This is a genomic window from Pseudomonas sp. LBUM1660, assembly GCF_059695935.1.
In genome coordinates this window covers 1-230,686 of sequence record NZ_CP166795.1, presented here as the reverse complement: position 1 = coordinate 230,686, position 230,686 = coordinate 1, and the positions used below count along the sequence as shown (strand labels likewise).

The 230,686-nt window shown below is 59.2% G+C and carries 196 protein-coding genes, 3 tRNA genes, 4 rRNA genes and 7 pseudogenes (1 of these 210 cut by a window edge); 95 read left to right on the top strand and 115 right to left on the bottom strand.

Features of this window, described 5'->3' with window-relative positions:
• Together betT and epsC are read right to left on the bottom strand one after the other, a co-directional pair.
• Window positions 1–1,560 carry the 5' portion of a choline transporter BetT gene (gene betT / locus ACA068_RS01050; RefSeq protein ID WP_497310519.1) on the bottom strand. Its footprint begins 396 nt before the window's first position, so only the first 1,560 of its 1,956 coding nucleotides appear in the window; its start codon is at window positions 1,558–1,560; its stop codon lies beyond the left edge, outside the window.
• A 537-nt stretch (window positions 1,561–2,097) separates the two neighbouring features.
• Window positions 2,098–3,024 (bottom strand): serine O-acetyltransferase EpsC, encoded by a 927-nt coding sequence (gene epsC, locus ACA068_RS01045; protein WP_109627305.1) that lies wholly within the window; start codon window positions 3,022–3,024, stop codon window positions 2,098–2,100.
• A 190-nt stretch (window positions 3,025–3,214) separates the two neighbouring features.
• Here epsC and ACA068_RS01040 point away from each other — a divergent pair, with 190 nt between their 5' ends.
• The 13 genes and pseudogenes from ACA068_RS01040 (at window position 3,215) to ACA068_RS00980 (ending at window position 16,486) form a co-directional block, all read left to right on the top strand.
• Window positions 3,215–4,207 (top strand): D-cysteine desulfhydrase, encoded by a 993-nt coding sequence (locus ACA068_RS01040; RefSeq protein WP_497306941.1) that lies wholly within the window; start codon window positions 3,215–3,217, stop codon window positions 4,205–4,207.
• A 250-nt stretch (window positions 4,208–4,457) separates the two neighbouring features.
• Window positions 4,458–5,258 carry a cystine ABC transporter substrate-binding protein gene (tcyJ, locus tag ACA068_RS01035; RefSeq protein ID WP_497306939.1) on the top strand — a complete coding sequence of 267 codons (801 nt, stop codon included), beginning with the start codon at window positions 4,458–4,460 and terminating at the stop codon, window positions 5,256–5,258.
• Window positions 5,258–5,923, top strand: a complete 666-nt coding sequence (gene tcyL, locus ACA068_RS01030; RefSeq protein ID WP_010464804.1) for a cystine ABC transporter permease — start codon at window positions 5,258–5,260, stop codon at window positions 5,921–5,923. The genes tcyJ and tcyL overlap by 1 nt, the downstream gene beginning before the upstream one ends.
• 4 nt (window positions 5,924–5,927) lie before the next feature.
• On the top strand, window positions 5,928–6,683 hold the full coding sequence (gene tcyN, locus ACA068_RS01025; protein WP_403104331.1) for an L-cystine ABC transporter ATP-binding protein TcyN: 756 nt from the start codon (window positions 5,928–5,930) through the stop codon (window positions 6,681–6,683).
• Window positions 6,684–7,169: 486 nt separating this feature from the next.
• Entirely contained in the window at window positions 7,170–7,934 is a 765-nt protein-coding gene (locus ACA068_RS01020) for a hypothetical protein (RefSeq protein ID WP_497306937.1), read from the top strand.
• A gap of 323 nt (window positions 7,935–8,257) precedes the next feature.
• Window positions 8,258–9,499, top strand: a complete 1,242-nt coding sequence (locus tag ACA068_RS01015) for an SfnB family sulfur acquisition oxidoreductase (protein ID WP_497306936.1) — start codon at window positions 8,258–8,260, stop codon at window positions 9,497–9,499.
• A 23-nt stretch (window positions 9,500–9,522) separates the two neighbouring features.
• The gene (locus ACA068_RS01010) at window positions 9,523–10,716 is read left to right on the top strand and encodes an SfnB family sulfur acquisition oxidoreductase (protein ID WP_497306934.1); all 1,194 of its coding nucleotides are present in this window, start codon (window positions 9,523–9,525) and stop codon (window positions 10,714–10,716) included.
• Window positions 10,716–12,074, top strand: a complete 1,359-nt coding sequence (locus ACA068_RS01005; protein WP_497306932.1) for an LLM class flavin-dependent oxidoreductase — start codon at window positions 10,716–10,718, stop codon at window positions 12,072–12,074. The genes ACA068_RS01010 and ACA068_RS01005 overlap by 1 nt, the downstream gene beginning before the upstream one ends.
• Window positions 12,075–12,218: 144 nt before the next feature.
• A pseudogene (locus tag ACA068_RS01000) lies at window positions 12,219–13,027 on the top strand (MetQ/NlpA family ABC transporter substrate-binding protein).
• A gap of 2 nt (window positions 13,028–13,029) precedes the next feature.
• Complete coding sequence (locus tag ACA068_RS00995) at window positions 13,030–14,151, top strand: methionine ABC transporter ATP-binding protein (protein WP_497306930.1); 1,122 nt, start codon at window positions 13,030–13,032, stop codon at window positions 14,149–14,151.
• Window positions 14,141–14,785, top strand: a complete 645-nt coding sequence (locus ACA068_RS00990) for a methionine ABC transporter permease (protein WP_077747487.1) — start codon at window positions 14,141–14,143, stop codon at window positions 14,783–14,785. Before ACA068_RS00995 ends, ACA068_RS00990 begins: the two co-directional genes overlap by 11 nt.
• 542 nt (window positions 14,786–15,327) lie before the next feature.
• Window positions 15,328–15,684: a DUF6124 family protein gene (locus tag ACA068_RS00985; protein ID WP_497306928.1), complete on the top strand. Its 357-nt coding sequence runs from the start codon at window positions 15,328–15,330 to the stop codon at window positions 15,682–15,684.
• A 175-nt stretch (window positions 15,685–15,859) separates the two neighbouring features.
• On the top strand, window positions 15,860–16,486 hold the full coding sequence (locus ACA068_RS00980) for a class I SAM-dependent methyltransferase (protein WP_497306926.1): 627 nt from the start codon (window positions 15,860–15,862) through the stop codon (window positions 16,484–16,486).
• Window positions 16,487–16,630: 144 nt separating this feature from the next.
• Here ACA068_RS00980 and ACA068_RS00975 read toward each other — a convergent pair whose 3' ends face one another.
• Genes ACA068_RS00975 through ACA068_RS00965 form a run of 3 tightly spaced genes read right to left on the bottom strand, consistent with a single transcriptional unit; the run spans window position 16,631 to window position 21,845 of the window.
• Complete coding sequence (locus ACA068_RS00975) at window positions 16,631–19,681, bottom strand: efflux RND transporter permease subunit (RefSeq protein ID WP_497306925.1); 3,051 nt, start codon at window positions 19,679–19,681, stop codon at window positions 16,631–16,633.
• Entirely contained in the window at window positions 19,678–20,745 is a 1,068-nt protein-coding gene (locus ACA068_RS00970) for an efflux RND transporter periplasmic adaptor subunit (protein ID WP_497306923.1), read from the bottom strand. The genes ACA068_RS00975 and ACA068_RS00970 overlap by 4 nt, the downstream gene beginning before the upstream one ends.
• A complete protein-coding gene (locus ACA068_RS00965) occupies window positions 20,742–21,845 on the bottom strand; it encodes an efflux RND transporter periplasmic adaptor subunit (protein WP_497306921.1) in 1,104 nt (367 codons plus the stop codon). Before ACA068_RS00965 ends, ACA068_RS00970 begins: the two co-directional genes overlap by 4 nt.
• Window positions 21,846–22,129: 284 nt before the next feature.
• Here ACA068_RS00965 and ACA068_RS00960 point away from each other — a divergent pair, with 284 nt between their 5' ends.
• Entirely contained in the window at window positions 22,130–23,290 is a 1,161-nt protein-coding gene (locus tag ACA068_RS00960) for an AAA family ATPase (protein ID WP_497306919.1), read from the top strand.
• Window positions 23,291–23,425: 135 nt separating this feature from the next.
• On the opposite strand, the gene ACA068_RS00955 is transcribed toward ACA068_RS00960, so the two are convergent.
• The 8 genes from ACA068_RS00955 to ACA068_RS00920 all read right to left on the bottom strand — a co-directional run bounded on the left by ACA068_RS00955 (window position 23,426) and on the right by ACA068_RS00920 (window position 30,938).
• Window positions 23,426–24,289: a transporter substrate-binding domain-containing protein gene (locus tag ACA068_RS00955; protein ID WP_497306917.1), complete on the bottom strand. Its 864-nt coding sequence runs from the start codon at window positions 24,287–24,289 to the stop codon at window positions 23,426–23,428.
• Window positions 24,286–25,068 carry an amino acid ABC transporter ATP-binding protein gene (locus ACA068_RS00950; RefSeq protein WP_497306915.1) on the bottom strand — a complete coding sequence of 261 codons (783 nt, stop codon included), beginning with the start codon at window positions 25,066–25,068 and terminating at the stop codon, window positions 24,286–24,288. The genes ACA068_RS00955 and ACA068_RS00950 overlap by 4 nt, the downstream gene beginning before the upstream one ends.
• A complete protein-coding gene (locus ACA068_RS00945) occupies window positions 25,065–25,724 on the bottom strand; it encodes an amino acid ABC transporter permease (RefSeq protein ID WP_403107649.1) in 660 nt (219 codons plus the stop codon). The genes ACA068_RS00950 and ACA068_RS00945 overlap by 4 nt, the downstream gene beginning before the upstream one ends.
• A complete protein-coding gene (locus tag ACA068_RS00940; protein WP_497306913.1) occupies window positions 25,705–26,370 on the bottom strand; it encodes an amino acid ABC transporter permease in 666 nt (221 codons plus the stop codon). The genes ACA068_RS00945 and ACA068_RS00940 overlap by 20 nt, the downstream gene beginning before the upstream one ends.
• Before the next feature lie 569 nt (window positions 26,371–26,939).
• Window positions 26,940–27,722 carry a MetQ/NlpA family ABC transporter substrate-binding protein gene (locus ACA068_RS00935; protein WP_497306911.1) on the bottom strand — a complete coding sequence of 261 codons (783 nt, stop codon included), beginning with the start codon at window positions 27,720–27,722 and terminating at the stop codon, window positions 26,940–26,942.
• 158 nt (window positions 27,723–27,880) lie between these two features.
• A complete protein-coding gene (locus ACA068_RS00930) occupies window positions 27,881–28,816 on the bottom strand; it encodes a sigma 54-interacting transcriptional regulator (protein ID WP_497306909.1) in 936 nt (311 codons plus the stop codon).
• A 59-nt stretch (window positions 28,817–28,875) separates the two neighbouring features.
• Complete coding sequence (locus ACA068_RS00925; RefSeq protein ID WP_497306908.1) at window positions 28,876–29,457, bottom strand: alpha/beta hydrolase; 582 nt, start codon at window positions 29,455–29,457, stop codon at window positions 28,876–28,878.
• Between the two features lie 407 nt (window positions 29,458–29,864).
• Window positions 29,865–30,938, bottom strand: a complete 1,074-nt coding sequence (locus ACA068_RS00920) for a fatty acid desaturase (RefSeq protein ID WP_497306906.1) — start codon at window positions 30,936–30,938, stop codon at window positions 29,865–29,867.
• A gap of 100 nt (window positions 30,939–31,038) precedes the next feature.
• On the opposite strand from ACA068_RS00920, the gene ACA068_RS00915 reads away from it, so the two are divergent.
• Window positions 31,039–32,043 carry an AraC family transcriptional regulator gene (locus tag ACA068_RS00915; RefSeq protein ID WP_497306904.1) on the top strand — a complete coding sequence of 335 codons (1,005 nt, stop codon included), beginning with the start codon at window positions 31,039–31,041 and terminating at the stop codon, window positions 32,041–32,043.
• 111 nt (window positions 32,044–32,154) lie between these two features.
• Here the strand turns inward: ACA068_RS00915 and ACA068_RS00910 are convergent, their stop codons facing one another.
• The 4 genes from ACA068_RS00910 to ACA068_RS00895 all read right to left on the bottom strand — a co-directional run bounded on the left by ACA068_RS00910 (window position 32,155) and on the right by ACA068_RS00895 (window position 35,039).
• Complete coding sequence (locus ACA068_RS00910) at window positions 32,155–33,387, bottom strand: type II toxin-antitoxin system HipA family toxin (protein WP_497306902.1); 1,233 nt, start codon at window positions 33,385–33,387, stop codon at window positions 32,155–32,157.
• A complete protein-coding gene (locus ACA068_RS00905) occupies window positions 33,380–33,628 on the bottom strand; it encodes a helix-turn-helix domain-containing protein (RefSeq protein WP_497306900.1) in 249 nt (82 codons plus the stop codon). The genes ACA068_RS00910 and ACA068_RS00905 overlap by 8 nt, the downstream gene beginning before the upstream one ends.
• A gap of 114 nt (window positions 33,629–33,742) precedes the next feature.
• Window positions 33,743–34,108 (bottom strand): response regulator, encoded by a 366-nt coding sequence (locus ACA068_RS00900; RefSeq protein WP_497306898.1) that lies wholly within the window; start codon window positions 34,106–34,108, stop codon window positions 33,743–33,745.
• 244 nt (window positions 34,109–34,352) lie between these two features.
• Window positions 34,353–35,039, bottom strand: a complete 687-nt coding sequence (locus tag ACA068_RS00895) for a Crp/Fnr family transcriptional regulator (protein ID WP_497306896.1) — start codon at window positions 35,037–35,039, stop codon at window positions 34,353–34,355.
• A gap of 84 nt (window positions 35,040–35,123) precedes the next feature.
• Between ACA068_RS00895 and ACA068_RS00890 the strand changes: the two genes are divergently transcribed.
• A complete protein-coding gene (locus ACA068_RS00890) occupies window positions 35,124–35,642 on the top strand; it encodes an Mpo1 family 2-hydroxy fatty acid dioxygenase (protein WP_497306894.1) in 519 nt (172 codons plus the stop codon).
• A 93-nt stretch (window positions 35,643–35,735) separates the two neighbouring features.
• Here the strand turns inward: ACA068_RS00890 and ACA068_RS00885 are convergent, their stop codons facing one another.
• The 6 genes from ACA068_RS00885 to dibA all read right to left on the bottom strand — a co-directional run bounded on the left by ACA068_RS00885 (window position 35,736) and on the right by dibA (window position 41,938).
• Complete coding sequence (locus ACA068_RS00885) at window positions 35,736–36,725, bottom strand: sulfate/molybdate ABC transporter ATP-binding protein (protein WP_497306893.1); 990 nt, start codon at window positions 36,723–36,725, stop codon at window positions 35,736–35,738.
• A gap of 3 nt (window positions 36,726–36,728) precedes the next feature.
• Window positions 36,729–37,598 (bottom strand): sulfate ABC transporter permease subunit CysW, encoded by an 870-nt coding sequence (gene cysW / locus ACA068_RS00880; RefSeq protein ID WP_150702616.1) that lies wholly within the window; start codon window positions 37,596–37,598, stop codon window positions 36,729–36,731.
• A 12-nt stretch (window positions 37,599–37,610) separates the two neighbouring features.
• Window positions 37,611–38,429 carry a sulfate ABC transporter permease subunit CysT gene (gene cysT, locus ACA068_RS00875; protein WP_007899634.1) on the bottom strand — a complete coding sequence of 273 codons (819 nt, stop codon included), beginning with the start codon at window positions 38,427–38,429 and terminating at the stop codon, window positions 37,611–37,613.
• 175 nt (window positions 38,430–38,604) lie between these two features.
• Window positions 38,605–39,618 (bottom strand): sulfate ABC transporter substrate-binding protein, encoded by a 1,014-nt coding sequence (locus tag ACA068_RS00870; protein WP_497306891.1) that lies wholly within the window; start codon window positions 39,616–39,618, stop codon window positions 38,605–38,607.
• A gap of 70 nt (window positions 39,619–39,688) precedes the next feature.
• The gene (oscA, locus tag ACA068_RS00865; RefSeq protein WP_007945260.1) at window positions 39,689–39,871 is read right to left on the bottom strand and encodes a sulfur starvation response protein OscA; all 183 of its coding nucleotides are present in this window, start codon (window positions 39,869–39,871) and stop codon (window positions 39,689–39,691) included.
• A gap of 147 nt (window positions 39,872–40,018) precedes the next feature.
• The gene (gene dibA, locus ACA068_RS00860) at window positions 40,019–41,938 is read right to left on the bottom strand and encodes a phosphodiesterase DibA (protein ID WP_497306889.1); all 1,920 of its coding nucleotides are present in this window, start codon (window positions 41,936–41,938) and stop codon (window positions 40,019–40,021) included.
• A gap of 146 nt (window positions 41,939–42,084) precedes the next feature.
• Between dibA and desA the strand changes: the two genes are divergently transcribed.
• Window positions 42,085–43,269, top strand: a complete 1,185-nt coding sequence (gene desA / locus ACA068_RS00855; RefSeq protein ID WP_497306887.1) for a delta-9 fatty acid desaturase DesA — start codon at window positions 42,085–42,087, stop codon at window positions 43,267–43,269.
• Window positions 43,270–43,559: 290 nt separating this feature from the next.
• Window positions 43,560–44,549, top strand: coding sequence for a GGDEF domain-containing protein (locus ACA068_RS00850; RefSeq protein WP_497306886.1), 990 nt, complete (start codon window positions 43,560–43,562; stop codon window positions 44,547–44,549).
• Window positions 44,550–44,620: 71 nt separating this feature from the next.
• On the opposite strand, the gene ACA068_RS00845 is transcribed toward ACA068_RS00850, so the two are convergent.
• From ACA068_RS00845 to gabD, 3 genes are all read right to left on the bottom strand, one after another.
• A complete protein-coding gene (locus tag ACA068_RS00845; protein WP_497306885.1) occupies window positions 44,621–45,835 on the bottom strand; it encodes an HDOD domain-containing protein in 1,215 nt (404 codons plus the stop codon).
• Between the two features lie 139 nt (window positions 45,836–45,974).
• Complete coding sequence (gene gabT, locus ACA068_RS00840; protein ID WP_497306884.1) at window positions 45,975–47,252, bottom strand: 4-aminobutyrate--2-oxoglutarate transaminase; 1,278 nt, start codon at window positions 47,250–47,252, stop codon at window positions 45,975–45,977.
• Window positions 47,253–47,436: 184 nt separating this feature from the next.
• Entirely contained in the window at window positions 47,437–48,879 is a 1,443-nt protein-coding gene (gene gabD / locus ACA068_RS00835) for an NADP-dependent succinate-semialdehyde dehydrogenase (RefSeq protein WP_010464868.1), read from the bottom strand.
• Between the two features lie 349 nt (window positions 48,880–49,228).
• Here gabD and ACA068_RS00830 point away from each other — a divergent pair.
• Window positions 49,229–49,305: transfer RNA gene (locus ACA068_RS00830), tRNA-Arg, on the top strand.
• 150 nt (window positions 49,306–49,455) lie between these two features.
• Here ACA068_RS00830 and ACA068_RS00825 read toward each other — a convergent pair.
• The 5 genes from ACA068_RS00825 to ACA068_RS00805 form a co-directional block, all read right to left on the bottom strand.
• Window positions 49,456–49,722, bottom strand: coding sequence for a hypothetical protein (locus ACA068_RS00825; RefSeq protein ID WP_245006796.1), 267 nt, complete (start codon window positions 49,720–49,722; stop codon window positions 49,456–49,458).
• Between the two features lie 20 nt (window positions 49,723–49,742).
• Window positions 49,743–50,375: a hypothetical protein gene (locus ACA068_RS00820; RefSeq protein WP_497306882.1), complete on the bottom strand. Its 633-nt coding sequence runs from the start codon at window positions 50,373–50,375 to the stop codon at window positions 49,743–49,745.
• Window positions 50,372–50,938 (bottom strand): RNA polymerase sigma factor, encoded by a 567-nt coding sequence (locus ACA068_RS00815; RefSeq protein ID WP_497306880.1) that lies wholly within the window; start codon window positions 50,936–50,938, stop codon window positions 50,372–50,374. The genes ACA068_RS00820 and ACA068_RS00815 overlap by 4 nt, the downstream gene beginning before the upstream one ends.
• Window position 50,939: 1 nt before the next feature.
• Window positions 50,940–52,640, bottom strand: a complete 1,701-nt coding sequence (locus tag ACA068_RS00810) for a vWA domain-containing protein (RefSeq protein WP_497306878.1) — start codon at window positions 52,638–52,640, stop codon at window positions 50,940–50,942.
• An 89-nt stretch (window positions 52,641–52,729) separates the two neighbouring features.
• Complete coding sequence (locus tag ACA068_RS00805; protein WP_497306876.1) at window positions 52,730–53,290, bottom strand: YbhB/YbcL family Raf kinase inhibitor-like protein; 561 nt, start codon at window positions 53,288–53,290, stop codon at window positions 52,730–52,732.
• Between the two features lie 85 nt (window positions 53,291–53,375).
• On the opposite strand from ACA068_RS00805, the pseudogene ACA068_RS00800 reads away from it, so the two are divergent.
• Window positions 53,376–53,868: pseudogene (locus tag ACA068_RS00800) on the top strand (pyridine nucleotide-disulfide oxidoreductase); the annotation flags it as partial.
• 76 nt (window positions 53,869–53,944) lie between these two features.
• Here the strand turns inward: ACA068_RS00800 and ACA068_RS00795 are convergent.
• The 10 genes from ACA068_RS00795 to ACA068_RS00750 all read right to left on the bottom strand — a co-directional run bounded on the left by ACA068_RS00795 (window position 53,945) and on the right by ACA068_RS00750 (window position 64,040).
• Complete coding sequence (locus tag ACA068_RS00795; protein ID WP_497306874.1) at window positions 53,945–55,450, bottom strand: YdgA family protein; 1,506 nt, start codon at window positions 55,448–55,450, stop codon at window positions 53,945–53,947.
• 284 nt (window positions 55,451–55,734) lie between these two features.
• On the bottom strand, window positions 55,735–56,370 hold the full coding sequence (locus ACA068_RS00790) for an NADH:ubiquinone oxidoreductase subunit N (protein ID WP_497306872.1): 636 nt from the start codon (window positions 56,368–56,370) through the stop codon (window positions 55,735–55,737).
• An 81-nt stretch (window positions 56,371–56,451) separates the two neighbouring features.
• Entirely contained in the window at window positions 56,452–57,900 is a 1,449-nt protein-coding gene (locus ACA068_RS00785) for an efflux transporter outer membrane subunit (protein WP_497306870.1), read from the bottom strand.
• Entirely contained in the window at window positions 57,897–58,784 is an 888-nt protein-coding gene (locus ACA068_RS00780; RefSeq protein ID WP_497306869.1) for an efflux RND transporter periplasmic adaptor subunit, read from the bottom strand. The genes ACA068_RS00785 and ACA068_RS00780 overlap by 4 nt, the downstream gene beginning before the upstream one ends.
• Window positions 58,781–58,990, bottom strand: a complete 210-nt coding sequence (locus ACA068_RS00775) for a DUF1656 domain-containing protein (protein ID WP_010464893.1) — start codon at window positions 58,988–58,990, stop codon at window positions 58,781–58,783. The genes ACA068_RS00780 and ACA068_RS00775 overlap by 4 nt, the downstream gene beginning before the upstream one ends.
• Window positions 58,987–61,059 (bottom strand): FUSC family protein, encoded by a 2,073-nt coding sequence (locus ACA068_RS00770; RefSeq protein WP_497306867.1) that lies wholly within the window; start codon window positions 61,057–61,059, stop codon window positions 58,987–58,989. The genes ACA068_RS00775 and ACA068_RS00770 overlap by 4 nt, the downstream gene beginning before the upstream one ends.
• Window positions 61,056–61,484, bottom strand: a complete 429-nt coding sequence (locus ACA068_RS00765) for a MarR family winged helix-turn-helix transcriptional regulator (protein ID WP_154913457.1) — start codon at window positions 61,482–61,484, stop codon at window positions 61,056–61,058. Before ACA068_RS00765 ends, ACA068_RS00770 begins: the two co-directional genes overlap by 4 nt.
• Window positions 61,485–61,615: 131 nt before the next feature.
• Window positions 61,616–63,091: a Fic family protein gene (locus ACA068_RS00760; RefSeq protein WP_497306865.1), complete on the bottom strand. Its 1,476-nt coding sequence runs from the start codon at window positions 63,089–63,091 to the stop codon at window positions 61,616–61,618.
• A gap of 101 nt (window positions 63,092–63,192) precedes the next feature.
• Window positions 63,193–63,438, bottom strand: a complete 246-nt coding sequence (locus ACA068_RS00755; protein WP_131060483.1) for a DUF2789 domain-containing protein — start codon at window positions 63,436–63,438, stop codon at window positions 63,193–63,195.
• A gap of 140 nt (window positions 63,439–63,578) precedes the next feature.
• The gene (locus ACA068_RS00750) at window positions 63,579–64,040 is read right to left on the bottom strand and encodes an aminoacyl-tRNA deacylase (RefSeq protein WP_497306863.1); all 462 of its coding nucleotides are present in this window, start codon (window positions 64,038–64,040) and stop codon (window positions 63,579–63,581) included.
• Between the two features lie 199 nt (window positions 64,041–64,239).
• Here ACA068_RS00750 and ACA068_RS00745 point away from each other — a divergent pair, with 199 nt between their 5' ends.
• The 3 genes from ACA068_RS00745 (at window position 64,240) to ACA068_RS00735 (ending at window position 66,268) form a co-directional block, all read left to right on the top strand.
• Entirely contained in the window at window positions 64,240–64,770 is a 531-nt protein-coding gene (locus ACA068_RS00745; RefSeq protein WP_497310518.1) for an NfeD family protein, read from the top strand.
• 2 nt (window positions 64,771–64,772) lie between these two features.
• Window positions 64,773–65,531, top strand: a complete 759-nt coding sequence (locus tag ACA068_RS00740) for a slipin family protein (protein WP_131060480.1) — start codon at window positions 64,773–64,775, stop codon at window positions 65,529–65,531.
• A gap of 353 nt (window positions 65,532–65,884) precedes the next feature.
• Window positions 65,885–66,268 (top strand): DUF6124 family protein, encoded by a 384-nt coding sequence (locus tag ACA068_RS00735; protein WP_497306861.1) that lies wholly within the window; start codon window positions 65,885–65,887, stop codon window positions 66,266–66,268.
• Between the two features lie 150 nt (window positions 66,269–66,418).
• Here ACA068_RS00735 and ACA068_RS00730 read toward each other — a convergent pair whose 3' ends face one another.
• From ACA068_RS00730 to ACA068_RS00700, 7 genes are all read right to left on the bottom strand, one after another.
• Window positions 66,419–67,285, bottom strand: a complete 867-nt coding sequence (locus ACA068_RS00730) for an ABC transporter permease (RefSeq protein WP_497306859.1) — start codon at window positions 67,283–67,285, stop codon at window positions 66,419–66,421.
• A 20-nt stretch (window positions 67,286–67,305) separates the two neighbouring features.
• Window positions 67,306–68,166: an ABC transporter ATP-binding protein gene (locus ACA068_RS00725; RefSeq protein ID WP_497306857.1), complete on the bottom strand. Its 861-nt coding sequence runs from the start codon at window positions 68,164–68,166 to the stop codon at window positions 67,306–67,308.
• Window positions 68,167–68,171: 5 nt separating this feature from the next.
• Window positions 68,172–69,197, bottom strand: a complete 1,026-nt coding sequence (locus ACA068_RS00720) for an ABC transporter substrate-binding protein (RefSeq protein ID WP_497306855.1) — start codon at window positions 69,195–69,197, stop codon at window positions 68,172–68,174.
• 17 nt (window positions 69,198–69,214) lie between these two features.
• The gene (locus ACA068_RS00715; protein WP_497306853.1) at window positions 69,215–70,102 is read right to left on the bottom strand and encodes a TauD/TfdA dioxygenase family protein; all 888 of its coding nucleotides are present in this window, start codon (window positions 70,100–70,102) and stop codon (window positions 69,215–69,217) included.
• Window positions 70,103–70,404: 302 nt separating this feature from the next.
• Window positions 70,405–71,772 (bottom strand): HlyD family type I secretion periplasmic adaptor subunit, encoded by a 1,368-nt coding sequence (locus tag ACA068_RS00710; RefSeq protein WP_497306851.1) that lies wholly within the window; start codon window positions 71,770–71,772, stop codon window positions 70,405–70,407.
• On the bottom strand, window positions 71,762–73,918 hold the full coding sequence (locus ACA068_RS00705) for a type I secretion system permease/ATPase (RefSeq protein ID WP_497306849.1): 2,157 nt from the start codon (window positions 73,916–73,918) through the stop codon (window positions 71,762–71,764). The genes ACA068_RS00710 and ACA068_RS00705 overlap by 11 nt, the downstream gene beginning before the upstream one ends.
• Before the next feature lie 36 nt (window positions 73,919–73,954).
• Window positions 73,955–75,307, bottom strand: coding sequence for a TolC family outer membrane protein (locus ACA068_RS00700; RefSeq protein ID WP_497306848.1), 1,353 nt, complete (start codon window positions 75,305–75,307; stop codon window positions 73,955–73,957).
• Window positions 75,308–75,668: 361 nt separating this feature from the next.
• Between ACA068_RS00700 and ACA068_RS00695 the strand changes: the two are divergent.
• The 3 genes and pseudogenes from ACA068_RS00695 to ACA068_RS00685 form a co-directional block, all read left to right on the top strand.
• A pseudogene (locus tag ACA068_RS00695) lies at window positions 75,669–80,669 on the top strand (retention module-containing protein); the annotation flags it as partial.
• On the top strand, window positions 80,658–91,601 hold the full coding sequence (locus tag ACA068_RS00690) for a beta strand repeat-containing protein (RefSeq protein WP_497310517.1): 10,944 nt from the start codon (window positions 80,658–80,660) through the stop codon (window positions 91,599–91,601). The pseudogene ACA068_RS00695 and the gene ACA068_RS00690, both read left to right, overlap by 12 nt.
• A gap of 147 nt (window positions 91,602–91,748) precedes the next feature.
• Window positions 91,749–92,087, top strand: coding sequence for a tryptophan synthase subunit beta (locus ACA068_RS00685; protein ID WP_497306846.1), 339 nt, complete (start codon window positions 91,749–91,751; stop codon window positions 92,085–92,087).
• A gap of 137 nt (window positions 92,088–92,224) precedes the next feature.
• Here the strand turns inward: ACA068_RS00685 and lapD are convergent, their stop codons facing one another.
• On the bottom strand, window positions 92,225–94,171 hold the full coding sequence (gene lapD / locus ACA068_RS00680; protein ID WP_497306845.1) for a cyclic di-GMP receptor LapD: 1,947 nt from the start codon (window positions 94,169–94,171) through the stop codon (window positions 92,225–92,227).
• Between the two features lie 14 nt (window positions 94,172–94,185).
• Window positions 94,186–94,578, bottom strand: a pseudogene (locus ACA068_RS00675) (transglutaminase-like cysteine peptidase); the annotation flags it as partial.
• Window positions 94,579–94,649: 71 nt separating this feature from the next.
• On the opposite strand from ACA068_RS00675, the gene ACA068_RS00670 reads away from it, so the two are divergent.
• A protein-coding gene (locus tag ACA068_RS00670; protein ID WP_497304932.1) for an IS3 family transposase occupies window positions 94,650–95,866 on the top strand; the annotation gives its coding sequence in 2 pieces (ribosomal slippage) (window positions 94,650–94,995 and window positions 94,995–95,866; 1,218 coding nt in all).
• Window positions 95,867–95,904: 38 nt separating this feature from the next.
• On the opposite strand, the pseudogene ACA068_RS00665 reads toward ACA068_RS00670, so the two are convergent.
• Window positions 95,905–96,207: pseudogene (locus ACA068_RS00665) on the bottom strand (hypothetical protein); the annotation flags it as partial.
• Between the two features lie 220 nt (window positions 96,208–96,427).
• Here ACA068_RS00665 and ACA068_RS00660 point away from each other — a divergent pair.
• From ACA068_RS00660 to ACA068_RS00640, 5 genes are all read left to right on the top strand, one after another.
• A complete protein-coding gene (locus tag ACA068_RS00660) occupies window positions 96,428–97,138 on the top strand; it encodes a GntR family transcriptional regulator (protein ID WP_497306843.1) in 711 nt (236 codons plus the stop codon).
• 697 nt (window positions 97,139–97,835) lie between these two features.
• Window positions 97,836–98,612: a DUF3050 domain-containing protein gene (locus tag ACA068_RS00655; protein WP_497306841.1), complete on the top strand. Its 777-nt coding sequence runs from the start codon at window positions 97,836–97,838 to the stop codon at window positions 98,610–98,612.
• Window positions 98,609–99,538, top strand: a complete 930-nt coding sequence (locus tag ACA068_RS00650; RefSeq protein WP_497306839.1) for a diiron oxygenase — start codon at window positions 98,609–98,611, stop codon at window positions 99,536–99,538. The genes ACA068_RS00655 and ACA068_RS00650 overlap by 4 nt, the downstream gene beginning before the upstream one ends.
• Window positions 99,539–99,551: 13 nt before the next feature.
• On the top strand, window positions 99,552–102,962 hold the full coding sequence (locus ACA068_RS00645) for an amino acid adenylation domain-containing protein (RefSeq protein ID WP_497306837.1): 3,411 nt from the start codon (window positions 99,552–99,554) through the stop codon (window positions 102,960–102,962).
• 22 nt (window positions 102,963–102,984) lie between these two features.
• Window positions 102,985–103,452, top strand: coding sequence for an SRPBCC family protein (locus ACA068_RS00640; RefSeq protein WP_497306835.1), 468 nt, complete (start codon window positions 102,985–102,987; stop codon window positions 103,450–103,452).
• Between the two features lie 127 nt (window positions 103,453–103,579).
• On the opposite strand, the gene ACA068_RS00635 is transcribed toward ACA068_RS00640, so the two are convergent.
• From ACA068_RS00635 to ACA068_RS00590, 10 genes are all read right to left on the bottom strand, one after another.
• Window positions 103,580–105,460 carry a methyl-accepting chemotaxis protein gene (locus ACA068_RS00635; protein WP_497306833.1) on the bottom strand — a complete coding sequence of 627 codons (1,881 nt, stop codon included), beginning with the start codon at window positions 105,458–105,460 and terminating at the stop codon, window positions 103,580–103,582.
• 357 nt (window positions 105,461–105,817) lie between these two features.
• Window positions 105,818–105,933, bottom strand: a 5S ribosomal RNA gene (gene rrf, locus ACA068_RS00630).
• Between the two features lie 107 nt (window positions 105,934–106,040).
• A 5S ribosomal RNA gene (rrf, locus tag ACA068_RS00625) occupies window positions 106,041–106,156 on the bottom strand.
• Between the two features lie 174 nt (window positions 106,157–106,330).
• Window positions 106,331–109,222 (bottom strand): 23S ribosomal RNA (locus tag ACA068_RS00620).
• Window positions 109,223–109,471: 249 nt separating this feature from the next.
• A tRNA-Ala gene (locus ACA068_RS00615) sits at window positions 109,472–109,547 on the bottom strand.
• Between the two features lie 27 nt (window positions 109,548–109,574).
• Window positions 109,575–109,651: transfer RNA gene (locus ACA068_RS00610), tRNA-Ile, on the bottom strand.
• A 161-nt stretch (window positions 109,652–109,812) separates the two neighbouring features.
• Window positions 109,813–111,351 (bottom strand): 16S ribosomal RNA (locus ACA068_RS00605).
• The 16S, 23S and 5S rRNA genes sit together here with 2 tRNA genes alongside, the layout of an rRNA operon.
• A gap of 292 nt (window positions 111,352–111,643) precedes the next feature.
• Complete coding sequence (locus ACA068_RS00600; RefSeq protein WP_497306832.1) at window positions 111,644–111,964, bottom strand: hypothetical protein; 321 nt, start codon at window positions 111,962–111,964, stop codon at window positions 111,644–111,646.
• A 29-nt stretch (window positions 111,965–111,993) separates the two neighbouring features.
• Window positions 111,994–113,214, bottom strand: coding sequence for a CaiB/BaiF CoA transferase family protein (locus ACA068_RS00595; RefSeq protein WP_497306830.1), 1,221 nt, complete (start codon window positions 113,212–113,214; stop codon window positions 111,994–111,996).
• 13 nt (window positions 113,215–113,227) lie between these two features.
• A complete protein-coding gene (locus tag ACA068_RS00590; protein ID WP_010465741.1) occupies window positions 113,228–114,409 on the bottom strand; it encodes an acyl-CoA dehydrogenase in 1,182 nt (393 codons plus the stop codon).
• Window positions 114,410–114,566: 157 nt separating this feature from the next.
• Here ACA068_RS00590 and ACA068_RS00585 point away from each other — a divergent pair, with 157 nt between their 5' ends.
• The 11 genes from ACA068_RS00585 (at window position 114,567) to ACA068_RS00535 (ending at window position 124,667) form a co-directional block, all read left to right on the top strand.
• The gene (locus tag ACA068_RS00585) at window positions 114,567–115,466 is read left to right on the top strand and encodes a LysR family transcriptional regulator (RefSeq protein WP_219094784.1); all 900 of its coding nucleotides are present in this window, start codon (window positions 114,567–114,569) and stop codon (window positions 115,464–115,466) included.
• A gap of 435 nt (window positions 115,467–115,901) precedes the next feature.
• Window positions 115,902–117,023 (top strand): Re/Si-specific NAD(P)(+) transhydrogenase subunit alpha, encoded by a 1,122-nt coding sequence (locus tag ACA068_RS00580; RefSeq protein ID WP_497306827.1) that lies wholly within the window; start codon window positions 115,902–115,904, stop codon window positions 117,021–117,023.
• Window positions 117,024–117,038: 15 nt separating this feature from the next.
• The gene (locus ACA068_RS00575; protein WP_003187010.1) at window positions 117,039–117,362 is read left to right on the top strand and encodes an NAD(P) transhydrogenase subunit alpha part 2; all 324 of its coding nucleotides are present in this window, start codon (window positions 117,039–117,041) and stop codon (window positions 117,360–117,362) included.
• Window positions 117,362–118,798 (top strand): NAD(P)(+) transhydrogenase (Re/Si-specific) subunit beta, encoded by a 1,437-nt coding sequence (locus ACA068_RS00570; RefSeq protein WP_497306825.1) that lies wholly within the window; start codon window positions 117,362–117,364, stop codon window positions 118,796–118,798. Before ACA068_RS00575 ends, ACA068_RS00570 begins: the two co-directional genes overlap by 1 nt.
• A gap of 180 nt (window positions 118,799–118,978) precedes the next feature.
• On the top strand, window positions 118,979–120,472 hold the full coding sequence (scpC, locus tag ACA068_RS00565) for a succinyl-CoA:acetate CoA-transferase ScpC (protein ID WP_497306823.1): 1,494 nt from the start codon (window positions 118,979–118,981) through the stop codon (window positions 120,470–120,472).
• Window positions 120,473–120,790: 318 nt separating this feature from the next.
• Window positions 120,791–121,006 carry a DUF1127 domain-containing protein gene (locus ACA068_RS00560; protein WP_007902752.1) on the top strand — a complete coding sequence of 72 codons (216 nt, stop codon included), beginning with the start codon at window positions 120,791–120,793 and terminating at the stop codon, window positions 121,004–121,006.
• 259 nt (window positions 121,007–121,265) lie between these two features.
• Complete coding sequence (locus tag ACA068_RS00555) at window positions 121,266–121,475, top strand: DUF1127 domain-containing protein (protein ID WP_497310688.1); 210 nt, start codon at window positions 121,266–121,268, stop codon at window positions 121,473–121,475.
• 143 nt (window positions 121,476–121,618) lie between these two features.
• A complete protein-coding gene (locus ACA068_RS00550; protein ID WP_010465729.1) occupies window positions 121,619–121,936 on the top strand; it encodes a DUF2388 domain-containing protein in 318 nt (105 codons plus the stop codon).
• Between the two features lie 106 nt (window positions 121,937–122,042).
• Complete coding sequence (locus ACA068_RS00545; protein ID WP_497306822.1) at window positions 122,043–122,360, top strand: DUF2388 domain-containing protein; 318 nt, start codon at window positions 122,043–122,045, stop codon at window positions 122,358–122,360.
• Between the two features lie 28 nt (window positions 122,361–122,388).
• Entirely contained in the window at window positions 122,389–122,709 is a 321-nt protein-coding gene (locus ACA068_RS00540; RefSeq protein ID WP_094469762.1) for a DUF2388 domain-containing protein, read from the top strand.
• Window positions 122,706–124,667 carry a DUF7844 domain-containing protein gene (locus tag ACA068_RS00535; RefSeq protein WP_497306820.1) on the top strand — a complete coding sequence of 654 codons (1,962 nt, stop codon included), beginning with the start codon at window positions 122,706–122,708 and terminating at the stop codon, window positions 124,665–124,667. The genes ACA068_RS00540 and ACA068_RS00535 overlap by 4 nt, the downstream gene beginning before the upstream one ends.
• A 54-nt stretch (window positions 124,668–124,721) precedes the next feature.
• On the opposite strand, the gene ACA068_RS00530 is transcribed toward ACA068_RS00535, so the two are convergent.
• From ACA068_RS00530 to trpB, 3 genes are all read right to left on the bottom strand, one after another.
• The gene (locus ACA068_RS00530) at window positions 124,722–125,177 is read right to left on the bottom strand and encodes an anti-virulence regulator CigR family protein (protein ID WP_497306818.1); all 456 of its coding nucleotides are present in this window, start codon (window positions 125,175–125,177) and stop codon (window positions 124,722–124,724) included.
• Between the two features lie 121 nt (window positions 125,178–125,298).
• A complete protein-coding gene (trpA, locus tag ACA068_RS00525; RefSeq protein WP_497306816.1) occupies window positions 125,299–126,111 on the bottom strand; it encodes a tryptophan synthase subunit alpha in 813 nt (270 codons plus the stop codon).
• Entirely contained in the window at window positions 126,111–127,346 is a 1,236-nt protein-coding gene (trpB, locus tag ACA068_RS00520) for a tryptophan synthase subunit beta (protein ID WP_497306815.1), read from the bottom strand. The genes trpA and trpB overlap by 1 nt, the downstream gene beginning before the upstream one ends.
• 112 nt (window positions 127,347–127,458) lie before the next feature.
• Between trpB and ACA068_RS00515 the strand changes: the two genes are divergently transcribed.
• Window positions 127,459–128,352, top strand: coding sequence for a LysR family transcriptional regulator (locus ACA068_RS00515; RefSeq protein ID WP_497306813.1), 894 nt, complete (start codon window positions 127,459–127,461; stop codon window positions 128,350–128,352).
• On the opposite strand, the gene ACA068_RS00510 is transcribed toward ACA068_RS00515, so the two are convergent.
• A complete protein-coding gene (locus ACA068_RS00510) occupies window positions 128,349–128,675 on the bottom strand; it encodes an ElaB/YgaM/YqjD family protein (protein ID WP_033059863.1) in 327 nt (108 codons plus the stop codon). The two genes, ACA068_RS00515 and ACA068_RS00510, sit on opposite strands and share 4 nt — an antisense overlap.
• Before the next feature lie 157 nt (window positions 128,676–128,832).
• Between ACA068_RS00510 and ACA068_RS00505 the strand changes: the two genes are divergently transcribed.
• Together ACA068_RS00505 and ACA068_RS00500 are read left to right on the top strand one after the other, a co-directional pair.
• Window positions 128,833–129,048, top strand: coding sequence for a dodecin (locus ACA068_RS00505; RefSeq protein WP_497306811.1), 216 nt, complete (start codon window positions 128,833–128,835; stop codon window positions 129,046–129,048).
• Between the two features lie 123 nt (window positions 129,049–129,171).
• Complete coding sequence (locus ACA068_RS00500) at window positions 129,172–129,396, top strand: DUF1161 domain-containing protein (protein WP_497306809.1); 225 nt, start codon at window positions 129,172–129,174, stop codon at window positions 129,394–129,396.
• 64 nt (window positions 129,397–129,460) lie between these two features.
• On the opposite strand, the gene ACA068_RS00495 is transcribed toward ACA068_RS00500, so the two are convergent.
• Entirely contained in the window at window positions 129,461–130,462 is a 1,002-nt protein-coding gene (locus ACA068_RS00495) for an LLM class flavin-dependent oxidoreductase (RefSeq protein ID WP_497306808.1), read from the bottom strand.
• A 243-nt stretch (window positions 130,463–130,705) separates the two neighbouring features.
• Between ACA068_RS00495 and ACA068_RS00490 the strand changes: the two genes are divergently transcribed.
• Window positions 130,706–131,137 (top strand): OsmC family protein, encoded by a 432-nt coding sequence (locus ACA068_RS00490; protein WP_008152515.1) that lies wholly within the window; start codon window positions 130,706–130,708, stop codon window positions 131,135–131,137.
• A 237-nt stretch (window positions 131,138–131,374) separates the two neighbouring features.
• On the top strand, window positions 131,375–131,608 hold the full coding sequence (locus ACA068_RS00485) for a DUF1161 domain-containing protein (protein ID WP_497306806.1): 234 nt from the start codon (window positions 131,375–131,377) through the stop codon (window positions 131,606–131,608).
• A 6-nt stretch (window positions 131,609–131,614) separates the two neighbouring features.
• Here ACA068_RS00485 and ACA068_RS00480 read toward each other — a convergent pair whose 3' ends face one another.
• Together ACA068_RS00480 and ACA068_RS00475 are read right to left on the bottom strand one after the other, a co-directional pair.
• Window positions 131,615–132,037 carry a PA0061/PA0062 family lipoprotein gene (locus ACA068_RS00480; protein ID WP_497306805.1) on the bottom strand — a complete coding sequence of 141 codons (423 nt, stop codon included), beginning with the start codon at window positions 132,035–132,037 and terminating at the stop codon, window positions 131,615–131,617.
• A 40-nt stretch (window positions 132,038–132,077) separates the two neighbouring features.
• On the bottom strand, window positions 132,078–132,500 hold the full coding sequence (locus tag ACA068_RS00475; RefSeq protein WP_497296848.1) for a PA0061/PA0062 family lipoprotein: 423 nt from the start codon (window positions 132,498–132,500) through the stop codon (window positions 132,078–132,080).
• 60 nt (window positions 132,501–132,560) lie between these two features.
• Here ACA068_RS00475 and ACA068_RS00470 point away from each other — a divergent pair, with 60 nt between their 5' ends.
• Window positions 132,561–133,637: an aminopeptidase gene (locus ACA068_RS00470; protein ID WP_497306803.1), complete on the top strand. Its 1,077-nt coding sequence runs from the start codon at window positions 132,561–132,563 to the stop codon at window positions 133,635–133,637.
• A 100-nt stretch (window positions 133,638–133,737) separates the two neighbouring features.
• On the opposite strand, the gene ACA068_RS00465 is transcribed toward ACA068_RS00470, so the two are convergent.
• The 3 genes from ACA068_RS00465 to ACA068_RS00455 form a co-directional block, all read right to left on the bottom strand.
• Window positions 133,738–134,196, bottom strand: coding sequence for an REP-associated tyrosine transposase (locus tag ACA068_RS00465; protein ID WP_497306802.1), 459 nt, complete (start codon window positions 134,194–134,196; stop codon window positions 133,738–133,740).
• A gap of 175 nt (window positions 134,197–134,371) precedes the next feature.
• A complete protein-coding gene (locus ACA068_RS00460) occupies window positions 134,372–135,022 on the bottom strand; it encodes an HAD family hydrolase (RefSeq protein ID WP_497306800.1) in 651 nt (216 codons plus the stop codon).
• Window positions 135,023–135,048: 26 nt separating this feature from the next.
• Window positions 135,049–135,594, bottom strand: coding sequence for a gamma carbonic anhydrase family protein (locus ACA068_RS00455; protein WP_497306798.1), 546 nt, complete (start codon window positions 135,592–135,594; stop codon window positions 135,049–135,051).
• An 89-nt stretch (window positions 135,595–135,683) separates the two neighbouring features.
• On the opposite strand from ACA068_RS00455, the gene prlC reads away from it, so the two are divergent.
• The 3 genes from prlC (at window position 135,684) to ACA068_RS00440 (ending at window position 140,180) form a co-directional block, all read left to right on the top strand.
• Window positions 135,684–137,735 (top strand): oligopeptidase A, encoded by a 2,052-nt coding sequence (gene prlC / locus ACA068_RS00450; RefSeq protein ID WP_497306797.1) that lies wholly within the window; start codon window positions 135,684–135,686, stop codon window positions 137,733–137,735.
• Complete coding sequence (locus tag ACA068_RS00445) at window positions 137,732–138,019, top strand: YheV family putative zinc ribbon protein (protein ID WP_497306796.1); 288 nt, start codon at window positions 137,732–137,734, stop codon at window positions 138,017–138,019. The genes prlC and ACA068_RS00445 overlap by 4 nt, the downstream gene beginning before the upstream one ends.
• A gap of 112 nt (window positions 138,020–138,131) precedes the next feature.
• Window positions 138,132–140,180, top strand: coding sequence for a M3 family metallopeptidase (locus ACA068_RS00440; protein ID WP_497306794.1), 2,049 nt, complete (start codon window positions 138,132–138,134; stop codon window positions 140,178–140,180).
• A gap of 3 nt (window positions 140,181–140,183) precedes the next feature.
• Here the strand turns inward: ACA068_RS00440 and ACA068_RS00435 are convergent, their stop codons facing one another.
• Window positions 140,184–140,831: a phosphatase domain-containing protein gene (locus tag ACA068_RS00435; RefSeq protein WP_497306792.1), complete on the bottom strand. Its 648-nt coding sequence runs from the start codon at window positions 140,829–140,831 to the stop codon at window positions 140,184–140,186.
• A gap of 231 nt (window positions 140,832–141,062) precedes the next feature.
• Window positions 141,063–141,368 (bottom strand): hypothetical protein, encoded by a 306-nt coding sequence (locus ACA068_RS00430; RefSeq protein WP_497306790.1) that lies wholly within the window; start codon window positions 141,366–141,368, stop codon window positions 141,063–141,065.
• 223 nt (window positions 141,369–141,591) lie between these two features.
• On the opposite strand from ACA068_RS00430, the gene ACA068_RS00425 reads away from it, so the two are divergent.
• The 3 genes from ACA068_RS00425 (at window position 141,592) to ACA068_RS00415 (ending at window position 145,236) form a co-directional block, all read left to right on the top strand.
• Entirely contained in the window at window positions 141,592–142,650 is a 1,059-nt protein-coding gene (locus ACA068_RS00425) for a PA0069 family radical SAM protein (protein WP_497306788.1), read from the top strand.
• Window positions 142,651–142,893: 243 nt separating this feature from the next.
• The gene (locus ACA068_RS00420) at window positions 142,894–143,625 is read left to right on the top strand and encodes a carbonic anhydrase (protein WP_109627117.1); all 732 of its coding nucleotides are present in this window, start codon (window positions 142,894–142,896) and stop codon (window positions 143,623–143,625) included.
• Window positions 143,626–143,709: 84 nt separating this feature from the next.
• Window positions 143,710–145,236: a SulP family inorganic anion transporter gene (locus ACA068_RS00415; protein WP_497306787.1), complete on the top strand. Its 1,527-nt coding sequence runs from the start codon at window positions 143,710–143,712 to the stop codon at window positions 145,234–145,236.
• A 97-nt stretch (window positions 145,237–145,333) separates the two neighbouring features.
• Here ACA068_RS00415 and ACA068_RS00410 read toward each other — a convergent pair whose 3' ends face one another.
• Window positions 145,334–145,984: a hypothetical protein gene (locus tag ACA068_RS00410; RefSeq protein WP_497306785.1), complete on the bottom strand. Its 651-nt coding sequence runs from the start codon at window positions 145,982–145,984 to the stop codon at window positions 145,334–145,336.
• A gap of 372 nt (window positions 145,985–146,356) precedes the next feature.
• Between ACA068_RS00410 and coxB the strand changes: the two genes are divergently transcribed.
• The 4 genes from coxB to ACA068_RS00390 all read left to right on the top strand — a co-directional run bounded on the left by coxB (window position 146,357) and on the right by ACA068_RS00390 (window position 150,783).
• Complete coding sequence (coxB, locus tag ACA068_RS00405; RefSeq protein WP_497306783.1) at window positions 146,357–147,484, top strand: cytochrome c oxidase subunit II; 1,128 nt, start codon at window positions 146,357–146,359, stop codon at window positions 147,482–147,484.
• Between the two features lie 82 nt (window positions 147,485–147,566).
• The gene (ctaD, locus tag ACA068_RS00400) at window positions 147,567–149,153 is read left to right on the top strand and encodes a cytochrome c oxidase subunit I (RefSeq protein ID WP_461956485.1); all 1,587 of its coding nucleotides are present in this window, start codon (window positions 147,567–147,569) and stop codon (window positions 149,151–149,153) included.
• A gap of 165 nt (window positions 149,154–149,318) precedes the next feature.
• Window positions 149,319–149,870 (top strand): cytochrome c oxidase assembly protein, encoded by a 552-nt coding sequence (locus ACA068_RS00395; protein WP_497306781.1) that lies wholly within the window; start codon window positions 149,319–149,321, stop codon window positions 149,868–149,870.
• Window positions 149,871–149,895: 25 nt separating this feature from the next.
• The gene (locus ACA068_RS00390) at window positions 149,896–150,783 is read left to right on the top strand and encodes a cytochrome c oxidase subunit 3 (RefSeq protein WP_497306779.1); all 888 of its coding nucleotides are present in this window, start codon (window positions 149,896–149,898) and stop codon (window positions 150,781–150,783) included.
• 4 nt (window positions 150,784–150,787) lie between these two features.
• On the opposite strand, the gene ACA068_RS00385 is transcribed toward ACA068_RS00390, so the two are convergent.
• Window positions 150,788–150,991 carry a twin transmembrane helix small protein gene (locus ACA068_RS00385; protein WP_094469789.1) on the bottom strand — a complete coding sequence of 68 codons (204 nt, stop codon included), beginning with the start codon at window positions 150,989–150,991 and terminating at the stop codon, window positions 150,788–150,790.
• Window positions 150,992–151,061: 70 nt separating this feature from the next.
• Between ACA068_RS00385 and ACA068_RS00380 the strand changes: the two genes are divergently transcribed.
• The 5 genes from ACA068_RS00380 to ACA068_RS00360 are packed head-to-tail and all read left to right on the top strand — an operon-like array spanning window position 151,062 to window position 154,985.
• On the top strand, window positions 151,062–151,802 hold the full coding sequence (locus tag ACA068_RS00380; protein WP_497306777.1) for an SURF1 family protein: 741 nt from the start codon (window positions 151,062–151,064) through the stop codon (window positions 151,800–151,802).
• Window positions 151,768–152,376, top strand: coding sequence for a PA_0111/PP_0108 family redox-active disulfide protein (locus ACA068_RS00375; RefSeq protein WP_497306775.1), 609 nt, complete (start codon window positions 151,768–151,770; stop codon window positions 152,374–152,376). Before ACA068_RS00380 ends, ACA068_RS00375 begins: the two co-directional genes overlap by 35 nt.
• A gap of 10 nt (window positions 152,377–152,386) precedes the next feature.
• The gene (locus tag ACA068_RS00370; protein ID WP_403105296.1) at window positions 152,387–153,466 is read left to right on the top strand and encodes a COX15/CtaA family protein; all 1,080 of its coding nucleotides are present in this window, start codon (window positions 152,387–152,389) and stop codon (window positions 153,464–153,466) included.
• Complete coding sequence (cyoE, locus tag ACA068_RS00365) at window positions 153,454–154,353, top strand: heme o synthase (RefSeq protein ID WP_497306773.1); 900 nt, start codon at window positions 153,454–153,456, stop codon at window positions 154,351–154,353. The genes ACA068_RS00370 and cyoE overlap by 13 nt, the downstream gene beginning before the upstream one ends.
• Window positions 154,350–154,985, top strand: a complete 636-nt coding sequence (locus tag ACA068_RS00360; RefSeq protein ID WP_497306772.1) for an SCO family protein — start codon at window positions 154,350–154,352, stop codon at window positions 154,983–154,985. Before cyoE ends, ACA068_RS00360 begins: the two co-directional genes overlap by 4 nt.
• Before the next feature lie 148 nt (window positions 154,986–155,133).
• Here ACA068_RS00360 and ACA068_RS00355 read toward each other — a convergent pair whose 3' ends face one another.
• The 3 genes from ACA068_RS00355 to ACA068_RS00345 form a co-directional block, all read right to left on the bottom strand.
• Window positions 155,134–155,904 (bottom strand): MetQ/NlpA family ABC transporter substrate-binding protein, encoded by a 771-nt coding sequence (locus tag ACA068_RS00355; protein ID WP_497306770.1) that lies wholly within the window; start codon window positions 155,902–155,904, stop codon window positions 155,134–155,136.
• Window positions 155,905–155,976: 72 nt separating this feature from the next.
• Window positions 155,977–156,651 carry a methionine ABC transporter permease gene (locus ACA068_RS00350; protein ID WP_497306768.1) on the bottom strand — a complete coding sequence of 225 codons (675 nt, stop codon included), beginning with the start codon at window positions 156,649–156,651 and terminating at the stop codon, window positions 155,977–155,979.
• Window positions 156,651–157,658, bottom strand: coding sequence for a methionine ABC transporter ATP-binding protein (locus tag ACA068_RS00345; protein ID WP_497306766.1), 1,008 nt, complete (start codon window positions 157,656–157,658; stop codon window positions 156,651–156,653). The genes ACA068_RS00350 and ACA068_RS00345 overlap by 1 nt, the downstream gene beginning before the upstream one ends.
• A 260-nt stretch (window positions 157,659–157,918) precedes the next feature.
• Between ACA068_RS00345 and katE the strand changes: the two genes are divergently transcribed.
• Entirely contained in the window at window positions 157,919–160,057 is a 2,139-nt protein-coding gene (gene katE / locus ACA068_RS00340; protein ID WP_497306764.1) for a catalase HPII, read from the top strand.
• 122 nt (window positions 160,058–160,179) lie between these two features.
• On the opposite strand, the gene ACA068_RS00335 is transcribed toward katE, so the two are convergent.
• Genes ACA068_RS00335 through zur form a run of 4 tightly spaced genes read right to left on the bottom strand, consistent with a single transcriptional unit; the run spans window position 160,180 to window position 162,982 of the window.
• Complete coding sequence (locus ACA068_RS00335) at window positions 160,180–160,896, bottom strand: PA5502 family lipoprotein (protein WP_497306763.1); 717 nt, start codon at window positions 160,894–160,896, stop codon at window positions 160,180–160,182.
• Between the two features lie 37 nt (window positions 160,897–160,933).
• Window positions 160,934–161,722, bottom strand: a complete 789-nt coding sequence (znuB, locus tag ACA068_RS00330) for a zinc ABC transporter permease subunit ZnuB (protein WP_497306761.1) — start codon at window positions 161,720–161,722, stop codon at window positions 160,934–160,936.
• Window positions 161,715–162,500 carry a zinc ABC transporter ATP-binding protein ZnuC gene (gene znuC, locus ACA068_RS00325; protein ID WP_497306759.1) on the bottom strand — a complete coding sequence of 262 codons (786 nt, stop codon included), beginning with the start codon at window positions 162,498–162,500 and terminating at the stop codon, window positions 161,715–161,717. The genes znuB and znuC overlap by 8 nt, the downstream gene beginning before the upstream one ends.
• Window positions 162,500–162,982, bottom strand: coding sequence for a zinc uptake transcriptional repressor Zur (zur, locus tag ACA068_RS00320; RefSeq protein ID WP_010465632.1), 483 nt, complete (start codon window positions 162,980–162,982; stop codon window positions 162,500–162,502). The genes znuC and zur overlap by 1 nt, the downstream gene beginning before the upstream one ends.
• A gap of 66 nt (window positions 162,983–163,048) precedes the next feature.
• On the opposite strand from zur, the gene ACA068_RS00315 reads away from it, so the two are divergent.
• Window positions 163,049–163,969 carry a zinc ABC transporter substrate-binding protein gene (locus ACA068_RS00315; protein WP_497306757.1) on the top strand — a complete coding sequence of 307 codons (921 nt, stop codon included), beginning with the start codon at window positions 163,049–163,051 and terminating at the stop codon, window positions 163,967–163,969.
• Window positions 163,970–164,087: 118 nt separating this feature from the next.
• On the opposite strand, the gene ACA068_RS00310 is transcribed toward ACA068_RS00315, so the two are convergent.
• Together ACA068_RS00310 and ACA068_RS00305 are read right to left on the bottom strand one after the other, a co-directional pair.
• A complete protein-coding gene (locus tag ACA068_RS00310; protein ID WP_497306755.1) occupies window positions 164,088–165,038 on the bottom strand; it encodes a homoserine kinase in 951 nt (316 codons plus the stop codon).
• Between the two features lie 58 nt (window positions 165,039–165,096).
• Window positions 165,097–165,387, bottom strand: a complete 291-nt coding sequence (locus ACA068_RS00305; protein ID WP_076029142.1) for a DUF2782 domain-containing protein — start codon at window positions 165,385–165,387, stop codon at window positions 165,097–165,099.
• Between the two features lie 74 nt (window positions 165,388–165,461).
• Here ACA068_RS00305 and polA point away from each other — a divergent pair, with 74 nt between their 5' ends.
• Window positions 165,462–168,233 (top strand): DNA polymerase I, encoded by a 2,772-nt coding sequence (gene polA / locus ACA068_RS00300; protein ID WP_497306754.1) that lies wholly within the window; start codon window positions 165,462–165,464, stop codon window positions 168,231–168,233.
• 284 nt (window positions 168,234–168,517) lie between these two features.
• Here the strand turns inward: polA and yihA are convergent, their stop codons facing one another.
• Window positions 168,518–169,162, bottom strand: coding sequence for a ribosome biogenesis GTP-binding protein YihA/YsxC (gene yihA / locus ACA068_RS00295; RefSeq protein ID WP_497306752.1), 645 nt, complete (start codon window positions 169,160–169,162; stop codon window positions 168,518–168,520).
• 191 nt (window positions 169,163–169,353) lie between these two features.
• Here yihA and ACA068_RS00290 point away from each other — a divergent pair, with 191 nt between their 5' ends.
• The 7 genes from ACA068_RS00290 to ACA068_RS00260 all read left to right on the top strand — a co-directional run bounded on the left by ACA068_RS00290 (window position 169,354) and on the right by ACA068_RS00260 (window position 176,637).
• Window positions 169,354–169,644 carry a c-type cytochrome gene (locus ACA068_RS00290; RefSeq protein WP_497306750.1) on the top strand — a complete coding sequence of 97 codons (291 nt, stop codon included), beginning with the start codon at window positions 169,354–169,356 and terminating at the stop codon, window positions 169,642–169,644.
• 46 nt (window positions 169,645–169,690) lie between these two features.
• Window positions 169,691–170,302 (top strand): c-type cytochrome, encoded by a 612-nt coding sequence (locus ACA068_RS00285; protein ID WP_461978199.1) that lies wholly within the window; start codon window positions 169,691–169,693, stop codon window positions 170,300–170,302.
• A 200-nt stretch (window positions 170,303–170,502) separates the two neighbouring features.
• Entirely contained in the window at window positions 170,503–171,144 is a 642-nt protein-coding gene (locus ACA068_RS00280; protein ID WP_497306748.1) for a thiol:disulfide interchange protein DsbA/DsbL, read from the top strand.
• Window positions 171,145–171,158: 14 nt separating this feature from the next.
• Window positions 171,159–172,034, top strand: coding sequence for an endonuclease/exonuclease/phosphatase family protein (locus ACA068_RS00275; protein WP_497306747.1), 876 nt, complete (start codon window positions 171,159–171,161; stop codon window positions 172,032–172,034).
• Window positions 172,035–174,065 (top strand): diguanylate cyclase, encoded by a 2,031-nt coding sequence (locus ACA068_RS00270; protein ID WP_497306746.1) that lies wholly within the window; start codon window positions 172,035–172,037, stop codon window positions 174,063–174,065.
• Between the two features lie 103 nt (window positions 174,066–174,168).
• Complete coding sequence (locus tag ACA068_RS00265; RefSeq protein WP_497306745.1) at window positions 174,169–174,948, top strand: N-acetylmuramoyl-L-alanine amidase; 780 nt, start codon at window positions 174,169–174,171, stop codon at window positions 174,946–174,948.
• Window positions 174,949–175,023: 75 nt separating this feature from the next.
• Window positions 175,024–176,637 (top strand): EAL domain-containing protein, encoded by a 1,614-nt coding sequence (locus ACA068_RS00260; protein WP_497306744.1) that lies wholly within the window; start codon window positions 175,024–175,026, stop codon window positions 176,635–176,637.
• A 15-nt stretch (window positions 176,638–176,652) separates the two neighbouring features.
• Here the strand turns inward: ACA068_RS00260 and ACA068_RS00255 are convergent, their stop codons facing one another.
• Together ACA068_RS00255 and algB are read right to left on the bottom strand one after the other, a co-directional pair.
• Window positions 176,653–178,440 carry an ATP-binding protein gene (locus tag ACA068_RS00255; protein WP_497306743.1) on the bottom strand — a complete coding sequence of 596 codons (1,788 nt, stop codon included), beginning with the start codon at window positions 178,438–178,440 and terminating at the stop codon, window positions 176,653–176,655.
• 7 nt (window positions 178,441–178,447) lie between these two features.
• Window positions 178,448–179,794 carry a sigma-54-dependent response regulator transcription factor AlgB gene (algB, locus tag ACA068_RS00250; protein WP_497306742.1) on the bottom strand — a complete coding sequence of 449 codons (1,347 nt, stop codon included), beginning with the start codon at window positions 179,792–179,794 and terminating at the stop codon, window positions 178,448–178,450.
• A 441-nt stretch (window positions 179,795–180,235) separates the two neighbouring features.
• Between algB and ACA068_RS00245 the strand changes: the two genes are divergently transcribed.
• From ACA068_RS00245 to ACA068_RS00225, 5 genes are all read left to right on the top strand, one after another.
• Window positions 180,236–180,523, top strand: a complete 288-nt coding sequence (locus ACA068_RS00245) for a hypothetical protein (RefSeq protein ID WP_497306741.1) — start codon at window positions 180,236–180,238, stop codon at window positions 180,521–180,523.
• 85 nt (window positions 180,524–180,608) lie between these two features.
• Window positions 180,609–180,773, top strand: coding sequence for a DUF1328 domain-containing protein (locus tag ACA068_RS00240; RefSeq protein ID WP_003177151.1), 165 nt, complete (start codon window positions 180,609–180,611; stop codon window positions 180,771–180,773).
• Window positions 180,774–180,775: 2 nt separating this feature from the next.
• Window positions 180,776–181,240: an inhibitor of vertebrate lysozyme family protein gene (locus tag ACA068_RS00235; RefSeq protein WP_497306739.1), complete on the top strand. Its 465-nt coding sequence runs from the start codon at window positions 180,776–180,778 to the stop codon at window positions 181,238–181,240.
• Between the two features lie 698 nt (window positions 181,241–181,938).
• A complete protein-coding gene (gene gltP, locus ACA068_RS00230; protein WP_219094745.1) occupies window positions 181,939–183,270 on the top strand; it encodes a glutamate/aspartate:proton symporter GltP in 1,332 nt (443 codons plus the stop codon).
• Window positions 183,271–183,465: 195 nt separating this feature from the next.
• Window positions 183,466–184,695 (top strand): nucleoside recognition domain-containing protein, encoded by a 1,230-nt coding sequence (locus tag ACA068_RS00225; RefSeq protein ID WP_497306737.1) that lies wholly within the window; start codon window positions 183,466–183,468, stop codon window positions 184,693–184,695.
• Window positions 184,696–184,812: 117 nt separating this feature from the next.
• Here ACA068_RS00225 and ACA068_RS00220 read toward each other — a convergent pair whose 3' ends face one another.
• The 12 genes and pseudogenes from ACA068_RS00220 to ACA068_RS00165 all read right to left on the bottom strand — a co-directional run bounded on the left by ACA068_RS00220 (window position 184,813) and on the right by ACA068_RS00165 (window position 196,791).
• Entirely contained in the window at window positions 184,813–185,439 is a 627-nt protein-coding gene (locus ACA068_RS00220) for an ABC-type transport auxiliary lipoprotein family protein (RefSeq protein WP_497306735.1), read from the bottom strand.
• Complete coding sequence (locus ACA068_RS00215; protein WP_497306733.1) at window positions 185,436–186,374, bottom strand: MlaD family protein; 939 nt, start codon at window positions 186,372–186,374, stop codon at window positions 185,436–185,438. The genes ACA068_RS00220 and ACA068_RS00215 overlap by 4 nt, the downstream gene beginning before the upstream one ends.
• A gap of 1 nt (window position 186,375) precedes the next feature.
• The gene (locus tag ACA068_RS00210) at window positions 186,376–187,179 is read right to left on the bottom strand and encodes an ABC transporter ATP-binding protein (protein ID WP_497306731.1); all 804 of its coding nucleotides are present in this window, start codon (window positions 187,177–187,179) and stop codon (window positions 186,376–186,378) included.
• Window positions 187,176–188,324, bottom strand: coding sequence for an ABC transporter permease (locus tag ACA068_RS00205; protein ID WP_497306730.1), 1,149 nt, complete (start codon window positions 188,322–188,324; stop codon window positions 187,176–187,178). The genes ACA068_RS00210 and ACA068_RS00205 overlap by 4 nt, the downstream gene beginning before the upstream one ends.
• A 55-nt stretch (window positions 188,325–188,379) precedes the next feature.
• Window positions 188,380–189,408 carry a DUF5924 family protein gene (locus ACA068_RS00200; protein WP_497306728.1) on the bottom strand — a complete coding sequence of 343 codons (1,029 nt, stop codon included), beginning with the start codon at window positions 189,406–189,408 and terminating at the stop codon, window positions 188,380–188,382.
• 256 nt (window positions 189,409–189,664) lie between these two features.
• Window positions 189,665–191,040, bottom strand: a pseudogene (locus tag ACA068_RS00195) (M16 family metallopeptidase).
• 177 nt (window positions 191,041–191,217) lie between these two features.
• Entirely contained in the window at window positions 191,218–192,876 is a 1,659-nt protein-coding gene (locus tag ACA068_RS00190; protein ID WP_497306727.1) for a Na/Pi cotransporter family protein, read from the bottom strand.
• 286 nt (window positions 192,877–193,162) lie between these two features.
• Entirely contained in the window at window positions 193,163–193,804 is a 642-nt protein-coding gene (locus ACA068_RS00185; protein WP_497306725.1) for a hypothetical protein, read from the bottom strand.
• Window positions 193,801–194,454 carry a hypothetical protein gene (locus tag ACA068_RS00180; RefSeq protein WP_497306724.1) on the bottom strand — a complete coding sequence of 218 codons (654 nt, stop codon included), beginning with the start codon at window positions 194,452–194,454 and terminating at the stop codon, window positions 193,801–193,803. Before ACA068_RS00180 ends, ACA068_RS00185 begins: the two co-directional genes overlap by 4 nt.
• A 30-nt stretch (window positions 194,455–194,484) precedes the next feature.
• The gene (locus ACA068_RS00175) at window positions 194,485–195,117 is read right to left on the bottom strand and encodes a hypothetical protein (RefSeq protein WP_497310687.1); all 633 of its coding nucleotides are present in this window, start codon (window positions 195,115–195,117) and stop codon (window positions 194,485–194,487) included.
• On the bottom strand, window positions 195,117–196,274 hold the full coding sequence (locus tag ACA068_RS00170) for a DUF2515 family protein (protein WP_497306723.1): 1,158 nt from the start codon (window positions 196,272–196,274) through the stop codon (window positions 195,117–195,119). Before ACA068_RS00170 ends, ACA068_RS00175 begins: the two co-directional genes overlap by 1 nt.
• Window positions 196,275–196,293: 19 nt before the next feature.
• Window positions 196,294–196,791: pseudogene (locus tag ACA068_RS00165) on the bottom strand (PAAR domain-containing protein).
• 465 nt (window positions 196,792–197,256) lie between these two features.
• On the opposite strand from ACA068_RS00165, the gene ACA068_RS00160 reads away from it, so the two are divergent.
• Window positions 197,257–197,538, top strand: coding sequence for a DUF6124 family protein (locus tag ACA068_RS00160; protein WP_403105202.1), 282 nt, complete (start codon window positions 197,257–197,259; stop codon window positions 197,536–197,538).
• Window positions 197,539–197,687: 149 nt separating this feature from the next.
• On the opposite strand, the gene ACA068_RS00155 is transcribed toward ACA068_RS00160, so the two are convergent.
• Window positions 197,688–198,455, bottom strand: coding sequence for a TerC family protein (locus tag ACA068_RS00155; protein ID WP_131059072.1), 768 nt, complete (start codon window positions 198,453–198,455; stop codon window positions 197,688–197,690).
• A gap of 85 nt (window positions 198,456–198,540) precedes the next feature.
• A complete protein-coding gene (locus ACA068_RS00150) occupies window positions 198,541–199,848 on the bottom strand; it encodes a CitMHS family transporter (RefSeq protein ID WP_497306722.1) in 1,308 nt (435 codons plus the stop codon).
• A 419-nt stretch (window positions 199,849–200,267) separates the two neighbouring features.
• Here ACA068_RS00150 and ACA068_RS00145 point away from each other — a divergent pair, with 419 nt between their 5' ends.
• Window positions 200,268–200,669, top strand: coding sequence for a GFA family protein (locus ACA068_RS00145; RefSeq protein ID WP_497306721.1), 402 nt, complete (start codon window positions 200,268–200,270; stop codon window positions 200,667–200,669).
• On the opposite strand, the gene ACA068_RS00140 is transcribed toward ACA068_RS00145, so the two are convergent.
• Entirely contained in the window at window positions 200,670–200,996 is a 327-nt protein-coding gene (locus ACA068_RS00140; protein ID WP_497306720.1) for a DOPA 4,5-dioxygenase family protein, read from the bottom strand.
• An 85-nt stretch (window positions 200,997–201,081) separates the two neighbouring features.
• Here ACA068_RS00140 and ACA068_RS00135 point away from each other — a divergent pair, with 85 nt between their 5' ends.
• On the top strand, window positions 201,082–201,759 hold the full coding sequence (locus tag ACA068_RS00135) for an NAD(P)-dependent oxidoreductase (RefSeq protein ID WP_497306719.1): 678 nt from the start codon (window positions 201,082–201,084) through the stop codon (window positions 201,757–201,759).
• On the opposite strand, the gene ACA068_RS00130 is transcribed toward ACA068_RS00135, so the two are convergent.
• Complete coding sequence (locus ACA068_RS00130; protein ID WP_497306717.1) at window positions 201,746–202,696, bottom strand: choline sulfate utilization transcriptional regulator; 951 nt, start codon at window positions 202,694–202,696, stop codon at window positions 201,746–201,748. The genes ACA068_RS00135 and ACA068_RS00130 overlap by 14 nt on opposite strands.
• Before the next feature lie 114 nt (window positions 202,697–202,810).
• Here ACA068_RS00130 and betC point away from each other — a divergent pair, with 114 nt between their 5' ends.
• From betC to ACA068_RS00115, 3 genes are all read left to right on the top strand, one after another.
• On the top strand, window positions 202,811–204,325 hold the full coding sequence (gene betC, locus ACA068_RS00125; RefSeq protein ID WP_497306715.1) for a choline-sulfatase: 1,515 nt from the start codon (window positions 202,811–202,813) through the stop codon (window positions 204,323–204,325).
• A gap of 16 nt (window positions 204,326–204,341) precedes the next feature.
• Window positions 204,342–205,262, top strand: a complete 921-nt coding sequence (choX, locus tag ACA068_RS00120) for a choline ABC transporter substrate-binding protein (protein ID WP_497306713.1) — start codon at window positions 204,342–204,344, stop codon at window positions 205,260–205,262.
• Window positions 205,263–205,396: 134 nt separating this feature from the next.
• Window positions 205,397–206,965 carry a SulP family inorganic anion transporter gene (locus ACA068_RS00115; RefSeq protein ID WP_497306711.1) on the top strand — a complete coding sequence of 523 codons (1,569 nt, stop codon included), beginning with the start codon at window positions 205,397–205,399 and terminating at the stop codon, window positions 206,963–206,965.
• Between the two features lie 127 nt (window positions 206,966–207,092).
• Here the strand turns inward: ACA068_RS00115 and aroE are convergent, their stop codons facing one another.
• On the bottom strand, window positions 207,093–207,914 hold the full coding sequence (aroE, locus tag ACA068_RS00110) for a shikimate dehydrogenase (RefSeq protein ID WP_497306710.1): 822 nt from the start codon (window positions 207,912–207,914) through the stop codon (window positions 207,093–207,095).
• 13 nt (window positions 207,915–207,927) lie between these two features.
• Window positions 207,928–208,842, bottom strand: a complete 915-nt coding sequence (hemF, locus tag ACA068_RS00105) for an oxygen-dependent coproporphyrinogen oxidase (RefSeq protein WP_497306708.1) — start codon at window positions 208,840–208,842, stop codon at window positions 207,928–207,930.
• Between the two features lie 164 nt (window positions 208,843–209,006).
• On the opposite strand from hemF, the gene ACA068_RS00100 reads away from it, so the two are divergent.
• Window positions 209,007–209,984 carry an NADPH:quinone reductase gene (locus ACA068_RS00100; protein ID WP_497306706.1) on the top strand — a complete coding sequence of 326 codons (978 nt, stop codon included), beginning with the start codon at window positions 209,007–209,009 and terminating at the stop codon, window positions 209,982–209,984.
• 127 nt (window positions 209,985–210,111) lie between these two features.
• On the opposite strand, the gene tsaC is transcribed toward ACA068_RS00100, so the two are convergent.
• From tsaC to ACA068_RS00085, 3 genes are all read right to left on the bottom strand, one after another.
• Window positions 210,112–210,669: an L-threonylcarbamoyladenylate synthase type 1 TsaC gene (tsaC, locus tag ACA068_RS00095; protein WP_497306704.1), complete on the bottom strand. Its 558-nt coding sequence runs from the start codon at window positions 210,667–210,669 to the stop codon at window positions 210,112–210,114.
• Between the two features lie 54 nt (window positions 210,670–210,723).
• Window positions 210,724–211,827 (bottom strand): DNA-processing protein DprA, encoded by a 1,104-nt coding sequence (gene dprA, locus ACA068_RS00090; RefSeq protein WP_497306703.1) that lies wholly within the window; start codon window positions 211,825–211,827, stop codon window positions 210,724–210,726.
• Between the two features lie 80 nt (window positions 211,828–211,907).
• Entirely contained in the window at window positions 211,908–212,933 is a 1,026-nt protein-coding gene (locus tag ACA068_RS00085) for a LysM peptidoglycan-binding domain-containing protein (RefSeq protein ID WP_497306702.1), read from the bottom strand.
• 170 nt (window positions 212,934–213,103) lie between these two features.
• Between ACA068_RS00085 and def the strand changes: the two genes are divergently transcribed.
• The 5 genes from def to ACA068_RS00060 all read left to right on the top strand — a co-directional run bounded on the left by def (window position 213,104) and on the right by ACA068_RS00060 (window position 217,824).
• Entirely contained in the window at window positions 213,104–213,610 is a 507-nt protein-coding gene (gene def, locus ACA068_RS00080; protein ID WP_046056612.1) for a peptide deformylase, read from the top strand.
• Window positions 213,611–213,667: 57 nt separating this feature from the next.
• Window positions 213,668–214,627, top strand: coding sequence for a methionyl-tRNA formyltransferase (gene fmt / locus ACA068_RS00075; RefSeq protein ID WP_497306700.1), 960 nt, complete (start codon window positions 213,668–213,670; stop codon window positions 214,625–214,627).
• Window positions 214,624–215,934 (top strand): 16S rRNA (cytosine(967)-C(5))-methyltransferase RsmB, encoded by a 1,311-nt coding sequence (gene rsmB, locus ACA068_RS00070; RefSeq protein WP_497306698.1) that lies wholly within the window; start codon window positions 214,624–214,626, stop codon window positions 215,932–215,934. The genes fmt and rsmB overlap by 4 nt, the downstream gene beginning before the upstream one ends.
• A 22-nt stretch (window positions 215,935–215,956) precedes the next feature.
• On the top strand, window positions 215,957–217,330 hold the full coding sequence (trkA, locus tag ACA068_RS00065; RefSeq protein ID WP_497306697.1) for a Trk system potassium transporter TrkA: 1,374 nt from the start codon (window positions 215,957–215,959) through the stop codon (window positions 217,328–217,330).
• A gap of 179 nt (window positions 217,331–217,509) precedes the next feature.
• A complete protein-coding gene (locus tag ACA068_RS00060; RefSeq protein ID WP_497306695.1) occupies window positions 217,510–217,824 on the top strand; it encodes a tetratricopeptide repeat protein in 315 nt (104 codons plus the stop codon).
• On the opposite strand, the gene ACA068_RS00055 is transcribed toward ACA068_RS00060, so the two are convergent.
• The 3 genes from ACA068_RS00055 to tag all read right to left on the bottom strand — a co-directional run bounded on the left by ACA068_RS00055 (window position 217,825) and on the right by tag (window position 219,717).
• Window positions 217,825–218,064, bottom strand: a complete 240-nt coding sequence (locus ACA068_RS00055) for a PilZ domain-containing protein (protein WP_497306693.1) — start codon at window positions 218,062–218,064, stop codon at window positions 217,825–217,827. It lies immediately after the preceding gene.
• Between the two features lie 167 nt (window positions 218,065–218,231).
• Window positions 218,232–219,119, bottom strand: coding sequence for a lysophospholipid acyltransferase (locus tag ACA068_RS00050; RefSeq protein WP_497306691.1), 888 nt, complete (start codon window positions 219,117–219,119; stop codon window positions 218,232–218,234).
• 40 nt (window positions 219,120–219,159) lie between these two features.
• Window positions 219,160–219,717, bottom strand: coding sequence for a DNA-3-methyladenine glycosylase I (tag, locus tag ACA068_RS00045; RefSeq protein WP_497306690.1), 558 nt, complete (start codon window positions 219,715–219,717; stop codon window positions 219,160–219,162).
• An 81-nt stretch (window positions 219,718–219,798) separates the two neighbouring features.
• Here tag and glyQ point away from each other — a divergent pair, with 81 nt between their 5' ends.
• The 4 genes from glyQ (at window position 219,799) to ACA068_RS00025 (ending at window position 224,205) form a co-directional block, all read left to right on the top strand.
• Window positions 219,799–220,752: a glycine--tRNA ligase subunit alpha gene (glyQ, locus tag ACA068_RS00040; RefSeq protein ID WP_008155694.1), complete on the top strand. Its 954-nt coding sequence runs from the start codon at window positions 219,799–219,801 to the stop codon at window positions 220,750–220,752.
• Window positions 220,749–222,803, top strand: a complete 2,055-nt coding sequence (glyS, locus tag ACA068_RS00035) for a glycine--tRNA ligase subunit beta (RefSeq protein WP_497306688.1) — start codon at window positions 220,749–220,751, stop codon at window positions 222,801–222,803. Before glyQ ends, glyS begins: the two co-directional genes overlap by 4 nt.
• A gap of 6 nt (window positions 222,804–222,809) precedes the next feature.
• Window positions 222,810–223,343 carry a D-glycero-beta-D-manno-heptose 1,7-bisphosphate 7-phosphatase gene (gmhB, locus tag ACA068_RS00030; protein WP_497306687.1) on the top strand — a complete coding sequence of 178 codons (534 nt, stop codon included), beginning with the start codon at window positions 222,810–222,812 and terminating at the stop codon, window positions 223,341–223,343.
• Window positions 223,344–223,425: 82 nt separating this feature from the next.
• Entirely contained in the window at window positions 223,426–224,205 is a 780-nt protein-coding gene (locus ACA068_RS00025) for a lysophospholipid acyltransferase family protein (protein WP_497306685.1), read from the top strand.
• 264 nt (window positions 224,206–224,469) lie between these two features.
• Here ACA068_RS00025 and gyrB read toward each other — a convergent pair whose 3' ends face one another.
• From gyrB to dnaA, 4 genes are read right to left on the bottom strand one after another with little or no spacing between them, the layout of a single operon-like run.
• Complete coding sequence (gene gyrB / locus ACA068_RS00020) at window positions 224,470–226,893, bottom strand: DNA topoisomerase (ATP-hydrolyzing) subunit B (protein ID WP_497306683.1); 2,424 nt, start codon at window positions 226,891–226,893, stop codon at window positions 224,470–224,472.
• 5 nt (window positions 226,894–226,898) lie between these two features.
• A complete protein-coding gene (gene recF, locus ACA068_RS00015) occupies window positions 226,899–228,002 on the bottom strand; it encodes a DNA replication/repair protein RecF (RefSeq protein WP_497306681.1) in 1,104 nt (367 codons plus the stop codon).
• Window positions 228,003–228,022: 20 nt separating this feature from the next.
• Window positions 228,023–229,126, bottom strand: a complete 1,104-nt coding sequence (gene dnaN, locus ACA068_RS00010) for a DNA polymerase III subunit beta (protein WP_008155702.1) — start codon at window positions 229,124–229,126, stop codon at window positions 228,023–228,025.
• A 39-nt stretch (window positions 229,127–229,165) separates the two neighbouring features.
• Window positions 229,166–230,686, bottom strand: coding sequence for a chromosomal replication initiator protein DnaA (gene dnaA / locus ACA068_RS00005; protein ID WP_497306679.1), 1,521 nt, complete (start codon window positions 230,684–230,686; stop codon window positions 229,166–229,168).

Below are 230,686 nucleotides of genomic sequence, written 5' to 3'. Positions count from 1 at the left end.
CTGGGTCAAGCGCTGACGCCAGCCACCCCGCCGCGAACCTGAAACCGGCGCCAGGGAATGCAACTGCGCGATCTGCTTCTGCGACTCCAGATAAAACGCTTTGTGCAGCCCCCACATCATCAGCAGCAAGATCATCGAGAACGGCAACGAAGTCAGCACCACCGCGGACTTCAGCGCATCGATGCTGCCGGAGAACAGCAGCGCACTGGTCACCAGCGCGGTCATCGCGCCCCAGAACACCCGCAGCCATTTCGGCCCGTCTTCATCCGGGTTGCCGCCCTTGGCGGAGAGCGTCGACAGCACCACGGTGCCGGAGTCGGCCGAGGTGACGAAGAACACGAAGCTGATGAACACCGTCACCGCAATAACGGTCTTGCTCCACGGGTAGGTTTCCAGCAGCAGGTAAAGGGTCATCGACGGGTTATCGATGGCCGACATGCCGAGGGCGCTCATACCGTGGTTCAGGACTTGGTCGATGGCGCTGTTGCCGAAAATCGACATCCACGCGAGGGTGAAGCCGAGCGGAATCAGCAGCACGCCGAAGACGAATTCGCGGATGGTCCGGCCACGGGAAATCCGTGCGATGAACAGGCCCACGAACGGCGACCACGCGATCCACCAGGCCCAATAGAACACCGTCCAGCCGCCCAGCCAGTCGCTGGGTTTGTCGTAGGCGTAGAGGTCGAAACTCTTCATCGGCAACGCGCCGAGGTAGTCGCCGATGTTCTGGATCAGGGTGTTGAGCAAGTGCTGAGTTGGGCCGGCGAACAGCACGAACAGCAACAGTGCACAGGCCAGCAGCATGTTGATATCGGACATCACGCGCACGCCTTTGTCGACGCCGGACACCGCAACGATAATCGCCGCGCCCATCATCAACGTGATCAGGCCGACCTGGATCCACTGGGTGTGAGCGATGCCGAACAGGTAGTCCAGACCCGAGTTGAGGTGCAACACACCGAAGCCCATGTCGGCGCCAAGACCGAACACCGTGGCGATGATGCCGAAGCCATCCACGGCGTAACCGATCGGGCCGTTGATGCGCTTGCCGATCAGCGGATAAAGCGCCGAACGCAGGGCCAGCGGCAGGTTGTGACGGTAGGCAAAGTAGGCCAGCGCCATGCCGACAAAGGCGAACACGCCCCAGCCGTGCAGGCCCCAATGCAAGAACAGAATCTGCATCGCCTGACGCGCCGCATCCGCCGTGCCGGCCTCGCCTTGCGGCGGTTGCGCCAAGTGGGTCAGCGGTTCGGACACACAGAAGAAGAACAGCGTGATGCTGATCCCGGCGGCGAACAGCATGCCGGCCCACGATAGATAACTGAACTCGGGCTCGTCGTGGTCGGCACCGAGCTTGATCTTGCCGTAGCCAGACAAGGCGGTGACCACCACGAAGACCAGATACAGCGTCATCGCGAGCATGTAATACCAGCCGACCGTATTGGCCGCCCAGTTTTGCGCTTCCAGCAGCCAGGCACCGGCCTGTTCAGGCATGGCGATGACGACAATGCCGAACAGCAGAATGAAGGTCGCCGCGAAGTAAAACACCGGCGGATTCATGCGGACCTGGCCGCTTGGAGGGACGGACGATGCACTCATGACAGGTGCACCTCAAGGGGATGAAACAGGGCAATCAGTAACGGACTCGGCAAGGCAAGCCTCCTGTTGTGAACGGGCAGCAAACCGGCGGTTTAACTTGAATGAACGTTCAAGTTAAACATGAATAGGGTGCTAAGGACTAATCGCAAGGCTCGGCGGTACCCTGTGGCGAGGGAGCTTGCTCCCGTTGTGCCGCGCAGCGGCACCCGGTTTTTTGCAAAATTACGGCTGCTTCGCACCCGAGCGGGAGCAAGCTCCCTCGCCACAAAATCTTGTGCCTTTACGCTAGCTCAAGGATGGGTATGACGGGGGATCGGGAGGATTCGTTCAGCGGGAAATTAGTTAAATGCCAGTATTTGCGTTCGCCTTGAAATCCAATCGCGAGCAGGCTCGCTCCCACAAGTTTTGTGTCGTTCATAAAATTGTCGTTCGACACAATACCTGTGGGAGCGAGCCTGCTCGCGATGAGGCCGGTTCAGTCAGCGAAAATTCCAGGCCTTACTTCTGCGTCCCATCATCATGCTGCAAATTCGCCTGCGTCAGGTTGCACCCCGGCGGCACGCTACGGGTCAGCCAGACGTTGCCGCCAATGGTCGAGCCCTTGCCAATGGTGATCCGCCCCAAAATCGTCGCGCCGGCATAGATCACCACATCATCCTCAACGATTGGATGCCGTGGATGACCCTTCTGCAACTGGCCGTCCTCATCCGACGGGAAGCGCTTGGCGCCCAGCGTCACGGCCTGATAAATCCGCACGCGCTCACCAATGATCGCCGTCTCGCCGATGACCACACCCGTCCCGTGATCAATGAAGAAGCTGCGGCCGATCTGCGCGCCAGGGTGGATGTCGATACCGGTAGCCGAGTGGGCGATTTCTGCGCTGATCCGCGCCAGCAGCGGCAACCCCGCGCGGTACAAATGGTGTGCCAGACGATGGTGAATCACCGCCAGAATGCCCGGATAGCACAGCAACACTTCATCGACGCTACGGGCCGCCGGGTCGCCGTGATAGGCCGCCAGTACATCGGTGTCCAGCAAGCTGCGCAGCCCCGGCAACGCGAGGGCGAAATCCTGAATGATCGCAATGGTCTTGGCCTCGACCTCGGTGTCGGCCGCGGCGCTGTGGCGAGCGGCGTAACGCAGTTCGAGTCGCGCCTGCGCCAACAATGCATTCAACGCGACGTCCAGGGTGTGGCCGACGTAGAAGTCTTCACTCTCCTCACGCAAATCCACCGGTCCCAGACGCATCGGAAACAGGGCACCGCATAGCGCTTCAAGTATCTCCGCCATGGCGGCACGGGAAGGCAACTCGCGACCGCCCTGCTCGCCGCTGGCGCGGCCGTTTTGTGCGCGCCATTGGTCACGCGCCGTACGCAGTTGACTGACGATGGTCTGCAATTGCCAATGGCTGGAACGCTCGCTCACGGTAAAAACTCCTCACGGGTGGCCGGACTGTCTGGCCGCACTGACGGCGATTACTTTACGGCAAGGTCTGGAAGCCGAATTAAGAACCAATTGTGCTGTGTTCAGCACTTATGGATATAAGCGATTGGCGGTTGCCCATGCATATAGGCGTGCCTATAGTCCTGACATCTCCCTTGGCCAGTACGGACCCATGATCAAACAACAGCTTGCCCGCTTTAACCGCCTCGACCTCCTCGGCCACCCTACCGCGCTTGAAAAACTCGAACGGCTGTCGACCTGGCTCGGCCGTGATGTGTACGTCAAACGCGATGACCTGACACCGCTGGCCATGGGCGGCAACAAGCTGCGCAAACTCGAATACCTCGCGGCCGATGCCCTGGCACAAGGCGCCGACATGCTGATCACCGCTGGCGCGCTGCAGTCCAACCACGTGCGCCAGACCGCCGCCATTGCAGCCAAGCTTGGCCTGGGCTGCGTCGCACTGCTGGAAAACCCGTTGGGCACCGACGACGCCAACTACCTCGGCAACGGCAATCGGCTGCTGCTCGACCTGTTCGATGCCAAAGTCGAACAGGTGGAAAACCTCGACAACGCCGACGAGCAACTGCAAGCCCTGGCCGACCGTTTACGCAATAACGGCAAGAAGCCGTATCTGGTACCGATTGGTGGCTCCAATGCGCTGGGCGCTTTGGGTTATGTGCGCGCCGGGCTGGAACTGGCCGAGCAGATCAAGGACACCGGCCTGCAATTTGCCGCCGTGGTGCTGGCCTCGGGCAGTGCCGGGACCCACAGTGGTCTGGCACTGGCGTTAAGTGAAGCACTGCCGGATTTGCCAGTGATTGGTGTCACGGTTTCCCGCAGCGATGAAGATCAGCGCCCGAAAGTCCAGGGCCTGGCCGAGCGCACTGCCGAGTTGCTGGGCGTGAGCCTGCCGGCGAGTTTCAAGATCGAATTGTGGGACGAATATTTCGGTCCGCGTTATGGCGAGCCGAATGCCGGGACGCTGGCGGCGGTGAAACTGATGGCGAGTCAGGAAGGGTTGCTGCTGGACCCGGTGTACACCGGCAAGGCCATGGCCGGGTTGCTTGACGGCATCGGTCGTCAGCGCTTTAACGACGGTCCGATCATCTTCCTTCATACCGGTGGTGCACCGGCGTTGTTTGCCTACAAAGACTTCCTGTAGACGATAGACCTGTGGCGAGGGGGCTTGCCCCCTCATCACAGGGGATCGTGTGAATCGCATATTCGATAGAAGAATAACAAACGTAATATTTATTATTTTCCTATCTAAAAGCGCCATCATATAGTCACGCCGCAGGCGAATTTGCAGCGAGACGCATACGCTGCATTAGGGCAGGATATTGCAGTCGTTCAAATCCCGAATTTGCCAACATTCCTAAAAGCGTCTTCATAAGAAAACACAGGGGCTTGTCATGAATTTTTCCGCACTACGTCGAAATCTGCTGGTCGGTTCGCTGGGCCTGGCGCTGAGCGCCGGCCTGCTGGGGCAAGCGGTTGCCGGTGAGCAACTGCAAAAAATCAAAGACGCTGGCGTGATCAACGTTGGTCTGGAAGGCACTTACCCACCATTCAGTTTCGTCGACGCCGACGGCAAACTGGCCGGTTTCGAAGTCGAGTTCTCCGAAGCCCTGGCCAAAGAGCTGGGCGTGAAGGTCAAGCTGCAACCGACCAAATGGGACGGCATCCTCGCGGCGCTGGAATCCAAGCGTCTGGACGCGGTGATCAACCAGGTGACCATCTCCGAAGAGCGCAAGAAGAAGTATGACTTCTCCGAGCCGTACACCGTTTCCGGGATTCAGGCGCTGGTGCTGACCAAAAAGGCTGCGGAGCTGAACATCAAGACTGCCGCCGATCTGGCCGACAAGAAAGTTGGCGTAGGCCTGGGCACCAACTACGAGCAGTGGCTCAAAGACAATCAGCCAAAAGCCATCATCAAGACCTATGACGATGATCCGACCAAGTTCCAGGACCTGCGCGTCGGCCGCATTGACGCCATTCTGATCGACCGTCTCGCCGCGCTGGAATACGCCAAGAAAGCCAAGGACACCACCGCCGCCGGCGAAGCGTTCTCCCGCCAGGAAGCCGGTATTGCCCTGCGCAAAGGCGAGCCTGAGTTGCTGGCTGCGGTGAACAAAGCCATCGACAAGCTGCGTGCCGACGGTACGCTGAAAAAGCTTTCGGAAAAATACTTCAGCGCTGACGTCACTCAATAATGGAAGAAGCTTTCCAACTTGCACTGGACTCCCTGCCTTTCCTGCTCAAGGGGGCCTACTACACGGTCATCTTGAGCCTGGGCGGGATGTTTTTCGGCCTCATGCTGGGCTTCGGCCTGGCACTGATGCGCCTGTCGCGCTTCAAGCTGGTGAGCTGGATCGCCCGCATCTACGTGTCGTTTTTTCGTGGCACGCCGTTGCTGGTGCAACTGTTCGTGATCTATTACGGCTTGCCGCAATTGGGCATGGAACTCGATCCGCTGCCGGCTGCCCTGATCGGCTTCTCACTGAACATGGCCGCTTACGCCTGTGAAATCCTGCGTTCCGCGATCAGCTCCATCGAACGCGGTCAGTGGGAAGCTGCCGCCAGCATCGGCATGACCCGTGCGCAGACCCTGCGCCGGGCCATCATCCCGCAAGCAATGCGCACTGCATTGCCGCCGCTGGGCAACAGCTTCATTTCGCTGGTCAAGGACACCGCGCTGGCCGCCACCATCCAGGTGCCGGAGCTGTTCCGCCAGGCGCAGCTGATCACGGCACGCACCTTCGAAGTGTTCACCATGTACCTTGCCGCCGCGCTGATCTACTGGATTCTGGCCACGGTGCTGTCGCACCTGCAGAACAAGTTGGAAGAGCGGGTCAATCGGCACGACCAGGAGTCCTGACCCAATGATTGTCGTGGAAAAACTGACAAAGCAGTTCAAGGGTCAAGTGGTGCTCAACGGCATCGATCTGCAAGTGAAGGAAGGTGAGGTCGTCGCGATCATCGGGCCTAGCGGCTCGGGTAAAACCACCTTCCTGCGATGCCTGAATTTTCTGGAAGAACCTACCAGCGGCCGGATCAAGGTCGGTGACATCGAGATCGATGGCAGCCGCCCGTTGAACCAGCAGCAGAGCCTGGTGCGGCGCTTGCGTCAGCACGTCGGCTTCGTGTTCCAGAACTTCAACTTGTTCCCCCATCGCACCGCCCTGGAAAACGTCATCGAAGGCCCGATCATCGTGAAGAAGATCCCGCACGCCGACGCCGTTGCCCTGGGTAAAAAGCTGTTGGCCAGGGTTGGCCTGGCGGGCAAGGAAGACGCTTACCCGCGACGCCTTTCCGGTGGTCAGCAACAGCGCGTGGCGATTGCCCGTGCGCTGGCAATGGAGCCGGAAGTGATCCTGTTCGATGAACCCACCTCAGCGCTTGATCCGGAGCTGGTGGGTGAAGTGCTGGCGACCATCCGCAGCCTGGCCGAAGAAAAGCGCACCATGGTGATCGTCACCCACGAAATGGGCTTTGCTCGGGACGTGGCCAACCGTGTGGTGTTTTTCGACAAGGGTGTGATCGTCGAGCAAGGCGAAGCCAAGGCGCTGTTTGCCAACCCGAAAGAAGAACGGACGAAGCAGTTCCTCAGCAAGTTTCTGAATAACGCCAACCATTAATATCGCTTCACCACTTGTTAACTTCCATGGATGGAAGTGACAACTTCCCCCCCCGCTTCTCCCGACACTCTCTTCTCGCTCACTCAAATAGTAGATCAATTTTTAAAACTGCACGCGGTACATATATATGTTCTGCAACAGATTTAACTCGCCTAACATTCACCAAATCCAGTGCCCTCGCCGAGCACACGATTGCCGCCACCCACGCCTGAAAATCGACAAATACGCGGCAAAATTCGACAGAGTGGTGCGGCTTATTAACTTCAATGCGTAGGATTTTTCTGAATAACACTGAATGCACTACTTAACTAGCCACCTCTATTGACACCCATTCAAGCGCACTCTTATCTAGTCTCCAGCAGGCGTCAGCCATCGTTAAAAATCATTATTGAAACTTGCAAATAGTGAACAACTTTGTTGCTCGGTAATACACGCCTTTTGATTTTTCAGAAACGGACTTCGCTGCAAGGCTTCAAGGAGAAACCCATGACAAGCACCTCGAATAAAACCGGACTTGCGGCCCCTACCCTGGCGCAATCCCACAAGACCGGCATCAATGTCACTTCGGCGGCCCATCTGCTGATCGATGTGGCGCCCTACCCCGACATGGACGAAGGCGACCTGATCGAACTGTTCTGGGACAACTGCTACGTCGCTTCCCGCGTCCTCACGGCCGATGATGTCGGCGAAGTCGTCAGCCTGCGTGTGCCGCAAAGCTTCATTACCAATGGCTCCTCCTGCATTCACTACCGCGTCATGCAGGTCGGACAAGGGCCGGCGCTGTCCCTCGCCACCCAGGTACAGATCAAGCTCGATTGCCCGGGCGGTCAGCCACTCACGCTGTGCGGTCACGAAAACGAGCACTTGGCACCGGTGGGCATCCCCGAAACCATTCGCCGTCAGGGGGTCAATCCGAACCAGATAAAGCGCGGCGTACCGTTGACCATCGAGCCTTACCTGAACATGGCCGTCGACGATGAAATCACCTTGCGCTGGGGTGATGTGCGTATGGACCTGCCGCAGCTCAAAGCCAATGAGGTGGGCCAGTCCGTTCAGGTCTGGGTGCCGCCGGCGATCATTCTCGAAGCCGGCGAAGACCTTCGGCTGGAGGTGACTTATTGCATCCTCGATCGGGTGGGCAACAACTCCGGCTGGGCACCGCCGCGCAGGCTCAAGATCGGTTGCAACAATCCCTATCTGAAAGTGCCGTTCAAAGAAGAATTGAAAGCCGCCGAAACGCGCAAAAACTGAAAACACCGCCGTCTTTGTAGGAGCGAGGCTTGCCCGCGAAGGCGGTGTGCCAGTCAACATCAAAGGTGCCCGACACTCCGCCTTCGCGGGCAAGCCTCGCTCCTACAGGGGAAAGCAGCACCCTTCTATGCATATTCCTAAAAGTTAGTTTATTTAATTTTTATACGCGCTTACGGTATATGCACCGGACCACCGGACATTCTTGTTTTTATTTCGCCGCAACCATCGCGGCGACCCATGAGATGTGAGGTAGGTATGGTCCGGAACACAATCACCCCAGTGCAGATCGCCAGGGCATTGCGTGCAGCCAAGGAGCGGCACTGATGTCCAGTCTGGCAGATGCAATCGTTCAGAGTGATCTGGACATCGCCCCGTTGTTGTTGCCCGCGCAGGTCTTGCGCAACGACGCACAAGCCATCAAGGCCGCCCACGAGCTGGCGCAAGTCGCCCGCCTGCAAGCCGCCAAACGTGACCGGCAGCGCAAGTTGCCGTGGTCGGAAATCGAACAGTTCACCCGCAGCGGATTGGGCAGCATTGCCATCCCGCGCGAGTATGGTGGCCCGCAGGTTTCGTTCGTCACCCTCGCCGAAGTGTTCGCGATCATTTCCGCGGCTGACCCGGCACTGGGACAGATCCCGCAAAACCAGTTCGGCATCCTCAACCTTGTGCTCGGCAGCGCCACCGAGGCACAGAAAAAACAGCTGTTTAAAAGCGTGCTCGAAGGCTGGCGCATCGGCAATGCCGGGCCTGAACGCGGCACCAAAAACACCCTCGAACTCAAGGCCCGGATTACCGCTGACGGTGACGGTTTTGTCATCAGTGGCCAGAAGTTTTACTCCACCGGCGCACTGTTCGCCCACTGGGTGGCGGTCAAGGCGCTGAACGACGACGGCAAGCAAGTGTTGGCCTTCGTCCGTCGCGGCACACCGGGCTTGCGCATCGTCGATGACTGGTCGGGCTTCGGTCAGCGCACCACCGCCAGCGGCACCATTTTGCTCAACAACGTGCGGGTCGACGCCGAGCTGGTGGTGGACAACTGGAAGATCAATGACAGCCCGAACATCCAGGGTGCCGTGTCGCAACTGATTCAAGCCGCCATCGACGCCGGCATCGCGCGCGGTGCCATCGACGACGCCATCGAGTTCGTGAAAACCCGCGCCCGGCCATGGATCGACGCCAAGGTCGAACGGGCCAGCGACGACCTGTATGTGATCGCCGATATCGGCAAACTGAAAATCGAACTGCACGCCGCCGAAGCGCTGCTGCGCAAGGCCGGGCAAGTGCTCGATCAGGTCAACGCCGCGCCACTCACTGCCGAGTCTGCCGCACGCGCTTCGATTGCCGTCGCTGAAGCGAAAGTGCTGACCACCGAGATCTCGCTGCTCGCCAGCGAAAAGCTCTTCGAGCTGGCCGGCAGCCGCGCGACCCTCGCCGAATTCAACCTCGACCGGCATTGGCGCAACGCCCGTGTGCACACGCTGCACGACCCGGTGCGCTGGAAATACCACGCCGTCGGCAGCTATCACCTGAACGGCACGCTCCCCGCTCGCCACTCCTGGATTTAACGACCAGATCTCTGGAGAAACACATGACTCTTTCTCAGCACGTCGCAGTCATCACCAGCGATGAGCAAGCCCTGATCGTCGCTACCGATCTGGCCGAAGATTTCAAACGCGACAGCGCCCTGCGCGACCGCGAACGCCGTTTGCCGCACCCGGAGCTGGAAGTGTTTTCCCGCTCGGGTCTTTGGGGCATCAGCGTGCCCAAGGAGTACGGTGGCGCTGGCGTTTCCAACGTCACCCTGGCCAAAGTGATCGCACTGATTGCCCAGGCTGACGGCTCGCTCGGACAGATCCCGCAGAACCATTTCTACGCCCTCGAAGTGCTGCGCGTGAACGGCAGCGAAGAGCAGAAAAAGCGCCTGTACGCCGAAGTTCTCGCCGGCCAGCGCTTCGGCAATGCCTTGGCAGAACTGGGCACCAAAACCGCCCACGACCGCGTCACCAGCCTGACCCGCGACGGAGACGGTCATCGCATCAACGGTCGCAAGTTCTACGCGACCGGAGCGATCTACGCGCAACGCATCCCGACCTCGGTGGTCGACGAAAACGGCGTGCAGCAACTGGCGTTCGTCCCCCACAACAGCAAGGGCTTGACCGTCATCGACGACTGGAGCGGTTTCGGCCAGCGCACCACCGGTAGCGGTTCGGTGGTGTTCGAAGACGTCTATGTCGCCGCCGAAGACGTGATCCCGTTTCAAAGTGCCTTCGAGCGCCCGACCACCGTTGGCCCACTGGCACAGATTCTTCACGCCGCCATCGACACCGGCATCGCCCGCGCCGCCTATGAAGATGCCCTGCACTTCGTGCGCACCAAAACCCGGCCGTGGATCGACGCCACCCATGAAAAAGCCACTGACGACCCGCTGACCATCAAGAGCTTCGGCCACCTGAGTATTCGCCTGCACGCCGCTGAAGCCTTGCTGGAACGCTCCGGCGAATTCCTCGACAAGGCTCAGGCCACGACCAACGCAGAGACCGTCGCCGCCGCGTCGATTGCCGTCGCCGAAGCCCGCGCCATCAGCACCGACATTTCCCTCGCCGCCGGCAGCACGCTGTTTGAACTGGCCGGCAGCCAGGCGACGCTGATCGAACACGGCCTCGATCGCCACTGGCGCAACGCTCGCGTACATACGCTGCATGACCCGGTGCGCTGGAAGTATCACGCCGTCGGCAACTACTACCTCAACGATGAAAACCCTCCGTTGCGAGGGACCCTCTGATGGCCGAGGTGAAAAAGAAGATCCTGCTCAACGCGTTCAACATGAACTGCATCGGGCACATCAACCACGGCCTGTGGACGCATCCACGGGACACCTCCACCCAATACAAAACCATCGAATACTGGACCGAACTGGCGCAGTTGCTGGAGCGCGGGTTGTTCGACGGTCTGTTCATCGCGGACATTGTCGGCGTGTACGACGTCTACCAGAACTCCGTCGATGTGCCGCTGAAAGAGTCGATCCAGCTGCCGGTCAACGATCCGCTGCTGCTGGTTTCGGCCATGGCGGCGGTGACGAAAAATCTCGGCTTCGGCCTCACCGCCAACCTGACGTACGAACCGCCGTACCTGTTCGCCCGGCGCATGTCGACGCTCGATCACTTGAGCCGAGGCCGGGTTGGCTGGAACATCGTCACTGGCTACCTCGACAGCGCCGCCAAAGCCATGGGCCTGAGCGAACAGGTGGAACACGACCGCCGTTACGACCAGGCCGATGAATACTTGGAAGTGCTCTACAAACTCTGGGAAGGCAGCTGGGAAAACGGCGCGGTGCTGAATGACCCGCAGCAACGGATCTACGCCCAACCGGAAAAAGTGCACAAGGTCGAGCACAAGGGCGAGTTCTATCAGGTCGAGGGTTATCACCTCTGCGAGCCGTCGCCGCAGCGCACGCCGGTGCTGTTCCAGGCGGGCAGTTCCGATCGCGGTTTGCTGTTCGCCGGGCGTCATGCCGAGTGCGTGTTCATCAGCGGGCAGAACAAACCGTCGACCAAGGTTCAGGTGGACAAGGTTCGCGCCAGCGCTGTTGAAGCCGGACGCAATCCCGAGGACATCAAGGTGTTCATGGGCTTGAACGTGATCGTCGGCGCCACCGAAGAGCTTGCCTGGAAGAAGCACGCCGAGTACCTGAGCTACGCCAGTGCCGAGGCAGGTGTGGCGCATTTTTCGGCGTCGACCGGGATCGACTTCTCCGAATACGAGATCGACGAGCCGATCCAGTACGTGAAGAGCAATGCGATCCAGTCGGCGACCAAAAACCTGCAAAACAACGACTGGACCCGACGCAAATTGCTCGAGCAACACGCCCTCGGCGGCCGCTACATCACGGTGGTCGGCTCGCCTGAGCAAGTGGCGGACGAACTGGAATCGTGGATCGCCGAGACCGGGCTGGATGGCTTCAACCTGACACGGATTGTCACGCCGGAAAGCTATGTGGATTTCATTGAGCGGGTGATTCCGGAGTTGCAGCGGCGCGGGTCGTACAAAACGGCTTATGACAACGGCAGCCTGCGGGAAAAGCTGTTTCACGGCGAAGCGCATTTGCCTGAGCAACATACCGGTTCGGCCTACCGCCGCTAAAAGCTTCGCGGGCAAGCCTCGCTCTTACAGGTATCGAGTCGTTCATAAATGTCCGATACGACGCTGAACCTGTAGGAGCGAGGCTTGCCCGCGAAGAGGCCCGCCCAAACACCCTAAATTTATGCACTGACTGGAAAATCCACCATGAAAAAGACCTACCGCTCCCACCCAGTCAAAGCACTGGCCCTGGCCCTCGGCCTGTTCAGCTCTGCGGTTTTCGCCGCCGAAGCGCCGTTAAAAGTCGGCACCACCGCCGCCTTCGCCATCCCGCTGGAAGCCGCCGTCGAGGAAGCCAAAAAACAAGGCCTGCAAGTCGACCTGGTGGAGTTCAGCGACTGGATCGCCCCCAACGTCAGCCTCGCGGCCGGCGACATCGACGTGAACTATTTCCAGCACGTCCCGTTCCTGGAGAACGCCAAGGCCGCCGCCGGTTTTGACCTGGTGCCGTTCGCGCCGGGATCATCAACAACGTCGGCCTCTACTCGAAAAAATACAAAAGCTTCGACGAGCTGCCACAAGGCGCCAGCGCCGCCATCGCCAACGACCCGATCAACAGCGGTCGCGGCCTGCAACTGCTGGCCAAGGCTGGCCTGATTACGCTCAAACCGGGTGTCGGCTACAAGGCCACCGAAGAAGACATCATCACCAACCCGAAGAAAATCAAAATCCTCCAGGTCGAAGCCGTGCAACTGGTGCGCGCCTACGACGATGCCGATCTGGTCCAGGGCTACCCGGCCTACATCCGGCTGTCGAAGACCTTCGATGCCGGTTCGGCGTTGCTGTTTGATGGCCTCGATCACAAGGAATACGTGATCCAGTTCGTGATCCAGCCCAAGAGCAAAACCGACCCGCGCCTGATTAAGTTCGTCGACATCTACCAGCATTCGCCGGCCGTTCGTGCGGCGCTGGACAAGGCTCACGGCAAGCTCTATCAAGCTGGCTGGGAAAGCTGAGGATGACGGCCGCGATCCAACGGCGACTGGATGTTCCAGAGCCACATATAGCCGAACAGACCGAACTGCATCCGGACCTGAACCGTGCCCACGTGCGCTTTATCGGCCTGGGTAAAACCTACACCGGCCAGCAGGGTCCGGTGGCGGCGTTGCACGGCATCGACCTGGCGATCCAGCGCGGTGAGGTGTTCGGCATCATCGGTCGCAGCGGCGCCGGCAAGTCGTCGCTGATCCGCACCATCAACCGCCTCGAACAACCGAGCAGCGGCCGGGTGCTGATCGATCAAGTGGACATCGGCGAGTTCGATGAAGACCGCCTGGTCGCGCTGCGCCGACGGATCGGCATGATCTTCCAGCACTTCAACCTGATGTCGGCCAAGACCGTTTGGCAGAACGTCGAATTGCCGCTGAAAGTGGCCGGTGTGCCCAAGGAAAAACGCGAACAGAAAGTCCGCGAACTGCTGGAGTTGGTCGGCCTGCAAGGCAAGCACAAGGCCTATCCGGCGCAGCTGTCCGGCGGGCAGAAACAGCGCGTCGGCATCGCCCGCGCCCTGGTGCATGACCCGGAAATTCTGCTGTGCGACGAAGCCACTTCCGCGCTGGACCCGGAGACCACACAATCGATCCTCGGCCTGCTGCGCGAGATCAATCAGCGGCTGGGTTTGACCATCGTGCTGATCACCCACGAGATGGCGGTGATCCGCGATATCTGTGATCGGGTGGTGGTGCTGGAAAACGGAAAAATCGTCGAGCAAGGGCCGGTCTGGGAGTTGTTCGGTAACCCGCAGCATGAGGTCAGCAAAACCTTGCTCGCGCCGCTGCAACACGCTCTGCCGGAAGAACTGCAAAGCCGCTTGCGCCTGCAACCTCAGTCCTCGGACGCGGCGGTTGTGCTGCGTTTGCGCTTCACCGGCAGCGCCACGGACGAACCGGATCTGGCAGCACTGTTCAGCGCCCTCGGTGGCCGCGTGAGGCTGCTGCAAGGTGGCGTGGAACGCATTCAGGGCCACGCGCTAGGGCAATTGCTGCTGGCGGTGACCGGTTCGGCGCTCGGCGCTGAAGAACTGCGCCAGCGCGCCGGCCACTGGGCGCAACAGGTGGAGGTGCTCGGTTATGTGGTTTGATCGCTTGCTGCAAGGTTTCATCGACACGTTTCTGATGGTGGGCGTGTCGTCGCTGATTGCGCTGCTGGCGGGCATTCCGCTGGCGGTGATTCTGGTCACCAGCACCAAGGGCGGCATCTACGAAGCACCCGCGTTGAACCGTGCACTGGGCGCCTTCGTGAACCTGTTCCGCTCGATTCCGTTTCTGATTCTGATGGTGGCGCTGATTCCGTTTACCCGATTGATCGTCGGCACCACGTATGGTGTCTGGGCCGCCGTGGTGCCGCTGACGATTGCGGCCACGCCATTCTTTGCACGCATTGCCGAAGTCAGTTTGCGCGAAGTGGACCACGGGTTGATCGAAGCCGCGCAGGCGATGGGATGCCGGCGCTGGCACATTGTCTGGCATGTGCTGTTGCCTGAGGCGCTGCCGGGGATTGTCGGTGGTTTCACCATTACGCTGGTGACCATGATCAACTCGTCGGCCATGGCCGGGGCGATTGGTGCGGGTGGGTTGGGGGACATCGCGTACCGGTATGGGTATCAGCGGTTTGATAGCCAGATCATGCTGACGGTGATTGTGCTGCTGGTGGTGTTGGTGGCGATTATCCAGCTGGGTGGGGATCGGTTGGCGCGGGGGCTTAACAAGCGCTGAACACGGTCAAGGTTGTAGAGCTTTTGTGGCGAGGGAGCTTGCTCCCGCTCGATTGCGCAGCAATCGCAAGATCTTTAGACCGGGTTTATCTGACACACCTCATTGAATGGCTGGGGGCTGCTTCGCAGCCCAGCGGGAGCAAGCTCCCTCGCCACAAAAGCGTCCTCGACACAGGCAATTTCCTTCGCAACAGGGGGAATATTTCCCACAGGAAAATCAGCGTGCCTACAGGCTTGGTCCCTTTCATTTGCAGGACATTTCCTAGATCATTCCGCTCGCTTGCGCCTGCCAATTTCGGTGGCTAGTCTCGGCCCGTCACTGCTCATCAGTGATCGGGTTTAGTCGCCCGGATCTTCCAGGCGCATAGCGCCACCTCATTCCAGGTGTTTTCATTGCCTGAACGTTATGGTGGCTGTGCGCAGGGCACCTTCGGGTGCGCCGGTATTGCCTGGAGACCGGTCGACTAACCTGCGTGCAGCCGCCACCCCTGTTCGTTTAGTCGCGATAACGGTTGGCTCCAATTATTTCCAGGAGTTTTACCAATGAAGAAATCCGTCCCCGATCCACCTCCCGAAACGTCCACCCAAGGCAAACCCACCGACGACAGGCTAAGAGACCGCTCCGCCCTTTATCGTGCGATCGATTTCTACCTCACCGGAGAACAGCCTTCGGCGCCCGATGAACTGCGGTTCTACAACGTCAGTGAAGACGTGAGCTTTGAAGACACCCAACTCTATGTCGCGGATTTGCTGCGCTGTGCTTCGGTCACTGCGTATCAGTGTGGCGATCACCTCAAAGGGGCGGAGCGAGCCATGGTGTTCTCGGTTTGGCATTTGCTGGAGATTGCCAAAGCCATGGTTGATCGCTCCATTGATTGTTTGGGGATGAAGCAGGGCTGAGGCTTCGTCGTCAGTGAAATCGCCTTCGCGGGCAAGCCTCGCTCCTACAGGAGTACGCGTCTGTCGAAACAACTCGGTCAACTGTAGGAGCGAGGCTTGCCCGCGAATGGCTGCGAAGCAGCCCCAAGTCTGATGGCGTATATTCGGCAAATCCCCATTGCCTGCGCAGCCGACCATGAAACAGACCCCCGACGACCTCCAGAAGATCACCGCCACCACCCTGGGCCATTACAACTCGGTGGCCGAAGATTTTCGCGAGGGGACTCGCGATCATGATGTCAGCCAGAACATCGACGCCCTGCTGCGGCATATTCAGGGCGAGGCGCCGTTCGACGTTCTCGATTTTGGCTGTGGGCCGGGGCGGGATTTGCAGACGTTCACACGCATGGGCCACACGGCTGTCGGGCTCGACGGTTCAGAGAAGTTTGCACAGATGGCGCGTGAGGACAGTGGATGCGAGGTGTGGCAGCAGGACTTTCTGAAGCTGGATCTGCCGGCCGAACGCTTTGACGGGATTTTTGCCAACGCGGTGTTGTTTCATATCCCGCGCCAGGAATTGCCTCGGGTGTTGAAGGCGTTGCGCGGGGCGTTGAAGCCGGGGGGTGTGTTGTTCAGTTCCAATCCGCGAGGGGAGAATCAGGAAGGGTGGAACGGGCCGCGGTATGGGGCGTATCACGATCTTGAGGCGTGGCAGCAATTGCTGACTGAGGCGGGGTTTGTGGAGCTGGAACATTACTACCGGCCGGCGGGGCTACCGCGGGAGCAGCAGCCTTGGTTGGCGAGTGTTTGGCGCAAAGTGTGAAGCCTTCAGACTTGTGGTGCCTGGGCTGACGTCTTCGCGGGCAAGCCACGCTCCCACAGGTTTTTGTGTCGATCCTGGAAGTTGTTATCGACGCAAATCCTGTGGGAGCGTGGCTTGCCCGCGATGAGCGCGGAGCGCTCGATTTCAAGTCTCTTTTTTCGGCTCGCGGATTTTGTACCAGGCGACATAAAGCGCCGGCAAAAACAGCAACGTCAGCAACGTCGCAATAATGATCCCGCCAATCATGGCGTAAGCCATCGGCCCCCAGAACACTTCCCGGGCAATCGGGATCATCCCCAGGCTGGCCGCCGCAGCGGTCAGCAGAATCGGTCGGCGCCGATGCTCCGTGGCCTGCGCCACGGCATCCCAAGGTGAAACGCCCTCTTTCTCCAAGGCATCGATCTGGGTCACCAGAATCACCGAGTTGCGGATGATGATGCCGATCAGCGCCAGAATCCCCAGGATCGCCACAAAGCCCATCGGCGTGCCCGTCGGGATCAGCGCCAGCACCACGCCAATCAAGCCGAGCGGCGCGACACTCGCCACCAGGAACAGCTTCTGCACGCTGTGCAGCTGGATCATCAGGAAGGTCGCCATCAGGAACAGCATCAACGGCACCACCTTGGCAATCGGCCCCTGGGCCTTGCCGCTCTCCTCCACCGTGCCGCCCGTGGCAACCGAGTAACCCACCGGCAAACCGGCGGCGAATTTATCGATGTCGGGTTTGAGCTGTTTCACCAGATCAGTCGGCTGAATCTCGTCTCGCACCGCCGCCTTGATCGTGATGGTCGGCTTGCGGTCGCGGCGCCAGACCAGCGGTTGCTCGAGTTCATAGCGCACCGTGGCGAAAGCCAGCAGCGGAATCGACGTGCCGCTCTGGGTCACGATTTGCAAGTTCTGCAGGGTTTCCGGCGTGCCGCGCTCCGCGTCCACCGCGCGTCCCACGACGTTGATCAGGTAGATATCGTCATCGACCTGAGTGACCGGCGAACCGACCACGATGCTGTTCATCAGGTTGGCCACGTCTTCCGACGACAGCCCCAATTGACGCGCCTTGTCCTGAGCGATCTCGATGCGCAGGACTTTGCCCGGTTCGTTCCAGTCGTAAATGATCTCGCCGATGTGCGAGTTCTTGTCCAGCTCGGTGGCCAGGGCGATGGCGTGCTTGCGCACCTGATCGATGTCCTTGCCGCTGACCCGGTACTGAATCGGGCGACCCACCGGCGGGCCCATTTCCAGCGCCTGGACGTAGCTGCCGATGCCGACGAAATCTTTGCGCAGCCGCTCGCGCAAGCGTTGGCTGAGGGCGTTACGCGATTCCAGGCCTTTGCTGACGATCACCAATTGCGCGTAGTACGGGTTTTGCAATTGTTGGTCGAGGGGCAGGTAGAAACGGATCGCCCCCTCGCCGATGTAAGTGCTCCAGCGCACGATGTCCGGATCGTCCTTGAGGGTCGCTTCGAGCTTGTCCACCGCCTTGCGGGTTTCGGCGATCGAGGCGTTTTGCGGCAGGTTGAGGTCGACGAGGATTTCCGGGCGGTCCGAGGACGGGAAGAACTGGTTCTGCACGAACTGCATGGAAAACACCGAGGCCACGAACAGCGCAATGGTGATACCGATCGCCCACCAGCGATTACGCATGGCCCAAAACATACCGTAATTGAATGCACGGCCGATGCGGCCCGGCTCGGCGTTATGGGGTTTCACGTTGGTGCTGAGAATGTGCACGCCGATCACCGGGGCAAACAACACGGCGACAACCCACGACACCAGCATCGCCACCGCGATAACGGCAAACAGCGTGAAGGTGTACTCGCCCGCCGAGCTGGCGTTCAACCCGATGGGCACGAAACCGGCCACCGTCACCAACGTACCGGTGAGCATCGGGAACGCCGTGGAGGTGTAGGCAAACGTTGCCGCCTGCTCCTTGGTCTCGCCCATTTCCAGGCGCGTGACCATCATTTCGACCGTGATCATGGCGTCGTCCACCAGCAGGCCGAGGGCGATGATCAGCGCGCCGAGGGAAATTCGCTGCATGGTGATGCCGCTGTACTCCATGAAGATGAACACCATGGCCAGCACCAGCGGGATCGAGCACGCCACCACCAGCCCGGCGCGCACCCCGAGGCTGACGAAGCTTACGACCAGCACGATCACCACCGCTTCGAACAAAGCACTGGTGAAGCCGCCGACGGCTTTTTCCACCACTTCGGCCTGATCGGACACCGTGTGCACACCGACGCCCACCGGCAAGTCGGCGGTCAGGTCGGTCATGCGCTGGTGCAACGCCTTGCCGAATTCCTGAATGTTGCCGCCCTTCTTCATGGCAATGGCGAGGCCGATGGCCGGGTGGCCGTTGAAGCGAAACTCCGGGGTCGCCGGGTCAACGTACCCACGGCTGATGTCGGCGATGTCGGCCAGGCGGTAGAAGCGGTCATTGAGCCGCAGGTTGACGTTGGCCAGGTCTTTCTCGGAAGCGAACTGCCCCGAGGTGCGCACCGAGATGCGCTCCGGACCGGCCTCGATCACACCGGCCGGGGTCACCGCGTTCTGGGTTTGCAGGCTTTGCACCACCTGGCGCTGATCGATGCCCAGCGCCGCCAGTTTGCGGGTTGAGAAATTCAGGTACAGGACTTCATCCTGCTCACCGACCATCTCAACCTTGCCCAGCCCCGGCACTTCACGAATTTCAGCGCGAACCTGTTCCACGTAATCGCGCAACTGGCGCATCGACAAGCCGTCGGCGGTAAAAGCGTAGACCGAACCGTACACATCACCGAATTCGTCGTTGAACCCCGGCCCTTGCAGACCCTGGGGGAAATCACCGCGAATGTCGTTGATCTTCTTGCGCACCTGGTACCAGATTTCCGGGATGTCCTTGGCACTGGTGGTGTCGCGCAGGTTGACGAACACCGTCGATTCGCCCGGCCGTGTGTAGCTTTTCACGTAGTCGAGGGAATCGAGCTCTTCGAGTTTTTTCTCGATGCGGTCAGTGACCTGCTTGAGGGTTTCTTCCTGGGTCGCGCCCGGCCAGCGGGTCTGGATGACCATGGTTTTGATGGTAAACGACGGGTCTTCCTCGCGGCCCAGGTTCATGTACGAGAACACGCCCATCAGCAGCGCGACAAACATCAGGTACCAGACAAACGACTGATGTTTGAGGGCCCATTCGGATAAGTTGAAACTCCCTTTCATTGGGGGCTGTCCTCGTCGATTTTCACTTTTTGCCCGGGTTTCAGGCTGTTCACACCCGCGCTGACTACCCGCTCACCGGACTTCACGCCATTGGCCAGGATCATCGTTGAATCCGTGCGGCTGACCAGGCTGACGTCCCGTGGGGAAACGGTCTGGGTCTGCGTATCGATGACCCAGATGCGCGATTTGCCGTCGACTTCCTGCAGCGCGCTAAGCGGCAATTCGATACGCGGTTTGATCGCTGAACTGAGGGTGACGCTGATCGCGGTGCCCAGGCGAAAACCGGGCGGTGTGTCTGTCAGGGTCAGGCGGGCTCGACGGGTACGGGTCGCACTCTGGGCCTGGGGCTCGATTTCACGAACGATGGCGGTGGTGTTGATGCTCGGGTCCAGTTGCGCTGCAACCTGGAACACGACGTCGGTCGGCAGCTGGTCGACCAGGGTGTCCGGCAGGTCGATCACAGCTTCCTTGATGTCCGGCTGCGCCAGGGTCACCACTTGCTGGCCGGCGGTGACGACTTGCCCGGCTTCGGCATTCCACGCGGTGACGATGGCTTTGTGGTCGGAGCGCAGCTCAACGTAATTGAGCTGATCCTTGGCCTGATCGACCGCTGCCTTCGCTTGATCGAGGGAGGCCTGGGTGGTTTTGAGGTCAGTCTGGGCAATATCGAGCTGTGCCTGGGCGCCGACGCCGCGATCGAACAATTCCTGCTGGCGCCGGGCATTGGCCTGGGCGTTGATGTATTGCGCCTGGACGCTGGCCAGATTGCCCTGGGCGGAACGCAGCTGGTTCTGCTGATCGGTGGGGTCCAGGGTGGCAAGCAGCGCACCCTTTTCCACTTCGGCACCGATATCGACGTTACGGCTGGCGATGCGCCCCGGCACGCGGAACCCGACATTGCTTTCATAGCGGGCCTGGATGCTGCCGGCGAAACGGCCGAGATTTTCCTCGTCCAGCGACTGGACCTTGACCGACAGCACCGGACGTATCGGCTCCGGCGGCGGTTCTTCTTTCGAGCAGGCCGCCAGCATCACCGCCGTGCACACCAGTAACAGACGCTTCATGGCTGGGCTTCCACAGCGAGATCCTTGTAGGTGTTTTCGGCGATTTCAACTTTCACGCCGGGGTGCAGCAACTGACCGCCCGCGATGACGACTTTTTCGCCGCTCTTCAGGCCGGCGCTGATGATCACTTTGCCGGTCAGGTAACGACCGACCGTGACGGTGTGCAGTTGCGCCTTGCCTTCACCGTCCACCAGCCATACCGCCGGATCGCTGAGGTTTTTGGTCAGGGCCGACCACGGCAACTCCACGGCGGACTTGCCCGGTGTCTTGGCCGTGGCGCTCACCACCGAGCCCAGTTGCATGCCCTCGGGCAGGCCATTGAGGGTGACTTTGACTTGCACGGTGCCGGTCTGCGCGGACACCGCCGGGGTGATCTCCCGCACGGTGCCGGTGGTCTTGATCGACGGGTTGTCGAGCAGGCTGACCACGATGGTTTTATCCTCCGGCGCCTCGGCCAGCAGCGATTCGTAGACGTTGAACACCGCGTCACGCTCACCATCGCGCGCCAGGCTGAAAATCGGCACCGTCGCCTGCACCACTTGGCCGACCTCGGCCTGACGCGCCGTAATCACGCCCGGCGCCTCGGCAATCAGCGCGGTGTAGCCGAGCTGTTCACGGGCGTTGGCGAATTGCGCCTGGGCAGCGGTCAACGCGCTCTGACTGCTGCGCAAGGCGGCTTGCGCGGAATCGTATTCGCTTTGGCTGGTGTAACCCTTGGGCAGGAGTTTTTGCTGGCGAACGAACGCGGCGGCGGTCTGTTTGACCCGGGCCTGCTCGGCGGTGACTTGGGCCTGGGCCGAATCGACGTTGGTCTGCAGGTCCTTGGGATCGAGTCTGGCCAGCACTTGTCTGGCCGACACCCGGTCACCGACATCGACCATGCGCTGAATGATCTTGCCGCCCACGCGGAACGACAATTCGGTCTGGACCCGGGCCTGAACATCGCCGGTGAGCGTCACCGACGCAGCGTAATCCAAGGCTTTGACCTCCTGGACGAAGACCCGTGGACGGTCCTTCTCGACCGGTTTTTTATCGCCGCACGCGGTCAGCAGCGCAAGGAGGCTCAGGCCAACCACTATTTTCAATCCGGGACCAGCCATGCAGACTCCTTTGCGTTGTACGGACGTGCCATTGGCGATACGACTGTGAGCTTAGAACAGGGTTCCACGGGTGCACCTGACGGCTTCAAATAAAGCGATCACGCCACAATTCTTGTAGCAGCTGGCGGAGCCCATGTGGGAGCGAGCCTGCTCGCGATGGCGGTGTTTCAGTTGGCATCAATGTTGGCTGAGGCACCGCCATCGCGAGCAGGCTCGCTCCCACAGGGGATCACAGTGCTCCCGACAATAAGGCAAACTGTCTGCCCCTGTAGCAGGAAGCTCCCATGCTCAAAACCCTCGCGGTGGCCAATTACCGCTCGATCAACAAGTTGGTGATTCCGCTGGGTCGGTTGAACCTGATCACCGGCCCCAACGGCAGCGGTAAGTCCAATCTGTACCGCGCGTTGCGCCTGCTGGCGGAAACCGCTCAGGGCGGCGTCGTCAATGCCCTGGCCCGCGAGGGCGGGCTGCATTCGACGTTCTGGGCCGGGCCGGAAAACATCACCCGGCGAATGCGTAACGGTGAAGTCCCGATCGAGGCAACCGTGCGCCACGGCGCCAAACGCCTGCGCCTGGGGTTTGCCGGTGAGGATTTCAGCTATTCGATTGCCCTGGGGTTGCCGGAGCCGAGCGAATCCGCGTTTTCCCTGGACCCGGAAATCAAGAAGGAATGCATCTGGAACGGCCCGTTTTATCGCCCGGCCAGTCTGCTGGTGGATCGCGACGGCCCGATGATCCGTAACCGGGCCGGTCGTGGCTGGGACGTGCTGGCCCACCACACGCCGAATTTCGACAGCCTGTTCGATCAGGTCGGCAGCTTCCGTACCTCGCCGGAAGTCATGCAACTGCGTGAATTCATCCGCCGCTGGCGCTTCTACGATCACTTTCGCAGCGATGCCGATGCGCCGGTGCGCCAACCACAATTGGGCACCCGCACACCGGTTTTGCACCACGACGGTCGCGACCTCGCCGCCGCGTTGCAGACGATTCGTGAAATCGGCGACCCCGAGGCGTTGCAGTCCGCGATCAGCGACGCGTTCCCCGGTGCACGATTGAATATCGCGCCGTTGCAGGGCGGGCGGTTTGCGATTGAGTTTTTCCAGGAAGGGTTGCTGCGGCCGTTGTCGGCGGCCGAGTTATCGGACGGGACCTTGCGCTATTTGCTGCTGGTGGCGGCGCTGCTGACGCCTCGGCCACCGACGCTGATGGTGCTGAACGAGCCGGAAACCAGTTTGCACCCGGACCTGTTGCCGGCGTTGGCTCGGTTGATTATCCGAGCGTCGGAGCAGTGTCAGGTGTGGGTGGTATCCCATGCGCGGCGGTTGATCTCTGCGTTGCAGGAGGACCTGGAGTGCAATTGCATTGTGCTGGAGAAAACATTGGGCCAGACGGGGATCGTGGGTCAGCGGATGCTGGATGAGCCAGCTTGGCATTGGCCGGACTGAATCAGCGCCTGATAAACCGCTTTCGCGAGCAGGCTCGCTCCTACAGTTGACCGAGTTGTCCCGACGGACACGGTCTAATGTGGGAGCGAGCCTGCTCGCGATGACGGCCGCAAGCTCACTGCAAAGGTCAGTGACTCAGCCCTGCCACTTCCCACCCTCAACAATCACGCTCTCCGGCTTGGTGTCATCGCTCAGCTCTTTACGCACATATTGGTCATACAGCTTGAGCAAATACTTCTCCTCACCCAGCTTCGCCAATTCAGCATTCACCCAATCACGCAGCTCGATATTGCCCTTCTTCACCGCCGGCGCAATCGGTGCTTGCGCACCCAACGTCTGGCTCAGCACGCGATAGCCAGGGTTCTGCTTGGCCCAGCTGAACAGCACCAGATTGTCCTGCGCATACGCATCGCCGCGCCCATTGGCCAGCGCTTGCAATGACTCGGAGTTCTTCTCGAATTTCAACAGTTTCCAGTCCGGGTGATTCTTGGTCAGCCAGATATCGGCCGTGGTGCCGGTGGTGACGATGGTGGTGCGAGTCGCCAGGTCATCGAGGTTCTTCACCGTGCTGGCTTGCGGAACCAGTGCCTGAACCGCCACCTTGAGGTTCGGGTTGGTGAATTCCACCGCTTCCTTGCGCTCCGGGGTGACGGTCATGTTGGCCAGGATCAGGTCGACCTTGTCGCTTTGCAGGAACGGAATCCGGCTGGCAGGTTCCACCGCGACGAACTCGACTTTGTTCTCGTCGCCCAACAGGTCCTTGGCGAATTGACGGCCGATGTCGGTATCGAAACCCACATAACGCCCGGCTTCATTGACGAAACCAAACGGCGGTTTGTCGGTGAAGACACCGACGATCAGCTTGTCCCGAGCCTTGATTTTTTCCAGATAACTGGCGGTGGCCGCAGGCTTGGCGGGTTCTTCGGTTTTGTTGCAGCCGGCCAGCAAAGCGAGGCCGAGCAGCGGGAGTAGCAGCAGTGAAGTCTTGGCAGTTTTCATAGCGGTTCCAGTTCCTTTGTTTGAGTCGTTTTGGGTAAAGCGGCGACATAGGAGAACTTCTCCAGGAACTGCTGCGCTCGTGCGGTTTGCGGGTTCGTAAAGAAAATCTCGGTTGGTTTTTGTTCGAGGATTCGCCCGGCATCCATGAACACAATTCGGTCAGCCACGGCACGGGCAAAGGCCATTTCGTGGGTAACGATCAGCAGGGTCATGCCCTCGCGAGCCAGGCCCTGAATGACTTCCAGCACTTCCTTGACCATTTCCGGGTCGAGGGCGGCGGTGACTTCGTCGAAGAGCATGACCTTGGGGTTCATGCACAGCGAACGGACGATGGCGATGCGTTGCTGCTGGCCACCGGAAAGCTGACGCGGGAAGGCATCGCGCTTGTCCAGCAGGCCTACGCGAGCCAGCAAGGCTTCGGCCTGATCGCGGGCTTCGCGGCGGTCGCGTTTCTGTACTTTGACCGGGCCGAGCAGCAGGTTGTCGAGCACGCTCATGTGCGGGAACAAGTGATAACTCTGGAACACCATGCCGATCTGCTGCCGCACTTCGCGCCAGTCGGTGCCCTTGTCCAGTAACTCGCGACCGGCAAAGTTCAAGCTGCCGCTGTGGGCGACTTCCAGGCCGTTGAGGCAGCGCAGCAAGGTGCTTTTGCCGCAACCGCTGGGGCCGAGGATGACAATCACTTCGCCTGACTTCACTTGCAGGTCGATACCGTCCAGCACTTGCTGGTCGCCGAAAAACTTGTTGAAACCCTTGAACTCGATCAATGCGCTCATGCTTGCGTCCAGCGCCGCTCCAGCACACGCGAGGCGGCCGACAGCGGGTAGCAGATGAAAAAGAAAAACAGGAACAGCGCGCCGTAGATCAGCACGGATTCGTAAGTGCGTTCGATGATTTGCTGGCCGACCTTGATCACGTCCACCACGCCGATCAGCACCGCGAGAGAGCTGGTCTTGATGATGCGCGTGTAGACGTTGATGGTCGGCGGCGTCATGCGTTTCAGCGCTTGGGGCAGGAGTACGTAGCCGTAGAGTTGCGGGCCGTCCAGGCCAATCGACAACCCCGCTTCACGCTGCCCGCGCGGCAACGAATGCAACGCGCCACGCACCACTTCGCCGACTTCGCTGGCGCCCCACAGCGACAGCACCAGCACCGCGCACCAGAAGCTGGGAATGCTCAGGCCGAAAAAGATCGGCAGGCCAAAAAACAGCAGGTACAGCCACACCAGCACCGGGATCGCCCGGAACAATTCCAGGTAGACCCGCAGGATCGCGTTCAGCCATTTGACGTTCAGCGTGCGCAATACACCGTAGAGCACACCGCCAACGGTGCTGATGGCGATGCTCAGAAAAGAGATCGACAAGGTTTGCGCCGCACCTTTGCCCAGTTGCGGCAAGGACACCCAAAGCAACTCAAGACCCGAACTGGCCATGCTGGAGCCTCCTTTCCAGGCGGCTGAGCAGCAGCGACAGTGGCAAGAACAGCAGCACGCAGATCAGCGTCAGCACGGCGAGCATTTCGTAGGTTTTGTAGTAAAGCGCGATGTAGCTCTTGGTGGTGTAGAGAATCTCCGGCACCGCCACCGCCGAGACCACGGTGGTTTCCTTGAGCAGGAAGATGAAATTGGCGAACAGCGACGGCAGGCTGAGAATCCCGGCTTGCGGCAGGATTACGTAGCGCAGCAATTGCCCGCGGGACAAGCCGATGGAGCGGCCGGATTCGAGTTGGGCCTGGGGCACGGCGTCTACGCCGGCGCGCAGGACTTCGGTCAGGTAAGCGCCGCCGAGGAAGGTCATGGTGATGATCGCCGCGGCAAACCCCGAGACCTTGATGCCCAATACCGGCAAGGCGAAGTAAACGAAGAACAGTTGGATCAGCAGCGGCGTGTTGCGCGCCAACTCGACGTAAAGTCCGACCAGCCGCTGCAGGTAGGGCGTGCGAAACACCAGAATCGTTGCGTTGATCAAGGCCACCAGCAGCGACGTGCCGATGGCGATAAAGCCGACCTGCAGCGTTACGCCCACGGCTTTGAGAAACGCCGGCAGGGTGCTGAGGATAAAAGCGTAATCGAAGTTCATTGAACATCCTGGACGTCGCGGGGTAAGCGACGGTGGTGCAGTCCATGGGCAGTGGATAACTGCCCGGCAGGCACCGACTTTAAAGGTATAAAAAGAAGAATTTAAATACCGTTAAAGCATATTAATATCACGCAAAAAACTATCCTGCGGATTTGCCGTGGCGAAGGAAGACGACTATTTTCCTTGCAGCTGTAGGAGGGATCTTTTTTTCAAAAAGACCCTCCAAGGACGCACAGCTTTTGGCCAGACTCCCTGGCCGAACCCTCACAAGGAAGAGAAAAATGGCTGACATGAAAGTGCCACAGCGGTTGGATCCGCAGGAAATCGTGAAGTTATTGGTGGCGTTGCGCCGGGCGCTGAAGGCCAGGGTGGCCTGACCTATTCTTGGCTGATCAACCCTGTGGGAGCGGGCTTGCTCGCGAATGCGGCGTGTCAGCAACATCAATGTTGACTGACACTCCCTCTTCGCGAGCAAGCCCGCTCCCACATAGGATGTGCACATGCAAAAAAACGCCGACGCTATTGCTAGCCGTCGGCGTTCGAAACCTTGAAGGGGTTTACCTCGCGAATCAGAACGCCGGCAGTACCGCGCCGCTGTACTTCTTGGCGATGAATGCTTTCACTTCCGGGCTGGTCAAGGCTTTGGCCAGTTTCTGGATGGCGACGCTGTCCTTGTTGTCCGGACGAGCCACCAGGAAGTTCACGTAAGGCGAATCGGCACCTTCGATGACCAGCGCGTCTTTAGCCGGGTTCAGACCTGCTTCCAGCGCGTAGTTGGTGTTGATCAAATCCAGATCCACTTCCTTCAGAACGCGCGGCAACATGGCCGACTCCAGCTCCTTGAACTTGAAGTTGTGCGGGTTTTTGGCGATATCTTTCGGAGTGGACAGGGCGTTTTTCGGGTCTTTCAACTCGATCAGGCCAGCCTTCTGCAGTAGGAGCAGGGCACGGCCACTGTTGCTGCCTTCGTTAGGCAGAGCGATGGTCGCGCCGTTTGGCAGCTCGGCCAGGGATTTGTATTTGCTCGAGTAGCCGCCGAACGGTTCAACGTGAACACCGATGACGGTTTCCAGGTTGGTGCCTTTGCCTTTGTTAAAGCTATCCAGATACGGCTTGGTCTGGAAGTAGTTGGCATCCAGACGTTTTTCAGCGACCTGTACGTTCGGTTGAACGTAGTCGGTGAACACTTTGATTTCCAGGTCCACGCCTTCTTTGGCGAGGGTTGGCTTGATCAGTTCAAGAATCTCGGCGTGTGGAATCGGGGTCGCCGCAACCACCAGTTTCTCGCCCGCCTGGGCCAGGCCCGCGCTCAGGGCAGCCGCCAGTGCGGTGAACAACAGAACCTTTTTCATGCAGTGTCCTTATCGAAAATCACGGTCGTCATCGACGACGGCTATTAGTACATGTGCCAGTGAAGTGCTATCGCTGGCGTGAAGCGGACAATACCGGGATTTTTTATTCCCGAACAATATCTTTTATTCACTTTCATATTCCATTTTGTTCATAAAGATCACTGCAGCGTCTGCGTCAGGCGTTCCAGCAAACGCTTGAGTGCCGAACGCTCCTCAGCCGTGCCGTTTTTGCTCACTTGCGCGATTTGCTGCTCGATCTGCAGCAACGACACGGGCACTTCAGGCAGATTCAAATGCTCCGGCAAAATCTCGTCGCCGGTGCTGACCAGCAGCGCAAAGTGAATGACGTTCTCCAGCTCCCGGGTGTTGCCCGGCCAACTGTGCCGCTCCAGTACAAGCTGTGCAGACTCGCTGATCAGCGGCACCGGCAGGTCGAGGCGCTGGCTGTAGATGCCGAGGAAATATTCGGACAACGAAAGGATATCGCCGACCCGCTCGCGCAATGCCGGCAGTTCGAGCTGGCCTTCGCTGAGGTAGTGATAAAGCCGCTCATGGAATTTCCCGGCCGCCACCGCCTGGGCCAGATCGATACTGGTGGCCGCCACCAGGCGCACGTCCACCGGGCTCGGTTGATGCGCGCCAACGCGGGTGACTTCGTGGTTTTCCAGGGCGGCGAGCAATTTGATCTGGATCGGCAGCGGCAAGTCGCCGATCTCATCCAGATAGAGCGTGCCGCCGTTGGCCGAACCGAACCACCCCGCGCGGCTGCTGGCCGAGCCGCTGTAACTGCCGGCGGCATAGCCGAACAGCTCGGCATCGGCATAGGTCGGGCTGATAGCGCCGCAATTGACCGAGACGAACAACCCGCCGCGATCACTGGCACGGTGGATATGCCGCGCGAGCAATTCCTTGCCGCTACCCGTTTCACCACGGATCAGCACCGAGATCGAGCGCGGCGCCAATTGTTCCAGCTCCTGGCGCAACTGCCGGGAGCGTGGATCGACAAACACCAGCGCCTTGGCGCGAATGCTCAGTGGACTTTTTTCTGCGTCGGGAAAGGTCAGCAGTGGCTGACCGAAGGCTTCAAAACTCATGGCAGACTCCCGCCCAAAACCGCCGGGAGACGGGTTGGCGTTCTAAAAAAGAAAAAGGTTCAAGCGCGTCGCAGGGCGTGGTGTTCCATTCGGTTTTGCAGGCGGTAGAGATAGGCAAAGCCCTGCTCCCAGCGCTGATGCCCGGACTTCACGTTGATGTGTCCGGCACCCGCCAGAATCCCCGCCTCGGCGCCCCAGTTGCGGGCCAGCTCAAGGGCTCGCGGCGCACTCACGGCGCTGTCGTTGTCGGAGCTGACGACCTGGCTCGGGAAGGGCAACAAGTGGTCAGGGATCGGTGCGAAGTTACGCAGCGCCGGCGAGCACGCGGGGCGCTCGACGTCCGCCGGTGCGACCAGCAAGGCGCCGCGTACCTGACGCAAGAAATGCAGCGGTGCAGTGGCGGCCCAATGGGCGACCGTAATGCAACCCAGACTGTGCGCAATCAAGATCACCGGCGTGCTGTCGGCAGCAATCGCTTCGGCCAGCGCCGCGACCCAGTCTTCACGACGCGGCGTCAGCCAGTCGGCCTGCTCCACCCGCGCGCTGTTCGGCAGACTGTTCTGCCAGTGGCTTTGCCAATGATCTTCCGGCGATCCTTGCCAGCCCGGCACAATCAGGTAGCGAATTGATTCGTTGCGCATGGGGGAACTCTCCTGCTGCGTGTCTGTTCCCGACCGAGTATAGGGAGGAGAGTTATATCCGTTAAGGAATAAGAAGCTATTTATTAAGACCCATAAAGAATATATAGCCTGATCGCATCTGTCTGGAACAGACAAAAAAAGGGGCCGCACCCTGCCAAGGAGACGGCCCCGGAAACTCAAAATCTGCTAGCGCAATCAACCTCATTGGGATGCGATGATTGGCTGAAACGGTCATCCAATAAAGGAATATTTAATGCCTTTATTAGATTAAAAACGCATAAATTACCGCTAAACCCCTCCTGCTCACGTCATTAACGTATCGTCCTTTTGGGTCAGATTGATGACGAGCGCCTTCGCCGCCTTAGTCGTCTCGCTGTTCCTTGCCATTGAGTTTCCGAACGCATTCATCAAGCCTGAGCGGCACCCACCTGCTGCGCCTCTGTGGCCTCCTCACACACAAACCGGTTCGCCCGCCCAAACGTCCCGAAATCATTGAACCGCACGCCCATCTCGCGCATCACCTTATGCGCCACCGGCACGGTCATCTGGCGGATGTAAAACGGTTCCTTCACCACAAAGTGATGAATCCCGTGGCTGCTGCCGAAGTTGAAGCAGAACGCCTGCATCGGCCACATCCACCAAGGGTTCAGCACCTGGGTTTGCTCAATCACATTACCCGGCTCCACATCACCGTAGTAATGCATGTTCGAACTGACAAAGTGCAGGCAAAACGTGCGCAACACGTTCGGGCCGATGATCACCACCGCCGCGATGTCGATGACCTGCATCACCGACAGCGTGGTCGCCGACCATTCGATTGGCGCCCCCATCAAAGAGGCGATGCCATTCGCCCCATGGAAACCGAGGAACACGTACCAGGCGCCCCAATGCACCAGCGCCAGCGGCGCGTAGACCTTCAGCGTGCGTTTGATGATGCTGAATTTATGCGCCCAGGTCTTGGCTCGCAGCATGCGAATGAACGCCGACATCACGTTATCGCCGACCATCAACAACCGCGCGAATCCCCAAGGCTCGCCGTTGGTGATCGCGCGCTCTTCCATGTCGGCTTCCGTACCGGACACCTTGTGGTGATTGAGGTGAAGATGCCGGCGAATCCATGGATTGATCGTGCTTGGCCGCGCCAGCCACACCAGGCCCATCATCAAGTTGTGCGGCACGCGTTGTTTGCGGAAGTACATGCTATGAATCAGGTCGTGTTCCAGCTCGTGGGTCAACGAGGCGAAAAACGCGTTGAGCAACAGGCACGCCCACCAGGCCATATGCCCGGTCATGTAGAGCGCCGCGGAACCGATCATTCCAGCCAGTGCAAAGGCCAGAATGCCCGCGCCCAAGGCGTCCTGATGGTTGAGAATCGGATAGCGCTTGCGCAGCTCGACCCCTCTGGCCAGCACCACTTGGCGAATATGGGCTGATCGTTGGGCTGCATTCAGTCGCTGGGGACTTGCAGAAGTACCGTCCATGCTTCCATCCTCTGGTTATTGATGTTCGCATACTGCCTTGTGGACCCCCGCAACGTGGTAGCCGTGAACGCCAACCTGTTGACCGGAAGCGCCAATCAGCATGACTGAACCGACCTCCCTCGCCAGCTGGACCCGCGCCCTGCGCAAGCAACTTGATGCGCTGGGCCTCGACAGCACCGCCCTGTGCCAGCAGGCGGGGCTCGACCCGCAATTGATGGACGACCCGAACGCCCGTTACCCGTTGTCGGGCACCACGCGCCTGTGGGAAATCGCGGTACAGGTCAGCGGCGACCCGGCGATCGGCTTGCGTGTATCACGCTTCGTCAGCCCGACTACGTTTCACGCGCTCGGTTATGCGCTGGTGGCCAGCGGCAGTCTGCGCGAAGTGTTCGAGCGCATCGTGCGTTACCACCAAGTGGTCAGCGATGCGCTGGAACTGGAGCTGACCCGCGCTGAAGATCGCTACCGCTTCTGCCTGAAAATCCCTGCCGGCAACCCGGCCCCCGCGTTCGAAGCCATCGATGCCTTCACGGCGATTTACGTGCGCACCTGCCGCAATCGCCTGGGCCGCGAATATGCCCCGCTGGCGGTGTACCTGCGCCGCCCGGAGCCGGCCGACCCGCATCAATGGCACAAAGTCTTTCGTTCGCCGGTGCACTTCGCCGCCGACGAGGACCGACTGGAATTTGCCCTCGTGGACTTCGACAGTCACCTGGACGATGCCAACCCGGAGCTGGCCGAACACAACGAAGCGGTGCTCAAGCGCACTTTGGCGCAACTCAAGCCGCTGACGTGGGAACGCAAGGTCCGCGATGCCATTGAAGAACAATTGCCCGAAGGCGAACCCAGCGCCGAACACATCGCCAAGGCCCTGCACCTGAGCTTGCGCAGCCTGCAACGGCATCTGGCGGACGAAGGCTATCGATTCGACACGCTACTCAATGAAAGCCGCGAAAACCTCGCGCTGCTGCACCTGCGCGACCCGCAATGCTCGTTGAGCGAAATCAGTTATTTGCTGGGGTTCGCCGATACCAGCAGCTTCAGCCGCGCCTTCAAGCGCTGGACCGGAATGACGCCGGGGCAGTTTCGGGATGGGTTGCGGTGACTGATCTGGAAGGTGGGTTGCCTGTTCTGGCCTCTTCGCAGGCAATGACCGCGTATCCCTGTAGGAGCGTGGCTTGCCCGCGAAGGCGTCCGTTGCAACGCCGCAAATCTTTCAGCTTTTGACCAGACTTCGTGCAACACCTGATTTCCACTGATCCATCATCGCGTTGCCAACCTCGGCAAAACCGCTGTTAGCCCGAATGTAGTGAGCCATCTCACCCATCGCCACATCCATCCCATGAGCAACCTGTTGCAGCAGTTCATTACAACGCCCTTCCGTCAGGTTGCAGGCCGAACGACCAAACCGCATCAGCATTTTGTACTTGGGCCAAGCCTTTGATCCGCCCAACAGCAACGCCATGCTGTCGGACTTGATGTAGACCGATGTCGTGACGATGTCGTAGGCCGGAGCAAGGCTGATCTGCGCATCGACGGCGCAATGCTCGTACAGCACGCCGAAGTTCTTGAGGTGAGCGTCGCCATTCTTCACTCCAGAAGAGAGCGCGACGATTTTGAAAAAAGATTCAAGCGCCTGGTTGAGCAATGGCGGGGAGACGAATTCTTTGATTTGCTTCGCAGCACCTTCATACGAGCCATCGTATTTGGCCTTCGACGGCCAGGCATTGAGGACACAAAAATCCTCGAATCCCAAATAACCTTTGTCATTGAGATCGAAACGTTCAACGACCAGAAATTTGCCGTGCTCGCTGAGTTCAAATGTCGGCACTTCAAGTCCGCAATGCAGTGCAGCCCGCATGCAGAAATATTCGTTGGCCGCGAGTTCGGGGTATTCCTCTGGACGAAAGGATTTGACCAGGTGCGTAGCGCCTCGATGGGTCAGCCGGTCGACCGATGTCGCACTGTCCCGGACCAGCACTTTCGGCTGCACACCCGAAACACCCGAGTACTGGCCATAGGTGTGCAACAGATCATCGAACAAGCCCTGCGCACCGTCATGCACCAGAAGATCCGCGAGGCTGGTTTCCGGGGGCCGTTCACTCGCATCTGGAGCGTTCGCAATACCCACTCGTCCAAGCTGATACGGGCCAACGATCGCCAGCATGGCAAAATCATCAAACCCGCGGACCGCTTTGCTGAAACGGCGAACCAACTCATCGCGCAGTGCACCCTCTGGCAGGTTCATTTCGAAAATGGGCGGTATACCTTGCTCCCACATGTAACTCTCAAGACGAGTTGGCATGGTCAGCGAGACTGCGTTTTCCTCCTGCGCGTTTTCAGCGTAGGTAAAGACTGAATCGCCGCGGGACTGACCACGACCGAGCGTGCCGACGGCCGTTGCGGACACACTGATGTGCAGCCTGTCCTTTCCCTGCGGCTCACCCATGGAAGTTAACCTTTTTCAGAGCGTCCAGCGTTGGGCGCTTCGACTGACGGGGCACGGCGGTGAGCTCGTATCCGAAGCCGTTGAGGATCGCCTCAACCTTGCGGAGACCGATTTCGGAGATTGTATTGTTCTCGATGCCTGAAATCGTGGAACGGCTCATGCCGTACTTTTTTGCCAGTGCATCCTGAGAAAGTTTTCGCTCTTTGCGTAAAGACCGAATGAGTTTGCCAAGGTTTTCCATTGTTCATCCTGCATCGTATACCGTGCAATTTACAACAAACCGTTAATATGCATTGTATTTAGTGCAGTTTGACGCCTAAGTCCAGCTCATTTTTTAACCTGAGGCCCGCGAACCTCAGCGCCCCCGATCCCGCCGCAACAACTTGCGCACCCGCGCCACCAATTCACTCACGGCAAACGGCTTGAGCAGGTAATCGTCCTCATGCAGCTCCAACCCACGCAGGCGATCTTCGATGCCATCCTTTGTGGTCAGCAACAGCACCGGTGTTTCACCGAGCTTGCGGATCTGTTGCAGCAACTGCCAGCCGTTGAGCCCCGGCAGCATCACGTCGAGGATGATCAACTCGTATTCGCCGGACTCGATGAAGCGGCGGCCGTCCATACCGTTGAGCGCCACATCGACTGAGTAACTCGCCTCGTTCAGGCCGTTGGCCAGGAGTTTGGCGATCTCCGGTTCGTCTTCTACTAACAGCACACGCATGGCACACCTCGATTGTCGTCATCACAGGCTAGGCGCCTTCGCAAAGAAAGCCCAGTCATAACAACATCTGTAGCAGCTAGCGAAGCCTGCGTTCGGCTGCGCAGCAGTCGTAAATACTGTGTGCACGATCGGTCTGATACACCGCATTGCCTGATATTACGACTGCTGCGCAGCCGAACGCAGCCTCGCAAGCTCGACAGCTGCTACAGATCCGAACGCAGGCTGCTAAATGGTTTGTGGTGGTTTAAACAATCGCCAGTACCCGCAACCGTTGTGCATCCAGAATCTCGATCTCGCCATAGCTGAGGTCGAGGATTCCCTGTCCTTGTAAATCCTTGAGAATCTGGTTGGTGGTCTGGCGCGACAGCGACAACATCGACGCCAATTGCTCCTGGGGCAGTTGCAGCACCCGGCGCGGCGGATCGAATTCGCCGTAGCCTTCGGCGATCATCAGCAGGCGGTGAGCCAGGCGGGCCGGGGCGGGCATCAGGCTCAGCTGTTCGAGGTTGATGAAGGTCAGGCGCAGTTTGTGGCTCATCAGCAATGCCAGCTGCCGCCAATACACCGGTTGTTCGTCGAGCAACGTCAGCAGCGCGGCCTGCGGGATGTGCAACAGCGTGCACTGGCCCACACCGAAAGCATCGTGGGTGCGTGGCTGACCGTCGAACAGACAGATTTCGCCGAACCAATGGGGCGACTCCACCAGGCTCAGCAACGCCTCCTTGCCCTGCTCGCTGACCGCTCCGATGCGCACCGAGCCCTCGATCACCGCATACAACCCGCACGGTGGATCACCGCGTTTAAACAACAGCTGCCCCGCCGACAACCGCCGCACCCGGGCCGCAGCCAGCAGACTATCCTGTAAGGGAACCGGTAAATGACTGAACCACTGCCCCGACTCCAGGCGCGAACGCCAGACCTGCATGTCCATTTAAACTCCTGGAGATTGTCGCCTGCCTGACAGAGCGAAACGTGAACCTGAGGCATGATCAATCACCCTACAGGAGGAATAACAATGAAAAGCCTCGTTGACCATCTCAGTCAATACGCCGCTTACCACCGTGACCCGCGCAATATTGCCAGCCACTTTATCGGGATTCCGCTGATTGTGGTGGCCGTGGCGGTGTTGCTGTCGCGGCCGCAATGGGTTGGTGGCTGGGTGTCGCCGGCGGTGCTGGTGGCGCTGGCCTCGGCGTGGTTTTACCTGCGCCTGGAGGTACGCCTCGGGTTGTTGATGACGGTGTTGCTGGGGCTGTGCGTTTGGGCGGGTCAGGTTCTCGCGCAGCAAAGTACGCTGGTGTGGTTGGCGAGCGGGATCGGGATGTTTGTGGTGGGCTGGGCGATTCAGTTTGTCGGTCATCACTATGAAGGACGCAAACCGGCGTTTGTCGATGATGTGACGGGGTTGATTGTCGGGCCGTTGTTTGTGGTGGTTGAGCTAGCGTTTTTGCTGGGGATGCGGCGGGATTTGAAAGAGCAGATCGAGGCGCGGGTGGGTGGGGTGCGGGTCAATCCGAAACGTGCTGCTGCGTAGATCGCTTTCGCGGGCAAGCCTCGCTCCTACTGGGGATCTATGGCGTACATAGATTCCCAGTAGGAGCGAGGCTTGCCCGCGAAGCTTTTGATCTCAAAGGCTAGCGAGTTTCTGCCAGACCTTCGGCTTGAAGAACAATGTCTCGCCCTTCGCCAGGCCGATCAGGCTGTCGTGATCCTTCACCACTTCAGCTTCGATCAACTCGCTCTGGCCTTCGACCTTCAACGTCACCCGAGTCGTCGCGCCCAACGGACGGATATCCCGCACTTCCGCCGCGTGATGGTCTTCCAGCTCATGCCGCGACAACGACACTTCGTGCGGGCGGAACAGCACGTGTTTGTCTTCACCCAGATGCAGACGGTTCGAATCACCGAGGAAGTGATAAACGAAATCGCTGGCCGGGTTCTCGTAAACGTCGCCCGGTGAGCCGATCTGTTCGATCACGCCTTTATTCATCACCACGATACGGTCGGCGACTTCCATGGCTTCTTCCTGGTCGTGGGTCACGAATACCGAGGTCAGGTTGATGTCTTCGTGCAGCCGTGCGAGCCAGCGACGCAGCTCTTTGCGGACCTTGGCGTCGAGCGCCCCGAACGGTTCGTCGAGCAGCAGGACTTTCGGCTCGACCGCCAGGGCACGGGCCAACGCAATACGCTGGCGCTGGCCGCCGGAGAGTTGTTCCGGGTAGCGATCCGACAGCCAATCCAGTTGCACCATGTTCAGCAGTTCGTGGACTTTCACCGCGATCTGGCTTTCGCTCGGGCGCTGGTTTTTCGGTTTCATGCGCAGGCCGAACGCGACGTTATCGAACACGGTCATGTGGCGGAACAACGCGTAGTGCTGGAACACGAAACCGACGTTGCGATCACGCACGTCATGGCCGGACACGTCTTCACCGTGGAAGACGATGTTGCCCTTATCGGGCGTTTCCAGACCGGCGATGATCCGCAGCAGCGTGGTCTTGCCGCAACCCGACGGGCCGAGCAGGGCCACGAGTTCGCCGCTTTGAATGTCCAGGCTGATGTTGTCCAGCGCCTTGAACGCGTTGAAATTCTTGCTGACGTTACGCACTTCGATCGACATGAATTATTCCTCCGCGGCGCTGGCGCGCAGGCGGTTAATACGGTTTTCGCTCCACTGCTTCAGCAGCAGGATGAAGAGCGCCATGATCAGCAACAGGCTCGCCACAGCGAACGCGGCCACGTGGTTGTATTCGTTGTAGAGGATCTCGACGTGCAGCGGAAGGGTGTTGGTCACCCCGCGAATGTGCCCGGAAACCACCGACACTGCACCGAACTCACCCATCGCCCGCGCGGTACACAGCACCACGCCGTAGATCAGGCCCCACTTGATATTGGGAACGGTGACGTGCCAGAACATTTGCCAGCCATTGGCCCCGAGCAAGCGCGCGGCCTCTTCTTCCTGGGTGCCTTGTTCCTGCATCAGCGGGATCAGCTCGCGGGCCACGAACGGCACGGTGACGAAGATCGTCGCCAGCACGATGCCCGGCAAGGCGAAGACGATCTGGATGTCGTGATCCTGCAACCACGGCCCGAACAGGCCCTGGGCGCCAAACATCAGCACGTAGACCAGGCCGGCGATGACCGGCGACACCGAGAACGGCAGGTCAATCAGCGTGACCAACATACTTTTGCCACGGAACGAGTATTTGCTCACGCACCATGCAGCGCTGACACCGAACACCAGGTTCAGCGGCACTGAAATCAGCACGGCGATCACCGTGAGTTTCAGGGCCGACAAAGCGTCGGGTTCGAAGATCGCGGTGAAGAACGCACCGATTCCGAGCTTCAGGCCCTGAGACACCACGATCACCAGCGGCAGCAACAGGAACAGGGCGAACACCAGCCAGCCAAGGCCGATCAGGATTCGCCGCGATGAAGCACTGCCACGGCGGGCGGCGTTCGAGGAAGCAGCAGCAATAGACGATTGGGACATTTTTGCGCCTCCTTATGGGGTTTCGATGCGCCGCTGCAGCAAGTTGATCAGCAGCAACAGGACGAAGGAAACCACCAGCATCAGTACACCAATGGACGTGGCGCCGGTGTAATCGTACTGGTCGAGTTTGACCATGATCAGCAGCGGCAGGATCTCGGTTTTCATCGGCATGTTGCCGGCGATGAAAATCACTGAACCGTACTCGCCGACCCCACGGGCAAAGGCCAACGCGAAACCGGTCAGCCAGGCTGGCAGCAGCGCGGGCACCAGAATATGGCGGAAAACCTGCAGCGGTTTTGCGCCCAGGCACGCCGCCGCTTCTTCCACTTCACGCGGGATATCAGCCAATACTGGCTGTACGGTACGTACTACGAATGGAAGCGTCACAAAAGTGAGGGCAAGGGTGATGCCGAGGGGGGTATACGCGATCTTGAAACCCAGGTCCGCTGCAAACTGACCCACCCAACCATTGGGCGCGTATAGCGCAGTCAGCGCGATACCGGCCACGGCAGTGGGCAATGCGAACGGCAGATCGATCATCGCATCGATGACTTTGCGTCCAGGGAAGGTATAGCGCACCAGCACCCAGGCCAGCAGCGTGCCAATGATGCCGTTGATGATCGCGGCATAGAGCGCGGTGCCGAAGCTCAGCTTCAACGCCGCCAGCACCCGTGGCGCCGAGATAATCGCCCAGAACTGATCCCAGGTGAGTTGGGCGGCATGCACGAACATTGCCGCCAGTGGAATGAGCACAATCAGGCTGAGGTACACCAAGGTGTAGCCCAGCGTCAGCCCGAAGCCGGGTATGACGGGGGAAATACGACGCGACATAAAAGTCCTTGGTTAAAAAGCTATCCGCTAAACGCATCAATGTGGGAGCGGGCTTGCTCGCGAAGAGGGAGTATCAGTCAACATTTTCGTCGTCTGACACACCGCCTTCGCGAGCAAGCCCGCTCCCACAAAATACGCGCCCAAGCATAAGGCTCGTGGTGTGGCTTAAGTCAGGTTACTGCGCCTGATAGATCTGGTCGAACACACCGCCATCATTGAAGAATTTCGGTTGAGCGCTTTTCCAGCCGCCGAAGTCCTTGTCGATGGTCACCAGGTCCAGGGTAGGGAACTGCTTGCTGTACTTGGCGGCCACATCCTTGTCACGTGGACGATAGAAGTTTTTCGCCGCAATTTCCTGGCCGGCCGGGCTGTACAGGTGCTTGAGGTACGCCTCGGCGATCTCGGTGTTGCCCTTTTTCTCGGCGTTCTTGTCGACCACTGCTACCGGTGGTTCGGCGAGGATCGACAGCGAAGGCACGACGATTTCGAACTTGTCGGCGCCGCCGTCTTCTTTCAGCGCCAGGAAGGCTTCGTTTTCCCAGGCCAGCAACACGTCGCCCTGACCATTGTTCACGAAGGTGATGGTCGAACCGCGAGCACCGGTGTCCAGAACCGGAACGTGCTTGAACAAGGTCTGCACGTACTCTTTAGCCTTGGCTTCGTCACCGCCGTTGGCTTTCAGGCCGTAGGCCCAGGCCGCGAGGAAGTTCCAGCGCGCACCGCCGGAGGTTTTCGGGTTTGGAGTGATGACCGACACGTCATTCTTGACCAGGTCGCCCCAGTCCTTGATGCCTTTAGGGTTGCCCTTGCGTACCAGGAACACGATGGTCGAGGTGTAAGGGGTGCTCGCCTCCGGCAGACGCTTCTGCCAGTCGGCCGGCAGGGTCTTGCCGAGTTTGGCGATTTCGTCGATGTCACCGGCCAGGGCCAGGGTCACCACGTCGGCGCGCAGACCGTCGATCACGGCCCGGCCTTGTTTGCCGGAACCACCGTGGGACTGCTGGATTTTCACGTTATCGCCAGCGTGGTCCTTCTTCCAGAAGTTGACGAACTCGGCGTTGTAATCCTGATACAGCTCGCGAGTCGGGTCATACGACACGTTGAGCAACTCATAATCCTTGGCAACCGCGGAACCAGCAAAAAGGGCACTGGCCAGGGCGGCCAAAGCGAAATGACGAATCGACGACATGGTGAAAGCTCCTGGAATTCTTGGTGTATTGGCTTTTTTTTAGGTGTGCTGGATGCGGGTTGCCGGTTTGTTAGCTCGGTTTGTTGCTCGGGTTCTGCAAACGGAATTTTTCTTTGCGCTCGATCTGGACCACTTGGGCGTTGTGCACAGTAATTTCGACTGCGCCAAAACGCAGGTCGCGCAGTGCGCTCTGGATCTCACGCAAGATGGTGGCTTCGTCTTGACCGTCAACGCTACGTAGGGATGCGCTCATGGTGCTGCTCCTTCAACTGAGAGGTTGCCTGGCAGTGGCGGCACTGCTTGTGGCGTGGGAGCAATAGTAGAGACGCCTAGATATTCTTAAAAAGACTATTTAAGAATGTTTATATAACCAAATAAAATTATTTGACGGGGCGCGGGCTTAGCGAATTTCCGGCGTGTGCTTCCATTCCAATTGCTCGGCAGGGCCCGGTCGCCCAAACCAGTAGCCTTGCCCCAGATCGCAGTCGTGTTCGAGCAGGAAACACGCCTGCTCGACCTGCTCGATCCCTTCGGCGTGCACCTGCATCCCCATGCTTTGCGCCAGCGCGATAATCACCCGCACGATCGCCGCGTCATCCTCATCCCACGGCAATCCTGCGACAAAGCCCTGATCGATCTTGAGCTTCTGCACCGGAAAACGCTTGAGTCGCAGCAGCGACGAATAACCCGTGCCGAAATCATCGATGGCCAGCCGTACACCCAACTCGCGCAGTCGATGCATCTGCTCCAAGGCCACTTCCGGGTCTTCCATTACCGCGCTCTCGGTGACTTCCAGCTCCAGAAACGCTGGATCGAGCCCGGTTTCGTGAAGCACTTTCGCCACTTGCTGAAAGAGCTCACGGCGAGCGAACAGTCGAGACGAGACGTTCACCGCGATAAACGACAACGCCACCCCGGTCTGCTGCCACGAGCACATTTGCTGACAAGCCTGGCGCATCACCCAGGCATCGATTTGCGCGATCAATCCGGTGCGTTCGGCGATGGGAATGAATTCTGCCGGCGACACCATCCCACGTTGCGGATGCTCCCAGCGCACCAGCGCCTCGGCGCCCACCAGGCGACGGGTCCTGAGGTCGTGAACCGGCTGGTAATAAACGCGCAGCTCCTGCTGTTCCAGCGCTCGGCGCAGTTCAACAGCCGTCTCGACCCGATTCTGGGCATGGGCTGTCAGTTCTTCGGTATACAGGGCGTAGCCATCGCGACCGGTGCTTTTGGCCTTGAACAGCGCCGAGTCAGCGTTACGCAATAGCTGTTCGGCACTCAAGGCATCGCCGGGAAACAGGCTGATACCGATGCTGGTATTGATGAACAGATGATGCCCGCCGATCAGGAAAGGCTCTTTGAGAGCATCAATGATCCGCTGCGCCAGCGCCGCCGCCTGCATCAACTGCGGACAGCTTTCGGCGAGCACCGCGAACTCATCGCCACCCAGTCGAGCCAGCGTGAGCTCCGGGCCGAACATGGCCTGCAAACGCTCGGCCACGGCTTTGAGCAGTGCGTCACCGATGGTGTGCCCGAGGCTGTCGTTGATCATCTTGAAATGATCAAGATCGATCATCAGTAACGCACAGCCACGCTTGTGGAGGTGCGCCGAAGTCAGTGCCTGCTCCGTCCGGTCGGTGAACAGCAAGCGGTTAGGCAGGTCCGTCAACGGGTCGTGATGGGCCAGATGCTTGAGATCATGTTCGGAGTTCTTGATTGCGCTGATGTCGGAAAACACGGCAACGTAGTGGCTGAGCTGGCCCCGATCGTCGTGGATGACGCGGATCGTCTGCCATTGCGGGTAGATCTCGCCGCTTTTTCGGCGGTTCCAGATCTCCCCGCTCCACTCGCCGATGCTGTTGAGTGTCGCGAACATCGCCTGATAAAAATCCGCGGGGTGATGGCCCGACTTGAACATATTCGGTCGCTGCCCCAGCACTTCCGCCTGCGAGTAACCGGTGATTTCCATGAACGCCCGGTTAACGTGGACGATCAACCCATTGCTATCGGTGACCAGCACACCTTCACGCGTGCAATCGAACACCGCAGCCGCCTGACGCAAACGCTCGCGGTCGTCATGACCCTCACGCAATGTGTTGCCAATCCCCAGGCAACGGAACAATCGCGCTCGGGCGATGAAAATCAACCCGGTGCTCAGCAGAATCCAGGCATAGCCGTTGATCAGTTGCCACCGCACCAGTTCGTCGGAGCTATCGAATAAGCTGTTCAATAAATAGCCACTAAGCTGCAGCCAGACGATGGAAAGCAACAGATAAAGCAGCGCTGCACGCAAAGCGTCGCGATAGGTGGCAGACATTAGCCGTCCTTGTCCCTGCGAAAAGTATGGGATTATAAGTTAAAGAAACATCCAGCCACTCTTATCTGAAAGGGTGACTGGTTTTATCTGTGGGCTTAGTGATAATGCAACGGCTGTTTTTTTCTTTATCGAGGGCCCTATAGCCTATGTGGTACGAAGGTATTCTCGGCTTGTCGCCCTGGTCACTGGTGGCAGTCACCCTGCTGATGACCCACGTGACGATCATCGGCGTCACGGTCTATCTGCACCGTTATTCAGCCCATCGCTCGCTTGAGCTCAATGCTGGCCTGAAACATTTCTTCCGCTTCTGGCTGTGGTTGACCACGGCGCAGAACACCCGTGAGTGGACCGCTATCCACCGCAAGCATCACGCCAAATGCGAAACCGTCGATGACCCGCACAGCCCGGTCATCAAGGGCCTGTCCACCGTTCTGCGCAAAGGTGCCGAGCTGTACCGCGCCGAAGCGGAAAACCCGGAAACCCTGCGCATCTACGGCAAGAACTGCCCTGAAGACTGGATCGAGCGCAACCTCTACAGCCGCTTCCCGCTGCTGGGTGTGGCGATCATGGGCGTCATCGACCTGCTGCTGTTCGGCACCATCGGCATTACCATCTGGGCCATCCAGATGATGTGGATCCCGGTGTGGGCCGCCGGCGTGGTCAATGGCCTGGGTCATGCCATCGGTTACCGCAACTTCGAATGCCGCGATGCAGCGACCAACCTGGTGCCTTGGGGCATCCTGATCGGCGGCGAAGAACTGCATAACAACCATCACACCTACCCTAACTCGGCAAAACTGTCGGTGAAGAAGTGGGAGTTCGACCTCGGTTGGGCCTGGATCCAGGTCTTCAGTTTCTTCCGTCTGGCCAAGGTCCAGCGCGTTGCGCCGATCGCCCACCGCGTCGAAGGCAAAGGCAACCTGGACATGGACACCGCCATGGCGATCCTCAACAACCGCTTCCAGATCATGGCCCAATACCGAAAATTGGTGATCGCGCCCCTGGTCAAGCAAGAACTGGAAAAGGTCGATCATTCGGTCCGTCACCAGTTCCACCGCGCCAAACGCCTGCTTTCGCGGGAAACCAGCCTGCTTGACGAAAAACACCACGTGCGCATCCAGACCATGCTCGAGCACAGCCAGGCGCTGAAGGTAATTTACGAGAAACGCCTGGCCTTGCAGCAGATCTGGGTCAAGACCAGCTCAAATGGTCACGACATGCTGGCCGCCATCAAGGATTGGGTTCACGAAGCGGAAGCCAGCGGGATTCAATCCCTGCGCGACTTCGCTGACCAGCTGAAAACCTACTCCCTGCGCCCTGCCGCTGCCTGACCTGGCGTCACAAGCTTGCCTCTGGAAAGAGGCATGCCTGTGAAGGTGGCTTGCCTGTGGCGAGGGGATTTATCCCCGTTCGGTTGCGAAGCAACCGCAAAACCGGCGACGCGTTTCAACTGACTGAACACGTCACCTGTACCGCCCGGCAGGAGCAAGCCCCCTCGCCACCTAGAGCGGGAACCAATCTCCGAATCCCCTATCTCAAAGACACTTCGCCATACCCCGGCGGGCTTCGCTGTTGCCGCTTTCGAACCTCGAGCGGCGCACGCCCTTTGAGAGTTGTCCCGATGGTCCCAAAAAACCTGCAAGACGCATCCTTCGCTCAATCGCCCGACACTGCTCAAACCCTGATGGCGCTGATGCACGCCCAGAGCGAAGTCGCGCGCCTGAGCGAACGCGAACAGCTGTTCAGCTCCCTGCTGGTGAGCGTCAACGCGGTGCTTTGGGCCTTCAACTGGGAGACCCGTCAGGTGCTCTACGTCAGTCCGGCCTATGAACGGATTTTCGGTCGCTCCGCCGGCAGTTTGCTGTCCGATTACAACGAATGGCGCGACAGCATTTACCCCGATGACCTGGACTACGCCGAGCGCAGCCTCGCCGAAGTCCTGGTCAAAGGCGCCGTTGAAGACCGCGAATACCGCATCATCGCCGCCGACGGCCAAGTGCGCTGGCTCAGCGACAAATGCTTCATCAACCGCCAGGCCGAGCCGGGCCAACCGGTGATCATCGTCGGCATCGCCGAAGACATCACTGAAAAGAAACGGATGGAGGCCGAGCTGCAGCGCCTGGCGACCACCGACGTGCTGACGCAAAGCAGCAATCGCCGACACTTCTTCGAATGCGCCCAGCGCGAGTTTGCCCAGGCGCGCAAGCAAGGCGCACCAATGGCCTTCCTGTTGCTGGACATCGATGATTTCAAAATGGTCAACGACACCTACGGTCATCAAGCTGGCGACAACGTACTGCAACGAATCGCCGAGAGCGGTCGTGCCGCATTACGCCGGGGAGATGTGTTCGGGCGGATCGGAGGTGAGGAATTCGCAGCGGTGTTCCCCGGCTGCTCACCCGATATGGCCATGCAAGTCGCCGAACGCCTGCAACGGCAAATTCAGCAATTGAGCGTCAGCCATGACGACCAGACGTTCGGCATCACTGTCAGCCAGGGCTTGACCAGCCTGACGGCGGAGGACGATTCCCTCGACAGCGTGTTCGCCCGCGCCGATGCCTCGATGTATGAAGCCAAGCGCCAGGGTAAGAACCGCATCATTTCCGGCTGACCCAACCCAAAATCCAACACATAACCCCTGTGGGAGCGAGCAGGCTCGCTCCCACAGGTTTTGTGTGAAGTTTACTTTTTGCGCAAACGCATCAATTCTGGCAAGCCGATCTTGAGCAACCGCGCCGTCCGGCTCTTCGCCAATTCCTCAATGCCCTCATGCTCGGTCAGACGCGCCAGTTGCGCGGCCATGTTCATGACTAGGGCTTCGCGCGAGTAAACGCCGCCACCGAGCTGGTAGGCCGCTGCGATCAGCTCTCGCAACTCCAGCGGCAGCCGCCAGCGGGCTCGCAATGCCGAACCGTAGCCTGCGCCTAATTCGGCCAAGGCATTGCCCACCTCCTCCCGTTCATCCAGCTCGCCACCGGCCTGCTTCCATTCCTGCAAACACATCAGCAACGCAAGGTCGCCGAGGCAATGCAGCATGCCCGCGCAATAACAGCGCTCCTGATCCAGATCCAGCAACCGCGCCAGCGTGCGGGCATATTCGGCGGTGTGCAGCGACAAGTCCCAGAAACGCTCGGCATAGTCCGCCAGGAACGGATCACTGAGCCGGGCACTGCGCTTGAGCGCCAACCCCAGGATCAGGTTCATGCTTTGCGCGGAGCCCAAGCGGCGCAGCGCCTGAGACAAGGTCTGGACCGCATCGCCAACGTGCAGCGCTGCGCTGTTAGACGCCGCGATCAGCACTGCGGTGATGTGCGGGTCGGTGCGGATTTCCTCTTCCAGCCGCACCAGATCAAGACCGCGGGTATTCAGGCTGGCTTTGACCGCCACCTGCACATCGGCCATCAGCGGCGCACCCTCCGCCAGTTCGCGACGGCGCTCCAGATACACCGACAAGGTCATGCCAGCCGCCAGCGTCGGCATTTCACAGAAAACCTCTTCACCGGCGTTCAGCAGCAGATCCTGCAGACGCTGGGTCAGGCTTTCCATGTTCAGGGGTTTGGTCAGGTACGCCGTGGGCGCCAGGGGCAAGGCTTCGCGCACACTGGCGCTGTCGTTGCGGCTGCTCATCAGGATGAAAGGCAGCGGCGGATTGCGTTTGCGTTGCCGGACGTTGCGCAAGACATTCAAGCCATCGACGCCAGGCAGCTCCCAGTCGACGATCACCAAGTCGTAAGGATTTTCCGCCAACAGCCGCAACGCTTCCTGGCCGTCGGCACACAGATCAAGTCGTGCGTCACAGCGCACGCTCAACAACACTTGTTTGATTAGGTCACGAGACCAAGGGTCAGCCTCGGCAACCAACACACGCGGTACACCAGGTAAAACCACAGCGGTCATCTGCATACTCCCTTTGCGATGCTTGTACCTTAGTCAATGCTGGTCATTCGGGACGGTGCAGTTTGTCTCAGGGACAAAAAAACCCGCCGAAGCGGGTTTTTTGTCGATCAGCTCACACACTCATGGTGAGCATTTTAGATCAGAGTTCCGAGAAGCACTCTTCGATGATTGCCAGACCTTTGTCCAATTGCTCATCCGGCGAGGTCAGCGGTACCAGGACGCGCAGAACGTTGCCGTAAGTGCCGCACGACAGCAGGATCAGACCCTTGTCGCGAGCCTTGGCCACCACCGATGCCACCGCGGCAGCGTTCGGCTTGTGGCTGTCACCGTCGACGAACAGCTCGACCGCGATCATCGCGCCCAGGGCACGGACTTCACCGATCACCGGGTATTTGGCCTGGATGGCCTTGAGACCAGTCACCAGACGCTCACCGACTGCCTTGCAACGGTCCAGCAGGTGCTCTTCTTCGAACACTTCCATCACGGCCAGGGCCGCGGCGCAAGCAATCGGGCTACCGGCGTAGGTGCCGCCTAGGCCGCCTGGAGCAATGGCGTCCATGTATTCGGCCTTGCCGCACACACCGGCCAATGGGAAGCCGCCAGCGATGGATTTGGCGAAAGTGGTCAGGTCGGCAGAAACGCCCATCTGTTCCATGGCGAAGAACGTGCCGGTACGGCCAGCGCCGGTTTGCACTTCGTCAGCGATCAGCAGGATGCCGTGCTGGTCGCACAAGGCACGCAGACGCTTCATGAACTCTTTAGGCGCGACGTAGAAACCGCCTTCGCCCTGAACCGGCTCGATGATGATGGCAGCGATGTCACGCGGCTCGGCGTCGTTCTTGAAGATGCGTTCGATGCTGGCGATCGAGTCGTCGATGCTCACACCGTGCAGTTCGTTCGGGTACAGCGCGCGGAAGATGCCGCCTGGCATCAGGCCCATGCCGGCCGAGTAAGGCACGACTTTACCGGTCAGGCCCAGGGTCATCATGGTGCGACCGTGGTAAGCGCCGGTGAACGCGATCACGCCGGCACGGCCAGTGGCGGCACGGGCGATCTTCACGGCGTTTTCAACGGCTTCGGAACCGGTGGTCACCAGCAGGGTTTTCTTGGCGAAATCACCTGGCACCTTGGCGTTGATTTTTTCGCACAGTTCTACGTAAGGCTCGTAGGCCAGCACCTGGAAGCAGGTGTGGGTCAGCTTGTTCAGCTGCGCGGTCACGGCGGCGATGATTTTCGGGTGCAGGTGACCGGTGTTCAGCACGGCGATACCGCCAGCGAAGTCGATGAACTCGCGACCTTCAACGTCGGTCACGGTGGCGTTCTTCGCGGACTCGGCGAAGATCGGGTGAATCTGGCCAACACCGCGTGGTACAGCGGCTTCGCGGCGTTTCATCAGGGATGCGTTAGTCTTGCTCATAAAGTCCTCATTCACCGCTCATCGGGCGGTGTGGTTCAAGGAAAATGCGGCGGGGAGGCAACTACGGCAGCATGCGATGATCGACTGCCACAGCGTTCCCGGCCACAGAGAAAATTCCGTTTGAAGCGCAGAAAGGGACAGCGCTCTCGTGCCCTTTCCGCTTGAAGCAATGCCTGGCCCGAGCTTAGATGCCCAGGCAGAGGTATTTGATTTCCAGGTAATCTTCGATGCCGTACTTGGAGCCTTCACGGCCCAGGCCCGACGCCTTGATGCCGCCAAACGGCGCGACTTCGTTGGAGATCAACCCGGTGTTGACGCCGACCATGCCGTATTCCAGGGCTTCTGCCACACGGAACACACGACCCAGGTCGCGGGCATAGAAGTAGGAAGCCAGACCGAATTCGGTGTCGTTGGACATCGCGATCACTTCGGCTTCGTCTTTGAAGCGGAACAGCGGCGCCAATGGACCGAAGGTTTCTTCCTTGGCCACGGCAGCGTTCTTCGGCACGTTGGTCAGGATGGTCGGCTCGAAGAAGTTACCTTCCATGACCTTGCCACCCGCCAGAACGGTCGCGCCTTTGCTGATCGCGTCAGCAATGTGCTCTTGAACCTTGGCCACGGCTTTTTCGTCGATCAGCGGGCCCGTGGTGGTGCCTTCTTCCAGACCGTTACCGATCTTGAGTTTGGCCACGGCCACTTTCAGCTTCTCGGCGAACGCGTCGTAGACCGAATCCTGAATATACAGACGGTTGGCGCAGACGCAGGTCTGGCCGTTGTTGCGGTACTTGGAAATGATCGCGCCTTCGACGGCCTTATCCAGGTCCGCGTCGTCGAACACGATGAACGGCGCGTTGCCGCCCAATTCCAGGGACACTTTCTTGATGTCCTTGGCGCATTCAGCCATCAGCTGACGACCGATTTCGGTCGAGCCAGTGAAGGACAACTTACGCACGATCGGGTTGCTGGTCAGCTCGCTGCCGATGTCGCCAGCACTGCCGGTCACCACGCTGAACACACCGGCAGGAATGCCGGCACGCTGGGCCAGTTCAGCCAGCGCGAATGCCGAGAACGGAGTCTGCGACGCAGGCTTGAGCACCATGGTGCAACCGGCGGCCAGGGCCGGGCCGGCTTTACGGGTGATCATCGCGGCCGGGAAGTTCCACGGGGTGATGGCAGCGGTCACGCCGATTGGCTGCTTGATCACGATCAGGCGCTTGTCTGGCTGGTGGCCCGGAATCACGTCACCGTAGATGCGTTTGGCTTCTTCGGCGAACCACTCGATAAAGGAAGCGGCGTAAACGATTTCGCCCTTGGCTTCGGCCAATGGCTTGCCCTGTTCCAGGGTCATCAGGCGAGCGAGGTCGTCCTGGTTTTCGATGATCAGTTCGAACCAGCGACGCAGCTTGTTCGCGCGGTCCTTGGCGGTCAGTGCACGCCAGGCCGGCAGCGCTTTGTCAGCGGCTTCGATTGCACGGCGGGTTTCGGCAGCGCCCATTTTCGGCACAGTGCCCAGAATTTCGCCCGTTGCCGGGTTGTTGACCTTGATCGTCAGACCATTGTCCGCATCAACCCAAGCGCCATCGATAAAGGCTTGCTGGCGGAACAACTGGGTGTCTTTAAGCTGCATGTCGGCTTTCCTTAACAGCACCGCGGCCAGCGCGGAGCGAATTATGATTGTAGAAAGGCGCCTTGTAGGCTGCCGTCAGGGAAATCATTCACCGGGCTGAAGCACATAAATAGCGCACTGTTCGAAACTCGTGCGGTTCAGCACCCAGACAAGAGCGTTTGAAATCTCGAACGAATCCTAGGATCAATGCCGGGAAAGGACAATAGGGCGTTCGAAAAAAAGAACGAAAACGGCGCATTTGCCTATTTTTTCTGATCAACGTAGCAAACGGTTGTTACGGTTGCTAAAACCGCAATCGATTCAGCAGCATGGACGCCCGCAACGCATATGAGTATCATGGCGCCCGCTTGCACCAGTAGCTCAGCTGGATAGAGTACTGCCCTCCGAAGGCAGTGGTCGTGGGTTCGAATCCCGCCTGGTGCACCATATAGTAGAAACGAGAAAGCCTCAGGCCTTAGGGACTGGGGCTTTTTTGTGGGTGCTGGTTTGCTCTGAACAAGGGGGGAGCTGAGTAAAGATTCAGTTGTTCGGTTTAACCGAACTACTGCGCCGGAAAAAACCGCCTAAGCGGTTTTTTCACTCCGTCGTCCAATCAAACTCGTCGTACTCATCATCCTCTTCGTCCTCAACCTCTTCATCATCAAGGACGTCTTCCTCCAGCGCCTCTTCTGCCTGCTTCGCCAGAAGAAACTCCTTACGACTCTCCGTCACTGCTCGCCGCAATTCCTCGCCCTTTTCCGGGCAGTTGAGCATTTGGGCGATGCGGTCGATTTTTTTTGCCACGGCATCCTCCAACGCATCGGCTATAGGCCGATAGTGCGCGCTTTCGGGGCTCGTTGCCAAATGGCCGACCGCCCTGCCGCTCAGTTTTTCTGCAATTCCTTGAGTTTCACGGCGAGGTTTTCCTTGGGAAAGCGCTTGAGCAAAGTCGCCATCAGGTCGTCGGCCGCTTTGGTTTGACCGGCATTTTGCAGGCGAATCACTTCACGTAATTGGTCGTCGATAAACTTCGCCGGAGCTGCCGCCGGGCGCTTGCTGACCTTTGCTTCTTCCGCCCTGTCAGCGCTGATCGATTCGCTCTGGGCCGGCGCAGCAAAATCAGCCATTGGCACGGCAGGCGCGGGCGCGGACATCGCGCCGGCCGGGGCCGCCATTGAGCGGGCAACCGATGCAGGCGCTTCGGCGGCTTCTTTCTTGGCCGCAAAAGACGAGGTTTTGGGCGCCGGGGTGGAATCGTAGGTGGGCACTTGCTCGGGCGAACGCTGCACCAGCGCCAACATCAGTGCGACGCCAACGAGACTGGCGAATGCGACCTGCCAACGAGGTTTCTGGCAAGCCTGGACCCAGCGTTGCCACAGGTTCGGTTTGTGTGTGGGGGCTTCACGGTGTGCGGCGGCCAGGATGAATGCATCCAGATGGGCCGGTGGTTCGCCGGTCGCGTGTTCACGGAAATGCTTAAGCACGGGGTCTTCCGGTGTTTTACGGGCGTCAGTCATGTCAGTACCTCCTCGGCCAGCAGCCGACGCAGTTTTTGCTGGGCGTAGCGCAAGCGACTCTTGACGGTTTCCAAGGGTGTTTCGGTGAGGGCGGCGATCTGCGGCAGGTCGAGATCGCCGTGGGCGCGGAGCAGGAACACTTCGCGCTGGTCGGCGGGCAGGTCTTGCAACGCGGCTTCGAGGCGCTGGCTGTCGCGGCTCAGGCTCAGCAGTTGCTCGGGATCGGTCGCCTCATCAATCACGGCGTGGGTCTGTTCGTCGTAGCTGTCGTGCAAAGGGTTGTGAATGCCATGTTTGCGCCAGTGATCGATTAATCGGTTGCGGGCAATCTGATAGAGCCATGTACGAAAATTCGCTCGGCCTTGTGGCTGACTGGTGCTGCGAATCAGGCTCAGCCAAGTGTCCTGGTAAACCTCTTCGGCCAGTTCGGGCTTGCCGCTCAAACCGAAGAGGAATCGGTAGAGGCCCTGGCGATGACGGGCGTACAAGATCTCGAACGCTGGCCCGTCGCCTGTGCGATACCGGGCCAGCAGCGATTCGTCGCTCGGTTCAGGCGCGGACATGTCAGTTGTAATCTCCTTTGTGCGGCTGACTGTTGGAGGCGGTGGTGGTTCGCAGGCTCTGTGCCAATTCCACCAACTGCACGAACTCTGCGCGCAGACCAAATGGGTCGTCGCCGCGTGCACCGCGCGCCAATGCTTCGGTGTCCTTCAGGCTGAAATCACCGGTGTAGCGTCCATCCTTGAGCTGCTGGGAAAACGCCGCCACGGCAGCCGCAAATCGGAGGTCGTCACTGGCTTTGCCTTCCGAACCACCCGCGATCGGCCGCTCGATCAAGCGACTTTTCCCACCTTCCGGCAGCTGATAACGCACACGCAGCATCGCCAATTCCCCGACTGTACCGGAAGCCACCGACTCAGCCTTGCCGTACCGCAGCGGCTCCAACCAGCCTTTCTCGCCCTTGGGCACGATTTCGTACAACGCCGTCACCGTGTGTCCTGCACCGATTTCACCGGCATCGACTTTGTCATTGCTAAAATCCTCACGCTTCAACGCTCGGTTCTCATACCCAAGCAACCGATATTCGCTGACCTGCGCCGGGTTGAACTCCACTTGCAGCTTCACGTTCTTCGCCACCACCGCGAGGGTCGAACCGAGTTGATCCACCAGCACTTTGCGCGCCTCGCGCAGGTTGTCGATGTAGGCGTAGTTGCCATCGCCGGCGTCGGCCAGTTGTTCCATCAGGTGTTCATTGTAGTTATCCACACCAAAACCCAAGGTGGTCAGGGAAACGCCGGTCTTGCGTTTATCCACAGCCATTTGCTTGAGGCTGTCGAAGTCGCTGATGCCGACGTTGAAGTCACCGTCCGTGGCCAGCAGGATGCGGTTGATGCCTTTGGGGATGAAGGCCTGTTGCGCCATCTGATAGGCCAGTTCGATGCCCGAGGCGCCTGCCGTCGAGCCACCGGCGGTTAATTGATCAATCGCGGTCCGAATCTTCGCTTTTTCCCGTCCAGAAGTTGGCTCAAGAACCACACGCGAATCGCCGGCGTAGACGACCAACGAAACCCGGTCCTGTTCGCGCAGTTGATCGACCAGCAATTTCAGGGTGCTTTTGACCAGCGGCAAACCTTCGCGACGGTCCATCGAGCCGGACACGTCCACCAGAAACACCAAGTTGGCCGGGGCCAGTTCCGCGACTGCACGGTCCGAGGCTTTGATGCCGATGCGCAACAAACGGGTATGCGGATTCCATGGCGACGGGGCCAGTTCCGTGGTCACGCCGAAGGGCGAGCCGTCGGTGGGCAGCGCGTAGTCGTAGGGGAAGTAATTGACCAATTCCTCCAGGCGCACCGCACCTTCGGGCGGCAGGCGTCCCTGATTCAGCAGACGCCGGACATTGGCGTAAGCGCCAGTGTCGACATCGGCGCTGAAGGTCGAGACCGGCGCTTCGGCCACGCTGTGAATCGGATTATCCGCCAGGGCCTGATATTGCTCGCGCTGCTCATCCCGATAACCCGGCGCAGCCACCTCCGGCGCATGGCCCGCTATGGGGGCCGGACGCACGCTGCGTTTGGCCATCGAGGCATCCGCCGCAACGGACTCGCTGCGCACCAGCGCTTCAGTCTTCATTGCACCTTGGGCCGGTGGCGACACCGCTGCGAAATCAGGTGTTGAGGACACGCCGCAACCGGCAACGGCCAGCAGCAACCCGACGGCGAAACCTTGGGCGGCCGGGCGGAGGAAATGCAGAGGGAGGGACATGGGGGCTGACCTCAGGAGGAAATTGATCCATTCATCCTCTGAGACGAGCCCCTTTTACGGTTCGGGTTAAACCGACCAAGAAATAAATCTCAGCGGTGATAACGCCGTACCACGCTGCTGTTTTTCAGCACATGGCCTTTGATTTTCTCCAGCAACTGCGCACGCGTCAGGCCGGCAGGCAGGGCGTCCGGAGCGAGGTCCAGGGCGTAGAGCTGAATAATGTAGTGATGCGCACTGTCGCCAACCGGCGGGCAAGGACCGATGTAACCGGTGGTGCCTTTGCTGTTAGTGCCGCCAACGCCTTCCAGGGCGGATTTTGCGCCGACACCGGCCGCAATCTGATGCGTCGTGGCTTTGATGCCGTAATGCACCCAGTGATCGACGCCCTGGCCTTTTTGCCCGTCGGGATCGTGCATGACAAGGGCATAGCTCAAAGTGCCCGCCGGGCCAGCATTCCAATTCAGCGCCGGTGACGCGTTGTGTCCGCCGCAACCCGGGGCATCGCTGGCGGCGGCCGAGGTGAACAGTCGGTCATCCGTAACACCCGGGATATTCAGGGTGAAACGCTCCTGGGCCTGCGCCGGAAATTGCACGCAAAAGGCGACTGCAACGGCCGCCAGCCAAGGGTTCAGAGAGGTCAATCGGGTCATTCCGGAGCACCTTGTGCGGATGGGGCCTTCGTTGGCCTGCGAACTATAGCGGTACCGTTCGTGCGGTGGCAGTGGGAATTAGCTGCAGTCAATGACCTATGACGCTGCGTTGCTCGCGACCGGCGGCACACCCTCCCCCATCAAGCTGCCCGGCGCCGACTTGCCGCACGTCTTTTTGCTGCGCTCCAAGGATCAGGCGACGCGGATTCTGAGCGCTGCAAAACCAGGCCAACGGCGTGGTGTTTCATAGCGACAGCGACGCCGCGCAGATCGAAGGCACGGACAAGGTCGACGCGGTGAAACTGGAAAACGGTCAACGTTTGCCATCCGACCTGGTGCTGTTCGGGAAAGCGCGAATCGCCGCAGCGAACCTGCTCGGCCACGCCGGAAACTGGGACAAGGTTGAGTTCAAGGGCAATCCCGACCGTTCACCCTTTATCGGCTTGTTCAGCAAGAACGGCGTGATTGCGGCGGCGGTTGCCTGCGATAAAGAGCGGGCAATGGCGATGCTCGCTGAACGGATGAAACAACCGCAGCCGGTGGATGAGGAGTGGTGGTTGATTCGGGATGTGGATTAGCACTCAAATCCCCGACAGCAAAACGCCCGGCGCCTGCGTGTGGCAGAGGCCGGGCGTTTTGCTGAAAGCTACGGTTTTACTGGATTTCGCCAGCGCCGCCGAGCTTGCTCATCACGAAGCCGACAAATTCTTCAACGGTCATTTTCTGGCCATTGAACTCAACCTGATTGTTGGCGTAGTGCAATTTGCTGACGATGTCATTGCCTTCCAGTTTGGCCAACTGCGTGCCGACCGCCATGCTGCTGAACATGTCCGCAGTCGCCGTCGCCTGATCGGCAACGAGCTTGGCGTCGGTCTGACCATCAATTTCCGATTGCACGGTGAGCAGGTCAACGAGCATTGGCTTGGACACTTTCAAATTGAAATCCAGCAGCGCAATCAGCTGTTGGGTCAGTTGGTCTGGCGGCAGGTCCATGGACTTCGGCTTGGTCAGGTTGAGCACCAGGTTGGCGCGGCTTTCACCGTTGGTGGATTTGAACGACAGATTCTCCAGGGCCACCTGCGGGCCAGCGGCGAGCAGTTTTTCCAGGCCGGTTTTGACCTGCGCCTCTTCTTCCGGGGTCAAGACCAGTTCCGGGGCTGGTTCACCGGCGGCAGCGGCCTCAGCGGCAGCCTTTTCGTAAGGCTGCAGTTTGGTCTGGTAGATCTGCATCAAGGCCATGGCCGCCGGCATATCGAGGTTTTTCAGGCTCATGGCCATCTGCGCAGAGCCGACAGCCTTGCCATTCAACGACACTTCGCCAACCTTGTAATCCGCACGCCCCGAACCATTGGTGCCCGTTTCCTCGGTCAGGTTTTTCATTTCAAATTTCTTGAAACCCAGAATCGATTGCTTGGCGCCGAAGGTAGTTTTGCTGTCGGTCAGCTCAAGGGTGTTGTCGCCGATGTAATAGCCGAAGGGGCTTTTGGTCAGGTTGCTGGCCACGGTCAGGCCTTTCAGCTCGACCTTCACCGGCGTCTGGTCTTCAGCCACCGAGGTCAACGTCAGGCTGTCCATGTAGCCGTTGGCCTTGATCTTTTGGGCTTGGGCGCTGGCGGCAACGTCGAGGTTCAGACCGGAGAATTTCAGGTTGGACTTGTCATCCAGAGCTACGTCCAGCGGCAGCAATTCAAGGGTGCCGTTGGTGGAATTGTCGTAACCGATGTTGACCAGGCCCTTGAGCGGCGACTGGTCCTTGGCGGCGGCAAACCATTTTTCCGTCGTCGGGGTTCTTTCCAGTTCGTAATGACTGGTGGCCAGGACCGGCAGCCATTTCAGCGAAACCAGACGCGAGAACGGCAGCGGGCCGTGTTCGAGGCGGTCGACGAACAGCAACTCGACCGGCGCTTCGCCAAACATTTCGCCTTCGCCCTTGAGTCGGTAGTGCGCGGTGCTGCTGAACACATGGCGCTCCAGCGAGACCAGTTCCAGCGAGGCCGTACCGTTGGAACCCACCAGCGCGGCGTTCAGCTCTTTGTTGGCATCGGCGATCGAGGTGTTCAGCACACCTTCGATTTTGGTGCCGGTATACCAGGCACCACCGGCACTGATTGCACCGATGGCAACGACGATTCCAAGAAGCACGCCTGCTGATTTATTCATGAATTACCCGATCAATGTCCGTTGTTGAAAATGTGGTCGTCTTCCCTGAACCCATGGCGGGTTGCGGTCGCGACTGCGCTGAAAGTGCGAGGGAGATTAGCATCAGGCGCACTGGGAGGCCCAATGTTTAAAGGTTAAAGAGTGTCTATGGACCGCACACACGGGGCGAGAGTTTCGGCGGGCATGAAATCGCCTTCGCGGGCAAGCCTCGCTCCTACAGGTATCCCATGATCCTTGTAGGAGCGAGGCTTGCCCGCGAAGGCGTCAATACAGACAACATCAATTCAGGAATACTGAACTTCCATCTCATCCAGCTGATGATCAAAGCTCTTGAGCCGCGCCGTCCACGTATACACCAGCACTTCAAAATCACGATTGATCACCGCCCCGCCCGTCACGTCCGCACGGGGATCGCAGAAGTCCAGCTGATAACGTTCGCGGGCCATGGCGGCGGCGACATCGGAGAGTTCGCGGGCGTTAATCAGCCAGTGCCTGCCGTCCTCGGAGACTTGCCTGTCCAGTTCAAGGCATTGCTTTTTCAGGGTCTCGAGGCTTTTTTCCAGCGGTGTGCCGGTGAGTTCGCCCATGACTTCCTGGAACGTGCGCCCCGGTTGCCAGTAACTGCCCCAGAAATAGCGGTCGAACACCGTTTCGACCCGACGCAAAGCCACCTTGGTGTCCCAGATCAGCACCAGGGTCTTGCCTTGTTCGAGTTGTCTTTTTTTGATGCGCTGGCCCTGGACTGACGCCCAGGCCACCACGACGATCGCCATCACGGCAATCAGCGCCGCAGCGCTGTCGAGGAACACCAGCGCCTTGTCGATCTGGTGGGCCAGCATGATGCCGTAGAAATAGGTGGCCGACAGCAGGACCAATGCCGTAATAGCGCACCAGAAGCCGGGAGCATAAGGGTTTTTCATTATTAGATCCCCATGACCAACGCGAGCCTTGATCGATGAGCCCGTCGCGCGACCTCATCAAATCAAAGCATAGCAACGGCCTCAGGGTTTGCCGGTGTTCGTGCCTTGCGTTCGTCCGCTTTCCCAACCGCCGCCCAACGCGAGGAACAGATCGATCTGGCTCATGGCAACTTGCGTGTTCGCGGAGGCCAATTGCGCCCGCACATCGGTGTAGGTGCGGGTCGCTTGCAGGTCCGCCAGGAACGATGCGCGGCCGGCCTGGAAGAAGCGGTGGGTCTGCTCGGCGGCCAGTTGCGCCGATTGTTCGGCGTCGGCCAACGCATCGCGGCGTTGCAGCAGCGCCGAGTACTGCGCCAGGCTGGTCTGGGTTTCGCGGATGGCGTTGAGCACCACGCCGTCGAAATGCGCCAGCGTGCCTTGGGTCGTCGCTTCTGCCTCGCGGATTCGTGCGCGGGAACCGTTGGATGGCACGGTCCAGGTCAGCAATGGGCCGAAGCCCCAGCGATTGGTCGCCGGTTTGCCGAGGTTTTCCAGGATACCGACTGTGCCGACGGTCGCGCCGATGCTGATGTCCGGGTACAGCTCACCCGTGGCGATGCCAATGCCGGCGGTCGCGGCCGCCAGTCGACGTTCGGCCTGGCGCACATCCGGGCGGCGCTTGAGCAAGGTGGCGCCGTCACCGACTGGCAACAATTGAGTGATTTTCGGCAGTTCGTTGCAGGTAGCGGTCCCGGCCGGCAACTGCTCGACGGGTTTGGCCAACAGCATCGACAAACGGAACAATCCGGCCTGACGCGCCGCTTCATAACGCGGCATGTCGGCGCGCAAGGATTTGAATTGGGTTTGCGAGCGAGTGACCTGGGTTTCATCGCCGCGTCCGGCGTCCCGCAGGCGCTGGATCAGGGTGGTGCCCTGGGCTTGCAGATCGAGGGAATGCTGGGCGATTTCCCGCTCTTCATTGGCCGCGCACACTTGGGTGTACGCCCGGACCACATCGGCGACCAAGGTGATTCGTGCGGTATCGGCGGCGGCCTGAGTCGCGTCGGCATTGGCCTTGGCCGCTTCGATACCGCGCTGCAAGGTGCCGAACAGGTCGAACTGATACGAGGTGGTAATGCCGATGTCGCCGACGTTGGCCACCGGCACTTTCTCTGGCAGCAAGAAGGCTTCGCCGGATTCCTGCAAACGCTGGGCGCCCATCTTCACGCCGCCGCTCCAGCCGCCCGCCGCCTGCGCTTCGTCAACCTGAGCGCGGGCCCGTGAAAGGCTCGCCGCCGCCACGCGCAAATCGGTATTGGTGACCATGGCCTGCTGCACCAATTGGTCCAGGCGTGGGTCTTGATACAAGCGCCACCAATCGGCGGGCACCGGGGCCGAGACGACATTTTTGCCGTTCACCGCAAGGTCGCCCTGCAGGTCTTCACGGTGGACAGCGGCTTCGTCCGGCAACTGATAATCCGGCCCGACCACCTGACAGGCCGACAGCAACAAGCCTAAACCGGCGACGGCCAAACCCGAGGCCCTGCTCATTTAGCGGGCTCCTGCGGCTGGTCATCCATGATCGATACCGTCGCGGTGCGCCCGGCGATCATGCGGAAGTCCGCGGGTACGTCATCGAAGGCAATCCGCACGGGAATCCGCTGGGCCAGCCTCACCCAGCTGAACGCCGGATTGACGTTGGGCAGCAGGTTGCTGCCGCTGCTACGGTCGCGGTCTTCGATGCCGGCAACGATGCTTTCCACATGGCCGCGCAAACGCGCGCGGTCGCCGATCACGCGGATGTCGACCGACTGGCCGACATGAATGCCATCGAGTTTGGTTTCTTCGAAATAGCCGTCGATGTGGAACGAATTGCTGTCCACCACCGACAACACCGCGCGCCCGGCCGTGACGAATTCCTGTGCTCGCGGTGCACGGTCGTTGACGTAGCCGTCCACCGGGCTGCGGATGGTCGAACGGTCAAGGTTGAGTTGGGCGCTGTCCACCGCCACCTGGGCTTCCATCAAGGCCACTTCGGCACGGGCGACCCGCGACTGGCTTTCTTCCAGCTGCTCGCCCGGCACCAGATTGCCCAGGCCACGGTTACGCTTGGCTTCGCGTTGCGCCTGGGCCAGGGTTTCCTGACGGTCAGCGACCGCGGCCTTCGCCTGACGCAAGGCCAGTTTGAATCGGTCCTGGTCGATGCTGAACAGCACCTGCCCACGTTTGACCAACTGGTTGTCACGCACCTCCACTTGCTGGATCAGCCCGGACACGTCCGGCGCGATCTGCACGATGTCTGCACGGATGTGCCCGTCCCGGGTCCAGGGCGCGAACATGTAATACATCACCATGCGCCAGACCACGACGACGGCGAAGGTCACGATCAGCAAGGTCAGGACCACGCGACCGAGGGTCAAAAAAGGCTTTTTCATGTCATCAGGTATCGACTGAGTGAGTCCACGGCGCCGAGCAGCAAGGCGTAGAGAGCCACGTTAAACAATGCCCGGTGCCAGACCAGACGGTAAAAGTGCAGACGCGTCAGCAACCCGTGCACCAACAGGAACAACAGATACGTAATGCCCATCAGCACCAGCAGCGTGGGCAGGAACACCCCGCTGATATCCAGATCACCGATCATAAAGGCGCTCCATCGATGCCATGGGGAAGCGGTTCTTCGAGTTCGCCCGAGGCGACGAATTCCACCCCTGGCAACAGCGACAGGCGCAGGCCGCTCAACGCGTGCAACAGATGCAGGCGAGCGCCGTCATCACACTCGGTGTTCAGGGCGCGGCGGGTGCGGTCGAGGGTCATCAGCAGCGGGCTTGGTGCAGGCAATCGTTCGCCCGCCTTCAAGCACGCCTTGAAGTAGTCGCCGACCTCGGCCACCACTTGATGCAGCAGCACTTGCGGTGCGCCGAGCACTCGCGGCGTGTAAGCCAGCAAGTCGAGCAGGTTCAGTGCTACGCGCACTTCCCGCAGCGCGATGCCGGTGTCTTGCCCGGTCATGGCCAGGCGCGGCAGATGCTGCATCAGGCGATCGAGCATCTGCACGCCCAGGTGCCGATGTTCGGCCAGCGTGGCGGGCTCGGTCAGGCTGACAATGTCGCGCCAGCTGAAACGGGTCAGGCGCTTGGCCGCCAGCTCCGCGCCGAACGGCCGGGCGATCAGGGTCCAGACAAAGGCAAACAGCAAGCCGACGGGGCCGGCGAGGTTGGAGTTGGCGAAGCTGAGGAAATCCGCGTCGTAAGCGCCCTGAATGCTGATGAACGACGAGGTGTTGACCAGGGTCAGCAGCATGCCCAGGTAAAACTGCGGCTTGACCGTCAGGGTGCCGATGCAGATGAACGGCACGGCAAACGCCAACACCAGCATCGGGAAGTCATGCAGGTTGGGCAGGACCAAGAACAGATAAAGACTGGCGAACAACACCGACATCGCGGTCCAGAAAAAGAACCGGAAAATCTGCGGCGCCGGGTCGTCCATCGAGGCGAAGAAACTGCACGCCACCGCCGCCAGAATCACCGCAGCGCCGCCATCGGTCCAACCGAGCAGAATCCACAGCACCGAGGCGACAATGATCGCGGTCACCGTGGACGCCGCCGAATAAAGCATCAGCCCCCGGTCGAGAAACGGCGACAGGCGACCCAGGCGCCAATGCCGATACACCGCGCGCCAGCTGTCCTGGCTTTCGCACTGAATGGCGTCTTGCAGGCTGCGGCAGTCTTGCCATAAATCGATCCACTCACCGAGGCGATACAGGGCGTTGGAGAACAGCAGCTGCTTGCGGTCATTCAGCGCTTCGGCGGACGGCTGCAAGGCCTCAAGTTGATCTTTGAGTGCCTGCCAGCGGCCGAGGTCGGCATCCTTGTGATCCAGCCAATCGGTGGTCGATACCAGCAGCGGCGAGAACTTATCCACAAGCTCGGGCGTTCTGCGTTCAAGGGCGTAGAGCGCGTCGTCAAGGGCATCGATCACGGGCAGCAGGTGAATCATGCGGCCGCGCAGTTCCTTGGTATTACGCACCGTCTGCGGCCGCGCGCCTTCGTGGGGCAACTGGCCGATCATCAATTCCAGGCTGTTGAAGGTCGCCACCATTGCAGAGCGCAAGGCACTGACTTCGTTCGGCTGTACGTCCCGGCTGAGAAAACGCTGGCTGTAAGTCGAGGCATCGGCGAACCATTTGTTCACCGAATCGTTGAACACCGGCGCCAGTCGCCGGGGCCAGAACATCGCGCCGACCACCGCCGCCACGGCGATGCCGAGGAAGATTTCTTCGGTCCGCGCCTCGGCGATATCCCACACCGCCAGCGGGTTATCCAGCACCGGCAGGGCGATCAGCGGCAAGGTGTAACCGGCGAGCATCAAGGCGTAACTGTTGGCCGTGCGCAGATGCAGGGACAGGAACAGCAACGTCCCGGTCCACAGCGCGATCACGACCACCAGCACATACGGGCTCTGGACAAACATCGGCACGAAAAAAACCGCGGCCGCCGCACCGAGAAAAGTGCCGACCGCACGGTACAGCGCCTTGGAACTGGTGGGCCCGACGAAAGGGCTGGAAACGATGTACACCGTGGCCATCGCCCAATACGGACGCGGCATTTGCATGAGCATGGCGATGTACAGCGCAATCATCGACGCCGCGAACGTGCGCACCCCGTAGAACCAGTCCCGCGCAGGAGGAACGCCGGTGAAAAATCCGCTCAAGGGTTGGCCACCGAGGGCGGGTTGGCCGCTTCAAAGGCTCGCAGCACCCGCAGCGTCGCTTCCAGATCACTGCGGTCGATGCCTTCGAGCACTTCATTGCGCAAACGCACCAGCTCGATCTCGACAGCCTGCACCAGTTCCCGACCGGTTTCGGTCAAGCTCAGGCATTTGGCGCGGCGGTCATGGACGTCTTCAGTGCGACAGACATAACCGGCATGGCACAGCTGGTCGAGCAGACGCACCAGCGACGGACTCTCCATCCCCGCCGCCTGCGCCACCGTCACCTGCCGCACACCCTCGCCCAGACGCCCGATCATCAACAACGGGACGGCGCAGGCTTCGGAAATTCCATAGTTGACCAGCGTGGTCTGGCAGATCTTCCGCCAATGCCGGGCGGCCACCACCATGGAGCTGCTGATGTTCATCTGGAGAGCGTCGAGGTTTTTCGGCACGAGGGGAAATGCACACTGTTAGTTTGCTAACTATCAATATGGCATTGGAGGGGAAAGTTGGTCAAGTTTTGAAACAATTCTGTGACCAGAGGGATGTTTGTCCCCTAACCATCGCCCAACAATCTTCCCGCTTCTCTCTCAATAAAATCCAAAACCTCCTCCGTCACGCTGTACTGAAACTGCTTGCGTCGGTGTTTTGAAACCTTGCCGTCGTTATCCAGGCACATCATCACCAGCTTCGACAGATCGTTACCCCGTACATCGAAACGCTGATTGACCGCTTTGACCACACGGTCGTAACGGTCAAGAAACTCGGTCTCCTCCCGCAATTCGATTTCCAGCGCGCGGCGCGCCATCTGCAACGTGAATTCGACGCAATGGGTGGCGTCCCAGAAGCGATAAATGGACGGGTGGCCAATGAATTCGAAGGCCATTTGGTCGGCGTCCAGCCAGGTGACGTTCCAGAACTCGCGAGCAGGTTTTGAGAATTCCTTAAGCGCTTCCAGGTAGTTCGCCTCCTCGTGTTTCATGGCCACGGAGACGGGCAACAGCAAACCATTTTCCAAGGCCCCGGAATGGCAAAGGGTTTGATGAATCAGGAAACGTGAAAGTCGACCATTACCATCCATGAACGGATGGAGGAAAACGAATCCAAATGCCGCCACGGCAGCCGCCACCAGTGGATCGACTTGCTTTGAAGACTGATTGCCGAAGGTCATCAACTCTTCCATCAGCTCACGGCACAGATCCGGTGTGGGCGGTACGTAGCTGACGCCAGCGGCGCCACGCAAACCGTTATGCAGATGATTCTGTTCGTGGCGAAACAGGACAGCTTTATCGAAAGGATTGGAAACGGTGCTGTTCTGCAATTCGACCAGATAGTCTTCACTCAACTCGCGCCCTTCATGGGCCTGGCGCAGCAGTTGAACAAAGCGGCGTGATTTTTCCTCGCTGGGTTCTTCTTTCTCGATGGCGAAGGAATCGCGGGTTTCGTGCAGGTAAGCCCAGTTGATGGCGCGGTCCATCATTTCGGGCGGTAATGTCGCCATAAAGGCTTTGGCTCGGCCGAGAATGTCGAGATCAAGCAAGGCTTCGAGTTCAGGCGTTCGTTCTACGGTGGCGCAGTAGCGTAGAGAGCCCAAGCCGTTAAAGTCGACGCGCCAGCGGCTATTGCGCGATGCTGGGCCAGTTACATAGCGTTTGGGATCGAATAGCGCGACAACACTGCCCCGAACCGGTGTCGAATACTCAAGTTGTTGCCCGTTGAAGCTCTCCCACAAAAAGCAGGCTTTACGGATAAACACACCATTCGGGGATTTGGCCAACTCATTCAGCAGTTGCTCAGCAGAAACAGCTTCAAGCGCTTGGGCAAGAATGCAAAGATTGACGCCTTCGTGCTTGAGGGCGAAGAGAATATGCTCAAGCATCGAGCCCTGAGCGGGAGCCACTGACTGGGGAACAGCCAAGCAATCACCGATCAATGTAATACGAGTGACTGGCTTGATCATCGCAGCGCGTTGGGGTGCGAATGCCTTAAGGCTCAGAGCATCATGCAGGTAGGCGTATCCAACAAATGGCATAGCGAGCGTCCACAGAAAAAATTCACTTTGGCGATTAAAGCCCAGATTTTTTTACCGCTCACCAGTTTTTTTTACATTTCGCCATTTTCCCTCAGTTTTTTTTACACCCCCCGCCCCTTCCTCATCAGCACATCCAGTTGATCCACCACCTCCGCCCAATCCGCGTCATCCAGAATTTCCTCACGCAACAACTGCGCTTGGCCCTCGCTCCAGAAAAACGCATCGGCCAGATGCAATTCGGGCTTGAGCGGTGAATGGGTGGCGATGAATTTGTCGATGCTTTCGGCGTCGTCCGGCAGGCCGAGTTGTTTGAACAGCGAGGGGAGGCTGTGGGTTGGGGATTCCATGTCGGGCTCCTTTTTTATGGCAAATGATGGGGTAACTGCTGCGCAGTCATTCGCGGGCAAGCCTCGCTCCTACAGGATCACGCTGTCACCAGTAGGAGCGAGGCTTGCCCGCGAAGGCGATGTAGCTGACTCCACAAAACTCACTGGCTCAACTCTCGCACCTCGGCGTGCGGCACCATTTTCAGAAACTGCGTCATGTCCATGTGAAGCAGATTGGTGTGGTTGCCGGCTTCCAGGTAGATGTCTTTCTGGCGGGTCAGCAACGGATCGATGACCACGTCGATCCCATAGGACTCACCCAGGGCTGGCACAGCGCCACGTTCACAATCATCGAACAGGTGCGGCAGGTTGCTTTCCCGGGAGACCTGCCATTCGCCACTGCTGCGAACTTTGCTCAGGTCCAGATGACGGCTGGCGGGCAGCACAGCCATCAAGAAATGCCCGTGTTGGTCGTCGAGGATCACCGACTTGGCCATCCGTTCGGCAGGAATGCCCGCAAGCCGCGCAGTCTCAAGGCTGCTGGCCGAGTGCGGGTGGGAGACGATGTCATATTCGCAGTGCGCCTTATCCAGACTGCTCTGCAGGGTTCTTGCCATACGCATGATGCACCTCGGTGTCCGCAAACACTGTTTGGCGGACGATGGTTAACACTTTTCTTCGTACTGAAAGTCTAGGCCTGCTGGCGCGTTGCGGAGTGAAATCCGCCCGCCGGGCCAAGGTCAACAACTGGTCAAAATTCGTACAATCCACAGCTCAGCTAGACTGTATAAAGAACCATCAATGACTCTCCTGGAGGGTCACGTGAACACTCGTTGCTGGGCAATTGCGCTGCTGTTGGCCTTGAGCGTATCGGTCTTCGCGGCGGACACCGTCGTCCTGCTGGCTCCCAACCCCATGGGGATCTGGCTGATCACGTTCGGCATCGCGTTTCTGATCGCCGAGGCGGCCTTACCCAATTACGGCGTGATCGGGCTGGGCGGCATTGTGATGTTCGTGATCGGCGCGGTGATCATGACCAACACCGAAGTCCCTGTTCCGTTGATGATCGGCCTGGGACTGGTGAGTGCCCTGCTGCTGATCTTCCTGCTGATCCACGCCCTGAAAACCCGACCGCGCGAAAACGTCAGTGGCGATGCAGGACTGGTGGGTAGCGTGGCCCCGGTGTTGTCGCTGGCCGGCAATGCCTATAACGGCTGGGTGCATCTGCAAGGAGAGAAGTGGCAAGTCCTCAGCGTCACGCCGCTGCAACCCGGGCAAAGGGTCCGGGTAGTGGCGCGCAAGGGATTACTGCTGGAAGTGGCCGCGGCTGATGCGGCGTCGAAGGGAGAATAGACATGGGCCTGCAACTGGGATTTGCCGCGCTGCTGTTACTGCTGATCGCGCTGGCGGGGTCGACCTTCCGCATCCTGCGCGAATACGAGCGCGGGGTGGTGTTCCAGCTCGGACGCTTCTGGCAGGTCAAAGGCCCGGGCCTGATCCTGCTGATTCCGGTGGTCCAGCAAATGGTTCGCGTCGATCTGCGCACCGTGGTGCTCGACGTACCGCCGCAAGACGTGATCACCCGCGACAACGTCTCGGTCAAGGTCAACGCGGTGCTGTATTTCCGCGTGCTCGACCCACAGAAAGCCATTATCCAAGTTGAAGACTTCCTCATGGCCACCAGCCAATTGGCCCAGACCACGTTGCGGGCGGTGCTGGGTAAACATGAACTCGATGAACTGCTGGCCGAACGGGAACGGCTGAACATCGACATCCAGCAAGTGCTCGACGCCCAGACCGATGCCTGGGGCATCAAGGTGGCGAACGTCGAGATCAAGCACGTCGACCTCAACGAATCGATGGTCCGCGCCATCGCCAAACAGGCCGAAGCCGAACGGGAACGTCGGGCCAAGGTGATTCACGCCGAAGGCGAATTGCAGGCCTCGGAAAAACTCATGCAAGCGGCAGAAATGCTTGGCCGCCAGCCTGGGGCGATGCAGTTGCGGTACATGCAGACGTTGAGTTCGATTGCCGGTGACAAGACGTCGACGATTGTCTTCCCGTTGCCGATCGAGTTGCTCAAGGGGATGGCGGATTTGTCGTCCAAATCCTGACCTTCTGCGCAAACACCAACGTCTGGCAGCTGCGTCGGAGATTTCCTTCAAGTTGTAGTGGTGTTGGTGAACTTGTTCCGGTCTGAACCCAGGTCTAGTCTGGGTTTGTCACTGAATAAACGGTGACACGGACGTGCAAGTCCGGGTAAAACCCTCTCCGAAACCCTGCCTCAGGCCATTCATCAGGCATATCCATGCTTGCTGTGATTGCTTTATGGCGGCTGTGTGCGGGAGACCTTAGGGTCTGCCGAGTTTTTTGGAGGGTTCGCTCGGTCTTGCACCCCGCACATAGCTGCCACCTTATTCGCGTGCAAGCGAACTGGTTTCAGCTTCCATTATTAAGGAACCTAACCATGTTCAAACCAACTCCAAATCCTCCAGAAAACTCTGGAACCGATTCCCAAGATTCTCTCGAAGCCGAAAAACTCAAAGAAGCCGCAGACCGCGCCTTCGCCCACTACTTCCCCCCGGCTGACGGAAAACCAGCCAAACGCCGCAAAGGCCATCTCTTCACCGTCTCTCCCGACATCGACACTGAAGCCCTGCTGGCCAACGCCTCCGAAGACCTGCTGTCCATCAGCGCCATTGCGGCCGATCTGGCAGACGACGTGGACGGCACACGCCGCTCGGTCGCCCTGGCGCTCAGCCGCATGGCCGATGGTGTGCAGTTGCTCGTAGAGCGAGCGCTGGATCATTGGGAGGAATTGAAGATGGCGCAGGCTCAGGCCAAGGTTTAGCCGGGTAGATTGGCGGTGAATTGACCGCCGCCATCGCGAGCAGGCTCGCTCCCACATTGGATCTCCGTCGTATACATAATTTGTGTTCACTGAAGATCAACTGTGGGAGCGAGCCTGCTCGCGATGGCGTCAGACCAGACACCGCAAAACTCAGCGCTGCATCCCCCAGCGCTTAACGGTGACCCGCTCCAGCGAGTCAAACACCAGGTTCTCCACCAGCAACCCAATCAAGATCACTACCGCCAACCCGGCAAATACCTTGTCGGTGTACAGCTCATTACGATTCTGAAAGATGTACCAGCCCAGCCCGCCTTTGCCGCTGGTAGCGCCAAACACAAGCTCAGCGGCAATCAGCGTGCGCCAGGCGAACGCCCAGCCGATTTTCAACCCGGCAAGGATCGACGGCAGTGCCGCTGGAATCAGGATGAACAGCACAAAACGCATCCCCTTGAGGCCGTAATTACGTCCGGCCATGCGCAGGGTTTCCGAAACGCCAAGAAACCCGGCATAGGTATTCAGCGCCAAGGCCCAGAGCACCGAGTGCACCAGAACAAAAATCAGGCTGTTCTGCCCCAGGCCAAACCACAGCAGCGCCAACGGCAACAACGCGATCGCCGGCAGCGGGTTGAACATCGAGGTCAAGGTGCTCAGCAGATCGCGCCCGAACTGCGTCGACACCGCCAACGTAGTCAGGGCAAACGCCAGGACGATGCCGATCAAGTAACCCTTGAGCAACACCACCAACGAAATCCAGACCTTGCCTAGTAACTCGCCGCTGAGCAAACCGTCATACAGCGCGCTGCCAGTTTGCAGAAAACTCGGCAGCAGCAGGTCGTTGTTCTGAATCCGCGCAACCACCTCCCACAGCACGGCGAGCAAAATCAGGATCAGGCCTTTACGCAGCCAGGCTTGTTGCCACAGGCGCTGGCCGAGCGGCAATTCCCGCTCCACCGGCACGCTGGTCAATGGCTGCAATACGGTTTCGAATGCTTCACGCGCAGATGATAAATGGCTCATCGGGCACTCCTCTTAATGGCTCAATAAGCGATGCGAATGTCGGAAAAATCCAACTCACGCTCGGTTTCCGGCGACTGGCCTTCATCGAACAACAGCCGATGAATCCGTCGCGCCGACGCTTGAAACGCCACGCCGCCAAGGCTGTGCAAATCGTATTGATGGCTGTGGACTTCGGCCCGCACCCGCCCCGGGTGCGGCGACAGCAGCAGGATACGATTGCCCACCACCAGCGCTTCTTCGATGGAGTGCGTGACGAACAGCAGCGTGAAGCGCACCTCTTCCCAGAGCAGCAGCAATTCTTCCTGCATCTTGCGGCGAGTCAGCGCATCGAGGGCGGCAAAGGGTTCGTCCATCAGGAGGATTTTCGGCTGCATCGCCAACGCCCGGGCAATCGCCACACGCGCCTTCATGCCACCGGACAAGGTGTGCGGATAGGCATCGGCAAACGCCGCCAGACCAACTTTGTCCAGGTAATGCAGCGCCCGTTCTTCGGCCTCTTTGCGCTTGAGGGTTTTCGACGCCAGCAGCGGAAAAATCACGTTCTGTTTGACGGTTTTCCACGGCGGCAGCTGATCGAATTCCTGGAAGACGACAATCCGGTCCGGCCCCGGTGCATGGACGGTCCGGCCTTGCAGCCGAATCTCGCCCTCGCACGGTTGAATGAACCCGGCGACCGCTTTGAGCAACGTCGATTTACCGCAACCCGAAGGGCCGAGCAGCACAAAGCGGTCCGCCGGGTCGATTTCAAAACTGACGTGGTGTGTCGCCCGAACCACCCGCTGAGGCGTGCGGTATTCGAGGCTGACATTGTCGACCGACAGCAGCGCATGGGCTGGCGCGTTCGGTTTGCTGACCGTGTGGCCTTGCAAAGGGGCGTTCATGTCGATCAGCTCCCTTGCAGCGGTTTGGCGTCCTGGAAGAAGTAATCCTTCCACGAATCCGGTTTGTTTTTGATCGCGCCAACGCGGTACAGGAATTCTGCCAGTGGGTAGGTATTTTTCGGCGTGACGCTGAATTCGAACTGCGGGTTGTCGATGATTTTCAGCAGTGCGGCGCGGTCGATTTTGGCTTTGGTGACACGGATGTACGTGTCCGCTGCGGCGCCTTTATCGTTCTGGGCGAATTGCGCCGCTTCGGTCAGTGCCTCGACAAACGCCTTGTAGGTTTTCGGGTTCTCGTCACGGAATTTCTCGGTGGCAAACAGCACCGTCGGCGAGTTCGGACCGAGCAGGTCATAGGTGTTCAGCACCACATGCACATTGGGGTTTTCCAACGCTTGATCCTGGAACGGCGGGTTGGAGAAATGACCGGTCAGTTCAGTGCCGCCAGCGATCAGCGCAGCCGTGGCGTCCGGGTGCGGAAGGGCGATGGTGTACTTGTCGAGACGGTTGAATTCCTTGTCTCCCCACTGTTTGGCGGCCGCGTATTGCAGGAAGCGCGACTGCACCGAAACGCCCACCGCCGGTACCGCGATGCGGTCCTTCTCCGTGAAATCGGCGATGGTTTTGACCTTGGGATTATTGCTCACCAGGTAGTACGGAAAGTTGCCGAGGGAAGCCACGGCCTTGACGTTCTGCTTGCCGTGGGTGCGATCCCAGATGGTCAGCAGCGGACCAACGCCCGCACCGGCGATATCAATCGAGCCTGAGAGCAGCGCATCGTTGACCGCCGCGCCACCGGACAACTGAGTCCAGTCGACTTTGATGTCGATGCCTTCCTGCTTGCCGTACTTCTCGATCAGGTTCTGATCGCGCACCACGTTGAGCAACAGATAAACGATACCGAACTGCTCGGCGATGCGGATTTCACCTTCGGCGTAGGCCACGGTCGGCGCCACCAGGCTGCCGGCGATCAGGCTCAAACCCAAACCGATAGCAGCGGCCAGCGGCGCGAATGGAAGACGTTTGGACATGGAAGTTCTCCGACAAATCAGAAAGGCGCGTCGCCCTGGATGGTGGTGCGATACAGCTTGCGGCGCAGATGGCTTGGGCATCCGGCGGCAAGGTGGATCAGCGAACGGTTGTCCCAGAACACCAGGTCATGGGCCTGCCATTGATGGCGGTAGATGTTTTGCGGCAAGACGCTGTGGGCATAGAGCTCGTCGAGCAGCTGCTTGCTCTCGTCTTCTGGCAAACCGACGATGCGGGTGGTGAAGCCTTCGCTGACGAACAACGCCTTGCGACCGTTTTCCGGGTGGGTGCGCACGATCGGGTGGACCACTTCGGCGACTTGAGCGAGTTGATCCGGCGTCAGGGTCGGGCGCCAGTTGCCTTCGAATTTGGTTTCGCTGTAGCGCGCGGTGTAGGAGTGCGCCGCCGAGCGGCCTTCGACCGCTTTGCGCAGTGCGTCGGGCAGGTTGTCCCAGGCTTTGTGCATGTCGGCGAAGAGCGTGTCGCCGCCCTCGGACGGCAACTCCTGGGCGTGCAACATCGAGCCCAGGCTTGGCAGTTCTTTATAGGACAGGTCGGAGTGCCAGAACTTGCCGGCGTCACCGAGGCCGATGGATTGGCCGTTTTCGATGATGTTGGAGACGATGAGGATTTCCGGGTGGCCGGCCAGCAAGAACTGCTTGAGCACATGGATCTGCAACACGCCGAATCGGCGGCTGAAAGCGATGTGCTGCTCGGGGGTAATGCGCTGATCGCGGAACACCACGACGTGATGATCCAGGTGCGCGCGGTGGATGCGGGCGAAATCCTGATCATTGATCGGGCGAGACAGGTCCAGACCGATGATTTCGGCACCGACAGCGCCGCTGAACGGGCGAATGTCGAAGGTTTGTGGCGCGATTGCGGGTGACGCAGAGACGGCTGACATAAAAATCACTCCCACGCACGGCACGCTCAAGGGCGCGCGCGTCGATCAAGAAACTCACGGAGGTCCCGTGTTGGTTCGTGTCGTGCGGCGCGCCGATTGGTCGGCAGGTACGCAGGAGGATGACTTTATAGGTATAAGAATTTAAATTTAAATACCGTTAATGAATAACGATATGGCTTTTGGGTTACGGCGTTCTTGAGGCCGCCTTCGCGGGCAAGCCTCGCTCCTACATGGGATAGTGCGTTCAAATCCCTATAGGAGCGAGGCTTGCCCGCGAAGAGGCCATCAGCCCCAACCGAGAACTACCGCTCGTGCAACGCCTCGGCCCGCGCCCGGATAATCGGCTTGAGCAGATAGCTGAGAACAGTCTTCTTGCCGGTAATGATATCCACCGAAGCCACCATCCCCGGGATGATCAACAAGGGCTTTTCATCCGTCCCCAAGTGACTGCGATCCGTGCGCAGTTTGATGATGTAGTACGTGGTTTTCTTGTCTTCATCGGTGATGGTGTCGGCACCGATCTGCTCAAGCCTGGCCTTCAGCCCACCGTAAATGGTGTAGTCATACGCCGTGAACTTCACCGTCGCTTCCTGGCCCGGGTGCAGGAACGCGATGTCCTGCGGGCGGATCTTCGCTTCCACCAGCAAGGTGTCGTCCAGCGGTACGATTTCCACCAGGTCGCTGCCCGGCTGGATCACGCCGCCAATGGTGTTCACCAGCAACTTGTTGACGATGCCGCGCACCGGCGAGGTGACCAGCGTCCGGCTGACCCGATCTTCCAGCGCCTTGCCGGTGGCCTGGGCCTTGTTCAGATCGGTGCGCGCCTCGTTGAGTTGGGTCAGGGCTTCGCTGCGGAACTTGCCGCGCGTCTCGTCGATCTTGCGCTGCACTTCCTTGATTGCCGATTCGGCGCGCGGGATTGCCAGCGTCGTGGCGTCCAGTTGCCCACGGGTTTCGACCTCGGCACGCTTGAGCCGCAACACCTCGACCGGCGATACCGCGCCCTGAGCCACCAACGGCTCGGACATGTTGATTTCCTGACGCTGCAGCGACAACGCGTTGCGATACTGAGACTGTTTGGAGGTGAACTCGCGCAGTTCTTGTTGACGCTGGATGAACTGCTCCTGCAAACCACCGATTTCATCGTGCAGTTGCTGACGACGACTGATGTACAGCGACTCTTCGCTGGCTGCCTGGCCAGGAACAGCCTTCAGCACATCAGCGGGGAAGTTCAACGGACGGTCATCAACCTCGGCGCTCAAGCGCTCCACGCGCAGCAGCATCGACAGTCGATCGGCTTCGGTCTCGCCCACATTGGAGGCAAACCGCGTGTCGTCCAGGCGAATCAGCGGTGCGCCTGCATCGACAATCTGCCCTTCGGTGACGAACAGCTCGGAGACGATACCGCCCTCAAGGTTCTGGATTTTCTGGATCTTCGATGACGGAATCGCTTTACCGTCGCCCTTGGTGACTTCGTCGATCACCGCGTAATTGGCCCAGAGCATCAGGAACACGAAGAAACCGATAATCGCCCAGATCGTCAGCCGCACCACGCGCGGGGCGTCTTCGATAAGGGCTTTATTGACCTCGGGAAGTGGCTGGCCATGGAGCGACTCGGAGCCTTTGAAGTAACGGCGGATCGAATCCTTGAAACCCGACTTAAGCAACACTGATCTGCCCCTTCTTCAACGCTTCCATCACGGCGGCTTTCGGGCCATCGGCGAGTATTTGTCCACGGTCGATGACGATCAGGCGATCCACCAGCGACAACAGCGATGCCCGGTGCGTCACCAGCACCACGGTCTTGTTTTCAATCACCGCCGCGAGGCGTTGCTTGAGGCGTTCTTCGCCGGTGTTGTCCATGGCGCTGGTCGGTTCGTCGAGCAGCAGGATCGGCGGGTTGAGCAGCAACGCACGGGCCAGGGCCACGTTCTGGCGCTGACCGCCGGACAGGTTCTGCCCGCGTTCGCCGACTTGCAGCTCATAGCCTTGCGGATGCAGGCGGGCGAACTCATGCACGCCGGCCAGTTCGGCGGCTTGCAGCACCACTTCGTCTTCTACATAGCGCGCACCCGAGACCAGGTTGTCGCGCAGGGTGCCGGCCAGCAGCTGGATGTCCTGCGCCACGTAGCCAATGTTGTGGCGCAATTCGCTGACGTCGATCTGACGGATGTCGACGCCGTCCACCAACAAGGCGCCGTCGTCCGGTTGATAGAGCCCCACCAGCAGTTTGGCCAGGGAGCTTTTGCCCGAGCCGCTGCGACCGATGATGCCGATCTTCTCGCCCGGCTTGATGACCAGGTTGATGTTGTTCAGCGCCGCGTTCTGTTGATTCGGGTAGGTGAAATTCATCTGCCGGCATTCGATGGCGCCTTGCAGCACCTTGCGGCTCAGCGGACGTTCTTCGAAGTTGCGTTCTTGCGGCAGCTCCATCATCTGGTCCACCGATACCATGGTCACCCGCGCTTGCTGGTAGCGGGTCAGCAGGCCGGACAACGAAGCCAGCGGGCTGAGCGCGCGGCCACTGAGCATGTAGCAGGCGATCAGACCGCCCATGCTCAGATGACCGTCGATGATCTGGTACACGCCGAAGACGATCATGATCACCCCGGCCAATTGCTGGATCAGCAAGGTGATGTTCATCGCCAGACCGGAGAGCATTTTCACCCGCAGCTCGAGGCGGCTGAGGGTGCCGATGGTCTGTTCCCACTGATACTGGCGTTCGCTTTCGGCGTTGTTGACCTTCACCGCATCGAGGCCGGCGAGGGTTTCGATCAGGCTCGACTGACGCTCGGCGCCCAAGGCCATGGTTCGTTCCATGGTCGCCACCAGCGGCTTCTGCAAGGCATAGCCGATCAGCAAGGCAATGGGGAACGCCAGCACCGGAATCCACACCAGGTGCCCGCCGAGAATGGCGATGACCATGAAGATCAGCAGTGTAAACGGCAGGTCGATCAGGCTGGTCAGGGTCAGCGAGGCGAGGAAGTCGCGCAGGCTCTGAAACTCATGGATGTTCTGGGCGAAGCTGCCGACCCGGGCCGGGCGGTACTTCATGGCCATGCCGACGATGCGCTCGAACAACGTGGCCGAGATGATCAGGTCGGTTTTCTTCCCGGCCAGGTCCAGGCACAAGCTGCGCAGGCTCTTGAGGATCAGGTCGAACAGATACGCGCCGGTGATGCCGATGGCCAGCACCCACAGGGTCGATTCAGCCTGGTTCGGCACGACGCGATCGTAGACGTTCATCACGAACAGCGGCGCGGCCATGGCGATGATGTTGATCAGGAAACTGGCGGCGATGGCATCGGCATACAGCCAGCGCGAACGCTTGAGGGTGTCACGGAACCACGAGCGCGCGCGCGGGATCAGCGTGCCGTGATTGACGTCGAATTTGTGCTGGGGTTGAGCGAAGAACACTTTGCCGATGTAGTCATCGGCCAGCAGTTCGCGACTGACAACACTTTCGCCGCCATCACTTTCGCTGAGCAGCAGGCGCGCCTGGTCGTCACCTTGCCAGCCGAGCAGGACGGCACTTCGGCCATCCTTGAGCAACAACAGCGCCGGCATCGCAATCGCCGGGATTTGCTCCAGTTTGCGCACCAGCACCCGCCCTTGCAGGCCGGCGCGAGCGGCGGCACGGGGCAGCAGTTCCACGCTCAGGCGCTGCTTGGGCAACGGCAGGCCGGTGGTCAGCATCGCGGCGCTGGCCGGCTTCTGATGCAGGGTGCAAAGGGCTAGCAGACCATCCAGTAGCGGATCGTCGTGCAGCGCGCGTGGATCATGAATGAGTTGAACTCGACTGACTTCTGATTCCACGCTCGGCACTCTTGGCTAACAGTAAAAAGGGAAGACTCAATTCATCCCGGGTAGCTGGACCTTGGGCTTCACGTCGTTCTGCACAACGGATGCCAACGGTGCGACCACTCCCTGGCTCTTGAGCAACTCGCCCATGGTCGCCTTGATTCGGTACTGAGTAAATAACTGAATGTTTTTGATCTCCGCCAGGCGACGTGAAGCGGTGAACAGTTCGTTTTCACTGTCGAGCAAGTCGAGCAAGGTACGCTCACCAAGGCTGAACTGCTTCTGGTACGCGGTGCGCACGCTGGTGCTGTGATCGACATATTGCTGGGCGATCGGCACTTGGGCATTGGCGTTGTTCAACGCATTCCAGGCCAGGCCCAGTTCTTCATTCAATACGCGCAGGGCGTTATTGCGGATATCCAGGGCCTGGTTAGACAGGTAGGACTTGGATTCCAGATCCGCCTTGTTGCTGCCGCCGGCATACAGATTGAAGCGCATGCGCAACATGGCCTGCCATTCATTGCTGTGACCGTTCTGACCGTCGAGATCGTTGTCGGCGGAGCGACCCAGCTCGGCATCGAAGCGCGGATAGAAGGACGATTTTGCGGCGTCGTACTGTTTCTCGGCGGCGGCGATATCGGACTCGGCCGAACGCAGGATCGGGCTGTTTTCCAGCATCTGCGCCCGGGCTTCATTCAAGTTGGCCGGCAATAGCGCGAGGAAATCGGCCGGACGCTCCAGTTGATCGGGCATCTGGCCCACGGCACTGAGGAAGTTGGTCTCGGCGTCCGCCAGGTTGGTTTGTTCGGTGATCAGGTTGTTGCGGGCCTGGGCCATACGCGCTTCGGCCTGATCGAGATCGGCACCGCTGCCGACGCCGCGCTGGGTGCGCAACTTGATCTGGTCAAAAATGCGCTCGTGGCTTTTCAGGTTATCTGTGGCCAGGCGCACGAACTCGCGGCGGGTCAGTACATCCAGATAAACCTGGGCCACGGTCAGAGCGGTACGTTCGGACGTGCCCAACAAGGAATAAGCGCGGGAATTAACGGTGGCTTGTTGACGGCCCACTTCACTGGACGTCGCAAAACCGTCAAAAACCATTTGCGACAGGCGCAAACTCGACTCGCTACGGTTGAGCGTTTCCCAATGATTGTTGTTGCCGGCAGCGCGAGTGGTGACGCTGTCAGTGCCTTCTCGACCATAACCGCCCAGCAGATCGACCCGTGGAAGGTATCCACCTTTTGCTGCTTTTAACTGATAATCCGCGGCCAATCGACTATTAACACCTGCCTGGATTTCCGGATGGACATCCAACGCTTGTTGCATGGCCTCCGGAAGTGACTGCGCCTGAACAAAACTGGCGGCAAGGGCGAAGGGTAAAGCCTTGAACAGGTGCAAACGCATGGTTGGAATTTCCCGGAATTACTTGTCTTGGATCACTGCAGAACGTGCCGCTGCATCGGATGATGACCATCGGAATGACCGTGTGTCGGAAAGGTTGAATTTGGAACTGAGTCACACTCTGTGGGGCAGGTAGTTACCTAAATATCAATGTGACATTACGGAGGCGAGTGTTTAGGATGACAACTGCAAGGTCAATAGTTTGGCATATAGTTTATAGCGAAAAAATATAGACAATTTGTTGACGATTACCCGCGTCAAAGTTGTGCCTCGAATATCTTGAAAAGTACGTCCAGACTGATTTTGGCGAACACGCCATCAGGTCCATGGAAGTCAACTGAACGTGACACCCGGAGAGTCTTCAATGAGCAGTGTTGTGGCCATCGTCAAAAGCATTGTCGGTCAGGTTTTCGCGGTGTCACCAGAGGGCATTCGCCGCGTACTCGTTGAAGGCGACCGGTTGTTTGTCGGCGACCAGGTAGACACTGGCGCGGCGGGCGCCGTTACGCTTGAACTGGCTGACGGCCGGACCCTGGACCTGGGCCGCGACACTCAATGGAGCGCCAGCGACCCGGATTCCAGCACGGACCTGTCAGAAGCCACTGCACAAGCCGCGCCATCGGTTGAAGAACTGCAACAAGCCATCGTTGCCGGCGCCGACCCGACCACTGAACTCGAAGCCACCGCAGCTGGCCCGACGGCTGCGGGCACGGGCGGTGCGGCAGGTGGCGGTCACAGCTTCGTGATGCTGGATGCCACCGCTGGCCGGGTCGACCCGACCATTGGTTTCCCGACGGCGGGCCTCAGCTCTGCGGCACAGGCTGCACAACTCACCACCGGTGGCCAGACGGCTGACACCAGCGCCAATGTGCAGCGCGAATCGACCCTGAGCCTGAGCGCCACGCCGACCATCACCGAAGCGGGTGGCATACTGGTTTACACCGCGACCCTGACCCAAGCACCGCTGACCGACCTGACCATCACCCTGTCCAACGGCTCGGTGATCGTGATCCCGGCCGGCCAGCTGACCGGCACCGTCAACGTCCCGCTCGCGCCGAACGACACTGTTTATAACGACTCGACCCAGATCAACGTGACCGTCACCGGCACCACGGGTGGCAATGGCATCACCGTCACCCCGCCGACGACTCCGGCCGTGACACAGGTCACCGACACCGTCGACACCACCACGGTCACCTTGACCGCTGGCGCCAGCGTCACCGAAGGCGGCCAGATTACTTACACCGCGACATTGACCAACCCGGCGCAGACACCGGTCACCATCACCCTGTCCAACGGTTCGACCATCACCATCGAGGCTGGCAAAACCACTGGTACTGTTGACGTGTCGACACCGGCCAACGACGTCTATAACAACGGCAGCACGGTCACCACCACCATTACCGGTGCCACCGGCGGCAATTTCGAGAACCTGGTGCCAAACCCGGCCCCGGCCGTGACCACCATTACCGACTCGCCTGACACCACCACCCTCACACTGACGGCGGGTTCGACGGTCACCGAAGGCGGCCAGATCACCTACACCGCCACGCTGAACAACCCGGCTCAGACGCCGGTCACTGTCACCCTGTCCAACGGTTCGACCATCACCATCGAAGCCGGCAAAACCACAGGCACCGTGAACGTCGACACTGCGGCCAATGACGTTTATCAGAACGGCAGCACCGTCAGCACCACGATCACTGGCGCCACCGGCGGCAACTTCGAGAACCTGGTGCCGAGCACCACGCCAGCGGTTACCACCATTACCGACTCGGTCGACAACACCGGCCTGAGCCTCAGCGCCACCGGCACCGTGGTCGAAGGCGGCCAGATCATTTACACCGCCACCCTGACCAACCCGGCCGGCACGCCGATGACCGTGACTTTGAGCAATGGCTCGGTCATTACCATCGAAGCGGGCAAGACCACCGGCAGCGTGACGGTCGATACGGCGGCGAATGACGTCTACAACAACGGCAGCACCGTCAGCACCACCATCACCGGGACCACCGGCGGCAATTTCGAACAGCTGACCCCAAGCACCACGCCAGCGGTCACCACCGTTACCGACTCGGTCGACAACACCGGCCTGAGCCTCACCGCCACCGGCACCGTGGTCGAAGGCGGCCAGATCATTTACACCGCCACCCTGACCAACCCGGCCGGCACGCCGATGACCGTGACCTTGAGCAATGGCTCGGTCATCACCATCGAAGCGGGCAAGACCACCGGCAGCGTGACCGTCGATACGGCGGACAATGACGTCTACAACAACGGCAGCACCGTCAGCACCACCATCACCGGGACCACCGGCGGCAATTTCGAGCAGCTGACCCCGAACACCGAGCCGGCACTGACCACTATTACCGACTCGAAGGACGACACCGGCCTGAGCCTGTCGGCGTCCACCGAAGTGGCCGAGGGCGGTCAGATTCTGTACACCGCAACCCTGACCAATCCGGCTGGCACGCCAGTCACCGTCACCCTTTCGAACGGCGCGGTGATCACCATCGCGGCCGGCGCCACCAGCGGTTCCGTCTCCGTTGCGGCGCCTGCCGATGACGTCTACAAAGACGCCGGCAAAGTTGAAGCGACCATCAAGGACGCCACTGGCGGCAACTTCGAGAACCTGGTGCCGAGCACTGTTGCGGCAGTGACTGACGTGACCGACACCCTCGATACCTCGACCGTCAGTCTGACCGCCAACGGCACCGTGGCCGAAGGCGGCACCGTGGTGTACACCGCGTCTGTGACCGCTCCGGTGACCGGCTCACCAGTTGTCGTGACCCTTTCGAATGGCCAGACCATCACAATTCCGGTCGGCGCCAGTTCGGGTAGCGTGAATTTTGTTGCACCAAACAATGCCCTCGCGGGCGGTGGCTCCTTGAGCGTCAAGATTGATGATGCCAAGGGCGGCAATTACGAGAAACTGGACGTCGATGGCAAGTCGGCGGACACCTCGGTGACTGACTCGGCCGACACCACCACCCTGAGCCTGACAGCAACCGATTCTGTCGCTGAAGGCGGTTCGATCGTTTACACCGCGAACCTGACCAATGCGGCCGGCACTCCAGTCACCGTCACCCTGAGCAACGGCGCCGTAATCACCATCGCCGCCGGCGCCACCAGCGGTTCCGTGACCGTCAAGGCACCAACCGATGACGTCTACAAAGACGCCGGCAAAGTCGAAGCGACCATCAAGGACGCCACTGGCGGCAACTTTGAGAACCTGGTGAAAGATCCGGCTGCGGCTGTGACTGACGTGACCGACACCCTCGACACGTCGACCGTCAGCCTGACCGCGACTTCGTCCGTGGTTGAAGGCGGCACCGTGGTTTACACAGCGTCCGTGACCGCGCCAGTGACCGGTTCGCCGGTTGTCGTGACTCTGTCCAACGGCCAGACCATCACCATTGCGGTCGGTGCGAGCAGCGCCAGCGTCAACTTCGTCGCGCCGAATGATGCCCAGGCCGGTGGCAGTTCGCTGAGCGTGAAAATCGACGACGCCAAGGGCGGCAACTACGAGAAACTCGACGTCGATGGCAAGTCGGCGGACACCTCGGTGACTGACTCGGCCGACACCACCACCCTGAGCCTGACAGCAACCGATTCTGTCGCTGAAGGCGGTTCGATCGTTTACACCGCGAACCTGACCAATGCGGCCGGCACTCCAGTCACCGTCACCCTGAGCAACGGCGCCGTAATCACGATCGCCGCCGGTGCCACCAGCGGTTCCGTGACCATCAAGGCACCGACCGATGACGTCTACAAAGACGCCGGCAAAGTCGAAGCGACCATCAAGGACGCCACTGGCGGCAACTTTGAGAACCTGGTGCCGAGCACTGTTGCGGCAGTGACTGACGTGACCGACACCCTCGATACCTCGACCGTCAGTCTGACCGCCAACGGCACCGTGGCCGAAGGCGGCACCGTGGTGTACACCGCGTCTGTGACCGCTCCGGTGACCGGCTCACCAGTTGTCGTGACCCTTTCGAATGGCCAGACCATCACAATTCCGGTCGGCGCCAGTTCGGGTAGCGTGAATTTTGTTGCACCGAACGATGCCCTCGCGGGCGGTGGTTCCTTGAGCGTCAAGATTGATGATGCCAAGGGCGGCAATTACGAGAAACTGGACGTCGATAGTAAGTCGGCGGACACCTCGGTGACTGACTCGGCCGACACCACCACCCTGAGCCTGACAGCAACCGATTCTGTCGCTGAAGGCGGTTCGATCGTTTACACCGCGAACCTGACCAATGCGGCCGGCACTCCAGTCACCGTCACCCTGAGCAACGGCGCCGTGATCACCATCGCCGCCGGCGCCACCAGCGGTTCCGTGACCGTCAAGGCACCAACCGATGACGTCTACAAAGACGCCGGCAAAGTCGAAGCGACCATCAAGGACGCCACTGGCGGCAACTTTGAGAACCTTGTGAAAGACCCGGCAGCGGCTGTGACTGACGTGACCGACACCCTCGACACGTCGACCGTCAGCCTGACCGCCACAAGCACCGTGGCTGAAGGCGGCACCGTGGTTTACACCGCCTCGGTCGGCGCACCTGTCACCGGCTCGCCTGTGGTCGTAACGCTGGCCAACGGTCAGACCATCACCATTGCGGTCGGCGCCAGCAGCGGCACCGTCAACGCCGTGGTCTCGAACGATGTGCTGAGCGGCCACGCGCCGGTGAGTAATTCGATCACCAACGTCAGCGGTGGCAACTTCGAAAACCTGGTCGCCGATAAAACCCCGGTCAGCACCAGCGTGACCGACACCGTCGACACCACCACCCTGTCGCTGACTGCCACTGGCAACGTCAACGAGGGCGGCTCGATCGTTTACACCGCGACCCTGACCAACCCGGCCGGCACTCCGGTCACCGTGACCCTGAGCAACGGTGCCGTGATCACCATTGCGGCCGGTAAAACTACCGGCACCGTGACCGTCGACGCACCGAAAGACGACGTTTACAAAGACGCCGGCAAACTGGAAGTCACCATCAAGGACGCCGCTGGCGGCAACTTTGAGAACCTGGTCACCAGCCCGAATCCGGCCGTGACCAACGTCGCCGACACCACTAACACCACACAACTGACCCTCAGCGCTGACAAGTCTGTGCTCGAAGGTTCGCACATCACCTACACCGCGACCCTGACCAACGCCGCGCAAACCCCGGTGACCGTCAAGCTGAGCAACGGCGAGACCATCACCATCGCAGCCGGCAAGACCAGCGGTTCGGTCACCATCGCGGCGCCAAGCGACGACGTCTACAAGGATGCCGGCAAGCTCACCGTCAAGATGACGGACGCCAGCGGTGGCAACTTCGAAAAACTCGACGTCAGCAAGACGTCAGTGAGCACCACCGTCAAAGACACGGTGGACTCAACGTCCCTGTCCCTGTCGGCCAGCCACACCGTGAGCGAAGGTGGCCAGATCACCTACACCGCCACCCTGAGCAACCCGACGGACACGGCGATGACCGTGAAGTTGAGCAACGGCGCAGTGATCAACATCGCCGCCGGCGCCAGCAGCGGTTCGGTCAACTTTGCTGCACCGGCCAACACGCCGTACATCGACGGTGGCAAAGTCCAGGCGACGATCGCCAGCCAGAGCGGCGGCAACTTCGAAAAAGTCGTCACCAACTCTTCGCCGGCGGTCACCACCGTCACCGATTCGACCGACACCACGGGCCTGAGCCTGAACGCCACCGGTTCGGTCGCCGAGGGCGGTTCGATCGTCTATACCGCGACCCTGACCAATGCCGCTGGCACCGCCATGACCGTGACGTTGAGCAACGGCGCGGTCATCAACATCGCCAAGGGCGCCACCACCGGTTCGGTGAACTTCGCCGCTCCCAAGGATGACGTCTACAAAGACGCGGGCAAAGTTGACGCCAGCATCACCAAGACAACCGGCGGCAACTTCGAAAACCTGGTAGCCGACAAGACGCCAGCGGTCACCGACGTGACCGACACCATCAACAACAGCACCGTCTCCCTGACCGCCACGGCCAGTACGGTCGAAGGCGGCACCGTGGTTTACACCGCGTCGGTCAATGCGCCAGTGACTGGCTCGCCGGTGGTGGTGGCGTTGTCCAACGGCCAGTTCATCACCATCCCGGTCGGCGCGAGTTCGGGTAGCGTGAATTTTGTTGCACCGAACGACGCCTTGGCTGGCAACGGTTCGCTGAGCGTGAAAATCGATGGCACCACCGGCGGCAACTACGAAAACCTGGTGGCGAATCAAACCCCGGCGGTTACTTCGGTAACCGACGCCAAAGACACCACCACCCTGAGCCTGAGCGCTTCGGATTCGGTGGCTGAAGGCGGCTCGATCGTCTACACCGCCACCCTGACCAACGCGGCCGGCACGCCGGTCACCGTGAACCTGAGCAACGGTGCCGTGATCACCATCGCAGCCGGCGCGACGGTTGGCTCCGTGACCGTCAAGGCACCGGCCGATGACGTCTACAAGGACGCCGGCAAGGTCGAAGCGACCATCAAGGACGCCAGCGGCGGCAACTTCGAAAACCTGGTCACCAGCCCGGCGGCTGCGATCACCGATGTGACTGACACCGTCGATACGTCGACCGTCAGCTTGACGGCCAACAGCAGCGTGGCGGAAGGCGGCACCGTGGTTTACACCGCATCCGTTACCGCTTCCGTGACCGGCTCGCCGGTTGTCGTGACCTTGTCCAACGGCCAAATCATTACCATTCCAGTGGGCGCCAGCAGCGCCAGCGTGAACTTCACCGCGCCGAACGATGCACTGGCCGGTGGCGGATCGTTGAGCGTGAAAATCGACGACGCCAAGGGCGGCAATTACGAGAAGCTGGACGTCGATGGCAAGTCGGCGGACACCTTGATTACTGATACCGCAGACACCACCACCGTCAGCCTGAGCGCTACCGACTCGGTCGCGGAAGGTGGATCCATTGTCTACACCGCAAATCTGACCAACGCCGCCGGCACGCCGGTCACCGTGAACCTGAGCAACGGTGCCGTGATCACCATCGCAGCCGGCGCGACGGCTGGCTCCGTGACCGTCAAGGCACCGGCCGATGACGTCTACAAGGACGCCGGTAAAGTCGAAGCGACCATCAAGGACGCCAGCGGCGGCAACTTTGAAAACCTGGTCACCAGCCCGGCAGCGGCGGTTACCGAGGTCACTGACACGCTCAATACGTCGACAGTCAGTCTGACGGCAACTGCCTCTGTCGCCGAAGGCGGCAACGTGGTCTACACCGCTTCCGTCACCGCGCCGGTCACCGGTTCGCCCGTCGTCGTGACCTTGTCCAATGGCGAAAAAATCACTATTGCGGTCGGCGAAAGCAACGCCTCGATCACCGTCAAAGCGCCGAACGATGCCTTGGTCGGCCACGAGCCGCTGACCAACGCCATCAAGGATGTGTCGGGTGGCAATTACGAGAACCTGGTCGCCGACAAGACCCCGGCCTCGACCGCCATCAGTGACACCCTGGACACCACCAAAGTGACCATGACTGCCAGCGCCTATGTGGTCGAGGGCGGCACCATCACTTACACCGTCAACCTCAGCAATGCCGCCGGCACTGACATGACGGTCAAACTGAGCAACGGAGAGAGCGTGGTGATCAAGGCCGGCGACAAGTCGGGCTTCATCACCGTTCCGGCGCCGAGCGATGACGTCTACAAGGACGGCAGCAAAATCACCGTTGGCATCGCCAGCACCGACGGCGGCAACTTCGAAAAACTCGACGTCAGCAAAACCACGCACACCACCACCGTCAACGACACCATCGACACCACCACGCTTAAACTCAGTGCCGATGTGAGCACGGTCGGCGAAGGTGGTCAGATCACCTATACCGCCACACTGAGCCACCCGGCCGACACGGCGATGACCGTGACCCTGAACAACGGCCTGGTGATCAACATCAAGGCCGGCGAGTCCAGCGGCTCGGCGCCGTACACCGTGCCGAATGACGTCTACACCGGCGCCTCGCCCGTCAGGGCAGCGATCGCGGACAGCACGGGCGGCAACTTCGAAAAACTCGACACCGACCGCTCGGCCGTCGTCACCAACGTGACCGATAGCGCTGACACCACCACCCTGAGCCTCAGTGCGACTGATTCCGTGGCTGAAGGCGGCTCGATTGTCTACACCGCGAACCTGACCCACGCGGCCGGTACGCCGGTCACCGTGAACCTGAGCAACGGCGCAGTGATCACCATCGCGGCCGGCGCCACCAGCGGCTCCGTGACCGTCAAGGCACCGGCCGATGACGTTTACAAAGACGCAGGCAAAGTTGAAGCAACCATCAAGGACGCCACTGGCGGTAACTTTGAGAACCTGGTCAAAGACCCGGCTGCGGCCGTCACTGACGTGACCGACACCGTCGACACCTCGACGGTCAGCCTGACCGCCACTCCTTCCGTGGCCGAAGGCGGCACCGTGGTGTACACCGCGTCCGTCTCCGCGCCAGTGACCGGTTCGCCAGTCGTTGTAAACCTTTCGAATGGCCAGACCATCACCATCCCGGTCGGCTCGAGCAGCGCCAGCGTGAATTTCACCGCGCCGAACGATGCCTTGGCGGGCGGCGGATCGTTGAGCGTCAAAATCGACGACGCCAAGGGCGGCAACTACGAGAAGCTGGACGTCGACGGCAAGTCGGCTGACACCTCGGTCACCGACTCGGCGGACACCACCACGCTTAGCCTCAGTGCGACTGATTCCGTGGCTGAGGGCGGTTCGATTGTCTACACCGCCAACCTGACCCACGCGGCCGGCACGCCGGTCACCGTGAACTTGTCGAATGGCGCGGTGATCACCATCGCCGCCGGCGCCACCAGCGGCTCCGTGACCGTCAAAGCACCTACCGATGACGTCTACAAAGACGCCGGCAAAGTTGAAGCGACCATCAAGGACGCGACTGGCGGTAACTTCGAAAACCTGGTCAAGGACCCGGCGGCTGCGGTTACCGATGTGACCGACACCATTAACACCTCGACCGTCAGCCTGACGGCCAACGGTACCGTGGCCGAAGGCGGCACCGTGGTGTACACCGCGTCCGTCACTGCGCCAGTGACCGGCTCGCCAGTCGTTGTAAACCTTTCAAATGGCCAGACCATCACCATCCCGGTCGGCTCGAGCAGCGCCAGCGTGAATTTCACCGCGCCGAACGATGCCTTGGCGGGCGGCGGATCGTTGAGCGTCAAAATCGACGACGCCAAGGGTGGCAATTACGAGAAGCTGGACGTCGATGGCAAGTCGGCTGACACCTCGGTCACCGACTCGGCCGACACCACCACCCTCAGCCTCAGCGCAACTGATTCCGTGGCTGAGGGCGGTTCGATTGTCTACACCGCCAACCTGACCCACGCGGCCGGCACGCCAGTCACCGTGAACTTGTCGAACGGCGCGGTGATCACCATCGCCGCTGGTGCCACCAGCGGCTCCGTGACCGTCAAAGCACCCGCCGACGACGTCTACAAAGACGCCGGCAAAGTTGAAGCGACCATCAAGGACGCGACTGGCGGTAACTTCGAAAACCTGGTCAAGGACCCGGCGGCTGCGGTTACCGATGTGACCGACACCGTCGACACCTCGACGGTCAGCCTGACCGCCACTCCTTCCGTGGCCGAAGGCGGCACCGTGGTGTACACCGCGTCCGTCTCCGCGCCAGTGACCGGTTCGCCAGTCGTCGTGACCCTCTCCAACAATCAGACGATCACCATCCCGGTCGGCTCGAGCAGCGCCAGCGTGAACTTCGTTGCACCGAACGATGCCTTGGCGGGCGGCGGATCGTTGAGCGTCAAAATCGACGACGCCAAGGGCGGTAATTACGAGAAGCTGGACGTCGATGGCAAGTCGGCTGACACCTCGGTCACCGACTCGGCCGACACCACCACGCTTAGCCTGACAGCAACCGATTCGGTCGCTGAAGGTGGTTCCATTGTCTACACCGCCAACCTGACCCATGCGGCCGGCACGCCAGTCACCGTGACCCTGAGCAACGGCGCAGTGATCACCATCGCCGCCAACGCCACCAGCGGCTCCGTGACCGTCAAGGCACCGGCCGATGACGTTTACAAAGACGCAGGCAAAGTTGAAGCAACCATCAAGGACGCCACTGGCGGCAACTTCGAAAACCTGGTCACCAGCCCGGCGGCTGCGATCACCGATGTGACTGACACCGTCGATACGTCGACCGTCAGCTTGACGGCCAACAGCAGCGTGGCGGAAGGCGGCACCGTGGTTTACACCGCGTCCGTTACCGCTCCGGTGACCGGCTCGCCGGTTGTCGTGACCTTGTCCAACGGCCAAATCATTACCATTCCAGTGGGCGCCAGCAGCGCCAGCGTGAACTTCACCGCGCCGAACGATGCCTTGGCGGGTGGCGGATCGTTGAGCGTGAAAATCGACGACGCCAAGGGTGGCAATTACGAGAAGCTGGACATCGATGGCAAGTCGGCTGACACCTCGGTCACCGACTCGGCCGACACCACCACCCTCAGCCTCAGCGCAACTGATTCCGTGGCTGAGGGCGGTTCGATTGTCTACACCGCCAACCTGACCCACGCGGCCGGCACGCCGGTCACCGTGAACTTGTCGAATGGCGCGGTGATCACCATCGCCGCCGGCGCCACCAGCGGCTCCGTGACCGTCAAAGCACCTACCGATGACGTCTACAAAGACGCCGGCAAAGTTGAAGCGACCATCAAGGACGCCACTGGCGGTAACTTCGAAAACCTGGTCAAGGACCCGGCGGCTGCGGTTACCGATGTGACCGACACCATAAACACCTCGACCGTCAGCCTGACGGCCAACGGTACCGTGGCCGAAGGCGGCACCGTGGTGTACACCGCGTCCGTCACTGCGCCAGTGACCGGCTCGCCAGTCGTTGTAAACCTTTCAAATGGCCAGACCATCACCATCCCGGTCGGCTCGAGCAGCGCCAGCGTGAATTTCACCGCGCCGAACGATGCCTTGGCGGGCGGCGGATCGTTGAGCGTCAAAATCGACGACGCCAAGGGCGGCAACTACGAGAAGCTGGACGTCGATGGCAAGTCGGCAAACACCTCGGTCACCGACTCGGCGGACACCACCACCCTCAGCCTCAGCGCAACTGATTCCGTGGCTGAGGGCGGTTCCATTGTCTACACCGCCAACCTGACCCATGCGGCCGGCACGCCAGTCACCGTGACCCTGAGCAACGGCGCAGTGATCACCATCGCCGCCAACGCCACCAGTGGCTCTGTGACCGTCAAGGCACCGGCCGATGACGTTTACAAAGACGCCGGCAAAGTTGAAGCGACCATCAAGGACGCCACTGGCGGTAACTTCGAAAACCTGGTCAAGGACCCGGCGGCTGCGGTTACCGATGTGACCGACACCATAAACACCTCGACCGTCAGCCTGACGGCCAACGGTACCGTGGCTGAAGGCGGCACCGTGGTGTACACCGCGTCCGTCTCTGCGCCAGTGACCGGTTCTCCGGTAGTTGTGACCCTGTCCAACAACCAGACGATCACCATCCCGGTCGGATCGAGCAGCGCCAGCGTGAACTTCACCGCGCCGAACGATGCCTTGGCCGGTGGCGGCTCCCTGAGCGTCAAAATCGACGACGCCAAGGGCGGCAATTACGAGAAGCTGGACGTCGATGGCAAGTCGGCTGACACCTCGGTCACCGACTCGGCCGACACCACCACGCTTAGCCTGACAGCAACCGATTCGGTCGCTGAAGGTGGTTCCATTGTCTACACCGCCAACCTGACCCACGCGGCCGGCACGCCAGTCACCGTGAACTTGTCGAACGGCGCGGTGATCACCATCGCCGCTGGTGCCACCAGCGGCTCCGTGACCGTCAAAGCACCCGCCGACGACGTCTACAAAGACGCCGGCAAAGTTGAAGCGACCATCAAGGACGCCACTGGCGGTAACTTCGAAAACCTGGTCAAGGACCCGGCGGCTGCGGTTACCGATGTGACCGACACCATAAACACCTCGACCGTCAGCCTGACGGCCAACGGTACCGTGGCTGAAGGCGGCACCGTGGTGTACACCGCGTCCGTCTCTGCGCCAGTGACCGGTTCTCCGGTAGTTGTGACCCTGTCCAACAACCAGACGATCACCATCCCGGTCGGATCGAGCAGCGCCAGCGTGAACTTCACCGCGCCGAACGATGCCTTGGCCGGTGGCGGCTCCCTGAGCGTCAAAATCGACGACGCCAAGGGCGGCAATTACGAGAAGCTGGACGTCGATGGCAAGTCGGCAAACACCTCGGTCACCGATACCGCTGATACCACCACTGTCAGCCTGAACGCGACCAACTCGGTCGCTGAAGGCGGTTCGATCGTTTACACCGCAAACCTGACCAATGCCGCAGGCACTCCGGTGACTGTGACCCTGAGCAACGGCGCGGTGATCACCATCGCTGCTGGTGCGACTGCCGGTTCCGTCACCGTCAAGGCTCCCGCCGACGACGTCTACAAGGACGCAGGCACGGTCCAGGCGACCATCAGCAACGCCACCGGTGGCAATTTCGAAAACCTGGTCAAAGACCCGGCCGCCGCCGTCACCAATGTCACCGACACCCTCGACCGGACCGAAGTCAGCATCACCGGCAGCACCTCGGTGACCGAAGGCCAGACCGCCAGTTACACCCTCAGCCTGACGAGCCCGGCGCAGACCGAAGTCACCCTGAAGATCACCTACAGCGGCACCGCTGCCGACGGTTCGGACTTCACCGGTGTGTACACCGTGAAGATTCCGGCGGGTAGCAGCACGGCGAATTTCAACGTCGCGACCCTGGACAACAGGATCACCGAAGGCACTGAAAACTTCGTGGTCAAGATCGACTCGGCCACCGGCGGCAACTTCGAGAACCTGGCGATCAGCGCATCCAACGGCAGCATCAGCACCGCGATCGTCGACAACGACGCGCCGCCCGTGCTCGACCTGGACGCCAACAACTCCAGCGGCGCCACCGGTGCCAACTACAACGTGACCTTCACCGAAGGCACTACCGGACAAGGCGTATCAATCGGCGACACCGACCTGAAAATCACCGACCCGGACAGCACGATGCTGACCGGCGCGACCATTGTGCTAACCAACCGTCAGCCGGGCGACGCGCTGAACCTGGGCAACAGCGTCAACGGCATCACCATCAATGCCAACAGCAAAGAGGGCACGGTCACGCTGACGTTGTCCGGCAATGCGACGCTGGCCGACTACATGCAACAGATCAAAAACATCAGTTTCACCAACAACAGTGAAGACCCGAGCACCGTGCCGCGGATCATCACCGTGACGGTGACCGATGGCAGCAACTACTCCAACACCGCGACCACCACCGTCAACGTCGTGGCGGTGAACGATGCGCCGACGGCCGCGCCGGTCAATGTCACCGGCACCGAGGACACCCCGCTGATCCTCGGCTGGTCGACCTTCGGCGTCAGCGATGTCGACAGTCCGGCCGCCAGCCTCGGCGTGAAAATCACCGGCCTGCCGGGCGAAGGCAAATTGCAGTACCTGAACGGTTCGAGCTGGACCGACGTGACGACCAACCAGACCCTCTCCAAGGCTGACATCGACGCGGGTAAAGTGCGCTTCCTGCCGGATGCCAACGAATCCGGCGCCAATGGCTACGGCGGCATCGGCGTAGGCAACAATCTGGCGGACTACGCACAGATCAAGTTCCAGCCAACCGACGGTTCGCTGCTGGGCAATACTGGCACGATCAAAATCGACATCACGCCGGTTGCTGACGCGCCGTCCTTGAGCGTTGCGGACAACAGTGTCAAATCCACCGGGCTGATCAAGGAAGTCTGGACCGGCCTGTCGGGCCTCGGCACCGACGGCAGCGGTGCGGCGACGAACACGCTGAAGTCGGTGATCGACGCAGCCGGCAAACCGAACAGCAGCACCACCGCGACCAACGTGCAGTCCGACGGCAGCGTGACCGCCGGCACCGCGTCGAAAACGTCCGGCCTGATCTACCTCGAAGCGGGCAAGACTTACACCTTCAGCGGCACCGGCGATGACAGCCTGCTGGTGACCATCGGCGGCAAGAACGTCGCGGCCATCACCTGGGGTGCGGGCGGCAACCTGAACGGTTCGTTCATCCCGACCACCAGCGGTTACTACACGCTGGACATCTACCACCACAACCAGAGCGGCCCGGGCAGCTATGACGTCAACCTGTCGGTCAACGGCGGGGCGGCAGTCGACCTGAGCAGCGCTGGCGTGCCGTTGTACACCGGCATTGCAGACCTGGCCGCCTCCGGCGTGACAGTGTCCGATTTGCACGGTACCAACGGTGAAGGCTACTACGACGGCTACAAGCTCAACGAAGCAGCGGAAGGCACCAGCGTTCATCTGTCGGCGATCAAAACAGCCCTGACGGACACCGACGGCTCCGAAAGCCTGAGCGTGAAGATCAGCGGCATCCCGGCGGGTTCCGTACTCACCGATGGCGCCGGCCACACCTTCACCGCCAGCACCACGTCGGGTGAGGCCAACGTCACCGGCTGGAACCTCGGCTCCCTAACCGTGACCCCGCCGCCGTACTACAACGGCCAGTTCAACCTGACCGTGACCTCGACCTCCACCGAGGCCCTCGGTGGTTCGGCGCCAAGCACCGCGACGATCCCGGTCACCGTTTACCCCGCGGTCTACAACGCCATCACCGCCACGGCGGCCAATGACACCATCACCGGCACCGACGGCAACGACATCATCGTCGCCGACATCGGTGGGCTGACCGTGGTGCCGGGCACCAACTACAACATCGCCTTCATGGTCGACAGTTCGGGCAGCATGAGCGCGTCGTCGGTCAGCTCAGCCAAAGACTCGCTGACGTCGGTGTTCAACACCCTCAAGCAGAGCATGGGCGGCAACTCGGGGACGGTGAATATCTTCCTCGTGGACTTCGACACCCAGATCAACAAATCGGTGTCGGTCAACCTGAACGATCCGAACGCACTGACCTTGCTCAAATCTGTTCTGGACTCCATGTCGTCCGGCGGCGGTACGAACTATGAGGACGTGTTCAAAACCACGGCCAACTGGTTCCAGAGCGCCGACGCGGTCGCCAACAAGGGCGCGACGAACCTTACGTACTTCATCACCGACGGCAAACCGACTTACTACCAGAGTGATGAATCGAGCAACCCGAATCTGTATGGCGGCGCCAAACTCGACAGCGTCATCACCACCAGCAATTACAAGTTGGGCCAGGCGATCAGCCTGTACCCGGACAGCAACCACCAGATCGATATCACTGCTTCGGGCTACGTTACGGTCTGGAGCAAGTCCGGGAACAGCTGGTCTTATAAAGAGTTCGGCGCATTGCACGCCCAAGGCGATGGTACGTATGAGTTCTCGTCCCGCGATGGCAGCGGCGGCAGCACCAGTGGGGACGCCATCGACAACTCCACCGACAGCTTCGCGCTCCTGAGCAAAGTCTCGACAGTAGAAGCCATCGGCCTGAATAAGGACGTAACTCTTGGCGATCTGACACCTTACGATTCGGACAAGACGCCGCAAACCAACATCGACCCCAAAGACCTGGCCAACTCGATCATCGGTCACACCGAAGCGACATTGCCGGGTGCCGACACGGTCAATGGCGGCAATGGTAACGACCTCCTGTTCGGCGACCTGGTGAGCTTCAACGGCATCGCCGGCGAGGGTTACCAGGCGATGCAGGCGTTCGTTGCCAAAGAGACCGGCGTGGACGTCAGCAAAGTCACCACCAGCAACGTGCACCAGTACATCACCGAGCACTACAGCGCATTCGATGTGTCCGGCGCCCATGACGGTAACGACACGCTGTTGGGTGGCGCGGGCAATGACATTCTCTTCGGCTCGGGGGGCAATGACCTGCTCGACGGCGGCAAGGGCAATGACATCCTGCTCGGCGGCACGGGTAATGACTCGCTGATGGGCGGTCAGGGCAACGACATCCTGATTGGCGGCTCGGGTGCGGATACTTTTGTCTGGAAATCCGGCGACACCGGCAACGACGTGATCAAGGACTTCAAGGCCAGCGAAGGAGACCGCATCGACCTGCGCGATCTGCTGCAAGGCGAAACCGGCAGCACCATCGACAACTTCCTGAAGATCAGCACGGTGGATGGCGTGTCGTCGCTGCAAGTCAGCTCCGGCGGCAAGTTCAACTCAGGCGATGCGGCCGCCGCAACGCCGGATGTGACGATCAAACTGGAAGGCAACAACTGGTCCAGCGCCAACCTGAACTCGTTGATTGCCGGCAGTGACCCGACCATCAAAGTCGATCACAACAACAGCTGATCCAACGAAAAACGGCCGCCCTGATGGGGCGGCCGTCACGTTTGCGCCCATCCCCCGGTGACGATTTCGTCGCCGCACCGCATACTCGCGTCCAGTTGGCCTATGCTGCTGACAGCATGACGCTGGTTCACTTCTGAGGGATGCTCAATGTTCTACGTGCAACGCGATGCGCAAGGTCAGTTAGTGCGCGTGGAAGCCGCGGCCTACGCCGAGGCCACGGAAACGCTGCCGGCCGACAACCATGAAATCCAGGCTTGGTACGCCAACGAAGTGATGGAAACCAGCCTCAAACAGCTCAAGCAGAGCGACCTGGAAATGATCCGGGTACTCGACGACTTGATTCAGGTGCTGACCAGCAAAGGCGTGATCCGCGTCACCGACCTGCCAGCCGCCGCCCAGGCCAAGCTGATGGACCGGACCCAGGCCCGAGAGGCGTTGGGTGGGTTGAGTCAATTGATTGATGATGATGAGACGGGGTTGATCTAAGCCTCAGCCTTCGATGTTGTCTGTGCTGACGCCATCGCGGGCAAGCCTCGCTCCTACAGGTTTACGCCAACGCACGACCTTGTAGGAGCGAGGCTTGCCCGCGAAGACGGACTCCCAGACGACCAAATCCTAAAGCCTCACTGCCAAGGCTTCGGCTCACCAAACAACTGCCCCTGAACCCCATACAACCCCATCTCCCGAATCACCACCAACTCCCCTTCGGTCTCCACCCGCTCGGCAATCAACGGCAGATCAATGCTATGTGCCGCCCGCTGGATCGCCTCGATAAACAGGCGCTTGTCGCTTTCCTGGTCAATCGCCCGGATGTAACTGCCGTCGATCTTCAAATACGCCAACCCCAGATGCGCCAGGTTGCCGATCATGCTGAAGCGCCCGCCAAAACGTTGCAGGCTCAAGGAGAACCCAAGCTCACGCAGGCGCCGCGTCAGTTCTTCCAGCTTTGCTTGCTCGGGCAGTTGCTCCTCGCCGATTTCCAGGGTCAGCCGCGGTCCGAGATCGGAGTGGGCACGCAAAATCTCGAAGACTTTATTCAGCGCCTGCGGATCAGCCAACGTCGCCGAAGACAGGTTGAGCGCCAGCGATTCCTCATGCTCGGCCATCTGCTCAAGCACCAGATCCAACATCAGCCGATCCAGGCGCGCGGTCCAGCCAAAGCGCTCGAGCCACGGCAGGAAGCGTCCGGCGGGAATGGTCTGGCCGACGTCGTCGATCAACCGCGACAGCACCTTGTAATGCAGCACCAGTTGCGTGTCCTGGCTGGCCACCACCGGTTGGAAATACAACTGGAAACGCCGCTGATTCAACGCCTGATCCAGCAAGTTGTTCCAGGCATGATGGTCATCCCCGACGCTGGCCGAGGCGCTGTGATCCAGGCACGCCCAGCTCTGTTCACCCTGACCTTCAGCCTGAGCCAACGCCTGGTCGCCCAACCCGAGCACCGCTTGCGGTGAGTCTCCGTGAACAAACGGCGCGAGACCGATCGACGCGACCGAGGCCACGTCAGTGGCGCCGGTCGCATACAGGCTGGCCAAGGCACTGTCGAGGTTCTGCGCCAGTTGCAGGGCTTCTTCGCGCACCAGACCCGGCGCCAGCACGGCGAACTCACCGCCACGGATCCGCGTGACGAGGTTCTGCGTTTCCGGGAACTTGGCGCACTCGCGGGACAGTTGCTCGCCCACTGCTTGCAACAATTGGTCGGTGCGTTGACCGCCCAGACGCTGGTTCAAACCGGCCAGGTCCTTGACCCGCAACAGCAGCAGATAACCCGAACTCGCCTGCTCCGGATTGCTCACCCGGGCGTTCAACTGCATCTCGAAATAGCGACGGTTGGCCAGCCCCGTCAGGTTGTCCTGGTAGGACTCGACCCGCAGTTTTTCACTGCGCTCGGCCTGTTCCTGAAACAGCGCCTTGAGCTTCTCGACCATCTGATTCATGGCCTGCACCACACGCCGCAGTTCCGGTGTGCGCGGTAGTTCCGGCAGGCTGAGGAATTCGCGGCGAGCGATGGCGTGGGATTGCTTGACCATGTAGTCCAGCGGTTTCAGTTGTCGACGCAGCAACAGCGCGCCCAATACCGCGCTCACCGCGCCGCAGATCAGCAACCAGCCGAGGCTGCCCAGCGCGCTCTGCCACAGCTTGGCCAACGCGAACATCGGATGGCTGACCACCTCGACCCGCGCCGCCTGCTCCCAGCCACGGCTGACCAGCGCATCGCCACCGGCCGGTTCCAGGCCGATCATTTTGACGAACCAGTCCGGCACGTTGTTCACCGCTGGAATGCCGCTGCGCTCGACGATGGTCTGATCAGTCTTGAGGTCAACCACGCGGATACTCGCGTAATACCCACTGTCGAAAATCGAACTGACCAGCAACTCGACCATCGCCGGGTCGTCGATGTTCGGCGTCAGGGACAGCGCCAGTGCCGTCGCGGCATCCTGGGCATGGGAACGCAACTGATTGACGTATTGGGTCCGCGAGCTTTCCAGGCTGACCACGAAGCTACCGGTGAAGGCGACCACCAGGAACAGACAGATAGCGATCAACAGCTGTTTGAACAAAGACATCTGAGCGCGTGCTCCTAGTTAGTCGTCTCGACCGGGAAACCTTCGGCCTGCATTTTCTTCAACACATCCTGCCAGCGCGACAGGCGTTTGGTATCTCCGACCTTTTTATTGCCCTTGGCGCCCGGCAACCACAACCCTTCGGCATTGAAAGAGTAGACCGGCAGCAAGTCGGTTCGTTGGCTGGCCGGCTTTATTGCATCAATCAGGCTGTCGAGGACCAGCGGCATGGCCTCGGGGCTCGAATAGTAAGTCAGCACCATGTGCGCGCGGTTCAGGCGCAGAGCCTTGACGTAGGTGATGCGCAGCTTGTCACTGGAAACGCCGAGGTGGCGCAGGCTGAAGTACTTGGCGATCGCGTAATCTTCGCAGTCGCCGGCGCCCTTCCACAGGGCTTCGATGGGCGTTTCCTGGACGAGCCCCATGAAAGACAGGACACCGTTTCCCCCTTAAGATAAGGGATAGGCAAACGGTTATGTATATGACTAATAGTAGTGATAAGGGTGGGGAGCTGCTGGGCCAGGAGCGTCGTCGCCGTTGGAGCCCAGAGCAAAAGCTGGCGATGGTTCGCGAGAGTCTGCAACCAGGACAAAGTGTTTCGGTCGTGGCCCGGCGCCATGGCGTGAATGCCAACCAACTCTTCCAATGGCGCAAGCTTTATCAGAATGGCAGCCTCTCGGCGGTCAGTGCCGGAGAGACCGTAGTGCCGGCTTCTGAATTGGCCGACGCACTCAAACAGATCCGTGAGTTACAACGGATGCTGGGCAAGAAAACCATGCAAGTCGAGATCCTTCAGGAAGCCGTGGAGATTGCTCGGTCGCGAAAATGGATTGCGCACTCACCCTTGTTGCCGGGGGACGACCTGTGAAGCTGATCAGTGAAAGTCTCGGTGTAGCGCGCTCGCAATTAACGGTTCGACTCAAGCCAGCTGCACGGCCCGCAAGGCGTCGTCCAAGAATGGACGATGCCGCTTTGGTCAAAGAGATTCAGTCTGAAGTCAGTGAGTTGCCCAGCTATGGCTACCGCCGTGTGTGGGGTTTGCTCCGTCGTCGGCGCGAACAACAAAGTCAGGCGCCAATCAACGTCAAACGGGTCTATCGCGTGATGCGCGATCATCAGTTACTGCTGGAGCGTCGAATTAAACAGCCCGGAGTGGCGCGCCGCCATGAAGGCCGCATCGCAGTGGCCACCAGCGATACCCGCTGGTGCTCTGACGGGTTTGAGTTTCGCTGTGAAGACGGCGACAAGCTGAGCGTGACCTTCGCCCTGGACTGCTGCGACCGCGAAGCCATCGGCTGGGTGGCCAGCCCGACGGGGTACAGCGGCGACGATATCCGCGATCTGATGCTGGAAGCGGTGGAAACACGCTTCGGTGAAGAACCGCCTGCCACCCCGGTGCAATGGCTGAGCGATAACGGCTCGGCCTACATCGCTGAACAGACACGCCAGTTTGCCCGACAGATCGGTTTACAGCCGGTGACGACACCGGTGCGCAGCCCGCAGAGCAACGGCATGGCCGAGAGCTTCGTTAAAACGATGAAGCGCGACTACGTCGCGCACATGCCCAAACCTGACCGGGAAACCGCCTTGCGCAACCTGACGGTTGCCTTTGAGCATTACAACGAGGAGCATCCGCACAGCGCTCTAAAATACCGTTCACCGCGGGAGTTTAGGCGTTTGGCAGCGGCATCAATTTAACGGGGTATTGGTGTCCGGTTTAGCAGGGGCCAGTCCATTTCCCAGTAATCAACCTCGTGCCACAGGTCGATGTCCTCAACGTAACGCACTTGTTTATTGAAAAACTGATTAACCACATTGAGCTGTTCCAGTTCGCTGGCCTGTTTTTGCGTGGCCAGCAACTGCTGCCAGGCATCGATGCGCGGCTTCCCGTCGCCCAACGGCCCGTACAAGACCTGCGCCTTGCGGCTGATCAGCGAAAAATCCCAATCGGCATGCAGCCCGCCCAGCATGACGCCGGCCAGCAGCAACGCGCAGCACAGCCAGCGCAAAGTCCGAGGGATCGCGAAACGTACCGCCAATGCGAGGCATCCAGGTCAGGCAGGTAGAATTCGGTTGATGGTGCAGGTTAGCCCGTTAAAAGACAATGGCACGGTGCAATCACTGGCGACGCGCTAGACTTTGAATGGTGAGTGACATGAAAAGTCCCGGACTGCGATCTTTTGTCCGTTTGACAAGCTGCATGGCAGTCATTAGTGTCCATTTGGATCCAAATATTTCAGCCAACCAGGGTGCGTAGTCGTGACACAGAAGCCCAACCCCCTCAGCAGTATCAAAGTCAACGGGCCGATTCCCGCTCACCTGGCACGTTCGGTGATCGAAGAAACCCTGCGTTCGGCCATTCTTGACGGACGCATTCCCTGCGGCACCGCGTTGCGCCAGCAAGATCTGGCCGACCTGTTCGGCGTCAGCCGCATGCCGGTGCGCGAAGCCTTGCGCCAACTGGAAGCCCAGACGCTGCTCAACGTTATCGCCCACAAAGGCGCAGTGGTCGCACCGCTGGTTCAGGGCGATGCCGTTGAAACCTATGCGTTACGGATTCTGCTGGAATCCGAGGCGCTGCGCCTGTCGATTCCCTTGTTGGAGAAGGAAGACTTCGAACGGGCAGCCCTGCATATCGACGGCATGGAAACGGAGCACGATTACAGCGAGATCGGCCGCCTCAATCGGCTCTTCCACATGGCGCTTTATTGCAAGGCGCCGAACCAGCGGCTGTTGCGGCTGGTCGAGGAAGGGTTGAACGAAGAAGAGCGCTTCCTGCGCTTCAACCTGGAAGCCATGGGCCTGGGCAAGTTATCTCAGGAAGACCACCGAGCACTATTGCTGGCCGTCGAAGACCGCGACATCGAGCGTTCGGTAAAGCTGCTCGAGCTCCACCTCAATCGCGGTGTCGAGGTTATCACGCGCTACCTCAACAGCCCTGAAGCGCTGAACAAGAAAACCACCAGGTAACCCCCGCCGCCACGCCTGGGCGCGCAGTTCGAACTGCGCGCCGCGTTTGCCGTGAATAATCTCCTTACATCCCCCCGCTTCAGCGACCGCACGTCCCCTCCCCAAGCCTGCCATCGATTGACCTCCCTCAAGTTCCATCAATACGCCAGCAAAGATGACGTCCGCGCGATAGCGGCGGCCGTGATTTACGCTCACTCTTGGGCTGCCAACGAATAATGAACGGGCGACGCGCCGCCATGGCGGCGCAGTCCTCGCACCAAGAACCTACGGAAGGAGTCTTGTCACGGGAAAGGAAGCACCGGCGTCAATCCCAGCCAACTTCCACCCCCTTGAAGCATTCAACGGAATAACTTTGAAAGTTGCTTTGAGTGAGGCATTCACTCTTCATTTGAATTTTGACGATACTTCGCCGAAAGGAGCAACTACGCCCAAATAAAACTGATACTTATAGTTTTACTGTAACTTGTCGCACACAAAAAAGTTGAACTTGCAAATAATATAAAAATAACTTGCCCGATACTTTATTCGTGTATTAGTTTTTCTCCGCCGCCAGTAAACACGGCACCAACCGACTGTATCGCACTTGATGACATCAATTTAATTGAGCCATCCGCTCGCCAATAAAAAACGTTAAACGACCGTCACTTATTGATCACACCACACTTAACGGCAACTCAGATCACTTATAGGCTCGCTCATGAAAACGAATAAAGACCGCCTCAACCAGAAGAAAGCAGAACTTAGTGCGCACCCGATCTTCTCTGAAATACATTCACTCTCGGTACTTCAACGTTTCATGGAAACCCATGTCTTTGCGGTATGGGATTTCATGTCGTTGACCAAACGTCTGCAACAGGAACTGACGTGCGTTCAACTGCCTTGGCTGCCGCCGCGAGATCCGCAGGCCGCGCGTCTTATCAATGAGATTGTGCTGGGTGAAGAGTCCGATGATCGTCCGGCCCAAGGTCATTACAGCCACTTCGAGTTGTACCTCGATGCGATGCGCGAAGTCGGTGCCAGCACGGCCGCCGTGGAACGCTTCGTGGCGTTGCAGCAAGAAGGGGTGAGTTACGACGTGGCGCTGCAAAGCGTTGATGTCGACCCGGCGGCGGCGCAGTTCGTGCGGCACACCTTGCACACTGCGCTGCATGCACCGGGACACAGCGTTGCCGCAGCGTTTTTGCATGGTCGTGAGAGCGTTATTCCGCAGATGTTCCAGCGGATTCTCGACGACTGGGGCATCGGCATCGAGCAGGCGCCAACCTTCCGCTACTACCTGGAGCGGCACATCGAAGTCGACTCCGAGGACCACGGCCCCGCAGCAGAAAAACTCCTCGCACGGCTGGTCAACGGCGATTCGCAACGCCAAGAAGACGTCTACGCCAGCGCCATTGCCGCGGTGGAAAGCCGCATCGCCCTGTGGGACGGCTTGCGCCTGAGCATGAGCGAACCTATGCCTGAGGTGAACGCATGAACGCCGCCGACTACCAATCCTTCGCCGACGCTTGGGAAAGCCGTGCGACCATCCGCACGCGGCCCCGGCGGGTGCTGGAAAACGACGACAAGCTGATCTACCCGTTGAGCCGCCAACCGTTGGTGCTGAGCGAAACCTTCCTGCGCGAATGCCCGGAGCAGCGCGACTTTGCGCTGGTGCAGACGCTCTACAAATTCATCAACGACGTGGTGATTTTCGAAACCGAGATCGTCGACAAGACCGCCCGCAGCATCGCCAAGAATCGCTTTGCCGTGGCGTTCCCGTTCGCCTGTCGCTACGACGCCATGACCGTGGTGGTGGACGAGGATTACCACGCGCTGGTGGCCATGGACTTCATGCAGCAGACCGTCGCCATGACCGGCATCACGCCGATCAAGCTGCCGGATGAAATCGAGCTGAGCCGGGCGATTCCGGCGGCTGTGGCCCTCGCTCCGGAGCACCTGCGCAGCGCCGTGGAACTGATCTGCGTGGCCATCGCCGAGAACACCGTGACCGGCGATGTCGCGGCGTTCGCCAAGGACGACACGGTCAAGCAGTCGATCAAGGGCCTGATGGCCGATCACTTGCTCGACGAAGGCCGCCACTCCGGATTCTGGTCGCGGATGGTGCGCATCTACTGGCATACCGCGAGCGAAGACGACCGCCAGCTCATCGCGCAAATCCTGCCGGTGTTCATTGGTCATTACCTGACCAACGACATCCAGAAGTCCTTCGACTTCCGCTTGATCGAAGCCTTGCAGATCAGCGACGCGGCACGCCAGGCACTCAAGAACGAAATCTCGGGGCTGGCCTTCCCGATCAATCGTCATCACCCGCTGGTCGCCAACATCGTGCGGTTTTTCCGCAGCAGTTCGCTGCTGGATTCGCCGTGCGTGCAAGACGCCCTCAGCGACTACCTGATTTAACGAGGAGAACATCATGAGACGTCTCGACATTCTGCTCATTGGGCAAAGCCAGGCCTTGACCGACCTGGCGCTGGAACTTGAACAACAGGGTCATTCGTTGGTGCGGCTCGAGGCGTTCGAGGAGGCGCCGTCGTTTGATCTGCTGATTGACGACGCCAGCCAAGCGTTCTCAGTCCCGGGTGATGCGCCACGGCTGACGCTGCAACTGGGAATTGGCGTGCCAAGCGTCACCGGGCTACCGCCGATGGACCTGCTGTGCATGCAGGGATCGACGCTATTCACGCGCGTGCCGATTGCCGATGAGCCTAGTGGAAACGGCCAGGCCTTGCGTCTGCGAGCGGTGGCGGAACTGGTGGATCACGTCTCACTGCTGGTCAGCCGCTTCTCTCGGGATGAAACGTATTTTCTGCATGCCGAGCCGACAGCGGTGGCTCACTTCGAACGGGTGGAAAACCTGCAATTTTTAGAGCGCCTGGCGTTCGTCCATCAGCTCAACAAAACGGCTCAACCGTGGCTGCAGCAACTCGCCAGGATCCCGATGATCGAGCGCCTGGAACAGCGCTTCATCGAGTCCGCCGAACGCCCCGCGCTGAACATTGACGGCACATCGCTGAGCTATCGGCAATTGCACGCCCAGAGCCGTGCGATCCAGCAACGCTTGCTGCCGTTGCTCGCTCAGCATCAAGGGCCGTTGGTGGTCGGGATTTGCCTGCCGAAATGCAGTGCGTTGTATGCAGGGATCCTGGCGATTCTGGGCAGCGGCGCGGTGTACTTGCCACTGGAGCCGAGCCATCCGCTGCAACGTCAGCAGTACATCCTTTCGAACGCCGGAGCGGTGTTGTTGCTGCATGACGGCCAGCATCCCCTCGCCGACGAAATGCCGGGACTGGACATCAGCTGCATCGACTTTAATGACGTCGACCTCGGCCAACCCTTGATGCGCCAGCGCCCCGCCCTCGACGCGCCGTGCATGGCGCTCTACACCTCGGGCACCACCGGGCATCCCAAAGGCGTGCTGCTCAGCCAGGCCAACCTCGCGCACTTCACGGCGTGGTATGCCGACTATGTGCAACTGACCGAACACAGTCGGGCCTTGCAGTTTTCGTCGTTGAGTTTCGACTCGTCACTGATCGATATTTTCCCGACCCTGCTTCAGGGCGCCGAACTGATCGTGCCAAACGACGACCAGCGCCGCGATCCGCTGCAACTGGTCGAGCTGATTCGCCATCAACGCCTCAGCCACGCCTTTTTACCGCCGGCGCTGTTGAGCATTCTGCCGCTGGATCAATTGCAGGTCCTGGATCATGTGATGACCGGTGGTGATGTCTGCGAACCCTATGTCATCGAGCAGCTCAGCCGTCAGGGCAACCTCTATAACCTCTATGGCCCGACCGAAGCCACGGTGCTGATCACTGCGCGCCAACTGCGCGCTGGCGACAGCAACCGCACCCTCGGGGCACCGATTGCCAACAGCCAGGTGCTGATTCTCGACGAGGCATTTCAGCCGGTGGCCGAGCAGACCGTCGGTGAGTTGTACATCGTCGGGCCGGGGGTATGCCTGGGTTATCTGAACAACCCGCAGCAGACTGCCGAGCGTTACCTGGACTTGAACTTGCCAGACGGCCAGCGCCTGCGCGCCTACCGTACCGGCGACATGGCGAAATGGACCCGCGACGGTATCGAGCTGTGCGGACGGCGGGACAATCAGGTGAAAATCCGCGGCTTTCGCGTCGAGCCGGAAGAGATCGAACGTTGCCTGCGCGACAGTCAGTTGTACCGTCAGGTGGCGGTGGTCATCGACAGCCAACGTCGGATTCTGGCCTTCCTCGCGCAACCTCAGGAGGACCAACCGGGCGTCGCTCGCGAAGCCTTGAAGGCTCATGCGATGCAGTTTTTGCCGGACTACATGCAACCTGGCGCCTGGACCGAACTGCCGAGTATGCCGTTCGCCAGTAACGGCAAAGTCGACCGCAAAGCGCTGCTGTCGATGCCGGTGAATGTTGCCGAAAACATGACACGACGGCTGCCCGCCAGCGCCGATGAAGCGCTGTTACTGGAGATCTGGGCTGAGCTGCTGGAGCTGCCGGCCAGCGATATTTCGACCGACGAAAGTTTCTTCAATCTGGGCGGCCACTCGATTCTGTTGTCACGGATGCTGCTGCGATTGCGTGAAGAATTCGGCCGCAGCATCTCGATCAACCGCTTCATTGAGTTGCCGACCATTGCAAAGCTGGCGACGTTGGTGCGCGGCTCCGGCACCGAGGAAGTCCTGAGCGCGCAAGCGCTGGCGGATGCCTTCCGCGAGCTGGATATTCAGCCGCTGCCCATCAGCCGCATGGGCGATGTGCACAAGGTGATCGTCACCGGCGCCAACAGTTTTGTCGGTGTGCACATCGTCGAGGCGTTGCTGGCGTGGGGCGTCAGTGAAGTCGCCTGCCTGGTGCGCGATGGTGGCGGGCAATCGGCGGCTGAGCGCTTCGCTCACGCGTTGCGGGAAAACCGTCTGGAGCACCTGGACCTGAGTCGGGTAAAGGTTTACGCGGCAGACATCACTCGCCCGTCATTGGGGCTCGATGCGGACGTTTACGAGCGCCTCGATCGAGAGTTCGGCGCGCTGGTGCACAACGCTGCCAACGTCAATCACGTGCTCGATTACGAGTCGCTGGCGCGGGACAACGTCGAGCCGATTTTCGAATGCCTTCGGCTGTGCGAGGGGCGCAGCAAGAAAATCTTCAACTTCGTCTCCACGCTCTCGGCGTCCAGCACGATTGCCGACGATGGCCGGGTGCTGGAATTACCCGCAGCGCAGACGCCGCCGATCTACATCAAGAACGGCTACAACCTGTCCAAGTGGGTCGGCGAACGAATCCTCGAACGAGCGCGAGAACTTGGGGTGAGGGTCAATCTTTATCGCCCCGGCAATATCAGCTTCAACAGCCTGACCGGCGTCTGTCAGCCGCACAAAAATCGCTTGATGCTGATGCTCAAAGGCTCGATCCAGCTCGGCCAGGTGCCGGAGTTCGCGTTGAACTTTGATCTGATGCCGGTGGACTTTCTCGCTCGCTTCATCGGCTTCCATGCCAGCCGTTATTCGCCTGAAAAAGCGGTGTTCAACCTGCACAACCCCGAGCCCCTGAGTTGGGACGATTACGTCGCGTCATTCCGTGAGGCCGGCCGGGAATTCTCCATGGTCAGCGTCGCCGACTGGCAACAGCAACTGGGCCGGGTCGACAGCGACAACGCGTTGTTCGGCGTACTCGGCTTCTACCTCAACGGCTTCGAGGAAGACATCGGCGACATCTCGATGATCGGCCACGACAACGCCCAGGCCGGCGTGCGGCAGATGGGCGCGCACTACCCGGAAAAATCCCCGGCACTGCTGCGTCGCGGCTGCGACTACCTCAAAGAAATCAATTTCATCTGATTCATTCAACCGGAGCAAAACCATGAAAACGCTGCAACCCGATACCCTGATCAAAAACCCTCAAGGCTGCCACGTCGTGTCTTCGGTGGAAGTGCCGGCGGATGCCTCTCAGGTCTGGGCGGTGGTCGGCAACTTTGCCGGCTTCGATCAATTCATTCCGGCGCTGTCGCACATCGAGATGACAGGCGAAGGCGTGTCGTCGCTGCGCAAGAAATTCTTCAAGGACGGTAACCTGGTGGTCGAGCAACTCAACTCGCGGGATGACCAGGCGCTGAACATGACGTGGACCACGATTTACAACACGTTGGGCGTGGCCAATTTGTGGGCGGCGATGAGTGTTGAACCGCTAGGCGCGGGAAAGTCGCGGGCGACCTGGATCATCATTGCCGAACCGGCACAGGGAGGCGTTGAGGCGTTGCCGGGGTTCAAGGAATTTGTGCAGGGGTTTGCGGATGATGCGATGGGGAATGTGTTAAAGCTGTTTGTGTAGGGCTTTGGTTCAGCGGTGATTGTTATACCGCTTTCGCGGGCAAGCCTCGCTCCTACAGGGTTTTCGATGCCCTTGTAGGAGCGAGGCTTGCCCGCGAAGAACGATAACGCAGCAGAACTGACCCGAATCAGATCTTGAAGCTGTCCACCAACTGCTTCAACCGATTCGCCTGCAACGACAACGCATCACAATCCTTCAACGTTTCATTGAGGTTGGCCACGCTCTGCTGGTTCAGCAAGTTGATCTGGTTGACGTCGACGTTAAGGGTTTCCACTACCGCCGTCTGCTCTTCGGTCGCCGCCGCCACCGACTGGTTCATGCCGTCGATTTCGCCGATGCGCTGGGTCACGCTGACCAAGCGCAGGCCCGCCTGATTGGCTACTTCAACACTCTCTTCGCTGGAGACCTGACTGGCATTCATGGTCGTCACCGCTTCGCGAGAACCGATCTGCAGCGAGGTGATCATCTTGTGGATCTCTTCCGCCGACTCCTGCGTGCGATGCGCCAGGTTGCGCACTTCGTCCGCCACGACCGCAAAACCACGACCGGCTTCACCGGCACGCGCCGCTTCGATGGCGGCGTTGAGCGCGAGCAAGTTGGTCTGCTGGGAGATGCCTTTGATCACATCCAGAATGTGCCCGATGTTGTCAGTACTCGCATTCAGGGTTTCGATCTGGGTGCAGGACAGGCTGATTTTCTGCGACAACTCGGTCATGGCCAGGATGGTTTTCTCCACGACCTGACGACCATCATCCGCCTGCTCGCTCGCACCGCTTGCATGCTGCGAAGCATCGGCAGCATTGCGGGCGATTTCCTGGGTGGCGGCACCCAATTGGTTGATGGCGGCAGCCACGCTGTTGGTGCGCGCGCTTTGCTCGTCGGAGCCGACGATTGAGGCGTTGGACGATGCCATCACCCGTTGCGACAAATCGTGGACTTGACGGGTCGCCGAGGACACTTCGGAAATCGACGCGTGAATCCGCTCCACGAACTGGTTGAACGAACCGCCCAACTCGCCGAACTCGTCTTTGCTTTCCACGGCCAGACGACGGGTCAGGTCGCCTTCGCCCTGGGCGATGTCCTGCATCGCGCGGCCCATGGTGGTCAGCGGACGCATCAGCACGTTGATCAGCAGGCTCAACAGCACCGCAATAACGCTGACGGCGATAAACATGGCGATCAGCGCCGAGGTACGGAATTGGCTCAGTGGTGCGTAGGCCTTGTCCTTATCGATCGACAGACCGATGTACCACTCGGCATTTGGCAAACCGCTCACCGGGGTGAACGAGAGGATGCGGTCCTGCTTGTTCAGGGTGACGTCCTGATTGCCCTTCTCGATGCGTACGCCAGAGTTTGGATAAATGTCCTTCAGGTTTTTCATCACCTGGTCTTTGTCCGGGCTGACGATCACCTGACCGTCGGCACTGACCAGGAACGCGTGGCCGATGCCACCGAAGTCCACCGAGTTGATGATCTTCACCAGGGTCTCCAGGCTCAGATCACCGCCAACCACGCCGAGCAATTCGCCGTTCTTTTTCACCGGCATGGCGATCGTCACCACCAACCCACCGACGGCGGCCATGTACGGCGGCGTCAGCATAGTCTTGTCGGCAGCCACTGCTTGTTTGTACCAAGGGCGCTGACGCGGATCGTAACCGTCCGGCATCCTCGCGTCAGGACGTTGGGTGAACACGCCATTGGCCTGGCCAACGTAGGTGAACTGAAAGTTCGAGGTGAAGGCCGGTTGATCCACCAGGCCTGGAAGGTCCGCATTGGCGCCTTGATGAGCGACGTTCTGTGCGAGGTTTTCCAGCACCAACACGCGGCCGCTCATCCAGTTCTGCACGCTGCTGGCGGTCAAATCGCCGGCTTGCTGGACGGAGGATTCGAGGTTTTGCCGGATGGTGTTTCGCTGCAGATAGTCGTTGTACAAAGTGAACAACGCAAAAGCCAGCACCACGACGCCAGAGGCGGCCAGAAGGATTTTATGGCTGAATTTGAGATTCATTTCATGGGACTTCTTATGCAAAAAGTGGGGATGCGTTCCAGGTGCAACATTCCATGTAACAGCGCAGGCGGCATTCTTCGGCCGCTCTACTTTGGTGCACGCATGTCTCACCAGTCTGTCGGCACCAGTCGGAGAAATCTTAGGGGTTTGTACGAAATGATCGATATTCCCGCCGGACGGCGTGCTAGCGCGGTTGGCGGTCGATGTACTTCTTGAATACTTGGGAATACTTGGGAATGCTGGGGAAGGACGTGACGCAGATGTGGCATGTCACGCCGGGGACAATGGCCCGAAGTTTATGGAGCTAAAACGACAAAACCCCTGTCTGCGTTAGCAGACAGGGGTTTCGGAATTCAATCTTGACGATGACCTACTCTCACATGGGGAAACCCCACACTACCATCGGTGATGCATCGTTTCACTGCTGAGTTCGGGATGGGATCAGGTGGTTCCAATGCTCTATGGTCGTCAAGAAATTCTGTAACCAGCCCGTTAAAGTCGTAACGTGCCAGAAAAATTGGTGACTTCTACTAAAACAAAACCCCTACCTGCATACGCAGATAGGGGTTTCGGAATTTAATCTTGACGATGACCTACTCTCACATGGGGAAACCCCACACTACCATCGGCGATGCATCGTTTCACTGCTGAGTTCGGGATGGGATCAGGTGGTTCCAATGCTCTATGGTCGTCAAGAAATTCGGTAGCCAGGTCGTTCTCCTTACGGATTACGCTCCAGCGAATGGGTATGTGATAGATTTCGGTGTTTTGTGAGTCCTTTCGAACTTTCGGTTCGTTTCGTCTTCACACACCGCAATCTGGTGCTCTTTTGCTTTTCAGCTCAAAGCTTGCAAATTGCTTGGGTGTTATATGGTCAAGCCTCACGGGCAATTAGTATTGGTTAGCTCAACGCCTCACAGCGCTTACACACCCAACCTATCAACGTCGTAGTCTTCGACGGCCCTTCAGGGGACTCAAGGTCCCAGTGAGATCTCATCTTGAGGCTAGTTTCCCGCTTAGATGCTTTCAGCGGTTATCTATTCCGAACATAGCTACCCGGCAATGCCACTGGCGTGACAACCGGAACACCAGAGGTTCGTCCACTCCGGTCCTCTCGTACTAGGAGCAGCCCCTCTCAAATCTCAAACGTCCACGGCAGATAGGGACCGAACTGTCTCACGACGTTCTAAACCCAGCTCGCGTACCACTTTAAATGGCGAACAGCCATACCCTTGGGACCGGCTTCAGCCCCAGGATGTGATGAGCCGACATCGAGGTGCCAAACACCGCCGTCGATATGAACTCTTGGGCGGTATCAGCCTGTTATCCCCGGAGTACCTTTTATCCGTTGAGCGATGGCCCTTCCATACAGAACCACCGGATCACTAAGACCTACTTTCGTACCTGCTCGACGTGTCTGTCTCGCAGTCAAGCGCGCTTTTGCCTTTATACTCTACGACCGATTTCCGACCGGTCTGAGCGCACCTTCGTACTCCTCCGTTACTCTTTAGGAGGAGACCGCCCCAGTCAAACTACCCACCATACACTGTCCTCGATCCGGATAACGGACCTGAGTTAGAACCTCAAAGTTGCCAGGGTGGTATTTCAAGGTTGGCTCCACGCGAACTGGCGTCCACGCTTCAAAGCCTCCCACCTATCCTACACAAGCAAATTCAAAGTCCAGTGCAAAGCTATAGTAAAGGTTCACGGGGTCTTTCCGTCTAGCCGCGGATACACTGCATCTTCACAGCGATTTCAATTTCACTGAGTCTCGGGTGGAGACAGCGCCGCCATCGTTACGCCATTCGTGCAGGTCGGAACTTACCCGACAAGGAATTTCGCTACCTTAGGACCGTTATAGTTACGGCCGCCGTTTACCGGGGCTTCGATCAAGAGCTTCGCGTTAGCTAACCCCATCAATTAACCTTCCGGCACCGGGCAGGCGTCACACCCTATACGTCCACTTTCGTGTTTGCAGAGTGCTGTGTTTTTAATAAACAGTCGCAGCGGCCTGGTATCTTCGACCGGCATGAGCTTACGGAGCAAGTCCTTCACCCTCACCGGCGCACCTTCTCCCGAAGTTACGGTGCCATTTTGCCTAGTTCCTTCACCCGAGTTCTCTCAAGCGCCTTGGTATTCTCTACCCAACCACCTGTGTCGGTTTGGGGTACGGTTCCTGGTTACCTGAAGCTTAGAAGCTTTTCTTGGAAGCATGGCATCAACCACTTCGTGTTCTAAAAGAACACTCGTCATCAGCTCTCGGCCTTAGAATCCCGGATTTACCTAAGATTCCAGCCTACCACCTTAAACTTGGACAACCAACGCCAAGCTGGCCTAGCCTTCTCCGTCCCTCCATCGCAATAACCAGAAGTACAGGAATATTAACCTGTTTTCCATCGACTACGCTTTTCAGCCTCGCCTTAGGGACCGACTAACCCTGCGTCGATTAACGTTGCGCAGGAAACCTTGGTCTTTCGGCGTGGGTGTTTTTCACACCCATTGTCGTTACTCATGTCAGCATTCGCACTTCTGATACCTCCAGCAAGCTTCTCAACTCACCTTCACAGGCTTACAGAACGCTCCTCTACCGCATCACCTAAGTGATACCCGTAGCTTCGGTGTATGGTTTGAGCCCCGTTACATCTTCCGCGCAGGCCGACTCGACTAGTGAGCTATTACGCTTTCTTTAAAGGGTGGCTGCTTCTAAGCCAACCTCCTAGCTGTCTAAGCCTTCCCACATCGTTTCCCACTTAACCATAACTTTGGGACCTTAGCTGACGGTCTGGGTTGTTTCCCTTTTCACGACGGACGTTAGCACCCGCCGTGTGTCTCCCATGCTCGGCACTTGTAGGTATTCGGAGTTTGCATCGGTTTGGTAAGTCGGGATGACCCCCTAGCCGAAACAGTGCTCTACCCCCTACAGTGATACATGAGGCGCTACCTAAATAGCTTTCGAGGAGAACCAGCTATCTCCGAGCTTGATTAGCCTTTCACTCCGATCCACAGGTCATCCGCTAACTTTTCAACGGTAGTCGGTTCGGTCCTCCAGTTAGTGTTACCCAACCTTCAACCTGCCCATGGATAGATCGCCCGGTTTCGGGTCTATTCCCAGCGACTAGACGCCCTATTAAGACTCGCTTTCGCTACGCCTCCCCTATTCGGTTAAGCTCGCCACTGAAAATAAGTCGCTGACCCATTATACAAAAGGTACGCAGTCACCCAACAAAGTGGGCTCCCACTGCTTGTACGCATACGGTTTCAGGATCTATTTCACTCCCCTCTCCGGGGTTCTTTTCGCCTTTCCCTCACGGTACTAGTTCACTATCGGTCAGTCAGTAGTATTTAGCCTTGGAGGATGGTCCCCCCATATTCAGACAAAGTTTCTCGTGCTCCGTCCTACTCGATTTCATGACTAAGAGATTTTCGCGTACAGGGCTATCACCCACTATGGCCGCACTTTCCAGAGCGTTCCGCTAATCTCAAAGCCACTTAAGGGCTAGTCCCCGTTCGCTCGCCACTACTAAGGGAATCTCGGTTGATTTCTTTTCCTCAGGGTACTTAGATGTTTCAGTTCCCCTGGTTCGCCTCTTAAGCCTATGTATTCAGCTTAAGATAACCATCTTATGATGGCTGGGTTCCCCCATTCAGACATCTCCGGATCAAAGTCTGTTTGCCGACTCCCCGAAGCTTTTCGCAGGCTACCACGTCTTTCATCGCCTCTGACTGCCAAGGCATCCACCGTATGCGCTTCTTCACTTGACCATATAACCCCAAGCAATCTGGTTATACTGTGAAGACGACATTCGCCGAAAATTCGATAATACTCAGTTAAGAGTAACTCACAAATTTTACCTTAGCCTGATCCGTTACCAGTGAAAGTAACGTTCAGTCTATCTTTCTATCACATACCCAAATTTTTAAAGAACGATCTAGCCAAAGACTAGAAATCAACATTCACCATCATCACAATGGAATGCTCATTTCTAAGCTTTCAACAAACAGAAGCAGTAGTGGTGGAGCCAAACGGGATCGAACCGTTGACCTCCTGCGTGCAAGGCAGGCGCTCTCCCAGCTGAGCTATGGCCCCGTATTTCTACAGGTTCCCACACAAAATTGGTGGGTCTGGGCAGATTCGAACTGCCGACCTCACCCTTATCAGGGGTGCGCTCTAACCAACTGAGCTACAGACCCAATTTCGAGCTTTAAGGCCGACCTCACCCTGCTCTTTACCACTGAGCATGGGGTGCGCTCCAACCAACTAAGCTACAACCTGTTAGGGCTGCTTCTTATCGTCTTCTTCAATGAATCAAGCAATTCGTGTGGGAACTTATGGAGCAGCTGATGTCGTCGATTAAGGAGGTGATCCAGCCGCAGGTTCCCCTACGGCTACCTTGTTACGACTTCACCCCAGTCATGAATCACACCGTGGTAACCGTCCTCCCGAAGGTTAGACTAGCTACTTCTGGTGCAACCCACTCCCATGGTGTGACGGGCGGTGTGTACAAGGCCCGGGAACGTATTCACCGCGACATTCTGATTCGCGATTACTAGCGATTCCGACTTCACGCAGTCGAGTTGCAGACTGCGATCCGGACTACGATCGGTTTTCTGGGATTAGCTCCACCTCGCGGCTTGGCAACCCTCTGTACCGACCATTGTAGCACGTGTGTAGCCCAGGCCGTAAGGGCCATGATGACTTGACGTCATCCCCACCTTCCTCCGGTTTGTCACCGGCAGTCTCCTTAGAGTGCCCACCATTACGTGCTGGTAACTAAGGACAAGGGTTGCGCTCGTTACGGGACTTAACCCAACATCTCACGACACGAGCTGACGACAGCCATGCAGCACCTGTCTCAATGTTCCCGAAGGCACCAATCCATCTCTGGAAAGTTCATTGGATGTCAAGGCCTGGTAAGGTTCTTCGCGTTGCTTCGAATTAAACCACATGCTCCACCGCTTGTGCGGGCCCCCGTCAATTCATTTGAGTTTTAACCTTGCGGCCGTACTCCCCAGGCGGTCAACTTAATGCGTTAGCTGCGCCACTAAGAGCTCAAGGCTCCCAACGGCTAGTTGACATCGTTTACGGCGTGGACTACCAGGGTATCTAATCCTGTTTGCTCCCCACGCTTTCGCACCTCAGTGTCAGTATCAGTCCAGGTGGTCGCCTTCGCCACTGGTGTTCCTTCCTATATCTACGCATTTCACCGCTACACAGGAAATTCCACCACCCTCTACCATACTCTAGCTTGTCAGTTTTGAATGCAGTTCCCAGGTTGAGCCCGGGGATTTCACATCCAACTTAACAAACCACCTACGCGCGCTTTACGCCCAGTAATTCCGATTAACGCTTGCACCCTCTGTATTACCGCGGCTGCTGGCACAGAGTTAGCCGGTGCTTATTCTGTCGGTAACGTCAAAACACTTACGTATTAGGTAAATGCCCTTCCTCCCAACTTAAAGTGCTTTACAATCCGAAGACCTTCTTCACACACGCGGCATGGCTGGATCAGGCTTTCGCCCATTGTCCAATATTCCCCACTGCTGCCTCCCGTAGGAGTCTGGACCGTGTCTCAGTTCCAGTGTGACTGATCATCCTCTCAGACCAGTTACGGATCGTCGCCTTGGTGAGCCATTACCTCACCAACTAGCTAATCCGACCTAGGCTCATCTGATAGCGCAAGGCCCGAAGGTCCCCTGCTTTCTCCCGTAGGACGTATGCGGTATTAGCGTCCGTTTCCGAGCGTTATCCCCCACTACCAGGCAGATTCCTAGGCATTACTCACCCGTCCGCCGCTCGCCACCAGGTACAAGTACCCGTGCTGCCGCTCGACTTGCATGTGTTAGGCCTGCCGCCAGCGTTCAATCTGAGCCATGATCAAACTCTTCAGTTCAAACATCTTTGGGTTTTTAAGAAACCCTAAACTTGGCTCAGCAATCGTTGGTTACATCTTTGATTTCTCGCGGAGTAACTTGTGATGCTGATAATCTTGTTGACTATCAGTCTGACTCCACAAGCACCCACACGAATTGCTTGATTCAGTTGTTAAAGAGCGGTTGGTTAAGATCTTTCGTCTCAACCGAGGCGCGCATTCTACAGCAGCCTCTGTTGCTGTCAAGCGGTTATTTTCAGAAGTTTTCAAAGTTTCCTTTGCAACTTCAACCACTTGCGCTTCCGATCTCTCGTTAGCGGGAGGCGAATTCTACAGCGTTACTCGCTGCTGTCAACACCTCTTTTTCTCCGCTTTCGACCGAGAAGATCGAATCGTCAATCAAGCTAAACAACCCTGCCTGACCAACTCCTTCTGGGCTTCGATGACCTGAAGCAACTCGCTGTCGAAAACTGCGTAACTCTTTGTTTACCAAGGAGTTTTCCGTTTCGACTGCGCCGGAAGTGGGGCGAATTATAGACTTCCAGAATCTGCCGTCAACCCCTGATTTGGCTTTTCTATCAATAACTTGCAGAAAGCTGGAAAACAGGCCGATTCCCTCTATATAGGAGGGCAAAACCACCCCCTTCTATATAGAAGGAATCTTCAGAGTACCCCTGCCACTTTGAAAGCGGCGACCGTATCAGCGTCCAGACCCAACACCCGCTGCAGAACCTCCAGCGTGTGCTCGCCCAATAACGGAGGCGCATTACGATACTCCACTGGCGTTTCCGACAGGCGAATAGGGCTCGCTACCTGCGGCACCATCCCTGCCAACACATGGGGTAGTTCGATCGCCAAGCCACGCGCCTTGACCTGAGGATCAGCAAACATCTGAGCCAAGTCATTAATAGGCCCGCATGGCACACCCGCCTGCTCCAGTTGCAGCACCCACTCAGCCGTGGTCTTGAAGACGGTCGCCTGACGGATTAGCGGAATCAACACCGAACGATTCGCCACCCGCAGCTTGTTGGTCGCGAAGCGTGGGTCATCCGCCCACTGAGGTTGCCCAGCCACCTCCGCAAACTTGCGGAACTGCCCGTCATTGCCCACGGTGAGGATGAAGTCGCCATCTGCCGTAGGAAAATCCTGATAAGGCACGATGTTCGGATGAGCATTACCTAGGCGCTTGGGCGCATTTCCCGTAGTCAGATAGTTCATCGCCTGGTTGGCCAGGCACGCAACCTGAACATCCAGCAACGCCATATCGATATGCTGACCGCCACCGTCATGATTCCTATGGGCCAACGCAGCAAGGATCGCCACCGTCGAATAGAGCCCGGTCAGGATGTCTGTCAGCGCCACACCGACTTTCACCGGCCCTGCGCCCTCATCTCCCTCAGGTCGACCGGTCAGACTCATCAGCCCGCCCAAGCCCTGGATCATGAAGTCATAACCCGCACGCTTGGCGTAAGGCCCGGTCTGGCCAAACCCTGTAATCGAGCAATAAATCAGATTCGGATTGGTGGCTTTAAGCGACTCATAGTCCAACCCATAAGCCGCCAGGCCACCAACCTTAAAGTTCTCGATCAGGATGTCCGACTTGGCTGCCAGATCACGCACCAACTTTTGCCCCTCTGGACGCGTGAAGTCGATGGTCACCGATTGCTTGTTGCGATTGGCAGACAAGTAATAGGCGGCCTCGCTGGTGTTCTCGCCATAGGCGTCTTTCAGGAAGGGCGGTCCCCAGGCGCGCGTATCGTCGCCATTGCCCGGGCGCTCGACCTTGATCACTTCGGCGCCAAGGTCCGCAAGGATCTGCCCGGCCCAAGGCCCGGCCAGCACCCGCGATAAATCCAGTACCCGTAGATGCGAAAGCGCGCCCATGGACGTTCTCCTATTAATAGAACGCCTGGATGCCGGTCTGCGCGCGACCGAGGATCAGTGCGTGGACGTCATGCGTACCTTCATAGGTATTCACCACTTCCAGGTTGACCAGGTGGCGGGCAACACCGAACTCATCGGAAATGCCGTTACCGCCCAACATGTCGCGCGCCATGCGCGCGATGTCCAGGGACTTGCCGCAGGAGTTGCGCTTCATCATCGAGGTGATCTCGACTGCCGCAGTGCCTTCATCTTTCATGCGACCCAGACGCAAGCAGCCTTGCAGCGCCAGGGTAATTTCGGTCTGCATGTCGGCCAGTTTCTTCTGGATCAACTGAGTGGCGGCCAACGGACGACCGAACTGCTGACGATCCAGGGTGTACTGGCGAGCGGTGTGCCAGCAGAACTCGGCAGCGCCCAAAGCGCCCCAGGAAATGCCATAGCGTGCGGAGTTGAGGCAAGTAAAAGGGCCTTTCAAACCGCGGACGTCAGGGAAAATGTTCTCTTCAGGGACAAACACGTTGTCCATGACGATCTCGCCGGTGATCGATGCACGCAAGCCAACCTTGCCATGGATCGCCGGAGCACTCAGGCCTTTCCAGCCTTTCTCCAGAACGAAGCCACGGATGTCGCCCGCATCATCCTTACCCCAAACCACGAACACATCGGCAATCGGGCTGTTGGTGATCCACATCTTGCTGCCGGTCAGGCTGTAGCCACCTTCCACTTTGCGTGCACGCGTAATCATCGCGCCCGGGTCGGAACCATGGTTAGGCTCCGTCAGACCGAAGCAGCCAATCCACTCGCCCGAGGCCAGTTTCGGCAGGTACTTCTGCTTCTGGGCTTCAGTGCCGAATTCATTGATCGGCACCATGACCAGCGAGGACTGCACACTCATCATCGAGCGGTAGCCGGAGTCGACACGCTCGACTTCACGAGCAATCAGCCCGTAGCTGACGTAGTTCAGGCCACTGCCACCGTACTGCTCGGGAATGGTCGCACCCAACAGGCCCACTTCGCCCATCTCGCGGAAGATCGCCGGATCAGTCTTCTCATGACGGAAAGCTTCAAGCACGCGCGGTGCGAGCTTCTGCTGAGCGAATTGCTCGGCAGTGTCGCGGATCATGCGTTCTTCTTCGGTGAGCTGTTGATCCAGCAGCAGGGGATCGATCCAGTTGAAGCTAGCTTTACCGCCCATGAGTGTGTCCTCTCGAATCGGGTCAAATAACGTGGACTGATCCTAAGCGCGGTTCAGCGTTACGGCAAACGAGGATTTTGCATACTGTTGTGCTAATTTCTCACTCCGTAACGTCGAGAAGTAGCCTTTATGCGATGTATTAGTGAGGTTGAAGTACATGCGTCGGAAAATCCCTAGCACAACCGCCCTGATCAGCTTTGAAGCGGCAGCGCGCCATGAGAGCTTTACCAAAGCGGCGCAGGAGCTTTCGCTCACTCAAGGCGCCATTTGCCGACAGATCGCCAGCCTCGAGGAGTTCCTCAGCGTAGAACTTTTCCGACGCTCGCGGCGCGGAGTGAAGCTGACGGAAGCCGGACTTTCCTACAGCCGCCGCGTAGCCACCCAGCTCGACGCGGTTGAGCGGGACACTTTGTCAGTGATGGGGCAACAGGGTGCCAACGTGATCGAGTTGGCCGTCGTGCCGACCTTTGGCACCCAATGGCTGCTGCCACGGCTCAAGGACTTCCAGCACAAACACCCGGAAGTGACGGTCAACCTAACCAACCGCACACGCCCCTTCCTGTTTGCCGATACCGACTTCGATGCCGCGATTTACTTTGGTGATGCGGATTGGTCGGGTACCGAATCCCACAGGTTGATGGGCGAAAATCCGATGCCGGTGTGCAGCCCTACGCTACTGGGCAAAAAAGCCAATCTGACAGCCGATGAAATCGCCGAAATGCCCCTGCTGCAACAGACCACACGCCCTTATGCCTGGCGCCAATGGTTCAACTCCCAGCACCTGAATGTGCCGCGCGACATGACAGGACCGCGCTACGAGCTATTCTCCATGCTTGCCCAAGCGGCGATGCACGACATGGGGATCGCGCTGATTCCGCCATTCCTGATTCAACGCGAACTGGCGGAGAAGCGCTTGGTAATAGCCAACACCCAGGCGCTGTCGAGCATCAAGGCTTATTACTTGATGATTCCGGAGCGAAAGGTCGAATCGGCGTCTCTACGAGCATTTCGCGATTGGCTGGTCACCCAGGCACAAAGCTACAGCCTAGAAGGGTAAAGGCTTACACCTTTTAGCTGACCCTGTAGTCAGCAAAATCAAAGCCCTACAGATATACGTATTTGTCGCATATTCGCAGACTGTACCGACAACCAGTACAAACGTCCCACAAGTGCCTGCCGACGTGGCTTTGAGCCTCTATTCACCAGCAATGACGCCTCATTCACCGTGCCGATGTGTAAATTCTTCAAATTCGGCCAGAATCGTTACAAGGCACGGCCTACAAGGGATTGAGGCGGCTGGTTGCGACATTCGGTCACGGGGTGACTTGTAGTTAATTTTCCGTCACCCGTCATAATCCCTTGAAGGCCACAAAGTTCGCCTGCAAAATGCCGCGCCCCGCCTAGATTTGGCGGGATCGTGCTGATCGGCCGCCCCAGCCGCACCATCCGAAGTGCCTGGGTTTACTCAATAAGATCACGCAGGAGATTTGACGTGCACATTGGTGTTCCTCTCGAAACCCAGACGGGTGAAACACGGGTTGCTGCAACCCCGGAAACCATCAAGAAGCTGATCGGCCAGGGTCATAAAGTCACTGTGCAAAGCGGCGCCGGCATTAATGCCAGCGTTGTCGACAGTGCTTATGAAGCGGCAGGCGCAATGATTGGCAGCGCCAACGATGCGTTTGGTGCCGAGCTGATTCTCAAGGTGGTCGCCCCCAGCGACAGCGAGCTGACGCTGATTAAAAGCGGCACCGTTGTGGTGGGCATGCTCAACCCGTTCAGCAATGAAACCATTGCCAAGCTGGCTGAGTGCGGCATTACCGCGTTCGCGCTGGAAGCGGCTCCGCGCACCTCCCGCGCTCAAAGCCTGGATGTGCTGTCTTCCCAAGCGAACATCGCCGGCTACAAAGCCGTGTTGCTGGCCGCTCACCACTACCCACGCTTCATGCCGATGCTGATGACGGCTGCGGGCACCGTGAAAGCGGCGCGCGTTCTGATTCTTGGCGCTGGCGTTGCGGGTTTGCAGGCGATCGCCACGGCGAAACGTCTGGGGGCGGTGATCGAAGCGTCTGACGTTCGTCCTGCGGTAAAGGAGCAGATTGAATCCCTCGGCGCCAAATTCGTCGACGTGCCGTATGAAACCGATGAAGAGCGCGAATGCGCTGTCGGTGTCGGCGGTTACGCCCGGCCAATGCCCGCCAGCTGGATGCAACGTCAGGCCCTGGCCGTGCACGAACGCGCCAAACAGGCTGACATCGTCATCACCACCGCACTGATCCCGGGCCGCAAGGCGCCGACGCTGTTGAGCGCGAAAACCGTGGCGCAAATGAAGCCAGGCTCGGTGGTCATCGACCTCGCCGCAGCCCAGGGCGGCAACTGCCCGCTCACCGTGGCCGACCAGGTCGTGGTCGAGAATGGCGTGACCATTTGCGGCCCGACCAATCTGGCCGGTGCTGTCGCGGCAGACGCTTCGGCCCTGTACGCACGCAACCTGCTGGACTTCCTGAAGCTGGTCTTCAACAAAGAAGGCCAGTTCGAGATCAACCTCGAAGACGACATCGTCGCCGCGTGCCTGATGTGCCGCGACGGCCAAGTCATCCGCAAAAACGCCTAAGCAGGGATTCAGACGATGGAAGAGCTTATCTCCCCCGGTATCTACAACCTGATCATCTTCGTGCTGGCGATTTATGTCGGGTATCACGTGGTCTGGAACGTTACGCCTGCACTGCACACGCCATTAATGGCGGTGACCAACGCGATCTCGGCGATTGTCATCGTCGGCGCCATGCTGGCCGCGGCTTTGACCGTAACGCCCCTGGGCAAGACCATGGGCACACTCGCGGTGGCTCTGGCTGCAGTGAACGTGTTTGGTGGCTTCCTGGTGACCCGCCGGATGCTTGAGATGTTCAAGAAAAAAGCCCCGAAAGCCGTAAAAGAAGAGGCGCCCAAGTAATGAGCATGAATCTTGTAACGACGCTCTACTTGATCGCGTCGATCTGCTTCATCCAGGCCCTTAAAGGCCTGTCGCACCCGACCACATCGCGGCGCGGCAACGTATACGGCATGCTCGGCATGGCGTTGGCGATCCTCACCACAGTCGGCCTCATCTATAAGCTGGGCGCGGAGCTGGCCACCGCTGGCATCGGCTATGTCATCGTCGGCTTGCTGGTCGGCGGCACTGCCGGCTCGATCATGGCTAAGCGCGTTGAAATGACCAAGATGCCGGAACTCGTCGCCTTCATGCACAGCATGATTGGTATGGCCGCGGTGTTCATTGCGATCGCAGCTGTCGTTGAGCCGCAATCGCTGGGCATCGTCAAGCAACTCGGTGATGCGATTCCGGCCGGTAACCGTCTGGAGCTGTTTCTCGGTGCGGCCATCGGTGCAATCACCTTCTCCGGTTCGGTGATCGCGTTCGGCAAGCTGTCGGGCAAGTACAAGTTCCGCCTTTTCCAGGGCGCACCGGTACAGTTCGGTGGCCAGCACAAGCTGAACCTGTTGCTGGGTCTGGCCACACTGGCGCTGGGCATCACCTTCATGCTGACCGGCAACCTCACTGCCTTCGCACTGATGCTGGCCCTGGCTTTCGTGCTGGGTGTGCTGATCATCATCCCGATCGGCGGTGCAGACATGCCGGTAGTGGTGTCGATGCTCAACAGCTACTCCGGCTGGGCAGCGGCAGGTATCGGCTTCTCGCTGAACAACTCGATGCTGATCATCGCGGGTTCTCTGGTGGGTTCGTCCGGTGCGATCCTCTCGTACATCATGTGCAAGGCGATGAACCGCTCCTTCTTTAATGTACTGCTTGGTGGTTTCGGCAACACGGCGGACCCGGCTGGCCCGGCAGGTTCGAAAGAAGCCCGCCCGGTGAAGTCCGGTTCGGCTGACGACGCGACCTTCCTGCTGACCAACGCCGACACCGTGATCATCGTTCCGGGTTACGGCCTGGCGGTCGCTCGGGCGCAACATGCGCTTAAAGAGTTGACCGAGAAGCTGACCCATCGCGGCGTCACCGTGAAGTACGCGATCCACCCGGTTGCCGGTCGTATGCCTGGGCACATGAACGTTTTGCTGGCTGAGGCAGAAGTGCCTTACGACCAGGTGTTCGAGATGGAAGACATCAATTCCGAGTTCGGTCAGGCCGACGTGGTGCTGGTGCTCGGCGCCAACGACGTGGTCAACCCGGCCGCGAAGAACGACCCGAAATCGCCGATTGCCGGTATGCCGATTCTCGAAGCGTTCAAGGCCAAGACCATCATCGTCAACAAGCGCTCGATGGCCAGCGGCTATGCCGGTCTGGACAACGAACTGTTCTACCTCGACAAAACCATGATGGTCTTCGGCGACGCCAAGAAAGTCATCGAAGACATGGTCAAAGCTGTCGAGTAAAACCTGCTCCAACGCAATACCCAAAACCTCAGCCTTTAGTAGGCTGGGGTTTTTTTATTCCCCGTGAAACCCGACCAAAGGCTCTAAATCAGGCCTCTGCATTCGACCATGGTAGCGGGACGGATTTTTTTCAAATCACTAGACTGCACACCTTGCTTCCGTTGCCCGAGATAACCATCCATGTACCGTGATCGTATTCGCTTGCCTTCGTTGTTGGATAAGGTGATGAGCGCCGCTGACGCTGCCGCTCTGATTCAGGACGGCATGACCGTCGGCATGAGTGGTTTCACTCGCGCTGGCGAAGCCAAAGCCGTCCCCCACGCCTTGGCCGAGCGCGCCAAAATCACTCCGCTGAAAATCACGTTGATGACCGGCGCCAGCCTGGGCAACGACCTCGATAAACAGCTCACCGAAGCCGGTGTACTGTCGCGACGCATGCCATTCCAGGTCGATAGCACTTTGCGCAAGGCGATTAACGCCGGCGAAGTGATGTTCATTGACCAGCATCTCTCGGAAACCGTCGAGCAACTGCGCAACCAGCAGCTCAAGCTGCCTGACATCGCGGTGATTGAAGCCGTAGCGATCACCGAGCAGGGCCATATCGTGCCGACCACTTCGGTGGGCAACTCGGCCAGCTTTGCGATTTTCGCCAAGCACGTGATCGTCGAGATCAACCTGGCCCACAACCCGAACCTTGAGGGTTTGCACGACATCTATATCCCGACTTATCGCCCGACCCGCACGCCGATTCCGCTGGTCAAAGTCGACGATCGCATTGGCAGCACCGCCATCCAGATCCCGCCGGAAAAGATCGTCGCCATCGTGATCACCAATCAGTCCGACTCGCCCTCCACTGTCCTGCCGCCGGACGTCGATACCCAAGCCATTGCCGATCACCTGATCGACTTCTTCAAGCAAGAAGTGGCCGCAGGGCGCATGACCAACAAGCTCGGCCCATTGCAGGCGGGTATTGGCACCATCGCCAACTCGGTGATGTGCGGCCTGATCGACTCGCCATTTGAAGACCTGACCATGTACTCCGAGGTGCTGCAGGACTCGACCTTCGACCTGATCGACGCCGGCAAGCTGAGCTTTGCGTCAGGCAGTTCGATCACCCTGTCGAGTCGACGCAATGCCGATGTTTTCGGCAACCTGGAGCGCTACAAGGACAAACTGGTCCTGAGGCCGCAGGAAATCTCGAACCACCCGGAAGTGGTGCGGCGCCTCGGCATCATTGGCATCAACACTGCGCTGGAGTTCGACCTGTACGGCAACGTCAACTCCACCCATGTCTGCGGCACACGCATGATGAATGGCATCGGCGGTTCCGGGGACTTTGCGCGCAACGCGCACCTGGCGATCTTCGTTACCAAATCGATCGCCAAGGGTGGCGCAATCTCCAGCGTGGTGCCGATGGTCAGCCACGTCGACCATACCGAGCATGACGTCGACATCCTTGTGACGGAGATCGGCCTGGCGGACCTGCGCGGCCTGGCGCCAAGGGAGCGGGCTCGAGTGGTTATCGACAACTGTGTGCACCCGGACTATCGCCAGGCGCTGGATGACTACTTTACGTCGGCCTGCGCATTGGGCGGGCACACCCCGCATATCCTGCGCGATGCCCTGCGCTGGCACATCAACCTGGAAGAAACCGGGCGAATGCTGGCGGTCTGATTCGGCGAAAAACAGCTGACGCAAGCACAGTTGCGTCAGCTGGCATTGGTCGCAGTAGATTATGTTTAAAACTGTACTGCTGTACTGGTCATTTCCTACCGTAATTGCCTACCAAATCCACACAAAACATAGAAATCGCACTAATTTGGTGCCGACAGGTACAGTTGCCTCAATTTCGACCAGTACACCCCCTATTAACAGTTAACTGGTCCCTCACAATACAGGTGAACTGTATCTACAGAGACTAGCCAAACGAGAGGATCATTGGCATCAGTTAAACCACTACCTAATCCCGCCACAAGCGGAAGGATGTCAACCATGGAACGTACACTCAGTTCCGAACTGTTCTTCGAAGATACCGCTGCAAAAACCCAGGCTTCCATGCCTCTTCGCGTTATTGCCAACCTGATGCTGTGGCAGCGCCGCATCTCCAGCCGCCATCAACTGGCTCGTCTGGATTCGCGTCTGCTGGCTGATGCCGGGATTAGCGAAGCACAACGCTACGAAGAGCTGAGCAAGCCGTTCTGGCGCTAAGTTAGCGTCGCTGGCCCTGACCCACCGGGTCCACAGCCAGCACTCCAAATTGAAAAAACAAAGCCCGTCGTGGGTAACCACGACGGGCTTTGTCGTTTTCGGCCTTTGTCAGTGCCAGTACAAGAGGGATAGCGGGCGACAGTTACAGTTATAACTATTTAATAATTGCACCAGTACAATTTCTTTGCGGTGTATCTGTAGGTCCAGAAGCAAAGAGCTCAACATGGAAGTCCTGACTCACCGGCAAAAGGACTGCGCCATGAATAACCTACTGAATGTTTCCGCTTCTGCCCTTCAAACGAAGCCGCGGTTCCTCAGGCTTAAACGTTTGCTGAGGGTGCTCGCTGACAACGTTGGTAGAGCTAGAACCCGACGTTTGCTGGGCCAGCTCAATGATCAGCAACTCTCGGACCTGGGCATCAGCCACGCGGATCGGCTCAATGAATTGGATAAACCGTTCTGGCGCTAGGCCCTGCTTTAACAGAAGGGACTGTTCGAACCGATAAAAGCAGGCCTAATATCAAACCAGAACGTGGCGAGCGCTGTACGACAGGCGTCTGACTCAACAGCTACCTCAACACCTCTCAATCGGTTATCCAAAGGAGTTACACCATGTCCCGTCTTCGTCTGCTCAGCGCTGCAGCCCTGCTTGCCGTGGCTGCCAATTCCCACGCGACCAGCTTTATCGTGACCACGGATGCCGTTGTCGGCGCGCTGAAGTCCAGTTCCGATGCAACCTCCGATGTCACTTCTTCCTTTCGCGATGACAAGATCGTGCGCGCTGCCCGTGACGACGCCGCCAGCTTCGTCGCCAGCGAAGGCGCCATTCGTGGCGTGAAACTGGAAAGCGCACTTGACCACATTCGCCACCAGGCGCCTCAGCTGAACGCCACTGATGCACAACTGGCACAGGCCATCCTGACGATCTAAGCGACACTGTCACATGGGACACGCTTGTCGTGTCCCAATATTTCGGGGCTGGCTCTAGCCCGGGCATTGCGCTAGCCTTTGGACTCGCTTTCGACAATCGAGTCTCATGCGTTTTCTTTCAAAGCCGTCTTTCACCTCAGTATTTCTCGCGGCCTGCTGGTCGAGCCCGACCTATGCCTTCGACGCGTTCAACCTGTCGACCCAAGGCATTGTGGTCACTGGTTACGCCTCAAGCATGGTGACCGCCGCCCCCTTCGACCGTAAGTTGCTGATCGAGGCACACGATGACGCTGCGGCGTTCATTGCCAGCGACGGCCAATTACGCGGAGCGCAGCTGGAATCCGCGCTGATTTACCTGCGCCGCAGCCAGCCAAAACTTCATGCAAGCGACCTTGAACTGGCGCAGGCAATTCTCGTCCAATAGTTATCCTTTGTCCTTGCGGAGTCGTTCCATGCGTAGCCCTCTGATTGCTGTTGCCCTTGGCCTGCTTTTATTGGCCGATGTGACCCAGGCGCATACCCTGGTCGCCACCAGTAATATCATCATCAATGCCACCCAGCGCACCCTTGATTTCACGTCCGATACCACCACGTCGATCCGGGATTCAAAGATCATCCGTGAAGCCCACGACGATGCGGCCAGTTTTGTTGCCAGTGACGGCGACATACGCGGCGCGCACCTCGAAGCGGCCATCAACACGTTGCGCACCCGCGTGCCGGAAGCCCGGGACGCCAGTGATCAGGTGCTCGCCGAAGCCATCCTCGCACTGTGAAGTCGCCAAGCGCCTGGCTGCTGGCCGGGCTGATGTTGCTGCTGTGCAACACGGCCCAGGCTGGCCTGCAATTACGGCTCAAGACCGAGGGTCTGAGCCCCGAACAACAGCAAGCCAGTCAGGTGTTGCTCGATGAAGCCATGCAGGCCTTGCCGCCACGCTTTATCGAAAAACTGGACCGCCGCATTGATGTCGGCTGGACCGACGACATGCCGAGCAATGCCTATGGCCAGGCCTCGCTGGTGTCCGAACTCGACCTGAACCGCAACCTGCTCGCAAGCCTCACGGACGGCAGCGCCGCCACCAAGAAAACCTATCGCCCCCACGGCACCGTCCGCCGCGAAATGCTCGCAACGGTGTTGCATGAACTCACCCACATTTACGACCGTTCGCGCCTGTGGCCGGACGCGGAACGCACGCTGATCCAGCGCTGTACCCGGCGCAACAACAGTTCCGGCCTGATCGGCATCCCGGATGAATGCCGTGGTCAATCCGACCGCCGCTTTACCCTGAGCGATGACCCGCGCCTGCTCGATCTGGCCGGCTGGCCGCAATACGTCGGTCGCCGTGGCGAGCGCGAGCAGCACAACCGGCAAATCGCCCGCAGCCCGGACATCTACGAAACGAGCAGTCCCAAAGAGTTTGTCGCGGTCAACATGGAGTATTTCCTCCTCGACCCGAGCTATGCCTGCCGTCGCCCCGCGCTGTATCGCTACTACAAAGAACATTTCGGTTGGGCTCCCGCTGCCAAGGACGCTTGCAGCAAGTCCTTTGCCTTCCTCAATGCCGGCAACGACTTCGCTAAACAACCGCTGGGCCAGGTCGATCCGGAACGGGTATACGCCGTCGACTATCTGCTGGCCGAAGCCAACCAGAACTGGGTCAGCCGCTGGGGGCACAGCATGTTGCGTCTGGTGATCTGCGCGCCAGGTCGGCCCCGTGGGCCAGATTGCCGACTGGATCTCGACCAGCACCTGGTCTTGTCCTATCGCGCCTTCGTCGGCGACGTACAGCTCTCGAGCTGGGATGGATTGGTGGGTAAATATCCGTCGCGGCTATTTGTATTGCCGTTGGCCCAAGTGATCGACGAATACACCAAGACTGAACTGCGCAGTCTGGCTTCGGTGCCGCTGAACCTGTCGCGCAACGAAATTGAAGACGTGGTGGAACACGCCGCCGAGATGCACTGGAGTTACGACGGCAACTATTTTTTCCTGTCCAATAACTGCGCGGTAGAAGGCCTGAAATTGCTGCGCAGCGGCACCAACAACGCGAAACTGGTCGGGCTCGACAGCATCATGCCCAACGGCTTACTGGAAGTGATGAAAGGCCGCGGACTGGCGAATACCAGCGTGCTGGACGACCCACGCGAAGCGCTGCGCCTTGGTTATCGCTTCGATTCCTTCCGTGATCGTTACCAAGCGATGTTCGAAGTGCTGAAGAAGCACTTGCCGATCAAGCAGGAAAAAGTCGAAGACTGGCTGGCACTGAAAGCTGCAGAACGTCGGCAATGGTTTGAGCAAGCTGATTTGCGCACCAGTGCCGCGTTGCTGTTGCTGGAGCAGGCAAGCTTCCGTCAACAGCTGGTGCTGGCCCAGGATGAAGTGAAACAGCGTTATCTGGGCGCTCGGGAATTGAAGAACGGCGGCATGGACAAGGCGAACGCGACCTTGCAGCAGATTCTCGCCAATAGCGGCTTCCTCAGTCGTCCGGCGGAGCTGCTCGGCACCGGCGGTTACGGATTGCCTCAACCGAATGAATGGCAGCGCCTGGAATCGGAAAGCAACCTGCGGCAGAAGCAGCTTCAGCTGCTGACCGGCGATCTGGACAAGGAAGTCAGAGCGCTGCTCGAACCAGGCCGGGCAGCTGAGATGGCCGCCAATGAAGCCAACCTGAAACTGGTGGGCGAACATTTGCGCAAATTGCATAAAGCAGCAGGCGGGCTGGAGTTGCCATAAGCAAGAAGGCGTCGTGGATGATCCATGACGCCTTCTTTTTGCCTGCACGTTAAATCAAAGCACCCCTTCAAGAATTTCATAGACGATCCCGGTGCCCACGGCAATTAGCACAATATCGCCCCCCGCACGGCGCCATTCGTAGCCCGTGTAATACGGCAGCCGCCCCAAGGCGCGATTATCCAGACGCTCACCGTAATAGCCGTGAGGCAACGGCCGACCACGCACCAGATGAACACCTGGAGGAGGTGGTGCCCCGCGTACAAAATAGCCGTGGTTATCGTGAATAGTCTGGCGCACCGGGCCGAAATCCCGTGGCGGAGGGCCGCCGCGATGATTGTCCTGCGGGCCACGGTGGTCATCGCCATGATTGTCACCACGGTTGTCGTAATGGCCCTGCTGCGGGCCGCCGCGGTCGTGATCGTCGCGCTGATCAGCACTCGCATTCAGCAACGGGGTGGCACTGAGCATCAGCACGCCCAGGCTGGCAATCAGACGTTTCGGCATTTTCATCAGGTCTTTCCTCACCGCACATACAGCAAAAAGGGCTTCAGAACGTAGTCCTGAAGCCCTCGGTCTTGCTGTTTAGTCTGTGCCGCGCGGCTCTAATTCCTCTGTATCAGGAACTTTACCTTCAGCTGACGCGGGCCTTACGCACACCGTCAGCCAGCGCCGAGCAAAGGCTCAGTACGCCATCAACCGCCTGTTCCGGCGTGGTGGCATTGGCGATGTGATCGATCAATGCCGAACCCACCACCACACCATCGGCCAGACGCGCGATGGACGCCGCTTGCTCCGGTGTGCGAATGCCGAACCCGATACTGATCGGCAGGTCGGTGTGGCGACGCAGACGGGCAACGGCTTCTTCAACATGCTCCAGCGTCGCCGCGCCCGCCCCGGTCACACCGGCAACCGACACGTAGTAGACGAAGCCAGAGCTGCCGTTCAGAACAGTCGGCAGACGCACATCATCGGTTGTCGGCGTGGTCAGACGGATGAAGTCCAGGCCCGCTGCCTGAGCCGGGTCGCACAGCTCACCGTTATGCTCCGGCGGCAGGTCGACCACGATCAAACCATCAACCCCGGCCTCTTTGGCGTCAGCAATGAAACGCGGCACGCCGTACATGTGGATCGGGTTGAAGTAACCCATCAGCACCAGCGGCGTCTCGGTATTGCCTTCACGGAGCTCGCGAACCATTTGCAGGGTTTTTGCCAGGTTCTGCTTGGCACCCAAGGCGCGGATGTTCGCCAATTGAATCGCCGGGCCGTCAGCCATCGGGTCGGTGAAGGGCATGCCCAGCTCGATCACGTCGGCGCCAGCACCGGGCAAGCCTTTGAGGATCGCCAGGGAAGTGTCATAGCTCGGGTCGCCAGCGGTGACGAAGGTCACCAGGGCGGCGCGGTTCTGTTCCTTGAGTTCGGCAAAACGGGTTTGCAGGCGGCTCATCAGTGTTTCTCCTGCTTGGACTGCTCGTGTTGAGCGTTTCCCATGTGGTGCATCACGGTTTGCATGTCTTTGTCGCCACGGCCGGACAGGTTGACCACCATCAGGTGATCTTTCGGCAGGGTCGGTGCGCGCTTGAACACTTCGGCCAGGGCGTGGGCGCTTTCCAGTGCAGGAATAATCCCTTCCAGGCGGCAGCATTTGTGGAACGCATCGAGGGCTTCGTCGTCGGTCACCGAGGTGTACTGAACGCGGCCGATGTCATGCAACCAGGCATGCTCAGGGCCGATGCCTGGATAGTCGAGGCCGGCCGAGATCGAGTGGGCGTCGATGATTTGGCCATCGTCGTCCTGCAACAGGAAGGTACGGTTGCCGTGCAGTACACCCGGAACGCCACCGTTCAGGCTGGCAGCATGCTTACCGGTTTCGATGCCATAACCGGCGGCTTCCACACCAATGATCTCGACGCTTTTGTCGTCAAGGAACGGGTGAAACAGGCCCATGGCGTTGGACCCGCCACCGATGCACGCCACCAGGCTGTCCGGCAGACGGCCTTCTTGGTCTTGCAATTGAGTACGGGTTTCTTTGCCGATAACAGCCTGGAAGTCACGAACCATCGCAGGATAAGGGTGCGGGCCGGCCACGGTGCCGATCAGGTAAAAGGTGCTGTCGACGTTGGTCACCCAGTCACGCAACGCTTCGTTCATCGCGTCTTTCAGGGTGCCAGTCCCGGCGACCACCGGGATCACTTCGGCGCCCAGCAGCTTCATGCGGAACACGTTGGCCTGCTGACGCTCGATATCGGTGGTACCCATGTAGATCACGCAGTCGAGGCCAAAACGTGCAGCCACGGTCGCCGTCGCCACACCGTGCATGCCGGCGCCGGTCTCGGCGATGATACGTTTCTTGCCCATGCGCCGCGCCAGCAGGATCTGGCCGATGCAGTTGTTGATCTTGTGCGCGCCGGTGTGGTTCAGCTCTTCGCGCTTCAGATAAATCTTCGCGCCGCCGCAGAATTCGGTCAGGCGTTCGGCGTAATACAGCGGGCTTGGACGTCCGACGTAGTCCCGCTGGAAGTAGGCCAATTCTTCTTTGAATGCCGGATCTTCCTTGGCCAATTCGTATTCACGGGCCAAGTCGAGGACCAACGGCATCAGGGTTTCAGCAACGTAGCGGCCGCCGAACGCGCCAAACAAGCCGTTGGCGTCGGGGCCGGTACGCAAGTTAGTCTGGGTCATGGGTCGCTCCAGTTGGATTCGTGAGATGACAATGACGGTCACTCTACCCCTGACGCCCAAGCCTGAAAACCGATAAGATCGCCACAACCTGTCAGGAAAACTCACAGATCCCATGAGCCACGACCTTCCCCCGCTCAACGCCCTTCGCGCCTTTGAAGCCACGGCCCGGCTGAACAGCGTCAGTCACGCTGCCGAACAGCTGCACGTCACTCATGGCGCGGTGAGCCGGCAACTCAAGGTGCTCGAAGAACACCTCGGCGTCAGCCTGTTCATCAAGGATGGGCGCGGCCTGAAACTCACAGATGCCGGCGTGCGTTTGCGCGATGCCAGCGGTGAAGCCTTTGAGCGTCTGCGGACTGTGTGCGCAGAGCTGACCCAAAGCACCGCTGACGCGCCGTTCGTACTGGGTTGCTCGGGCAGTTTGTTGGCGCGCTGGTTTATTCCACGCCTGGGACGACTGAATGCGGACCTGCCGGACCTGCGCCTGCACCTGTCGGCCGGGGAAGGCGATCTCGATCCGCGACGGCCGGGGCTCGATGCCCTGCTGGTGTTTGCCGAGCCGCCATGGCCGGCGGACATGCAAGTCTATGAGTTGGCCAGCGAACGAATCGGTCCGGTGATGAGCCCACGCTTCGCGGGTTATGAAAAGCTGCAAGGCGCGCCAGCCACAGTGCTATTGGATGAGCCATTGCTGCACACCACTTCGCGCCCACAGGCCTGGCCGAGCTGGGCACAGCAAAGTGGCCTCGACGCCAAGGCGTTGAAGTACGGTCAAGGTTTCGAGCATTTGTATTATTTGCTGGAAGCGGCCGTAGCGGGGCTGGGGGTGGCAATTGCACCTGAACCGTTGGTGGCTGAGGACTTGAAGGCCGGTCGCCTGGTTGCGCCCTGGGGATTCAGTGAAACCCCGGCGCAACTGGCTTTGTGGCTACCCAAGCGCGCCGCGGACGGGCGCGCTCGGCAGTTGGCGCAGTGGCTCAAGGCTGAACTGCGCCAAACCGATTAGTCGCCGCGCTTGAACAGCAGATATGCCGCAAGCAGACCCAGTGCGCCCACAGCAACGCCCGCGGTAGTCCAAGGGTGTTCCTGAGCGTAGTCGCGTGTGGCAATCCCGGTTTCACGGGTTTTGACTTTGACTTCTTCATACGCATCGCTGAGCAGATGGCGCGAATGTTTCAGCGCGTTCTCGGCGTTGCCTTTCAGCGCTTTGAGGGTTTTACGCGACTCGTCCGAGGCGTCGTCTTTCAGACTTTCCAACGATTTCAGCAGACTCTCGATCTCGGCTTCCATGCTTTGCAATGAGGCTTTACGTAAAGAGGTGTTGGCCATGGTGGCTCTCCTTCATTGATGATGAGTAGCGTGTGTTGGTTGGGACTTCAAGGGTTCGAGAAAGTGCAGTAAATCTGAACTTCTGCGTTGCAACAGCCGACAGAAGTAATACGAAAAATCACTGCTAGGCTGTATTTCATACCCCAAGGAGAACGCCATGACTGACCATCACACCTACAAGAAAGTCGAGCTTGTCGGCTCGTCCACCACCACCATTGAAGACGCCATCAACAACGCATTGGCCGAAGCCAATAAGAGCATCAAGCACCTGGAATGGTTTGAAGTGACCGAAACCCGCGGGCACATCAAGGACGGCAAGGCTGCCCACTTTCAGGTGACGCTTAAAGTCGGGTTCCGGATTGCCAGTAGCTGAGTTTGAGCTAGTCTTCTGAACTTGCGCGCTGGCCGAATGCCATAGGGAAATAGCAAAGCGCTACATGAGTGCCTCCGGCTGATGGCTGGAAGCTCCCTTTGATCCGACCAGGGAATGCGACCGATGAAGCAATTTATTTTAGCGGTAGGTTTATTAAGCCTTGCGGGAACAGCCTTTGCTGACGGCAAATCGTGCGAAGAGCTGAAAGCCGAAATCGCGGCGAAACTGGATGCCAAGGGCGTTGCCGGCTATTCGCTGGAAATCGTCGATAAGGACGCTGCTGCCGACGGAAAAGTCGTTGGCACCTGTGAAAAAGGCTCTAAGCAAATCGTCTACAAGCAGGGCTGACCTCCCTCCAAAATAAAAAAGCCGACGCAATGACGTCGGCTTTTTTGTGCTCGCTATTTGAGCTTCAGCCCTTCATGACCTGCGCCAGCAGTTCATAGGAATGTACCCGATCCGCATGTTCGTACAGATCGCAGGTGAAAATCAGCTCGTCTGCCTGAGTCTGCTCGATCAGCACTTCCAGCTTGGCGCGGATTTTCTGCGGGCTGCCCACCATCGCAAGTCCGAGGAAATCACCCACGGCTTCTTTCTCATGGGGCAGCCACAAGCCATCCATGGTTTTCACCGGCGGACGCTGCACCAGGCTTTGGCCACGCATCAACGCCAGAATGCGCTGATAGACCGAAGTCGCCAGGTAATCCGCCTGTTCGTCAGTGTCAGCGGCCACCAGCGGCACACCGAGCATCACATACGGTTTATCCAGCACCGCCGAAGGCTTGAAGTGATTGCGGTAGACGCGAATCGCCTCATGCATGAAGCGCGGTGCAAAATGCGAGGCGAAGGCGTAGGGCAAACCGCGTTCACCGGCCAGTTGTGCACTGAACAGGCTAGAGCCCAGCAACCAGACAGGGACATTGGTGTCAGTGCCGGGCATAGCGATGATTCGCTGGTCAGGCGTGCGTGGGCCGAGATAACGCATCAGCTCGGTGACATCTTCCGGAAACTCGTCGGCGCTGCCGGATCGTTCGCGACGCAGGGCGCGGGCAGTCATTTGATCGGATCCGGGCGCGCGCCCCAGACCCAGATCGATCCGGCCTGGATACAGACTTTCGAGGGTGCCAAATTGCTCCGCGATCACCAGTGGCGCGTGGTTGGGCAGCATCACGCCGCCGGAGCCGACACGAATGGTCGTCGTGCCACCGGCCAGGTAGCCGAGCAGTACCGAGGTGGCGGAACTGGCGATGCCGTCCATGTTGTGGTGTTCGGCAACCCAGAAGCGGTTATAGCCGAGTTTTTCGACATGCTGTGCCAGGTTCAGGGAATTACGCAGCGACTGGGCCGCGCTGCCGTTCTCTCGCACGGGCACCAGATCAAGGGTCGAGAACTTGATATCGGACAGTCGTTTCATAAGCCTGCTTCTCCAATTGAGGGCGCAGGTTTTTTCTTGCGAACGAAAACCTGCCGAATCTATAAGCGTGCTTCATGCAATGAGGGCATATACCCGAGATTCAATAGCCAAGACATAAATTCCTACGAAAACGGTAGGACTTATGAGATGAGGTGAACTTTGCACCACCGTCTATCCTCAGAACCCTAGCAACCGAAAACCACGAAGGTGCGACGTTTCGCGCCGGATCTTGAGGAGGCAGACATGGCTATTACAAAGAAAGCATCGGCTCATTGGGAAGGTGATCTGAAAACGGGCATCGGCTCGATCTCCACTGAAACCGGTGTACTCAGAGAAGCGCCCTACGGCTTCAAGGCTCGTTTCGAAGGCGGCAAAGGCACCAATCCGGAAGAACTGATCGGCGCGGCGCATGCGGGATGTTTCTCGATGGCGTTTTCGATGATCCTGGGTGATGCCGGGCTCAAGGCCGACAGCATCGATACCAATGCTGAAGTCACCCTGGACCAAGTCGACGGTGGTTTTGCGATCACGGCGGTGAAATTGATCCTCAAGGCGAAAATCCCCGGGGCCACTCAGGCGCAGTTCGAGGAGCTGAGCAACAAGGCCAAAGAAGGTTGCCCGGTGTCCAAAGTGCTGAACGCGAAGATCAGCCTGGATGCGACATTGGTTAGCTGATGATCATGCGCTGAATGTACTGACGCCTTCGCGAGCAAGCCCGCTCCCACATGTAGAATGCATCTCAAAATGTGCGAGCGGGCTTGCTCGCGAAGGCAATCTTGTAAGCGACACATCCCAACGGCTAAACCTGCGCTTTGTGAGCAATGTCAGAACTCGCTTTACCAAACTGTGGTCGAATAAATGACAGCAGCTGAAACGCAGTCCCCTGCGCGCTGCCTCAATGGAGCTTCAACCATGAAACGTTTTGCCTTGGCGATTATCTGTTGCGCTCTGGCCACTTCGGCCCTGGCGGCACCGAAATCCTGTGAAGAACTCAAGGCCGAGATCGAGGCCAAGATCCAGGCCAATAACGTCTCGTCCTACACCCTGGAAATCGTCACCAACGAAGAAGTTCACGATCAGAACATGGTCGTCGGCACCTGCGAAGGCGGCACCAAAAAAATCATCTACCAGAAAAACGACCGCTGATTCGCCTCACATCAGGCAATAGGCCTCCCGATCTTCAGCGACGATCTCTCGCTTGGCGTTGTACAACCGGGCGCCAGGAGTGAACGCGATCGAACGGCCCTCCAGCACATAACGCTGGCCGGCTTCGAAATGATCATAGTTGAGGGTCAGGTAGCACAGCCGCTCCGTGGGGGAGCTCATCATGCCCATGCCCCCGCCACCGGGCACTTCAAAGTCGAACCTGACGACCAGCTCATGGCTACCGGGCGTCACCTGGAAAAAACGCCCGTCTCGCAATCGCTGTTTGTCCAGTCGCTCTGCCATCAGCAACTTGTCGTTGGGGAATGGCGTCGAGAAATCGATCCAGGCCATCTGCGGATTTACCGCCGGTAACGGGCTCTGGCAGCCGGCAACCACACCTGCCGCGAGCAACAGCATCAACCTGCGCATGATGAATGTCCCAAAGGATGGTCATTCAGCATAACGCCGATTAGCTGCGTTGGCAGCCCGCCGGTGTGCCCTGGCCAATCACTTTTCGTTGCTGATCATAGAGTTTGGCCCACGGCCGGAAGCCGATATTCCCCGCTTGCAGCTGATACCGCTCACCGGCGTTGAAGTCATTGAATTTCACATTCAACTGGCAATCACGCCATAGCGGTTCGGCGTCAGGGCCGATGTTGGTGGGCTGGACCGGAAACTGGTAACGCACCGTCAGCTCATGACTGCCCGGATGCACTTCGAAATAGCGCTTGTCGGTAGAGGCCTTGTCATCGACTTCCAGCGCTTGCAGGGCGGTGTCTTCTTGCTGTGAGTCCAGGTCGATCCACGCTTGCGACGGATCGTGGTGAGGTAATCCAAATCCGGCACAACCGGTCAGCATCAACAAGCCTCCCGTCAGCATCAATTTGCGCATAGCGGAGCTCCAGTCAGGCGGGATAGTCTTGCGGGCAGACTCTCCAGGGATGATTTTATTTTGATCAGGCCGCTTCCAAGCCATGGGTTACTTGATCGCGTTTTGCGGGTTTTGTTTCCAGGTGTGTTGCTTTTATTCCTCAGCGGCTGCGCCGGCGTCAGCTATTACAGCCAATTGGCCAGTGGTCAGTTGCAGTTGCTCAGGGCCAGGGAGCCGGTGGCCGACGTGGTGGCCGATCCGTCTCGCGATCCGAGGCTGCGTGCGCACCTGACCAAGTCGCAAAAGGCCCGGACATTCGCCAGCCAACAGCTGCATCTGCCCGATAACCAAAGCTACCGCCTGTACGCCGACATTGGCCGGCCGTTCGTGGTCTGGAACGTCTTTGCCACGCCCGAATTTTCCCTGACACCGCAAAATCATTGTTTCCCCATCGCTGGTTGCGTCGCCTATCGCGGTTATTACAGCCAGAGTGCCGCCCGCGGCGAGGCGGCCTTGCAACGCCTGAAAGGTATGGACGTATCGATTGGCGGCGTCGAGGCCTATTCGACGCTCGGCTGGTTCAACGATCCGATTCTCAGCTCCATGATGGGTTGGGGCGACGAGCGGCTGGCGACGCTGATCTTCCATGAGCTCGCTCATCAGCGCGTCTATGTAAAGGACGACACCGAGTTCAACGAGTCCTTCGCCACCTTCGTCGAGCAGGAAGGCACCCGGCAATGGCGTGCATCACGTGGTCTGGCACCGGACAACGGCGCGCAGGCGCAGCAGCGGGACCTGTTCATTCAATTGGTTCTGGACACTCGCACGCGACTCGAAAAGCTCTACGCCCTGCCGCTGCCCACCGACCAGATGCGCCAGCGCAAAGCAGCAGAGTTCGAACGCCTGCGTCTTGAATATCGACAACTGCGCGACAGCCGCTGGGCCGGGGATAAACGCTATGACGCGTGGATCAATGCGCCGATGAACAATGCCCGCTTATTGCCGTTTGGGTTGTATGACCAATGGGTGCCAGCGTTTACGGCGCTGTTCAGGCAGGAGGGTGGGGATTGGCTGAGGTTTTATGCGGCAGTCGAACAGCTTGGTGCGTTGCCGATGGCTGAGCGCAAGTTGGTGCTGAAGGCTTTGGCGGGGTCATAAAATCTGGTGGCTGGGCGGGCCTCCGCGGGCAAGCCTCGCTCCTACGGGATCTACGTTGCTTTTGTCGGAGCGAGGCTTGCCCGCGAACGCGTTTTCAACCTCACAACCAGATCGCGTCCCACAGCGGATAATCCCCTACCCTCTCGACCAAGCCAGCTCGCAACGGATTGGCGACGATGTAGCGAGCAACTGCCTGTAGATCTTCTTCCTTACGAATGGCGCGATCGTGATAACCATGTTGCCAAACCGGACCTTGGCGTCCTGCCGAGCGATTAAGCGTTACTGCGATGCGTGATTTGGTTCGAGCCATCAAACTGGGTAACTGAATATTCTGTAACTCGATCAGCCAATGGAAATGATCGGGCATGACGACCCAGGCCATTGACGTCGCAAACCCTTCTTGCTCAGCAGCTTTCAGGGCATCGACTACCAGTCGCCCACTCTTGAAGTCATGGAATAACGGTTGCCGGTTCAAAACGACGGCTGTCAGGAGGTAAATCTGTCCGGGCTCCGAATATCGGCCGGTGCGCAATCGATGAGCATGTTTTAGCTCTGACATTAATGATCCTCCTTGATCGTGACCTCAGACTTTGAGCCTAGGACGATTAGAAGGGACTTGGGTGGTAACTGTTGCACAGGATGTATCTGGGCGGGCCTCTTCGCGGGCAAGCCTCGCTCCTACGGGATCTACGTTGCTTTTGTAGGAGCGAGGCTTGCCCGCGAACGCGTACTGATCAACGCCGCAAAAACGCCTGATGCATCTCATCCAGCGTTTCAAAGTGATAGGTCGGTGCTTCTGCGCTCAATTCTTCCCGGCTGCCAAAACCGTATCCAACCGCCGCCGCATCCAGCCCGTTGCTGCGCGCGCCGATCAGGTCGTGTTTGCGGTCGCCGATCATCAGGGTGCTGGCCGGGTCCAGGCCTTCTTCGGCCATCAGGTGGGCAATCAACTCGACTTTGTTGGTGCGTGTTCCGTCCAGTTCGCTGCCGTAAATCACCTTGAAGTGCTTGGCGAAGTCGAAGTGCCGGGCGATTTCTCGGGCGAACACCCACGGCTTGGAGGTTGCGATGAACAACTGTCGCCCTTGCCCGCCGAGAGTTTCCAGCAGCGGTGTGACGCCGTCGAACACACGGTTTTCATACAGGCCGGTAACCTTGAAGCGTTCGCGATAGAAATTCACCGCTTCCCAGGCCTTGGGCTCGTCGAAGTCGTAGAACTGCATGAACGCCTGCAACAACGGCGGGCCGATGAAGTGCTCGAGCTTGGTCAAGTCCGGTTCATCGATGCCCAGTTTGCTAAGGGCGAACTGGATCGAACGGGTGATGCCCTCGCGCGGGTCGGTCAGGGTGCCATCGAGGTCGAACAGTACAGTTTGGTAATGCATGTTGAATCCTGAATTAGGGCGAAGGCTCAAAGCTGGTCGTAGCCTTCAGCCAGATGCAAATTCTTGAGCTTCACGTAGTTCGCCGCGCTGTAGGTGAAAAAGGCATTTTCCTTGTCCGTCAGCGGGCGGATTTTCTTCACGGGGCTGCCGACATACAGGAAGCCGCTTTCCAGACGCTTGCCCGGCGGCACCAGGCTGCCCGCGCCGACAATCACATCGTCCTCGATTACCGCGCCATCCATGACGATGCTGCCCATGCCGATCAGAATCCGGTTGCCGACCCTGCAGCCATGCAGCATGACCTTATGGGCAATGGTCACATCGTCTCCGATCAAGCAGGGAAAGCCATCGGGATTGAACGGCCCGGCGTGAGTGATGTGAAGCACGCAACCATCCTGGACACTGGTGCGCGCACCGATACGGATGCGGTGCATGTCGCCACGAATCACTGTCAGCGGCCAGACCGAGCTGTCTTCGCCGATTTCAACGTCGCCGATCACCACCGCCGAGCCGTCGACAAAAGCGCCTTTGCCCAACAGCGGCGTGTGGTTCTGATACTTGCGAAGGGTCACGATAGGGTTTCTCTCTGTTGCTGATAGCTGCGGTGAGCGTCGATTGTAATTAAGATGGCCGCATGTTTCTTCCAGCCAAGGTGCCAACCGTGAGCGTGAACAACCCTCTTTTGCAGTCCTACGACCTGCCGCCGTTCTCGGCGATCCGTGCCGAACACGTGCAACCGGCCATTGAACAGATCCTGGCTGACAACCGTGCCGCCATTATTGAGATCCTCAACAGCCAGGGCAAACAACCGACTTGGGCCGGCCTGGTGCTGGCGATGGACGAACTGAACGATCGTCTGGGCGCCGCCTGGAGCCCGGTCAGCCACCTGAATGCCGTGTGCAACAGCGCCGAACTGCGCGAAGCCTACGAGTCCTGCCTGCCCGCCTTGAGCGCCTACTCCACCGAGCTGGGCCAGAACCGTGAGCTGTTCGAGGCCTTCGAAGCCTTGGCGAACAGCCCGGAAGCCGCCGGTTTCGACGTGGCGCAGAAAACTATCCTGGAACACTCCCTGCGTGACTTCCGTCTGTCGGGTATCGACCTGCCGGAAGCCGAACAGAAGCGCTACGCCGAAGTGCAAAGCAAATTGTCGGAGCTGGGCAGCCGCTTCTCCAACCAGCTGCTCGACGCGACTCAAGCCTGGACCAAGCACGTGACCGATGAAGCCGCCCTCATCGGCCTCACCGATTCGGCCAAGGCGCAAATGGCCGCCGCGGCACAGGCAAAAGATCTGGACGGCTTCCTCATCACCCTGGAATTCCCGAGCTATTACGCGGTGATGACCTACGCCCAGGACCGTGCCCTGCGCGAAGAAGTCTACGCCGCCTACTGCACCCGTGCGTCGGACCAAGGCCCGAACGCCGGTCAGAACGATAACGGCCCGGTCATGGAAGACATCCTCGGTCTGCGTCAGGAGCTGGCCAAACTGCTCGGCTTCGCCAGTTTCTCGGAACTGAGCCTGGCCACCAAAATGGCCGAATCCAGCGATCAGGTACTGAGTTTCCTGCGCGATCTGGCCAAACGCAGCAAACCGTTCGCCGCCCAGGACCTGGAACAGCTCAAGGCCTACGCCGCCGAACAAGGCTGCCCGGACCTGCAAAGCTGGGACAGCGGCTTCTACGGCGAAAAACTTCGCGAGCAGCGTTACAGCGTGGCCCAGGAAGCACTGCGCGCCTACTTCCCGATCGACAAAGTGCTGGGCGGCCTGTTCGCCATCGTCCAGCGCCTGTACGGCATCGAGATCGCCGAGCTGAAAGGGTTCGACGCCTGGCACCCCGATGTCCGCCTGTTCGAAATCAAGGAAAACGGCCAGCACGTCGGCCGCTTCTTCTTTGACCTCTATGCCCGCGCCAACAAGCGTGGCGGAGCCTGGATGGACGGCGCCCGCGACCGTCGCCGCACGATCAGCGGCGTGCTGCAAAGCCCGGTGGCCAATCTGGTGTGCAACTTCACCCCGGCCGACAGCGGCAAACCAGCCCTGCTAACCCACGATGAAGTCACCACCCTGTTCCACGAGTTCGGCCATGGCCTGCATCACCTGCTGACTCGCGTCGAACACGCCGGCGTGTCCGGCATCAACGGAGTGGCCTGGGATGCGGTCGAGCTGCCAAGTCAGTTCATGGAAAACTGGTGCTGGGAGCCAGAAGGTCTGGCGCTGATCTCCGGTCACTACGAAACCGGCGAGCCGCTACCTCAGGATCTCCTAGAGAAAATGCTCGCGGCGAAGAACTTCCAGTCTGGCCTGATGATGGTTCGTCAGTTGGAGTTCTCGCTGTTCGACTTCGAACTGCACGCCACCCACGGCGACGGCCGCAGCGTGCTGCAAGTGCTCGAAGGTGTGCGTGACGAGGTCTCGGTGATGCGCCCACCGGCCTACAACCGCTTCCCGAACAGCTTTGCCCACATCTTCGCCGGCGGTTACGCGGCGGGTTACTACAGCTACAAGTGGGCTGAAGTGCTGTCGGCCGACGCCTTCTCGAAGTTCGAAGAAGACGGCGTGCTCAATGCCGAAACAGGTCGTGCGTTCCGCGAAGCGATCCTGGCGCGTGGCGGTTCTCAGGAACCCATGGTGCTGTTCGTCGACTTCCGTGGCCGTGCCCCATCGATTGACGCACTCTTGCGCCATAGCGGCCTGAGTGAGGACGCGGCAGCATGAACGAGGGGCCTGTGATCACGAAAAAACGCTTTATCGCCGGGGCGGTCTGCCCGGCATGCAGCGAGCCGGACAAATTGATGATGTGGAACGAAGACGAGGTCCCGCATCGCGAATGCGTGGCCTGCGGTTATTCGGACACGCTCAATGAACAAGGTCTGTCGGTGCCCAAGGAATTGGGCACGCGGGTCAACACTTCGGCGCTCAAGGTGCCGGACACCAAGGTTCAGGCGGTGCAGTTCTTCCCGAACCCGAAGCTGAAGAAAAAGCCTGACGAGCAACACTGAGCCAACGCCATCTTCCACCCTTTGACCGGGTGGAAGGTGGTATCTATTTACCACCCTTCCCCCGCGCTTCCTCCTTAGGCTGAATCCCTCAGCCCTACTCAAGGAAGACGCCATGCCTGATAACAATCCACTGTTGCAGCACTGGGACCTGCCGCCCTGGCCGGACATCCGCGCCGAGCACCTGGTGCCTGCCATCGACACCCTTGTTGCCGAAAACCGCCAGGCCATTGCCGGGATTATCGCGAGTCAATCCACGATCCCGAACTGGGATGATCTGGTATTGGCCGTTGATGAAACCGATGCGCGTCTGGATGAGGCCATGGGTGTCATCGAAACCCTTTCTATGGTGAAACATGAGGGCAAGGCCTGGGACGCAGCCAGCGCGACTTGCAGCGACGCCGCTGCGCAGTACAAATCTGAAAAGATGGGCAATCACGCTCTGTTCCGGGCTTATCAGCGGCTGGCGCAGAGTCCGGCTGCGTCGAATTACGATGAGCCGCGCAAAGCGGTTTTGAACAAGATTCTGCGCCGGTTTCGCTTGTCCGGCATCGAACTGCCCATCGACCAACAGCAGACGCTGGCCCGGCTGAATCGCGACATCGGGGTGCTGCAAAGCCTGTTCATGACCCACCTGGAAGGCGCCAGCGCAGCCTGGACCAAGCGCATCGACGACGTCTCGCAATTGCGCGGTTTGTCTGCGGCGACACTGGAGCGTCTGGCAGTCAACGCGCAACTGGCAGGGCACGAAGGCTGGCTGATGCGTCTGGACCAGGACACTTTCACTCGCGTCATGGCCTATGCCGAAGACCGATCCCTGCGCGAAGAATATTTTGTCGCCTACTCCACCCGGGCTTCCGATCAAGGTCCGCACGACGGGCATTTCGATAATGGTCCGGTGCTGGAGCTGCTGTTGTCCATGCGTCACCAGAAAGCCAGGTTGCTGGGGTATGAGAACTTCGCGCAACTCAGCCTTGTAACGGAAATGGCCGAATCCACCGAGCAAGTCACCGGTTTCCTGCGGCGGCAAATCGTGCAGGCAGCACCGGAACTCGAGAAGGACGCACAAGAACTCAAGGCATTTGCGCTTGAGCGCGGCATTATTGAGGTCAAAGCTTGGGATCACGAGTTTCTCGCCGAACAACTACGCCAGCAACGTTTCGGCGGGGCGTTGAAAGAACTGAGATCGTACTTTCCACTGGACGGGACGCTGCATCGACTTTGCCTGTTCAGCGAGCGCATGTTTGGCATCCAGATCGTCGAACAGCGGGTAGTCAGCCGCTGGCATGACAGCGTGCGCCTGTTTGAAATCAGCGAGCATGGCCAGGTCGTCGGGCACATTTACCTCGACCCTTTTCATCGGGATGAAGCGCCGGACTTTGCCTGGACCTCCACGCCACGAAATCGGCGGCTGGATGCCGAAGGTCGGTTGACGCTGCCGATCGCCGTGCTTCATGGCAACTTCACGCCCGGGAACGCCGAGCGTCCTTGCCTTCTCGCCCATAAGGACCTGCGCGTTCTGTTCCATGAATTTGGCCATTGCTTGCAGCACGTGCTGGCCCGCTCGCCTCACCATCGCCTGTCCGGTATTACCCAGCTGGGACGCGACACGGCAGAATTCACCGGGCAATTGTTCGAACTTTGGTGCCTGTCAGGGGAGTTTGTGCTGTGGCTGGCCGCACACCACCAGACCGGCGAGCGCCTGAGCGAAGCACGCGTCGATGCAGCGCTGGCAGCCATTCGCACCCATACCAGTCGGCAAACCGCAGAGCTGTTAATGGCGTCATTGTTCGACTTCGAATTGCACCGCAACCAAGGTGATGGCCGAAGCGTTGAACACATTTTCGACGACGTGCTGCGAGAGATCCCTCACCTGCAACTGCCGCCCTATTGTCGGTTTGCCAACAGCTTCGATTACATGGTGACCGGGTACGCGGCGTCGGTTTACGCCTACAAATGGTCGGGTGTACTGGCGACCGAGGCGTTCAAACGGTTTCAGCGCGAGTGGGTGTTCAACCCGCAAACAGGCAAGGCCTTTCGCGAAGCCTTTTTTTCACCGGGGGATTCGCGCTCGCTGCTGGTGGCCCTGGAAGAATTCCAAGGACGCCCGATCGCCGACAGCTTTTTCGCGATGCCGGCCAGTAGCGGCTGCCCGATGCACTGATGCTTATTCGACGTGGGCGGATTTGAACCAATTCTTCATCGAGCAGGCCGCAAACGGGCTGGTGCTGCAATCGCCGTTGGCGAGCGCGGTCCGAAGCTTGTCGGCATCGGCCTGCATCATGTAACGCACACCGTCCTTGAAATGGGTGCTGTCACCAAAGCCGCCCTGGGTCATTTCGCTCAGGGCGTCGTCCTTGCTCCAGCCTTGCACCACCACCCGATACATCGCCGACATCAGGCCGGTGCGGTCCGAACCGTGTTTGCAGTGCATGAGCACCGGGCCATGGGATTCGGCGGTCTGGATGGCACGAAGGGCTTTGAGCACCTGGGCGTCATCCACGTGATTGGTGCGATAGGGCAGTTGCACCTGAGTAATGTCCGGCGCGGTCAACCAGCTTGAATCCGACTCGGGCAGAAAATTGATGACGGTCGCGACGTTGAGTTTTTTCAGCAACGATACGGCGCCGCTGTCGGGCAAGGCGCTGCGGTAAAGCGTCGGGGTCATTTGGTAGAGGTTGTATTGCACCTCGACCGGCTGGGCCCATTCCGCCGGGCGGGGCAAATCGGCGTCGTCCGCAAAGGCCACCGTCAGGTTGAAAAGTGCGGCCAGCGACAACAGGCATGTAGCAGGTAAGAAGCGCAATCGGGGCATGCTCGGACGACCGTGTGGGGAAAAATGGTTAGGTGCCACTAGCTTCCGCCCTGAGCAGTCAAAGGCCCGTGAGACTTCTGTCAAAGAACCGTGAATTGAAGGATTTAAACCTGCTTTCGTACGGACTGGCGCTTAATAAAAAAAAGCGGTACTAAAATCCCATACCGCTTTAAGTACTTACTCAAGATGCATGCGCATGAATACTTAAAAGTTTCATGCGCTCAATAACAATCAAGGATTAACGATTTTCGAATACGCCGTCGCCAGAGCAATCAGAACGGCCTTGTCCTGGGCATCGACATTCCTGTCACCGTTCACGTCAGCCGGGCTTTGACGCATGGAGAAGGTTAAACCACCGTCATTCGAAACGGCTTCATGGGTGCTAGAGTCCAGCAGGGAGTACGTAGGCGTACGGTGTTCCGGGTCGTAACCCTCTTCTTTCAAAGCAAACTGCATGGACACCCGAACTTCTTTCGGACTAACGACAGACGGGGCCAACAGTTGTAGAAAGACACCGCGCTGATTGTAATTCGACATTAATTAAATCCTTTTAATAGTGAGAACACGACAACATCGTGTGAAGCGCATAATACCGATGGATTATAACTAAGCTACTTTCGATCTGTTTCTCATAATTACAAGAAACTCATTAGTAATAAACAACCCTTCAAGACTTAACACCTTTTCAGGTGCCGAACGGCACTGGCCTATTCGGTCGCGGCCATATACTGTATGAATATACAGCTTGAGGATCATATCGATGGCGACCCCACTGCCCCCTCGCGGCCGCGGCACCGCAACCAACCCGCACAACCGCTTCGCGCCGAATCGCTCGGTGGCCGAGGATGACGGCTGGTATCAGGAAGCGCCCGTCACGCAGGGCACGGAAGTGCGCATCGAAACGGCGAAAACCATCATCACCCGCAACAACTCACCGGATTTGCCCTTTGACCGCTCGATCAATCCTTACCGCGGCTGCGAGCACGGTTGCATCTACTGCTACGCACGCCCCAGCCACGCCTATTGGGACATGTCACCGGGGCTGGACTTCGAAACCAAACTGATCGCCAAGACCAACGCCGCCGATGTGCTGGAAGAACAGCTGTCCAAACGCGGCTATCAATGCGCGCCGATCAATCTGGGCTCCAACACCGATCCCTATCAGCCGATCGAGCGCGAACACAAAATCACCCGCAAGACCCTTGAAGTGCTCCTGCGTTATCGGCATCCCGTGACGATCATCACCAAGGGCTCGCTGATTCTTCGGGATCTGGACCTGCTGGCCGAACTCGCCGAGCGACGGCTGGTGGCGGTGATGATCAGCCTCACCACCCTCGACGATGAGCTCAAACGCATCCTCGAACCGCGCGCGGCTGCGCCCAAGGCTCGGCTGCGGGCTATCCGGGTGATGCGCGAAGCCGGCATCCCGGTGGGCGTGCTGTGTTCGCCGATGATTCCGATGATCAACGACAGCGAACTTGAAAGCCTGCTCGCCGAGGCCCATGCAGCCGGTGCCCAGAGTGCGGCTTACATGATGTTGCGTCTGCCGCTGGAAGTGGCGCCGCTGTTCGAAGAATGGCTGGCCGCCCACTATCCGCAGCGTGCCGCTCATGTGTTGAGCCTGATCCGCCAGAGCCGTGGCGGTGAACTCTACGACAGTCGGTTTGGCAGCCGGATGCGCGGTGAAGGGCCGTTTGCCGACTTGCTGGCGCAACGCTTTGCCAAAACCATCAAACGACTGGGGCTCAATCGGCGCGAAGGTTTTAATCTGGACTGCGACGCCTTCTGTCCGCCGGGTCGCCAGATGTCGTTGATTTGAGGACAATTGGCCTATGGTTGAGTAGTGGGAAATGCACTTGGCCATTACGCTGGTCACGTTTTTAGTGACCTGGAACACACGTACTAGAGCGCTTGATTCAGTTTGAGTTAAGTTTCGGCAGTTACCTTGCTCATCGAGTGACTGACGGGTCGAGATCTTCGGCCTGGATGTTTTTTAAACAGCCACTGGCTTCACACCGGACAAAACGGGAAAATTCCCTGACTCCGCCAAAGAGGATGAATCATGAGTGACAAGGATAAACAGCCGTTGGCTGCGTCGGCTTCAGCCCAACCCGAGGCGGAAACCGCCGATGCAGCGCTGAAGCATATCGTTGACGGCTTTTTGCATTTTCATCACGAGGTTTTTCCCCAGCAGGAAGAACTCTTCAAAAAACTCGCCACGGCCCAGAGCCCCCGAGCGATGTTCATCGCCTGCGCCGATTCGCGCATCGTTCCTGAACTGATCACCCAAAGCGCCCCCGGCGATCTGTTCGTGACCCGTAACGTCGGCAATGTTGTGCCGCCTTATGGGCAGATGAACGGCGGTGTCTCCACGGCCATCGAATACGCGGTCCTGGCCCTCGGCGTACAGCACATCATCATTTGCGGGCACTCCGACTGTGGAGCGATGCGCGCCGTACTCAACCCGCAAAGCCTGGAAAAAATGCCGACGGTCAAAGCCTGGCTGCGTCATGCGGAAGTGGCGAAAACCATGGTCCAGGAAAACTGCCATTGCGCTGACGAAAGCGAAAGTATGCACGTCCTCACCGAAGAGAACGTGATCGCCCAGCTTCAGCATTTGCGCACTCACCCTTCGGTCGCCTCGCGTATGGCCAATGGTCAGCTGTTTATCCATGGCTGGATCTACAACATCGAAACCAGCGAAATCAGAGCTTACGACGCGGACAAAGGGTGTTTCCTGCCGCTCGATGGCAGCCATCCGATTCCCGTGGCGACGCCCAAAGCGCGCTTCTAAATCCTCCCAAGCGTGGTTTAGCCGAGGTTGCTGATCAAGCAGCCTGGCTTTGCCACGCCTGAAGAAAACATCGGGAGAGTCACCATGCGTGCCGCTCAACTCAAAGCTGTTCTGCCACGGGAGCTGCTGGCGTCCGTGGTTGTGTTTCTGGTCGCCCTGCCCTTGTGCATGGGCATCGCCATCGCCTCGGGCCTGCCGCCAGCCAAGGGTTTGATCACCGGGATCATTGGTGGCCTGGTCGTGGGCTGGCTGGCCGGCTCACCGCTGCAAGTCAGTGGCCCGGCGGCGGGTCTTGCGGTTCTGGTGTTCGAACTGGTGCGCCAGCATGGCATTGCCATGCTCGGGCCTATTCTTCTGCTGGCGGGTTTTCTACAACTGGTGGCCGGGCGCTTGAAGCTGGGCTGCTGGTTTCGGGTCACGGCGCCTGCGGTGGTGTACGGCATGCTTGCCGGGATTGGCGTACTGATCGTGTTGTCACAGGTGCATGTGATGCTCGACGCCGTGCCCAAGCCCTCGGGACTGGATAACCTTGCAGCCTTCCCGGCGGCCGTCCTCCAGGCCTTGCCCTCCCTTGGCTGGCAAGCCGGTTTGCTTGGGCTGTCGACGATTGCGGTGATGTGGCTGTGGGAGAAATTCCGCCCCCACCCCCTGCGTTTCATTCCCGGCGCGCTGCTTGGCGTAGGTCTGGCGACGGTCGCCAGCCTGATGCTCGCCTTGCAGGTCAAACGCGTGGAAGTCCCGGCCAACCTGGCAGAAGCCATCGACTGGCTGAAGCCCGCCGACTTGCTCAATCTGGCTGACCCGACCTTACTGATCGCCGCATTTGCCGTGGCGTTTATCGCCAGCGCCGAGACCCTGCTCTCCGCAGCGGCAGTGGACCGCATGCACAGCGGCCAGCGCTCCGATTTCGATCGGGAATTGTCGGCTCAGGGCGTCGGCAACATGCTCTGCGGTCTGCTTGGCGCGCTGCCCATGACCGGTGTGATCGTGCGCAGTTCAGCCAACGTCCAGGCCGGCGCCACCACGCGAATGTCGGCGATCTTCCACGGTCTGTGGTTGCTGGCTTTTGTCTTGCTGCTGTCCAGCGTGCTGCAAAGCATTCCGGTAGCAAGCCTGGCGGGCGTGCTGGTGTACACCGGTTTCAAACTGGTCGACCTCAAGGCCTTTCGCGGTCTGGGCCGTTATGGCCGGATGCCGATGTTCACTTACGCGGCGACGGCGCTGGCAATCATCTTCACCGACCTGTTGACCGGCGTGCTGATCGGCTTCGGATTGACCCTGGCCAAACTGGCCTGGAAGGCCTCGCGGTTGAAAATCAGCCTGATCGACCTGCCTGCCGAAGGTGAGATGGAGTTGCGATTGACGGGAGCAGCAACCTTTCTCAAGGTGCCGGCGTTGACCCAGGTGCTGGGGACCATTCCCCCAGGCGCGACGGTGCATGTGCCGCTCAATAACCTGAGCTACATCGATCACTCGTGTCTGGAGTTGCTTGAGGAATGGGGCCGGGCCAATGCGGCCAAGGGGTCGAAGCTGCTGATTGAAGCGCGGGGGTTGAAGCGTCGGTTGGAGGGGCGTTTGCGGACCACTTCCGGAGTCGGTTCCGCCACATAAATCGCCCTCCTGTAGGAGCGAGGCTTGCCCGCGAAGGCGTCTTCAAATACGCCAAAAGCTTCGCGGGCAAGCCTCGCTCCTACAGGGGGATATTGCGTTAGGCCGCTGGCTGATCCAGCTCCAGCCCTACACCCAGCTGGCGCGACAGGCACGGCCAGCGCTTCCACGCGGCGCCGGTGTCCGGGCTGTTGAGTTTTTCGCGATAAGCCTCCACGGACTCCAGCGCGAAACTCTCTTCATCAAGCATCTCGTCCACGGCGTGATGTACCGCCTCGTCCAGCTGGTTGGCGAAGTCCTCGCCGATCAGTTGGTGGGCAATCAGGTTGGCGACAGTCATGTCCAAGGGAATCAGTGGCTGGCCAAAATGCTTGATGTACAGGTCATTGACCTCTTCAACCAACCGATGCGCCAGATAGGCTTCGTCCAGCAGGCTGTCCAGGCCGACATGACCGGCCATGATTGCCGGTGGCTGGAGGAAGAACTGTTCGGCGATGTTCAGCACCGGCTTGATCTGTGATTCGATGCCCGCTTCCCTGGCGACTTCATTGGCTGCATCCAGCAGGTCCGGCACTTGCTCTATATACGCGGCCACAAAACGCGTCATCACGCCGTTGGCGTCGACATCCGGCAATTGGATGGCGGAGTGAAGGTGTGGCAATTGAGTTTCAAGCTGACGCGTCAGCAGGCCGGTTTCGGCCTCGTGTTGTTGGGCTTTTTGGATCTGCTCGCGCAATGCGGCGGTGTTCATGAAAACTCCAGGGAACAAAGGCAATGAAATAGGGAAGACATAACTTAGCTGGCTTATGAAAAATGCTAAGACGCATTTGTCATAATTGTTTCATTATTGAGACGCCTCCGTTATATCGATTTGCCACCACTCGTCTGCATCCTTCTCCATTCGTGCCCTTGAACGCAAGTCCCACCTGTTTCAGATCATTTACGCCATCACGTTGCGAGGTAGCAGTCGCTGTCTATACTCGGGTGGGAATGGAGTTAGCTGATGACGCCCGACTGCACACGCAGCAAGGCTCGGCGATTCAAGTTTCGTAGTCTGAAAAAGCCGCTCCCTTGCCGCAGGTGAAAGCCGGCGGGATAACAAGAACGATAAGGGGAACCCGCAATGATGCGACATCCACACGTCTGGATGGGCCTCCTGTTGTGGTCGATTTTCAGCCAGGCGCAAGCCGCCTGGACTGTGAATATGGCGCCGGGAGCGACTGAAATCAGTCACGCAGTATTTGACCTGCACATGACCATTTTCTGGATCTGTGTAGTGATCGGCATCATCGTCTTCGGCGCCATGTTCTGGTCGATGATGGTCCACCGCCGCTCCACGGGGCAGGTGGCCGCAAAATTTCATGAAAGCACCACCGTTGAAATCCTCTGGACCATCGTGCCCTTCCTGATCCTGGTGGCCATGGCGGTTCCTGCGACGGCAACCCTGATCAAGATGTACGACGCCAGTGAGCCGGATATCGATATCCAGGTCACCGGCTATCAGTGGAAGTGGCATTACAAATACCTGGGCCAGGACGTCGAGTTCTTCAGCAACCTGACGACCCCCGCCGACCAGATCCACAACAAGGAAACCAAGGGCGAGCATTACTTGCTCGAGGTGGACAAGCCGCTGGTGCTGCCAATCGGCGCCAAGGTGCGCTTCCTCGTGACGTCGGCCGACGTTATCCACTCCTGGTGGGTACCGGCCTTTGCGGTCAAGCGCGATGCGATTCCGGGGTTCGTCAACGAAGCCTGGACCCGCGTCGACAAACCCGGCATCTACCGTGGCCAGTGCGCCGAGTTATGCGGCAAAGACCACGGCTTCATGCCGATTGTGGTCGAGGTCAAGGAAAAGGCCGATTACGAAAAATGGCTGGCCGAGCGCAAGGCCGAAGCCCTGCAGCTTAAAGAGCTGACCAGCAAGGAGTGGACCCTCGACGAACTCAAAGAGCGCGGCGACAAGGTCTATCACACCACCTGCGTCGCCTGTCACCAGGCCGAAGGTCAGGGCTTGCCGCCGATGTTCCCGGCGCTCAAGGGCTCGAAAATCGCTACCGGACCGATCAAGGATCACCTGAGCATTGTCTTCCACGGCAAGCCCGGCACCTCCATGGCGGCGTTCGGCAAACAGCTCTCGGAAGTCGATATCGCAGCGGTCGTGACCTACGAACGTAACGCCTGGGGCAACAACAAAGGCGACATGGTCACTCCTAAAGAAGTGCTGGAGCTGAAACAGGCGGAAAGCAAATGACCCGGTCTATTGCGCAACCAAGGAACCGGTCGGGGCAGCGCGCCCCGGCCTGCCCAGCCCATCTGTTTGCAGGAGACACGCCATGAGCGCCGTCATCGATGACCATGGTCATGCCGATCACGCCCACGGTCCCGCCAAAGGCCTGATGCGTTGGGTGCTGACCACCAACCACAAGGACATCGGCACGCTGTACCTGTGGTTTGCGTTTTCCATGTTCCTGTTGGGCGGCTCGTTCGCGATGGTGATTCGCGCCGAGCTGTTCCAGCCGGGACTGCAAATCGTCCAGCCGGAATTCTTCAATCAGATGACCACCATGCACGGTCTGGTCATGGTGTTCGGTGCGGTGATGCCGGCGTTCGTCGGCCTCGCCAACTGGATGATCCCGTTGATGATCGGCGCGCCCGACATGGCCCTGCCCCGGATGAACAACTTCAGCTTCTGGCTGTTGCCGGCGGCATTCATCCTGCTGGTGTCGACCCTGTTCACCCCCGGCGGTGGACCGAACTTCGGCTGGACGTTCTACGCCCCGCTGTCGACGACCTATGCACCGGAAAGCGTGACGTTCTTCATCTTCGCCATCCACTTGATGGGGATCAGTTCGATCATGGGTGCGATCAACGTGATCGCCACCATCCTCAACCTGCGCGCCCCCGGCATGACGTTGATGAAAATGCCGCTGTTCGTCTGGACCTGGCTGATCACCGCGTTCCTGCTGATCGCGGTAATGCCGGTACTGGCCGGGTGCGTGACGATGATGCTGATGGACATCCACTTCGGCACTAGCTTCTTCAGTGCCGCCGGTGGCGGTGACCCGGTACTGTTCCAGCATGTGTTCTGGTTCTTCGGTCATCCCGAGGTGTACATCATGATCCTGCCGGCCTTCGGTGCCGTCAGCTCGATCATCCCGACCTTCTCGCGCAAACCGCTGTTTGGCTACACCTCGATGGTCTACGCCACGGCGAGCATCGCGTTCCTGTCGTTCATCGTCTGGGCGCACCACATGTTCGTGGTCGGCATTCCGCTGGTGGGCGAGTTGTTCTTCATGTACGCCACACTGCTGATCGCGGTGCCGACCGGGGTGAAAGTGTTCAACTGGGCCAGCACCATGTGGCAAGGCTCACTGACCTTCGAGACACCGATGCTGTTCGCGGTGGCCTTCGTGATCCTGTTCTCCATCGGGGGCTTCTCCGGGCTGATGCTGGCCATCGCCCCGGCAGACTTCCAGTACCAGGACACCTACTTCGTGGTCGCGCATTTCCACTACGTACTGGTGCCCGGGGCGATCTTCGGGATTTTCGCCTCGGCCTACTATTGGTTGCCGAAATGGACCGGCCACATGTACGACGAAACCCTCGGCAAGCTGCACTTCTGGCTCTCGTTCATCGGCATGAACATGGCGTTCTTCCCGATGCACTTCGTGGGGCTGGCGGGCATGCCGCGGCGGATTCCGGACTACAACCTGCAATTCGCCGACTTCAACATGGTGTCGTCGATCGGCGCGTTCATGTTCGGCGCCACGCAGATCTTCTTCCTGTTCATCGTGATCAAGACCATCCGCGGCGGCGAGCCGGCACCGGCCAAACCGTGGGATGGCGCGGAAGGCCTGGAGTGGAGCATCCCGTCACCGGCGCCGTATCACACCTTCACCACACCGCCGGAAGTGAAATGAACAGCCTTGCCTTTGTGGAAGCGAGCTTGTGTAGCGAGGGAGCTTGCTCCCGCTCGGCTGCGAAGCAGACGCCAAGCTTTTGGGGCCGCTTCGCGACCCAGCGGGAGCAAGCTCCCTCGCCACAAAGGCCCGCTCCTATCGGGTTATGCGTAGAGGCTGGAAACCATGGCTGATTCGATTTCGATGAAGAAGCTTGTCACTCGCCTGCTGTTGGTCGTGGTGGCGATGTTTGTCTTCGGCTTTGCCCTGGTGCCGATCTACGACGTGATGTGCAAGGCGTTCGGCATCAACGGCAAGACCGGCGGGCAGTACGAGGGCGAGCAGACGGTCGACACTTCGCGCCAGGTGCGCGTGCAGTTCCTGTCGACCAATTCCGCCGACATGTCCTGGGATTTCTATCCCAAAAGTGACGAACTGACGGCTAACCCGGGGGCCGTGAACGAGATGATTTTTATCGCGCACAACCCGACCGACAAACCGATGAGCGCGCAAGCAGTGCCGAGCATCGCTCCCAGCAACGCGGCGGCGTATTTCCACAAGACCGAATGTTTCTGCTTTACCCAGCAAGTGCTGCAGCCCGGTCAACGGATCGAGATGCCGGTACGTTTCATCGTTGACCGCGACATGCCCAAGGAAGTGAAGCACCTGACGCTGTCCTACACGCTGTTCGATATCACCGCCCGACATCCACCGGTCGCTGTAAACACTGGCGGCTGAGCGTGCCCGATAAGGAGAACAATAAATGGCAACTCATGAGCACTATTACGTACCGGCCCAGAGCAAATGGCCGATCATTGCCACGCTCGGTATGTTCGTCACCGTGTTCGGCCTGGCCACCTGGTTCAACGACCTGAAGGCGGCGCGGCCGGAGTCTCACGGCCCGCTGATCTTTTTCGTCGGTGGACTGCTGCTGGCCTACATGCTGTTCGGCTGGTTCGGAACCGTGATCAAGGAAAGTCGCCAAGGGTTGTACAGCGCACAGATGGATCGCTCGTTCCGCTGGGGCATGAGCTGGTTCATCTTCTCGGAGGTGATGTTCTTCATCGCGTTCTTCGGCGCTCTGTTTTATGTGAGAACTATTTCCGGCCCGGCGCTCGGGGGTGAAGGGGCCAAAGGCCTCGCTCATATGCTCTGGCCTAATTTCGAGTTCGTCTGGCCGTTGCTGAATAACCCTGACTCAAAACTGTTTCCGCCGCCCAAGGAAGTCATCAGTCCCTGGGGCCTGCCGCTGCTCAATACCGTGTTGCTGGTGAGTTCCAGCGTCACCGTGACCATCGCCCACCACGCCTTGAAAAAGGGCCATCGCGGTGCGCTGAAAATCTGGCTGGCGATCACCGTATTGCTGGGCTGCGCGTTCCTCGGTTTTCAGGCCGAAGAATATATGCACGCCTACAACGAACTGGGCCTGACGCTGGGTTCGGGCATCTACGGCGCAACGTTCTTTATGCTCACCGGCTTCCACGGCGCCCACGTGACCATGGGCACCATCATTCTGTTTGTGATGCTGATGCGGATCATGCGCGGGCACTTCGATAACGAACACCAGTTCGGTTTTGAAGCGGCGAGTTGGTATTGGCACTTCGTGGACGTGGTGTGGATCGGTCTCTTCGTTTTCGTCTACGTGCTCTGAGGCGTTACCAAGGCGCAGTAGAAACCAACTGGCCGCTGAAAAAACCCCAGGCAATCAAGCCGACGGTGATGGCGGCCAGGGCAACACGAACACTCAAGGCAATGACGAGGCGGTTCGAGCTGCTGTCGTCCTTGACCAGAAAAAACAGGCCGCTGAACAGGCTGACAACCGTGGCAATCAGCATCAGGACGATGGCTGCTTTGAGCATGGTGGGACTCCGGGGGGAAGGCGATGCACTTGAGTATAGCTATCGCAACCAGCGACTTTCTGGCGACGCCATGAAGCGCTTCCGGCCGGGCATCGTGCCGACCCTGGTGGTCGCACTTCTATTGCCCATGCTGGTGTCACTCGGGTTCTGGCAATTGAGCCGGGGCGCGGAGAAAAGCGCGCTGTTGCAAAGCTACTCCGAGCGCCGGGCGGCTGAACCGATGGCCAGTGCCGAGCTGCCACACACCGAGGATCCGGCTTTTCGCCGGGTTCGAATTCACGGTCAGTTCGATGCCGCACACAGTCTGCTGCTGGATAACCGCCAGCGCGACGGCAAGGTCGGCGTCGAACTGCTGCAACCGTTTCAGGATCAGGCGACCGGGCTCTGGTTGCTGGTCAATCGTGGCTGGCTGCCGTGGCCGGATCGGCGCACCCCGCCGCAGTTCACTACACCGACTCAGGCCCTGAGTCTGGATGCCTGGGTTTACGTCTCCCCTGGCGCCACCTTCCAATTGCACGCCGACCCAAGCACCACCACGTGGCCACACCTGATCACTGCCGTCGAACCGGCCAAGCTGTGGACGACGCTCGACCGTGACGGTTTTGCCTACGAGTTACGCGCAGAAGCCGGCCCCGCGTCCTACCAGGCCGATTGGCCCGTAGTGGCCATGGGGCCGGAAAAACATATCGCTTATGCCGTGCAGTGGTTCGCCATGTCGATCGCCCTGTTCGGCCTTTATCTCTATCTCGGCTGGCACAACGCAAAGGAGAAACACCATGGGAGCGGCCATGAATCCACCCAGCATGTCTGAGGCGAAAACGCCGGTGAGTCGGCGCAAGGGCCGGTTGCAGTTATTGCTGATCCTGATGGGGGTGATCGGTCCGATGATCCTCGCCACGGGCATGTACAAATTGCAGTTCTGGGTGCCGGAGGGCCGCAGCTATCACGGCGAGCTGATCGGAAACGGCCAGACCCGTGCCGAGCTTGGCGTGCAAGCGCAAGAGGACCGTTGGCAATTGCTGGTCACCGCGCCCAAGGAGTGCTCGGTGGACTGCCAGCAACTGGTGTACCTGGCGCGGCAGGTCCAGATCGGCCTCAGCCGCGATGCGTCACGCGCCAGCCACGCACTGGCTGCTGCGCAACCGCTGACGGCCGATTACGACGCCAAGCTGACCCGCGAATACCCGCAACTGCAACGCTACCCAATGGACCTGACCACCTTCAGCGCTTTCAATAAAAAAAGCGGGACCGGCGACAAGGCCGCACCACAACTTTGGATCATCGACCCGCACGGCAATCTGGTGCTGCGCTACGACCCAACGGTGAAGGGCAAGGACTTGCTCAACGACCTGCGTCATCTGTTGAAACTGTCGAACATCGGATAAGGGCATCGTCATGGCCAAACCTGGATTTCGCCTCGCGCTGTTTGCCACCTTGCTGGCACTGATTGTAGTGTTGCTCGGCGCCTACACCCGCCTGACCCACGCCGGCCTCGGCTGTCCGGACTGGCCGGGGTGCTACGGCTTTATCAGCGTGCCGAAAAGCGAAGCCCAACTGGCCCATGCCGAATTGCATTTTCCCGATGCGCCCGTCGAAGCCCACAAAGGCTGGAACGAGATGGTCCACCGCTATTTCGCCGGCACCCTCGGGTTGTTGATTTCAGTACTGGCCGGTCGCGCCTGGGTGCACCGCCGGCATCCGGGGCAACCGGTGAAGTTGCCGTTGTTTCTGCTGGCGGTGGTGATCGCCCAAGCGGCGTTCGGCATGTGGACGGTGACGCTCAAGCTCTGGCCGCAGGTGGTGACCGGGCATTTGCTCGGCGGGTTTGCGACATTGAGTCTGTTGTTTTTGCTGACATTGCGATTGTCCGGCGTATTGCCGGCGCTGACCGTGCCACGGCGTTTGCAGCACTGGGCGACGGCCGGGTTGCTGCTGGTAATCCTGCAAGTCGCCCTTGGGGGCTGGGTCAGTTCCAACTATGCAGCCGTGGCGTGCATCGACTTCCCGACCTGCCATGGGCAATGGCTGCCACCGGCTGATTTCGCCAACGGTTTTCACCTGACCCAACACATCGGCCCCAATTACCTCGGCGGGCAACTGGACAGCGATGCCCGCACGGCGATTCACCTGACTCACCGCATCGGCGCGTTGTTGGTAACGCTCGTGCTGCTGGGGCTGGCCTGGCAACTGAAAGTGGTTGGCATGACGCGCTTGGCCGGACTGGTGCTGATCGCACTCGCCGCGCAAATCACCCTCGGCATCAGCAACGTCTTGTTCCACTTGCCGCTGCCCGTCGCCGTCGCGCACAACGCGGGTGGCGCAGCGCTGCTACTGACAATGGTGCTGGTCAATTATCACGCGCGAACCAGCCTGGTTCGGGTCAAACAGCAAAACCCTGCGCGCTGGCGGTTCAGCCCGCGCAAACACTCAGCCGGGCCCATAACAATAAAAGGAGAGATGCCATGGCGACTCTGATCGGCGAACGTCACAGTCAGGCGATCTGGCGTGACTACCTGGAGCTGACCAAGCCGAAAGTGGTGGTGCTGATGCTCATCACCTCGCTGGTCGGCATGTTCCTCGCGACCCGCGCCGGGGTGCCGTGGACGGTGCTGGTGTTCGGCAATCTGGGGATCGCGTTGTGTGCCGGCGGTGCGGCGGCGGTGAACCATGTGGTGGACCGGCGTATCGATGCAGTGATGGCGCGTACCCACAAACGTCCCTTGGCAGAAGGTCGGGTATCACCGGCGGCGGCTCTGACGTTTGCCTTGGTATTGGCGGTGCTTGGGCAAGCCGTACTGCTGGCCTTCACCAACGCGCTGACCGCCTGGCTGACCCTCGCGTCCTTGCTCGGTTATGCGGTGGTCTACACCGGCTTCCTGAAACGCGCGACGCCGCAGAACATTGTCATCGGCGGCCTGGCTGGTGCGGCCCCGCCGTTGCTCGGCTGGACCGCTGCCACCGGCCATATCAGCGCCGAACCCTTGCTGCTGGTCCTGATCATCTTTGCCTGGACCCCACCACACTTCTGGGCCCTGGCCATACACCGCAAAGAGGAATACGCCAAGGCTGACATCCCGATGTTGCCGGTGACCCATGGCGAGCATTACACCAAGGTCCATATCCTGCTTTATACCTTCGTGCTGCTGGCCGTCAGCCTGATGCCCTACGTGATCCACATGAGCGGCATGCTCTACCTGATTTGCGCCCTGGGACTGGGCGCAAGGTTTCTGCAATGGGCCGTGGTGCTGTACCGTGGCACTCGGCCGCACGCGGCGATCAACACGTTCAAGTACTCTATTTACTACTTGTTCCTGCTGTTTATCGCGCTGCTCGTAGACCACTACTTATTGTTGAACCTATGACTCGAACTCAGAAAACCGTCTTTATCCTCGTCGCCCTGATCGCGCTGGTCATGGGCCTGACCATCAACAAAGTGCTGTCCGGCAAAGGCCAGGGCGATCCGACAGCATTGATCGACGCCGGGATCATTTTGCTGCCGCAAAGCCGCAACCTGCCGGACGTGACGATGACCGATCAGGACGGCAAGCCAGTGATGGTCAACGAGCTGAAAGACAAGTGGTCACTGCTGTTCTTCGGCTACACCTTCTGCCCGGACATCTGCCCGACCACCCTCGCCCAGCTGCGCCAGATCAAAAGCGAACTGCCGCCAGAGGCCGTGGCGAAGTTGCAGATCATCCTGGTCAGCGTCGACCCGAACCGCGACACGCCCAAACAGCTCAAACAGTACCTGGGCTACTTCGATCCGCAGTTCACAGGCCTGACGGCTTCGTCGGTTGAAGACATTCAGAAACTGGCCAATGCGGTGAGCATTCCGTTTATTCCGGCAGATACCAGCAAGCCGAATTACACGGTTGATCACAGCGGCAACCTGGCGGTGATCGGCCCGGACGGGACACAGCGTGGGTTCATTCGCGCACCGCTGAATAACGCCAAGTTGGTGGCGCAGTTGCCGGTGATGCTGAACCGCAAATAAGCGACGTCCTCTGTAGGAGCCAGGCTTGCCGGCGAAAGCGCCCGTGAGATCGCCTTCGCCGGCAAGCCTGGCTCCTACAGGGGACGGTGTTTCAGGCATAAAAAATGGGGCGCATTCAATGCGCCCCATTTTTCGTTCAAGCGGTAGATCAGAACGCCGGCAATACCGCGCCTTTGTACTTCTCGAGGATGAAGGCCTTCACTTCCGGGCTATGCAGGGCAGCAACCAGCTTCTGCATCGCTGCGCTGTCCTTGTCGTCCGGGCGGGCTACGAGGATGTTCACGTAAGGCGAGTCGTTGCCTTCGATGACCAGCGCGTCCTTGGACGGATCGAGCTTGGCTTCCAGCGCGTAGTTGGTGTTGATCAGCGCCAGGTCGACCTGGGTCAGCACGCGCGGGATGGTCGCGGCTTCCAGCTCACGGAATTTCAGGTCCTTGGGGTTCTCGGTGATGTCCTTGACGGTCGACAGGATGTTGTTCGAATCCTTCAACTTGATCAGGCCGGCCTTGGCCAGCAGCAACAGTGCACGACCGCCGTTGGTAGCGTCGTTCGGGATCACCACGTTGGCGCCGCCCGGCAGCTCGGTCAGTGCCTTGTACTTGCTGGAGTAAGCGCCCAGCGGTTCCAGGTGCACACCGGCAACGGCGACCAGGTCGGTGCCCTTGGCCTTGTTGAACTCATCGAGGTACGGCTGGTGCTGGAAAAAGTTGGCGTCCAGGCGTTTTTCGGCGACCTGCACGTTTGGCTGGATGTAGTCAGTGAACACTTTGACTTTCAGGTCCACGCCTTCTTTGGCGAGGGCCGGTTTGACGAATTCGAGGATTTCCGCATGCGGGACCGGGGTGGCTGCGACGGTCAGGGTGTCCGCGTGGGCGGAAAATGCTGCAACGGCTGCGAACGCGACGAATAGTTTTTTCATTCAGCTAACTCCTTGTGGGGCACCCGCTTGCGGCGCCCGTTTGGCACCTGCCAGCGAATGGCCGGCTCAATCTTATTTACGTGAGAAATGGACGACCAGTTTGTCGCCAACCATTTGCAGAACCTGCACCAGCACCAGCAACAGCACCACGGTGACGATCATCACATCGGTCTGGAAACGCTGGTAGCCGAAACGGATCGCCAGGTCACCCAACCCACCGGCGCCGACCACCCCGGCCATCGCCGTGTAGGACACCAGTGTAATAGCCGTCACCGTAATCGCCGCGTAAATGCCCGGGCGGGCTTCTGGCAGTAAGGCGTTGATGATGATCTGCCGGGTAGTCGCTCCCATGGCCTGGGTGGCTTCGATGATGCCGCGATCCACCTCGCGCAGAGCGGTTTCCACCAGTCGCCCGAAGAACGGCGTGGCGCCCACCACCAGCGGCGGGATCGCACCGGCGACGCCGAGCGAGGTGCCGGTGATCAGCACGGTGAACGGGATCATCACGATCAGCAAAATGATGAACGGCAGCGAACGCAGGATGTTCACCGCCAGTGACAGCACGGCGTAGAGGGCTCTGGATTCCAGCAACTGACGCGGACTGCACAGGAACAACAGCACGCCCAGCGGGAGGCCGAGCAACACGGTGAACAACAGCGAACCGAAGAGCATCAGCAGGGTATCGCCGGTGGCCAGCCAGATTTCGAACCAGTCGATATTAACGAAGAAACTTGTCAGGACTTCCATTAGCGCAGGACCTCCATGTGGACGTCAGCCGCGGTGAAGTGGGCGAACGCCGCCTCCATGTCGCCACCGGTAACAGCCAGGGTCAATTGCCCATAGGGGACGTCTTTGATGCGGTCGATACGACCGGCCAGGATGCTGTAGTCCACACCCGTTTCCCGAGCGACGGTGCCCAGCAATGGCGCGTAGGTCGCTTCGCCCTGGAAAGTCAGACGCACGATGCGGCCCGGCACGTGAGCGAAGTCGTCACGCTGTTCGCTTTCATCGATCTGATCGTCTTCTTGCACGAAACGCTTGGTGGTCGGGTGATTGGGATGCAGGAACACCTGGGCGACCGAACCTTGCTCGACGATCACACCCGCGTCCATGACTGCGACCTGGTCGCAGACCCGGCGGATCACGTCCATCTCGTGGGTAATCAGGACGATGGTCAGTTTCAGCTCGCGATTGATCTCGGCCAGCAATTGCAGGACCGACGCCGTGGTCTGCGGGTCCAGGGCGCTAGTGGCTTCGTCGCACAACAGAATTTTCGGCTTGGTCGCCAGGGCGCGGGCAATGCCGACGCGCTGCTTCTGGCCGCCGGACAGCTGCGCCGGGTACTTCTTGGCGTGGTCGGACAAGCCGACCCGAGCCAGCAACTCGGCGACACGCTGGTCGATCTCGCTGCGCGACAGTTCACCGGCCAGGGTCAACGGCAGCGCGACGTTGTCAGCCACGGTCTTGGACGCCAGCAGATTGAAGTGCTGGAAAATCATCCCGACCTGCTGGCGGAAGCGGCGCAGGCTGTTGGCATCGAGCGCCGTGACTTCTTCGCCGTCGACGAAGATCTTGCCGCCACTGGATTCTTCCAGGCGATTGATCAGACGCAGCAGGGTACTTTTTCCCGCGCCGGAGTGACCGATCAGGCCGAAGACCTGACCGTTCTCAATCGACAGACTGGTCGAGTGCAGAGCGGGGATATCCTTACCGGCGACGCGGTAGGTTTTGTGGACGTTTTGAAACTCGATCACGTAGCGAACCTTGTGGGGCGCGTTGGAATAGGGTCAGCAGTTAGCCGGGCGCGCATTTTAGCCTGTCCGTATAGAGGTTATTAGCATTTATTCCGCATTCAACCTTCCATTTGGCAATAACGCGATCGAAGGTTAGAAAAAAGGAACGGCTAAAAAGCTCGCCAGTCACTAATAAGGCAACTCGAAAACGCCCCCGGTGCCGTGCCTGGGGAATGCATATAAGTCCTGGCTACGGGATCGCAACGAGGAGTTTACGACTGATGAGCACTAAAAAGCCTGCCGCACCCAAAAGCGCACTGGCCGGGACCGATACCCTGGACCGCGGCAACACCAATGCCAAGCTCGATAGCCTGGAAAAATTCCGCTCCGACGCCACCGAGCAAGCCCTGCGGACCAATCAGGGCGTGAAGGTTTCGGACAACCAGAACACCTTGAAGGTCGGCGCCCGCGGGCCGTCGTTGCTGGAAGACTTCATCATGCGTGAAAAAATCACGCATTTTGACCATGAGCGGATCCCGGAGCGCATCGTCCATGCACGGGGCACTGGCGCTCATGGTTTTTTCCAGACCTATGAAAACCATTCCGTACTGACCAAGGCCGGTTTCCTACAGGACCCGGGCAAGAAAACCCCGGTCTTCGTGCGCTTTTCCACGGTGCAGGGACCGCGCGGGTCAGGCGATACCGTGCGGGACGTGCGAGGTTTCGCCGTGAAGTTCTTCACCGACGAAGGCAACTTCGACCTGGTGGGCAACAACATGCCGGTGTTTTTCATTCAGGATGCAATCAAGTTTCCTGACTTCGTGCATGCTGTGAAACCGGAGCCACACAACGAGATTCCTACCGGCGGCTCGGCTCACGACACCTTCTGGGACTTCGTTTCTCTGGTACCGGAATCAGCGCACATGGTGATCTGGGCCATGTCCGACCGGGCGATCCCGAAAAGCCTGCGCAGCATGCAAGGCTTTGGCGTGCATACGTTCCGGTTGATCAACGCCGAAGGGAAGTCGCGCTTCGTCAAATTCCACTGGCGCCCTACCGCCGGTACTTGCTCACTGGTGTGGGATGAAGCGCAGAAGCTGGCCGGCAAAGACACCGACTACCACCGTCGCGATCTGTGGGAATCGATCGAGATGGGCGACTACCCGGAATGGGAACTGGGCGTGCAGGTCATCGAGGAAGAAAACGAACATAAATTCGACTTCGATATCCTCGACCCGACCAAGCTGATCCCGGAAGAACTGGTGCCGATTACCCCGCTGGGCAAGATGGTGCTCAACCGCAACCCGGACAACTTCTTCGCTGAAACCGAGCAAGTTGCGTTCTGCCCGGGCCATATCGTGCCAGGCATCGACTTCTCCAACGATCCTTTATTGCAGGGACGGCTGTTTTCCTACACCGATACGCAGATCAGCCGACTCGGCGGGCCGAACTTTCACGAGATTCCGATCAACCGCCCGGTGGCGCCGTTCCATAACGGCCAACGGGATGCGTTGCATCGCACCACCATCGACAAGGGACGCGCATCCTACGAGCCGAACTCCATCGATGGTGGCTGGCCGAAGGAGACGCCGCCCGCCGCGCAGGACGGTGGGTTCGAGACCTACCCTGAGCGCATCGATGCCAACAAGATTCGCCAACGCAGCGAGTCGTTCAGCGACCATTTCTCCCAAGCGCGCCTGTTTTTCCACAGCATGAGCAAGCACGAACAGGAACACATCATCTCGGCGTACAGCTTTGAGCTGGGCAAGGTTGAGCGTGAGTTCATCCGGGCGCGTCAGGTGAATGAGATCCTGGCCAATATCGACCTGGAACTGGCAAAGCGCGTGGCGCAGAACCTCGGCTTGCCCGCGCCGAAGGCTGGCACCGTTGAAGTGCGCAAGACTTCGCCGGACCGCTCGCCCGCCTTGAGCCAGGCCAATCTGCTGCCCGCAGATATCAAAACCCGAAAAGTGGCGATTCTCGCGGCCAACGGTGTCGATGGTGCTGCGATTGATGCGATGAAGAAGGCGCTGAAGGCCGAAGGTGCGCACGCCAAATTGCTCGGCCCGACTTCCGCGCCGGTGACCACCGCCGATGGCAAAACACTGCCGGTGGACGCTTCGATGGAAGGCTTGCCTTCGGTGGCATTCGATGCGGTATTCGTGCCCGGTGGCGCGGCGTCGATCAAGGCGTTGAGCACTGATGGCGTGGCGCTGCATTACCTGCTGGAGGCGTACAAGCACTTGAAGGCGATTGCGCTGCATGGCGAGGCGAAGCAGTTGCTGGATGTGTTGAAGCTGGAGGCTGATGCGGGGCTGATCGTGGGTGCGGATGCCAAGTTGATCAAACCGTTTTTTGCCGCGATCGGGCAGCATCGGGTTTGGGATCGGGAGCCGAAGGCCAAGGCGATTCCGGCTTAAAGTGTTGTATTGCTAGATGAGACGCCTTCGCGGGCAAGCCTCGCTCCTACAGAGTTTCGTGTCGTTCATTACATTAGCGAACGACACACATCCTGTAGGAGCGAGGCTTGCCCGCGAAGCTTTTAGGGTTTACGAGGGCTCAACACCATCTGCGCCGGAACGTTGCGCAGGATCTGCTTCTCAAGGTTCAGATCAAACCCTGAATCCAGCTTCTTCACCCGTTTGGTCAGCAATGTGGCCAGCCAAGGGAAATCCTGAGTACGCGGCGCCTGGATGCTGACATCGCACTGGTAATTCACCACATCGGCGGCGATCGCATCCAATTGACGACGAAGCTTGGTCATATCGGTGAGGTTCAACGCAATCGTGGTGCTTTCAGCCGTAGGATCGATGACTTTGGCCTGTGGCTTGGCCTCGGCAGCCATGAGCGCCGCTTCAGCCCTGTCCAGCTCAGCTTTACGGGCATTGACGATGGCGTTGTTGACCCCACCCGTCAGCGCCGGAGCCTTTGGCATCAATGCCCGAGCCCGAGCCAGCGCCGTGGCGGCCGCATTCACATCACCCTTTTGCAACACGATCTGGCTGCGGCGCAAATAGGCTTCGGCCAATTGCCGCTGATATTGCACAAGGGATGGATCGTCGGGCGACTGGGCCTGCAAGGTTGCCAGTTGATCTTCGGCAGTGGCCAGCTCGCTGCTGGCCAGGTTTTGTTCCAGCTGCGCGATGGCCGTGGCCCGTGCATCGGTCGCCACAGTGGTGGCCGATGGCGTGCTTTGGCAAGCACCCAGTAGCAGCGAAAATGCGACAAGGAGCAGATAACGGGAGGCTAACAGCTTCATTCCTGCGACTCTCTATTTGCGCAAAAAACGAGCAAGTCTACACCCCTCGACGGGGCAGGACAAAACTCAGAAGAAACAGTGCGGCGGCCGTCACAACAATCGATGGGCCCGCCGGGGTGTCCTTGAACCACGACAGCGCCAGCCCGCCACAGACCGCGAGCATGCCCAGCAGGCTCGCGCCCAGTGCCATCTGCTCCGGCGAGCGGGCGTGACGTTGTGCCGCAGCCGCCGGGATGATCAACAGCGAAGTAATCAGCAACACACCGACGATTTTCATCGCCACCGCGATCACCACAGCGATCAGCAACATCAGGGTCAGGCGCAGCGCCGGCACGGGCAAACCTTCCACCCGGGCCAGTTCTTCATGCACCGTGATTGCCAGCAATGGCCGCCACAATGTCACCAGCAACGCGAGAACGCCGGCGCTGCCGCCGAGTATCCAGGCCAGGTCGGTCGGGCTGATCGCCAGCAAGTCACCGAACAGGTACGCCATCAGGTCGATCCGCACTTCGTGCATGAAGCTTAGTACGACCAGGCCCAGAGAGAGCGTGCTCGGTGCGAGAATTCCCAAAAGTGTGTCGGACGCCAGCGGCTGCCGCTGTTGCAACGTCACCAGCAACACCGCCAAAAGCAAACAGCCGACGGTGACCGCCACCGTCGGGCTGACATCCAGCAGAAAGCCCAACGCCACTCCGAGCAAGGCCGCGTGGGACAAGGTGTCGCCGAAATAGGCCATGCGCCGCCAGACCACAAACGAACCCAACGGTCCTGCGACCAGTGCCAAAGCCAGACCTGCAAGCAGGGCGTAGAGCAGAAAATCAGCCATGCTTGCAGCTATCTCCATGGACATGGGTGTGGGCCGCCGGGACCGCGCTGACTACCGAACCATGCAGGTCATGGGCGTGGTCGTGGTGGTGGTGATAAATCGCCAGGCTTTGTGCGTTCTTGCCGAACAGCTCGACGAAAGCCGGATCGCCGCTGACCTGTTCCGGGTGCCCGGAGCAACAGACATGACGATTCAGGCAAACCACCTGATCGGTGGTGCTCATGACCAGGTGCAAATCATGGGAGACCATCAACACGCCGCAGCCGTGACGGTCGCGCAGGCGCGTGATCAGGCTGTAGAGCTCGGCTTGGCCGGCCACGTCGACGCCTTGCACCGGTTCGTCGAGCACCAGCAGTTCCGGCTCACGCAGCAGGGCCCGAGCCAATAGCACGCGCTGCATTTCACCACCGGAAACACTTTGCACCGGACTGTCGATCACTTGCTCAGCGCCGACTTCCTTGAGTGCCGCCAAGGCCCTGGCGCGGTCCACGCCCGGCACCAGACGCAAGAAGCGCAGCACGGACAGCGGCAGCGTCGGGTCGACGTGAAGTTTTTGCGGCATGTAACCGACCCGCAGTTTCGGCTTGCGCCAGACGCTGCCACTGTCCGGCTTCAACAGGCCGAGCACGGCGCGCACCAGCGTGGTTTTGCCAGCGCCGTTCGGGCCGATCAGGGTGACGATCTGCCCCGGCTCGACGCTCAGCTCGATGTTATCCAGCACGTTTTGCCCGGCAAAGGTGACGGCAACGTTCTCGAGGCGGATCAGCGCATTGCTCATTAAGCCCCCTGGCAACCCGAGCAGAGGCCGACCACTTCGACGGTCTGGCCTTCGACGACGAAACCGACGTCCTTGGCGCTGCTGATGATCGCGTCGCTGATGGATTTCTGTTCGAGCTCGATGGCGGCGTGGCATTCGCGGCAAATCAGGAACTGGCCTTGGTGGGCATGCTCCGGGTGATTGCAGCCAACGAAGGCGTTGAGCGAGGAGATGCGGTGGACGAGGCCGTTTTCCAGCAGGAAATCCAGCGCACGGTACACGGTTGGCGGCGCGGCGCGGCGGCCGTCCTGCTCACTGAGTACCGCGAGAATGTCGTAGGCACCCAGCGGCTTGTGGCTTTGCCACACCAGCTCCAGCACCCGCCGACGCAAGGCAGTCAGGCGCAGGCCTTGACGTGCGCACAAGGCATCGGCCTCAGTCAGTGCGCTATGCACGCAATGAGAGTGGTCGTGGGGACGGCTGGCAATCGGTGTTTTAGGCATGAGCGGCGACGAGTTTTGTGAGAGACGTTATTATGTTACCCGTTCTCGCCTCTTCGAGTGGTCATCGTGTCCCGACTTTTTTCTATCTTTGTCACATTTGTCGCCAGTTTTCTGTTCATTGGCTCAGTTCAAGCCGACGTCAAAGTCCTCACCAGCATAAAGCCGCTACAGCTGATTGCCGCTGCGGTGCAGGACGGCGTGGCGATCCCGGAAGTGCTGCTGCCACCGGGTGCTTCGCCGCATAACTATGCGTTGCGTCCGTCCGACGTGCGCAAGGTGCAATCGGTGGATCTGGTTTACTGGATCGGTCCGGCCATGGAAGGTTTCCTGCCTCGCGTACTGAACGGTCGAACCCTGCCGAGCGTCGCCGTGCAGGATTTGCCGGGGCTAAAACTGCGCCACTTCGGCGAAGACAGCCATTCCCACGCGGAAGAAGCCGACGAGCATGACCACGATCATCGCCCAGGCAGCCTGGACGCGCATTTGTGGTTGTCGCCGGTAAACGCTCGGGTGATTGCCACAAAAATGGCTGCTGACTTGAGTGCAGCCGATCCGGCCAACGCCATGCGTTATCAGAGCAACCTCAAGGCGTTCGATGAGCGTCTGGATGCAATGGATCTTCGCTTGAAAGCGCGTCTGGCCGGCATCGCAGGCAAACCGTACTTCGTATTCCACGAGGCCTTCGACTACTTTGAAAACGCCTACGGCCTCAAGCACACTGGCGTATTCAGCGTCGCCGCCGAAGTCCAGCCGGGCGCCCAGCACGTCGCGGCGATGCGCACGCGGTTGCAGGAAGTCGGCAAGACCTGTGTGTTCAGTGAGCCGCCCCTGCGTCCACGCCTGGCGGAAACCCTGGTGGCCGGCCTGCCGGTAAAATTGGCGGAACTGGATGCGTTGGGTGGGTACACGCCGGCGACTGCGCAGGGGTATGAGCAGGTGCTGGAGAAGTTGGGGAATGATTTGGCGGGGTGTCTGGAGTCGTTGTAACGGCGGGATCTGCGACGCCCCAATTCGCGGGCAAGCCTCGCTCCTACGGAATTTGTGCCGTTCGCAGATAATGTGAACGACACAAACCCTGTAGGAGCGAGGCTTGCTCGCGAAGCTTTCAAAGGGCGAAAGGTAGCGGTGTGCTGACCTTTTGCCGCTGCGCCAACCGCTGCTGGAATTCCATCGGATCGTGAATCAACACATCCTGCCCGGCAAACGACTCCGCGGCAATCAACCGTGACAACCAGAACCGCACACACGCCACGCGCAGCATGGTCGGCCACAACTCGGCCTCGGCTGCCGTAAATGGCCGCAACGCCGCATAAGCGCCCAACAACGCCCGCGCCCGAGGCCCATCGATCAGTCCGTTGTCGTCCGAACACCAGTCATTCAAGGCAATGGCCACGTCGTAGAGCATCGGCCCCGAGCACGCGTTGTAGAAATCAATCAACCCGGTCAGGTGCGTGCCTTCGAACATCGCGTTATCGCGGAACAGATCCGCGTGGATGTTGGCCCGTGGCAACGCCAGAATTTTCGTCTTCTGCTGAGTGATTTCGTCCAGCGCCCGTTGCAACAAATCACTCTGCTCGGCATTCAGGTGGGACAGCAACTGCGTGCCCTCCTCCAGCATCCAGTCCAGGCCACGATCGGTTTTGCGCTTGATCATGTTGGCCTGGGTCGCCAGGTGCAGGTGGCCTAGCAACTCGCCGACTTGAGCACAATGCTGCGCGTTGGCGTCCTTGATGTGCTTGCCGGCCAGGCGTGGTTGCAACAGCGCAGGCTTGCCGGCCAGTTCGCGCAAGGCCACGCCGTCGGTGGTGCGCAACGCGTAAGGCACTGGCAGATCAGCCTCGTGCAGCACATCAAGCAGTTCGATGAAGAACGGCATCTCCTGAACCGGACCGCGCTCGACCAGGGTCAGGACAAATTCGCCCTGCTCCAGGCTGATGAAGAAATTGGTGTTTTCACTACCGGCGGCAATTCCCTGGAAATCAAGCAGGCGGCCGAGCCCGTATGGGGCGAGAAAGGTTTCCAGCTCGGGCCGAGCCAGCGGGGTGAACACAGACATGTTTAAACTGCCAGTACGGGCGCCGCTGCTTGAGCCAGCGCCGATTGAAATTAAGAAACTACTTCCACTCAAAAATTTTCCACGACGGAATCAGCATATCCGGCTGATCCGAGCGGATGAAGTTTGCATCTGTACCGTCCGCACGCACCAGGAAATACGGCGGTGCGCCCTTCGGCGTGACCTTGATCGCGTACAGGAAACCGTTTTGGCGGTACTCCTGGATCGTTTTGTCCCCTTCCGTGCGGATCGTGACTTCCGGCTCCGGTGTCGGCGCATCGTCCGCCGCCATGACGGCCAGGGGAACGGTTGCAAACAAGCCAGCCAGCAACAGGCGATTTAGTGTGCGCATGATAACCTTGTCCCTTTGTCGTCAACGGTCCCGCTATTCTAGCGCCGGACCCGCCGAAAAGGTTGATCCTGCTCATGAGCCAAGCCCCCCTCGTCCTGGTGGACGGTTCTTCTTACCTGTACCGCGCCTTTCACGCCCTGCCGCCGCTGACCACTTCCAAAGGTCTGCCGACCGGTGCGGTCAAAGGCGTGCTGAACATGCTCAAGAGTCTGCGCAAGCAGTACCCGGACAGTCCGTTCGCCGTGGTGTTCGACGCCAAGGGTGGGACTTTTCGCGATGACATGTACGCCGAATACAAGGCCAACCGTCCGAGCATGCCGGATGACATGCGCGTACAGATCGAGCCACTGCACCAGAGCGTGATCGCCCTGGGCTTCCCGTTGTTGTGCGTCGAAGGCGTCGAGGCCGATGACGTGATCGGCACCCTGGCCCGCAGCAGCGCCGCGGCTGACCGTCCGGTGGTGATCTCCACCGGCGACAAGGACATGGCGCAACTGGTCGACGGCCACATTACCTTGGTCAACACCATGACCGGTAGCGCGCTGGACGTGGAGGGCGTGAAGGAGAAATTCGGCGTCGCTCCCGAGCAGATCATCGATTATCTGGCACTGATGGGCGATTCTTCCGACAACATTCCGGGCGTTCCGGGCATTGGTCCGAAAACCGCTTCCGGCCTGCTGGTGGGCGTGAACGGCGGCCTGACCGAGCTGTACGCACAGCTCGACATCGTCCCGACCCTGCCGATTCGCGGCGCCAAGACCCTGCCGGCCAAGCTCGAAGAGCACAAGGAGATGGCGTTCCTCTCCTATCAACTGGCAACCATCAAGATCGACGTGCCGCTGGACATCGGGCTCGACGACCTGCAAATGGGCCGGCCGGATCACGACAAACTCGCTGAGCTCTACACCCTGCTCGAATTCAAGAGCTGGTTTGAAGATAACCAGCGTGATGCCAAGCGTTCCGGCCAGGAAGTCAGCACCCCGGTGGTTGAAGAAGCCGCTGTCGAGACCGTGCTCAAGTACACCACGATCCTCACCCAGGCCGATTTCGACCTGTGGCTGAAGAAACTCAACGACGCCAAGCTGATCGCCTTTGATACTGAAACCACCGGCATCGATGCGCAGCAGGCGCAACTGGTCGGCCTGTCGTTTGCTGTACAGGCCAACGAAGCGGCCTACATCCCGCTGACCCATTCCTACATGGGTGTGCCGGATCAGCTTGATCGCGACACCGTGCTGCGCGCGTTGAAACCGATTCTGGAAGACCCGAACAAACTCAAGGTCGGCCAGCACGCCAAGTTCGACATGAACATCCTGGCCAACTGCGCCATCGGTGGCGACCAAAACTGCGGCATCACCGTGCAAGGCATCGCGTTCGACACGATGCTCGAATCCTACGTGCTGGATTCCACCGCGACCCGCCATGACATGGACAGCCTGGCGCTCAAGTACCTGAACCACACCACTACGAGTTTCCAGGACATCGCCGGCAAGGGCGCCAAGCAGCTGACGTTTGACCAGATCTCGCTGGAACTGGCCGGGCCTTACGCCGCCGAAGACGCCGACGTGACGCTGCGCCTGCATCAAACTTTGCAGGAAAAGCTCAATGCCATTCCGAGCCTGAGCAAAGTCCTGAGCGAAATCGAAATGCCGTTGGTGCCGGTGCTCGCCCGCATCGAACGCCAGGGCGCGCTGGTCGATGCCAATCTGTTGGGCATTCAAAGCGTTGAACTGGGCGACAAAATGGTCGCGCTGGAGCGTGAGGCATTCGCCATCGCCGGTGAAGAATTCAACCTCGGCTCGCCGAAGCAATTGGGCGTGATCCTGTACGAAAAACTCGGCTTGCCGATCCTCAGCAAAACCGCCAAGGGCCAGGCGTCCACCGCCGAAGCGGTACTGGCGGAACTGGCCGAGCAGGACTACCCGCTGCCCAAAGTGCTGATGCAGTACCGGTCGATGAGCAAACTGAAAAGCACGTACACCGATCGCCTGCCGGAGCAGATCAACCCGCGCACCGGGCGGATTCACACGTCCTATCATCAGGCTGTCGCGGCGACCGGGCGTTTGTCGTCCAGCGATCCAAACTTGCAGAACATTCCGATCCGCACGGCCGAAGGGCGGCGGATTCGTCAGGCGTTCGTCGCGCCAAAAGGCTACAAGTTGCTGGCGGCGGACTATTCGCAAATCGAACTGCGGATCATGGCGCACCTGGCCAAGGACGAAGGTTTGCTGCACGCGTTCCGCAATGACCTGGACGTGCATAAAGCCACCGCCGCCGAAGTGTTCGGCGTGGAACTGGCCGAGGTCACCACCGATCAGCGTCGCAGCGCCAAGGCGATCAACTTCGGTTTGATCTACGGCATGAGCGCGTTTGGCCTGGCCAAGCAGATCGGCGTTGATCGCAAGCAATCCCAGGCGTACATCGACCGTTATTTCGCCCGCTACCCGGGTGTTCTGGCGTACATGGAACGCACCCGCACCCAGGCGGCCGAGCAAGGTTTTGTCGAAACGATCTTCGGCCGACGCCTGTACCTGCCGGAAATCAACGCGAAGAACCCGGCCCTGCGCAAAGGGGCCGAACGCACGGCGATCAACGCCCCGATGCAGGGCACGGCGGCGGACATCATCAAGAAAGCCATGGTGGCTGTGGATAACTGGCTGACCTCATCGGGCCTCGACGCCAAAGTCATCCTGCAGGTGCACGATGAATTGGTGCTTGAGGTGCGTGAAGATCTGGTCGACCAGGTTCGCGATGAAATTCGCGTGCACATGAGCGACGCCGTGAAGCTGGATGTTCCGTTGCTGGTCGAGGTTGGCGTAGGCAATAACTGGGATGAGGCTCACTGAGCCGTCTGAAAAGGCGTTTTCTGCTGCGGCATAGTGCCGCGGCAGAAGGGTGAAGGGCCCTTATTTCGGAAAGAAATCACACTTATTACAAATGGTTTCTGAAGCTCCGGAACTAAACCTGTGAACTGCCACTCAGAGTTACTGAATGGCTGGTGAAGCCCTTCGAAGCTCCTATGTTGTGTTAAGTGTTGGCAGATATCTGGATCCCGCCCTAGCGGTCCGGAACTTGAACCCCGGAACTTCCCCCTCCCCATAAGAAGTCCGGGGTTTTTTTTGCCTGCGATTTATTGCGGGGCAACCTCGGAGCCTTTGTCCGCCAGTTCCATCCAGCCTGCCAATACAGTGTAGGCGTCTTCCAGGCCCATGCGTTTTGGCGCCGAGAACAACTGGATGCTGATCGCATCGCCCCACCCTTTGCGGATGTCTGTCTGAACCTTGAGCAGAACGTTTTTCGCCGCGCCGTAGGTCAGCTTGTCGGCTTTGGTCAGCAAAATGTGCATCGGCATGCCGCTGGCGACGGCCCAGTCGAGCATCAACAGGTCGAAGTCGGTCATTGGATGACGGATGTCCATCATCAGAATCAGGCCTTTCAAACTTTCGCGACCACCCAGATAAGCTTCCAGGTGACGCTGCCAGTGCAGCTTCAACGGGATAGGCACTTTCGCGTAACCGTAACCCGGGAGGTCGACCAGACGACGATCATCGTCTAGCTTGAAGAAGTTCAAGAGCTGCGTGCGACCCGGAGTTTTCGAGGTCCGCGCCAGGCTGGCGTGCGTCAGGGTGTTCAGCGCACTGGATTTGCCGGCGTTGGAACGCCCGGCGAAGGCCACTTCAAAGCCTTCGTCATCGGGACATTGGTCGACTTTGGCAGCGCTGAGCATGAAGGTGGACTGTTGGCACAGGCCGAGGATGGGGTTCTTGAGTTGCATGGGATTTCCGATGTGGGCGGCGCCGGGAATGGACGCGGCGAGCAGTGTCGTTTCCGTTTCAGTGACGCCAGTATATAATGCCGCAGATTTTGTGTGCGCTTTGTCCCAGCGTAGGATGAAGTTCACGAGAGCGATAGACCTTGATTGCGCATTAGAACGCAGAACGCTCTCAACCCTGAAAAGGTCGTTTTATGACGAAATGGCTGCTAGCTGCCGGTGTCTTGATGCCGCTTTACAGCGCTCAGGCTACACAGGATCCGGAAGCTGTGTACAACCGTGTTTGTGGTGCCTGTCATTCCGGCCAACTACCCATGGCGCCCAAAAAGGGCGATCAGGAAGCTTGGACGCCGAGGTTGGCGAAAGGTATGGAGACGCTGGTGCAACACGTGACCCAGGGTTTCAAGGCGATGCCGCCGCGTGGTTTGTGCATGGACTGCAGTGCCGAGGATTACCATGCCATCATCCAGTGGATGAGCGAGTGATCCCGGTCCATAACTCTTTAACCCTTAGCCGTAGTTGGATTAGCTGATGAACAAATTGATCGTGAGTCTGCTGTTGACCGTGGGGATCTCCGGCGTAGCCCATGCTGCAGGTGATGCGACTGCTGGTCAGGCGAAAGCCGCAGTATGTGGCGCCTGTCATGGCCCGGATGGCAACAGCATGGCGCCTAACTTTCCGAAACTGGCAGGCCAGGGCGAGCGTTATCTGAACAAGCAGCTGCACGACATCAAGTCCGGCAAACGCACCGTTCTGGAAATGACCGGCCTGCTGACCAACCTGAGCGATCAGGACCTGGCTGATATCTCCGCCTACTTCGCCAGCCAGAAAGGCAGCGTTGGCGCCGCCGACCCGAAAGTCGTGTCTCGCGGTGAAGCCTTGTTCCGCGGCGGCGACCTGGCCAAGGGCCTGCCAGCCTGCACCGGCTGCCACTCTCCAGATGGCAAGGGCAACGCAGCTGCCGGCTTCCCGCATCTGGGTGGCCAGCACGCTCAATACGTTGCCAAGCAATTGACCGACTTCCGCAAGGAAGAAGGCGGTCGTGCCAACGATGGCGATACCAAGCCGATGCAGAGTATTGCCAAAAAACTCAGCGACGAAGATATCGCGGCAGTGTCCAGCTACATTCAAGGCCTGCATTAAGACCGGCGAATCGGGCGTCGTGCGGGACGTACATCTCCTGCAACGTTAACGCTCTATTAATCCGTCGCAGCAAGTATAAAAAGGGTGGCTCAGGCCGCCCTTTTTTGTGGCCGCTGCCGTTACACTACAGAACTCAAGCCCGCCAGGACCTGTCTGAAAACAGGTCGCGCGAGGCGACCAAAATTGTCCAGGAGTAAAGCATGCGTAATCTGATCATCAGCGCCGCACTCGTCGCTGCCAGCCTGTTCGGCGTGACTGCCCAAGCCGCCGAAGCACCCGCCGCCCCTTATGTCGAATTGACCAATCCGGTCCCGGTCGCCGTGCCTGGCAAGATCGAAGTCGTGGAGCTGTTCTGGTATGGCTGCCCGCACTGCTACTCGTTCGAGCCGGTGATCAATCCCTGGGTTGAAAAATTACCTTCCGATGTGAACTTCGTGCGCATTCCTGCCATGTTCGGCGGCCCATGGGACGCACACGGCCAAATGTTCCTGACCCTTGAAGCCATGGGCGTTGAGCACAAGGTTCACACGGCGGTTTTCGAAGCTATCCAGAAAGAACACAAAAAACTGACCACTCCAGAAGAGATGGCAGAATTCCTTACCACCCAGGGCGTCGACAAAGACAAGTTCCTGGCCACCTTCAACTCCTTCGCCATCAAAGGCAAAGTCGCACAGGCCAAAGAGCTTGCGAAGAAGTATGAAATCTCCGGCGTACCGACCTTGATCGTCAACGGCAAGTATCGCTTTGACGTGGGCTCTGCCGGCGGCGCCCAACAAGCACTGCAACTGGCCGACAAACTGGTCGACCAAGAGCGAGCGGCTAACAAGGCTGCTGCCAACTAAGCGCGGGGCCCGCCATGCGCCGCTGGGGAACTGAACGCGTCGTTGGCCTGCATGATCCGCGGGTCAACGAGCATCACTTGGAATCGACGGGCTTGCCCGCAGACAGCCGTCTGCGCTTGCTCAGCTTCAATATCCAGGTCGGTATCAGTACCGAGCGCTATCGGCACTACCTGACCCGAGGCTGGCAGCATCTGCTGCCGCACACCGGACGTGCCGACAACCTGCAAAAGATCGGCAATCTGTTGGGCGACTTCGATCTGGTTGCCTTACAGGAAGCCGATGGCGGCAGCCTGCGATCAGGCTACGTCAATCAGGTGGAACACCTGGCGCAACTCGGCGCCTTTCCCTACTGGTATCAACAACTCAATCGCAATCTCGGTCGTCTCGGCCAGCACAGCAATGGCGTGCTCAGCCGCCTGCGTCCGTGGGCGATTGAAGATCATCCGCTGCCGGGGCCAAAGGGCCGCGGGGCGATTCTGGTGCGTTTCGGCGAAGGTCCGGAGGCGCTGGTGGTCGTCATGATGCACCTGGCGCTGGGCGCTCGGGCCCGCAGCATGCAACTGGCTTACATCCGCGAGTTGATCGGCGGCTATAAACACCAGGTGCTGATGGGCGACATGAATACCCACGCCAGTGACTTGCTGCAAAACTCCCCGTTGCGTGACCTCGGCCTGCTCGCGCCGCAACTGGAAGCGACGTTCCCTAGCTGGCGCCCACAGCGCTGTCTGGACCATATTCTGCTCAGCCCCACCCTGACCCTTGAAAAGTTCGAGGTGCTGGCACAACCGATTTCAGATCACCTGCCCGTCGCGGTAGAGATTCGTCTGCCGGGTTCGCTCACGGCCGATGCATTCCCCGCGTTGAGTCCTGCCCCTTCGCGGATCCCATGAATGAGCGACGAAACACAGCGCTGGAAAGAGAAATACCTTAAAAGCATCGAACAACAGGAAAAGCTCGAACGCCGATGGGATGCCCGGCTCGACCTGCTGCGTCGTGGGCTGGTGCGCAGCACCCTGGCCGCAGAAGGCACCGATCGCGCCGTTGACCAGTGCATGAAGGAAATGCGCGAAGTCGTGCGCACCGATGACATGGACGCCGGCCTGGCCGCCCTGCTTCCTCGTCTGGAAAAAGCCGTACTCGATTCCGAGCAACGCCGGGAAACCCGGGTCAATCAGACCAGCGCCGCACTGACTGCGCTGGTGACTCAGCTGCAAACACTGCCACTGCCCCGCGAAGTCAGCCGTCCACTGAAGAACTTTGCCAAACAACTGGACAGCCGAGTCAGCCAGGCACGTGAGATTCCGCTGCTACTCAGCGAATTGAGTGGCCTGCAAGGCAAAGCCTTACGCCAACTGGATACCCCGGCAGAACCTGATCGCCCCGGTTTTCTGCAGCGACTGTTTGGTAACCGGGAAGCGGATGAGGCCGCGCCGCAGATCGCCGCTCCTGCGGTGCAAACGGCTATCGCGCAGACTGTCGAACCGATTGCCGCACCGCTTGCCGAGACCCCGCCGGTACCAGCTGATCTCGCACCCACGATCGAGCAGCCGCCAGTCGTACAGCCAACGGTAATCGACGTCCAACCTGCCGCTGCAATCCCTGAATCACTGGAAATACACGCAACGGAACCTGCTCCGGAAGTGGTGGCGTTTGTCCCGCCCGTGCTTCAGCCAGAGACTGCATCTGCGCAACCTGTAGAGCCACCGACACAGCCGAATATCGAACAACTGGCAGAACCAGCGCTTCCGGACATTACGCCAGCCGAGCAAGTGCCACAGGCAGTCAACCCGGATGAACTGACCCCGGTGACCATTGAGGCGGAGCATCTCGCGCCCGTGGATAGTCTCTACGCCCTGCCCGACTCACCCGAGCCGTCCTACAGTTCTGTCGCCAAGCACATCGAAGACACGCTCCTGGGCCTGCTCGACGACCTGACGTTGCCCGAACGCCACCGACCGCAAGCCGAAGCGATGCGTGATCGCCTGCAAAACGGGTTGAACTGGTACGAACTGATCCCGATCCTCGATGATCTGGCGACTTTGATGCTGGCGATCACCGACAGCGGTCAACACGAATTCGAAGCTTACCTGCAGCAACTCAACGAACGTCTCGAATCGTTCCAGAGCAACTTGCAAGCAGCCAGCGACGGCCATGCCGACAACCGCTCTGCTGCGCGCGAGATGGATACGCAGATCCGCGAGCAAGTCGATGGCCTCCAGAGCAGCATGCAGGAAGCGGCGGACCTGGACGACCTCAAGCACGTCCTGGAGAACCACCTCGAAGGCCTGCTCGGCACCATGGATCAACACCAGAAGCAGCGCGACGAGCGCGAGCAGGAAGTTGCGGCTCGGTTGCAAAGCCTGGCCGAACGCGTGGCGCACATGGAACAGGAAGCGCTGGGATACCGCGAACACCTTGAAGAACAACGGCAAAAAGCCCTGATCGATCCCCTCACCAGCCTGCCCAATCGAGCGGCCTGGAGTGAACGGTTGGAACACGAAGTCCGCCAATGGCAGCAACACGGCAACACCCTGTTGCTGGCGATGCTCGACCTCGACCACTTCAAACGCATCAACGATAACTACGGTCACCTGGCAGGTGACAAAGTGCTGAAAATCATTGCCAGCGTGCTGCGCAAACGCCTGCGCGGGACGGATTTCATTGCGCGGTTCGGCGGCGAGGAATTTGTCCTGTTGATGCCCGCCACACCATTGGCAAGCGGCGCCAAATTGCTGGAATCCTTGCGTGCCTCCATCGAAGCATGCCCTTTCCACTTCAAGGGTGAGCGAGTGACCATCACCATTTCCATGGGTGTGACGGCATTTAAAGCCGGCGAACATAGCGATTGGGTGCTGAAAAGAGCCGATCAGGCGCTGTACCGTGCGAAAAATGCCGGTCGCAATCGAGTTGAGGCTGGCTGACAGCCAATTGTTCCATTTCATTTAAAACAGCGCTTTTGCCTTCTGCGCGCAAGTCAGTACGTTACACTGTTGCATTACTGTCTTGCGTGTATTGCCTCCTGCCATGAAATGTCTTGCTCTCATTGTGTCGCTGCTCCTGTTGACCGGTTGTGCCAGCGGTCCACGGATCGATACCAGCCACCCTTCAGCCAATCACGACAGTCGTATTCAGTTCGTGGTGGTGCATTACACCTCCGCCTCCCTCGAGCGCTCGCTGCAGTTGCTGACCCATGGCGAGGTCAGCAGTCACTACCTGATCGGTGACGACAAAGGCGCCACCATCTATAAGCTGATGGATGAAAATCTTCGGTCCTGGCACGCAGGCGAAAGCGAATGGCAAGGCCGGACCTGGCTGAACTCCAGCTCCATCGGCATCGAGATCGTCAATCCTGGCTTCAAAGACACGCCGACGGGCCGCCTTTGGTATCCCTACAGCGAAGATCAGGTTCAGTCGCTGATCTTTCTGCTCAAGGACATCAGCAAGCGTTACAACATCAACCCTCGTTCCATCATTGGCCATAGCGATATTGCGCCGTTGCGCAAGCTCGATCCCGGCCCGTTGTTTCCCTGGAAGCGCCTGGCTGACGAAGGCATAGGCGTCTGGCCAAACGAGCAGGCCGTCGCACGCCAGCAAGCCCAGTTCGCAACAGAACTGCCGAGCATCAGCTGGTATCAGGGACAGCTGGCCCGACTGGGTTATGCCACGCCACAAACGGGCGAGCTTGATGTTGCCACGCGCCATGTACTGGCGGCCTTTCAAATGCATTTCCGTCCCACCCGATTCGATGGCACCCCTGACGCTCAGACGGCGGCGCTCCTGCAAGTTTTGAATCAGACAAAATAATGACGCCCGCCCGACGGTAAGGGCTTTTTCTCAATCAGCAGCTATAACTCATTGGTAATTCTTCGGATATCCATAATGGCTGTAGCTCGAGAGACGCTCCGTAGTTGGTTCTATCGCCCTTGGTTTTTGGCGATGCTCGCTGCTGCCTTGAGCGCCACGCTATTGATGGCCGCCAGCCTGTTTCTGGCGATGCATCAAGTCGAGCAGAGGGAAAGCCAGGAAATGAATGCCCAGGGTGAGCGCTTTCTCGCCCGTCTGGAGCAGATGTTCGGACAGCTGCGCGAAAGCCTCGACGATCTGGAAGCCCAACCCCTGCGTGGCTGCGATGATGAAATGATCGCAACCTTGCAACAGGTCAGTTTCAATTACCGATTCGTTTATGAAGCTGCCTACATGGATGCCTCTCGGATTTGCTCGAATCGCCCTCGCCAGGAAGGGCTGTCGCTGAGTCGACCACCGGACATCAAGGGCCCCACCTACAGCTACTGGCTAAACACCACCACCGAACCCGATGAAAACCGTGCTGCGCTGATGCTGGGACGCGGCAACTTTCGGGTCGCAACCTCTCGCGGCCATTTGACCGACATGGTCGATCTGTCCCCGGGCAGTAGCCTGCTGGTGGTGCTCTCCCATGGCACTCGTGCGATTCCTGTCCTCGGTGCTGCACAGGTCTGGCCACCCACGGAGTTCTGGCCCCTGGAAAGCCGAGATGCGCTGCAGGTGACACAAACCCGCTTGATTTACCGCATGCCCACCAACAATCCCGAATACCAATTAGTGCTGATCAACCCACGCACGAACATGCATGTGCCGGCCGTGTGGTGGTGGCTGCTGCCGGCCAGTCTGGCGCTGGGTGTCCTGGTCGGTTTCATGGTGTTTCTGCTGGTGCGCCAGCGTCAGTCACTGGACGCGGAACTGAACGGCGCCATTCGACGTGGCGAACTACAGGTGTTGTATCAGCCGATCTTCGATCTCGACAGCCGCAACTGTGTCGGAGCCGAAGCCTTGCTGCGCTGGCGAAGGCCGGATGGCACGCTGACCAGCCCTGACCTGTTTATCCCGATGGCGGAAAACACCGGCCAGATCCGTCAGATGACAGACTTCGTATTGCAGCGACTTCTCGAACAACTGGGGCAACTGCTACGCGCCAATCCGCAGTTGTACATCTCCGTCAACCTTGCAGCTTGCGACGTCATGGTGCCGCGTATCGGCCAGGTGATGGCACGCCTGCTGACCTTGCACCGGGTCGCGGCAAAGCAGATTGCCTTTGAGGTGACTGAGCGGGGCTTGATCGATGTGGTGGTGGCCAGGGAAAACCTGCAAGCCTTGCGCGATGTCGGGCATCAGGTGCTGATCGATGATTTCGGCACGGGCTATTGCAGCCTCGCCTACCTGCAAACCCTGCCGGTGGACTGCCTGAAAATCGACAAGGCGTTTATTGATGCGCTGGGCCATGATGCCGCCAGCAGCGGCGTGGCACCGCACATCATTCACATGGCCCACGCCCTGCAACTCAGGGTGATTGCGGAGGGCATAGAACATGAAGCCCAAGCGGTGTTTCTGAGCAGCGAAGGGGTCAAGTATGGTCAGGGTTGGCTGTTCGCCCATGCACTGAGTGCCGTGCAGTTCATCGAACTGATTACCCGTGGTCGCCGACTGAGCAATCGACGCCTGGATGATGAAGCCTGAGCAGACTGCTGCGGTCTACACCGCCAGCGCCATGTAGAACTGCGTGCCCTGCCCCGGCCGCGAATAAACGCCCATCCGCCCGCCATGCAACTGCACGATTTCCTTGCACAACGCCAAACCAAGCCCGGCACCGCCCTTTTTGCGGCCGACCTGGACGAAGGGTTCGAAGATCCGCCCCTGCTGACCGTAGGCAATGCCCTCACCGTTGTCCTCCACGCTGATAATCACTCGCTCACCATGGCGCCGCGCCTGCAAACGTATCAGTCCATCCTGGGGGGTATGACGCAAAGCGTTATCGATCAGGTTATCGAGCACCCGATCCAATTGCGCCTGGTCGGCCTGCAATCTGGGTAATGGCCCCTGCACTTCCACCAGCAGCGCGATACCCTGCTGCGCCGCAGACCCGGCAAAGCGTGCCTGAGCCTGCGCCAGTAACTCTTCGATGGAACAAGGCGCCAGCGTGAGTTTCTGCAACCCGTTTTGGTAGCGCGAGAAATTCAGCAGGTCGTTGATCAACTGCATCAAACGCTGCATTTCTTCATTCACGGTGTCCAGCAAATCGGCTTCGCGGGAGTCTTCAGGAAATTTCGCCCGTTCGCGGAACAGACCGAAAGCCATGTGCATGCCGGTCACCGGGGTGCGCAACTCATGGGAGGCGCGCAAGACAAACTCGCTGCGCACCCGTTCGAATGCACGTTGTTCTGTGACGTCATGCAGCACCATCACGGCGCCAAGAATGTGGCCCTGCGTATGGCTGACCGGGGTCAAGCTGTAGGTCAGCAACCTCGACTCGCCGTCGACCTCAACGCTCAGGTCTTCTGGCGCCCGCTCCAGAGTCCCGCCGCGCAGCACCAGCTGCAGCTGCTCATCCAGTTCGGGACGATCGAGCGCTGTGCCCAGCCCTTGACCGAGTCGATCGGTTTCCCAACCCAGCTGACGCTGGGCCACGGGGTTGAGGTGTTCCAGATGGCCTTCGCGGTCGATCATCAACAACCCATCGTCGATGCTGTCGAGTACCGCTTGCAAACGCTGCTGACCGGCGAGCAGCTCGTCGATGTTCATCGCCTGATGCTCACGCAGCGCCTGCGCCATGAGGCCGAAGCGCTTGGTCAACTGGTTCATTTCCTCGGCGGAGGAAACCGGCAGGGTCACTTCGAAATTACCTTGGCCGATGTTGTCAGCGGCCTGGACCAACGCTTCGATCGGAGCGCCAAACCGGCGGGCGATTCCATGGGCGGTCACGAACCCGATGATCAGCACCGCCAGCCCCACCAACCCGAGCAGCCCGGCAACCAGCAAAGCGCGTTCCCGGGCCTGGCGCTCGGTGTTGTTGATGTTATCCAGTGCGCGCTTTTGTTCAGTAAGCAGACCGCTGCGAAGGGTGTTGAATTTTTCCGTCAACGCCTCGCTACCGCCCAATACAGGCTTCGGCACTTTTGTCTGATCGTAGGCTTGAAGAAAGTCGAGGTAGTCAGCCTTGGCCTGTTTGAAACCGTAGCCGCCGTTGCCGGATTGCTGAAGGGTGATGCCTTCTTCAAGCAACTCGAGGTAGTTTTTCCTGGCGGTCTCGAACGCTGCGGGATCGGGCTTTTCGTTGATCATGATCATGAGCTGATCGCCCAAGGTCTGACGCAATTTCAACCCCAGGTCCAGCGTGACAAAGTTGTTGCGAACCAACACTTCCTGGGTGCCGGCCATCTGCATCACGCTGACCAGCCCGAGCAAGAGCCCGAGCAGCGCCACGGTGATCAGTGCCGAAATACTCAGAAACAGCCGAGTACGCAGCTTCATCGCCAGTTTCATTGCAGGCTCACAGGTTGTACTGCTTGCGTTTGCGGTACAGGGTCGAGGCATCAATGCCGAGTGTCTTGGCCGCCTGATCCAGCGTATCCGCGGTGGCGAGGACGGCACCGATGTGGGCTTTCTCCAACTCATCCAGGCTCAACGCCGCGCCAATACGCGGTGCATTGTGGGTCGGAGTCTCGGCCATGCCCAGATGGCTGATCTCGACCCGTTCCTGAGGACAGATAATGCTCGCCCGCTCCACCACGTTACGCAGTTCGCGGATGTTGCCGGGCCAGCGGTAACCCAGCAACGCTTCGCGAGCCTCGTCGCTGAAGCCCCGTGCCGGACGCGCATACTCCTTGACGAAGCGAGCCAGGAAACGGTCGGCCAGGTTCAGAATGTCTTCCCGGCGCTCGCGCAGTGGCGGCAAGTGCAAGGTGATGACGTTCAGACGGTAGAGCAGGTCTTCACGGAAACGACCGTCGCGCACCATGTCTTCGAGGTTCAGGTTGGTCGCCGCGAGGATGCGCACATCGGCGCGGCGGGTCACCGGATCACCCACTCGCTCGTATTCCTTGTCCTGGATGAAACGCAGCAACTTGGGTTGCAACGTCAATGGAAAATCGCCGATCTCGTCGAGAAACAAGGTACCGCCGTCCGCCTGATTGACACGTCCCAAGGTGCTTTCGCTGGCACCGGTGAATGCGCCTCGGCTGTGGCCGAAGAGTTCACTTTCCATTAATTCAGCGGTCAGGGATGGGCAGTTGATGGTGACGCAGGATTTCTTCTGGCGTTTGCTCCAACCGTGAATGGCTTGGGACAGCTCACCTTTACCGGTACCGGATTCGCCGAGAATCAGAATGTTGGCGTCAGTGCTGGAGACCTGGCGTGCGGTTTCCAGTACCACTTTCATGGCAGGGCTATGGGAATCCAGACCGTCCTTGGGTTTACGCACTTCGCCTTCAAGGGCTTCCAGCCGCGCCGATAGCTGCCGAACTTCCAGCTGTTTGGCGGTGGCCAGACGCAATTGGTCGGGGCTGCAAGGTTTGACGAGGTAGTCGGCGGCACCGGCCTGGATCGCATCCACGGCGGTGTCGACAGCCGAGTGAGCGGTGACGATCACCACCCGCATCCACGGAGCCTGAATGCGCATCTGGGCCAGCACATCCAGGCCATTGTCTTCACCCAGGCGCAAATCGAGGAAGCACAGATCGAACACCTGACGTTGCAGCAACGCATCGGCCTGCGCTGCACTGTTCGCGGTGGCGACGCTATAGCCTTCATCTTCGAGGCAATAACGGAAGGTTCGCAGAATGGCGGACTCGTCATCCACCAGCAGAATGCGGCCTTGATGCTCAGTGGCTGATTCCATGTTCCTGCGCTCCTTTGATGAGTGATCTTGGTTAGTCCCGGAAAAATCGGGCAAGTTGCATGGTTGATTCTGATCCATTCCAGCCATGGCAGGGTAGCTCTCTACTCATCCATAAGCTAATGGGCTGATTTTTATGGTTTTTTACAAAAAAAACCGCTGTTAAGGCGAATACCCACGTCCCTTTCTGACATCCGCGCCCTCCTCTCAATTCAAAAATAATCCAAGTTGCCGGAAATCGATCGTGCAATACGCACGACCCTGCGCGGCCCATCGTGCAGGATGCGTCCACCCCAATTTTCAGGATTAAACTAACTTATTGATTTAAAACTATTTTTTCATAAGAAAAAGCTGGCATGCAGGCTGCAATAGTCTGGGTAATCAGGGCCACTTGTATCCGACGCCCACTAACAAGATCACCACCAGAGTGGGAGGAGTTTCAGGATGAATCGCCAACGTGTCGCCCCATTGCGCATCTCGCCTTTGCATCTTCAACAAGGCCTGTTTGGCGTTCTGGCGCTGCTGATCACGCTGATCGCAGGCCAGCAGTTCCTGCTTTGGCAACAGAGCCAGCAACCAGAGGTTCCGCACGTGTCGATTCAACATCCAACCCAGACCCATTTCAGCGCCGTCAGCAGCAGCCAGGCTGACCTCGCCCCGATGCGAATGATGGACGTCGATCAGGCTCAGCCTGCGGATGAGATGCCTCGTCAGGAACGTTGGGTGTTCTGAGCAAACGAACTTGGCGCCCTCGATGCGCCGGGAAAAGCACCACTAGCAACATCTCTAATATAATAGAAGCGTAAGGAGAATCACCATGTTGAGCTGGGCAATCACATTCTTGATCATTGCCATCATTGCCGCAGTACTGGGCTTCGGTGGTATCGCGGGCACCGCCACGGGTATCGCCAAGATTCTCTTTGTCGTGTTCCTGGTGATGTTCATTGCTTCCTTCTTCTTTGGCCGTCGCGGTCGAGGCTGAATATGAGCGTTTTGTTAAAGACACTGGCAGCCGCCCTGCTTCTGGGCGGTAGTGCCATGGCGATGGCGGCCAATGACGGCCAGACGCGGGCCAGCGAATTGTTGAATTCGGACCCGCAGTACCGTGAAACGTGGACTAAAGTCGTTAAAAAGGAAGAGCGACTGCCGGAATGGGTGATGAACCTGTCTGGCGATGCCGAGCAAATGAATGCTGTTGAAGAGGATGACGACAAGTACCTGGTCGGGCCGCTTTGCGAAACGCAACCGACGTGCCTGAACAAGCGCTTGATCGTGGCTTTCAGCTTCGACAAAAAGGACGCCTACGCCATGCTGGTCGAAGTACCTGCAGGATTGCCGGCCGACAAGTCGCCAACGCGACATGCCGACTACCGCTTCCTCGGGAAACCGGACCCAGGCATGCAGGATCTGTTGATGGAACAACTCAAGAAAGATCCGAACTGGTACTGAGTTTGAAACACGAAAGGAGCAGCATCGCTTCTTTCCAGTGCGCTACCCGAGGAAGGTAGACGCATGACCAAGGGGTCGGGACGTTCTGACTGTTTCAGGGTCGGAGTGACCTACGGGCACATGGAGTGTCTGCGCAAGGGCCGGGTCAGGTAATAAAGCTGCGACGCAAGTTCGCCAGTCCATAGCGGCTCGACGGACTTGCGAAGAGCTTCAACGTGCAAAGCGTTGATCTAGAGCACTGCGCTCATTCCCCTCTGCTGCATATCCCCCGCCAAACCGTTTCGCGGTGTTTCTTCACGACCGTATATCGAGAAACCTCCGACTTTCGGCAGAAGAGTTTTCGCTGCCAAACGTAGGTTTTTTCCGAAATTTCGTCATGAATTCAACTGTTTAAAAAACAACCAACCACCTCTGAAATGGCCGGTTCACGGCACTTATGCCTGCCGAAATGTCGTATTCGAACCGGTTGGGACGCGAGTTTCAATTAAAAAAGCTCATGCCGATTCGGCATAGGGTAGGCGTTTACGGCATTAGACGTCGCTTCCTTGCATCGGAATAGTTGCGCCTTTTTTCGCCTGCAGAGAGCCGTAATAAAGCGCTCAGGGGCACCTTATACGGGGGCAGATGCACAGACTTTTTCGCCACGAGCGTTCCAGTTCTTGCATTCGCCTGAGTCAAACGCAAGTAAGGGTAAAGATATGAAGAAGGCAAAGCTCAGCCTCGCCTGGCAGATCCTCATCGGTCTGGTTCTGGGGATAGCAATCGGTGCGCTGCTCAACCATTTCAGTGCCGAAAAAGCCTGGTGGATCAGCAACGTCCTGCAACCGGCAGGCGATATCTTTATCCGTCTGATCAAGATGATCGTGATCCCGATCGTCATCTCCTCGTTGATCGTCGGCATCGCAGGCGTAGGCGACGCGAAGAAACTCGGGCGTATCGGCCTCAAGACCATCATTTACTTCGAGATCGTCACCACCATCGCCATCGTGGTCGGTCTGGTGCTGGCCAACGTGTTCCATCCGGGCACCGGCATCGACATGAGCACCCTGGGTACCGTGGATATTTCCAAGTACCAGGCGACGGCGGCCGAGGTTCAGCATGAACACGCGTTCATCGAAACCATCCTCAACCTGATCCCGTCGAACATCTTCGCGGCCATGGCCCGCGGCGAAATGCTGCCGATCATCTTCTTCTCCGTGTTGTTCGGCCTCGGCCTGTCGAGCCTGCAATCGGACCTGCGCGAGCCGCTGGTGAAGATGTTCCAGGGCGTATCCGAGAGCATGTTCAAAGTCACCCACATGATCATGAACTACGCCCCGATCGGCGTGTTCGCACTGATCGCGGTGACCGTGGCCAACTTCGGCTTCGCCTCTCTGGTGCCACTGGCCAAACTGGTGATCCTGGTTTACGTCGCCATCGCCTTCTTCGCCTTTGTGGTGCTGGGCCTGATTGCTCGCCTGTTCGGCTTCTCGGTGATCAAGCTGATGCGCATCTTCAAGGATGAGCTGGTCCTGGCCTACTCCACCGCCAGTTCCGAAACCGTGCTGCCGCGCGTGATCGAGAAGATGGAAGCCTACGGCGCGCCGAAAGCCATTTGCAGCTTCGTGGTGCCGACCGGTTACTCGTTCAACCTCGACGGCTCGACCCTGTACCAGAGCATCGCGGCGATCTTCATTGCCCAGCTGTACGGCATCGACCTGTCGATCAGCCAGCAATTACTGCTGGTGCTGACCCTGATGGTCACCTCCAAAGGCATCGCCGGCGTACCGGGCGTGTCCTTTGTGGTGCTGCTGGCCACCTTGGGCAGCGTGGGTATTCCGCTCGAAGGCCTGGCGTTCATCGCCGGTGTCGACCGCATCATGGACATGGCGCGTACCGCTTTGAACGTGATCGGCAATGCCCTGGCCGTACTGGTCATCTCCCGTTGGGAAGGCATGTACGACGACGCCAAGGGCCAACGCTACTGGAACTCGCTGCCGCACTGGCGCAGCAAGGAAAAGCTGCCGGCGGGCGAGATTTCCAGCAACTGACACAAACCTCTGTAGGAGCCGGCTTGCTGGCGATGAACGATAACGCGGTTTGCCAGATACACCGCGGTGTGGCAATCGCCAGCAAGCCGGCTCCTACAGATGCGTGGCGTATATATGAACCCCGGAGAAATCCGGGGTTTGTCGTTTCTGCACACCCCGCTATCATTCGCGGCATTCTTCGGGGGGATTTGACTGATGCTCAATGGCCTGTGGCTTGGCTTTTTCATCGTGGCTGCCGTTTCGGCGCTGGCGCAATGGCTGATCGGCGGTAACGCCGGGATCTTCGCGGCGATGGTGGAAAGCATTTTCGCCATGGCCAAGTTGTCGGTCGAAGTCATGGTCCTGCTGTTCGGCACCCTGACCCTCTGGCTGGGCTTTCTGCGAATTGCCGAGAAAGCCGGGATCGTCGAATGGCTGGCCAAGGCGCTGGGCCCGCTGTTTCTGCGGCTGATGCCCGAAGTCCCGGCAGGTCACCCGGCCATCGGCCTGATCACACTCAACTTTGCCGCCAACGGCCTGGGCCTGGACAACGCCGCCACGCCGATTGGCCTTAAAGCCATGAAGTCGCTGCAAGAGCTCAACCCCAGCGACACCATCGCCAGCAACGCGCAGATCCTGTTCCTGGTCCTCAACGCCTCCTCCCTGACCCTGCTGCCGGTGACGATCTTCATGTACCGCGCCCAGCAAGGTGCGCCTGATCCGACGCTGGTGTTTCTGCCCATCCTCCTAGCAACAAGCTGCTCGACAGTAGTGGGCCTGCTGTCGGTGGCGTTCATGCAACGTCTGCGGCTGTGGGACCCCGTGGTGCTCGCGTATCTGATTCCCGGTGCCCTGGCCCTCGGTGGCTTCATGGCGCTGCTGGCGACGCTCTCGGCGACCGCTCTGGCCGGCTTGTCATCGATCCTCGGCAACCTGACGCTGTTCGGGTTGATCATGCTGTTTCTGGTCATCGGCGCCTTGCGCAAAGTGAAGGTCTACGAAGCGTTCGTCGAAGGCGCCAAGGAAGGCTTCGACGTGGCCAAGAACCTGCTGCCATATCTGGTGGCGATGCTTTGCGCCGTCGGCGTACTGCGGGCGTCCGGGGCACTGGATTTTGGTCTGGACGGGATTCGGCACCTGGTGGAGTGGGCCGGTTGGGACACGCGCTTCGTCGACGCACTGCCGACGGCGATGGTCAAACCATTCTCCGGCAGCGCCGCGCGGGCGATGCTGATCGAGACCATGAAGACGTCTGGCGTGGACAGTTTCCCGGCGCTGGTGGCGGCGACGATCCAGGGCAGTACGGAAACGACGTTCTATGTGCTGGCGGTGTACTTCGGCGCGGTGGGCATCCAGCGGGCGCGGCATGCGGTGGGGTGTGCGTTGCTGGCGGAGCTTGCCGGCGTTCTCGGCGCGATCGGCGTTTGCTACTGGTTCTTCGGTTAACGCAAAACCCTGTGGGAGCGGGCTTGCTCGCGAATGCGGTGTGTCATTCAACATTGATGTCGACTGATACACCGCATTCGCGAGCAAGCCCGCCCCCACAGGGGATCTGCATAAGCCTCAAGGGCGAGGTGGCGGCGCACCTTTCTGGCCTTGCTCTACCGCCCAACTCACCACCTGCGCCGTCAACTGATCGCTCGCCTGGCCAAACCCGGCCACCACCGCCGGCACTTTCACATCGCTCAATGGCTGACGCACTTCAAAGCGGCGGCTGGCGAGGATGCGCTGGTCATACCCGCGCACCAGCAAGGCATCCAGCCGCACGACCACGCTGGCGGCGGTGCCTTGGTATTCGGTCTGAAACGCCTGCAAGCTCCCGCTCAATTCCAGGTCTGCCTGGAAATTGCTGTCATCCGTGCTCAGTAGCGGCACTCGACCGTCCCGCTGGAAACCATCAAGCAACCGATTACGCAGCAACACCGGCGCCGGATCGCTCCAGCGCGAGGCGGTGTAACTGCTGATCAGATCACCTTGCGGGATCACGGCGATTTTCGGGCTGTTCAACGCTTCGCTGGCCTGCGGCTTGGTCAGGCGCAGCGACCAGTGTTGCGGCGCTCCGTGACTGGCCGAAACGCTGCTCTGGGCCGACGGCAAGCGATAGACATCGGACGGCTCGGACTTGGGCAAGATCGAGCAGGAGCTGACCAACGTGAAGCTGGCGAGGAGGGCGAGGGTCGCAAGCTTCATGGTGTGAACTCCTTGTTCTTGTCATTGCCCAGCAAGTAACCGCTGGGGTTGGCTTCCAGGCGTTGGGAAATGGTCCGCAACGACGTCAGGGTGTCGCGCAGTTCACGCACAGCGGGGGCCAGGCCGTTGAGGCCCTGCATGCCGCTGTTCAGAGAGTCCTGATTGGTCGTGAGCAATTTATTGATGGTGGCGCTGCTTTGTTCCAGCGATTTCATCGCCTGCTCGGCGCTACCGAACATCTGCTTGCCCTGATCATTGAGCAGGCCGTTGGCGTTGCGCATCAGCGCCGATGTCTGTTCCAGCATGGCGCCAGCCTGCTTGCCGACGGACGCCAGTTGCTGCATCGCCTGACGAATATCACCGCGCTGGTCGGCGATGGTGCCGGTGGTTTGTTCCAGATGTTCCAGCGTCTTGCTGATGCGCTCGACGTTCTCCGTGGAAAACATCAGGTTGGCGTTATGCATCAGCGTGTTAACACCGGCCATCAAGTCACCGCTGTCATTCAACAAGCGAGCGATAGGCGAGGGCGAAGCGATAATCACCGGCAGATAACCGTCCTTGCCCTTGAGCGTCGGACTTTGCGGAGTACCACCACTGAGCTGGATGATCGAGGTGCCGGTAATCCCGGTCAGCGCCAGGATGGCCCGGGTGTCTTCCTTGATCGGTGTATCGCCGCCCAGACGAATTCGCGCCAGCACCCGGCGCGGGTCTTTCGGGTCCAGGCGCAACGTCACCACGTCGCCGACCTTGATCCCGCTGTACTGCACGGCGCTGCCCTTGGACAAGCCACTGACCGCCTCGTTGAAGACGACTTCGTAATCCTTGAACTCGGTGTCGACGCTAGACTTGGCCAGCCACAGACCGAAGAGCAGGGCGCCCGCCACCACAATCACGGTGAACAGGCCGATCAATACATGATGGGCTCGGGTTTCCATGTCAGACCTCTTTCAACTGTTGAGCGGCGGTCAGCGCCGCGCGGCCGCGAGGGCCATGGAAGTATTCGTGAATCCACGGATCGTCGGTTTCCGAGACCTTGTCGATGGCGTCCGCCACCAGCACCTTTTTCTGCGCCAGCACCGCCACGCGGTCGGTGATGGTGTAGAGCGTGTCGAGGTCATGGGTCACCAGAAACACACTCAGGCCCAAGGCATCGCGCAGCGTCAGGATCAATTGATCAAAGGCGGCGGCGCCAATCGGGTCGAGGCCGGCGGTGGGCTCGTCGAGGAACAGGATGTCCGGGTCCAGCGCCAGTGCCCGGGCCAGCGCCGCGCGCTTGATCATGCCGCCGGACAGCGAGGCAGGGTATTTTTCCGCCGCCGACAGCGGCAGCCCGGCCAGGGCCAGTTTTACCGCCGCCAGATGCTCGGCATCTTCACGGCTCAGGCCGGCGTGTTCGATCAAGGGTAGGGCGACGTTCTCGGTCACGGTCAGCGAAGAGAACAGCGCGCCTTTCTGGAACAGCACGCCGAAACGCCGTTCGACCATCGAGCGTTCGTGTTCGGACAGCGTCGGCAGGTTCTTGCCGAAGACCTTCACCACACCCTCGCTGGGCTGGCGCAAGCCGACGATGCTGCGCAGCAACACCGATTTCCCGCTGCCGGAACCGCCGACTACGGCGAGGATTTCGCCCTTGTACAAGTCCAGATCGAGGTTCTCGTGCACGCTCTGGCTGCCGAAGCGATTGCACAGCCCACGGACTTCGATCACCGCCTCGGAGGGCGCTCGGGGTAAACGACTCACCAGCCCATCTCCATGAAAAACAGCGCGGCCACGGCGTCGAGCACGATCACCACGAAAATCGACTGCACCACGCTCGACGTGGTGTGCGCGCCCACGGACTCCGCGCTGCCACTGACCTTGAAGCCTTCGAGGCAACCGATAGCAGCGATCAGGAACGCGAAGATCGGCGCTTTGACGATCCCCACCAGAAAGTGTTGAACGCCGATATCGGTTTGCAGCAGCGACAGGAACATCGCCGGCGAGATACCCAGCGACACGGCGCAGACCACGCCGCCGCCGATGATCCCCGAAATCATGGCCAGGAAAGTCAGCATCGGCAACGCCACCAGCAACGCCAGCACCCGCGGCACCACCAGCAATTCCATCGGGTCGAGGCCCAGGGTTCGGATGGCGTCGATTTCTTCGTTAGCCTTCATCGAGCCGATCTGTGCGGTGAACGCACTGGCGGTGCGGCCGGCCATCAGGATCGCAGTCAGCAAAACGCCGAACTCACGCAGGAAGGAGAACGCCACCAGGTCCACGGTAAAAATACTCGCGCCGAAACTCGCCAACACCGTCGCCCCGAGAAACGCCACCACCGCACCGACCAGAAAGGTCAGCAGAGCGACGATGGGCGCGGCGTCGAGGCCAGTCTGTTCGATGTGCGCAACCATGGGCGTGATGCGCCAGCGCTTGGGGCGAAACAGCCCGCGAGCGATGGTTTCGAGGATCAGGCCGACGAAGCCCAACAGTTGCAGGGTGTCCTGCCAGACGGCGTCGACTGCGCGGCCAATGCGGGTCAGCAGTTGAATGCCGACGCTGATTTCCGGTTCCTTGATCGGCACGCAGAAGTCGCTGAGCGAGCAATAAACCGTCTGCAACAAGGCACGGTCGGCAGGGGACAACGTGCAATCGGGATGCTCGGCGGATCGGCCCAAACGCTCGGACCCGAGCAATTCCACCAGCAGCGACGCACCGGCCGTGTCGAGCGCACCGAGGCCATTGAGATCGATGTGCGTGCTGTCGTCGTATTGGCCGCGAAGTTTTTCGCTCAGGTGCTTGAGATCGGCGTAATGGGCAAGCGTCCAGTCACCCGTGACCCGCAGGTGTGCAGGGGAGTGAGAGGCGTCTAGCTGGGCGTTTCCGGCCATTGTGCTGCTGGTCATAAGCTCCGTGCTTGTTCGGCAATTTACGCAGAGCTACGTAATAGCACGAACCGGATTACTTTTCTTTGATCGGTGTGCTGTCCGTGATCTTGAAGCGCAGCACGCCGATAACCTGACCGTCTTCGGTCAGCACACGGACCTGCCATTTGCCAGCCGGGTTGCCCGGGAAGTTCTGCTTGTGGGTCCAGGCGCGGTAGCCTTCCTTGCGCCCGCCGTGGATGTCCAACGGGATGCGATCGACCTCTTTGCCGTTGAACTGCCAGACGTGATAAATCCGCTCATCCAGGCCGCGCGGCGCGTTGATTGCGGTGTAGGCGTACAACCCGTCACCACGGATCTGCTCGGCGCTGACTTCTTCCAGACTCTTGCCGGGTGTGCGGTCCTGCATTTGCGTGCTGATCGCCACGTCGGTCATCCACAGGGTGGCCGGTGGCACCCACGAACGCAGGACCCAGCCGAGTGCACCGATGCCCAGCGTGATACTCAGGATCGCCAACGCGTTGCGCACGGTGCGGATCGGGAAGATTGACGCCAGGCTCGGAAACGACAGCAAAACAGCGGTGCCCAGCGCCAGTTTGAAGCTCTGCGAAGTGGTCAGGTGCAGGATGACGGGCAGGGCGGTGAGCAGCGCGGCGAACAGCGTCAGCGTGTGCAACGCCAGGAACGCCCAGCGCCGGGGCGCCAACCATTTGTAGTAGAGCGGGTCGATGATGGAAATCAGCGCAGCCGCGCACAGCAACCCGGTGAAGAACAACTGGCTGCTGTTCCAGGTCGTGGTGATGAAAAAGAACGGCAGGACGAAAAACAGGCTTTCCTGGTGGATCATCTGCGTGGCGTAACGCAGCAAAGGCTGGGGAATTTCGCGCTTGAAGAGCCTGGCGAACAATTTGGTCAGGCTGTTTTCAAGCATCAGCCAGATCCAGCTGAGCACCATGATGGTGGTGATCCATGTCGCCAGGCCTTGCTGACGATCAACCAGAACGAAGCTGCCGACCCCGGAGATAAAACCACCGAGCGCAATGACCCCTGGATAGCGCTTCATCAATTCCAGGATGCGCTGGACGTACAGGGTCAGAGTAGGCATTCGGCGGTTCGCAATAGTCGTGGGGAAAATCCTCGACAGAGTACCGCCCGAGCGGGGGGCGTGGCGAGGGGGATACGTCCGTTTGCCCTATACAACATTGTGGCGAGGGAGCTTGCTCCCGCTGGGGTGCGAAGCGCCCCCAAACCCGCACACTGCGTGTCATCAGGTAGAACGCAAGCACCGGTTATACGACTGCTGCGCAGCCGAGCGGGAGCAAGCTCCCTCGCCACAAAAGCCCGGCTACCAGGGCGGCCAGTTAACGGCGGCGATGGACTCGCCAAGCTAAAACTCCGAGGACAATCAGGCCAAACACCCCGGCCATCGCCCACATCAACTGGTCATAACTCATCAGCGGCTTCTCGATCCGCACATACCCCGTCTGAACGAGCAACTCGCGCATGGCCTTGTTCGCTTCCGCCAGGGTCACGCCTTGCAGTTCCTTGGCCGGGTCGGCGAAACGCCCGTCCTGGTAGTCCCCAAGCGCGCTCCAGTAGTAATCGGCCAGCACGCTGTTGCCTTGCACGGCCCAGGCCTGGCGGCGATGGCGGCCTGTTTGAGGCGGTTGAAGGTGTCTGCGTGGAGACCGTCCTTGAGCAAGTCGGCCTTCAAATCCTCCAGCACCTGCTGGGCCTCCGTCACATCGTCGCGATCAAGGTCGGCGTTCAGGCTCATGAAGCCCACCCCGCCAAACACCTCGCGCTCGGCCGAGGGGCCATAGGACAAACCGTGGGCCAGGCGCAGTTGGCGATAGAGCGCCCAGTCCAGATAGTCCTTGAGCAGGTCGAAGGTTTCGTCGTGCTGATCCTGCAGCACCGGTTCCGGCACCAGCCAGTGCAACTTGGCGCCTCCGCCGACAAAACCGTCGCCCAGCGTTCGCTCGTGCGCAGCGCTGGCCTGGATTTCCGGCAAGGGCAGGTGATCGGTAGGCTCGACCGCTTCAAGTGCGCCATACGTGCGCTCCAGATACGCAGGTAACAACTTGTCGAGCTCGCCGACCACGATCAGCGTCATGTTGTTGGGCGCGTACCAGGCCTTGCGCACCGTCTCCAGTTGCTCGCGGGTCAGATAATCGACCTCGGCCCGCTCCGGGCATTTAAGGCCCAGTTCAATCGCCAGTTGATTGCTCGCCGTGTGGCCCAGATCCTGACGATCCAGCCAGCGTTGCAGGTGCGAGTAGTGGCCGCCGTCTTCGCGCTCGACCACTTGCTTGGCCGCGTTGATCGCGTTGTCGTCGATGCGGGTCTGCGTCAGCAGTGCCAGCAGCAGGTCGAGCACCTTGCGCTGGTTTTTCGCCGGGGCTTCGATGACGAACGTGGTGTCGGCGTTGCTGGTGAAAGCGTTCCACTCACCGCCCAAGGCCTGCATCCGCTCTTCCAGCCCACCTTCGCCGGTGGCATCGATGCCGCTGAACAGCAAGTGTTCAAGCAGATGCGGCAGCTCCTTGTCGGCGCAGCTGAAATCATCCAGGCCCACGCCAACCACCAGACGAATCGCCACATGCCCGCGCTCGGTGCCCGGTTTGAGCAGCAATTGCAGGCCGTTGGGCAGCGTATAGCCCTCGACCTGGAAGCGATCCAGGGCAAACGAAGGGAATGAGCCAAGCAACAGACAGGCGAACAGCAGACAACGCATAGCAAGCTTCCAGGCAACCAATCGGAGATCCATGTCGTCCTTCAGGCCGCCTTCGCGAGCAAGCCCGCTCCCACAGGTGATTTGTGGCGCTCACAAAAACAATGTGGGAGCGGGCTTGCTCGCGAAGACGGTCTTGAGGCTGAACCAATGTAACTGACTGACCCCACCGCCAGACGTTCAAGGCGAATGCGTAATGTCAGCCATATCGTCGACCGCCAGTGCGCCGGTGTCCGACGTTTCCAACACCACATAAGCGCTGCTGCAGAACAGCGAATTCAAACGTTTCATGTCGGCGATCAGCTCCAGGTGCAGCGAACTGGTCTCGATACTCTGCACGATCTTACGTTGCAATCGGCTGACATGAGCATGGGCCAGGCGGCGTTCCTGTGCGCGAAAGCGACGTTTCTCACGCAGCAGCTGGCGGGCACTTTCCTTGTCGGCACTGAGAAATACCGACAAGCCCAGACGCAGGTTAGAGATCAACTGGCTGTGCAACCCGGCCAATTCTTCCAGCCCGACGTCGGAAAAAGACCGGCGTTGCGAAGTTTTCTGCTGCTGCACCTTGCGCAGCATGTGTTCAATCAAGTCGCTGGCGAGTTTGAGATTGATCGCCAGTTCGATGATTTCCGCCCAACGCCGGCTGTCCTGCTCGCTCAGGTCTTCGCGGGGCATTTGCGCCAGATAGAGCTTGATGGCGCTGTAGAGCGCTTCGACATCATCCGTCAGTTTGCGCATTTCCTGGGTGATGGCGGATTGTTTGCCGCGCAGCACGTCGAGCATCGCTTCGAGCATGTTGTCGATCAGATCGCCCATGCGCAGGGTTTCTCGCGCGGCGTTGGCCAGTGCCAGGCTGGGGGTGACCAATGCCGTGGGATCAAGATGCCTCGGTTTGGCGGTGCCGTTGACCTGCGGGCGCTCCGGCAACACCCATGCGCAAAACCTGGCCATCGGACCAACGCTGGGCAACAGGATCAGGCAGCGTGCGGTGTTGTAGAGCAGGTGAAAGCCGATGACCATTTCCTGAGGGCTGAAGTCAAGACTGTCGATCCAGTGCACCAGCGGGTCCAGCACCGGAATGATCAGCAGCAGGCCGATCAACTTGTACAGAAGGCTGCCGAGCGCGACCTGACGGCCGGCGGCGTTTTGCATGCTGGTGCTGAGGAACGCGAGGATGCCACTGCCGATGTTGGCACCAATCACCAGGCCGATCGCCACCGGCAGACTGATCACACCAGCGCCAGCCAGGGTCGCGGTCAGCAGGACGGCGGCCAGGCTGGAGTAGGAAATCATCGCGAACGACGCGCCGACCAGGGCATCCAGCAGAATGTCGCCGGTCAACGAGGCGAAAATCACCTTCACTCCCTGGGCCTGGGTGATCGGCGCGGCGGATTCGACGATCAGTTGCAGCGCCAGGATGATCAGCCCCAGACCGATGCTGACGCGGCCCATCTGTCCAACCCGGGTCTGTTTGCGCGACAGGAAGAAAATCACCCCAAGAAAGATCAGCAGCGGCGACAGCCACGACAAATCGAGCGTCAGCACCCGCGCCATCAGCGCGGTACCGACATCGGCCCCGAGCATGGTTGCCAGGGCCGGGGTCAACGCCATCAGGCCCTGACCGACAAAAGAAGTGACGAGCATGGCGGTGGCATTGCTACTCTGAACCATCGCGGTGACGACGATCCCCGAGATGAACGCGAGCCAGCGTTTGGACATATTCTGGCCGATCACATGGCGCAGATTGGAACCGTAGACCCGCAGGATGCCGGTTCGGACGATATGCGTGCCCCAGATCAACAAGGCCACGGCAGATAACAAATTGAGCAGGGTGAGCATGCAGGCCCCCTGTGGTGGTAGCGCCCCAAAGGGGCAAATTGACGGTGCCGCGCGACGTTCTACGTTCTGTACTTAAGCTGTAGTTGGCTAACGGTCTGGGCGCCAGCATCGCATAGCTAAAGAAGTGATTGAAACAAAACTGTCATGAAAACAGATTGATGCAGAAATGAAGAAGGGACCCGAAGGTTTCAGCCGGACAGTTGAAAAGATGCGCGAACACAACCCCTGTGACGAGGGAGCTTGCTCCCGCTGGGCTGCGCAGCAGTCCTAAGATCGGGGAGAGAACTCAATCGCTGAAATGATCCCTGCTCAGCCCTATGTCGATCAGGTACCTGGCTGTTTTGGCGTCTCGCTCATCACAGCGGGCGTAGCATTTGATGTGCAGTAACAGACTGTATTTGTTGGGGACCAGAAGAATGACTCCATCAGCCTGATCAAACAGCTTGGTTTGTAGCTGTCGTTTCTCTTCGTCACTCGAGACTTTTATCCAGTCGTTTCCGTCAACCGGCTCAGCTGTCCAACCGGTCTTTTTGAACATGGATTGCAGGTCGTCCAAGAGTTTTGCTGTTTGGGGGAAAGGTAGCGTCTCCACCATCGGAGATGTAGTGATGCCATCCACTTTTCCCTTGCTGTACCCCACAGCTCCGTAAATGGTTTCCGGCAAGGTAAAGCCATGCTCAGGATCATCAAACGTGATGACGACCGGGCTGCTTATCCAGGTGGAGTCAACTTCGGGGGGGTCGCTTGGGTAAAAAGAAGTTTTCCGTTTGACTGGGAATGTTGAGTCTTCAACGAGTGTTGCATACGGCTTACCGATATGAAGGATCAAACTATCAATCGGGAAGTGAAAAGAGGTCAGGCAAACGAAAAGGATAAAAAACGTCGCTGTGTGCAGATAATGGCCCAGCCTTCGGAAGTAACGCCTCATTTCTCGATGCGATCCCGTCCAACGCTGATATCGATCAGGTACTTTGCTGTCGTCGAATCCCGCTTATCGCAAAGTGCATAGCACTTAATCAAAAGCAGCAGGTTGTACTTTCCCGGTACATACAAGTCTATGCCTACGGCCTGATCGAAGAGCTTCGCCTGTAATTGATCACGCTCTGCGACAGATTCGGCTCTGAACCAATCATTATTCTCTAAAGGCGCTAGCTTCCACCCTCGGGATTTGAGGGTGTTTTGTACCTCCATCAATCGAAACACTGCCTCTCCAAATGGCATTGTTTCCGACATGGGCGACGTAGTCAGTGTCGTGACTTTCTGACCCGCATACGTAACTGCTCCAAATACCGTGGAAGGGAGTTTAAATCCATAATCGGGATCATCAAACTCAATGACGGTCGGACTGCTGATCCATGTAGAGCCTGGCCTAGGAGGGTCTTCTGCGTCGGTAGGATCACCTGGATAGATTGCCGTGTTGTCCTCGACAGGGAATGTCGAGACTTTAACGACCTGCTCGTAAGATTTTCCTATGTGCAGGGAAAGCGTCTTGGTGCTCCAGTGTGAGTACATCAAACTGCCCGCTACCAAAAGTGCAACGAAAGATAAAATTAACCAACGATTATTTGGCCTGCTCACTCGCATACTCCGTTTCCATTGGCGGGGTGTTCAATCGCTGAAGTGATCTTCTCCCAGTCCTACATCGATCAGATACCTAGCTGTCTCGGGGTTTCTTTCGTCGCAGCGGGCATAGCATTTAATGTGAAGGATCAAGCTGTACTTGTGCGGAATCAACAAAATGAGGCCATCCAGTTGATCAAACAGCTTTGCCTGAAGTCGCTGTTTGTCTTCTGCGCTTTCTGTTCTTAGCCAATCGTTTCCTTCCACCGCCTCCGGACTCCAACCGGCCTGTTTAAACATATTCTGCAGGTTTTGAAAAAGCTCTACAGCTTGCCCGAAAGGCAAGGTTTCAAGCATCGGAGAAGTGGATAGGGTTATCGCTTTGAAACCGGACCAGCCAATCGCACCAAACTTTGTCGCAGGCAATGTGAATCCATGTTGCTTATCATCAAACGTGATAATTACTGGCTTGCTGATCCAGGTCGAGCTTGGGTGGGGTGGGTCGCTAGGATAGATGGCGGTTTCGTCCCTTACAGGAAATGTCGAATCGCGCACCACATCATCGTAACTTTTACCAATATGGAAGGAAATTTGTTCCGGACCACGGCTGAAATAAAAAGCCACAGTGACCGTCGCCAACATAACAGCGGCAGAAAATAAGTAGATATTTCGCTTCCGCATCACTTGATGCCCCCTCCGCTTGCGATGTCAGCAATGGACTGTTTTAACTTTGCTCGAGAGGCTGGCTGATTAAGCAACATGTCAAACTGAGTGGCGGCGCGCAGGACAAACTCCATCCTTTGGTTCTTGTCGGCAAGGTTGGCAAGCGGATTACTACCGAAAGCAACTTTCCTGTTGTCAGGCGCTTTGCATTGGCTAGCAAGGGTGAGCTGTATTTCCTCGGCGGCCCCAGGCAACAAACCTGTTACGACCGAAATGACATCGCCACCATGGGTGCCCCGCATGAGCATCGCAAAATGAGTTTCGTCGTACATCGCTGGTTGAAGGATGTTTACCTGTTCATGAGTAGCCATTCGCTCGACGCTATCCTTGATTTTTCCCTCGTCGATGGCCTTGAACGTTGCGTAAATCTCCGGGGTATCTGCGCCAAACTCCACCTTCCCCGCAATCGGCCACATCACGTCTTTCACAATGCCACGACGGCTTTTCAAGCACTTCTCCATTTCCTTATAGCCGCGCACCATAAAAAACCGATGCAGTGGATAAACATCCAAGAACAGCGAGGTGTTACCGAGGGCCAGCATTTCATACACGTAGTCCAACTGCTGCTGAACAGCGGAGCGGGAGTTGTCGCCGAAGGTAATATCCTCAGTGGGAAGAGGATTGGCCGCTTTGGCGCTCGCTAACTCTTTCTCGATTTCCGGATCAGTCTTGCTGAGCTTGAACCCAAACCCTTCGAAAAGGGTTTCCGATTTCCCCGTCCGCAATTTCTCCTGCGCAGCCTTCTGCGCCGCAATAGCCGTTTGCAACTTGGTGGCATGGATCAACCCACACCCCACCTGCTTCGATGCAAACGCCGCCAACCCCGCCCACTGAAACCGGTTATCCGCCAGCCACAACTGTGCATAGGCCGCGTTGATCTTGCGGTTGCGGGCTTGCGGGTCGGCGATCAATACGCCGCCCGGTGCCACCCACTCTTCGGCTTCTTTCTGAAACCTGCGCCACAGGCAGTTACAGGTCAGCAATGGCACTTCGACGCGGGTTTTCGGGTTGGGGCCGGCCTTGGTGGTTTCGCGCTTGCAAGCGGGGAGTTCGCAGGTGCTGTCCCAGAGTTTCTTCATGTCCAGGTCGTCTGGGGCCATGCATTGTCCAGTCATTTCATTCTTCCTTGAGGCGTCAGACAGTCCAGCGGACTACGGCGAGGTCGGGCTGTAGGGTGGCGACACTTTGGGTCATGCCCTCTGCGTTGGTCTGGCCTTTGACGATGCGGCCTTCGGCGGTTTCGATTTCGTAGTCTTGTTGGGCAATGGGTTCGCCATTGCCGGCGCTGACGGCTTAGAATTCGACCAAGGGCTGACCGATGATCGGCAGGGGCGGAATGAATGGCGTGGGGGTATGAGAGCTGCCGATGATGACGTTGCCGGAGCCGCCAATTACCACACCGCCATGGCTGGTGGTGCTATCGAGCGTCATGGCGTTCAGGCCGTTGATGAACACGGTTGAAGAAAATCCGCCGTTCAGGGCCTGGCCGCAGGTGCATTTGTCGCTGACCCGAGCGGCCGCAAGGCCGTTGAAGAACACATCGGGAGACCCGCTGGCAATCGGGTTGGTGCCGTGACCGGGGAGGGGACAGGTGGTGGGGTCCGTGAGGCGTGCAGCCGGTTTTCCTGACATATGCATTCCTTGTCATGTCGTTTGAAGCGAGCGGGGGACGCTAACCACCAGAGCTGGATGCGTCAACCTTTGGAGAAAAGCGGTTGGAAAGCATTCGGCTGTTTTGACGTGATTCACGCGTTTTTTCAGTGCGTGTTTAAAGACACCCGGCGTTACTTCTCGGAGGCTACAACACCTTGCGTCGTTGCCTACGGCTACGCCAGAATCCGCCGGCTTGTGCGCCTTGACCCTGCTATCTATCGTTTATCCATCGCTAAAAACAGCGATCGGGTTTGGTAGCCCGGAGTCTGGCGCATAGCCACTTTTTGCGGACGCTTTTTCAGGTCGTAGCTTATGGTGGCCATGCGCAGGGTCCCTTCGGGGGCGCCGGTTCCAGTACTCCGGTCTACCAACCTGTGTATGGCCGCCACCTTCGTTTGGTAGCGAGAGTGAAGGCTCCATGTAACCGGTACTGGAGTTCTATCTATGTTCAAGGCAACACCCAACCCACCGGACACCGACCCGGTCCCCCACGACTTCCCACCACGCAAACCCAGCACGATCTTCTTCATAGACCCAAAGGTCGATAACGAAACCCTGCTCGCTCACGCCTGCGAGTCGTTGGCGTCGGCCAGTGTCATGGCCAGTGATTTCGCCGCACGAATGGAAGGCACGCATCGCAATACCCTGCTGGGGATTCAGCAAAACATCATGTTGGGGGAGTTGGCGGTGAATCGAGTGCTGGATAACCTCGATCCGCCTGGGTAATCACTGAGCAAAAAAATGTGGGAGTGAGCCTGCTCGCGATAGCGGCCTCTCAGTCAACATCGATGTTGAATGTAATGGCCCCATCGCGAGCAAGCTCGCTCCCACAGGTTTTGTGCACTGACTGACACCAGCCAGTGCACAGGTTCGGGTTACTGCCCCGGAATGTCCTTGCGCAGTTTCACCGGATCTTGCTGTTTGCGTTTTTTCGCGATCGCAGTGCGCATCTTGATGTTGATCGCTTCCACCGCCAGCGAGAACGCCATGGCGAAGTAGACGTAGCCTTTTGGCAAATGCACTTCGAAGGACTCGGCAATCAACACAGTACCGACCAGCAACAGGAACGACAGCGCCAGCATTTTCAGCGACGGGTGCTTGTCGATGAATTCGCTGATGGTGCCAGCCGCCAGCATCATCACCAGTACGGCGACGATGATCGCAGCGACCATGACCGGCACATGGGAAACCATACCCACGGCGGTGATCACCGAATCCAGGGAGAACACGATGTCGATAATCGCAATCTGGATGATGGTGTACAGGAAGCTGCCACCCTTGGCGGTCGGTTCCTCGTGGGTCTCATCCTCGCCTTCCAGTGCGTGATACATCTCTTGCGAGCTCTTCCACAGCAGGAACAGACCACCGAAGAACAGGATCAGGTCTCGCCCGGAAATACCCTGGCCGAACATTTCGAACAGGTCGGCGGTGAGGCGCATGACCCAGGTGATCGACAGCAACAACAGGATCCGCGTGACCATGGCCAGCGCCAGGCCGAAGATCCGGGTTCGCTGCTGCATGTGTTTGGGCATGCGGCTGACCAGGATCGAAATCATGATGATGTTATCGATACCCAGGACGATTTCCAGGGCGGTCAGGGTAAAGAAGGCAACCCAGATTTCAGGGTTGGTCAGCCATTCCATGTGTATTCCTTTGAGCGAGTGTTAAACCAGAACGGGCCCGGGCTTCAAACAGCGAAGCCTGGACCCGTTGTGGTGAGTCTTGGGCTTATAGAGTGCTGAACAGCGGAAAAATCCCCATCAGCAATGCTGCAACCAGTATGCACATGCACACCAGCACTGCCCATTTCAGGGTGAAGCGCTGATGGTCACCGAAATCGATACCGGCCAGGGCCACCAACAAGTAAGTCGATGGTACCAGCGGGCTCAACAGGTGGACGGGCTGACCGACGATCGAGGCACGTGCCATTTCAACCGCGGTTATACCGTAATGACTGGCTGCTTCGGCAAGTACTGGTAACACGCCGTAATAAAATGCGTCGTTCGACATGAAGAACGTGAACGGCATGCTCACCAGCGCGGTAATCACGGCCAGGTAAGGGCCGAGGAAATCAGGGATCACCGCCAGCAGGCTTTTCGACATGGCATCGACCATGCCGGTGCCCGACAGGATACCGGTGAAGATGCCCGCTGCGAAGATCAAACCGACCACCGCCAGTACGCTACCGGCGTGAGCCGCGACGCGATCCTTCTGCTGTTGCAGGCAAGGATAGTTGACGATCATGGCAATACTGAACGCCACCATGAACAACACGGGCAGCGGCAACAGGCCGGCAATCAGGGTGCACATCAGGCCCAGGGTCAGGGCGCCGTTGAACCAGATCAGTTTTGGACGACGGGCATCCGGGAACTGCGAAACGCTGATTTCACTGTGGTCGACTTCATCGCCCACCAGGTGCAGCTCACCCAGACGTGCACGTTCACGTTTGCCGTAGAAGTAAGCAATCAAGAGGATTGCCACCACACCGGCCGCCATCGCTGGAATCATTGGTACGAAGATGTCCGACGGGTCCACGTGCAACGCACTCGCCGCACGGGCAGTCGGGCCGCCCCATGGGGTCATGTTCATCACGCCACCGGCGAGGATGATCAGGCCGGCCATGATCCGCGGGCTCATGCCGATGCGGCTGTAGAGCGGCAGCATCGCGGCCACGCAGATCATGTAAGTGGTCGCGCCGTCACCATCGAGGGAAACGACGAGCGCCAGTACCGCGGTGCCGACCGACACTTTCAGCGGGTCGCCCTTGACCAGTTTGAGGATCTTGCGCACGGCCGGGTCGAACAGGCCGGAGTCGATCATCAGGGCGAAATACAGAATGGCAAACATCAGCATCACGCCGGTCGGCGCAAGCTTGGTGATGCCTTCGAGCATCATCGGGCCGATCTTCGGCGCGAAACCACCGAACAGGGCGAAGACGATAGGAATGATGATCAGGGCGATCAGCGCGGACAGGCGCTTGGTCATGATCAGGAACATGAACGTGATGACCATGGCGAAGCCAAGGAAAGTCAGCATGGGAATACTCCAGGCGTAGCGCGGCTAGGGAATGGGCGAACCGGGTGGGGTCAGCGCAGAACGGGAAGCACGAGGCCTACGGGCGGAGTTGCAGCGAAGCGGCGGGTAGCAAAGGACATCAGGATCACCATTGTTGTTGTTAAATGGGCTGTGCGAGCGATAAAACACTGGCATTGGCCGACCGGTCTTTTGCCGGCAGTGGGGGCGATCCTAATCGGGGAAGCTTTCAGCCAGCTTTCGCTGGTGAAAGCATTGACCGGATGTGTGACCGGTCGTCGGACTGGGGCACGGAGTTAAACCGAGTTGAGGCCATCGCGAGCAGGCTCGCTCCCACACGGGATCTTCAATGGCCACAGACCTACTGTGGGTGCGGGCTTGCTCGCGAAGGCGTCAGTAACTGCGCATCAGGAGGAAAGGTCATGAGCGACATTCACACCGGCGGCTGCCATTGCGGACATCTGCGCTATCAATTCAGCGGACCTTTGCACGACATCGCCCACTGCCATTGCTCGATCTGCCGGCGGGTCAGCGGCGGGATCGTGACGACCTGGATCACCGTGCCCGCGTCCGCCTTTAAATGGCTGAAAGGGACGCCAGCGCAGTACGAATCTTCGACAACTTGCGTGCGCTATTTCTGCCCGAACTGCGGGGCGCAACTGGCGCTGATGACGCACCTCAGCCCCGAGAGCATCGACGTGACCATCGCCACCCTCGATCACCCAGAGCAGGCCCCGGCCGAGCGGCACATCTGGACGGACAGCCAATTGCCCTGGCTGCACCTGGACGAGCACTTGCCGGGTGAAGCCGAAGAAATCCTCTGATCAAAAAACAGACAGATCCAGCGGCCGGATCGCGCCCATCCAGATCGCGTGCTCGGTGTGATCCAGCAAATCGTCGCCGGTGTCCGGGTGCAGGAACACCACCAACCCCTTGCGGTTGAGCGCCAGCCACGGCAGCACGTCGCCGATCAGTTCCGGCCCGAACGCCAGTTGGCAACTCCAGTCCGGGTGCGGACCCACGGGGCGTTCGTGCACGCGGCCCATTTTCAGCGGGAACACCTGCGCGGCGTGCTCACACAGCGCTCGCGCCTGATCAATGCTGCTGGCGTCGAAATAGACATGGGCGTGGTAACCCTTGATCTGTTGCATCTGAAACCCTCAAAAACCCAGTCGAACCCTCACCGATTCCTACAGGTCACACGACATATACGTAGGAAAACAAGGAATCGCAGCCATGAAAAATGCCGAAACCCCGGTGGTGAAAGTGGTGCTTTATGGTGCCATGAGTAGCCTCGGCAGTGCGCTGATGGCTGAAATGCTACGGCGCCAACATGAAGTGATCGCAATTCTGGATGACCTGACGGCGCTCCCACCGCGCCCAGGACTGCGCACCAAGACCGGCGATCTGTTCGAGCCTGAACGCGTCAAACAAAGCGTGGCGGGCAGTTCGGCGGTTATTTGTCTACTGGACGCACCGGGGCTGCCATTCAACAGCGAGACGGTGGAAAAAACCATCGTGCCAGGCCCGGTCGAGCAAGTGTTGGCAGTGGATGCGCTGATCGCGGGCATGCAGGCGGCCGGCATTGCCCGGTTGTTCCTGGTGGGGGATTTCGCCGAACTCGACGAAACGGAGGCGCAAGCGCTGGATCTCCTCCAGCGGCATGCCGCCGAGGAAATCCTTGATGCGCTGCAAAGCAGTGCCTTGCACTGGACTCTGGTGAACGCGCCGCGCGGCGTGCCGGGGCTGACGATCGAACATTTCAACCATGTGAGCAGCAGCCTTGAACCGGGTCTGGCCGAACCGCTTGAACGGTTGAACCGCGTGGCGGTGGGGATTGCCGATGAGCTGCATCTCAATCTTCACGTTCGCGAGCATGTGACCTTCGTTTCGACCGCCCCTACACCGCGATAGACGGCAGCGGTAAACCATTCAGCGATTGGGCGCTGCTGGCCTGCTCGGCCATCAGCCAGTCCACAAACTGTTGGATCAATACCCCACGCCGTTTTCGCTGGGGCAGAACCACGTAATAGCCGAGCCTGGAAATCACTGTGTCCACAATCGGTCGACACAACAAACCCTGCACCAGCAAGTTATCCACAAGGTGCCGCCAGCCGATCGCCACACCCTGGCCACCAATCGCCGCTTGAATCAGCAACGTGTAATTGTCGAAGCGCAATTGGCCGGGGGCCGGGGCCGATGTGATCCCCAACTCGCGAAAGACGCCGCTCCAGTCGAACCAGTTGCTGCTGTTTTCGCCGCGCAGGTGCAGCAGCGGAAATTCCAGCAATGACTGGGCCGACAAGGGCAGGGGACGATCCTTCAACAGCAGCGGGCTGCACACCGGAAACACTTCTTCGCTGAACAGCCAATGGCTTTCGCCCTGTTTGAACCGGCCATCCCCAAACAACACCGCCACATCAATATCGGTGCGCAGCATGTTGTGATTGCGCTCGCTGGTGACCAGGCTGACGTCGACTTGGGGATTGGCTTGATGAAAGCGGTGCAATCGGGGCATCAGCCAATACGCGGCAAAGGCGAAATCCGTGGCCACCTGCAAGACCTCATGTTGATGCTGTGCGCTGATCGCGCTCAATCCGGCATCGATGTTCTGCAAACCGAGCTGAACCTGCTCGAAAAGTATGGTCCCCGCCTCAGTCAACTCGATGCCGCGATAAATACGATCAAACAGCCGCGCCGTGAGTTGTTCTTCCAGGCGTTTGATCTGCTGGCTGACGGCGGGCTGCGTGGTGCCCAGCTCTACCGCTGCGGCGGTAAAACTGCGATGACGGGCCGCCGCTTCAAACGCTCGCAGCAGGTCCAGCGACAAATTTCCAAGGGCGTCATACATAAGCGGTGCTTATCCTAGTCATTGCCGTGCATGGGCTTTACCACAAAGTGCATGGACTCCATCCTCGATCGCAGCACTCTCGCATAAATATTCACTATGGAATGCCGCGATCACATGAAGCGCCAGAATATTCTTTTCATCATGGCCGATCAGATGGCCGCGCCAATGTTGCCGTTCTACGGTCCCTCGCCCATCAAATTACCTAATCTCTCCCGCCTCGCCGCCGAAGGCGTGGTGTTCGACGCCGCTTATTGCAACAGCCCGCTGTGCGCGCCGTCGCGTTTTACCCTGGTCAGCGGTCAGTTGCCGAGCAAGATCGGCGCCTACGACAACGCGGCCGATTTCCCCGCCGATGTACCCACCTATGCCCACTACCTGCGTCGCCTCGGCTACCGCACCGCGCTGTCGGGCAAGATGCATTTCTGTGGCCCGGATCAGCTCCACGGTTATGAAGAGCGCCTGACCAGCGACATTTACCCGGCCGATTACGGCTGGTCGGTGAACTGGGATGAGCCGGACGTGCGTCCGACCTGGTTCCACAACATGTCTTCGGTGCTGCAGGCAGGGCCGTGCGTGCGCACCAATCAGCTGGATTTCGACGAAGAGGTGGTGTTCAAGGCCCAGCAATACCTGTTCGATCACATCCGCGAGGAGGGCGATCAGCCGTTTTGCCTGACCGTGTCGATGACGCACCCACACGATCCGTACACCATTCCCAAGGCTTTTTGGGACATGTACGACGATGCCGACATCCCGCTGCCGCAAACCCCGGCGCAAATCGATCTCGACCCGCACTCCCAGCGTTTGCTCAAGGTATATGACCTGTGGGACAAGCCGCTGCCTGTGGATAAGATCCGCGATGCGCGTCGCGCCTATTTCGGTGCGTGCAGCTATATCGACAGCAACGTCGGCAAACTCCTGCAAACACTCGAAGATACCGGGCTGATCGACGACACCATCATTGTCTTCTCCGGTGACCACGGCGACATGCTTGGCGAGCGTGGCCTCTGGTACAAAATGCACTGGTTTGAAATGGCCGCCCGCGTACCGCTGTTGATAAGTGCACCGGGACAATTCGGGGCCGGGCGAGTGAGTGCAGCCGTTTCCACCGCTGACCTGTTGCCCACCTTCGTCGAACTGGCCGGCGGATCGCTGGAGCCGGGCCTGCCGCTTGACGGTCGTTCGCTGGTCTCGCACCTGCAAGGGCAGGGCGGTCACGACGAAGTCTTCGGCGAATACATGGCCGAAGGCACTATCAGTCCTTTGATGATGATCCGCCGCGGTGCTTACAAATTCATCTATAGCGAAGACGACCCTTGCCTACTCTTCGACGTACACAACGACCCGCGCGAACAGGAAGAACTCAGCCAATCGCCGCAACATCGGCCGCTGTTCGAGGAATTTCTGGCTGAAGCACGGGCCAAATGGGACATTCCGGCGATCCACCAACAGGTGCTCGCGAGCCAGCGTCGCCGGCGTTTCGTCGCCGAGGCGCTGACCATCGGCAAGCTGAAGAGCTGGGATCACCAGCCGCTGGTGGACGCCAGTCAGCAGTACATGCGCAACCACATCGACCTCGACGATCTGGAACGTAAAGCACGTTATCCACAACCCTGCCAAAACCAATAATGTTAAGGGGAAGTCCATGCAAAAGTTATCCACAGTACTGACGGTCGGGCTACTGGCTCTGTGCAGTGCATCGGCCTTTGCCGATCAGAGCTGCGACACGGTGAAAATGGCCGATCCGGGCTGGAGCGACATCGCTGCGACCAACGCCATTACCGGGTTTCTGCTGGAGGGCATGGGCTACAAGGCCAAGGTCGACACCCTCGCGGTACCGATCACCTTTGGCGGGTTGAAGGATGGCCAGGTCGACGTGTTCCTGGGGAACTGGATGCCGGCGCAGCAGGGCTTCTACGATAAATTCGTCGCCACGGGTGATGTCACACAACTGGCGAAGAACCTCGACGGCACCGAATTCACGCTGGCAGTCCCTGATTATGTGTGGGACGCGGGTGTGCATAACTTTGCCGACCTGAATAAATACGCCGACAAGTTCGACAAGAAGATCTACGGCATCGGCTCGGGCGCCCCGGCGAACATCTCGTTGCAAGAGATCATAAAGAAGAACGACTTCGACATGGGCCAGTGGAAACTGGTCGAGTCCAGCGAACAGGCGATGCTGGCCGAAGTGTCTCGCGCGGTGAAGAAACAGAAGTTCGTGACCTTCCTCGGCTGGACGCCACACCCGATGAACGTGCAGTTGAAAATGCATTACCTGAAGGGCGGCGAGAAGTATTTCGGTGACACCGGCAGCGTTCATACACTCACCCGCAAAGGTTATGCACAGGCCTGTCCGAACGTCGGCAAGCTGCTCACCAACCTGAGTTTCACCCAGGAGATGGAGAACAGCATCATGGCCGAGGTGGTGAACAAAAAAGTCAGCAATGCCGATGCGGCCAAGGCGTGGATCAAGGCCAATCCCGCCGTGCTGAATAAATGGCTGGATGGCGTGAAGACCGTGGATGGGAAAGATGCGTTGCCGGCGGTAAAAGCCAAGTTGTAAGGGTTACCTGTGGCGAGGGAGCTTGCTCCCGCTGGGCTGCGAAGCCGCCCTAAAAATCTGCGGGAGCAAGCTCCCTCGCCACAATGATCACCTCGTACTGATACCCTTGCGCAAAACCCCACCCGAGAGGACCCATGGCCTTCCCCAGCCGCCATTCACTCTTTCCCTTCCTTTCCTGGTTGCCCCGGCAAACCCGCGCCAGCGTCGGGCGTGACCTGATCGTTGGCCTCAGCGGCGCCATTCTTGCGCTGCCGCAATCCATTGCCTACGCCCTGATCGCCGGACTTCCGCCGGAATACGGCCTGTACGCCGCGATAATTCCGGTGCTGATCGCTTGCCTCTGGGGTTCGTCGTGGCATCTGATCTGTGGCCCTACGGCGGCGATTTCCATCGTCCTATATGCCAGCGTCAGTCCTCTGGCCGTTCCCGCGTCAGGGGACTACGTCACCCTGATCCTGCTTCTGACGCTGCTCGCCGGCATTTTCCAGTGGCTGCTCGGTTTGCTGCGCTTTGGCGCCCTGGTGAATTTCGTTTCTCACTCGGTGGTGCTGGGCTTCACCCTCGGCGCAGCGGTGGTGATTGCCATCGGCCAGTTGCCGAACCTGCTGGGGCTGGACCTGCCCAATCAGTCCACCGCGCTGGACAGCTTTTTGATGGTGTTCAAACACCTCGGTGAAGTGGATAAACCTTCGCTGGTGCTGGGGCTGGCCACCGTCGGGGTAGGCGTGATCCTGAAATTACTGCTGCCACGTTGGCCGACGCTCTTGATCACCTTGGCGCTGAGTGGGCTGCTGGTGTGGTTCTGGCCCTCGATGTTCGGCCATGTGAAGTTGGTCAGCGCGTTTATCGGGCGGCTGCCGCCCTTCAGTCCGCTGCCGCTGGATCTGGACCTGATCCTGCGCCTGCTGCCCAGCGCCGTGGCGGTGGGGATGCTCGGACTGGTGACGAGCCTGTCGATTGCCCGCTCCTTGTCGGCTCGCTCCCAGCAATTGCTCGACGCCAATCAGGAAGTGCGCGCCCAGGGTTTTTCGAACATGGTCGGGGCGTTTTTCTCCGGCTCGCTGTCAGCGGGTTCCTTTACCCGCTCGGGCCTGAGCTACGAAGCGGGTGCCTGCTCACCGTTGGCCGGGGTATTTTCAGCGCTGTGGGTGGCGCTGTTCGCCATCTTCGGCGCGGCGTTGATCGCGCACATTCCGATCCCGGCCATGGCGGGCAGCATTCTGCTGATCGCCTGGGGATTGGTGGATCATCGGGGCATTCGCGCACTGTTGCGGGTCAGTCGCGCCGAGTTCCTGGTCATGGCGCTGACCTGCGTGGCCACGCTGCTGCTGGAGTTGCAGACAGCCATCTATGCCGGGGTGCTGGCTTCGCTGTTCTTTTACCTCAAGCGGACTTCACAACCGCGGGTGCAGCATTGGCGTGAAGGCGACGAAGACATTTTGCGGGTCGGCGGTTCGATCTTTTTCGGCGCCAGCCATTACCTGCAAGTGCGCCTGCAACGGATGCACGGCGTGCGGGTGGTGATCGAGGCGCAGCAGATCAACTTTATCGACTATTCAGGTGTGGAAATGCTGCATCAGGAAGCGCGACGGCTGCTCAAACAGGATCGCAGCCTGACCTTGCGCCGGGCGCGGCCGCAGGTGGTGGAGGAGTTGCGCAAGCTTGAAGGCGCGGAGAAATGCCCGATCCGGTTTGAGGACTGAAACACCACTTGATGACGAACGCATAACCTGTGGCGAGGGAGCTTGCTCCCGCTAGGTTGCGAAGCGGCCCTGAAAATCTGCGGGCGCTTCGCACCCGAGCGGGAGCAAGCTCCCTCGCCACAAAGAACTACAGCGCCAGTTGGCGGCGCAGTTCGGCCAGCACCGGCGCCGTGTCCGGGCGCACGCCGCGCCACAGGAAGAACGCTTCTGCCGCTTGTTCAGCGAGCATCCCCAATCCATCCATCGACACCGCCGCACCATGCTCACTGGCCCAGCGGCAGAATGAGGTCGGCTCCTTGCTGTACATCATGTCATAGCACACGGTCTTGCCCGGTTCGATCAGGCTGCTGGCAATCGGTGGTACATCGCCCGACAAACTCGCGGACGTCGCGTTGATGATCAGGTCCACCGACTCCTTCAACCAATCGAAACTACTGGCTGACACCGGCCCCAGATCCGCAAACAATTCCGCCAGCAACTCGGCTTTCTCAACCGTGCGGTTGGCGATAATGACCGAAGCGGGTTGCTCGGCCAGCAACGGTTCCAGCGCACCGCGTACAGCGCCGCCAGCACCGAGCAGCAGGATGCGTTTGCCTTTGAGACTGAAACCGGCGTTGACCGTCAGGTCCCGCACCAGCCCGGCGCCGTCGGTGTTGTCGCCCAGCAGGCTGCCATCAGCGAGTTTGCTCAGGGTGTTCACCGCGCCGGCCCGCTGCGCACGTTCCGTCAGGCTGTCGGCCAGGCGATAAGCCTCTTCCTTGAACGGCACCGTTACATTCGCCCCGCGACCTTCGAGGAAAAACCCCTTGGCGAAGTCGGAAAAGTCGTCGAGTGGTGCCAGCGAGGTGCTGTAGTCCAGTTGCTGAGCAGTCTGCTCGGCAAACAAGCGGTGGATCAGCGGCGACTTGCTGTGGCCAATCGGGTTACCGAATACGACGTAACGGTCCATCAGAACTCCTCGTTCAGGCCTTGGCCAACCAATCGCGGTCTTGCAGGAAGTATTCGGTGAGGCGGGCTTCTTCGCTGCCCGGCTCCGCCTTCCAGTCGTAGCCCCAGCGGACTTGCGGGGGCAGGGACATGAGGATCGACTCAGTACGCCCGCCCGATTGCAGACCGAACAACGTGCCACGATCGTAAACCAGGTTGAACTCGACGTAGCGGCCACGGCGGAATTCCTGGAATTCGCGCTGCTTGGCGGTGAACGCATCATTCTTGCGACGCTGCACGATCGGCAAGTACGCATCGATGTAGGCATCACCGATGGCGCGCATGAAGGCGAAGCTGGTGTCGAAGTCCCACTCGTTCAAGTCATCGAAGAACAAGCCGCCGATGCCCCGTGGTTCATGGCGATGCTTAATATGGAAGTAGCTGTCGCACCAGGCCTTGTAGCGCGGATAGACGTCCGGACCGAACGGCGCACAGGCCTGCTCGGCGACGCGGTGCCAGTGCACGCAGTCTTCTTCATTGCCGTAATAAGGGGTCAGGTCGAAACCGCCGCCGAACCACCAGACCGGTTCTTCGCCTTCTTTTTCAGCGATGAAAAAGCGCACGTTGGCGTGGGAAGTCGGCACCTGCGGGTTGTGTGGGTGAATCACCAGCGACACGCCCAGGGCTTCGAAGCCACGACCGGCCAACTCGGGCCGATGGGCGCTGGCGGACGGTGGGAGCCCGCTGCCAAAGACGTGGGAAAAGTTGACGCCGCCCTTTTCGATGACCGCGCCGTTTTCGATCACGCGCGTGCGACCGCCACCGCCGGCAGGCCGGGTCCAGGCGTCTTCGACGAATGTCGTGCCACCGTCTTCAGCTTCAAGGGCTGCGCAAATACGGTCTTGCAGGTCGAGCAGGTAGGCTTTTACGGCCTCGGTGCGGGTCGTCATGTCATCACCTTGAATCGGGCAAAGCTACGCGGCGCTCCATCGGAGCAGGGGCCGGCGCAAATGGGCGCGTAGCATAACATCGCAGATGGGCCCGCCGCAGTTGACGAAGGTCAAGCTTAGGAGTCCGATAGGGAGCTTGGCAAAATGACCTAAGGAGAGTTCTGATGGCAAAGCGTATCCAGTTCCGCGCCCATGGCGGCCCCGAAGTGCTCGAGTATGTCGATTACCAACCCGCCGAGCCCGGGCCCCAGCAGGTTCGCGTGACCAACAAGGCGATCGGCCTGAACTTCATCGACACTTATTACCGCAGTGGTCTCTATCCGCTGCCCGCCCTGCCATCGGGCCTGGGCTCGGAAGGTGCGGGCGTGGTCGAGGCGGTGGGCAGCGAAGTGACACGGTTCAAGGTCGGCGATCGTGTGGCTTACGGCAGCGGCCCGCTGGGCGCCTACAGCGAGGTTCACGTTTTGCCGGAGGCCAATCTGGTGCACTTGCCGGATGCCATCAGTTTCGAACAGGCCGCCGGTGTGATGCTCAAGGGCCTGACCGTGCAGTACCTGCTGCGTCAGACGTATGAACTCAAGGGTGGCGAAACCATCCTGTTCCATGCCGCCGCGGGCGGTGTCGGATCCCTGGCCTGCCAATGGGCCAAGGCCTTGGACGTGAAGTTGATCGGCACGGTCAGCTCGCCAGAGAAAGCCGCACTGGCCAAAGCCAATGGCGCTTGGGCAACGATTGACTACAGCCACGAAAACGTCGCACAACGGGTGCTGGAATTGACTGACGGCAAAAAAGTCCCGGTGGTGTACGACGGCGTCGGCAAGGACACCTGGTTGACGTCACTCGATAGCGTGTCACCACGGGGCCTGGTGGTGAGCTTCGGCAATGCGTCCGGCGCAGTGGACGGGGTGAACCTGGGGATTTTGTCGGCGAAGGGCTCGCTGTACGTGACCCGGCCGACGTTGGCGACCTACGCCAACAATGCCGAGAGCCTGCAGCGTATGGCGGATGAGCTGTTTGAGATGATTATCAGCGGGAAGCTGACGGTGGACATCAGTCAGAAGTATCCATTGGCTGATGCGGCGAAGGCGCAGACCGAGTTGTCGGCGCGGCGTACTACTGGCTCGACGGTTCTGCTGCCTTAACATCAAACTGTGGCGAGGGAGCTTGCTCCCGCTGGGCCGCGAAGCGGCCCCTCATATCTTTAAAAGAACGGGACTGCTGCACAGTCCAGCGGGAGCAAGCTCCCTCGCCACAGGTGTTACTGCGGGATTAATCCGGGCGAATGACGTTCCCGGTCGCCACATCGCGGATCACGCTCGGATTCCTGCGCCCACCCAGATTCCCGCCCAACACCAGATCCACCTGCCCACGGAAATACTGCTCGACGCGAAGCCGGGTCCGCGCCGCCGGCCGGCCCTGAGGGTTAGCCGAGGTCGACACCAACGGCCCCACCATCGCACACAAATCCCGCACCTGCGGGTGGTCGCTAACGCGTAGTGCCACCGTTTCATGCACGCCGGTAATCCACTGCGGCAACAGATTCTGATGCGGCACCAGCCAGGTATTCGGCCCCGGCCACGTGCTGGCCATGCGGTCCATCCACAGTTCCGGGAAGTCTTCGAACAGGAAGTCGAACTGACGAATATTGTCGGCCACCAGAATCAGGCCCTTCTCCACAGAGCGGCCCTTGATCATCAACAGACGATACACCGCCTCTTCGTCCCACGGATCGCAACCCAGGCCCCAGACCGCTTCGGTTGGATAGGCAATCACTGCCCCTGCGCGAACGGCTTGTGCGGCTTGTTGCACGCGCCAACTGTTGACCATGAAAAACTCTCCGGAATAAGGCTCTGCGCAGTTTACCGATCTTCCTTATAAAACCTAGCTCACCCGCGCAAACCAGCGTCCGCTTTCGCACACCGCCCGGCCGTCCATTTCCAGCTCCGTCAGCGCTGCCAGCACTTTGGACAAGGCCCAGCCACTGCTGACCGACAACGCTTCGCTGGTGTGGGGCGCGGCGTGAAGCAACATGAGCAGTGGATGAGTGGGTGCTTGCAGCGTCTCTGTGGATAACGGCAGCCGCTGCCAACCGCGCAAGGCTTCGAGGATATGCTCAATGGTTTCCACCAGCATCGCCCCGTCGCGGATCAACTGGTGACACCCCTTGGCGCCAGGGTGGTGGATCGACCCTGGAATCGCGTACACCTCGCGCCCCTGTTCCGCCGCCAGCCTCGCCGTGATCAATGAACCACTCGCAACACTCGCCTCGACCACCAGCACACCGAGGGATAAACCGCTGATGATTCGGTTGCGCCGAGGGAAGTTGCCGGCGCTGGGACCGGCGTCCAGGGGGAACTCGGAAAGCACCGCGCTGCCCGACGCGATCATGGCGTCCGCCAGCCGCCGATTGCGCTGTGGATAAAACTTTTCAAGTCCCGTGCCAAGTACCCCGACCGTTCGCCCACCTACGTCCAGTGCAGCTTGATGTGCGGCCGCATCGATGCCCAGCGCCAGACCGCTGGTGATGACGAAACCGGCGCCGGCAAGACTGCGCGAAAATGCCGCTGCGGTATCCATGCCCGGTCGCGAAGCGCGACGACTGCCGACCATCGCCAATTGCGGTTGTTCCAGAATGTCGGGATCGCCAGCCACAAATAACAGCGGTGGTGCATCGCTGATTTCCGCCAGCAGCGCGGGGTACTCCGGCTGGTCCCACATCAGTAAATGCTGGCCCGGACGCTCTAGCCAGGCCAATGCGTGGGCCGCGCCATCGCGCACTTCATTGGCGCGCCGTGCTTCGGCGCACGCCAGCGGCAAGCCCAGCGAACGCCAGGCGCTGGCGGGCGCGCTGATGGCTTTGGACGCCGAGCCGAAGGCTTCGAGCAGTTTCTTAAAACGCGCCGGACCAAGTTCCGGCAAACGATGCAGACGTAAACGAGCTTCCAGTTCCGCAGGGGAAACCGGTGTGACGGTAGACAGCGACATGGATCATCCTTGATCGTTATGAGCCCCGTTCAAACGGGAATAAGCTGTGGATAACTCTGTTGGTAACTTGTGGAGCAGGCTTAAGGATTTCGCACCTTGTCCATGACCGCCAGCGAGCGCGATGCGTTGAGCACCAGCCCGTAACTGAGCTTGTCGTAGGTGCGGAACACCATCAGCAAACCGGCTCGCTCATCGGGGATTTTCAGTGGCTGGCCGGTGATCCGGTCGCGCACGGTTTCACCGGTCTTCATCACCACCAGCACGTTGCCTTCGGCCAGGCCATCGCGCTGACCTTTGTTCAGGGTCACGACATCCAGCGCGCCAATCTGGGTAACCCCGCGCGGCACATCGATGATCAAGCCATTAATTTCTGTTTTTGGCGCACTGGGCATGAAGGTCGAGTTGATCGAGCGTTCCTCGCCACTGAACAAACGGTCGCCAAGACGCACTTCCTGAGTCGTACGTTGCAGTGCCAGGGTGGCGACGTCGCCCTCGGTGGCAATGATTTCGCCGCCGCCAATGTCATCGGCGTTGATCCCCAAAAACTCCATGCTCTGCGGATCGGTGTAGACCTTGCCCTGGCGGAAGATCCCATAGACCGGCTGGTTCGGGTCGAAATGGCCACGGGCGAAAATGCGGTCACCGGTGCCGCTGAGCACGCGTTCGGCATCCCCGGCGACGATGTAGGGCGCCTTGTCGAAGTCCTCGACCTTGTCGACGATGCGGTTGCTCAACAAAAAGCTGTTGATCGATTGCAGCGGAATGCTCGGGATCGCATCAGCCACCGACGAACTGCGCACCCGTGGCGAGAGCTTGATGGTGCCGCGTGAAACCCCACGATTGAGGGTCAGTCGCGGCTGTCCGTTGACATAGACCAGCGACAGCGAGTCGCCGGGGTAGATGAGATTAGGGTTTTCAATCTGTGGATTGGCCTGCCACAGCTCCGGCCACTTCCACGGCTCGCGGAGGAATTTTCCCGAAATGTCCCAGAGTGTGTCACCCGCCGCCACCGTGTATTGCTGTGGAAAACCTTCCTTGAGTTGCACTTGCCCATGCGCCAAACCGGCCGAGGCCAGAAGGAGCAAGGCGAGTAGTGATTTCCTCATGCGGTGAATCCCTTTATTATGTGCGTTCGCGTGAAACGCCAGAGCCCTCGTGGCTCGCTCCTGACTCTTTGAGAAAAGAAAAGGAGCTACGCTTCACAACGGTAGCCTGCATCTTCGGACCTGCCAGGCCATCGACCCGACTTTACCTCACACGTGCAGCAATTAAGCTTATGGCCATTTTAGACATCCTCGAATTTCCCGATTCGCGCCTGCGCACTATCGCCAAACCCGTGGCCGTAGTGGACGACGAAGTGCGTCAGTTGGTCGACGACATGTTTGAAACAATGTATGAAGCGCCAGGCATCGGCCTCGCCGCGACCCAGGTCAACGTGCACAAACGTATCGTCGTGATGGACCTCTCCGAAGACCGCAGCGAACCACGGGTGTTCATCAACCCCGAGTTCGAAACCCTGACCGACGAGATGGAGCAGTATCAGGAAGGCTGCCTCTCAGTGCCGGGCTTCTACGAAAACGTCGATCGCCCACAGAAGGTCAAAATCAAGGCCCTGGACCGCGACGGCCAGCCTTACGAACTGATCGCCGAAGGCCTGCTCGCCGTGTGCATCCAGCACGAATGCGACCACCTGAACGGCAAATTGTTCGTCGACTACCTGTCCAATCTCAAACGCGACCGAATCAAGAAGAAACTGGAAAAGCTCCATCGCCAGAACGCTTGATGCCCTTCTTTCAAAGGCTTGCTGCGGCAAGCCTTTTTCTTTTCAGAGATTGCTCCCATGACTGAGCCACTGCGCATCGTCTTTGCCGGCACCCCGGAATTCGCCGCCGAACACCTCAAGGCCCTGCTCGCCAGCCCTTACGAAGTCGTCGCGGTTTACACCCAGCCGGACCGTCCGGCGGGCCGTGGGCAAAAGTTGATGCCGAGCCCGGTCAAGCAACTCGCGCTGGAAAACAACATCCCGGTGTTGCAGCCGCCGACGCTGCGCAACGAAGAAGCCCAGGCTGAATTGGCCGCACTCAAGCCGGACTTGCTGGTGGTGGTCGCCTATGGCTTGATCCTGCCGCAAGTGGTGCTGGATATTCCGCGCCTGGGTTGCATCAACAGCCACGCTTCGTTGCTGCCACGCTGGCGCGGGGCGGCGCCGATCCAGCGTGCCGTCGAAGCCGGCGACAGCGAAAGCGGCGTGACCGTGATGCGCATGGAGCTGGGCCTCGACACCGGGCCGATGCTGCTGAAAGTCACCACGCCGATCACCGCCGAAGACACCGGCGGCAGCCTCCACGACCGTCTCGCCGAAATGGGCCCACCGGCCGTGATTCAAGCGATAGCCGGCCTCGCCGCCGGAACGCTGGAAGGCGAAGTGCAGGACGACAGTCTTGCCACCTACGCGCACAAATTGAACAAAGACGAAGCACGCATCGATTGGAGCCGTCCGGCGGTTGAGCTGGAACATCTGGTCCGCGCCTTCAACCCGTGGCCGATCACGCACAGCACGCTGAACGGCGAAGCACTGAAAGTGCTGGCCGCGAGCCTCGCCGAAGGGCAGGGCGCACCGGGGCAAATCCTCAGCGCCAGCAAGGACGGCTTGATCGTCGCCTGCGGTGAGCAAGCCCTGTGTCTGACTCGTCTGCAATTGCCCGGCGGCAAGGCGCTGAACTTCAGCGACTTGTTCAACAGCCGTCGTGAGAAATTCGCCCTCGGCACCGTGCTCGGTCAAGCGGTGGACGCTCAATGAACCCGCGTCTTGCCGCCGCCAAGGCACTTGCCGCTGTTCTTAACGGAAAAGCCTCCCTCAACAGTTCGCTGCCGACACAGATGGACAAGGTCGAAGACCGTGACCGCGGCTTCACCCAGGACCTGGCGTTCGGCACCGCACGCTGGCAGCCACGTTTGTCGGCGCTGGCGGCCAAGTTGCTGCAGAAGCCGTTCAAGGCAGCGGACGCCGATGTCGAGGCGCTGCTGCTGGTCGGTCTTTATCAACTGCTCTACACCCGTGTTCCGGCCCACGCCGCCATCGGTGAAACCGTCGGTTGCGCCGACAAGCTGAAAAAGCCCTGGGCCAAGGCCTTGCTCAACGCCGTGCTGCGCCGCGCCCAACGTGAAAGCGAAGCACTACTGGCGGAGCTGGAACACGATCCGGTGGTGCGCACCGCGCATCCGCGCTGGCTGCAAAAATCCCTCAAGGCTTTCTGGCCTGAGCAGTGGGAAGCCATTTGCGCGGCAAACAACGCTCACCCGCCGATGATTTTGCGGGTCAACCGCCGCCACCACTCTCGCGACGCTTACCTTGGGCTGCTGACTGAGGCCGGCATCGCCGCCACGCCATGCGTCTACAGTCAGGACGGCATCATCCTGGAAGCCGCCGCCGACGTGCGCAGCTTGCCGGGTTTCGCCGAAGGCTGGATCAGCGTGCAGGACGAAGCGGCGCAACTGGCCGCCGACCTGCTCGACCTCGCGCCGGGCCAACGGGTACTGGATGCGTGCTGTGCGCCGGGCGGCAAGACCTGCCACATCCTCGAAGCCGAGCCAAAACTGGCTGGCGTCGTGGCGGTGGATCTGGAAGCCAAGCGCCTGGTTCGAGTGCGCGAGAACCTTGCACGCCTGGGCTTGAGCGCAGAACTGATCGCCGCCGACGGCCGCGACACCGCGACCTGGTGGGATGGCAAACCTTTCCAGCGCATTTTGCTGGATGCGCCATGTTCGGCGACTGGCGTGATCCGTCGTCACCCCGACATCAAGCTGACTCGCCAACCGGATGACATTGCTGCACTGGCGATGCTTCAGGGCGAACTGCTGGACGCCATGTGGATAACTCTGGAGGTCGGCGGGATTCTGCTTTACGCCACCTGCTCCGCGCTGCCGACCGAGAACACCGAAGTCATCGAAGCCTTCCTCGCTCGCACACCGGGTGCGCGTGAACTGGACCTCGCCACGGCCGCCGGCATCAAGCAACCTCATGGTCGCCAGTTGCTGGCCCAGGAAGGCGGCCACGACGGGTTCTACTACGCCAAGCTGATCAAGATCGCCGCCGCACGCGGTTAACCGGTTTTAAGGGAGTAACTGGATGAAAATCATCATCCTCGGCGCAGGGCAGGTCGGCGGTTCGCTGGCAGAACATCTGGCCAGCGAGGCCAACGACATTACCGTGGTCGACACCGACGGCGAACGCCTGCGCAACCTCGGCGATCGACTGGACATCCGCACCGTGCAGGGCCGCGGCTCGCTGCCGACAGTGTTGCGTCAGGCCGGCGCAGACGATGCGGACATGCTGGTGGCGGTGACCAACAGCGACGAAACCAACATGGTGGCCTGTCAGGTCGCCCACACCCTGTTCCACACCCCGACCAAGATCGCCCGGGTCCGCGAAGCGGCGTACCTGACGCGCTCCGAGCTGTTCGATAACGAAGCGATTCCGGTGGACGTGCTGATCAGCCCGGAACAAGTGGTGACCAATTACATCAAGCGCCTGATCCAGCATCCGGGTGCGTTGCAGGTGATTGACTTCGCCGAAGGCAAAGCGCAACTGGTGGCGGTGAAGGCGTACTACGGCGGACCGCTGGTGGGGCAGCAACTGCGTCAGTTGCGTGAACACATGCCCAACGTTGAAACCCGGGTTGCAGCGATTTTCCGCCGTGACCGGCCGATCCTGCCCCAGGGCGATACGGTGATAGAGGCCGACGACGAAGTGTTTTTCATCGCTGCCAAGGCGAATATTCGCGCGGTGATGAGCGAAATGCGCCGCCTCGATGAGAGCTACAAGCGCATCGTCATCGCCGGTGGCGGGCAGATCGGTGAGCGCTTGGCCGAAGCGATCGAAAGCCGTTATCAAGTGAAGATCATCGAGATGAACCCGGCCCGCTGCCGCCATCTCTCGGACACCCTCGACAGCACCGTGGTGTTGCAGGGCAGTGCCTCGGATCGCGACTTGCTGATGGAGGAGAATATTGCCGACGCGGATATCTTCCTGGCCCTGACAAACGATGACGAAGCCAACATCATGTCCTCGTTGCTGGCCAAGCGCCTGGGCGCGAAGAAGGTGATGACGATCATCAACAACCCGGCTTACGTTGATTTGATCCAGGGCGGCGATATCGACATCGCCATCAGCCCACAACTGGCAACGATCGGCACGCTGCTGGCCCACGTGCGGCGGGGCGATATCGTCAGCGTGCACTCATTGCGCCGCGGCGCGGCGGAAGCCATCGAGGCGATTGCCCACGGTGATGAGAGGTCGAGCAAGGTCATCGGCAAGGCCATCGAGAACATCGGTTTGCCGCCGGGGACGACGATTGGCGCGATCATTCGTGATGAAGAAGTGATCATTGCGCATGACAACACGGTGATCGCGGCGGGCGACCATGTGATTTTGTTCCTTGTGGATAAGAAGCATATTCGGGATGTGGAGAAGCTGTTCCATGTGGGTTTGAGCTTTTTCTGATCCAGAAAATGCGGTAGACGGTCTGGCCTCATCGCGAGCAGGCTCGCTCCCACAGGGGTTCTCGGGCGTACACAATTTTTGTGTCCACTGAAGATCTAATGTGGGAGCGAGCCTGCTCGCGATGGCGATCTAACTGAAACGGATCCATCCCCTGACACACCTCAACAAGGACTCCACCCATGCTCGAATCCCTGGAAAAAATGCTCGCCAAGGGTGTGGATAACTCATTGTTGCGCTTCGGCCTGGGCAAGGGTTATCTGGATCTTGGGGAAAACGCCAAGGCCGCCGAGCATTTCCAGCGCTGCGTCGAATTCGATCCGAAGTATTCGGCCGCCTGGAAGCTCTTAGGCAAAGCCCATCTGGCGCTGGCCGACTTTCCCGCGGCGCGTCAGGCGTGGGAGCAGGGCCTGGAAGCCGCTCGCGCCCATGGCGACAAGCAGGCAGAAAAGGAAATGACGGTGTTTCTGAAGAAGCTTGAGCGGCAGACGCACTGATCAGAGATAGCGCAGGCCGATGCCATCGGCGTCGACCAGCACCACTTCCATGCGCACGCGCGGCGCTCCTGTGGGCAAGTCTTGCACCTGCCCGTACACGACCGCGCCTTTAGGCAACGACGACAAGCCCGGATGCTTGACGTAAACGCCCGTGGTTGAAAGGTTGCGGGTCTGGCCGAGGCATTCACCGACGCTTTCGTGAGTGATCTTGATGCGAAACGACTTGCGGTGTTCGGACATCTTTTGCGCCCTTGCTGAACGTGGGTTGTGGATAACGCAAACCTGTAGGAGCGAGGCGTGCCCGCGAAGGCGATATCCCATCCAACATCAATGTTGAAGGTGATGGCCTCTTCGCGGGCAAGCCTCGCTCCTACAAGGTCAGGTATCCACAGATCGTGCCATTTATGTCAGTACCAACGCTCTTCACCCGGTGGCCGCTTCTTGAAGCGCTTCATGCTCCACATGTACTGGCTCGGATAGGCCCGCACATACCGTTCGACCACCTGGCTCATGGCCGCGCACGACGTTTCGGTATCGGTGCTGTACATGGCCTCGGGCGCGGCTTCCAGGATCACTTTGTAACCTGAACCGTCCGGCAGCCGCAGGGCATGCAGGAACACACCGACCGCTTTACCGCCGGCGAGCATGTTCGGGACGAACTTGCTGGTCAGGGCCTGAGTAGCGAAGAACGGTACGAAAATCCCAGCGGATTCCGACGGTTCCGGGTCAGCGGGGATGCCCACTGCACCACCTTTGCGCACTTCCTTGATCACGCTGAGGATGCCTTCCTTGGTGGAAGCGGCCACACGATTGCCCAATTGCACGCGCTGTTTGCGCAGCAAATCATCCACAGCCTTCAGTTTCGGTGGACGATAAAAAATGATCGGTTTGCACTGGTTGCAATAGAAGTGGTTCAACACTTCCCAGTTGCCCAGGTGGCTGGTGATGCCGACGACACCTTTGCCGGAGGCGAGGGCATCCTTCAACACATCGAGGCCCTCGACTTCACGCACCAGGTCGATGGAACGCTGGGCCGGCCAGATCCAGGCGCAGGCGCTTTCGGTAAGGGACTTGCCGATGTCTTTCAGGCTCTGGCCGGCAAGTTGCTCGCGTTCAGCCGGGTCCATTTGCGGAAAGCACTTGGCCAGGTTGATCCGCACCACATCGCGGGAACGGTTTGGGGTTTTCCACATCACCCAGCCAATGGCCGAGCCCACTGCTTGCACTGCCCGCCACGGGAGCAGGGCAAACAGCCGCAGAGCGCCTACCAGCAAGGCGCCTTTAAACTTATCCACAGGTCACTCCTGATCTTGTGCGGTGCGCGAGGCGGCCATTCTAACCGCCGTTGGCGAGCTGAGCGTAGCGGTCGCAGTCTTGCGTGTGGTCCATGACCATGCCCGAGGCCTGCATCAACGCGTAGCAAATGGTCGGACCGACGAACGTGAAGCCGGCCTTTTTCAGGCCTTTGCTCATCTCGACCGCGACCGGCGTGACCGCCGGCACCTCGGTGCGATCCTTGAAATGATTGATCACAGGCTTGCCGCCGACGAAGGACCAGAGAAACACTACCGGGTCCTCCAGCGCCAGCCAGGCCTGGGCGTTTCGGCGGGCCGCATTGAGTTTGAGGCGATTGCGAATGATGCCCGGATCGAGCATCAATTCATCGATTTCCGCGTCGCTCATCTGCGCCACCCGTTGGACGTCGAAGCCGAACAATACCTCGCGATATCGCTCACGTTTACGCAGCACGGTGATCCAGGAAAGGCCGGCCTGGAACCCTTCGAGCAAAAGCAACTCGAACAAACCCTGCGCATCGCGTAGCGGCGTGCCCCACTCCTGATCGTGATAAGCCATGTACAGCGGATCTTCGGAACACCAAAAGCAGCGTGGCATAAGGCTCCAGGGGGCGTGCGCAGGACCGAATCGGGTATACTCCCGCTCTTTAAATCGCAGCCCAAGAAACAGGTGAATTTCGTGAGCCAGCCTACGCCAGCCGTGCGTACCTTCCAAGACTTGATCCTCGCCCTCCAGCAATACTGGGCCGAGCAAGGTTGTGTGGTACTTCAGCCCTACGATATGGAAGTAGGCGCCGGCACTTTCCACACCGCTACATTCCTGCGCGCCATTGGCCCGGAAACCTGGAACGCCGCTTATGTGCAGCCCAGTCGTCGCCCGACTGACGGCCGCTACGGCGAAAACCCGAACCGTCTGCAGCACTACTACCAGTTTCAGGTAGTCCTGAAGCCGAACCCGGACAACTTCCAGGAACTGTATCTGGGCTCCCTCAAGCACGTTGGCCTGGACCCGTTGGTCCACGACATCCGCTTCGTCGAAGACAACTGGGAATCGCCGACACTGGGCGCCTGGGGTCTGGGCTGGGAAGTCTGGCTCAACGGCATGGAAGTGACGCAGTTCACTTACTTCCAGCAAGCGGGCGGCATCGAATGCTACCCGGTGACCGGCGAGATCACTTACGGTCTGGAGCGTCTGGCCATGTACCTGCAAGGTGTGGACTCGGTCTACGACCTGGTCTGGGCTGACGGTCCGATGGGGAAAGTGACCTACGGCGACGTGTTCCACCAGAACGAAGTGGAGCAATCCACCTATAACTTCGAACACGCGAACGTCGAGAAGCTGTTCGAACTGTTCGATTTCTACGAAAGCGAAGCCAAGCGCCTGATCGAACTCGACCAGCCGCTGCCGTTGCCGAGCTACGAAATGGTATTGAAGGCGTCGCACACCTTCAACCTGCTGGATGCGCGCCGGGCGATTTCGGTGACCGCGCGTCAGCAATACATCCTGCGTGTTCGCACCCTGGCGCGTTCCGTTGCGCAAGCCTACCTGCTGGCTCGCGCCAAGCTGGGCTTCCCGATGGCGACCCCGGACCTGCGTGACGAAGTACTGGCCAAGCTGGAGGCTGCACAATGAGTGCTCAAGATTTTCTGGTTGAACTGGGCACCGAAGAACTGCCACCCAAAGCCCTGAACACCCTGGCCGACGCGTTCCTGGCCGGTATCGACAAGGGCCTGCAAGCCGCTGGCCTGAACTACGAGACCAAAACCGTCTACGCCGCGCCACGTCGTCTGGCTGTACTGATCACCGCATTGTCGACCCAGCAGCCCGATCGCAGCATCAACCTCGACGGCCCGCCACGTCAGGCCGCGTTCGATGCCGAAGGCAACCCGACTCAAGCGGCCCTGGGCTTCGCCAAGAAGTGCGGCGTCGATCTGAGCGAAATCGATCAGAGCGGCCCGAAACTGCGTTACAGCCAAAGCATCGCCGGCAAACCGACCGCGAGCCTGCTGCCGACCATCGTCGAAGATTCGCTGAACGACCTGCCGATCCCGAAGCGCATGCGCTGGGGTGCTCGCAAAGAAGAATTCGTTCGCCCGACTCAGTGGCTGGTAATGCTGCTGGGTGACCAGGTCATCGATTGCACGATCCTCGCCCAGAAGTCCGGCCGTGATTCCCGTGGTCACCGCTTCCATCACCCGGAAAGCGTGCGCATCACCTCGCCGGCCAATTACCTGACCGACCTGCGTGCCGCCTACGTGCTTGCCGACGCCAATGAGCGCCGCGAGCTGATCAGCAAGCGCACCGAAGAGCTGGCGACGATGCAGGAAGGTACTGCCATCGTTCCACCTGCCTTGCTCGACGAAGTGACCGCGCTGGTTGAATGGCCAGTGCCGCTGGTGTGCTCGTTCGAAGAGCGTTTTCTCGACGTGCCGCAAGAAGCCCTGATCACCACCATGCAGGACAACCAGAAGTACTTCTGCCTGCTGGATGCCGACGGCAAGTTGCTGCCACGTTTCATCACCGTGGCCAACATCGAAAGCAAAGACCCGCAACAGATCATCGCCGGTAACGAGAAAGTGGTTCGCCCTCGCCTGACCGACGCCGAGTTCTTCTTCAAGCAAGACAAGAAGCAGAAACTCGAAGACTTCAACCTGCGCCTGCAGAACGTGGTGTTTCAGGAAAAACTCGGCAGCGTCTATGACAAGGCCGAGCGCGTTTCCAAACTCGCCGCGTTCATCGCGCAACGCATTGGCGGTAACGCCGCGTGGGCTTCCCGTGCCGGCCTGCTGTCCAAGTGCGACCTGGCGACCGAGATGGTCGGTGAGTTCCCGGAGATGCAAGGCGTCGCCGGTTACTACTACGCCCTCAACGACGGCGAGCCGGAAGAAGTCGCACTGGCGCTGAACGAGCAGTACATGCCGCGCGGTGCCGGCGCTGAACTGCCTACCACCCTGACCGGCGCGGCCGTGGCCATCGCTGACAAGCTCGACACCCTGGTCGGTATCTTCGGCATCGGCATGTTGCCTACCGGTAGCAAAGACCCGTATGCCCTGCGTCGTGCTGCACTCGGCGTGTTGCGCATCCTGATCGACAAGAAGCTCGACCTCGACCTGAACGACGCCGTAGCATTTGCGGTGAATGCGTTCGGTGCCAAGGTCAAGGCTGCCGGCCTGAACGATTCGGTGCTCGAGTTCATCTTCGACCGTCTGCGTGCCCGTTACGAAGACGAAGGCGTTGATGTCGGGACTTACCTGTCCGTGCGTGCTCTGAAGCCGGGTTCGGCGCTGGACTTCGACCAACGCGTACAAGCCGTAGAAGCGTTCCGCAAATTGCCGGAAGCCGCCGCACTGGCCGCAGTGAACAAGCGTGTTTCGAACTTGCTGAGCAAGGTGGAAGGCTCTATTCCTTCGGTCGTAGAAGCCAAGTACTTCGACAACGCCAACGAGTTCTCCTTGTACTCGGCGATCCAGCAGGCTGACCAGGCTGTGCAGCCAATGGCCGCTGCACGTCAGTACAGCGAATCGCTGGCACGTCTGGCTGCATTGCGCGAGCCGGTTGATGCGTTTTTCGAGGCCGTGATGGTCAATGCGGACGACGCCAAGGTCCGCGCCAACCGTTATGCGTTGCTGGCGCGTCTGCGTGGACTGTTCCTCGGCGTCGCCGACATTTCGATGCTGGGGTAAGACTGTTTGAAACTGCTGATTCTCGATCGGGACGGGGTGATCAATTACGACTCCGACGCTTACATCAAGTCGGTGGAGGAGTGGATTCCGCTCCCCGGCTCGATCGAAGCCATCGCGCAGTTGAGCAAGGCCGGCTGGACGGTGGCGGTCGCTACCAACCAGTCGGGCATCGCTCGCGGCTATTACGACCTCGCGACCCTGGACGCCATGCACGAGCGCTTGCGCACGCTGGTGGCGGAGCAGGGGGGCGAGGTCGGGCTGATCGTCTATTGCCCGCACGGGCCGGACGACGGCTGCGATTGCCGCAAGCCAAAACCCGGGATGTTGAAAATCATCGCCGCTCATTACAACGTGTCGCTGACTAATCTATGGTTCGTTGGCGACAGTCTCGGTGACCTGGAAGCCGCCAAAGCCGTCGATTCTCAGCCAGTTTTAGTAAAGACCGGGAAAGGCGAAAAGACTCAGGGCAAAACCCTGCCGGTAGGCACCTTGATTTTTGACGATCTGGCGGCGATTGCCGCAGAACTTATCCACAATTAGAGTGCTTCGATTGTTCCTGACCAAGGATTGATCGGGAGTGCGCTTTATATAGACGGGCAGAGCCCGCACGGTAAACGTCACCATGTCGATACTGCAGGCCATCAGAACCTTCCTCTTTTACCTGCTGCTGGGCACCAGTTCCTTGCTTTGGTGCAGCCTGAGCTTTTTTATCGCGCCGTTTCTGCCGTTCAAGGCGCGTTATCGTTTTATCAATGTCTACTGGTGCCGTTGCGCCTTGTGGCTGAGCAAAGTCTTTCTGGGCATCAGCTACGAAGTGAAGGGCGCTGAGAACGTGCCGGACCAGCCTTGCGTGATTCAATCGAACCACCAGAGCACCTGGGAGACCTTCTTTCTCTCAGCCTACTTCGAGCCGTTGAGCCAGGTGCTCAAGCGCTCATTACTGTTTGTGCCGTTCTTCGGCTGGGCCATGGCCATGCTGCGACCGATCGCCATCGACCGCGACAATCCGAAAGCCGCGCTCAAGCATGTGGCGAAGAAAGGCGATGAATTGCTGAAGGATGGCGTCTGGGTGCTGATCTTCCCCGAAGGGACACGCGTTCCGTATGGCACCATCGGCAAGTTCTCACGCGGTGGCACCGCGTTGGCGGTCAACGCCGCACTTCCCGTGCTGCCAATTGCGCACAATGCCGGCAGGTTCTGGCCGAAAACCGGTTGGGCGAAGAAGCAGGGCGTCATCACCGTGATCATCGGAGAACCGATGTACGCCGTGGGCAGTGGGCCGCGCGCCATTGCCGATCTGAACGACCGGGTGCAGAGCTGGAACGAGCAGATGCAGCGGGAAATGGGTTCTCTGCCAGCCGCCCCTGCGGCCCCCTCGGCCAACGATCAGGTCGCTGTCTGAGATTCTGTGGATAACCTGTGTACCGTTTTACCGAAAATTAACGTTTTATGATCGTATCTTTATGATTTATATACATATTTCTTAATCTCATAAAACTCGGGAAATGGTGCATAAGTTTTTTTTGGGCGCAAAAAAACCGGCTGATATAGCCGGTTTTTTTATGCCCGCGATTTGCGATGCTTTTTGTCTCTGCGCTCATTTTTAAATGATAAAAAAAGCCAACGCTGGGCGTTGGCCTTTTTCGGTTGGCAGTTTGCTGCTGGATCAGAAGTCCAGGTTGGATACTGCCAAGGCATTGCTTTCGATGAAGTCACGACGAGGTTCGACCGCATCACCCATCAGGGTGTTGAAGATCTGATCTGCGCCAATGGCGTCTTCGATGGTCACTTTGAGCATCCGGCGCTGGCTTGGGTCCATGGTGGTTTCCCACAGCTGATCCGGGTTCATTTCGCCCAGACCTTTGTATCGCTGGATGGTGTGACGCTTGGTGCTTTCAGCCATCAGCCATTCAAGGGCTTCCTTGAACTCGGTGACCGGCTTCTTGCGCTCGCCACGCTGGATGTACGCACCGTCGTCCAGCAAGGTGCTCAGTTGAGCGCCCAGGGATACAACGGTTTTGTAATCGTTACTGCCGAAGAAGTCGCGGTTGAAGGTGACGTAGTTCGACAGACCGTGGGAGATCAGTTCAACCTCTGGCAGCCAGACGTTACGTTCACGGTCTTCACGCAGGCTGGCTTTGTAGACCAGGCCAGACTTCTCGACAGTGCGCAGACGCACTTCGTACTGGGCCATCCAATCCTGCATCGCTGCGTGATCGGACAATTGCTCCAGGCTAACAGCCGGCAGGTAGATGAAGTGCTCGGTCAGTTCCTGTGGGTACAGACGCGACAGACGCTTGAGGGTCTTCATAACCAGACGGAAGTCAGTCACCAGACGCTCAAGGGCTGGTCCGGAAATACCCGGGGCTTCCTCGTTCAGGTGCAGGCTCGCGTCTTCCAGGGCCGACTGCGTCATGTACTCTTCCATGGCGTCGTCGTCTTTGATGTATTGCTCTTGCTTGCCTTTCTTGACCTTGTACAGCGGTGGCTGCGCGATGTAGATGTAGCCGCGCTCGATCAGCTCCGGCAACTGACGAAAGAAGAAGGTCAGCAGCAGGGTACGGATGTGCGAACCGTCGACGTCAGCATCGGTCATGATGATGATGTTGTGGTAACGCAACTTCGCAATGTTGTACTCATCGCGGCCAATGCCACAGCCCAGCGCGGTGATCAAGGTGCCCACTTCTTGCGAAGAGATCATCTTATCGAAGCGCGCCTTTTCAACGTTCAGGATCTTGCCCTTGAGAGGCAGGATGGCCTGGGTCCGGCGGTTGCGACCCTGCTTGGCGGAGCCGCCAGCAGAGTCACCTTCCACGAGGTACAGTTCGGACAGGGCAGGGTCTTTTTCCTGGCAGTCAGCCAGTTTGCCCGGCAGACCGGCGATATCCAGCGCGCCTTTACGACGAGTCATCTCACGGGCTTTACGCGCCGCTTCACGAGCACGGGCCGCGTCGATCATCTTACCGACGACCAGTTTGGCTTCGTTCGGATTTTCCAACAGGAAGTCGGAGAAGTACTTGCCCATTTCCTGTTCGACCGCGGTCTTCACTTCGGAAGACACCAGCTTGTCTTTGGTCTGGGAGCTGAACTTCGGATCCGGCACTTTCACCGAAATGATCGCGGTCAGGCCTTCGCGGGCATCGTCACCAGTGGTCGCGACTTTATGTTTCTTCGCCAGACCTTCAGCTTCGATGTAGGTGTTCAAGTTACGCGTTAGTGCGGAGCGGAAACCCACCAAGTGAGTCCCGCCATCGCGCTGTGGAATGTTGTTTGTGAAGCACAACAGGTTCTCGTTGAAGCTGTCGTTCCACTGCAGGGCGATTTCCACGCCGATGCCGTCTTCGCGCTGGATGTTGAAGTGGAACACCTGGTTAACCGGAGTCTTGTTGGTGTTCAAGTACTCAACGAACGCTCGCAGGCCACCTTCATATTTGAACAGCTCTTCCTTGCCGCTGCGCTCATCCTTGAGGACGATACCGACACCGGAGTTGAGGAAGGACAGTTCACGAATCCGCTTGGCCAGGATGTCCCAGCTGAAGTGGATATTCTTGAAGGTCAGGTCGGACGGTTTGAAGTGGATCTGGGTGCCGGTGGTTTCGCTCTCACCGACGATTTTCATCGGCTCTTTCGGAACACCGTGAATGTAAGTCTGTTCCCAGATCTTGCCGCTGCGGCGAACGGTCAGGACCAGCTCTTCAGACAGGGCGTTTACCACCGAGACACCTACACCGTGCAAACCGCCGGATACTTTGTAGGAGTTGTCATCGAACTTACCGCCGGCGTGCAGCACGGTCATGATGACCTCGGCTGCCGAAACGCCTTCTTCTTTGTGCACGTCTACCGGGATGCCACGACCGTTGTCGCGAACGGTGATGGACTCATCCGGGTGGATGATGATGCTGATATCGTCGCAATGGCCAGCGAGCGCTTCATCGATGGAGTTGTCGACTACCTCGAAGACCATGTGGTGCAGACCGCTACCATCGTCGGTGTCACCAATGTACATACCGGGACGTTTGCGTACGGCATCCAGGCCTTTCAGCACTTTAATGCTCGTTGAGTCGTAGGTATTCGTATTTTCTTCGCTCAATGCCTTCACTCCCGATGGTCGTGGGTCTGGGTAATACGGCCCTGTTCCACGTGGAACAGAGCGACTGGCGTTTCCGTCTGCCAGCCTTCCCTCAATAATTCATGATCTACACAGGTGATAAACACCTGGCAGCGTAAGTCTTCCAGCAAGCGGCAAAGCGCGCGACGATGGTGCTCATCCAGTTCGGACGGCAGGTCATCCACCAGATAAATACACTGGCCGCGTCGGGCCTGGCTCACCAGATGCCCTTGGGCAATCCGCAATGCACAGACCACCAACTTCTGCTGACCACGGGACAAGATGTCCGCGGCGTTATGTGCGCCCAATCTAAGACGCAAATCAGCACGTTGTGGTCCGGCTTGGGTATGACCCATTTGCTGATCCCGCTGAAGGGAGCCGGCGAGCACAGCACTCAGCTCGCGATCCTTGTCCCAGCCGCGGTAATAGCTGAGCGTCAAACCCTCGAGCTCTACCAGTTCGCTCAAGGTCTGTTCAAAGACTGGTTTCAAGGCTTTGATGTAAGCGCGGCGATATTCATCTATTTCAGCGCTGGCTTGGCACAGTTCCCTGTCCCAAACCGCTTGCGAAACGGCGTCAAGTGTACCATGCCGCAGCCAAGAGTTTCTCTGGCGCAGGGCCTTCTGCAAGCGCTGCCAAGTGGACATGAATCGCGGTTCCACGTGGAACACACCCCAGTCGAGAAACTGCCGACGAATCTTCGGTGCGCCTTCCAACAAGCGGAAGCTGTCCGGGTTAATCAACTGAAGCGGCAGGATCTCTGCCAATTGCGCCGCGCTACGGGCATTCTGGCCGTCGATACGAATCTGAAACTCGCCCTGGCGGTCGCGAGATATCCCCAAGGCGCTGTGTCCGCCCTCGGCCAATTCAACCTGCCCAAATACCGTGCATGCCAGTTGCTCGTACTGAATGACGGGCAACAATCGGGTGCTACGAAACGAACGGGCAAGCCCCAGCAGGTGAATGGCTTCCAGAACACTGGTTTTGCCGCTGCCGTTGGCGCCGTAAAGAATATTGATTCGGGAGGAGGGGGAGAAGGTCACCGGGTGCAGATTGCGCACCGCGGTGACCGAGACGCGACTTAAGGACATCTAGCTTCTGCTAAGCATGATTACAGACGCATCGGCATGACAACGTAGGCCGAGTCGTCGTTGTCGGACTCTTGCACCAGCGCACTGCTGTTCGAGTCGGACAGGATCAGGCGAACCTGCTCGGTGGTCATCACGCCCAGCACGTCGAGCAGATAGCTCACGTTGAAGCCGATTTCCAGATTGCCGCCGTTGTACTCAACCCCCACTTCTTCTTCAGCTTCTTCCTGCTCCGGGTTGTTCGCCTGGATTTTCAGCTGACCGTTGGCCAATTGCAGTCGGATACCGCGGTACTTCTCGTTGGACAGGATCGCAGTACGGCTGAAGGCTTCACGCAGGGCTTGGCGATCACCGAGTACCAGTTTGTCGCCGCCTTTTGGCAGAACTCGCTCGTAATCAGGGAATTTACCGTCGACCAGTTTTGAAGTGAAGGTGAACTCGCCGGTCGTCGCGCGGATGTGGTGTTGACCCAGCACGATGCTGACGATGCCGTCCGGCTCGGTCAGCAAGCGCGCGAGTTCAAGGATGCCCTTGCGCGGCACGATGACCTGGTGACGATCCGGCTGACCGATATCGGCCTTCATCGAGCACATGGCCAGACGGTGACCGTCGGTGGCCACGGCGCGGATGATGCCTTCGGACACTTCCAGCAACATGCCGTTCAGGTAATAACGCACGTCCTGCTGGGCCATCGCGAAGCTGGTGCGTTCGATCAAACGACGCAGTTTGCTCTGCTCCAGGCTGCAAGTCAGCGAGCCAGGGCCTTCTTCGACCGTAGGGAAATCGTTGGCCGGCAGGGTCGACAGGGTGAAGCGGCTACGGCCGGCCTTCACGACAAGTTTCTGCTCGTCGACCTTGATGTCGATCAGCGCGTCGTTCGGCAAGCTCTTGCAGATGTCCATCAGCTTGCGCGCAGGCACGGTGATGGAACCCGGGTCTGCGGGCTCTTCGAGTTGCACACGACCGACCAGCTCGACTTCCAGGTCGGTACCGGTCAGCGACAATTGCTGGCCTTCGACAACCAGCAGCACGTTGGAGAGCACCGGCAAGGTCTGTCGGCGCTCGACGACGCCTGCGACCAGTTGCAGGGGTTTCAACAGGGCTTCGCGTTGAATGGTGAAATGCATGGTCTAGTCCCTTGCCTTAATAAGCTGCGCTGGTGTTCATCAAGTGGTCAGTGTACGCAGCAGGTTCTTGTAGTCCTCGCGGATGTCCGCGTCGGATTCCTTAAGTTCGTTGATCTTGCGGCAGGCGTGCAAAACGGTCGTATGGTCGCGGCCACCAAACACATCGCCGATTTCCGGCAAGCTGTGGTTAGTCAACTCTTTGGACAACGCCATTGCAACCTGACGCGGACGTGCGACCGAGCGTGAACGACGCTTGGACAGCAGGTCGGAGATCTTGATCTTGTAGTACTCGGCGACCGTGCGCTGAATGTTATCCACAGAGACCAGTTTGTCTTGCAGCGCCAACAGGTCTTTCAGGGATTCGCGAATCAACTCGATGGTGATGTCGCGGCCCATGAAGTGCGAGTGTGCGATCACGCGTTTCAGCGCGCCTTCCAGCTCACGGACGTTGGAGCGGATACGCTGGGCAATAAAGAACGCCGCATCGTGTGGCAGATCGACTTTGGCCTGGTCGGCCTTTTTCATCAGGATCGCGACGCGGGTTTCCAGCTCGGGGGGCTCGACGGCGACCGTCAGGCCCCAGCCGAAGCGGGATTTAAGGCGCTCTTCAAGGCCTTCGATTTCTTTCGGGTAGCGGTCACTGGTGAGAATGACCTGCTGGCCACCTTCAAGCAGGGCGTTGAAGGTGTGGAAAAACTCTTCCTGGGACCGCTCTTTGCGGGCGAAGAACTGAATGTCATCGATCAGCAACGCATCCACCGAACGGTAGAAGCGTTTGAACTCGTTGATCGCGTTCAGCTGCAGGGCCTTGACCATGTCGGCAACGAACCGCTCCGAGTGCAGGTACACGACCTTGGCATTCGGGTTCTTCTTTAATAGATGGTTACCCACAGCGTGCATCAAGTGGGTCTTACCCAAGCCGACACCGCCGTAAAGGAAGAGCGGGTTGTAACCGTGCTTCGGGTTGTCCGCTACCTGCCAGGCCGCAGCCCGGGCCAATTGGTTGGACTTACCCTCGACGAAGTTTTCGAAGGTGAAGGTGCGGTTCAGGTAACTGGTGTGCTTGAGCGCGCCTTCGACTTGCACCGTGCGCTGCTCGGAGCGAATAGGAGCCTGTTGTGAGCTGGCGCCGGCCATCGGGTCGAAGCTGTCGCGAGACGGCTCTACACTGACCTCGGCTACTTTTTGCGTCGCACGCTTGGTCGGTGTGGTCGCCGGGGCTGGCATCGGAGCGCTGGCAGGCGCTTGAGCGGCCTGAGCCTGGGACGCAGCGGCGGCCAACGGTGCATTCGGTGCCGCACGCGGTGCCGAACTGCGTTTGCTGCCTATTAATAAGGACAGCGCAGGCGCCATGCCATTGGCATGCTCATCCAGCAGCTCAAGGACCCGGCCCAGGTACTTTTCGTTGACCCAGTCGAGAACAAAACGATTCGGTGCGTAGACACGCAACTCGTCGCCTTCGGCTTCGACCTGTAGTGGACGGATCCAAGTGTTGAATTGTTGGGCAGGCAGCTCATCGCGCAAAAGCTCCACGCACTGCTGCCAAAGTTCCACTGACAC

What these genes read in the sequence shown, in the direction of transcription:
- ACA068_RS00885 (WP_497306893.1), bottom strand. Translation starts at nt 36,725, where the DNA reads ATGTCGATCGAAGTGCGTAACGTCAGCAAGAATTTCAACGCGTTCAAG.
- zur (WP_010465632.1), bottom strand. Translation starts at nt 162,982, where the DNA reads ATGCCTAAAACACCGATTGCCAGCCGTCCCCACGACCACTCTCATTGC.
- ACA068_RS00755 (WP_131060483.1), bottom strand. Translation starts at nt 63,438, where the DNA reads ATGGAATCCCCAACCCACAGCCTCCCCTCGCTGTTCAAACAACTCGGC.
- ACA068_RS00130 (WP_497306717.1), bottom strand. Translation starts at nt 202,696, where the DNA reads ATGTATGACGCCCTTGGAAATTTGTCGCTGGACCTGCTGCGAGCGTTT.
- ACA068_RS00100 (WP_497306706.1), top strand. Translation starts at nt 209,007, where the DNA reads ATGGCAAAGCGTATCCAGTTCCGCGCCCATGGCGGCCCCGAAGTGCTC.
- ACA068_RS00845 (WP_497306885.1), bottom strand. Translation starts at nt 45,835, where the DNA reads ATGACCGCTGTGGTTTTACCTGGTGTACCGCGTGTGTTGGTTGCCGAG.
- ACA068_RS00945 (WP_403107649.1), bottom strand. Translation starts at nt 25,724, where the DNA reads ATGGCCAGTTCGGGTCTTGAGTTGCTTTGGGTGTCCTTGCCGCAACTG.
- ACA068_RS00310 (WP_497306755.1), bottom strand. Translation starts at nt 165,038, where the DNA reads ATGTCTGTGTTCACCCCGCTGGCTCGGCCCGAGCTGGAAACCTTTCTC.
- ACA068_RS00440 (WP_497306794.1), top strand. Translation starts at nt 138,132, where the DNA reads ATGCCTGATAACAATCCACTGTTGCAGCACTGGGACCTGCCGCCCTGG.
- ACA068_RS00490 (WP_008152515.1), top strand. Translation starts at nt 130,706, where the DNA reads ATGGCTATTACAAAGAAAGCATCGGCTCATTGGGAAGGTGATCTGAAA.
- trpA (WP_497306816.1), bottom strand. Translation starts at nt 126,111, where the DNA reads ATGAGCCGCCTGCAAACCCGTTTTGCCGAACTCAAGGAACAGAACCGC.
- ACA068_RS00480 (WP_497306805.1), bottom strand. Translation starts at nt 132,037, where the DNA reads ATGCGCAGGTTGATGCTGTTGCTCGCGGCAGGTGTGGTTGCCGGCTGC.
- glyS (WP_497306688.1), top strand. Translation starts at nt 220,749, where the DNA reads ATGAGTGCTCAAGATTTTCTGGTTGAACTGGGCACCGAAGAACTGCCA.
- ACA068_RS00930 (WP_497306909.1), bottom strand. Translation starts at nt 28,816, where the DNA reads ATGAGTTTTGAAGCCTTCGGTCAGCCACTGCTGACCTTTCCCGACGCA.
- betC (WP_497306715.1), top strand. Translation starts at nt 202,811, where the DNA reads ATGAAGCGCCAGAATATTCTTTTCATCATGGCCGATCAGATGGCCGCG.
- ACA068_RS00970 (WP_497306923.1), bottom strand. Translation starts at nt 20,745, where the DNA reads ATGAAGCGTCTGTTACTGGTGTGCACGGCGGTGATGCTGGCGGCCTGC.
- ACA068_RS00425 (WP_497306788.1), top strand. Translation starts at nt 141,592, where the DNA reads ATGGCGACCCCACTGCCCCCTCGCGGCCGCGGCACCGCAACCAACCCG.
- cysW (WP_150702616.1), bottom strand. Translation starts at nt 37,598, where the DNA reads ATGTCCCAATCGTCTATTGCTGCTGCTTCCTCGAACGCCGCCCGCCGT.
- tcyN (WP_403104331.1), top strand. Translation starts at nt 5,928, where the DNA reads ATGATTGTCGTGGAAAAACTGACAAAGCAGTTCAAGGGTCAAGTGGTG.
- desA (WP_497306887.1), top strand. Translation starts at nt 42,085, where the DNA reads ATGTGGTACGAAGGTATTCTCGGCTTGTCGCCCTGGTCACTGGTGGCA.
- ACA068_RS00545 (WP_497306822.1), top strand. Translation starts at nt 122,043, where the DNA reads ATGCGTTTTCTTTCAAAGCCGTCTTTCACCTCAGTATTTCTCGCGGCC.
- ACA068_RS00925 (WP_497306908.1), bottom strand. Translation starts at nt 29,457, where the DNA reads ATGCGCAACGAATCAATTCGCTACCTGATTGTGCCGGGCTGGCAAGGA.
- lapD (WP_497306845.1), bottom strand. Translation starts at nt 94,171, where the DNA reads ATGTCTTTGTTCAAACAGCTGTTGATCGCTATCTGTCTGTTCCTGGTG.
- oscA (WP_007945260.1), bottom strand. Translation starts at nt 39,871, where the DNA reads ATGAGCGCATCCCTACGTAGCGTTGACGGTCAAGACGAAGCCACCATC.
- ACA068_RS00715 (WP_497306853.1), bottom strand. Translation starts at nt 70,102, where the DNA reads ATGTCAGCCGTCTCTGCGTCACCCGCAATCGCGCCACAAACCTTCGAC.
- ACA068_RS00205 (WP_497306730.1), bottom strand. Translation starts at nt 188,324, where the DNA reads ATGACCAGCAGCACAATGGCCGGAAACGCCCAGCTAGACGCCTCTCAC.
- ACA068_RS00265 (WP_497306745.1), top strand. Translation starts at nt 174,169, where the DNA reads ATGAAATGTCTTGCTCTCATTGTGTCGCTGCTCCTGTTGACCGGTTGT.
- znuC (WP_497306759.1), bottom strand. Translation starts at nt 162,500, where the DNA reads ATGAGCAATGCGCTGATCCGCCTCGAGAACGTTGCCGTCACCTTTGCC.
- ACA068_RS00350 (WP_497306768.1), bottom strand. Translation starts at nt 156,651, where the DNA reads ATGGAAGTCCTGACAAGTTTCTTCGTTAATATCGACTGGTTCGAAATC.
- ACA068_RS00560 (WP_007902752.1), top strand. Translation starts at nt 120,791, where the DNA reads ATGGAACGTACACTCAGTTCCGAACTGTTCTTCGAAGATACCGCTGCA.
- ACA068_RS00245 (WP_497306741.1), top strand. Translation starts at nt 180,236, where the DNA reads ATGAATCGCCAACGTGTCGCCCCATTGCGCATCTCGCCTTTGCATCTT.
- ACA068_RS00730 (WP_497306859.1), bottom strand. Translation starts at nt 67,285, where the DNA reads ATGAGCCATTTATCATCTGCGCGTGAAGCATTCGAAACCGTATTGCAG.
- ACA068_RS00530 (WP_497306818.1), bottom strand. Translation starts at nt 125,177, where the DNA reads ATGAAAATGCCGAAACGTCTGATTGCCAGCCTGGGCGTGCTGATGCTC.
- ACA068_RS00390 (WP_497306779.1), top strand. Translation starts at nt 149,896, where the DNA reads ATGGCAACTCATGAGCACTATTACGTACCGGCCCAGAGCAAATGGCCG.
- ACA068_RS00805 (WP_497306876.1), bottom strand. Translation starts at nt 53,290, where the DNA reads ATGACCCGATTGACCTCTCTGAACCCTTGGCTGGCGGCCGTTGCAGTC.
- ACA068_RS00190 (WP_497306727.1), bottom strand. Translation starts at nt 192,876, where the DNA reads ATGCTCACCCTGCTCAATTTGTTATCTGCCGTGGCCTTGTTGATCTGG.
- recF (WP_497306681.1), bottom strand. Translation starts at nt 228,002, where the DNA reads ATGTCCTTAAGTCGCGTCTCGGTCACCGCGGTGCGCAATCTGCACCCG.
- ACA068_RS00640 (WP_497306835.1), top strand. Translation starts at nt 102,985, where the DNA reads ATGAAAACGCTGCAACCCGATACCCTGATCAAAAACCCTCAAGGCTGC.
- ACA068_RS00995 (WP_497306930.1), top strand. Translation starts at nt 13,030, where the DNA reads ATGACGGCCGCGATCCAACGGCGACTGGATGTTCCAGAGCCACATATA.
- ACA068_RS00355 (WP_497306770.1), bottom strand. Translation starts at nt 155,904, where the DNA reads ATGAAAAAACTATTCGTCGCGTTCGCAGCCGTTGCAGCATTTTCCGCC.
- ACA068_RS00415 (WP_497306787.1), top strand. Translation starts at nt 143,710, where the DNA reads ATGCGTGCCGCTCAACTCAAAGCTGTTCTGCCACGGGAGCTGCTGGCG.
- ACA068_RS00360 (WP_497306772.1), top strand. Translation starts at nt 154,350, where the DNA reads ATGACTCGAACTCAGAAAACCGTCTTTATCCTCGTCGCCCTGATCGCG.
- ACA068_RS00495 (WP_497306808.1), bottom strand. Translation starts at nt 130,462, where the DNA reads ATGAAACGACTGTCCGATATCAAGTTCTCGACCCTTGATCTGGTGCCC.
- znuB (WP_497306761.1), bottom strand. Translation starts at nt 161,722, where the DNA reads ATGGCTGATTTTCTGCTCTACGCCCTGCTTGCAGGTCTGGCTTTGGCA.
- ACA068_RS00960 (WP_497306919.1), top strand. Translation starts at nt 22,130, where the DNA reads ATGCTCAAAACCCTCGCGGTGGCCAATTACCGCTCGATCAACAAGTTG.
- ACA068_RS00890 (WP_497306894.1), top strand. Translation starts at nt 35,124, where the DNA reads ATGAAAAGCCTCGTTGACCATCTCAGTCAATACGCCGCTTACCACCGT.
- ACA068_RS00435 (WP_497306792.1), bottom strand. Translation starts at nt 140,831, where the DNA reads ATGCCCCGATTGCGCTTCTTACCTGCTACATGCCTGTTGTCGCTGGCC.
- ACA068_RS00775 (WP_010464893.1), bottom strand. Translation starts at nt 58,990, where the DNA reads ATGATCGGTGATCTGGATATCAGCGGGGTGTTCCTGCCCACGCTGCTG.
- ACA068_RS00270 (WP_497306746.1), top strand. Translation starts at nt 172,035, where the DNA reads ATGAGCGACGAAACACAGCGCTGGAAAGAGAAATACCTTAAAAGCATC.
- ACA068_RS00975 (WP_497306925.1), bottom strand. Translation starts at nt 19,681, where the DNA reads ATGAAAGGGAGTTTCAACTTATCCGAATGGGCCCTCAAACATCAGTCG.
- ACA068_RS00700 (WP_497306848.1), bottom strand. Translation starts at nt 75,307, where the DNA reads ATGCGTTTGCACCTGTTCAAGGCTTTACCCTTCGCCCTTGCCGCCAGT.
- ACA068_RS00510 (WP_033059863.1), bottom strand. Translation starts at nt 128,675, where the DNA reads ATGGCCAACACCTCTTTACGTAAAGCCTCATTGCAAAGCATGGAAGCC.
- cyoE (WP_497306773.1), top strand. Translation starts at nt 153,454, where the DNA reads ATGGCGACTCTGATCGGCGAACGTCACAGTCAGGCGATCTGGCGTGAC.
- ACA068_RS00550 (WP_010465729.1), top strand. Translation starts at nt 121,619, where the DNA reads ATGTCCCGTCTTCGTCTGCTCAGCGCTGCAGCCCTGCTTGCCGTGGCT.
- trpB (WP_497306815.1), bottom strand. Translation starts at nt 127,346, where the DNA reads ATGACCCAGACTAACTTGCGTACCGGCCCCGACGCCAACGGCTTGTTT.
- ACA068_RS00820 (WP_497306882.1), bottom strand. Translation starts at nt 50,375, where the DNA reads ATGACTGACGCCCGTAAAACACCGGAAGACCCCGTGCTTAAGCATTTC.
- polA (WP_497306754.1), top strand. Translation starts at nt 165,462, where the DNA reads ATGAGCCAAGCCCCCCTCGTCCTGGTGGACGGTTCTTCTTACCTGTAC.
- ACA068_RS00725 (WP_497306857.1), bottom strand. Translation starts at nt 68,166, where the DNA reads ATGAACGCCCCTTTGCAAGGCCACACGGTCAGCAAACCGAACGCGCCA.
- ACA068_RS01005 (WP_497306932.1), top strand. Translation starts at nt 10,716, where the DNA reads ATGGCCGAGGTGAAAAAGAAGATCCTGCTCAACGCGTTCAACATGAAC.
- fmt (WP_497306700.1), top strand. Translation starts at nt 213,668, where the DNA reads ATGACTGAGCCACTGCGCATCGTCTTTGCCGGCACCCCGGAATTCGCC.
- ACA068_RS00910 (WP_497306902.1), bottom strand. Translation starts at nt 33,387, where the DNA reads ATGGGTGAGCCGCAGGGAAAGGACAGGCTGCACATCAGTGTGTCCGCA.
- cysT (WP_007899634.1), bottom strand. Translation starts at nt 38,429, where the DNA reads ATGTCGCGTCGTATTTCCCCCGTCATACCCGGCTTCGGGCTGACGCTG.
- ACA068_RS00900 (WP_497306898.1), bottom strand. Translation starts at nt 34,108, where the DNA reads ATGCGTGTGCTGTTAGTAGAAGACGAACCGGAGATCGCCAAACTCCTG.
- ACA068_RS00235 (WP_497306739.1), top strand. Translation starts at nt 180,776, where the DNA reads ATGAGCGTTTTGTTAAAGACACTGGCAGCCGCCCTGCTTCTGGGCGGT.
- ACA068_RS00955 (WP_497306917.1), bottom strand. Translation starts at nt 24,289, where the DNA reads ATGAAAACTGCCAAGACTTCACTGCTGCTACTCCCGCTGCTCGGCCTC.
- ACA068_RS00135 (WP_497306719.1), top strand. Translation starts at nt 201,082, where the DNA reads ATGAAAAATGCCGAAACCCCGGTGGTGAAAGTGGTGCTTTATGGTGCC.
- tcyL (WP_010464804.1), top strand. Translation starts at nt 5,258, where the DNA reads ATGGAAGAAGCTTTCCAACTTGCACTGGACTCCCTGCCTTTCCTGCTC.
- dprA (WP_497306703.1), bottom strand. Translation starts at nt 211,827, where the DNA reads ATGTCGCTGTCTACCGTCACACCGGTTTCCCCTGCGGAACTGGAAGCT.
- ACA068_RS00460 (WP_497306800.1), bottom strand. Translation starts at nt 135,022, where the DNA reads ATGCATTACCAAACTGTACTGTTCGACCTCGATGGCACCCTGACCGAC.
- ACA068_RS00905 (WP_497306900.1), bottom strand. Translation starts at nt 33,628, where the DNA reads ATGGAAAACCTTGGCAAACTCATTCGGTCTTTACGCAAAGAGCGAAAA.
- ACA068_RS00555 (WP_497310688.1), top strand. Translation starts at nt 121,266, where the DNA reads ATGAATAACCTACTGAATGTTTCCGCTTCTGCCCTTCAAACGAAGCCG.
- ACA068_RS00375 (WP_497306775.1), top strand. Translation starts at nt 151,768, where the DNA reads ATGGGAGCGGCCATGAATCCACCCAGCATGTCTGAGGCGAAAACGCCG.
- ACA068_RS01015 (WP_497306936.1), top strand. Translation starts at nt 8,258, where the DNA reads ATGTCCAGTCTGGCAGATGCAATCGTTCAGAGTGATCTGGACATCGCC.
- coxB (WP_497306783.1), top strand. Translation starts at nt 146,357, where the DNA reads ATGATGCGACATCCACACGTCTGGATGGGCCTCCTGTTGTGGTCGATT.
- ACA068_RS00025 (WP_497306685.1), top strand. Translation starts at nt 223,426, where the DNA reads ATGTCGATACTGCAGGCCATCAGAACCTTCCTCTTTTACCTGCTGCTG.
- gabD (WP_010464868.1), bottom strand. Translation starts at nt 48,879, where the DNA reads ATGCAGCTTAAAGACACCCAGTTGTTCCGCCAGCAAGCCTTTATCGAT.
- ACA068_RS00780 (WP_497306869.1), bottom strand. Translation starts at nt 58,784, where the DNA reads ATGAAAAAGCCTTTTTTGACCCTCGGTCGCGTGGTCCTGACCTTGCTG.
- ACA068_RS01040 (WP_497306941.1), top strand. Translation starts at nt 3,215, where the DNA reads ATGATCAAACAACAGCTTGCCCGCTTTAACCGCCTCGACCTCCTCGGC.
- ACA068_RS00990 (WP_077747487.1), top strand. Translation starts at nt 14,141, where the DNA reads ATGTGGTTTGATCGCTTGCTGCAAGGTTTCATCGACACGTTTCTGATG.
- ACA068_RS01020 (WP_497306937.1), top strand. Translation starts at nt 7,170, where the DNA reads ATGACAAGCACCTCGAATAAAACCGGACTTGCGGCCCCTACCCTGGCG.
- dibA (WP_497306889.1), bottom strand. Translation starts at nt 41,938, where the DNA reads ATGTCTGCCACCTATCGCGACGCTTTGCGTGCAGCGCTGCTTTATCTG.
- ACA068_RS00635 (WP_497306833.1), bottom strand. Translation starts at nt 105,460, where the DNA reads ATGAATCTCAAATTCAGCCATAAAATCCTTCTGGCCGCCTCTGGCGTC.
- ACA068_RS00115 (WP_497306711.1), top strand. Translation starts at nt 205,397, where the DNA reads ATGGCCTTCCCCAGCCGCCATTCACTCTTTCCCTTCCTTTCCTGGTTG.
- ACA068_RS00720 (WP_497306855.1), bottom strand. Translation starts at nt 69,197, where the DNA reads ATGTCCAAACGTCTTCCATTCGCGCCGCTGGCCGCTGCTATCGGTTTG.
- ACA068_RS00795 (WP_497306874.1), bottom strand. Translation starts at nt 55,450, where the DNA reads ATGAATAAATCAGCAGGCGTGCTTCTTGGAATCGTCGTTGCCATCGGT.
- rsmB (WP_497306698.1), top strand. Translation starts at nt 214,624, where the DNA reads ATGAACCCGCGTCTTGCCGCCGCCAAGGCACTTGCCGCTGTTCTTAAC.
- ACA068_RS00655 (WP_497306841.1), top strand. Translation starts at nt 97,836, where the DNA reads ATGAAAACGAATAAAGACCGCCTCAACCAGAAGAAAGCAGAACTTAGT.
- def (WP_046056612.1), top strand. Translation starts at nt 213,104, where the DNA reads ATGGCCATTTTAGACATCCTCGAATTTCCCGATTCGCGCCTGCGCACT.
- ACA068_RS00185 (WP_497306725.1), bottom strand. Translation starts at nt 193,804, where the DNA reads ATGAGGCGTTACTTCCGAAGGCTGGGCCATTATCTGCACACAGCGACG.
- gabT (WP_497306884.1), bottom strand. Translation starts at nt 47,252, where the DNA reads ATGAGCAAGACTAACGCATCCCTGATGAAACGCCGCGAAGCCGCTGTA.
- ACA068_RS00810 (WP_497306878.1), bottom strand. Translation starts at nt 52,640, where the DNA reads ATGTCCCTCCCTCTGCATTTCCTCCGCCCGGCCGCCCAAGGTTTCGCC.
- ACA068_RS00275 (WP_497306747.1), top strand. Translation starts at nt 171,159, where the DNA reads ATGCGCCGCTGGGGAACTGAACGCGTCGTTGGCCTGCATGATCCGCGG.
- ACA068_RS00285 (WP_461978199.1), top strand. Translation starts at nt 169,691, where the DNA reads ATGAACAAATTGATCGTGAGTCTGCTGTTGACCGTGGGGATCTCCGGC.
- ACA068_RS00225 (WP_497306737.1), top strand. Translation starts at nt 183,466, where the DNA reads ATGCTCAATGGCCTGTGGCTTGGCTTTTTCATCGTGGCTGCCGTTTCG.
- ACA068_RS00505 (WP_497306811.1), top strand. Translation starts at nt 128,833, where the DNA reads ATGACTGACCATCACACCTACAAGAAAGTCGAGCTTGTCGGCTCGTCC.
- ACA068_RS00445 (WP_497306796.1), top strand. Translation starts at nt 137,732, where the DNA reads ATGAACGAGGGGCCTGTGATCACGAAAAAACGCTTTATCGCCGGGGCG.
- ACA068_RS00645 (WP_497306837.1), top strand. Translation starts at nt 99,552, where the DNA reads ATGAGACGTCTCGACATTCTGCTCATTGGGCAAAGCCAGGCCTTGACC.
- ACA068_RS00395 (WP_497306781.1), top strand. Translation starts at nt 149,319, where the DNA reads ATGGCTGATTCGATTTCGATGAAGAAGCTTGTCACTCGCCTGCTGTTG.
- aroE (WP_497306710.1), bottom strand. Translation starts at nt 207,914, where the DNA reads ATGGACCGTTACGTCGTATTCGGTAACCCGATTGGCCACAGCAAGTCG.
- ACA068_RS00765 (WP_154913457.1), bottom strand. Translation starts at nt 61,484, where the DNA reads ATGAACATCAGCAGCTCCATGGTGGTGGCCGCCCGGCATTGGCGGAAG.
- ACA068_RS00790 (WP_497306872.1), bottom strand. Translation starts at nt 56,370, where the DNA reads ATGAAAAACCCTTATGCTCCCGGCTTCTGGTGCGCTATTACGGCATTG.
- ACA068_RS00850 (WP_497306886.1), top strand. Translation starts at nt 43,560, where the DNA reads ATGGTCCCAAAAAACCTGCAAGACGCATCCTTCGCTCAATCGCCCGAC.
- ACA068_RS00170 (WP_497306723.1), bottom strand. Translation starts at nt 196,274, where the DNA reads ATGACTGGACAATGCATGGCCCCAGACGACCTGGACATGAAGAAACTC.
- ACA068_RS00220 (WP_497306735.1), bottom strand. Translation starts at nt 185,439, where the DNA reads ATGAAGCTTGCGACCCTCGCCCTCCTCGCCAGCTTCACGTTGGTCAGC.
- ACA068_RS00895 (WP_497306896.1), bottom strand. Translation starts at nt 35,039, where the DNA reads ATGGACATGCAGGTCTGGCGTTCGCGCCTGGAGTCGGGGCAGTGGTTC.
- tag (WP_497306690.1), bottom strand. Translation starts at nt 219,717, where the DNA reads ATGCCACGCTGCTTTTGGTGTTCCGAAGATCCGCTGTACATGGCTTAT.
- ACA068_RS00175 (WP_497310687.1), bottom strand. Translation starts at nt 195,117, where the DNA reads ATGCGGAAGCGAAATATCTACTTATTTTCTGCCGCTGTTATGTTGGCG.
- ACA068_RS00465 (WP_497306802.1), bottom strand. Translation starts at nt 134,196, where the DNA reads ATGTCAGAGCTAAAACATGCTCATCGATTGCGCACCGGCCGATATTCG.
- ACA068_RS00750 (WP_497306863.1), bottom strand. Translation starts at nt 64,040, where the DNA reads ATGCGTATGGCAAGAACCCTGCAGAGCAGTCTGGATAAGGCGCACTGC.
- hemF (WP_497306708.1), bottom strand. Translation starts at nt 208,842, where the DNA reads ATGACGACCCGCACCGAGGCCGTAAAAGCCTACCTGCTCGACCTGCAA.
- choX (WP_497306713.1), top strand. Translation starts at nt 204,342, where the DNA reads ATGCAAAAGTTATCCACAGTACTGACGGTCGGGCTACTGGCTCTGTGC.
- ACA068_RS00985 (WP_497306928.1), top strand. Translation starts at nt 15,328, where the DNA reads ATGAAGAAATCCGTCCCCGATCCACCTCCCGAAACGTCCACCCAAGGC.
- gltP (WP_219094745.1), top strand. Translation starts at nt 181,939, where the DNA reads ATGAAGAAGGCAAAGCTCAGCCTCGCCTGGCAGATCCTCATCGGTCTG.
- ACA068_RS00585 (WP_219094784.1), top strand. Translation starts at nt 114,567, where the DNA reads ATGCGTCGGAAAATCCCTAGCACAACCGCCCTGATCAGCTTTGAAGCG.
- ACA068_RS00785 (WP_497306870.1), bottom strand. Translation starts at nt 57,900, where the DNA reads ATGAGCAGGGCCTCGGGTTTGGCCGTCGCCGGTTTAGGCTTGTTGCTG.
- ctaD (WP_461956485.1), top strand. Translation starts at nt 147,567, where the DNA reads ATGAGCGCCGTCATCGATGACCATGGTCATGCCGATCACGCCCACGGT.
- ACA068_RS00240 (WP_003177151.1), top strand. Translation starts at nt 180,609, where the DNA reads ATGTTGAGCTGGGCAATCACATTCTTGATCATTGCCATCATTGCCGCA.
- ACA068_RS00280 (WP_497306748.1), top strand. Translation starts at nt 170,503, where the DNA reads ATGCGTAATCTGATCATCAGCGCCGCACTCGTCGCTGCCAGCCTGTTC.
- ACA068_RS00965 (WP_497306921.1), bottom strand. Translation starts at nt 21,845, where the DNA reads ATGGCTGGTCCCGGATTGAAAATAGTGGTTGGCCTGAGCCTCCTTGCG.
- ACA068_RS00760 (WP_497306865.1), bottom strand. Translation starts at nt 63,091, where the DNA reads ATGCCATTTGTTGGATACGCCTACCTGCATGATGCTCTGAGCCTTAAG.
- ACA068_RS00940 (WP_497306913.1), bottom strand. Translation starts at nt 26,370, where the DNA reads ATGAACTTCGATTACGCTTTTATCCTCAGCACCCTGCCGGCGTTTCTC.
- trkA (WP_497306697.1), top strand. Translation starts at nt 215,957, where the DNA reads ATGAAAATCATCATCCTCGGCGCAGGGCAGGTCGGCGGTTCGCTGGCA.
- ACA068_RS00200 (WP_497306728.1), bottom strand. Translation starts at nt 189,408, where the DNA reads ATGCCTACTCTGACCCTGTACGTCCAGCGCATCCTGGAATTGATGAAG.
- ACA068_RS00055 (WP_497306693.1), bottom strand. Translation starts at nt 218,064, where the DNA reads ATGTCCGAACACCGCAAGTCGTTTCGCATCAAGATCACTCACGAAAGC.
- ACA068_RS00420 (WP_109627117.1), top strand. Translation starts at nt 142,894, where the DNA reads ATGAGTGACAAGGATAAACAGCCGTTGGCTGCGTCGGCTTCAGCCCAA.
- ACA068_RS00540 (WP_094469762.1), top strand. Translation starts at nt 122,389, where the DNA reads ATGCGTAGCCCTCTGATTGCTGTTGCCCTTGGCCTGCTTTTATTGGCC.
- ACA068_RS00085 (WP_497306702.1), bottom strand. Translation starts at nt 212,933, where the DNA reads ATGAGGAAATCACTACTCGCCTTGCTCCTTCTGGCCTCGGCCGGTTTG.
- ACA068_RS00385 (WP_094469789.1), bottom strand. Translation starts at nt 150,991, where the DNA reads ATGCTCAAAGCAGCCATCGTCCTGATGCTGATTGCCACGGTTGTCAGC.
- ACA068_RS00260 (WP_497306744.1), top strand. Translation starts at nt 175,024, where the DNA reads ATGGCTGTAGCTCGAGAGACGCTCCGTAGTTGGTTCTATCGCCCTTGG.
- tsaC (WP_497306704.1), bottom strand. Translation starts at nt 210,669, where the DNA reads ATGGTCAACAGTTGGCGCGTGCAACAAGCCGCACAAGCCGTTCGCGCA.
- yihA (WP_497306752.1), bottom strand. Translation starts at nt 169,162, where the DNA reads ATGCAACTCAAGAACCCCATCCTCGGCCTGTGCCAACAGTCCACCTTC.
- ACA068_RS00515 (WP_497306813.1), top strand. Translation starts at nt 127,459, where the DNA reads ATGAGCCACGACCTTCCCCCGCTCAACGCCCTTCGCGCCTTTGAAGCC.
- ACA068_RS00915 (WP_497306904.1), top strand. Translation starts at nt 31,039, where the DNA reads ATGACTGAACCGACCTCCCTCGCCAGCTGGACCCGCGCCCTGCGCAAG.
- ACA068_RS00370 (WP_403105296.1), top strand. Translation starts at nt 152,387, where the DNA reads ATGGCCAAACCTGGATTTCGCCTCGCGCTGTTTGCCACCTTGCTGGCA.
- ACA068_RS00575 (WP_003187010.1), top strand. Translation starts at nt 117,039, where the DNA reads ATGGAAGAGCTTATCTCCCCCGGTATCTACAACCTGATCATCTTCGTG.
- ACA068_RS00150 (WP_497306722.1), bottom strand. Translation starts at nt 199,848, where the DNA reads ATGCTGACTTTCCTTGGCTTCGCCATGGTCATCACGTTCATGTTCCTG.
- ACA068_RS01010 (WP_497306934.1), top strand. Translation starts at nt 9,523, where the DNA reads ATGACTCTTTCTCAGCACGTCGCAGTCATCACCAGCGATGAGCAAGCC.
- ACA068_RS00255 (WP_497306743.1), bottom strand. Translation starts at nt 178,440, where the DNA reads ATGAAACTGGCGATGAAGCTGCGTACTCGGCTGTTTCTGAGTATTTCG.
- ACA068_RS00815 (WP_497306880.1), bottom strand. Translation starts at nt 50,938, where the DNA reads ATGTCCGCGCCTGAACCGAGCGACGAATCGCTGCTGGCCCGGTATCGC.
- ACA068_RS00060 (WP_497306695.1), top strand. Translation starts at nt 217,510, where the DNA reads ATGCTCGAATCCCTGGAAAAAATGCTCGCCAAGGGTGTGGATAACTCA.
- ACA068_RS00410 (WP_497306785.1), bottom strand. Translation starts at nt 145,984, where the DNA reads ATGAACACCGCCGCATTGCGCGAGCAGATCCAAAAAGCCCAACAACAC.
- scpC (WP_497306823.1), top strand. Translation starts at nt 118,979, where the DNA reads ATGTACCGTGATCGTATTCGCTTGCCTTCGTTGTTGGATAAGGTGATG.
- ACA068_RS00145 (WP_497306721.1), top strand. Translation starts at nt 200,268, where the DNA reads ATGAGCGACATTCACACCGGCGGCTGCCATTGCGGACATCTGCGCTAT.
- ACA068_RS00140 (WP_497306720.1), bottom strand. Translation starts at nt 200,996, where the DNA reads ATGCAACAGATCAAGGGTTACCACGCCCATGTCTATTTCGACGCCAGC.
- ACA068_RS00735 (WP_497306861.1), top strand. Translation starts at nt 65,885, where the DNA reads ATGTTCAAACCAACTCCAAATCCTCCAGAAAACTCTGGAACCGATTCC.
- ACA068_RS00650 (WP_497306839.1), top strand. Translation starts at nt 98,609, where the DNA reads ATGAACGCCGCCGACTACCAATCCTTCGCCGACGCTTGGGAAAGCCGT.
- ACA068_RS00740 (WP_131060480.1), top strand. Translation starts at nt 64,773, where the DNA reads ATGGGCCTGCAACTGGGATTTGCCGCGCTGCTGTTACTGCTGATCGCG.
- tcyJ (WP_497306939.1), top strand. Translation starts at nt 4,458, where the DNA reads ATGAATTTTTCCGCACTACGTCGAAATCTGCTGGTCGGTTCGCTGGGC.
- ACA068_RS00305 (WP_076029142.1), bottom strand. Translation starts at nt 165,387, where the DNA reads ATGCGCACACTAAATCGCCTGTTGCTGGCTGGCTTGTTTGCAACCGTT.
- ACA068_RS00935 (WP_497306911.1), bottom strand. Translation starts at nt 27,722, where the DNA reads ATGAAAAAGGTTCTGTTGTTCACCGCACTGGCGGCTGCCCTGAGCGCG.
- ACA068_RS00485 (WP_497306806.1), top strand. Translation starts at nt 131,375, where the DNA reads ATGAAACGTTTTGCCTTGGCGATTATCTGTTGCGCTCTGGCCACTTCG.
- ACA068_RS00920 (WP_497306906.1), bottom strand. Translation starts at nt 30,938, where the DNA reads ATGGACGGTACTTCTGCAAGTCCCCAGCGACTGAATGCAGCCCAACGA.
- ACA068_RS00870 (WP_497306891.1), bottom strand. Translation starts at nt 39,618, where the DNA reads ATGTCGTCGATTCGTCATTTCGCTTTGGCCGCCCTGGCCAGTGCCCTT.
- ACA068_RS00155 (WP_131059072.1), bottom strand. Translation starts at nt 198,455, where the DNA reads ATGGAATGGCTGACCAACCCTGAAATCTGGGTTGCCTTCTTTACCCTG.
- ACA068_RS00980 (WP_497306926.1), top strand. Translation starts at nt 15,860, where the DNA reads ATGAAACAGACCCCCGACGACCTCCAGAAGATCACCGCCACCACCCTG.
- katE (WP_497306764.1), top strand. Translation starts at nt 157,919, where the DNA reads ATGAGCACTAAAAAGCCTGCCGCACCCAAAAGCGCACTGGCCGGGACC.
- ACA068_RS00160 (WP_403105202.1), top strand. Translation starts at nt 197,257, where the DNA reads ATGTTCAAGGCAACACCCAACCCACCGGACACCGACCCGGTCCCCCAC.
- ACA068_RS00215 (WP_497306733.1), bottom strand. Translation starts at nt 186,374, where the DNA reads ATGGAAACCCGAGCCCATCATGTATTGATCGGCCTGTTCACCGTGATT.
- ACA068_RS00685 (WP_497306846.1), top strand. Translation starts at nt 91,749, where the DNA reads ATGTTCTACGTGCAACGCGATGCGCAAGGTCAGTTAGTGCGCGTGGAA.
- algB (WP_497306742.1), bottom strand. Translation starts at nt 179,794, where the DNA reads ATGGAATCAGCCACTGAGCATCAAGGCCGCATTCTGCTGGTGGATGAC.
- ACA068_RS00595 (WP_497306830.1), bottom strand. Translation starts at nt 113,214, where the DNA reads ATGGGCGCGCTTTCGCATCTACGGGTACTGGATTTATCGCGGGTGCTG.
- ACA068_RS00290 (WP_497306750.1), top strand. Translation starts at nt 169,354, where the DNA reads ATGACGAAATGGCTGCTAGCTGCCGGTGTCTTGATGCCGCTTTACAGC.
- ACA068_RS00950 (WP_497306915.1), bottom strand. Translation starts at nt 25,068, where the DNA reads ATGAGCGCATTGATCGAGTTCAAGGGTTTCAACAAGTTTTTCGGCGAC.
- ACA068_RS00430 (WP_497306790.1), bottom strand. Translation starts at nt 141,368, where the DNA reads ATGTCGAATTACAATCAGCGCGGTGTCTTTCTACAACTGTTGGCCCCG.
- ACA068_RS00380 (WP_497306777.1), top strand. Translation starts at nt 151,062, where the DNA reads ATGAAGCGCTTCCGGCCGGGCATCGTGCCGACCCTGGTGGTCGCACTT.
- ACA068_RS00475 (WP_497296848.1), bottom strand. Translation starts at nt 132,500, where the DNA reads ATGCGCAAATTGATGCTGACGGGAGGCTTGTTGATGCTGACCGGTTGT.
- ACA068_RS00335 (WP_497306763.1), bottom strand. Translation starts at nt 160,896, where the DNA reads ATGAAGCTGTTAGCCTCCCGTTATCTGCTCCTTGTCGCATTTTCGCTG.
- ACA068_RS00590 (WP_010465741.1), bottom strand. Translation starts at nt 114,409, where the DNA reads ATGGGCGGTAAAGCTAGCTTCAACTGGATCGATCCCCTGCTGCTGGAT.
- ACA068_RS00570 (WP_497306825.1), top strand. Translation starts at nt 117,362, where the DNA reads ATGAGCATGAATCTTGTAACGACGCTCTACTTGATCGCGTCGATCTGC.
- dnaN (WP_008155702.1), bottom strand. Translation starts at nt 229,126, where the DNA reads ATGCATTTCACCATTCAACGCGAAGCCCTGTTGAAACCCCTGCAACTG.
- ACA068_RS00500 (WP_497306809.1), top strand. Translation starts at nt 129,172, where the DNA reads ATGAAGCAATTTATTTTAGCGGTAGGTTTATTAAGCCTTGCGGGAACA.